This window comes from Sphingobacterium sp. SGG-5 (assembly GCF_011043525.1).
GTDB lineage: Bacteria > Bacteroidota > Bacteroidia > Sphingobacteriales > Sphingobacteriaceae > Sphingobacterium.
This window is the reverse complement of sequence record NZ_JAAKGO010000007.1, coordinates 1-230686: the sequence shown is the minus strand read 5'-3', so window position 1 is coordinate 230686 and position 230686 is coordinate 1. Positions and strand designations below refer to the sequence as shown.

The window sequence follows — 230686 nt, the reverse complement described above, 5'->3', positions numbered from 1 at the left end:
CAGCATCAGTATCTTTTTTATGTTGAAGAAAAAGAAAAAAGTATATTTACTTTCAAAGAGGGACTGGGGCTATGTCCTTTAGAGATTGTGCTGGCGTATTTTTAAATTTAATAACAATGAAAACACAACATCAAAATGAATCAGAGCTACCTCAGCAGGTCTCTACGTTCGAAAAAATCAGCAATTCCATTATTGCAAAACTATTGATTATTTTGATTCTATTACTCCTCTTGCTTATTCCGATGAGCTGGGTTAAGGATTTGATTAGTGAGCGAAAATTAAGAGATGAAAGTGTGAAGGTAGAAATTGCAGGTAAATGGGGAGGACCGCAAGTTATTTCAGGACCCGTTATAGGAATACCGTATAATTTTCCACATACTTCTAATATTTCTGATGAAAAAGGACGGATAATGAAAGAGACTTTGACAGATGAAGATTACATTTTCATTGTGCCGAAGTCTATGAAGGTGTATGCTCAGGTCGAGCCAGAATACCTGAGTAGGGGAATCTACCGAAGTGTGGTGTATAATTCAGATTTGTACTTATCTGGCGAATTTGATGAACTTGATCTCAAGAAATTAGGCGTGGACCCTGCAAAAGTAAAATGGACTGATGCAAAGATTTTTATTGGGATGAGTGATACGAAGGGGCTAAAGGCTAATCCGACGATGCAAATTGGTTTGCATAACGTAGCTTTTGAGGGTAATACCACGCTTATTAACCTGTTTGAGCGTACGATGTCAGTCTCGCTGGATCTGTCGTCACAGTCTACTGTAAATAAGTTTGATATACATTATGAATTGCGCGGGTCAAAATCTTTGAATGTATTTCCTTTAGCCGACCAAAATCAGATCTTAGTGGAAGGGAAGTGGAGTAATCCTAGTTTCAACGGATCTTATTTGCCGGAGAATAGGGATGTAAACTTGAATGAATTTAGAGCAGAATGGAACATTCCAAGTTTTGACCGTAAGTTCCCTCATCAATGGGCTAATCACAAAGGGGCATTATACCAGATTGTGAACAATTATGAAATTGTAGAAGATACAGTGGTTCCTTCGACCGACAACCAAGTTCGTGCAACCGAAAAAGATATGGTACAAGTGAATTTTTTGGAAGCTATCAATAATTACCAGCAAACTACCCGTGTTGCAAAGTATGGATTATTGGTCATTTTGCTTACATTTTCATCGTTATTTTTCACAGAAATTATTAAAAAGCGACATATCCATATCATTCAGTACATATTGATCGGCTGTGCTATGGTGTTATTTTATTCTCTACTTCTGGCTTTTGGTGAACATGTGGTTTTCAATACTAGCTACTTGATTTCGTTCGTAGCTACGACCGCCTTGATATCTGCATTTATTTATTGGATTACTAAAGACAAAAAAATATGTCTGCTTTTCAGTGGAATCTTAACGCTTTTTTATGGCTTTATATTCGTACTTATGCAACTTCAGGACTTTTCTTTATTGGTTGGCACAATCGGTATATTTATTATTCTAGCCGTGATGATGAGACTGTCTACCAAAATCAATTGGAATCAATTTGATAGAAGATAATGGTCAATCCACGCCATAGTAGGAGCTTTGTCACGATGTATCTGACAGCATTATATATGATGTGGAGAAAGAAATAAGGCTTTGAGTTAAGGAGACTGTCTTCTACTGGTTATCAAAGGCAACCGTAGGAGACAGTCTTTTACTTAGGGACAATTTATTTTAAATTGTTAATTTCTTGTTGCTCACGAAGTTTATCTACATTATTCTTGTCTCCAAAGTCTTCCGTTTTTTCTAAAAAAGCATCAAGAATGTCTTTAATAGTATCTACTTGGGTTGCTGTTTCCTGGTAAATATCGGGTAGTTTGCTTTCAATAGTTTTGTCACCCAACTCGATATTATCTACTTCAATTTTTCCGATTTTCTCCAACACAGCTTGGAAACTATTCCGTACGTCTTCCAGCTCACGGGCAATCTTTGTCATTAAATCGAATTTTTTTAATTTATCCATAGCTTTAATCGTATTGATGTATAGCTAAGAACAGTCCTACCGCGGAATTGTTTGCATTCTTAGGCTCGTATTTCCCGTCGCATGAAGACAAAGTAAGAACAGGCGAAGCATATCACCGTACTGGCTATTAACGCAGTGACTTGTGTCCATACGACCTTTACGCTTTCCCATACTGGTAACGCTGTGGGTATAGCACCTTGCATTTGTTCCATCGATAATGGACTTAAACTCCGCACCTTTGGCATGAGTAAGACAAGAGTCCCATCTTCATACAGCTGATTTGGGGCCAGACGCATAATAGATAAGATAAAATTTTGAAAACTTTGTATTTCCTGATTCGATGCGTACATGCCGGGTGCCATGCCTTTTGCAATTACACCGATAATCATCGGGTAAAAAACCATAAAAAACAGCCAGACTGCAATACTTACTAATGCCGATGTAGCCGGGTGTTTCCATAGTACAGAAAATAGAAGAGCAAGGTTAAGCCAGAAGCCGACATAGGCTACGGTCACGAATAAAAATAATCCAAGCCGCAAACATTCATGAAAAGAAGGAGTCAATCCCGTCCAAAATACAGCCAATCCGACCGTCATACAGATAAGGCTAGCAAAAATAAATACCAAAATAATCAATGCGCCAATGAACTTCGCATTTAACAAGCCATCACGGGCAATAGGTTGAGCAAGTATACGGGTCAACGATCGGTTTGTATATTCCGCGTTTATGGCATCGAATCCGAGGCATATCCCAAGTAAGGGGCCTAAGAAGCTGATAAAGACATGAAATGGAGGTAAGGTGCCATCGGAATGTGTAAATACCTGCAAAAAGAAAAACGAAGCCTGTGCGCTGTCCGGTGAAGGCGGGTTATGGCGCAAGGTAGTTAACGCACTATATAACGATGCAACGCTGGTGCACAAAACAATAAGTAGCAAAACGATAAATTTCTTGCTGCGGATATAGTCTGAAACTTCCTTGTCGATCAAAACCCCCATGGACTTCATGCTATCCGTGTTTATATTAAAGAATTGTTTCAGTTTCATATGTTACTGTCTTTAAAATAGAATGAATATATGTCATCTAATCCGTACGTCCGTTCAAATAAGGAATGGATAGGCACGTGTGCCTTAACAAATATTTCTACGATAGGCAGTGTGTTCGGATAAGTATGTTGTATAATAAACCGATTATCGTTAAAATCCACTGCAATGACATTTTCTTGGCTGCGTAATATGTTTTCGAGCTGTGGCACATCAGTCAGGTTCGTTTCGATGGTTACCGTAGGATTCATTTGGGCAAATAGCTGATCAGCGAGTTGTTGGATAGTGCCCTGGGCAACAAGTTTACCTTTGACAAAGAGTCCTACCCGGTTACAGACTTCCTCAACTTGATGGAGATGATGTGATGCCAGGAGCACGGTGAGTTGATCCTGGCGGTTCAATTCCTGGATGAGTTGTAAAAATTCTTTTACCCCGTTAGGATCTAATCCTAAAGTAGGTTCATCCAAGATTAAAATCTTGGGTTTTTTAATCAGTGTTTCTGCCAGTCCAAGACGTTGTTTCATTCCTCTCGAATACGCCCCTACCTTTTTATTCATCACATTTTGTAAACCTACTTTTTCAAATAGGAGATGTGCTCTCTGCCGGGTCTCCTTGGTTGACAGCCCATTAAGCCGTCCGATCAATTCGAGATTTTCTAGGCCAGATCGCTGTTCGTAGAAGCCTATATTGTCCGGGAGGTAGCCGATGACTTTTTTTACATCTATAGGGTTACGTTGTGGGTCTATGCCAGCGATAGAAATATGGCCGGCGGAGGCCTCACTCAAACCCATCATCATCAGTATCGTCGTCGACTTTCCCGCACCGTTCGGTCCTAGTAACCCAAATATTTCACCCTGTTGAACCTGAAGATCCAGGTTGTCAACAGCTTTATATGTGCCATACTGTTTATGCAGGCCTTTTATATCTATAATAGGGGTAGCCACGATTATCTCCTTCCATATTTACGAATTAAAAGATAAACACTTCCGAGGGCGATTATAATGAATAATAGCCCGATCCAGCCACTTAATAAGGAGGTTTCTACCGTTACGCGGAATTGGCTTTTTGCACTTGCGTCACTGGATTTGGCAGAAAAGGTTACCATATAATCACCAGCCATCACATTTTTAGGTGGTTTTACCGTTGCGTTAATATTGGCCGTTTCTCCGGCTTTGATTGTATTTATCCGCGCGGGTTCAAATACGACTTCCCAATGACTTGGCGCTTCCGAAGAGAAGTTGATCTGGTTGATGTCTGAGCTGCCTGTGTTTTTGACGATGAGCTGCTGTTTATGTGTCGAACCGGCATTGGCATCAAAATTCAATCGTCCTGAAGATGTTGTGAGTTCGAGCTTGTAAGAACCTGTTACAACGATATCAAAAACAATTTCAGACTGTCCTGTGCTACTCGTAGCACGAACAGGTATTTTATAAGATCCTTTTTTTGTACCTTCAGGAGCATTGATTTCAACCAAAATATCCTGACGTTGATTGGGATCGACATTGACGGAACTGACTTGTTTTCCAGCGGATTTAAAAACCACACCCCATCCTTCTTCGGTATTCGCCGAGAGCGCATATACCTGGCTTTCAGACGAACGGTTAAACAAAGTCGCGTTGTAGGTAAAAGTCGAATTGGCTGCCCCTTCCATATTAGTTTGCTTTGAAGATAGTTCACCTATCGATATACCGTCTTTATCGATGTTAACAGTTAGCGGTAATCTATACTGACCTTTGGCTGAAACATAAAATGTGTGCGAACCTTTCGATTGCTTGCCCGACATAAACACACGTAAGTTCAAGGTCTTTCGGTCTTTTGGCAACACGGATACCCGATCTACGGTGTAGTTGCCTGATTTGAGCTCGTAATGCCATTCTTTAGGCAGAGCCTCTACGGCAATTTCGCTCGTCTTGATTGCGCTGCTATTATTAATCAACTCTATATTATACTCGACGACTTCTCCCGGAGAAACCGTAATCTTTGGATAAGTAGTGTATAATTGCACACTTTGAGCATCTACCCGAACAAAAGCCATCAATAGAACACTCCATAAAACTAATTTTAGCTTGTTTACGTTGGTTGACATAAAAAATGATTTTAATAAGAAATTAAAAGATGATCGAAGTTAAAAATCAAAAAAAACGGTGTCAATATATTTAACATTTTTTTACAAATAATTTTCTAATTTTAGGCCTTTTATAATAGTAACAGAAACCAAATGGTACAAATCGATTTAAAACCACCCCTCGTTAAAAAAAAGAAAATCTATCAAGTTTTATACTTTCAGGTTATTGTCGCCATTATAGCGGGTATTTTGTTAGGCCATTTCTTTCCGGAGATCGGCGTGAGCATGAAACCGTTGGGAGACGGTTTTATCATGTTAGTCAAGATGATTATCGCGCCTGTGATATTCCTGACCGTGACTACTGGAATCGCCGGTATGAATGATATGAAAAAAGTCGGGAGAGTTGCGGGCAAGGCATTTATGTATTTTCTTACGTTTTCTACCTTGGCATTAGTTATCGGGCTGCTTGTCGGTAAGGTGATAAAGCCGGGGGCGGGTATGAATATCGATCCGGAGACATTGGATGCCAGTGCGATCGCCAAGTATGTGACGCAAGCGCATGAACAATCTTTTGTCGGTTTTGTATTTGAAATTATTCCTAAAACAATGATGAGCCCCCTCACCGGGGAGAATATCTTACAAGTCCTTTTTGCCGCCATATTGTTTGGGATAGGTTTAGCCTTGACAGCAGACAAGAGCAAGGTAGTCATTGATTTCCTACATGCTGTGACACATCCTATCTTCAAAGTCGTTGAAATATTAATGAAAACAGCACCTATAGGGGCATTTGGTGCAATGGGTTTTACGATTGGCCAATATGGGATAGATGCGGTTGCCAATTTAGGGATGTTGGTCGGAACATTCTATATCACCTCACTCTTGTTTGTATTAATTGTGCTTGGCGCGGTAGCGCGATATAACGGGTTTTCTATTTTTAAATTCTTGCGTTATATTAAAGATGAATTGTTGTTGGTCCTAGGTACAAGCTCATCAGAAGCGGCTCTTCCTACATTAATGCAAAAGATGGAAAAAGCAGGCTGTGCTAAATCGGTTGTGGGATTGGTCGTGCCGACAGGATATTCATTTAATCTGGACGGAACAAATATTTATATGACTTTGGCCTCGTTATTTATCGCTCAGGCTTGTAATATTGATTTAAGTTGGGAGCATGAAATATTGCTTCTGCTTGTGGCTATGCTAAGTTCTAAAGGAGCAGCAGGAGTGTCTGGAGCGGGTTTTATCACCTTAGCTGCAACACTCGCTATTGTGCCGGAAGTTCCCGTCGCAGGTATGACCTTAATTCTGGGAATAGATCGTTTCATGTCCGAATGCCGGGCCTTGACAAACCTGGTTGGAAACGGAGTGGCTAGTATAGTTGTCGCCAGATGGGAAAAGCAACTGGATAAAGAGCAATTGGATAAGGCATTGAATGAATAACTCCCGATCTGACTAAAGTCGAATCCGATCTGACTCAAGGTAGACGTGACCTACCTTGAGTCAAAAGCAATCTGACTAGAGTTGAATCCGATCTGACTCAAGGTGAACGTGACCCAACCAGCGTCGAATCCGCTTCGAAGCGTTACTTAAGTTGGTATATAGAGATAATGATTTCGTCGGTTTTTGCAATATTGTATTACCTCAATATTTCTTATCTTGCGACAGGTATAAAGATTAGATTATGCATAGATTATCCCTATTAGCCCTCATATTTATGATAAATCCTTTCTCTTTTGGTCAACGTGTGCCCGAACGAATAATTGAGCAATCCTTAATAAGAGAAAAAATAAAGCAGAGTCTCTCGGCACAACCTTTATCGCCCGAAACTTTATGGAAATTGGGACGTGTGTCCGCTGAAGGGATGGCTGCCGACGGATCCTTTGTGGTGTACAGTGTCTCCCGCTATTCCTTTGAAGACAATACATCCGAAAAAAATCTATATGCTTTGCCCCTTCCAACGGGAAATCCTGTCCAATTGACAACAACCAAAGGAGCGGAGTCTGTGGTGCGGATAGACAATAACGGTGATGTCATTTATCTCCTGGGTGGGCAGTTGTGGAAGAAAAATATACATGTCGGAGACCCTGTTCAGCTTACCAATGTCGAAGGCGGCTTGGAGAATGTGAAATTTTCCCCGAATGGACAATATATACTGTATAGCCAAGCTGTGTTAATAAAGAATTTTCATAGCGTAGATAAATACAAAGATATACCCAAATCCGACGCGTACATTTATGACGACCTGGATTACCGTCATTGGGATAAATTTAATGATGGACGCTTTAACCATCCCTTTGTTGCTCGTTATGTCGATGGTAAGATAAGCGAGGTGAAAGATATCATGGGGAAAGAACCTTTTTATTCTCCACAAATGCCTTTTGGCGGGTCGGAAGACTTTGTATGGGCTCCTGACAGCAAGTCTATCTTATATGTTTGCAAGAAAAGCTTTGGAAAAACTTATGCACGTAGCACCAATACGGATATTTATCAATATGACCTGACGACCGGTACTACCCAAAATCTCACGACGGGTATGAATGGTTATGATACCAACCCAAGTTTCAGTCCCGATGGTCAGCGATTAGCCTGGTTAAGCATGCAAACCGATGGTTACGAGGCAGACAAGAATGATATCGTTTTACGAGATGCTGGCACGCATCAAAAATTGAACCTTACTGCGCACTGGGATGGGGCAGTCAATGCTTTCTTCTGGAGCAAAGACAATCGGAAAATCTACTTTACAGCACCAACACAGGGCACTGTGCAGCTATTTGTCGTCGATATTCCGTCGACAATGCGTATGCGGTCTTTACCGAGGATACAACAGGTCAGTGCAGGGCAATTTGATATTGCCGGAATTGTTGGAGAGATGAAGGATGGGCTGATCGTTAGTTCTACAACGTTGACACAAGCTGCCGAAATTTATCATTATTCGTTCCAATCAAAGACATTACGGCCTCTTACAGGCGTCAATGATGTCATGAATGCGTCGATTAAAGAAACACCGGTGAAAGGACGCACAACAAAAGCGTCAGATGGTAAAGACCTGTTTTCCTGGGTTGTGTATCCGCCCGATTTTGATCCCGGTAAAAAATATCCAACCTTGCTATATTGTCAGGGTGGTCCACAGTCTGTGCTCACGCAAGCTTATTCTTTTCGTTGGAACTTACAGCTTATCGCTTCTCAAGGCTATATCGTGATCGCGCCGAATAGGCGTGGAATGCCCGGTTGGGGCGTAGCGTGGAATGAGGAAATATCGGGCGATTGGGGCGGACAGTCTATCCGGGACTATCTGTCGGCGATTGACGATATCGCCAAAGAGCCGTATGTAGACAAGGATAGATTAGGTGCTGTAGGAGGAAGCTACGGTGGGTATTCGGTGTTTATGTTAGCCGGTGTACATGAAGGAAGATTTAAGACTTTTATCTCGCATTGTGGATTGTTTGATATGACTTCATGGTATGGGACGACTGAGGAGTTATTCTTTGCAGACCATGAATTGGGCGGCCCGTATTGGGATAAGGCCAATGAAAAGACATATACGACGTTTAATCCAATTACATATATTAATAAGTGGGATACGCCCATACTTATTTTCCAGGGGGGTAAAGATTATCGAGTGCCTATAGAACAAGGATTAGAGGCTTTTCAGGCTGCACAACTAAAGGGCATTAAAAGTAGGCTCGTCTATTTTCCAGATGAAAACCATCGGGTATTGACGGGACACAATGCACAAGTCTGGCACCGGGAGTTTTTTGCTTGGCTGCAAGAGACATTGTAAGTATTGGATACCGCAATCTACACTCGGATCGATGATTGGTTTTGTAAATCATTTTTGATACATTAGCAATATCAATTTGAACCTGTATTAGTTGATAACAGAAGTTTAATACAGCAAAACTCATAATATTACAAATAATTCATATTTTGTGAGCAGATTCTAAGTCGCAATAAAGCTAGGATAATTGGTTTAATGAACGCTGATAATATAGATGTGGATAGTGCTGAGGTCGATTTATTGACTTCTCTGCAACAAGGCGACCAGCATGCATTTGAGCTATTGTATAGCCGATATAGCAGCGCGATATACCGTAATATATTGAGAATGGTTAAATCTGTCGAAACCGCAGAAGACCTGTTACAGGTCGTCTTCCTAAAAGTGTGGGACAAGAGAGCCGTATTAGACACTGAAAAATCATTTAAATCTTTTCTTTACCGTGTCGCAGAGAATATTGTTTATGACTATTTTCGTAAAGCAGCCAGAGATAGGAATATGCTGTCGAAAATGATGTTACATGGAGAGAATAGTTATCAGCATATTGAAAAATGGGTAGATGAAAAGGAAAACAAAGCTATCTTAGAAAAAGCTATTGCACAGTTGTCTCCCAAAAGGCAACAAATCTATCAATTGTGTAAGCTCGAAGGCTATTCTTATGACCAGATCAGCAAGATGTTAGGTATTTCTCCTGCCACTGTTAACGACCATATTGTAAAAGCCTCTAAAGTTGTAAAAGAGTATCTGCTTAACACACGCTATTATATTCCATTGCTTATTTTACTTTCTATGTAAGGTCTGCAAAGCCACCATAGACATAGTACGATTCTTTTTAAAATAAAAAAAAATAAAAATGGAGCAGATGGTTTTTCTGTTACGAGCGTATTAAGATAAAAAGCAAGATATATTATTGTGAATAAACAAGAAGATATAAACGAATTGTTTCGGAAATATGTACATGGGCGATGTACGGCAGAAGAGATTTTTTTTCTCTTAAAATATTTTGATATCGATCAAAATGAGGTCTTGCTAAAAGAACTTATCCGCAAAGAGCTCAATAGCGATGTATATGAAGCCTCCATTGAAGCCAGTCCTGGTCAAATGGATAGGCTTTACCATAAAATAGTACAGGTTATTGACGAAAGGGAATCACAACGGCGACATTGGAGAAGTCGGCTCCATACATTTATACGTGTTGCAGCAGTATTGTTGTTAATGTCAGCCGTTGCATTCATCGTTTATATGTATCAGACAAACTGGTCTATCGCATTCAATTCAAATACCGTTGCGACTATGGGAGATAAAGTTCAGATATTGACAAAAAAAAATGATGTCATTCTAACTTTATACAGCGGTAAGCAAATTGTTTTGAATGCGTTAAAACAAGGCGAGACCGTACAAGAATTAGGTATGATCATCTCGAAGTTGGATGAGGATAGAGTGGTGTATAAAATTGATGTGGACAAACCTGTAAGTCAATATAATGAAATAGCTCCTAAAAATACCATCACCGTTCCACGAGGACGTAAATTGGAGGTTATTCTCGCTGATGGAACGAAAGTATGGTTGAATTCGGCTTCTATATTCACCTTTTCGCCTGTCTTTCCGGAAAAAGAAAGAAGGGTTGAAATCAGTGGTGAGGCATACTTTGAAGTAGCACCGGATAAAACAAAGCCGTTTCGGGTGAAGACACCACAGTATGAGGTGGAAGTTTTGGGGACACATTTCAACGTTATGGCCTATCCGGAAGAGCAGATAAGTCAGACAACCCTGTTGGAAGGACAGGTAAAAATCCGGAACGACGGAGAAGAGGTTTTGCTAGAACCTGGTGAGCAGGCCGAAACTTGGAGTGGAGGAAAAGGTGTTACGGTAAGGACTGCTAACATCGAAAAAATAATGGCTTGGAAAAACGGCGTCTTCATTTTCGATGGAGAGAAGTTAGAGCAAATCATGCAACAGGTAGCACGGTGGTATGATGTGGATGTTATATATGAAGAGGAAATACCATCCATTGTATTAGCAGGGATGGTTTCCAGAGAAGACTCGCTCGAAAGATTGCTCGGCATTTTGGAAAAGGCGGGGAAAGTAAATTTTGCTATTGAAGGAAATAAAATAATTGTTCGCCAATTTAAATCAAAATAATATGAAAAAAATAGAATCCAGGTAAAAAAGACAGAACCTCTCCGGGTCGCGACCGGAAAGGTTCAGATGTCTGATTAAATTAACTATCGATTGAATAATCGATTCACTATGTATTCATTAACCAAAACACTCAAAAGTATGAAAGAACTATTACATTTTAAACTTTCATTGTTTAAAAGTCGAAATGTAAAGCAGAAAAAACACAGAAATCGATCTGTAAACCAACGAATTTTTCGAATTATGAAGTTAACCACCCTTCTTTTGCTGATAAGCGGTATGCATTTGAGCGCAAACAGCCTGGCACAAAAAGTAACACTAAAGGTGCGTAATAGTTCTTTGAAAGAGGTTTTCAAAGAACTGAACAAGCAAACCGGTTATTATTTTATCTATAACGAAGACGTGCTGAAGTCCGCAAAACCTGTCACCGTAGCGCTCTCCAATGTGAGTTTAGATAAAGCATTGATGTCGATTTTTCACACGCAGCCTTTAAGATATGCGATCGATAAAAACACGCTCATTATTACGAAAGACGATAATCGAGCTGATGCGCAGCAGGAAGAAGTTGTCATTTCCGGACGGATCTATGACACCAACGAACCTCCCAATACGTTATCCGGCGTTAGTGTGGCGGTTAAAGGAACTACCATTGGCACAAAGACAGATCAGGATGGGAATTTTAGCATAACCGTTCCTAAAGGGACTACATTATTATTCTCTATAACCGGGTTTTTGCCGTTAGAACGGACTTTCCGGCGTGATCAACGCAATATTTCACTGAGTTTAGAGGCCGAGATTTCAGCCTTGGAAGAAGTCGTCGTGGTAGGAATGACGGAGATGCAAAAGAAGCATATGGCCAGTGCTGTTTCCAGTCTGAACATGGAGTCCAATGTGGCCGGTAAGCCTATTACCTCTTTAGGCCAAGCCTTACAAGGAGGCGTTACGGGTATTCAGGTCAATCAAGGTTCAGGAACACCGGGAGGCGATGCCGTGACCATTCGAATCCGGGGTATTACGACGTTGAACAATTCCAATCCTCTGGTACTGGTCGATGGATTACCCATGGATATGAATAATATTGATCCGGTAACGATTGAAAGCGTTACCGTGCTTAAAGATGCTGCGGCAGCGTCTATATATGGGGCTCGCGCAGCCAACGGGGTTATTCTGGTGACGACGAAACGGGGAGTGCCGGGGAAGATGAACGTCGCCTATGACGGGTATTATGCCGTGGCAACACCGACAGTGATGCCACGGACGGTAGACGCTCCTCGTTATATGCAAATGTTCAATGAAGCTGAACAGAACTCCGGTAATGCGGGACCTTTTACCCAAGAGGTTATTGATAAAACGCGCAGTGGGGAAGATCCGTTGAATTATCCGAATACAAATTGGATGGACTTAATGATTCGCCAATATTCACCGCTGACGAGTAATTCTTTGTCCGTAACAGGTGGAAATGACTTGGCGAGATTTGCCATCACCGGAAATTACATGAACCAACAAGGGATGCTTCCCAAATCGGGATACAAGCGATTGAACTTCAGGGCCAATACGTCCATTTCTTTCGGGAAGAAATTTGATGTTAAACTAGATTTATTGGCTATCCGACGGAATGTTTTCAACCAACCACGTGCCTATAGGTTGATCGAAGATATTTATCGGGTACCGCCGAATATATTGCCACGCTATCCGGATCGGAGCGGTTACGCTTTTTACGGTCAATATGCAGACATAGTCAATCCAATTGCCTGGACAGAGCAAGGAGGAAAACATGAAAGTGAGCAGGCACAATCAAGCCTTAACTTGCAGCCACGATGGGAAGTATTGCCAAACTTAAACCTCCGCGGACAAATTAGTTTCCGGTTAAACAGCGATGCCGAACAAACTACAAAACCAAACTTCGTCCACTACGATTACAATACCTTTGCGATTTTGAGAGAATGGGCTTTTGAGCGCTCGGCAAAAATGGGGCGCACAGCTTATTACTTCGTCTCAGCTTCGGCAGACTATACCTGGCGTAAAGGCAATCATTATCTTTTTGGTATGGCGGGGTATACGCAGGAGGAAAACAATAGTGGCAACTGGAATATCTATTCGTTGATGTCGGGTTTTGGTAAAGTTAATTACAGTTATCAAGATAAATACCTGTTTGAAGGCACCGCACGTACGGATGGTTCGTCACGCTTTGGGCCGAATAATAAGTTTGGCTTTTTCCCGTCGGTAGCTGTCGGCTGGAATTTGCATAATGAAAGTTTCATGCGGCACATAAAAGCAATTAACAATTTGAAACTGAGGCTGTCTTACGGTAGGTTAGGGAATGAGAACATTGCAGCTTACTTGTATCAATCGCTCATCAACACCTCCAATGGATTGGAAACGAGCCACGGTAACCCGGATATTACCTGGGAAACGGTAGATATGTTGAATGCCGGTGTGGATTTGGGGCTGTTTAAACAAAATAAGATCGAACTTACCTTTGATTATTACGACAAGCTCACCAAAGATATCATACTCTCGCCTACCTTACCCTTAGCGGGAGGTTTTGAGCGGGCAACACCGATTAATGCGGGTAGAGTAAGAAATCGGGGGATAGAGTTCTCGGTGAATTATAATGAACGTTTTAGCCGGGATTTTAGACTAAGCTTCAGACCGGGTATTACCTACAATAAAAATACGATCGAACGGTTAGTGAATGGCCCGTATGTAGAGGAAAGTGCTACCCGTATCCATCAGGAAGGGTACAGTATAGGGAGCGTGTACGGCTATCAGACCGCTGGTCTTCTTCAGGAAAGAGATTTTGATGAGATGGGTAACGCTTTAATCCCCATTACAACAGGACAAAAGCCGGGAGATATCCGTTACCTGGATTTGAGTGGTAACGGAATCATTGATGACGCAGATCAAGGCCAGATAGGAAATCCGACGCCGGAGATCAATTACTTTGGGAATGTAACGTTGAATTACAAGAATTTCGATCTGGACTTTCTGGTGCAGGGGACGGGTAAGAGTGATGCGACGCTATTGGGTATGTTTGCCTTACCGTTGGATCAAAGTTTTGATGGCGGTGTACCGACGACGTTTTACGACGGGAGATACTGGACACCGGAACGGACCGATGCCCGCTTCCCACGGTTGAATACAAACCCTACCGTCAACAAGCTTTCGTCTGATTTTTGGTTTCAAAATGGAGCTTATCTTCGTGTCAAGTACATACAGCTGGGCTACAACGTTAAGAAATCGACATTGCGGAAGATCGGTGTTTCGGGTGTTCGGGTTTATCTCAATGCGCAAAACCCATTCACTTTCACTTCGGTGGAGCTAACTGATCCCGAAAGCAGGGGTAACCAACGGACATATTCAATCACCAAGTTATATTCAATAGGAGCCAGAGTTAATTTTTAAGTTATGAAATCAAAATATTTTATTTATGTATTAGGTATGTTCTGCTTGCTGAGCTTCAGCAGTTGTGAAGAATTCCTGACACACGACCATCCTACAGATATCTCAGACGAGGACTGGTGGTTGACACAGAAAAACGCTACGGATGCGTTACAATCCATCTATGCTGGTATTCCACATGGTTTTCATGGCCGGAAAGTTGCATTTCTTGATGCCTTATCGGATAATTTGGTCCAACGCCAAAGTGCCTATGGACATTATGAAGACTATGTCAAGGGTATACAGAACTCGTCCTGGGATATGGCACTTCACATCTATCGGGATAACTATAGGAATATCCGCAGAGCCAATCGTTTTTTAGCCAATATAGATCGCGTCGTGATGGAGGATTATGCGTTGAAGACACGCTATATTTACGAAGCTCGTGCCCTGCGGGCATACTATTATTATGAGTTATTGGTTTTGTTTGGTGGTGTACCTTTGGTGACGACGGTATTAAGTCCCGCACATGCCGATGTCAAGCGGAATACTTATCAAGAGGTGTATGATTTTGTGTTGGCGGAGTTAACGGAAGCAGCCAACTTTCTGCCGGCACGGTACAGTACGGTAGATCAGAATAGAATAGCTTCCGGGAGGTCTTGGGCTATTATTTCGAGAATGGCGTTGTTTAGCGGAGAATATGAAACCGCTAAAATGGCTGCAAAGAAGATCATTGATTCGAAAATTTATGGATTACATAAATCGAGCGCAATCAATGGATACCAAAATCTGTTTCTATATACAGGAGAACAGAATGGTGAACGAGTATATTTTAGTGCGAGTGGAGCGAAAGAGGTCTGGAATACCTTAGTACCGCAGAGCCAAGGAGGAAAAACCGTGTTGTCGCCGACACAGTCTATCGTGGATGCTTACGAAACACTTCAAGGGAAAACCATCCAGGAGCTTGGACCCGATTCGTTAAACATATATAGAAAGGATCCCAACTACAAAGGCAATCGTGATCCTCGGTTGACTTATTCGATTATGTTGCCCGGAGATAAGTTCATGACCAGCACACTAAATCCGTTTGACCCTTCTCCCGGAAACCGGGATCGCATCGGGGAGTCGTATTCGACATTTACCGGTTATTGGGTCAAGAAATATATCGATGAAAGGGATAAAGCAGGCACCCGAAACTTAGATTTTGCCATTATCCGTTATGCGGAGATCCTTTTGACGTATGTCGAAAGCTTAATTGAAACCGGTGAATGGGATCATCCGGATGTGGTCAAGTATCTCAATGAAATCCGTAATCGGGTAGGTATGCCTGACGTCGACGTGTCCGTCTACAATTCGCAGGAGAAACTGCGGGAGTTGGTACGGAGGGAACGGCGCGTGGAATTGGCATTTGAAGGCGTACGTTATTTTGATATCCGGCGTTGGGGAATATTTGAAGACGTGATGAATGGAGTAGTGGAAGGTGCTTATAACCCCAACACCCAAGAGTTTGTCCAGGTCGAAGTACGGAAGGCAAGCAAGGATCGGGATTATTTTTGGCCGATTCCGTTGGAAGCGATGTTAGCCAATCCGAATATGGAACAAAATCCAAACTATTAATTTGAATACTGATGAAAAAAATTATATATCTAAGTGTCGTACTTAGCGCTTTTTTGATTACTTGTTCGAAAGAACCCTGGAAACATTATGAAATACCGGAAGATCTCCGGGATAAGCAGGAACGTACCGATACAACTTTAATTAAGGTGGTGTCTGTAGGTATTTTCCATAACAATGCGGTACTGACGGAGGTTGCTGCTATTATCAGTGATTTGGATCCTGATTTCGTATTGGTGCGTGAAGTTGATCATGATAACACACGTTCGGGCAAAGGGGTAATGCAGGGAGAGATCATTGCGACAGGTGCTAATATGAATCACTATTTTGGAGGATCCCAAGTTTATAATACGGGTCTCTACGGAGTATCTTTACTTTCAAAATATCCAATTATTGAAGAGTCCAAAGTACAATATGGCGGCAACAGGCCCGTAGCCGTAATAACTGCCGAGTTTCCGGATGGGAAGAATTTTAGTTTTGTGGGCGCCCAGTTTGAGGATAGAACGGGTAGTGATTCGTACAAGACAATCCGGATAGAACACGCCGGACTATTATTGAACTATACCAAAGGAATTCAAAATCCCGCTTTTCTTGCCGCGGGCTTTTATATCGACAACTCGTTTACCGACCCCACTTTGGAGGTCTTGGCGCAGCAATATGAAACCGGCTGTTACAATTGTGAATATACCTTTCCCAAAGAAGACCCTGTTAGTATTCAAGATATCATCTTATACAAGACCAGTACCCGGCATGATGTCATACCTGTCAAATATGAAATCCTGGATTCGCCTACACGGGGAATGCTGGTCTACGCTGAATTTAAAGTAGCGCAATAGTCTGTCTATCGCAAATAAAAAACAAATCTATAATTTAAACTAAAACACAGAACCATGAACAAACTCTTTTTATTATGTATTGTATGTATGCTTTCTTTTGTAACGATAGAACGCGCTGACGCACAGCAGATCAATGTATTGACCTATAATGTTAATGCCTGTAGAAACGAAGCAGGTAATGTAGATGTCGCAAAAACTGCAAAAGTGATTGCTGATGCGAATGTAGATCTCGCTGCTATACAGGAAGTCGATGTTAACACGAAAAGGACCAGAAATGTAGACCAAGCAAAAGAGCTGGCGAAGCTTACGCAGATGCCGTATCACCACTTTGCAAAAGGCATAGATCTTCAAGGAGGAGAATACGGTATTCTTATTCTCTCGAAATTCCCGATCAAAGATTCGTTTCGAATAGAATTGCCTCGAAAATCAGGTGAGCAACGTGTGCTCTCTGGTGTACAGGTCGAGCTTCCCAATAAAAAGAATATCGTATTTATGAATACGAATATCGCCGGATCGCAAGCGGATAAGTTAGCCCATGTGGAAGGAATTATTAACGCCAGTAAGTCGACCGATCTGCCCATTATTTTGGCTGGAGATTTTGGAACTATGCCAGGTGCTCCTGAAATAAATGCATTAGATCAAAACTTTACCAGAACCTGTCCAACAGAAGATTGTCCTAAAGTCTATCCGGTCAAGGCGCCGACACGAGCAATAAGCCACATTATGTATACCCCGAATTCTTTTAAGACTTTGTCGCATAACGTCATTGATGAGAAGCTGGACTACGCTTCGGATAAAAGACCCGTTGTTGCAGAATTAGAACTGTTGTAAGCCTTTATCATAAGTTAATAAGCACATGAAGAAAATAAGAGAATCCAGGCGTGATTTCATTAAGAAATCCGCCCTGGCTGCTACCGCATTCAGTATAGTGCCACGCTTTGTATTGGGTGGGAAAGGGTTTTTGGCACCGAGTGACCACCTGACAAAAGGGATAATCGGCGTAGGTGGAATGGGCCGAAATCACATCCCCTATGAAGGCACCAAGGTGGTGGCCATATGCGACGTGGATACCCGACATATCAACATCGCACTTGAAAAACTCGGCGGCGGTGAAGGTGTAAAAACTTTTGGCGATTACCGCGACCTTATCCAGCTGCCGGAAGTCGATATCGTACATATTGCCACACCTCCTCACTGGCACGGCATCATGGCGGTTGATGCCGCCCGTGCGGGTAAAGATATCTGGTGTGAAAAGCCCATGACCCATACTATTGGTGAAGGAAAAAAAGTAATGGAAGCGGTGCGCCAGTATGGTAATATCTTCCGGTTGAATACCTGGTTTAGGTTTCAAAGTAATTTTTATGGAATGGGCACGCCGGTACAACCGATCAAGAAGCTCGTCGCAAGCGGGCTTCTCGGCTGGCCATTGACAGTTACCGTCGGGAAACATACCGGGTTTGACTGGAAATTTTACTGGGTGGGTAAGGAAAATCTAAAGCCCGAGCCTGTTCCGGATGAATTGGATTACGATTTCTGGTTAGGTCCGGCACCTTACAAACCCTACAACACACATCGGGTACATTCTACGTTCAGGGGTTACTGGGATTATGACGGTGGTGGACTGGCTGATATGGGGCAACATTATCTGGATCCTGTGCAGTATTTTTTAGGAAAAGATAACGAAAGTCCCGTGAAGGTCGAGATTGATGCACCACAGCAGCATCCCGACGCCGTAGGTACTTGGCGCAAAATCGTGTACACCTACGCCGACGGGTGTAAGATTGTGCTGGACGGAGAGGGGAAGATCAATAATGTGCCGTATATACAAGGTCCAAAGGGTAAGTTATACCCGGGCTTTCGCTCCGATATCCCGGACCTCAATGCGAAGCTGTCGGAATTTCCGGAACCGCCGGAACAGGTTGTGAATTTTTCGGATGCGGTAAGAAACCGCTCAAAATTTGCACTTAATGAAGAAAATGGACATCGTTCCTGTACGCTTATTAATATGGCATTAGTGGGGTTGAGGTTAGGTAGGTCAGTATTACATTTTGATTCGGAGAAGCAACTGTTTCTAAATGATGAAACGGCCAACCGATATATCGATCCACCCATGCGGGCACCTTGGAGTTTGTAATTGCATAAAAAACGAAAATGAGAAAAATACACACTATTATAATCTGTCTACTGGCTTGGGGCTTATCGACACAAGCACAGGAGAATAAGAACATAGCTACGCTTATGGCGCAGCTTCCTGCCCAGGATTTTCATCAGTTGGACGTCACGATGGCTAAGGTGGCGACATGGGGGGAGGAAGATTTGATCGCTTTAGCCCATCTGTTGAAACCTATGAACACAGGAGAGAATGCAGTGGTAGAATACGCATTATCTGGACTTTCCGCTTATGTCGGTGTACCGGGCAGGGATGACTTACGTAAGAGAGTAGCCTTAGCTTATGCTAAATCTTTACAGAAGAGTACCGACAAGGACGCGCAGTCCTTTATATTGAGTCAGCTGCAAGGTATAGCACAAGACGACGTTGTAGCATACGTTGCTCCCTTTTTATCCGATAATCAGCTAGCCGACCCCGCGAGTAGAGTGTTAGTCGCGGTAGGTGGGGATTTGGCAAAAAAGATCCTCCGAGAGGCCCTATCGGATGCCAAACAGCACAATTTGATTTTTATAGTGCAGGCCTTAGGCTATTTGAAAGATAACAAAGCGGTAAAGGCGATTATGCCTTATGTTAACAACAAGAATGAAAATGTACGTAAGGCTACATACTTTGCTTTAGCCGCAATAGCCGATCCGCAATCGAAAGACGTATTAACAAAAATTGCGGATGAGAGTAACTATCGGTTTGATACAAGTCATGCTTTTGGAGCGTATTTGAATTATATTAAAAACTTAAGTAAAAAAGATCAAAAGTTGGCAGAACAACTCGCAAGCGATTTAATGCGGAAGACAGATAGCCATGAAATGCAAGCGCGTATCGCTGCATTGACATTGGTCGTTGATCTGCAAGGAGAGAAAAGTTTACCGCTGTTGGAAACGGCATTTAACGGACCTAATAAAACCTACCGGATAGCGGCGTTGCGGTTGGCAACATCTTATATGAATGCACATCATGTCGATTTCTGGGTAAAATTACTGAAAAACAGCCAATCCGAATTACAGATCGAAATGCTGAAAGTTATGGCTACAACGGACATGCCTGCTGCTTTACCGGCTATCAAGGAATTGATGAACTCTTCGGATATTGATGTAAAAGAAGCGGCTATTAGAGCGGCGGGACGGCTAGGTGGCGAAGCTTTGCTTTCCGATTTTCTGGCGATCTTGAAAAAAGGAGAAGCGAAAGAAATTGCGGCGGTAAAGCATGCTTTGCTAACCATGCGCAGTAAAAAAGTGAATATGGCATTGCAGGAAGCATTACCTACATTACCATGGGCATCCAAAGCCACCGTACTGTCTGTACTTAAAAGCGTTGAAGAAAAGGAGTCCGCACAAGTCTATGCTGTAAAGGAGTTTGATGCAGAAGCCGAGAAGAAGGACGGATTCCATGTGTTGTTTGATGGAACGGATATGGATCAATGGCAAGGAAATACACGTGATTACACCATTGAGTATGGTGAAATGGTAATTAATCCGAGTAAAGGGTCGGGTGGGAATCTCTATACGAAAGAAGAGTTTTCTGATTTTACATTCCGTTTCGAGTTTAAGTTAAGCCCAGGTGCTAATAATGGGTTGGGGATACGCACGCCGTTGACGGGAAATGCGGCTTACGAAGGTATTGAAATCCAAATTATAGACAATGATGCCGAAAAGTATAAATACCTGAAACCTTATCAATATCATGGATCACTGTATGGGATTATGGCTGCAAAGAAAGGATTTCTAAATCCAGTAGGGATGTGGAATTACCAGGAAGTCCAGGTGAAAGGAGACCATATCAAAGTTATTCTAAATGGAAATGTGATTTTAGATGGAAGTATTGCGGATGCAAAAGCAAATGGGACGTTGGATAGCAAAGAACATCCGGGATTATTCCGTACATCGGGACATATTGCCTTCCTTGGTCATGGTGATCAGGTCTACTTTAGAAATATGCGTGTAAAGAGACTGTAAGATTGATTTCGGGGCTGTACCAAAAGTTTGTTTTACCGTCATTTCGAGGAGGGACGACGAGAAATCTATGGTTAAGTAATTTTGAAAATTAGTTAATTCGAATTTATCCATAGATTTCTCTCTTCGTTCGAAATGACGAAGAGTGAACTGTCAGCTCTTTTGAGACACCTCCTATTATTTTGATATTCCTACCTCGTATCCTTTTTGCCAAAAATGGACAGCTTAAGATATTTACCAGGATTTGTCTTTAAATCCCGTATCAATGCATCTAATTCTTCTGAAGCGTTACTTAAGTTGGTATAGAGCCGATCGTCGTTAACCAGCATACCAAGGGAACCCTCTCCTCGCTGGATTTTATCTGTAATGGATTGTACAGACTGCATAGCCTGATTGGCATTGTCAACGGTTGACTTGATTTCCATGGATGCCAAGTCGTTTGATAGACGATCAAAATTCGTTAAAATAGAGTTTATACGTGCATTGTTGTTTCTCAGGTTATTTGATATCGATTCAACATTTTGCATGATTTTAGCCAGCCGTATTTTTTCCGATCCCATCAGCTCTTCTACGTCCGAAGTGATTTTCTCCATATTATTTAGGGAAACCGAAATACTCCTTAGACTATTCCGGAAATTCGTTTGGAATTCGTCATTCAAAGCAGAATTCACGCCGGTGAGGACCGAATCCAGTTTAACGACTAAATTTTCGATCTTGAGTTGTAAAGGTTCCACTTTTTCTAACAAATTGGCCTGCACGTCCGATTGCAGGATGCCACCATTCTTTGCCATAGTGGGGCTATTTCCCAAGTCGAAGACAATAGCTTTGCTGCCGAGTAGATCCGCACTGACGATGCGAGCAATGGTATTCGTTGGAATGTCATAGTCGCTGTTAATCTTAAACGCTACCTGGATTTTGCCATTTTCCAGAAGATCCATTTGAGATACACGGCCAATCTGATAACCGTTGACCATTACCGGCTTCGATACCGTAAGTCCGTCGACATTATCATATACCGTATAAAAAATATGGTCGCGGCTGAATATATCGTTTCCTCTTAAAAAGCTGTAGCCAATGAATAGAATTGCCAAAGCGATAATCGTCAGTGCACCAACCTTTGTTTCGTTAGAAATCTTCAAAATCGTAAGTTTTTAAATTTATTCCAATACTATCTAAGTCAATATACATTACTAATGTAAGAAAAGTTTACTTCTCTACATTGTTTTTGTAAGTTTTTATTGATTGGAACAAATTTTCTACGATTTCTTTCTGTCCGGCGTCTGAAAGCATATAATCCTCTTCGTCCGGACTGCTGATAAAACCTATTTCGGTAAGGACCGCAGGCATACCTGCAGTAGCCAGTACGGCCAATCCTTGTTCTTTTACACCGCGGTTGCCACGGGATGCTGCACTGAATTCGTGTTGCATATAGCTGGCTAAACGGATACTTTGATCACGATACTGCCTTTTCATCAGCTTAAAGACAATATAACTGGACGGATCTTTTGGGTCGAAACCATTATAGTTTTCTTTGTAGTTTTCCTCCAATAAAATCGACGCGTTTTCCCGAATGGCCACGTCCTGTTGGTCCAAGCGATGGATACCACAGACCAGTGTTTCCGTTCCTCTTACCGAAGGATTACGTTGTATGGCATTATAATATCTTCCTCGGCTATTTTTTCGACGTACATCGCGGTCTGCGGAGTTACAGTGCACAGATATAAATAAGTCCGCCTTATGTTTATTGGCTAAGGCTGGCCTTTCGTAGAGTTTCGGATATACATCAGTGGTGCGTGTGTAGATGACCTTTACCCCTGGAAGCCCTTCTTCAATACGCTTCCCTAACTTTAGCACCACAGCCAGCGCAATATCCTTTTCTTTGGCTTTGCGCCCAACAGCACCGTGGTCATGTCCCCCATGGCCGGCATCCAGGCAGACAATCTGTACCTTACCTATAGACGAACTTTTCATCGGATCAGAAGGTGTCGGAAATGGGACAGCGGATGTGGAAATGGTTAGTATCGATATGGAAACGAGGGGCAGGTAAATTCTTTTAACACTATTTAAAAAATTCATTTTTATATTTTTAACAATTTTGCAAAACGGTTCAATATGTAAATAACGCAAAGATAAGGGATATCATATATATCATGAAAATATCGACCCTTTCTATTTGTTTTTTGACTACTTTTGTGCCAAAGAGTTTATTTAGCTGCGAATTTAATATTCAGAATTTATTTTGAAGACACTAACGAGTTTTTTAATTCTGTTTGTCTTCCTCTGGGGAGGAAATAACGCCCTGTTCGCACAGCAAAATGATACCACAAAAACAGTAGTAAACGGTGTACAGGACACGACAAAAGCTGTCGTGGACTCATTAGCGGCAGACACGGCTGCAAATCATTTAAAAACAGCTACTGGTCAGGATACGGTTGTTATGAAGGGGGAGAGTGGGCTGGAAACGGTCGTGACGATCGTCGCCAACGATTCGTCGTGGAATGAAGTGAAGAAAAATATTGTCCATCTTTATAAAGGAGCAAAGGTCAAGTATTTGGATTTTGAGCTTTCAGCAGATTATATCCGTCTGGACCGTAATACCAATACCTTGTTTGCTAGTGGTGTCACGGATCACAACGGAAAATATGTCGGCCGTCCGGTGGTGCTATTCCCCAACGATACGCCCAAAGCGGTGGACTCTCTGCGTTATAATTATAAAACCCAGCAGGCCAAGACCTACAGCATCATGACCGAAATGGATGGCGGTTTTATACAAGCTCGTGAAGTCCGGAAGAATATGTACGATGAAATGTCGATCTATCACGGCTTATACAGTACCTGTGACCTTCCGTATCCGCATACGCATTTTGGAATACATATTTCCAAAGGGGTAGCCATTAAAAATCAGATCGTGGCGGGTTATTCCTATCTTGTTGTACAGAATATACCGTTCAAATTTCTGGCCTTGCCTTTTGGTTTCTTTCCCAAACAGAATAAGAAGACTTCAGGGTTTCTTTTTCCTTCGTTTGGCGAAGATATGGCTCGGGGATTTGCGCTGCGGGATATGGGCTGGTATCTGACATTTAACGATTATTGGGATAGTGAAATACGGGGAACAGTGTATTCGAAGGGATCCTGGGAAACCTCGGTCCGGACAAATTATATCGTCAATTACAAGTATAACGGCGGGTTTAATATCCGCTATGCCTCCACGAAAACGGGTGTAGAGGGGTCGGATAATTATGGGACAAACCGCGATTTTAACGTCACCTGGAATCATACGCAACGTCAGGAAGCCAACCCGGGGACGTCTTTTTCGGCGTCGGTAAACTTTGGTACGGCGTCTTACTTTAGGAATACGGGTGCAAACAGTACATATGACTATGATCAGCTGACCCGGAACAACATGTCTTCGTCCATCAGCTACGGTAAAGTTTTCGCCGATGGGAAAGTGAATTTTACATCGAGTTTAAGCCATCGACAGGATATGGCCTCCGGTAAGGTCGATCTCGAGCTGCCGACCTTTAGCTTGAACGTATCGACTTTCAATCCTTTTGATTCGAAAGATCGGGTAGGGGAACAGAAGTGGTATCAGCGTATTACGGTGGGATATAGCCTGCAGGGGCGAAACTCGATTTCGACAGGCGATTCGACATTATTCACCAAAAAGGCTTTAAGTCAATTTACCAATGGTTTTCAACATAATGTTCCAGTCAGCCTGAGCTTAAATGCATTTAAATTTTTCCAATTCAATACGTCGGTCAATTATACGGAACGATGGTATCTCCAAACGATACGTAACGGGTTGGAGAACACGATAAACGGTTATGAAAGCGTGCGGGATACGATCGGTGGGTTTCGCCGGGCCTACGATTACTCCATGTCTTCGGGATTGTCGACAAAGGTATACGGTATGTATCCGAAAATGGGTAAGATCGAAGCGATACGTCACGTGATTACGCCTTCGGTAAATTTCAATTATCGTCCCGATTTTTCAGATCCGATGTATGGCTTTTATAAATCATATGTTGATGAGACTGGACGACTGCGGGAATACTCGATTTTTGAAGGTGCTATATTTGGTTCACCGTCGTCAGGACGCTCGATGGGGATAGGTTTTTCGGTAGATAACAATATCGAAGCTAAAATCAAAAATGCAAACGATACAACAGGGAAAGAAGCTTTCAAGAAGATTCCGATCCTATCGGGGCTATCGTTTAGTGGGAATTATAACTTTGCTGCGGATTCGTTAAAACTTTCCACGATAAGCTTTTCAGGAAGAACCAGCCTTTTTAATCAAAAGATCAACTTGAATTTCAACGGGTCTTTTGATCCCTACATGTTGGATAGCCGGGGTCAACGCATTAACCGTTTTACGGTAGAGGATGGTAAGTTGGCGAGGTTGACAAATTTTGGGATGTCATTTGACTACAGCTTTAACCCCGATGCGGCGAAAAGCCGTAATGGAAATATTGACTCCCTACGGAATGATATGCCGAATATGACGCAGGAACAGGCTGAAGCCTTGGCACGCGTCAGCGCAGATCCCAACGCTTTCGTCGATTTTAAAATTCCATGGAATTTGGCCGGATCGTTCAGTATGCAATATTTCAAACGTTTTGATTCGGCAGAGCGCCGGGAGAAGGCAGATTTTACAGCGACCGTACAGGTGCACGGCGATCTGAATGTTACGCCCAAATGGAAGATACAGTTTAACTCCGGTTATGACTTCAAGCAAAAGGAAGTTTCGCTGACCCGATTCTCGATTTACCGGGATTTACACTGTTGGGATATGTCGGTAGGATGGGTGCCTTTTGGTCGGTACCAAAGTTATAACATCACGATTCGTGCGAAAGCGTCGATTCTGCAAGACTTGAAATTGACGAAGCAAAACAGCCACTATAATTATTAATTACGAATCAGAGAATTATGAATTACGAATTTTTAAATTCCCCATTCCTAATTCTCCATTTCTAATTCGTAATTCCTAATTTAGAATTCGTAATTAATAGTTCACAAATGAGGGAAGATAACGTTGTTCAAGTCAAAAGTTATGCTTTTGCGGTTAGAATTGTAAAAGTTTATCAATTTTTGTCAGAACATCAAAAGGAGTTTGTATTGAGCAGACAGCTATTGCGTTGTGGCACTTCTATTGGAGCAAATATCGAGGAAGCTATCGGCGGGCAATCAGGTAAAGATTTTTTTGCTAAATTGACAATAGCCTATAAGGAAGCGAGGGAAACACATTATTGGATTAGGCTGTTAAGAGACACAGGTTATTTGACAAGCGAACAAAGTGAAAGTTTATTGGATGATACAACCGAATTATTGAAAATTATTGGTTCTATCCAAAAAACGATTCGTAATTCGTAATTCATAATTCGTAATTAATAATGGGTGCAGAAATTATAACTATAGGCGATGAAATACTATTGGGTCAGATTGTTGACACCAATTCGGCATGGATTGCGGAACAGCTTACCCCTTTAGATATACAGGTTGTCCAAATAACATCTATCCCGGACGAAGCACAGGCTATTATTACGGCTTTAGATCAGGCCGCGAAGCGGAGCAAACTGGTGATCGTTACAGGTGGATTGGGGCCGACAAAGGATGACGTAACCAAAAAGACGATAGCGCAGTATTTTGATACCGAGCTACATCTTGACCCGGAAGTCCTGGCGCATGTCAAAGCTCTGTTTGCACGCCATGCTCCGCAGCGGGAGGTGCCACTGTCTAATTATGCCCAAGCGGAAGTTCTGGCCCGTTGTGAAGTATTGTTCAATGACGTAGGCACCGCTCCCGGCATGTGGGTAGAAGATCAAGGCGTGCGCTATATCTTTTTACCCGGAGTGCCCTTTGAGATGAAGTTTCTGATGGAGCATCGGGTCTTGCCCAGATTGGCACAGCTGCGCAATGGAGAGCATACATATCATGCTTATCTGCTGACTGTCGGACTGGGCGAGTCCTATCTGGCGGAGAAGATTGCCGACATTGAAAACGCCTTGCCTGCCACGATTAAACTGGCGTATCTGCCCAAAATAGGTTTGATTCGGCTACGACTTTCCGCTAAAGGGACAGATGCCGAGCGTTTAAAAGAAGAAACAGACTCCTACACACGACAAATTGCCGATAGGTTGCGGCCATATATCGTATCGCACCAGGATATTTCTTTCGAACAAGCTATTGTCGAAGAGTTTACCCGTCAGGGTTTAAAAATAGCGACGGCGGAGAGCTGTACCGGAGGTGCAATTGCAGCCTGCATCACGCAGATAGCAGGTGCAAGTCAGGTTTTTGATTGTGGTATTGTCGCGTATCATAATAAGATCAAAAGTGAAGTTTTAGGAGTGAACGAAAGCACCTTAACCGAGTTTGGAGCCGTTAGCGAACAGACCGTCCGGCAGATGGCCGAAGGTGTCAAACAGTTGAGCGGGGGAGATTATGGTATCGCCACGAGCGGTATTGCCGGCCCATCGGGAGGCAGTGCCGAGAAACCTGTGGGCACGGTGTGGATTGCGGTAGCCGGCAAGGGAGAGACTATCGCCAAGAAGTTTCAGTTCGCCAATTCGCGGGCTATTAATATAGAGCGCAGCCGTATGCAAGCTTTAATTATGCTGTGGATGTTATATAAAAAGGAATTTAATTTTGTAATTTAGCAGCTGCTACACGAAATAATTATGGCAATATATAAACTTCTACTTCCGAAAATGGGTGAGAGCGTATCCGAAGCCACACTGACCAAGTGGTTAAAAACGGTGGGAGATACGGTTCAAGAAGATGATGCGGTAGTTGAAATAGCGACTGATAAAGTCGATTCAGATGTGCCGTCACCAGTAGAGGGTACCGTAAAAGAGCTGTTATTTGAAGAGGGAGATGTTGTTCAGGTCGGTGACGCCATTGCCTTGATTGAGATTGCTGGTGAGGAAGAAGAAGCATCTGCGGAGAAAGAAGAAGAGCCTGCATCCGAAGTTGCTTTTGACGAAGAACCGCAGGCTGTTATTCCTGGTATCGAGCAATTGACGCAACCGCATACAGAGGAGACAGTCACTCCGATAGAACCGATACAAAAGACAAGTGACAGCCGTTTTTATTCGCCACTCGTAAAAAGTATTGCTGAACAGGAAGGTGTTCGTCCCGAAGAACTGGAACGTATTCCGGGATCCGGAGCGGAAGGCCGGGTGACCAAGCACGATATTTTGGCTTACCTTTCGGCTAAAGGAGCCGTTGGGACCACACCTGTGGTGGAAGAAGTGAAATCGGATGTGCGGGCTGTGGGCTCAGAAGGTAGGACCGGTGTACCGCCAGCACGGTTTGTTGGCGATTCTGGAGAAGATGAAATCATCGAAATGGATCGCATGCGTCGGCTTATCGCTGACCATATGGTACACAGCATACATACGTCACCACATGTTTTTTCGGTCGTCGAAGCCGATGTGACTGATCTGGTGCATTGGCGAAATAAGGTAAAAAACGATTTCAAGAAGCGGGAAGGCGAAAATATAACGTTTACACCGCTGATTATCGAAGCTATTACCAAGGCACTGAAAGATTTTCCCATGATCAATGTATCCGTAGATGGCTACAATATCATTAAGCGTAAGCATATCAACATCGGTATGGCGGCAGCACTGCCGTCAGGCAACCTCATTGTTCCAGTGATCAAAGATGCCGATCAGCTTAGTCTGGTAGGCTTGAGCAAGGCGGTCAATGATCTGGCCGGAAGAGCCCGGGCGAATCAGCTTAAGCCGGATGACACACAGGGTGGAACGTTCACATTTACCAATATCGGTGCATTTGGCAATATCTTTGGTATGCCGATTATCAACCAACCACAGGCCGCTATACTGGCAGTCGGCACGATTACGAAAAAACCTGCCGTCCTGGAAACCGAGCATGGAGATGTTATCGCTATCCGTCATAAAATGTATCTTACCATGTCCTACGATCATCGTGTCATCGATGGTGCATTGGGCGGTTCATTTATTCGGAAGGTAGCGGATTATTTGGAAAACTGGGATAAAGAACGGATTATCTGATATGATGGAGTCTGTTATCTCATATTTGGAAAGTATAGACCCTATTTTAGGCGCGCTATACGCCACCATATTTACCTGGCTTGTTACAGCGTTAGGAGCAGGATTGGTCTTTTTCTTTAATAAAACCAACAAGAATGTCATGGACGGTATGTTGGGCTTCACAGGCGGTGTCATGGTAGCAGCAAGTGTATGGAGCCTGCTTATACCGGCGATGAACATGAGCGAGGGCGAAGGTTTTGTCAAAGTTGTACCTGCAGTAGTCGGTTTCTTGCTGGGTGCGTTCTTTTTGTTTGGATTGGATAAAATCCTACCGCATTTCCATGCTAATTTCAAGAAAGTAGAAGGAATCAAATCACCTTGGCAGAAGACGACCTTGTTGATTTTAGCCATTACATTGCATAATATTCCGGAGGGTTTGGCCGTAGGGGTATTATTTGGCGGAGTAGCTGCCGGTATTCCTGAAGCCAGTATTGCAGGAGCAGCCACCTTGGCGCTTGGTATTGGTCTACAGAATTTTCCGGAAGGTATTGCCGTCGCTATGCCTTTACGGAGAATGGGGCTTAGCCGTCGCAAGAGTTTCTTTTATGGACAGTTGTCGGCCATTGTAGAACCTATGGCCGGCGTTCTCGGGGCTTTTGCCGTGACCTTATTTACACCCATATTGCCTTATGCGCTGGCATTTGCAGCAGGAGCGATGATCTTCGTTGTTTTGGAGGAGGTTATTCCCGAAGCGCAACAGAACAAAAACTCCGATATCGCCACGTTAGGGTTTATCGGTGGGTTTTTGGTGATGATGAGCTTAGACGTGGTCTTGGGGTGATACCTCTTGTGTTTCTTTTGATGTTTTGCGATTCCAGATTTCCATGTTGGGAAAATTGAATTTAGCATTATCAAACACCGGATCTATGCCTTGTTTCAGCTGTTCATTATAATCTTTGAATAATACCACAACTTTTTTATGCAAAAGGATGATAGCAATGAAGTTCAGCCATGCCATTAACCCAACACCAATATCACCCAATGTCCATGCAGCCTCCGCTGTGGTAACACAACCCATATATACGGAAATCAGAATTAAAACACGCAGGATCCAGACCCCAATCATAGCCTTACCTTTTCCAGCAATAAAGCTGACGTTTGTTTCCGCGATATAGTAGTAGGCCATGATGGTCGTGAACGCAAAGAAAAACAGCGCCAACGCCACAAAACCACCTCCTATTGTCGGGAAATGGTGACTTACGGCATACTGCGTGAATTCGGGTCCTGCTTGTATCGTGTCAGAAAGGTTTTGTACAATAAATCCCCCCTCGGGATGAACAACATTATATTGTCCCGTAAAGAGAATCATAAACGCCGTGGCTGTACAGACAAATAACGTATCCACATAGATGGAAAAACCTTGTACCAGACCCTGTTTGACCGGATGCGACACTTCGGCAGCAGCAGCGGCATGTGGGGCGGTACCCTGTCCGGCTTCGTTACTGTAAATTCCGCGCTTGACGCCCCACGATATGGCCATACCTACAATTCCGCCAAAAGTAGCATCCATATCGAGAGCAGAGCGGACGATCAGGCTCATCACTTCGGGGATTTTGGTGAAGTTCATGGCGATAATGATCAATGCCATTAAAATATAGGCTCCTGCCATAAAAGGAACGACAAACTCTGCGATACGACTGATGCGCTTGACACCTCCGATAATAATAATACTTAATAAAACAATTAAAATAATACCGACTGTACTTGCTGAAAGACCAAAAGAAGCTGTAGAAGCTAACGCAATGCTGTTACTTTGTACGCTTGGTAATAAGAAGCCTGTACTTGCTATAGTTACAATTGCAAAAGCCCAGGCGAATACTTTTGATCGCAAGCCTCTGAGAATATAGAAGGCCGGACCGCCTCGATACTGGCCGTCTTTGACCTCTTTGTACATCTGACCTAAAGTTGCTTCCACGATCGCCGAAGAACTGCCTAGAAAAGCAATGACCCACATCCAAAAAACAGCGCCCGGTCCCCCCATGGCGATAGCCGTTGCCACGCCCGCGATATTGCCCGTACCGACACGTCCCGATATTGCTAATGAAAACGCCTGGAACGAGGAGATACCCTTCGCGGAGCTCCCTCCCGAAAAAAGGAGTCTTATCATTTCTTTGAGGTATCGCAGCTGGGGTATACCAAAACGGATCGTAAAGTATATTCCTGCCACTATACATAAGTATATCAAGCCATTGCTCCATACAAGGTCATTTATGCTGTTTAGTGTTTCTTTCATGGATTAGGGTTTATTTTTAAAGGGCGCAAAATAAGGAAAGCAAATGGTTTTTGATGGATTATTAGAAAAAAAAGAGTACTCTTTTGTGAAAAATGTTACAAATGCATTCAGTTCGCAAGAAAAGTCCCAACGGTATCTGAGCACGGTGTATTTAATAAGAGTTAGTACTTTTTAATTAATTAGTACTTTATAAACGCTAAACTGTCCTTTGGAAGCTGGATAGATAGCCATTTTTTTAATTTTTTATCTTCCTCTGATGAAAAATCATCTGTTGTCTGATAAACGAAGGCGATATAATGCACCAAGCTGTCACGTTGGTTGTGATATTGTTGCACACCTATACTATAATGTGTTATCTGTGGAAATAATATTTGGATGTCATGGCTAAGTTGTGTGTTCGCCAGCTCATATCGGGAGAGGCGCTGGTTCAGGCTCCGTATGGTAAGGTCTTTTGCGTTGACCGAGACTGTATGTTTATCTATTTCGCTTAATATGGCGGATCTGAGGTCTATACTATCCTGTTTGATGACGAGCGCTGTGTTTTCGATACCGTAAGATTCCATCGATTTTTGGAGTTGTTTGATTTCTCCGGGTTGGAACTTTTTTGTGAGGAATGCTAATTCCAATTGCTTCGGATTTTTGTTGAATTGCGTTCTTTCGTAAACGATTGTATAACCTTTTTCGATGAACTCATGCTGGATGAACTGTTTAATGCGATCACTAAACTTTTTTTCCTGCAACAGGTTGTATGCAAAATACAGACTTGGTGCAATCAATACGATGGTCAATAGGGTAATGCTCTGTCCAATTCGCTTCTCTCTTTGCTTGTCCACATAACGTACTTTGGGATAACGCAGATATTTGGCGATCGTAAAGGTAGATAGACAGATAAAAACACAGTTTATAATATAAAGATAGATAGCTCCAGCAAAAAAAGGTATATTTCCTATAGCTAATCCATAGCCGGCAGTACAGAGCGGAGGCATGAGCGCTGTAGCGATAGCGACTCCAGGGATAGGGTTGCCCTTATCGACCCTCGTGATGGCTATGACACCGACCAGACCGCCGAAAAAGGCGATCAGTACATCGTATATATTGGGCGAGGTGCGCGCCAATAACTCTGATTGAGCTTCTTTGAAGGGGCTTATTATAAAATAAAGAAAGGAAACAACCAGACTTATCACAGTTGCGATCAAGAGGTTTTTAATTGATTTTTTCAATAGTGGAAAGTCAAAAGTGCCCAATGCAAATCCAGCACCCAAAATAGGGCCCATTAACGGAGATATAAGCATTGCTCCGATGATGACGGCCGTTGAGTTAACATTTAGTCCCACCGAGGCAATGACGATAGCACAAGCTAAAATCCAGGCATTTGCACCTCGAAAAGAAATGTTGTTGACAACATTTTCCAATACTTTCTCCTTTTGGTCTTCACCTCTATGCAGATCAAAAAAATCAAACAGTTTATTCATGTGGATTGTTACATTATTCAAAAGCAAATATATATACAAATACACTTTTTGTTCTGTTTTTCTTACTTTTGACCGTTTTGAGCGTTGAATGATATATGAGCAGGGAAAAACTATACATTATATCTTGGCGAGTGTTAGCCCAAGTAAACCGATTTGTCAAACGAATAAACCGTTGGAGAATGCAAAAGATCTCCAATCGCAATTTTTTGGTCTTTTTGGCTGTATTAGTCGGTATCGTGAGTGGATTGGCGGCAGCGCTGTTGAAAGGTATGACACATAGTATTGCGGCATTCTTGCAAGATGATGTACAGATCGAATACAAATATTATATCTACCTGCTATTCCCCTTAATCGGAATTTTGCTCAGTGTCATGTACGTCCGCCGATTTATTAAGGGCAAGAAAATGGAGCATGGCATAACACCGATTATATATGCTATATCGCGGAGATCCAGTAAAATTCCCGTTCATAATTCTTATTCTCAGATTATAACCAGTGCTATCACCGTCGGTTTTGGTGGTTCTGCCGGGCTTGAAGCCCCGATAGCTTATTCGGGTGCAGCGATCGGATCAAATATCGGCTCTTTCTTTGGGCTTAACTATCGGGAAATTACGTTATTGCTGGCCTGTGGTACAGCTGCAGGTATTGCAGGAGCTTTCAATAGCCCTATCGCAGGGATGATTTTCGCTATAGAGGTGTTGCTCCCTGAGTTTTCCATACCGGCATTCATCCCGCTGTTGATTGCCGTGGCTACCTCTTCGGTCATCTCGAAAGCGCTTTATGCAGAGCCACTATTTCATTTGGTAACAGGTGATTGGGCGATGAATGGGGTGTTTTATTATATCATACTGGCTTTGGTTGTGGGGGTCTATTCCATTTTCTTTGCCAAGTTGAGCATACGTATTAAACGGTGGCTGGATGGGATTAAGAATCCGTATCGCAAAGTATGGATCAGCGGTGCAATTCTGGGTATTCTCATCTTTCTTTTTCCAGCCCTCTACGGTGAAGGTTATATTACTATTCAGCAGATTTTGGACGGTAAACATGAAGCTCTATTGGGCAACAGTATATTTGCCCCATACCAGGGTATAGGTATAGCTTTACTGTTGTTTGTCGTGCTGACGGCATTGTTCAAAACCGTGGCTTCACTGGTCACCCTGAGTAGCGGAGGTAACGGCGGTATATTCGCACCAAGCTTAGTGCTGGGCGGCTTGCTGGGTTTTTCCTTTGCATATGGGATCAATCTGACGGGTTGGGCAGAATTAAATGTTGTAAACTTTACTGTAGTCGGGATGGCAGCGACCTTGAGTGGTATTATGCACGCCCCTTTAACTGCTATTTTCCTCAGTGCAGAGATCACCGGCGGCTACGCATTGATGGTGCCGCTGATGATTGTGACCGCTATATCCTACCTAATTAATAAGGCCATCATGAAGCACTCGATATATACCAAGGTGCTTGCCGAACAGGGAGATCTGCTCAGCCTTGAAGACAAAGACGGTACGGTGCTAAGTATGATGAAGCTCCGGTATCTGCTGGAGAAAAATTTTACCATCTTGAAACCCAATGAAAAAGCGATGGATAGGCGGCATGATATTATTCACACCAAGCGGAATATCTTTCCTATTGTAGATGATGAGGGAAAGTTTTTGGGAATTATCCATAGTGAGCGGTTGCTGGAGATCTTATTGGGAGAAGATGTTTCTGCACAGGAGAAGCCTATGCAGGAGATTATGCAAAAGCCTGTAGATATCGTCAATATCTCATTGCGTATGGATGTCGTCATGCAGAAAATGAATAGGGAAGATGTGTGGATGCTGCCTGTGGTGGATGATGATGGGAAGTATCTGGGCTTTATTTCAAAGTCTGCCGTGTTTAATAAGTACAGGGCCTTGTTGATGCGACAGGCGGAGTATTATGCGTGATATCACAAAAGGTGCGGAAGAAACTCTCTTGGCTATTCGTAACATCCCGAGGGAGGAATCAAATTTCCCTTTTTCTCACGGGGTAACCCCCAGAGGGTACTTCAAATATCCTCTTGGATCTTGTGTATATACCGAGGGGTCAAGGTGTCTCCCCTTGTGGTTTTCAAAATATCCCGAGGGGTAGACAAAATTTCCCTTCTGCTCTTGCGGTAACCCCAAAGAGTACGGAAGTAACCCTCTTGGTTATTCGCCACATCCCGAGGGGTAGACAAAATTTCCCTTCTGCTCTTGCGGTAACCCCAAAGAGTACGGAAGTAACCCTCTTGGTTATTCGCCACATCCCGAGGGGTAAGCAAAGTTTCCCTTATGCTCTTGCGGTAACCCCAAAGAGTACGGAAGAAACCCTCTTGGCTATTCACCACATCCCGAGGAGTAGGCAAAATTTCCCTTCTGCTCTTGCGGTAACCCCAAAGGGTGTTTCAAATATCCTCTTGGATCTTGTGTATATACCGAGGGGTTAGGTCGTCTCCCGTTGTGGTTTTCAAAATACCCCAAGGGGGAAGCAAAATTCCCCTCGGGTTGACGAAGCGGTCGAAATTGGAATGATAACCCCAAAAATCCTACTTCAAATGATTTAAATAAAGATTCTTGGCGATTTTAAGCCTAACATTTGGCCAAAAAAAGGATAAAATCCTGCCAAAAAGTTTTTAGTAGTTCTTTGATTTTGGCAGGATTTTATCCCTTATATACAAAAGTCGTTTATATTGGGCTTTCCTGTTGGTCGCTTCCGGGAGAGACCTTCTTGCGCGTCATATTCAAGAATGTATACCCTAATATCCCCGCTAAAAAAGACGTTACCAATATGGATAACTTGGCTTCTGCAATATGTAGTGCATCGTTGAAGGATAGGAGGGCAATGAATATAGACATCGTGAAACCTATTCCGGCCAACAATCCTACGCCAATGATATGCTTCCAGGAACTTCCCTCGGGAAGGGCACTGATTCTTAATTTGGTGCAGATAAAAGATGTGAGCAAGATACCGATCGGTTTTCCCAACAGCAATCCCAGTGAAATCCCCAATCCCAAGGAAGAGGTTAGTCCGCTGACCATCTCGCTTTCAAAGGTGATATTCGTGTTGGCGAACGCAAAAAGCGGGATGATTAAAAAATTGACGGGTTTAGTCAGTGCATGTTCAAGTCTTTCTAACGGTGATTCAATATCGGTATCGTTCGTGGGTATTGTCATAGCCACCAATACCCCTGCGATAGTGGCGTGAATGCCTGAATGATGAATGAAATACCAGATAAATACGCCCGGTATCAGGTAGAGATAAGGGTTTTGTATGTTTAACCTGTTCATACTCACCAATACGGCCATGCCCACGGCAGCGTACATCAGGTACGTCGTTTCAAGCCCCGAAGAGTAAAAGAGGGCAATAACCAAAATAGCGATCAGATCGTCGACAATAGCTAAGGCCGCCAAAAATATTTTAAGGCTTCCCGGTATTTTATTACCTAACAAGCTGATGACGGCTAAAGCAAAGGCGATATCCGTAGCCATCGGGATACCCCAGCCGCCGGCAGTTTCTTTTCCTGCATTCAAGCTCAAATAAATCAAAGCGGGCACAACGGCTCCCCCTATGGCACAAAGAATAGGTAGTGATGCTTTTTTAGGAGAGGATAGCTCGCCTTCAACAATTTCCCGCTTGATTTCTAACCCTACAAGAAGAAAGAAAATAGCCATAAGACCGTCATTAATCCACATCAGTACGGAATAGCGCAGATGAATATCTTCATTTTCAAACCCCATCTGATGGTCCAGTAGATTCTGTAAATTCTGGGCTAAAGGGCTATTGGCTAAGATAAGTGAAAAGACTACACAGATAAAGAGAAGGATACCACCCGCATTACTAGATTTGAAAAAATCTTTGAACACGTGTGGGTTGATGAGCTGATTCATGGCTGTTTTTTATATACGGTCTGTTTTATAATAGTCCGCTAAAATAGAGAATTTTTATTATTTTTATGCTATGCACGTCCTTGAACCTTTTATTCATTTTACGTTGGATTGGTATTGGGTGCCGTTAGTAGTGCTCTACACGGGTGTGATCAGTGCCATATTGATTGAGAATAGGAACCCGACAAAGACCATCGCCTGGATATTGGTTATTGTCTTTTTGCCGGTTTTAGGTTTGGTGTTTTATTATTTCTTCGGACAGAAATTTGTCAAGGTCCAGAAAATCAAGAAAATCAATAAACAGCAAGCCCTGCGATTAAAGCATCAATGGGAGCTGCTGGAGCCGGATATGGAGCTTTTTATCCGGGATATTTACGATAGGATCGGCGATCTTTCCCGGGTCTTCCGCCTCATGAAAAATGAAAGGCTATCGTCGCCTACCTTGGATAATGACGTTCGGCTTTTAATCAATGGAGAGGAGAAATTTACTTCCTTGAAAGCTGACCTGGCGCAGGCTCGTCATTCCATCCACATGGAGTACTATATCTTCGAATTGGATCGGATAGGGCTGGAAGTGCTAAACATATTGGAGCAAAAGGCCGCAGAGGGCGTCGCCGTACGTCTCATTGTCGACAGCTTCGGATCGCCCGAGCTTGTCAAGTATATGCGTAGGACGAAAGAGAGCAGGATACTGTTTCAGGCTTTCCTGCCGGTTACCTTCACCTCCCTGGCCAACTCCAACTACCGCAACCACCGTAAAATAGCCGTTATCGATGCCTGTATCGGCTATGTGGGCGGGATAAACATCTCAGATCGTTACAGCAATGACCCGAGTCTGGGCAATAAAGTCTATTGGCGTGACACCTCGGTTCGTGTGGAAGGACTGGCTGTCAACATGCTTCAGATCAGCTTTTGGAATTCGTGGAATCAGACCGAGGGCGAGCCGTTTGTGTTGGAGGAAGGTTACCTAAGGATTATTCGAGATCGGGGCAGAGCAGAAGGAGAGGCGAGTGTGGGCTTTGTCTCGTGCGACCCGGCTTCCCGGGGACCTTTTAATCTGGAGGCCCTGTTGATGGCGATAGGGGAAGCCAATACGAAGATTCAGTTGTGTACACCTTATTATATTCCCGGGGAAGAATTGGAGCGGGCCTTGATTATTGCCGCAGCCTCGGGAGTAGAGGTCGAATTGATGATCCCTGAGCGGTCGGATTCGAACCTCGTACATTTTGCTTCCTTTTCGTATTTGAAGCCCTTGCTGGAGCGCGGTGTGAAAGTATACCTGTATAAGAAAGGGTTCCTGCACGCGAAAACGGTCAATGTAGACGACAAGCTGGCCTTTGTAGGTACAGTGAATCTGGATATCCGCAGTTTTTATATCAACTATGAAATCGCTGCGGTCGTGTCCGATAAGCAGATGTGCAGGCAGATCAGCGATCAGTTTGAGCTGGATAAATTAGATAGCCATCATTTCACACTGAAAGAATGGCAGAAGCGTCCCCGGTGGAAGAGGGGGCTGGACTCCGTATTCCGACTCTTGGCTCCGCTGTTGTAATTTCTGATTTTTAATTTTACTTTTGAGTAGTAGGAGGGTCTTACTTTTAGCTTAAACTGATCTGATTGATGAAAAGAAATAAATTTGTTCTGTTCCTGATTTTTATTTTGTGTGCCTCATATACGATAAAAGCCCAAACGCTACCTACGATTCCTATAAATACAGTCGTTGAACGGGTGCAGAAGTTTTTAAATGTCTACCCGGTTGAAAAAATCCACCTTCATTTTGACAAGCCTTATTATGCGGTGGGTGATACGCTTTGGTTTAAAATGTACCTATACCATAACCAGTTGGAATATTTACCCAGTAAAATCGGCTATGTCGATATCATAAACGGAAAAGATTCATTAATACAAACCCTTAAAATTCCTTTAGAAAAAGGAGTAGGCAAGGGGCAATTTGTTTTGGACCCGCAGATTATCAAGCAGGATAATTATCGCTTTCGGGGTTATACCAAATGGATGATGAACTTTGATCCGGCTTATTTTTACAATAAGATAGTCACCGTGGGTGATGCGATTAATAAAAAATTGTCGACAAATATTGAATATGTGTCGCATGGTAATAAGACCAAAGCCACGATACAATTTAGAGATAGTAAAGGAGCGTTATTGGGACGAAATAAACTGACCTGGGAAACGACAGATGGATGGGATCCTTTCGACAAAGGGCGGGAAGAGACGGATGATATGGGAAGAGCGACGATTACGTTTTCAACGAAAGACCGGGAGCTGTTAAAAAAAGGAAGGCTCATCGTTAAGCTGGAGGGCGAGGGAAATCTTGTCGGTGATTTCGCGTTGAAACATGCGATCTGGGATGCTGATATGCAATTTTTCCCCGAAGGGGGCGACCTGCTTGCTGGACTGGAAAAGAAGGTAGCTTTTAAAGCTGTGGGGCAAAATGGTAAAGGTCTGACAGTAAAAGGGAAAATTATCGATTCGAAGAAAAAGACAGTAGCCGAATTTGCTGACTTAGGGTTAGGTATGGGCTATTTTAAAATGACGCCGGAAGCTGGCCAGGTGTATAAGGCGGTGGCCACCTTTGCTAACGGCGAAGAAATGACTTTTGACCTTCCGGAGGTCAAAGAGGAAGGTGTTAATCTCATCGTACAGGATAATAATGCCGAGTCGGTGGGACTAACTATAACAGCCAATGATGCAGCATTTTCCAAGGTGCAAAATACGGCTTTTTATATTTTTGGGCAGCTAAATGGCCATTTGATATATGGTGCACAGGCAACGCTTAAGAACCCTTCTTTAACGATCCGTGTGCCCAAAGCGAATGTTCCGAATGGTATCATGCAATTTACGTTGATGAGCCCGCAGGGAAAGGTCTTAAGTGAACGGTTGGTGTTTAACTCTTCGGGTGAATTATTGACCTTAGGGATCAAGACCGATAAGGCCAATTATGCCCGTAAGGAAAAGGTGAAGTTGGATATTACTAACCTAACGGCTGAGAAAAGTGCCAGTACGCTTTCGGTAGCCGTTATTGACGATGTGAAGGTGCCGTATGATTACCATAAGGAGAATACGATTATCAGCGATCTCTTACTGACATCGGACCTGAAAGGTTATGTGGAAAAGCCATCTTACTATTTCGATCCGGAGGTGGAAAATAGGCAGGAGGCACTCGACGCGCTTTTGATGACGCAGGGGTTCAGACGTTTTGACTATAATGACTTGGTGGCAGAGAAGCTGCCGAAGGTGAGCTATCTGCCCGAGCAGGGAATTAGTTTATCGGGTACACTTTTTCTGAATACCGGACGACCTTATCCCAATGGAGGATTGTTGCTTTCTATTCCGTCCCGGGCTTACCGCAAGGATGTGTATACGGATCAGAAAGGGCGGTTTGCGTTTGAAGATTTGGTTTTTACCGATTCGTCAAAGGTCAATATCAATGCGAGAGGGAATGATAATTACCGGAATCTGGTTATCAATATGGATCAGACATTCTATCCCGCTGTCGATGAACGTAATCCGTATACGGCTAATGAGGTGTTGAATATCGACCAGCAACTGACTTCTTACTTGGAGAATAGTAAAAATGAATACCGGACGTCGATTTTGATCGATGAGGTAGTCGTGAGCCGGACGGTGCAGGTTTCCAGAACGAGCAAGGAGTTTTCTTCCCTGTCGGGGTTGTCGATGGCGGATCACCGGGTGGAAGGGGACAGGCTGTCGGGCTGTAATGTATTGACGATGTGTCTGAGCACGATGTTGACGGGCATTACGTATGACAACAATACCTTGAAATACTACGTGACCCGGAACTATAATCAGGGTTCCCGCGTACCGGTGCAGTTTTTCCTGAATGGTATGCCTATCGATGAAAATACGCTGAATTCTATACAGCCTTTTGAAATCGAAGCGATTGAAATCTTTTTGCGGGATGATTTGGGTACAGTCAGCCGACTGTATCAAAATGATGGTGTCGTATCCATTATTACCAAAAAAGAGAAGCCCAAGGGCCCTCGCATGACGCTGTCGCAAATTGAGGCCTTGATCCCGAAAACGAATATTATTGATCTTTACCCCTTAGGGTATATTAAGGAACGTACTTTTTATATGCCCAAATACGATACACCGCAAAGTAAAGCGACGAATGATTACCGGACGACGATCTATTGGAATCCAGATGTGCAACCGGATGAAAACGGACAGATCAGTCTGGAGTATTATAACGGGGATGGCAATGGTAAATATAAAGTTATCGTAGAAGGGATGGACGAGACTGGCCGGGTGGGGCGGAAAGAATTTTATTATAATGTCAACTAACCGGAGGGTGTGTTTACTCCACTATCGTGCGGAAAGTTAAGTTGATCCGGGGAAGTTTTATGCGTTTGGTGGGTGGAAGGCTGTGGAGCCAATGGGATTGTGTTGTGCCTTTCATCACAAGTAGGCTTCCATGCTCTAAGGTCAATTCTACTTTCGCTTTCGTTTGTTTGTGCTTAAAAGCAAACTTGCGTGCTGCACCCATGCTGAAAGAAGCAATAGCCCCGTCTTTTTTTAAGTCCGTTTCCCCATCGCTATGCCAAGTCATTCCTTCTTCGCCGTTGTGATACAGATTTAAGAGGCATGAATTGAAGGTCTCGCCTGTTTCTTGTTCGATCAGGGTTTTAAGTGACACTAGCTCTTCCGTCCACGGTAAAGCATATTTGGTAGCGTTGGAATAGGTATAAGCGTAAGGCTTTTCGCCGTACCATGCTACTTTGCGCTTCGTAACGATTTTCTTTCCAAATATAATGGCCTCGTCATTCTTCCATAGAATGGTTTCCAATAAAACATGCAGATAAAAGTCAGCTTTTTCTTTCGATAGTAATTTGCCGTAATAATTTACCTCACCGTCCTGCGGTAGGTAATTTGTCGCTTTATCTGTCACCGGATTAAATAAGTCCATAATTTATAAGAATGAAGTTATGACGAGAACTATACCTATACCCACGAGCCCCCAGTAAGCGTACCGAAAGAATGTCATATCCTTTAACCGATGGTTTGCATATCTTCCTAAGAAAATCGCTGGAATGGTCGTCGTTAAACACAGGGCGAAATATGTGGTAACTTCGGTGTCAATAAGTCCTTTGATAGCATACCCTACGACCGTAATAATGCTAATGGGCAAAAAATAAGCCTGTAAAGTAGCCCTGAAATGTTTTGCACTCCATTGTCTTAAATTGCCATAAACAACCAAAGGAGGACCATTTAATCCATATGCGCCGCCTAAAACTCCCGATAATACCCCGCATCCGAAAAGCCAGAGCATATTGTCGCTATGGAGCTTTTTTGTGTTTTTCCCGAAAAGTGAGTAAAGGGCATACAGTATGATGAGTGCCCCAAGTCCTATTTTGATCCACAGCTCATTTCCATATAGGAGAAGGGCTATACCTAAAGGAATGCCAAGTACAGCATAAAAAATCAGCCATTTTGCGCTACGGAAATGAATCTTCTGATGATCTTGTATGACGATGATTAACGCAATGACAATGGATAGCATGACTGATAAAGGTACAGCAGTTTCTATAGGTAAAAAGAGAAGGAATAAGGGTACTGCTATTAGTGATTCGCCGAAACCCAGGGTAGACCTTACAAATGAAGCGATAAAACTGATGATAAGAATAAATAGTATCGTTAACGTCATGCTTATACAAAAATAACCATATTTCGACAATTAACTTACTACTTCACAAACATTGTATGGAGGCGTGGGGTAACAAATCAACTATACTGTGGATATATAGAGGACACCAAAACGTCTTTGATTATGAAACAGTACATTTACTTTATTTGTTTCCTTTTTATACTTTCAGCTCTGCGTCTCAACGGACAGGGATTGCCTGGTATAGGAATAGGAGCAGGCTATCAGATGCCCGTGACGAAAGAGAGCCTTTCACCCGCTTTCGGAACCCAACTGCATTTTTATTATCCTTTCTTTAAAAAAGGAAATTTTAGTCTCGGATCTGCTATAGGAGGGGATTACGCTTTTTCGGAAGGAGCCTCTCCCTTTTCCCGGTCGGGCTTTGCGGTAGACGAAAAGTTCTCTTCAAGCCTTTTTGAGAGCAGCAACAGTTCTTCGGGACAAAGCAATTACGGATGGCGGATAGGACCACAGGCTAATTTTCAAGCCGGCAAATTTCTGCTGTCTGGAATTTTACAAACCGGACAATCATACTGGAAGCAGGCGGATTATCGATTAGAACAAGAAATTTCAGGTGCAGCGGGTGCTCCGGTCCGCAAAGAAATATATGCCCGTGAGGAAGTTAGGTCCTCCTCCTGGTTGGTCTCACCCCGATTACGGATCGCTTATCCGCTTTCGGATAGAATACAGATATGGACAGAAGGCAGCCTGATAACTTCCCAAATGAAGGTCAAGGAAAGAGCCTTGGGACTTCCTGAAGGAACGGTGATCAATGGGGAAACCTATGGAAATTTTGTCGAATCAAAGTCTATTGATCGTGAAACAGAAGAAAACTGGAACATCTCTACTGTACAGCTGGGGCTTAACTTTCAATTGGGTAAAACAAAACGTCCAAAAGTGGCGAAGAGCAAAAATCCACTTTATGAAGGTGAACAAAAAGGTGATAATCCACTATTTGAAAGTAAAAAGCTGAAATCTGATGAAAATCCGGACAGGAAGCGGATTTTAACTGCGGTGCTGCCCAAGAACAATGCCCGGTTTTCGCAAGAAAAGCCGGTCAAAGAGCTACGGTGGCAACTCCTCGGGAATAAAATTCCTTCACCGAAATATATTGTTGAGCTCCAGCGTGTGGATGCTCAAGGTCGCCCGGCACAAAGCTATCATACGACATCCGAAGCATTGTCCGTCTCCATTGTGCAAATGGCCAAAGGTGCCTTGCCCGATGGTATGTACCGTTGGCAGGTGCGAGAGGCGAGCACAGGTTTGGCGTCTGGTCCTCAATTTTTTTCAGTAGGCAATTGTGATATACAGTTTCGCATAGAAAACGATACCATTACCTGTATGGGTTATGAAGGAGAGAACAGGAAATACAGAATATGTTTTAATTCGGTGTATTCCAGCACGTCGGGCGATCTGACCTATGCACAGCCGGGCTCTGGTCTCAACTTATTTGATCAGGGATACAATGCATTGAGCTATACCTTAGTCGCACCCAATACAACCTTACAGACACAGCTGGGCAGTACATCGTCCTCGGTACAGTATTGTGTGGAAGTGCTCGTGCCGCCATCAGTGACCAGTATAGGCATTGGGCTTCAGGGAGATGATCTGGATCCCAGTCCGATCTTGTGCCAGCCGGGTGTTGCTTTGTCGCTGGACAGCCTGCCGGAATGTATCTGTAAAGAGTGTGATGAACTGACCATGGACCTTCAAAATATGCAGATCACGCCGTATAACGGACAGGGCAATCAATTTCAGTTTGCTGGTGATTTAGTAGCCAACCATCCGTTATATGCTGTCGAAGTACAAGTATTGTCCTTTGCGTATTCAGCACAGCCAACACCATGTTCGTCGGGCGTATCTATCCTGGAAGAATCGGGCATGATATTGCGTCCCGGTACGACCATCAATTCCAGCACTGCCCTGCAATTTATGAACAGCACCGCTAACCCGAATGCAAATGGGAATGCTGCCAAGGTTATTAAGTATCAGGCTGGCAGTGCGATGACGGGCAATATACCGGTGAATGTTATCGTTGGTCTACCTGGTCCGTTGGCGGGATTTGATGCTTCCTGTTGCAGGCTGAATTATGAAGTTTGCTTCCGGGTGGTGGTGTACTATGATGAGAATACCTGTAAGTCGTGTGTATTCACGAAGTGTTTCCAATTTGACAACCAATAAATCTTACGATCATGAAACTGTTATTATCAACTCTACGAATATGCGGCCTATTGGTCTTGGGGCTACTGATGAATAGGCAAAGTGTGGCACAGACGGTATCGCCTCCGATACCGTCACAATTGCCACCGGCAATTACTTTAACTCCCGGCAACAATACCGCGACTTGCTCGCTGAGCGGCGCTGCGGTCACGATCAGCGTGCCTAAAGAAGCGCTGACGGGCGACAATATCCCTTTGAATATCCAGGTGCCGGGCACATTTGGGGCAAACTGCCAAACACGTGTCACCGTCACGGCGAGCTCCGGTCTCGAATTTGTCACTTCAGAGGCGGTTCCGGTTCAGGCGGTAGGGGGCAATGTGTTCGAAACCGTAAACCCGTTGCCCGGTAATGAGAGCCGGAATTTTAATGTGCATTTCAAATTCCCACCTTATGTGACGTGTAATGGTACGGTAGGTACGCTTACGGTAAAGGTGGAAGTGAACTGCAATGGAACTATCACGGAATGTGAGCAAACCGTGAATGTCACTGGCCGTGCGGCGAACTATTGGACTGTACACCAAGAGTTTTTGGGCGGCGACCTGACCTGTGGAATATCGCGGTGGCGGGTACTGGTCTTGCATTATAATCCGAATCCAACAGGCTTGGGTACCTATCGTATTGATGGTACACTTTTCGCCGATCCCAATTTACAGATCGTATCGGGAGCGACCCATACGGTGAATATATTGACTTGGAACCCGGGGCAGGCCTACAACTCGTATGAAGTCCTGGTGCAGAACTGTACCCCGGAAGGTTCTACGATTACCAATAATGTCGATATTGACCTGCGGTTGGGCGACGGTGGCAATGGCAGTTGCGAGACGATGCAAGGTACGCTCACGTTGACCTCTCCATCCATGGTCAGCCCCAATGCCAGTATATCCTTTACAAAGCAGTTATCGGGCGACCCCAGTACATACAACCTGTCGCCGGGTTGCGATGGTCGATATGTTATCGGTATCAAGAATAACGGGAATGTACCGTGGACAAATTTTGTTGTCACGGATGTCCTCCCGTCGGGCATTAGTTTGAATAACGCCATTTTTGGCGGAGCTATAAATACACCAGTGGGATGGAGCTGGAGCCAGTCGGGCAATACGGTGACCATTACAGGTACCAATGTCGTGCTGGATCCCAATGAATCTGCTGCGTTGTATATCGCTTTTACCATTGATCCGGCTGCTAATCCGGGCGACATGATCACCAATACAGCGCAACTTAGCTACCAGGCTGCAATAGGTGGCGGCGGTGGGTCGTCGGGCGGTGGCAATACGACTACTTCCTGTCCCAATATAGATTGTCCGGTTATTGTGGATACCATTCAAAACACGGAAGCTTCGACAACTTTCGAAGTAGAGGCTCCACGTGCTATTCCTTCGATTAAAAAATGTATTATTGACCCACCGAATGCATTTAACCCACCCTTATATACGGTCGGAAATACCATACGTTTTCAGATTAAGGTCGGTAACCAAGGCTCTGGACCGCTGACGGCGACAATCAACGATGCTTTGGGTGCCGCGGCAAGCCAAAATCTGCAGATCATTCCGGGCTCTATAGCGTACACGTATTATATGGGCGCGAGTACAAGTGTCACGTCGGCGAATCAATGTAACAATTATTATGGAGTGGCACCAGAACCGACTATTCCTTCTGGCTTAGTCACGGCCTCTACCTCGGACCTGCAGAACCCAAGTTTTGTCATTACCAATCTGCCGGGGCAATGTGAGTTTACCAAAATGAATGTATTGGTCATCACCTTTGATGCGTTGATTCTGCCACAGATGCACGGTGGAAAGATCAACAAGGCGGTATTGACCACGCCGGGGCAGAACGATTTGCAGTCGCCGGTGGCTTATACAATAGATGCGGATGGGGGCTTGATTGTCAACAAACGTGCAGATCAGGAGATTGTTGAAAATGGCCAGACCTTCAATTACATTATCGACATCACGAATATTGGTAGTGTGCCGTTGAATAACATCACACTGACGGATAATCTGCCGGACTGTGTGCAGCGGTCGGGTGATATCCTGATAAAGGATGCGTTGGGTAACACGATTACGGGATATACACTTACCGGTAATATGCAACTTAATCTGCCGCCTGCGGCACAAATTATGCCGGGGGAAACAACTACCGTGACGGTACCCGTACAGAAGGTGTCGGGTGCAAATTGCTGTAACGTGACAGTCTATGCCACGGGACTTATGGTGAATGAGGGTCAGGCATTGCAAGAATCCACTTTCGGCAGCGAGCTGGAACCTGCAGCCTGTGTGCGCAGTGTGGAATGCTGTGATGTGCCGGGCTTTGAAGCGCAGTTGGTACAAAGAGACGGTCATTTCTACCTGCAATTGACCGGAGGTGCTGTGCCCTTGCAGGAAGTGGATGTGACTATGCTCGATTTTCATGTGGAATATAGTTCGCCCGATTGTAAGCCGGCCAATATGGGTATATTCGGACAGCTTTCGACGACAACAACAACGTTGGGTGGTCTGGTATTGGGCAATGGACCGATGCCTGCCGGAAATCTTTCGTGGGGATTGGGGACTGCATCGATCGTCAATGGCGTCCTCGAACTCGAAATTACGGAACCGGGTATTTTGGATATCCCCTGCTGTGATTTTGAGCTTACATTCTGCTTGAAGGTGCGGGTGAAAGATGTAAATTGTAATGTTTGTGAAAAGACTATCTGCTATACTGCTGAACCGACGGAACCGCCTTGTGATTTGGCGAATCTGGAGATCACGAGTCCGGGACGGATCTGTCCCGGTCAGCCACTGACATTTACCTGGTCTGGTGGTAGTCCTTCAGGAGGCGTGGATATCTATCTAATCAACTCGGTTAATCCTACGGTATATCATGTCATCGCGACCGGAGTGAGTAATGGTACGAACAGCTACAGTTTTACTCTACCTGCAAATTTCCCTTGTGAGGGTAACCAAGTATGGCATATCGTTATCAAAGATCCCAAATCAGATTGTCAGATCATCAGCAAGCGGTTTACGGTAACCTGCTGTGAACCGCGGTGCGACTGTGGAGAATGGTTGAGTCGGGACATCAAGATTACGCAGGTGATTGCTGCCGATAATGGCAATGTACAGTTTGAAAGCAGCAGAAGCATCTTGCAGAAGGCGGCCAATATCAACGTAGGACTGATCACGAGATGCGGTGAAAAAGTCCGGGTGAATAAAGGGTCTTATGTATTGACGGCACCTAACTTTGGATGCACACCGGAAAGTTGTACGGCCACTTATCGTTGGGAAATACAACGTGTGGGTAGTAATCAGGTGATAACGGGTACGGGGAAAAGCTTCCCTTATCAATTTGCGGAGAATGGTGTGTATAATATCAAGATTATTCCGATATGTGGAGGTAAGGAGTGTGAACCTTGTCAGATTCAGGTGCACGTCGGTCGGATAATCGGAACAGTCAATCCGGATCTTCCCGTCGACTGGGGTAGGAGGGATTCGTTGCGGTAGGGACGTTTAGTTGCTGAAAGGTTACCGTATTGCATAGAGAAAGCCAATGTGTTGTCGCATTGGCTTTCTTTTTATATTTTTTTGTCAATTTTCGTATCTGAGGCACTTATATTGTTCCAATAACTGTTCTCTGTTTAGCAGGCGAACGGACGAATCTATATGTGCGACTAAGACAGTTCGGGGTATATGGGATTTTCCAAGTAATGCATTTTTTGACTGATTAGGTTTGCCAATTCCCTGACTACAAAAACGCTATCCCTAATTAGAAAAGTAACATCCCTAGTTGGGTTTACGAATTTCCTAGTTGGGTTTACAGTTTTTCTATTTAGGTTTAGTTGTTCCTAATTAAGGATGGAGAATTCCTGATTAGGAATACGGCGTTTCTGCTTAGGAAAATGACATCCCTGATTAAGTTTGTCCATTCCTTGTTTAAGAAAGCTCTGTCTTTCATTAAAAAAATGGTATCCCCATCTGGGAAAATAGCATTCCTAATTAGGTTTATGAATTTCTTGTTTGGGTTTACAGTTTTCCTGTTTAGGTCGAGCCATTCCTAATTAGGAATGGAGAATTCTTGATTAAGAATGGCGAATTCCTGTTCGGAAAAATTCCATTCTTAATTAGGAAAACGTCGTTTTTCAGTTCAAGTAAGTTCCCCCCCCTTGTTTCACTTTACAGGTTCATTATGCTTTTTAACAACTTCCCGTCGACCGGTATCCGGATCGATCTCCAGTTCGGTCTGTTTAACCAAAACAGCATAAGACGACGGACTGATGCCTCGGCCATATTTGATGGCATATTCTTTGGTAAACTCGGCACCAAAATAAAGAATGGCCGCAGAGTAATAAACCCAGGCCAGTAAGATGATGATAGATCCTGCTGCGCCGTAAGCTGTAGCCGTGGCATTGTTAGAAAGATATAATGAAATACCATATTTTCCGATCATGAAAAGCAGAGTCGTGAATATAGAACCGCCCAGAATATCTTTGAAACGTACTTTTGCATCGGGCAGAAAAGAAAATATAAAGCCGAATAATAACGCAATAACTACAAAAGTAATCCCGGTATTTAGCCAGTCCAACAGCCCGATATTCCACCCACTTAAGAAGCTTTCTATATGTTTGGTCAATACCCCGATAATACTGCTGATGAGTAAAGAAGCCATAAGCAGAAAACTTAATCCCAATATCATGGAGAAAGAAATCAAGCGGTTGATGATTAATTTTAGCCAGCCTTTCTTCGGTTTTGCTTTAACTTTCCAGATGGTGTTTATCGAATTTTGAATATCGACAAAAATTGTAGTCGATGTAATGACAAGCGTACTGATACCGATAATAAGGCCAATGCTGGATCGGTTTTCAAAGGATATTTTTTGAATAGCATTATCCAGCAGTTTGGAGATTTCCGGACCGAAGATGCCGTTCAACTCATACAGCACTTGATTTTTGGCTTCGGTAGATCCTTCAAGATGAGTGCCATAGAAAAACCCTAATGCCCAGATCACAATCATGACTAAGGGGCCTATAGAGAAAACCGTATAATAGGCCAGGGATGCGCTGAGCTTCATACAATTGTCCTCCATAAATCCGTTGCCGGTATTAAGGAGCAGTTTTCCAAACCCTTTTATCTTACTGACGAATGATTCTTTCTGAGGCTCTTCTGTATTATTGATGTTCTGCATATATTCCTTGAATTATATCCGCATATTTTTGAAGGATGATTTTCCGCTTTAGGGAGAGTTTAGGTGTTAGTTCTCCATTGTCGATTGTCCATTCAATAGGCAACAAGACAAACTTTTTGATTTTTTCCCATTGCCCAAAACTGGCGTTGGCTTTATCCACCTCCCGTTGATATTTAGCAATTATCTGTTCATCTTTTACCGCCTTCTCGTTACTTTCATACGGTATGCCTTTATGGTTGCACCATTTTTTCAGCTCTTCAAATGCCGGCACGATCAGCGCCGAAGGAAAACGTTGGTTTTCGCCTATGACCATCACTTGGGCAATAACAACGGACTCCATAAGTTTGTTTTCCAGTACCTGCGGGGCGACGTACTTTCCTCCGGCCGTTTTGAACATTTCCTTCTTTCTATCGGTAATGCGCAAAAAGCCGTCAGTCGTTATTTCACCTATATCTCCCGTATGCAGATAACCATCGCTGTCGTACGTCTCTTTTGTGGCTTCCTCGTTTTTATAATAGCCCGGAGAGACCGATGGTCCCTTGACGAGTATCTCACCATCGGGCGCGATTTTCACCTCCAGATTGTCTAACACCCGGCCGACGGTACCAAATTTGATGTCAGTCTCCTGCCATGAGTTGGCGGCGATTACGGGTGAAGTTTCGGTCAGACCGTATCCTTCGAGTACCTTGATGTCGGCAGCCCAAAATACCCGAGCGAGTCGCTCCTGTAGGGCTGCACCACCCGAAATAATTAATTTGATGTGCCCACCCAAAGCGTCTTTCCATTTGGAGAAAATCAATTTGCGGGCAATGGACAGTTGTATATTGTACCAGAAGCTGTTGAGCGGAGGCTCTTGGAAGCGAAGACCGAGATTGAGTGCCCAAAAGAAAAGGCCTTTTTTTAGGCCGTGCAGCGCCCTTCCTTTTTCAACGATACTGTCGTATACCTTCTCGAGTACGCGGGGTACGGAGGTAAACATATCCGGTTTGACGGCGTTGATATCGGCGACAATATTATTCAGGTTTTCGGCATAATAAACCTGCATTCCTTTGGAAAAGTACAAGTAGACCGCCATTCGCTCAAAAATATGGCACAGTGGGAGAAAACTCAGTACTCTACGATGCTCTTGGGTTAGCAAATGGGAGCAGGCCTCAACGTTGCTGATAACATTTTTATGCGTAAGGTATACACCTTTCGGCTTTCCGGTGGTTCCGGAAGTATAGATCAGCGTTAGTAGGTCATCCTCATGTACGACATCGTTATACGTTTGCAGATCGAATGTCTGCTCCTTACCTAAGGTATAGAGCTCCATATAATTTTTATGGCTATCTACCTGGTCAAAGGTGTACAGCTCGATGTGCTGATTGTTTTCTTGTAAGGCTGTTTCGATTTTATCACTTAGCTCTTGGTTGCTGACAAAGGCCAGCTTGACCTCCGAATCGTTCAGAATGTGTGTTAGATCCTGTGCGGAGAGGGTGGGGTAGAGCGGTACGGTTGCTATACCAAGCTGGTTACAGGCGAAGTCTACGAAATTCCATTCCGGTCGGTTGCCCGACATGATCGCGATGCAGTCTCCTTTTTGTAGGCCGGTTGCCAGAAGTCCTTTGCTGAGGTGGTCGACAATGTCAATGATTTCACGTATGCGGTATTCTTTCCAGCCATTTTCTGCTCTGTTGGCTACAAGAATCGTCTTTGTGGAAGAGGTTTCTTTATTCTTGAGTAAGTCGAATAACCTAGATGCTGTCCTCATACGGATTTGTTTTTAGATTTGTTATTTTGCCCTGTCGGATGATAGCCGACTGTTAAATATACTAAAAAACTGCATGTTTGTTTGGGTAGATTGTTATTTTTGTCGTTATAAAGATGTTAAAATGTCTATTTTTGGGACATTCAAAAAAATAGTTTTATGGTCAATAACTTACGCATTGTTTCTTTTTTAATCTTATCCATCTTTTTTTGCGAAAACTCATTTGCCCAATTGGACAATCAACATACTGTCGGCGTACGTTTTGGAAGTGCTACCGGTGTAAGCTATCGGTATTCCCTGTCTGAAAACCGGGCATTAGAGGGGATTTTGAGTGTGCAGAGCTCTTCCCGGACAAGCCGTTTCCGTGTTGTTGGACTGTATCAGTATCATAAGCCTATTGCAGACAACTTTTCCTGGTATTATGGTTTCGGCGGAAGTTTTGGTAGTATGAAATACAAGGCATATAAAAATGCGGCCGGTGAGCATATCGATTCTTCATCTGATCTTCTATTGAGTGTCGATGGTATTATCGGTATTGCCTACGACATACCGACCACGCCGCTATCTGTGTCATTGGATGCGAAACCGTATCTGGACTTTCTCCAGGAATCATCTATTAAATGGGTAGATCCGATAGGCTTCACTATTCGCTATAAATTCTAGGTCAACGTCAGCCAGATATCCCCCAACTTCCGTTGTTCGGCCGAAGCGTTTTCGAGTCTTCCAATCATGAATGACTTTTTGTTCGATTCCTGAAGTTTGAGGGTTATTGTTTCGAGCAAGCCTTCTCGGGCGACGATTATCTGTACTTCATCACCGATCTGGGAAGTGGAAAGTACATAATCTATTGCTTTTCCATTGTCCTCAATGCGATAACCGTTGATAGCCAGGAGTTCGTCGTCGACTTGCAGTCCGGCTTGCCAGGCTGCAGAATCCCGATCCATATTTTTGACCATCACACGGGTGTCGTGCGTATTGGTCCTTATGCCTAAGGAAAGCGGTTTGTTTTCTTTTTCGTTGGTATCGATCAATTCATAGCCTACCGCATTGAAATAGCTGTTGTAATCCAGTTCGGTAAGTTGATGTGCTGCGTGAAAGATATCGGAAAGGTCTATTCCGGTAGCTTTTTCGGCCAGATCCTGGAATTCCTGTTCTTCGAAGCCGCTGCCCGCTATCAGGTAAAATTGTTCGTAAGCTATCCGCAGGACGTCGTCGAGTCTCTTTTCTCCCTTGGTATGGGCGAGAATTTTGATATCCAGCGCGACAGCCAACATCGCTCCTTTATTGTAATAGGAGATGGAGGTGTTGTGCGTGTTTTCGTCGGGTCGATATTGCTTGATCCAGCTGTCAAAGCTTGCAGCAGCAGCCGTCTGGATTTGATACCCCGGGCGATTGTAGACCGTATTGAAATCAATCGCCAATTGCCGTAGGTAATCCTCTTCATTGTAGAAGTCACATCTTCGCAAAACGAGGTTGTCGTAATACGCGGTAAAGCCTTCCATCATCCACAGTGCTGTGGTATAATTCTCTTCGTCGTAATTGAAAGGACCTAACGTTTTTGGGCGTAGTCTTTTTACATTCCACAAATGGAAATATTCATGCGCCACCAAGCCCAGATAGGCTTTGTAGGTGTCGCTGTTGGCGTAGCAAAAACGGGACGTGGTCAGCACGGTAGAGTTGAGGTGCTCCAGTCCGCCGTTTCCGCCCGAAGAATGATGTGTGATGAAAAGATAATAGTCGTTGGGATTTAATCCCCATATTTTATTTTCTTCCCGCACAATTTGTGTAATGTCGGCACTCAACTGCTCCTGATCATAATCCGCTCGGCCCACCATGGCACACTCGTGTAATGTTCCGTCGACGTCGAAAAGCCAGGTGTTCTGGTTGCCGATTTCGAAAGGGCAATCATAAAGCATATCGAAATTTTCAGCCAGAAAACTATGTTCATTTATTTTTAGAAGTCCTGTAGATATTTTATGCCACCCTTCGGGTAAGTCCACCGTAACCCGCACCGCGTGTTCCAGTTGGTCTTTGATATAGAGGAAAACGCCTACTGGACTCAAGAAAGCGTGTTGCGCATCGATAAAACTTGTTCGCACCGATCGTTCAAAAGCATATACGCTATAGTGAACGCGCACATCCTGTGTTCTTGTGAAAATACGCCAGGTGTTTTTATTTATTTTTTCAAAAGGAATAGATTCTCCCTGATCGTTTTGTGCCTGAAAACGTTCTACATTTTTGGCATATTCCCGGATTAAATAAGAGCCGGGAGCCCAGACGGGCATCTTGACATCCAGATAGTCGTGATCCTGAAAACCCTGGGCCGTCATCTGAACGTCGACGTAATGTGCCTGAGGTTCGGTAAAAGAAAGATGAAAAGTTATACTTGAGCTCATTTTTTAAAAACTATATTTCCGCTTTTTTATGTAAGTTTTCCTCTGCAATATAAGCCTTCAAAGGCAGAGGAGAGATCGATAAATCTCTTTTATATGCAACTTGGTATATTGCATATAAAAGTAAATTTATCTAAGTTTGAACGTACAATGTAAGTTTGAAGGTACGAAAGAAAGAGAACAAATTATGATTTTAGTTGCAGATAGTGGATCGTCGAGCTCGGAATGGATGTTGAATGTGCCCGATAGCAAGCCGCTCCGTTTCAGGACTAAAGGTCTCAATCCCTTTTTTGTCAATGAGAAAGAAATCGAAAGGGTGATGAAAGATGTGCCCGAGATCATTCCCTATATCGATGAGATCCGGGAGGTCTATTTCTTTGGAGCGGGTTGTGTGACACCTGATAGACGGGAGATTGTTTCCAATGCGTTGACGACTTTTTTCCCAAATGCTTTTATAGCTGTGGAGAGCGATCTCGTAGGTTGTGCTTATGCTGCATGTGGCCAAAAGAAGGGATTAGTGGCAACGTTGGGCACAGGATCTGACATCAGCTACTATGACGGAAGGGAGTTGAAGCCCAGTCATCAGGGGTTAGGCTACGTCCTCGGCGATGAAGGCTCGGGATCCTGGTTTGGTAAATTGTTGTTGAGCCGATATCTCTATGGGGAGATGCCGCCGGACTTGGCCAAAAAGTTTGGCGAGAAGTATAGAGTGAATAAGGATATCGTGATCAAGAATGTGTATCAGAAAGACCGCCCGAATGCCTACTTAGCGGCTTTTGCAATGTTTATGGAAGAGAACCGACAGCATCCGTATATTGATAAGGTGTTAACAGATGGTTTCGATGAGTTTGTACGTACCAATATCATGACTTATCCAAATTATTGGGAACATGAATGTAATTTTGTGGGAAGTATAGCTTTTCATTTTGATTTACATCTGGCAAAGGTGTGCGCGCTGCATGGTATCAAAGTGGGTAAGATATTAAAATCTCCCATGGAAGATCTTTTTGCTTTTATTATCGAACGGGAAATGAAACAAATTGATGTCGGTGTTGGTTAATTGAAGGTATAGGTTAAAATTAAAATTATGTTATTATTTATCTTATTAAATGTGTTGATGTCATCACCCTCCATTTACGATTATTCTTTTACCTCCATTTCGGGAGAAAAGATTGAAATGTCGTCTTTCAAGGGGAAGAAAATCCTGGTTGTCAATACAGCGTCCAAATGTGGCTTCACGAAGCAATACAAGGACTTACAAAAGCTGCACGAACAGTATGGCGACAAGTTGGTGATTATTGGTTTTCCGGCAAATAATTTTGGAAACCAGGAGCCGGGCAGTAATACGGTTATACAGGAATTTTGCGAAAGGAATTTTGGGGTTACTTTTTTGTTGTCGGAAAAGGTAGAGGTGAAAGGGGAAGAGATGGCTCCTTTATTTAAATACCTTACCCACGCAGACAATCCGGATTTTACCGGTGATATTAAATGGAATTTCGAAAAGTTCTTGATCGATGAAAACGGTAAGCTTATCCACCGGTACCGCTCGGCAGTCAATCCTATGGATGAAAAGATTACGGGGCAAATATAATATATGACAACAAAGCACTCATCTGATGGGCAGGAGTGCTTTGTTAACTAACCATTTTTAACCTAACTTGCGATGAAGTGTCATCTAATAAGTACATTACAAACGTATATTATTGACATTTAGTATATATCGCGAGGGTGTTAAACTTTTGTTAATTTTCAAATCTTCGAAATTAAATCTTATTTTTGAGTACTATAAAAACATATTCAAGACTTATGCCCACTTCAAAGGATCAACTTTTTGAAAAAATAGATAACTTATTACACACCATTAATACAAACTATCAAGAGTTAAAAGCTGCGGAAAATATAGATAAAGCAGAGTTGACGTTACTGGTTGGAAGTATTGATTATCTGTCCAGTCATATCAAGGCTTTACGATACATTAAGGGAGGAGAGATAAAGGGAGAAGAGCCGGTAGAACTTGAAGAACAGTCTGTAGGAGAACCTGAGGCTGTGTTTACGCCCGAAATAAATTTCGAAGAGAAAGAAGTTGATACCCAGGATACGTTTGAGGAAATAGCAGAATTGCCGCAAGAGGTAGAGGAAAAATCCATTGAAAACGTAGCTGCAGATCCGGTAGTAGCAACTGTGGTCGAAGAGGAGAGAGTAGTTGCGGTAGCTGGAAATAATGAAGTAATAAATGAACCTGAAGTGCCGGTGGAAGAGGTTGCTTTGGAGGAAGTCGCTGCACCTGTCGAGAAGGAAGCCGATCAGGATACGCCGGCGAAGCCATTAAGTCTTAATGAGCTAATACACCAGCAGAAATTGGCCGGCCGGAATATGACGCAGCAGTTCAACACATCCACTTCTTCGGTCGATAAAGTATTGGATCTTAAATCAGCTATCAATCTAAATGATAAGCTCTTGTTTATAAAAGATCTGTTCAACGGCTATAGCCTTGCCTATAGTGAAGCCATAGAGTTGGTGAACAGATTTGATAATTTTGCGGAGGCCGATGCTTTTCTACAATCGAACTATGCGTTGAAAAATAGTTGGTCGGATAAGCCCCAAACAGTGGAGAAGTTGTATGCGGTACTACGCAAGCGATTTGTTTAGTTGATCCTATCAAATTTCATCCAGCCGTTTCCTTCGTGTCCGAAATAAAAATATTTGGGTTGGAGGATTTCAGCTAACATTTCGCTTTCTTTCAGATATTGACGCAGATCCGTGTCAAAATCAGTACTTTCTATAATGTAGATGCGGTTATTTAAATAAGCGACAGCATGTTGTAGCCAACTTTGTTGCAGGAGATCAGGCATAAGGCTATATAGGCTCTCATCGTGCTGCAGAACCACAACAATATGTGGTTTCTCCTGTAGGTCTGTGATGAGCTTTGCACCAGCTAAAGCTACTTTTTCCCGGAGACTTTCGGAGGAAAAAGGTTCAAAATTATCCTTCTGGCTTAAAAAAACTACAGTTGGGAAATTTTCTGCCGGCAGGAATTTCAACTTATGAATCATAATATTGATTTCTTCCTGCAATGATTCGGCTTGTTGGTGATCTTCTGTTGTCAGCAAGGCCAGAAGCTCGTTGTATTTTGTCATTTTGGTCTTTTGTTATTTCGCTATTTCGGTTTTTTGTTTTTTGCTGTATAGAAATAGGGTTACCGTAAGGGTATGGTTTCTCCGATTTTAGGCAACAGAAGTTGATATTCGGCCGTACGGAAGAGTGCTTGTGCTTCTTCTGTATGGATAGCTATCGGGGGAAACGTATTATAATGGATGCCAATGATATTTCGGCAGTTGATGAATTTTGCTGCTTTCAATGCATCATGTATATCCATGGTATAATGCCCTCCAATGGGTAAGAATGCGTAATCCAACTGCAGATCATCCAGTAATTTCATTTCTACCGTTAAGGCCGTATCCCCTGCGAAATAGATCTTCATGTCGCCGACAAAGAATACATAGCCGCAAGCAACGCCACCATATTGGCCATCAGGTGTTGCATTGGTATGTAAGGCATACACCATCTTTACCTTTCCAAAAGGTAGACTCAGGGTGCCGCCAAAATTATATTCAATAACCTTATCGTCAGCAATGCCTTGTCTTCTCACCCAGGCTGCCGTCTCTACAATAGTAGCTACCGTGGCTTGACTCTGTTGCTGAATGCGGACTACGTCAGCGACATGATCTTGATGGCCGTGGCTTAGAAAAATATAATCGGGATTTAAGCTATCTACCGAAATATGCGAAGCCATAGGGTTGGCAGAAATAAAAGGATCGAGCAGGACTTTTGTGCCGTCAAAATCAAATTCGACGCAGGATTGGCCAAGGTATGTTACGGATATCGGATTTGCCATGTTGGATTAACGTGTAAAGTTTAAAGAATAATTACTTATTGAATAGATTGCCCAGTCCGCCAAACATATCGTTGGTGGCGGCCTGCATTTCTGCCTGACTGATGTTGTCGGCCTGAGCCAGCGCTTTATTTAATGCCACGATCAATAGCTCTTCTACTTGCTCTCTGTCGCCGCCGGTAAATAAGTCTTCACTGATGGTTATTTCCTTGATTTCTTTATTTGCTGTGGCTATTACACGGACTTTGCTGCCCTCTGCTTCGCCCACGACCGAGATATTATCCAACCGGGCTTTAATCTCTTGCGCTTTCTGTTGTGCCTGAAACAATTTGTCAAACATTTCTTCTCTCCTTTAATTGATGCCAATTTACGAAAAACATGTCTGTTGGTCAAAATTAGAGTCACTAAAAAAGCCGGCGTTATCCGATAAAGATAAAAGCCGGCTTTGATACAATAGTAGTTTAGTTTGTCTATTTATTGTATTCGTTTGTTTTAGCCGCACGTTCGATATGGAATTTGACTAAATCGTCGATCGGTGAACGAAGAATTTTGCCCACTTTCATGCCATATTGTGTGGCTTTTTCCTCCAATACATTCCGGAAGTTGTAACCTACCGAACCGATACAATTGAACGTGTATTTTTGATAGTCGGGATATTTACTAACCAGGTTGGCGAAAAACGCTTCGAAAGCGTCATTCACAATACCCCGGGTATATTCGATGTTTACGTTGTTGTCGTAGACAAATTTGCTGAAGCTTGCACAAAAACGATTGGCCAACGGCTTGGTGTAAACATTGTCCATGATTTCGTCGGGTGTTAGCTTATACGTTTCAAAAAAAGCGTCTTCGACATCTTTGGGCATTAAACCGCGGATGAAATCGGTTAATAGTTTTTTACCGATATAACTGCCGCTACCCTCATCGCCAAGTATATACGCTGCAGAGTCGATATGGTAAGTGATATGCTCGCCATCATAGATGCAGGAGTTTGTTCCTGTGCCTAATATAGCTGCGAAACCCGCTTCTGTGCCCAACAATGCTCTTGCGGCAGCCAACAAGTCGTGACCGACTTCTATTTTTGCATTTGAAAACAACACCTGCAGGGCGTCTACTACAATTTGTGCTTTTTCGTCGTTGTGTACCCCTGCTCCATAATAATTAACTTCAGTAATTTGGTCCAGCGGTAAATCCTGAGGTAGGCCTTTCTTCAGGGAGCCAACAATATATTCACTGTCGACGAAGTAAGGATTGTACCCCTCTGTATTAAAATAGATTTTTTTTTGATTATTATCTAATAGGCACCAATTTGTCTTTGTAGAGCCTCCATCTGCAATTATAATCATTATTATTTTTTTTAGTTTTTTATGAAAAATACCAGTATTATAAGCTTTTCGAAGATACAGCATTATTTATAAAAAACCATGATTAACATTATTTTTATTTTAAATATTTTTTATAAATCGAGGTAAATGTTGGTTTATTATCGTTTTAAAGTGGTTTTTGCGAAAACTGATGATAGTGTAAAAAGTACAATTAGGAGGGTTGTGTTTCAAAATTTTTAGAAGGTTTTGAACAGCGTGCATGATTTTTATGCTATCGATTGCATAAATTTCCGATTTTTTTTTGAAATATCAATTCTTATGTTTTTCTTTGTGCATTCTCATTATTGTCCTTTTTCTATAATAAGAAACTCTTCTTCTTTGCGTTTGGGAGAGAGGTGCTGAATAGAAATTAAAATTATTAGGATCAAATTCATATAAAATATACTCCAAACTCATACATACAATATTTTAAAATTAATGGATATTACCGAATTGAATTCAAAACTCGTGTCAGAATTACGCGAGATAGCGAAGGTGTTAGGAATTGTCGATGTCGAGAAATTGCGTAAACAGGAATTGATTGACAAGATTGCGGAAGTAGCGACACAAGCTGTGGAAGAAGAACCGAAAGCGGAACCTGCTGTTGCTGACGAGGAAGATCGACCTCGAAAAAGAACAAGAACGGTAAAGTCATCCCCTGTAGCGGTCACAAAGACCGCGCGTAAGGCTGATAATACTGAAGCTACACTCTTTACTGCAGAAGACTCAAAACAAGATACTACCCCTACACCGGAGACGGAAGGAGTTGCTGCGCCAGAAAGTAAGAAAAATGAGAGTACTACTTCAAATATGGATTTTGATAATGTTATTATCAATGAGGGTGTCTTGGAGATCATGCCGGATGGCTATGGCTTCTTGCGTTCTTCTGATTATAATTATTTGACGTCTCCCGATGATATTTATGTGTCCCAGTCTCAGATCAAGTTATTTGGTTTAAAGACCGGTGACAATGTGAGGGGTTCCATTCGCCCGCCAAAAGAGGGAGAGAAATATTTTCCTTTGGTACGGGTCGAATCGATCAATGGACAAAACCCTGCCGAAATACGTGATAGGGTTCCGTTTGACTTCTTAACGCCTTTATTTCCGGATGAAAAATTAAATCTGGATTTAGGTGCGAATAATTATTCGACACGTATTATTGATTTGTTTACACCTATCGGAAAAGGACAACGTGGTCTCATTGTTGCACAGCCAAAAACGGGAAAGACAAATTTGCTAAAAGAGGTGGCCAATGCGATTGCAAAAAACCATCCCGAAGTATATCTGATTATCTTGTTGATCGACGAACGTCCTGAGGAGGTTACAGATATGGCGCGCAATGTTCGTGCAGAGGTGATATCATCGACTTTTGATGAGCCTGCTGATCGTCATGTGAAGATTGCGAATATTGTTCTTGAAAAAGCAAAACGTATGGTAGAGTGTGGGCATGATGTAGTGGTCTTGTTGGATTCCATTACACGGCTGGCACGTGCTTACAATACGGTGGCTCCTGCATCGGGCAAGATATTGTCCGGAGGTGTGGATGCCAACGCCCTTCATAAGCCGAAGCGCTTCTTTGGTGCAGCCCGTAATATCGAAAATGGCGGTTCCCTAACGATTTTGGCAACAGCCTTGACCGATACCGGCTCTAAGATGGACGATGTGATCTTCGAAGAGTTCAAAGGAACAGGCAATATGGAGCTTCAACTGGATCGTAAATTGGCGAATAAGCGTTTGTTCCCTGCCATTGATCTTACGGTTTCCAGTACGCGTCGTGACGACCTGTTGGTCGATAAGGATGGGTTACAGCGACTTTGGGTGTTGCGTAACCACTTATCGGATATGAACTCTACTGAAGCCATGGAGTTTTTACTGCAACAGCTTAGAGGCACACGCTCTAATGAGGAATTTTTAATTTCAATGAATGGGTAATATTCGTGAAATATTTAATACATTTAAGCCATCCGTCAGCTGACGGATGGCTTTTTATTTATATATGAAGAAGTATATTCCAAATACGGTCACTTGTCTTAATTTATTCTCGGGTTGTATCGGAATATTGTTGGTGTTGAAGGGTGATTATTACGGCGCATCATACTGTGTAATAGCATCGGGCGTGTTCGACTTCTTTGACGGCTTGCTCGCTCGGGCATTGCATGTGAAATCTTTAATTGGTAAGGAGTTGGATTCGCTGGCTGATGTGATTAGCTTCGGTTTTCTGCCTGGGGTATTGATGTATACGCTTCTGCAAAAAGTTACAGCGTATGATTATTTACCTTATGCAGGCTTTTTAATCACGATCTTTTCAGCCTTACGGTTAGCCAAATTTAACCTCGATAAACGTCAGACCTCTGATTTTATAGGTGTAAATACACCGATGAACACCTTTTTGATTCTATCCTTGCCGTTCATAGGTGACCGTTACCCGGATATCCTTCTCAATGTATATGTGCTGCTCTTCATAACGGCAGTGTCGAGTCTACTGTTGGTGTCCGAGCTACGGCTCTTTTCGATGAAGATGATTTCTTGGTCCTGGAAGGACAACCGTTATCGATATATGTTTTTGATAGTATCTGTGGGGGCTCTTATCGTGTTGAAGGTATTGGCCATACCCCTGATTTTCGTCCTTTATCTGCTGTTTTCGTGGGGGCATTTTTCCCAGGAACGGCCGACGGCGTAGCACTTGGTGATAATACATTTAATCCGGTCAACCCATATTTTAATTATTCCCGCGATTTCATATTTTTCTTTTTCAGCAAAACGGAGCATGACTTGGTTCAAGGTCCGGTACATTTCCCAATACTCCGGAAAATAATCTGTCGGGTCTTTAAAATCGTTGACAATCTCTATCAGATGGCAATATATATCATATTCAATGAATTTGTTGTAGTGACCTTGATCCGCACATAACCACTCTTTTTCATGATTAAAATTGTCATTAATATGTTTTTCACAGCTGTTTTTATAGCGTTTTCTGAAGAAGGCTAACTCTTTCTGGATCTTATTTCTTTCGGACAGGAGTAAATCATACATTTTCGTAAGCTCTTCTTGGATTTCTAAGTTCCTCGAAATGATGGGCATAACTACTTCTTTTGCTGATTAACTAAAGTATGAGAACAAATAAGGTGGAGTTTTGTTCGAAAAAAATGCAATTTCAAGTATAACTGAATTTTTGTGATTAGTAAGCATAGGTAAATGAGAATGTCGGAATTAGTTTCTGTGTGGCTCTGGGGTCGTTTACATAGGTCAGATGTCCACCTGCTGAAAATACAGGAAGCGGATATTTAAATAGGTTGAAGTCAAGCGAGAGCCCTGCACTGTATGTCTTTGGTGCCCAATCCGCAGTCTCGATATTTTGGTAATCTGCAGATAAATCGCCTTTGATCCGTTTGATATAGGCCAGTGAACCGATCGACCAGTCCGGATAGGCGAGAGGCAGTCTGTAATCCATTAACAGTGTATTCTTGAGGAATACCGTGGGGTAGAAGGAGAAGCCACGAGGTAGTGGGATATCGTTGTTGTGTAGAAATCTTCCTGATTTTTCCTGATAAGAATAGCGTATTTGTAGGCCGTGGTTGAGCAGTAAGCCGGGGAAATAAAAGTTGGTGCGCAACGACCAGGTTGTTCCGGTCTGTGCCGGATCAAAAGGCATATGCCTATAGGTAAAGCTAAAGTTTTGTCCCCAACGCGGTGTTAAGTCCATGGTGCTCATGGTATGGTTGCGGTTTAGATAAACCTGGTAATTCAACGGAAATTTACGGGTCATTGGGAAGTTCGTTACTGCCATACTAACATTATAGCGCTGCATATAAGAGGTGCCGAAATTAAAGCCGTAGCTGTAGGTGTAGTTTCGCCGATAGACGGAAAAGGGAAGTTGAATATTCGCATCTAGGTAATGTTCACGCCAGTCATAGGGGTACATTGTTCCGTCCCTCCCTTTAGCCTGGTCTATTTGTCCCCGGTTGCGATAGGCAAGCGTGATTTTAGGATAATAGCGTTGGTAGGTAATTTCAGCCGAATATATACTCTTACGGATATCGGTATCATATTCGTAACCTAACTTGACCTGTGTGGTGTTTAGCACATCATTAGATAGCCAGAATATTCCTGGTTTTAGATTGTCAAAATTTTCAAAATCACTGCCGCTTAGGGTCAGGCTGTGAAAATTAAAGCTATGGGCTGTTACGTTGTAGTTTTTGATGGCGTATGTCCTAACTGTGCTATCCGGTAATTCGGGATCGACGTTGTTTTGGTTCGCGTATAAGGTCTTGATCGATCTGGGAGGCGTGGTTGTGTGGGCTATGCTGTCTGAAGGCTGCCGGCTGATTTTGTACCCCTCTGTGGTGTAATTGTTGTACCAGATGGTGTCGTCTTGAACAAAGGGATTGAAGCCCCCAAAAGGTGCATTGGTCAGCTGTGTGATAATACCCTCATGGATCTGGTATATATCGTCCTTTTTGTTGTAATTTGCTTTGTATAGGATGTTGTTTTGGTGATAAACAGGACGTTCGTATTGGATGTTGCTCCATTCGAATAATTCTGTTAAAGAACCTCGGACAAGGTCGATTTCCACGAGATTTGTACCCTGTTCGGTGACGGAAACAGCGACCATTTTTTGTCCTTCATCGTGGTATTGCGGTTGTTGAATGAGTGTGCCGGCAGGTAGGGGGATGTGTTTATTGATATTGCCTGTGATAGCATCCAGTAGAATGAGGTTGCATCGATTGGCTTGGTCGACCTCGACGCAGGCGATCGTCTTGAGATCGGGCGATAGGACGGGGCTGTAGTACCGGGTTTTACTCGTCAATACGCGAATATTCCTGGTTTGCGTATCGTACAGATAGATGACATTATAGGTCTGTTTTTGGAATCGCGGATCTTTCCGGAGTTCATCCCAGACTATAAAATGTCCGCGAACGTGAAAGTGAGGTGCGATCTGTCGTCCGATTTTGATGACGCGTTTTGCTTTTTTGTGGTGACCGAGATCAAAAGCGACAATAGCAGGGGTCTTTTGTCGTCCTTCCCGAAGTGCATACAACGTGTTGCCCACAACTTGCGGTAGATTGTAATCGGTAGGGTATCGGTCGTTGGTCAGGACCGGACTGCTGATAGCACTGTTCGTTAGGGGAGTATTCCATTCTTCCGTAAGACGGCTTATCGTGGTCTTGAAGAGTTGATTTCCTTTCATGCCGCTGTATTTTTTCAGTGCTTTTTGAAAGTTGAATGGACGCAATAATTTGCTACGCATGTCCTGCAGGATTTTGCTTTGGATCAACGTATCGATTTCATATAGCTCGCTGTTCATGAAGTAGCCGATGGTGTAGTAGCTGGGTACAATATCTTTAAAAGAGCCGTGTACATATTTATTGAAATCATAGTTTTTTGCCGACTGTATATTGGCGCGAACAGGCATGTCCCACGATGCTAATCTTCCTCTTCCTCCTTCCGAATGTAGGGTTTCCTGAAGTACGGCGTCGCCCTCGAAATACCATGCCGGAAGGTTGAGTCCAAACAGCGCCAGTGCCAATTGTTGTAAAAAAGAGCCCCTTAAATTTCCTGTCAAATTGTCAAACTGAACAACATGTCTGCTCTCATGCAAGGCGAGGTTAGGGAGCCATTCTTGGTTGTCTGCTACGTTCGGTGGGGTAGAGTAGAGCTCTGATTTTCGGGGAGCGAGCATGACGAATCCGTTTGGTTGGAGGTAATTTGTTTGAATAATAAAGGTCATTTTTCGGGTCGGTCTATCGAAATTTCTCCTTACCAAGTGAAGGAAGTGATCGAGTTGAGTGGCTAATTTTGGCGCCTTGTCCGTGAACTCTTCGGGAAAAATTAGCACGAAATCAGCCGTGTTAATTTGCTTCCATTTTATGTTGAAATGGGATTGAGAACTGTCAAAAATCTGAGCATAAGTGTTTATTGAATACAGAATTAATATGAATGGTAATAAATATTTCATTATGAGTTATATATGTCTTATGTTTGGGGTGTTTAATTGGGGTTGCTAATAATGTTAGTCGTTTTTATCTTTTATGTCTGTATAAATAGGTTACATATATGAATTTAAAATATTGATTATAATTATATTATGTATTTACAATACATAAAGAATTTGATATATTTTTTATGCTTTTTATATCCTATTTGACGAGATAGCTCGTTTTATAATGACACGTCTAATGTATTACTTTTAATTGATAAAATAAGTATTTCGGCTCATAAAAATAAAGTCTGATGGAGGGAAAAGTGTCCTTCATATCAAGAGGCTGCCAAAGGGTGTGATCGTGGGGGTTACTTGGTTTATGTTTGGCGTGCGTTGCATTTTAAACGTGCCGGATATCTTTTCGATGTTGTAATCGAATAGGCAGCTCATATCGGTATGTGGTGACGGATGATTTTGTGGAAACGGCGAGAAGTCTGTGTGCTGTCAAATTGTCGTATTTCAGCGGTAAAAATAATTTCATTCAATTGGTAAAAAAGCTTACTTTTTTCATTTAAAAAAACGACTTTTGCAACAACTAAAAAATTGAACATGTAGGATTAAATATAGGAGGGCGTATATGGAAGAATTGGAAATGCAGGTCATGCATATTGAAAGGTTGATTGAAGAGAATAATCTTGTAGAGCTTGAGCATTTTCTGAACGAACTGAACATCTCAGATGTTGAAGAGCTGATCGATGAGCTTCCGGAACACGGACCCCTATTTTTAGAAACATTGAGCTTGAAGCGAGCGGTCAATGTTTTTAGGATCCTCGACTTCCCTACACAGGAACGTATTTTCAAAAAGCTTTCTGCGGCTAAGGTTCGGGAATTGATTAACGAGATGCCTCCGGATGACCGTACGTCTTTTTTCGGAGAATTGAAGGGCGATGTGGTGAAGCATCTGATCATCATGCTTTCTCCTCAGGAGCGGAAGGAGGCCTTGTCTTTACTCGGCTATCCTGAAGATAGTGTCGGACGTCTGATGACCCCAGACTACATTACAGTGAAGGAACATTGGACAATCACCCGTATTCTGGAGCATATCCGTCGGTATGGAAATGCATCCGAAACAATTGATGTGTTGTATGTCATTGATAGCGCAGGTAAGCTGATTGATGATATCCGGATCAAGGATATCCTTTTGGCTGATCCGGATACAAAAGTAGGTGAGCTGATCGATAACCGTTTAATTTCCTTGAATGCAAACGATCCGCAAGAGGAGGCCGTAACGGTGTTCCGTATGAATAACCGGGTAGCGTTGCCGGTGGTTGATGAGCAGGGGATCATGTTGGGAATTGTGACAATTGACGATATACTCTGGGTCGCTAATGAGGAGTATACCGAGGATATGCAACGTTTTGGGGGTACAGAAGCACTCGATGAACCGTATTTGGATGTATCGGTTTTCCATCTGGTCAAAAAGCGCGCAGGTTGGTTGATTGTATTGTTTCTGGGGCAGCTGCTGACGGCTACGGTGATTGAGCGTTTTGAAGCGCAGTTGGCCTCTGTGATCTTTTTATTTGCCCTTATGCCGCTGATTATCTCCAGTGGTGGAAATAGCGGTTCACAGGCTTCCACATTGATTATTCAGGCCATGGCTTTAGGAGAGGTCACTATTGGAGACTGGTGGCGTGTCATGAAAAGGGAAGTGGTTTCAGGTACTATTTTAGGCGTTATATTGGGGGCATTAGGTTTTGCCCGGATCGCCACTTACCAGCTGTTTACGGAGATGTACGGCGAACATTGGGTATTGGTGGGCGTAGTGGTCTGTTTGTCGCTGATCGGTGTCGTGCTCTGGGGGTCGCTGACAGGTTCGATGTTGCCCTTTTTGCTCCGACGTCTTGGTGCAGATCCGGCCAGTTCGTCGGCGCCTTTTGTATCTACCTTGGTGGACGTGACCGGATTGATTATTTATTTCACGTTTATCACATTGATTTTATCGGGTGTACTGTTATAAATTATTCTTATTGGCAATGAATGACTTGTGAAAGATTGAAAAAAAATATTTGCATAGATGCGGTAAACTTCCGATACTTGCACCGTTGAAAGCAAAAAGCTTTTCAAAATTCCTGAATAGCTCAGTTGGTTAGAGTCCCGATACATCGGGATTAATCAGAGGGTCACTGGAGAGATAAGTTCCGCAAGGGTTCTTAAAAAATTGAAAATATTAAATAACATTCCTGAATAGCTCAGTTGGTTAGAGTCCCGATATATCGGGATTAATCAGAGGGTCACTGGAGAGATAAGTTCCGCAAGGGTTCTTAAAAAATTGAAAATATTAAATAACATTCCTGAATAGCTCAGTTGGTTAGAGTCCCGATATATCGGGATTAATCAGAGGGTCACTGGAGAGATAAGTTCCGCAAGGGTTCTTAAAAAATTGAAAATATTTAAATAATATTCCTGAATAGCTCAGTTGGTTAGAGCATCTGACTGTTAATCAGAGGGTCGCTGGTTCGAGCCCAGCTTCAGGAGCCAAGGTCGTAGAAATATTCTGCGACCTTTTTTTGTTATGGACTATCATCTTTACATATTATATTCTCAGTCGTCAGACCGATATTATGTTGGTTATACCTCGGATGTTTTATCACGATTGGAACAACATAATACTTCTTTGCGTTCTACGTATACATCTAAACATCGTCCCTGGGAGTTGAAGAAAGCAATAGTATTAGGCAATGATCGGGGTTTTGCTATGCGGGTGGAACGTGCAGTTAAGCGTATGAAAAGGCGTAAGTTTCTTGAAACCATTATCAGCGATGTTGATAATATAGATACAGTAGCTCAGTTGGTTAGAGTCCCACTGCATCGGGGCTGTTTTTCAATAAGAAAGGTGGCTTTTGCTTTATAAACGAAGATTAGAGATCAATATCTGATTGTTTTGTTATATTTATAGTTTATAGTAAACACCGCACAATCATGAGCACACTATTTGTGAAAAATATGGTCTGTAACCGTTGTATTTTGGTTGTCCAGAATGAACTGGATAAGCTGGGTATAGACGTCAAAAATATAAAGTTGGGCGAAGTGACATTGACAAAGGACCTGACGATACAGGAAAAGGATAGGCTGGAGGAAGCCCTGATTCCTTTAGGGTTTGAGGTTATCGACGATAAAAAAAGCCAACTGATCGAAAAGATAAAGAATATTATTATTGATCTGGTACATTACCAGGACAATGGGGTCAAGTCAAATCTGTCGGATATATTGAGCGATCAGCTCCATCACGATTACAATTACCTTTCCAATCTCTTTTCAGAGGTAGAAGGGACGACTATCGAGAAATACTTCATCGCACAGAAGGTGGAGAAAGTAAAAGAGCTGTTAGTATATGACGAGCTGTCCTTAAGTGAAATTGCTTGGCGGCTTAACTATTCGAGTGTGGCTTATCTAAGTAATCAGTTTAAGAAAGTGACTGGACTGACGCCAAGTCATTTCAAACAGATAAAGGAAGATAAGCGAAAACCGCTGGATAAGGTGTAAATCTTACAAATCAATTCCAAAATTACATAACAAGCTCCGGATTATTATGGCCAACTTTGTGTAATAAACAAAGGGTATAATTATGGCAACAGATGATATAAAACATAAAAGTGACACAGTGAAGAACACCTTTCCCGTATTGGGTATGAGCTGTGCTTCCTGTGCGAGCAGCGCCGAGAGTATTGTCAAACATGAACCGGGCGTCGTAGATGCTTCGGTCAACTTCGCTACAGGAAACCTGATAGTAGAATTCCTGCCGGATAGGACAGATGCGGCAAAATTGCAGAAAGCCGTGCAATCCGTAGGGTATGATCTATTGCTCGAAGATGAGTCTACGCAACAGGAGACGTTGGAAAACATCCACCAAGAAAAGTTCAAAAAGCTAAAGACCAGAACGGTGGCGGCGATTATTTTGGCATTGCCCGTTGTCATTATTGGTATGTTTTTTATGGACATGCCCTATGGCAACGAAATTATGTGGATTTTTTCTACACCTGTTGTACTCTGGTTGGGTAGGGATTTTTTTAGCAATGCTTGGAAGCAAGCTAGGCATCGTTCGGCTAACATGGATACCTTGGTGGCCTTGAGTACAGGTATAGCCTATCTCTTCAGCGTATTCAATATGTTTTTTCCAGATTTTTGGCTCCGGAGAGGATTAGAAGCGCATGTGTATTTTGAGGCAGCAGCCGTCATTATCGCCTTCATCCTTTTAGGACGATTGTTGGAAGAACGGGCCAAGGGAAACACTTCAGCTGCGATTAAAAAGCTAATTGGATTACAGCCCAAAACGGTAACCGTCATCGCATCAAATGGAGCTGAAAAACAAATCGCTATCGAAGATGTACATGCTGGTGATGTTATCTTGGTGAAGCCCGGCGAGAAAATTGCCGTGGACGGCATGGTGGTTTCCGGCAACTCGTATGTGGATGAAAGCATGTTGAGCGGCGAACCCGTCCCGGTCCTCAAAAAGGAACATGAGAAGGTCTTTGCAGGAACGATCAACCAGAAGGGCAGCTTTCAGTTTAAAGCGGTGAAGGTCGGAAAGGACACCATGCTCGCACAGATCATCAAGACGGTACAAGATGCGCAAGGGAGTAAAGCGCCGGTGCAAAAACTTGTCGATAAGATTGCGGGCATCTTTGTGCCTGTGGTTATCGGTATTGCTATATTTACGTTTGCATTGTGGACCCTATTCGGAGGCGACAGCGGCGTAGTCCAAGGGTTGTTGGCTGCGGTTACGGTATTGGTCATCGCTTGTCCTTGTGCATTGGGATTAGCTACACCGACAGCAATTATGGTCGGTGTGGGTAAGGGAGCAGAGCAGGGGATACTCATTAAAGATGCGGAGAGTCTGGAACTGGCAAAGAAAGTCGATGCCATCATTTTGGACAAGACAGGTACCATTACAGAGGGAAGACCGCAGGTTACCGATATCCTATGGTTAAACGGCGATGATACGACTAAAGATATTTTACAGAGCCTGGAAAAACAATCCGAGCATCCTCTGGCAGAAGCTGTAGTCAACTATCTGGGTGATGTATCCCCCGTATCGCTATCGCTGTTTGATAGCCTCACCGGCAAAGGAGCAAAGGCAAACTACGAAAATGAAACCTACTATGTCGGAAACAAGAGGTTGCTGACAGAAAACAACATCACGATGGATGGGAAGTTGGCGCAGCAGGCTGAAGTCTGGGGTGATGCTGCAAAGACCGTAATTTGGTTCGCCAATAGTAGTCAGGCACTTGCCGTGCTGGCGATATCGGATATGATTAAGGCAACTTCAGTTCAGGCTATAAAAGCATTACAGGATATGGGTATCGATTTGTACATGCTGACGGGCGATAATGAAGCGACGGCCAAAGCCATTGCGGAGCAAACCGGTATCCAGCATTATAAAGCCGAAGTACTGCCACAGCACAAAGCTGATTTTGTTCGGGAACTCCAGCGACAAGGAAAAATTGTGGCTATGGTGGGCGATGGCATCAATGACAGTACCGCATTGGCGACGGCCGATGTGAGTATCGCAATGGGGAAAGGGAGCGATATTGCAATAGATGTGGCCAAGATGACCATCATTTCATCCGACCTCAACAAAATACCTCGAGCGATCCGCCTATCGAAACAAACTGTAGCCACTGTGAAGCAAAACCTGTTCTGGGCATTTATCTATAATGTGATTGGCATTCCGATTGCAGCAGGTATTCTCTATCCGATCAGCGGATTTCTGTTGAACCCTATGATTGCGGGAGCTGCCATGGCTCTGAGCAGTGTCAGTGTGGTCAGCAATAGCTTACGCTTAAAGTGGAAAAAGTAAATGACAAACAAATAGTATTTAAAATAAAGGATTATGGAAAATAAAGAATTTCAGTTTAAAACAAATCTTAATTGTGGCGGATGTGTATCGAAAGTAGCTGCCGTATTGGACCATGTGGATGGTATCCGCAAATGGAACGTCGATATTGACAATCCGGACAAGATCCTTACGGTAACATCCGAAGGTATTACAACCGACCAAGTTGTCGCACTCATTGAGAGCAAAGGTTTTACGGCAGAGCCATTGGCCCAATAGGCTACACCATAACGGCTTTTGCGCATAAATACTTTTAATAAAAAAGGGCTTTACATCACATGTAAAGCCCTTTTTTATTGACTTATCTCAAAGCTATCAGCCTGCTATACTCGGTACGTTGACCAATTCGTTGGTGTCCGCATCGTAATCTATTTCCGGAAAATTGAAACCGAAGAGATTGAAAAAATCATCACGGTAACCTTGGATATCCGAAATATCGTCGAGGTTTTCCGTAGTCGCTTGTTGCCAGAGCTGAGCAACTTCTTCCTGCACATCGGGACGCATTTCCCAATCGTCTACACGGATACGCCCTTTCTCGTCAAGCGGTGTATGATCTGCATAGAGCCTCTCTGCAAAAAGTCGTTGCATTTGTTCGATCGTACCTTCGTGAATGCCTTTTTCCTTCATGACTTTATATAGCAAGGAGATATACAACGGTACGACAGGGATCGCCGAGCTGGACTGCGTAACCAAAGCTTTATTCACCGAAACATAAGAAGTACCATGAATATCGCCTAACAATTTATTGAGGAGAGGCACGGTGGCTTCCAGATCATCCTTTGCCCGCCCGATGGTCCCATTGCGGTAAATCGGGTAGGTGAGTTCCGGTCCGATGTAGGAATAGGCTACCGTCTTCACACCGTCGGCCAGCACACCTGCAGCTTTTAGATCTTCTATCCAAAATTTCCAGTCCTCGCCACCCATGACGGCCACTGTATTGACAATATCCTCTTCACTTTCGATGGGCTGAATGGAAATATCGGATACTACACCGGTATGGAAGTCTACTGTTTTATCGGTGAAAGACTGACCTATAGGTTTTAGCACCGATGAATGTGCTACACCGGTTTTCGGATGCGTACGTCTGGGAGAAGCCAATGAATATACCACTAGGTCTACCTGGCCTAAGTCACGTTTTATTAAGTCAATAGTTTGCTGTTTCACGTCGTCCGAAAAGGCATCGCCATTGATACTTTTGGCATATAGGCCAGCGGCATGGGCTTCGTTCTCAAAAGCGGCGCTGTTGTACCAGCCGGCAGTCCCCGGTTTGCCTTCGGCAGCCGGTTTTTCAAAAAATACACCTATAGTAGCGGCATCCGACCCGAAAGCTGCAGTGATGCGTGACGCCAATCCAAAGCCGGTAGAGGCACCGACGACTAATACTTTCTTTGGGCCGTTCTCGATAGTTCCCTTCGATTTTACATATTCAATTTGGTTTTTGACATGTTGAGCTGTGCCCTGAGGATGCGATGTTAAGCAGATAAAACCTCTTACGCGCGGTTGTATAATCATATGAATAAACTAAGTTAGTAGTCTTTTTAATACTTCTGCAAACTTAAAGAATTTTGGTAGAATATCTATTATTAAAAAGCGCCGGATAGATAATGCCGGCGCCAATATATTTCATGATAAAATGAATGCTACCTCAAGTGCGATCGCAGCATCCACGCTGTTTTCTCGTGCTTTTCAATCATACTTCCTAAGAAATCTTCCGTACCCGCATCCCCGTGTTCGGCTACTTTGTCGATGTCACTCCGGATAGAAATAATCAAGCTTTCGAAATCATTCAGCAGATCCTTGATATATGTATTGCCGTCATTCTTCCCATCTTTCGCTTCGGTGAGCTGGGTCAGCTGTAAATATTCTTTCATTGTACCTGTTGCATAATGTCCGACAGTCCGTACCCGTTCGGCAACCTCATCAACGACCAATGCCAGTTCGTTGTAAATCGTTTCAAAAAAAAGATGAAGTTCATGGAAACCAGGTCCTTCGACATTCCAGTGTGCATTTCTCACCTTTTGGTACAATACACTTTCGTCAGCCAGCAGTTTGTTTAAAATAGCAGCTACCGCTGTCATATCCTTTTCCTTAATTCCAATGTTTGTTTTCATAACGATATCTATTTAAATTGTTAATATGCACTTGCTTCATTCAATGTGGCGAGGGTTTCATCATCCAACTGTAGCGTTACAGCGTCCACGAACGACTGTATATGTTTATCTTTCGTTGCGCTTGCAATAGGAGCAGTTATGGTATCTTGTGCCAACAACCATGCCAACGCAATGCCCGACGGAGTTGTTTGATGAGCTGCAGATACCTTCTCCAACGCTTTTACAATACGCTGCCCGCGCTCATTCCAATATTTTTTGAAAATTCCTTCACCACGCGCAAATTTTGAAAAGTCTTCTGCGGATCTATATTTACCGCTTAGGAAACCGCTCGCTAAAGAATAATAAGGAATGACGCCTAATTGTTTTTCGGAAACCACATTTTTATATAGACTTTCATATTTTGCCCGATCGTATAAGTTGTATTCCGGTTGCAGCGAGATATAGGCCGGTAAATTTTTCTCTGCAGAGACATCCAGACTTTCGACCAATCGTTCCGGCGTCAAGTTGGAAGCCCCGATATAGCGTACTTTCCCTTGTTTGATCAACTCCTCATAAGCCCGTAGTATTTCCTCCACGGCGGTCTCTTCTTTATCATAATGGGTCTGATAGAGATCGATATAGTCTGTCTGTAGCCGACGCAAAGAATGTTCCACCTGCTCCATGATATGGCTCCGTTGGATATTATGTTTTTCTGCGTAGCTAAATCGTCCGCCCACCTTCGTCATGATGACGATCTTGTCACGATTGCCACGCGCTTTGATCCAATTACCAATGATGCTTTCCGACTCGCCTCCTTTTCTACCCTCTACCCAATGCGGATAGTTGTTTGCTGTATCGATGGCATCAAAGCCAGCGTCGACAAAGCTGTCCAATATAGCGAATGACTCCGCCTCGTTCAAGGTCCATGCAAATACATTCCCTCCAAATATCAGAGGAGTTATTTCCAAGGTAGAAAGTCCTATTTTTCGTTTGTTGAGTGCCATAGCATGAAGATGTTTTATAAGAAATACAATATACGAAAAATTCTTAATTTTGTGGGATAATGTACATGCCTTTGATGGAAAAACCGCTGACTTTCTTTCATACTTTCAAACAGGATATTTCCATGCTGGCTAAGCCGGAGAGGTTTACTTTTCCTTTTTGTTATGAGCCTCATCCCTTGAGTATCGTGGCGGCAGAGGAACTCCAACATTATCTTATGGAGCAGACGGATTTTGAGCATCCTTTCGGGTTGACAGACAACTTGGATACAGCGCCTATTGGCAAAATGTTCGGCGTATTGGTCGTCGAAAACCAACAGGGCCAGCTGGGGTATTTAGCTGCTTGTTCGGGTAAACTGGCGGGAAGCAACCGACACCGCTATTTTGTACCTCCCATATTTGATATGTTGGAAGAAAATAGTTTTTTCCTGCGGGAAGAGAAAGAAATCAACCAGTTGAATCGGGAGATTGAACATTTGGAACAGGACATGCAGTTGGACGTATTACGGACCCAACTGGAGCAGACAAAGTCCGCATGTACGGCACGATTGTCAGCGATGCGTGCTTTACACAAAGCCAATAAAGCCCAAAGAAAAGCCATACGCACCGGACAGCGCACTGAACTTTCCGATGCATCTTATACGATACTGGAGCAAGATCTTATCAAACAAAGTTACCGCGATCAACATGAGTATGCTGTCGAAAAGCAAGCTTGTCGACAGCAGATCCAGCATATAGAGGAGTTGCTGCATAACCTTCTTACCGCCATCGACGAAAAAAAGGAATTGCGGCGGAATAAATCGGCCAACTTACAGCTGCAGCTCTTTGATCAATACCGATTTCTAAATGCGAAGGGCGAAGATAAATCCATACGGGCCATCTTTGAGGAAGTTACACAGCTAATGCCGCCGGCAGGGGCTGGTGAATGTGCAGCACCCAAACTGCTGCAATACGCTTACCAACATCAATTGACACCGATATGTATGGCGGAGTTTTGGTGGGGAGCTTCTCCGGCTTCAGAGGTGCGTAAGCATCGTTATTACTACCCTTCCTGTCGGGGTAAATGTGAACCGATATTGGGACATATGCTGCACGGCCTGATGGTCGACGACAACCCTATGCTCCACAACCCGGCAGATCAGCGCGAACTGGAGATCCTGTTTGAAGATGAAGATATTATCGTGGTGAACAAACCGACGGAGTTCCTTTCGGTTCCTGGTATTCACATACAGGACAGTGTGCAGACGCGGATCTTATCTCGTTATCCCACGATCACTGGGCCGCTTATTATCCATCGGCTCGATATGTCGACGTCGGGTATTATCGTGCTGGCGAAAAATAAAAACGCGCATCAGTTTGTGCAGGATCAATTTATCCGGCATACGGTTGAAAAAAGATATACCGCGCTTTTAGATGGCATTGTTTCGTCACCGGAAGGCCTTGTAGACCTCCCGCTTCGGGTAGATCTGGAAGATAGGCCGCGACAAGTGGTGTGTGAGATTTACGGCAAGCCGGCTCAAACCCGCTATCAGGTCGTGGGTGTGGAAGATCGATATACGCGGGTTCATTATTATCCATTAACTGGTCGTACGCATCAGCTTCGTGTGCATTCCGCTCATCAGAGTGGGCTAAACACCCCCATTGTGGGGGACGATCTTTACGGCCGGCGTGGCGAACGGCTGTGTTTGCATGCGGGCTATATTAAGTTTGTTCACCCCCGTACCAAACAGGAAATTTCTTTTGAAGTGCAAGATCCGTTTTAAGAAATGTCGACATTTCCTTACATTGGGTGAAAATTTCGATCTCGCATGGACATATTACGATTTGCCTATCAACATCCTTCTCTTCAGCCTACTGATTTGGATATTATCTGCGACGCCCATACCCGGGCAGATGTGGCCAAAGGGGAGTTTTTGTTACAAAAAGATCAAGTGGCAAATGAATATTATGTTGTGGAAAGTGGATTGGTACGCACCTATGTGTATGATTTTGAGGGCAACGAGATTACGACAGGTTTCATGGGAAATCAAGAGGTTGTCATTGAGGTGGCGTCAATCTTCCACCATGTCCCCACGCAGGAGTATATGCAGTGCCTGACAGACTGTGTTTTGTGGAAGATAGACTTTGGCACGTTTCAGGATTTATTTGACCAAATTCCGGCATTTCGGGAATGGGGGCGAGCTTGGATGGCCTTTGAGTTGTACCGAAGCAAAATGCGGGCAACCGAGATGATTACAGAAACGGCAGCAAAACGTTATTTGCGCCTGATCCAAGAAAAACCTCAGATTATACAACAGGCTCCTTTGAAATATATCGCTTCTTATTTGGGTGTTACAGATAGCTCATTGAGTAGGATACGTAAGGAAATTACACAAAGCTAATTGGAGGATAGGAATGTATGAGCAATTCTTTTCGTACTATAGATGAATACATCGGCAGTTTCGACGCTGATTCGCAGAATTTCTTGAAGGAGTTAAGGCGAATTATCCGTGAGGTGGTTCCGAAGGAAACGGCTGAAACGATCAGTTACCAAATGCCTACGTATAAATATCATGGTAATATTATTCACTTTGCACGTTATAAAAACCACGTTGGTTTATATCCGGGGTCAGGAGCAATCGAAGCTTTTTCTGAGCGGTTGAAATCATTTAAAACATCTAAAGGAAGCATACATTTGTCTTTGGATAGCCCCTTACCTCAAAAGCTTATTCAGGATATCGTGCATTTCAATGTCGCGTTATTGAAAGATAAAAATGAACCAAAATGGGATACTTATCGTTCGAATTGGGAAGCTTGCTATGAGTTTATGGCGCAGATTATCGTAAAGACGGAGCTCACGAGCGCATTTAAATGGGGAACGGAAGTGTATACTTACGAAGGGAAGAACATAATCAGCTGGGGAGGCTTTAAAAATTTCTTTTCCATATGGTTTTATAATGGTGTATTTCTGGAAGACCCTGATAAGGTATTGATCAATGCGTCCGAAGGTAAAACAAAAAGCTTGCGTCAATGGCGTTTCACCAGTGTACAGGAAATGGATGAAACGAAAATATTGGCGTATATCAGCGAGAGTATACAAGCTGTGAAAGATGGCAAAGAAATAAAAGTACAGAAGCCAAAGTCTAACAATCCGAAGGGTTTGTTAAAAGAGTTATTAGTACAGGATTCGCTGTTCGAGGCGGCTTTTGCGGGCCTTACACCTGGCAGGCAAAAAGAGTATATCGATTATATTGACGAAGCGAAACAGGAGAAGACGAAAAAGAGCAGATTAGAGAAAATAAAGCCATTGATACTTTCCGGAAAAGGCTTGTATGACAAATACAAAAAATAAGATCAATGGTATTCATCCATCATAGGAATAGTGAAAAATAAAACAATGTATACAGCGGAAAGTGTTCTGGATTTTATTGAAAATCTGGAGCATGCACAAAAGCGGGAGGATAGCTATGATCTTGTGAAGTTGATGGAAAGTGTCTCGGGTGAGGGGGCACGTATGTTTGGTCCTTCTATTATCGGATTTGGTAAATACCACTATACCTATGCAAGTGGACATGAAGGAGAGGCACCTTTGATCGGTTTTTCGCCACGTAAAGCAGCTATCTCGTTGTATGTATTTACGGGTTGGGAGGGACATGCTCCTCTTTTGGAAGACCTGGGGAAGTTCAAATTGGGCAAAGCTTGTATTTATATTAAAAAGCTGGAGGATATTCAGGAAGAAGCGCTTATTAAGCTTATGGAGGCGACTATCGACTTCCTGAGTAATCGATATACACGAATAGAACCTTAATGTTTAATGATTTATTAGGATGAAACAATACAGCACAAATTACTACAATACATTCATTACGATCGCAGACGATACCAAGGCCAACCATGGTATAATGCCTCCTGTCAAACCGGACAAGCAGACCGTGGCAAATTACCAGTTTGACCTTATCGGACGAAACCCGTTGCGCTATACTTCCGATGATATTCTATTTATGGTCTATGCCGTGCGTGGGGATATCCCTGAACAGGATTATGAAAGCGCACGCCTGCAATTTTATTCGAAAGGGCAGCCCTGCCTGCGGACTTCGCCATTGGCGAAGACTTACGGATGGGGTATTTACAGTGACGATCAGGGTCGGGTAAAGCTTGTAGATAGTGCTTCTGAGGAATATGAACAATTGCTGCAGGATGAAAATATCAAAAAAGTTGCGGCCATGCGGTCGCAAAGATAATGACGTTTATACCGATACGTGTTATTCTTTTACCGAGAATAATCATGTATTTACCTAATTTTGGTATAGTTGCATCCTGCATTTCGGTAACTTTGGATAAAGAAAAATTAAAAAGATATGTCATTTAAGGAAACGTTTTACACGACAGGGGAGAACCTACTTAAGAAAATCAAAGAGCTGATTGCTGAAGGGAATGTGACAAAAATCAGTATTGCGGATAAAAACGGAAATGAGATTATCAGTTTTCCGGCTACCATTGGCGTTATAGGAGCCATTTTCGCACCTATAATTGCTGCTGTGGGAGCTGTAGCTGCGCTTTTGACGGAATGTAAAGTTACCGTAGAAAGGAAAGGTCCGCCAACGGATAAGGATGCCGAGTCTACCGAGTTCGGTCAAACGAATGAATGAAGCGGGCGCTTTGGTAAACTGGCTTAGGCAATTTTTAAAATGAGTTAGGCGATGTTTAAAAATCGCTTAGGTGTTATTGTGAAAATGAGTACTCAATTTGTGTAAAATGAGTACTCGTTTTAGGTAAATTGAGTACTCATTTTGGTAAAGTCGCCTAACCCATTTTATAAAGTCACTTAACCGCTTTCTAAAATGGCCTAAGTCATTTATTCTTTTCGAACGTTATACTTTCTAATTTTACTTTCATTTGCTTGGCGGCATGGAAGATTAATCGACGTTTGGTGATGTTTTTTTCAGATACATCTTCTTTTTTTGCGCTTCCGGTACTGTTGATACTCATCCGAAAAGAGCCTAAGTTGCCCAGGCGTACAATATAACCCTCGGATATAGCACGGGGGATTGCATGGACCAAACTTTGCAGCACAGCATGAACGTCTGCTTCGGTGAGAGAAGACGCATGTGATATTTCCTCAGCTAAGTCATTTAGTGTCATTTCGCCTGCACTTACAGGCCGTGGGTAAAACTTCTTCGGGGCTGTAGGATCTATGACGCTGCCGATTTCATGAATATTGAATTTTATTGCCATACGGGAAAATAGTTTTTTATAATAGGATTAAAGGTTGTATTTGATGGATGTGGGACTAATATAGGTGTTTTTGGTGAGAAGGTATCGCATGAGTAGGCGGGCAGTCCTTTGACGGAGAGTATACGTATGATTAAAAGTCACTCAGATCGTTTGAACTTTGTAATGGGACTGTTTCGAAATATATCTGATTGCAACAGAGATCTCGTAATTTTTTCCGCTTATCTCTGTTGCTATAATGGTATCATCTGTTTCCCAACGGTTGGAGATCGTGAGATGTTCTGCGGCTATCGCAAGCCCCCACTTTTCTTTATCGTCTTGAAATAGGGTGTTACTCCATTCTATATCAGGTTTCCCTTCGCCATATTTTTGTTTAAGTTTTGATAGTAAATCGAGATAGGTTGTCAAGTGACTGTTATGGCTAGCGTATTCTTCCCTGAGATTGTAGGACGCAGCTGCCATTTTACCTGATGGGTTAAATAAATAAATAAGATTTGTCTTATAACCCGACAGACTAATGTCATAAACAAGATAATTGGATTCATTTAATGAAGGTTTTCCCTGTTCCGTTGAAATCACCTGAGTTTTGGTCATACCCCATTTTGTTTTCCGTACTTGGGCATCGGCAGATGAAACAAAAAATACACCAATCACTAAAACAATAAATCCTTTCATATTCATAATATTTTGGTTAACAATATTCCTCACAATCTATGTGACACTATCATAATCGAAAGTTTATGTCTACAAAATGTTTACAAAATTCTAAATTATGATTGTCGATTCACTGGTCAGGAAGTTGTATCAAACAGCTTTAAATACACAAAAACAAGGAAAGTGTCTTACGCTTTCCTTGTCAAGTACCCAGCGCCGGAGTCGAACCGGCACATCCGAAGATATTGGTGTTTGAGACCAACGCGTCTACCAATTCCGCCAGCTGGGCAAGCTGTTTTGTTGTTCGACGATGCAAATATAAGTCTTCTTGGAGTGTTTGCAAAAATATTTTTGCATGTTTTGTTAAACTCCTGTGTATGAAACATAAAAAGATAAAAACAATAAAAGCCAACCCGAACGTTGGCTTTTATGTAATATACGGCGATTTCCTTTTTTTAATGTGCACTAAGTTGTTTTTTCTTTTCTTCATCAAAATCGGCTTCCAGCTCAGCTAATTTTTTCTTGCCATAACTCAAACGTGTAATGATGACAAACAACACCGGCACGATGAAAATAGCCAAGAAGGTAGCTGCGGTCATGCCTCCGAATACAGTCCAACCAATGGTTTGTCTGGATACTGCTCCAGCGCCAGTGGAAATCATCAACGGGATAATCCCGAGAATGAATGCCAGCGAAGTCATGATGATAGGGCGAAGACGTAGCTTGACGGCTTCTAATGTTGCCTCCAAGAGATTCATACCAATGTCGACACGTTCTTTGGCAAATTCGACAATAAGGATCGCATTTTTTGCAGCGAGACCAATAATCGTGACCAAACCGATCTGTGCATAGATATTATTATCCAACATGGGTAATAAGGTCAGTGCTAATATCGCTCCGAAAACACCTAATGGTACAGATAATAAGATAGAGAATGGAACCGACCAACTTTCGTATAAGGCGGCTAACAATAAAAATACAAATACAATACACAAGGCAAATATCTGTATGGTCTTGGAACCCGATTGTTTCTCCTGTAAGGATAATCCCGAAAATTGATAGTCAAATCCTGCAGGCAAGGTTTGCGCTGCGACCTCTTCCAAAGCCCGTAAAGCATCCCCGGAACTATAGCCCGGAGCAGCATCCCCGGATACCTCGATACTTCTGAAGATATTGTAGTGGTTGATCAACGACGGCATTGTCACCAATTCATAGCTGACTAAGGTGCCCAGCGGGACAGGATTACCCTGCACATTGTTGACATATAACTTATTGATGTCCTCAATATTCATACGATAGCTAATATCGGCTTGGGTGACAACCCGGAAATTACGCCCGTATTTGGTAAAATCATTGACATAGCTACTGCCCAAGTAGGACGAAATGGTCGCATAGATATTGGAGATCGGGACTCCCATTCGTTTTGCTTGCTCCCGATTGACTTTTAGCTTATAGTTGGGGGAGTCAGAGTTGAACAGCGTATACGCCATTCCGATTTCGGGACGCTGATTGGCGGCAGCTAGGAAATTACCTACAACGGCTTCAAATTCTTTAATATCTATAGTCTGCAAATCTTGTACGAGTAATGAAAAGCCGCCGGAAGAGCCAAGGCCCGGAATGGCGGGAGGGGTAACAGCCAATATTTTGGCTTTAGGGTATTTTGCATATTTGCCCATGATACCTCCCGTAATCTGGCTTGCCGTCCGCGTCCGTTCACTCCATGGCTTTAAAGACACGAACAGTGTCGCGCCGTTGGATTTGAACGATCGATTGAGAATATTAATACCCGAGATTGCCGTGACGTATTTTATCTCCGGAAAATCGCGGCGTATCTCTTCTTCAAGTTCTTTCAATACCGCACCGGTACGAGCCGCAGAAGCCCCTTCCGGTAAAGTTACACCGGCAAAAAACATCCCACCGTCCTCCGTGGGTATAAATCCAGCAGATTTCGTGTTAAACATCCATCCGGTACCGATGAGGATACATAGGAGAATGATTAATACAAAAGGCGTTGCCTTGATCGCTTTTTTTACGCCTCTGGAATAATTGTTGGTGATACCATCAAACCAGTTGTTAAACTTATAAAAGATTTTATTGAGACCTTTGGAGTCTTTAGAGACGGCAGAAGGCTTCAATAACAGTGAACAAAGGGCCGGTGTCAGCGATAAGGCAATAAAGGCCGACAGCAGTACAGACACCGCAATGGTAATAGCAAACTGCTGATACAGTTTACCGACCATCCCCGGGATAAATCCCACCGGTACGAATACGGCCGCCAGAATCAGGCCGATAGCAATCACCGGTGCGGTGATGTCTTTCATCGCCCGGAGGGTGGCTTCTTTCGCACTTAGCCTTTCGCGATCGATATAATGCTGTACCGCTTCCACGACGACAATGGCGTCATCCACCACAATACCGATGGCTAATACAAAGGCCAGCATGGTCAGATTGTTGATGGAAAAACCAAAGAGCGTAAAGAAAATAAACGTACCGATGATCGAGACAGGAATGGCTAACACCGGTATCAACGTTGCCCGCCAACTCTGAAGGAAGAAAAAGACCACCAGTGTCACCAAAATCAAAGCTTCGAGTAAGGTATGAATAACCGATTCGATGGAAGCGTTGACGACCGACACTGTTTCGTAACCCACGACGTAATCAACGTCCTGGGGAAAAGATTCCTTAAGCTTATCCAATGCAGCAAAAATACCTTCCGCAGTTTCTACTGCATTTCCTCCAGGAGTCTGATTAATCATCATCCCCGTGGATGTCATACCGTTTACAGTCGTCGATGTACCGTAGCTAAATTGCCCCAGCTCTACCCGGGCAACATCTTTTAACAGTACGGCAGATCCATCCATATTGGTCTTCACCACGATATTTTCAAAATCTTCTATTTCTGAAAGATCCGAATCGGTAATCACCGGATATTCAAATACAGTCGTTAATTCCTGTGGAAGACTTCCCACGCTACCACCCGGAATACGGATGTTTTGCTCATTGATCGCTGCCGATATATCTGCCGGAGTCATTTTTAGATTCGCCAATTTGTTGGCGTCAAGCCATACCCGCATAGAGAAAGGTTGTCCAAAGGCGTTGACATCACCGACACCTTTTACACGCATAAGCGCATCCTTAACATACAGGTTGGCATAATTGGCTAAAAACTTGTCGTCTCTTGTGCCATTCGGTGACACTAACGAAACCAACATGAGTACATCCGTGTTCGCTTTACGTGTCGTAATACCGAGCCGGCGCACAGCTTCCGGCAGGGAAGGCTCGGCAATACCGACCCTGTTCTGCACGTCCAGGGTAGCGATGTCAATGTCTGTTCCCACTTCGAAGGTGACGGTAATTCGGGATTGCCCGTTTGACGTGCTATTGGATGACATATAAATCATGCCGGGGGTACCGTTGATTTGGCTTTCTATAGGCGTAGTGACCGTCTGTTCGACAGTCTGTGCATCCGCACCTGTATAGTTAGCCGTAACAGTAACCGTAGGAGGGGCTATAGAGGGATATTGGCTGATCGGTAAGGTCGTGATCGCGATCAGTCCTATCAGCGTTATTAAGATAGAGATCACGATAGCCGTCACCGGCCTTTTTATAAATACTTCTGAAATCATTATGATCTGATTAGCGTTGTTGCAAATACGATTTATTGATTATTCTCTGTTACTTTGAATCCAGGTCTTAATGCCGTAGCACCTTCCGTGACTATCTTCTGTCCAGCTTCGAGGCCTGACGTAACCACAATTCTGTCGTCGATTTTCGCGCCTAAAGAAACTTGTTTCAGTTCGACTTTGCTGCTATCATTGACTGTATATACATTGAATGTACCTAATTGCTCAAAGACGGCTTTGTATGGGATAATCAACTCCTCTTGTTTTGATGCACTTTGTATATTCAAGGTGGCGTTCATGCCTGCACGTAAAGCGTTGCTGGCGTTAGCGAAAGAAGCCCTTACCTTGATGGTTCCGGTCTGACTGTCTACTGCTCGGTCGATCGTGCTGATGTGTCCTACACCTTCAAACCGGTTTCCGTCGGGTAAAGTCACATAGATGTCTGCCTGGGACGCTCCACGCTGTAACGCATTAAATTCGGTAATATCCTTTTCGTTGATTTGAAATTCCACCGCGATAGGATCCGTCGAACTTATCGTATTTAGCAGCGTAGATCCCGCACTGACCAGTGCGCCTTGGCGAACTTGTGATATGCCTATATTTCCGGAGAACGGCGCTACAATGACTGATCGCTGTAAATTCGTGCGTGCAGTCGTCAATGCCGCTTCAGCCGCTTGTACCTGCGCTTTTTGGTTGTTGAGGTCTGTCATCGCATAATCCAGGGTCTGCCGGGCTATCGCATCTTGTTTGGCCAACGTCTGGTAGCGTTCTAAATCTTTTTGTACGCGATCAAGGTTCGCTTTTGCAATGGCCAAATTGGCTTCTGCCTGTTCTGTAGCCGCTTTATACCGCGTGCGGTCTATTTCGTAAAGACGCTGTCCCTTACTGACATATGCCCCGTCGCTGGTATATATATTCGTGATATATCCGCTTACCTCCGCCCGGATCTCTGTTTCCTGTAGGGGGACGACATTTGCGGGATAGCTTTTTGTACCCGACACAATTTCTTTGTTGACCAGTACTGTGGTCACCGGTACAGTTACTTCTGCTTGCGATCTTCCACCGGCTTGTTCGCTTTTATTGGTATTTGTTCCACAAGATTGCCCGAATAGACCTAAACTGATAAGGAAAGCGGAAAATATTTGATTGTTATTCATCGTTCTGAGTGTTCGTTATAGTTTCAAGTTTAGTTGTTTATTGCAATAGCGCCCAATGCCTTTTGGATGTCCAGTTTGCTGGATAAAAGGGCGTATAGCGCGTTTAAGTAATTAATCTGTGCCGTTTTTAGATTCGTCTCGGCAGTCATGAGGTCCAGATAGGTCTTTATGCCGGCATCATATTGTAATTTGATGGTATTGTAGACCTCTTCTGATAGCGTAATGTTTTCCTTTGCATTACGCCAGTCGTTCATATTGGAGCGATAGGAAGCCATGGACAAAGAATATTCGGTGCTGATTTGATTCTCCAGATCCTGAATATCCAGATCCAAACGTTCTTCCTCCAGTTCGGATTTTCGGAGTTCCTGTATTCGTTTTGTTCCCTGGAAAATCGGTAGATTTAAACTTAACCCTACCGTGGATGCAGGAAAATTGTCTTTATAGAGGTTTTCAAATGCATTGTTCCGGTAATTTGCCGAATAGTTGGCGTAGGCACCCACCCGTGGAAGAAAGCTCCATTTATGATATTGTGTATTCAGTTTTTGAATCTCCTTCACGTTCTGGAGTTGTCTGAACTCGACACGGTCGGCTATATGCAACATTTCAGAGGTGTCCAATAATACTGATGTTTCCATATTCTGGTCCATAAACGATAAGGACAAGGACTGCTCCCGGGGAATAGCCAATAACATTTTTAGATAATCGTATTTGTACCCGCGAAGTTCACGTGCCGACTTGAGTTCTGCCCGGGCATTATTTAACGATATCTGGGCTCTTTTATAATCAGTCTTATCGACCAATCCGACTTCATAACGTGCAGAAGCTTCCGCATGCTGCCGTTCCAACCGGGCGATATTTTCCAAAATTACCTTTATTTGTTCCTCGCTCGTTAAAATATCATAGTACGCTTTACTGACGGTGACCACCGTATTTATTTGTGCGTTTTCAACATTGAGTTCGTTTTGCTGGCGAATAAAATCTGCTGCTTTTGACGCCTGAAATAACTGCGGGCTAATGATAGCTTGGTCAGCCTGGATGGTGAGTCCGCTGTTATTGCGTTGTCCCATGGTAATATTTGCCCCGTTGATATTTGTCGTGGGCAGCTGTATAGCATGGCTTAAGCTGGCCGTGGCATTGATCTGGGGAAACCATCCCGAAAGTGCAGAAGCAATTTCCCTTTCGCCGATCTCCTGATCCAATTGGGCTTGTTTCAGGTCGATCTTATTGCTCAATGCATAGTTTATCAAGTCGTCCAACGTGGCATTGGCGAGCTTCGGAGTCTCTTGTGCGATTGCGGCTGAATAACCAAGGGCTGCAAAAAATAAAAAGGAGGATAGTCGCTTTAAATAATTAAAATTCATAGTGTTTATGTTGTTTTTACGCCGTTCCAAATAATATCGATTAAATCGTCCAATTGCTTTTCTTCAAATTTGATCTTTCCATACAATACAGATTTAGAAAAGGAGACTGCCACCCCGATAAAAGCCGATGAGAGGATGCAGACGTCTCTTTTTTTCAAGGCATTTACTTCTATCCCGCGTAGCAGAAAATCAATGAGTTTGTTTTCTTCATACGGTCCGTCTGATGTTTTGGATTGGGCAATTTCGAAAAATGGAGAACTGTAAAACTGCTCCATGAAGCTAAATTTATCTGTATGGTCACGATAAAAAGAACAGAAGCATTTAAAAACCAGAAAAAACTGCTCCTTATAATCGAGGCTCTTATCCATCTCATCAAAAATGTAACTGTGCATCTGCTGTTTGCAATAGTCATATAATTGAAGTATCAATACCTCCTTCGAAGGAAAATAATGATAAATGGTGCCGATAGCGACATCCGAGGATTTGGCAATCTGGCTCATAGGCGTACCATGAAAACCATGCTCTTGGATGAGAAGCATGGTGTTTTTAAAAATACACTCGATTTTATCTGTCAATTGAACGTTCATTCGGTTGCAAAACTACCGAAAGGAATGCTTTTTTCTTGTCAAATTATTGTTATACTTTGAGTGCGCGGCTGAGAGGTGAGTATAGTGAAAATCAAGGTGTGTTAAATAATTGTTAAGTTTTCTAAAAACTCTTGACAGGTGTACTTTTTACACTTATCTTTGTGGTATCATAATTTAGGTTTATAATTGGTTAGTAAAGGTTTTCATTCTCCCCGTTTGAAAACCTTTTTTTATGGCCTATTATTTAATAATCCGCTTTATTTTGTTCGATTTTTTAATAAGCTTATGCAGACCCTCGTAATCTTCTGCTTCAATTTTATCATGCAGTTTTTGCAATTGTTTGATATGTTCTTCCAATACTTCCAATACATTTATTCGGTTTTGTTTGAAGATAGGCGTCCACATATCCGGTGACGATTTCGCAAGCCGTACAGTGGACTCAAATCCAGATCCGGCCAGTTCGAAAATCCGTCCCTGCGATTTTTCTTTTTCCAATACAGTCAATGCCAATGCGAAAGACGTTAAATGTGAAATATGGGAAACATAAGCCGTATGCATATCATGTTCTTCCGCATTCATGAAGAGCGACTTCATTTCGAGTTGCTCGGTTATCGTGTCGGCCAGGTCAAAAGCATCCTCATCCGATTTGAAAGCTTCCACATACACCATATTCTTATCTTTGAAAAGATCGGGAAGTGCAGCTTCGGGGCCGGAGTACTCGGTACCTGCCATTGGGTGTGCGGCCACGTAACGCCCTCTTTTGGGATGATCTGCAATCTGTTCTAAAATGTTGATTTTGGTGGATCCCATATCGATCAAAACCTGATCGGTAACACGATCCAGAATATAAGGAGCGAGTTGTACAATAGCATCTACAGGTGTAGCGAGAATAACCACCTTACATTGGTCGATAGCTTCTTCCAACGTGACAAATTCGTCAACAAGCTTAAGTTGAAGCGCCTTTTTCCGGTTAGCTTCACTCTTGTCGACACCTATTATTTTATTGTATTGTTCAGTTTCTCTCAGCCGCAGCGCTATTGATCCACCAATCAGACCTACACCTACAATTGCTATATTCATCTTTTTATTATTGCACTAAAGTTGTACCGTTTTTTCAACTGAAATTGCCAGCAAAGTTAAGCTAAAGTATCCTTAATTCTACTAATGGCCTGCTGAAAAACATCTGACGTAGCACATAGGCTTATGCGGATATATGAATCGCCTGCCGAACCGAATATCCCCCCGGGCGTGATGAATACATGCGATTTGTATAAAACGTCATCACACAATGCATAACCATCCTTAAAGCGTGATGGTATCTTCGCCCATACAAATAGTCCTACCTGATCCTTGTTATAACTACAGCCCAATAGATCCATAATTTCGAAGACCTTTTCCCTTCTTTTGCGGTATTCATCGTTCAATTGGGTATACCAGCTCCGGTCCAGACCCAGCGCAGTCGCTGCAGCGACCTGTAGTGGCAAGAACATGCCCGAATCCATGTTGCTCTTGAAACGTAGAATTTCATTGATCCGTGTTTCGTTGGCCAATAGCATGCCAATCCGCCAACCCGCCATATTTGAAGACTTGCTTAAGGAGTTTAGTTCAATAGCGACATCCAGAGCACCTTCCACAGAAAGGATACTTTGGGGCTGATCGTTCAGGATGAAGCTGTACGGATTATCATGACATATCAAGATATTATGTTTTCGTCCGAAAGCGACAATCTGTTCAAAAAATGCGGTGTTTCCCAACGTACCCGTAGGCATGTGTGGATAATTGATCCACATCATCTTTACGTGCGATAAATCGGACTCTTCGATCGCTGCTAAATCCGGGAGCCATCCATTTTCTTCCGACAATGTATAAGGAACGATGGTGGCCCCGCTGAGCCGTGCCGCACTGGTATAAGCGGGGTATCCGGGATTGGGAACTAATACTTTATCGCCTTCCTGAAGGTAGGTCATGCAAATATGAACAATCCCTTCCTTGGATCCGATGAGTGGTAATACTTCTGTATTCGGATTTAGAAGTACACCATAGTATCTCACATACCAATCCGAAATAGCTTGCCGTAATATGGGCGCACCTTTATAATTTTGATAACCGTGCGTGTTCGGTAAAGAAGCTTGCTCACTTAACACCCTAATGACATCCGGGTGGGGTGGGAGATCCGGACTTCCGATACCTAAATTGATGATTTGTTTGCCGGCTTTATTAAGCTCATCGATCTCCCGTAGTTTTTTTGAAAAATAATATTCTTCTGTATGCTGAAGCCTACTGGCCACTTGAATATTCATACTAAGCTGATTTGACGCTAAATTAAAAAAAACTAATGGTTTTAGAAATATTTATCGTTAATCAGCATTATACCCACCTCTGTGTATTTTGATTATAATATAGTAAGGGTGATAGTCCCTAAATTCTTAACCATTCCATTTTCTACCTCTACATCTTCAATGGTTTGGCTGGCGTAAATTTCATTTTCCGGTTCGATAATGATGGTGTATGTTCCATCCTCAATTCCTGGGAAATAAAAAGCCCCCTCGATATCCGTTACGGCACCGATACGATCATCCTCTGTGGTTTCTGCATATATCCTCACATTCGCATCTAAAGGTAGTATCATGCCACGGATGACACCCGATACGGCCTCTGGGATAGCACGAATTACAGGTTTCAAGATGTAACCTCCATTGCCTGTCGTTGTTATCGAACTAGCTACATCAAAGTCCAATAGCATGGTGTAGGCGACATCCGGAACAAGTTCGTCATGCACTTTTATTTTAACACCTGAGCTCTGACCGCTAGGCGTAGTCAATGGATGGGCAGTTCCGTCGATAACAACTTCGTTGCCTTCATCATCCAGTATCAAGCGCACCTCTTGAAGGCGCCCAGAGGCTACCGTTTCAGTTGCAAGAAGGGTGTCTTTCCCCATCGCGAACTCCAGGATGTCAAAGGGCTCATTCTCATCAATATCAATCGTCGTACGACCAGAACTGGTAATCACTTCAATTTTGTCGATGTTAAGTAAGACATTGTCATATCTTCCCGGAGCGTCAGTTATTTTTACAGATAATGGTGTTCTGCCCGAACCCGATTCATTATTACTCTCACAGGCACTCAATAAAGCGAGTGCGGCCAAACTTAAAAATAGTGTCTTTTTCATTTCGCAATCAGTTTTATTCAACGGGGAAGTTTTGCAATTTTGATGCCAGAAAACGTTCCAATAGCCCGGTTTGTTCTTAATTAACATTCAGAAGAGAGCATTACCCCGAGCTGATATAGCTTTCCGGATGAAAGACCTTTTTCAATAAATAATTTGGATTTCGAAAAATGTTTTGTACTTTCGTGTACGTACACAATTGTACTTATAAACTTAACTGACCTCATGACAGATTGCATATTGTTTTATAATGCGGAGATTATATTAAGAAATGAGATCTTTTTAGGCGCCGTCCTGGTGGAGGGAGCGAAGATCAAAGCCATATATGAAGAGGAAGACATATCCTTGGGTCGGTTTGAAGGTTGCACGCTAATCGATCTGCAGAGAAAGTATTTATCACCCGGCTTTATTGACATCCATGTACACGGCGGCGGCGGCTATGATTTTATGGACGGTACAGCGGAAGCTTTTGAAAATATCGCTGTCACACATGCCAAATACGGAACGACCTCGATGGTTCCGACCACGCTTACCAGTACGCAGGAACGGCTAAAGGAAACATTGGGAAGTTACGAGCGTATAAAAGACAAGAAAATTAATGGCGCGCAGTTTTTAGGTATACATCTGGAGGGACCTTATTTTGCCATGAGCCAGCGGGGAGCGCAAGATCCCCGTTATATCCGCAATCCGGATCCTGCCGAATATCAACGCTTGATCGAAGAATACGATAGTATAGTCCGTTGGAGTGCTGCTCCGGAGTTGGAGGGAGCAATAGAGTTTGGCGAATATCTGACATCAAAGGGTATTATTGCAGCTATAGCACATACGGATGCAATTTATGAAGATGTCGTCAAAGCTCACCAGGCGGGTTACAACCTGATGACACATTTTTATTCGGCGATGTCGGGCGTTACCAGACGGAATGCCTTTCGGTATGCGGGGGTTGTAGAGGCAGGTTATCTTCTCGATGATTTTGATCTGGAATTGATTGCGGATGGCATACATCTTCCGGATCCGTTGCTGCGATTGATTTACAAGGTGAAAGGAGCGGATAAAATGATTCTCATAACAGATGCGATGCGTGCCGCAGGAACGACCGATGAGCGTTCGATTTTGGGAAGTTACGACGATGGAATGGAGGTTCTTATCGAAGACGGCGTGGCAAAATTACAGGATCGGACGGCTTTCGCCGGCAGTGTAGCGACAACCGACAGGTTAGTGCGTACCATGCTGAAGCTTGGTCATTTATCCCTGGAAGAGATTATACGCATGATCAGCTTAAATCCTGCACGGGTTATGAAAGTGGATTCAAAGAAAGGATCTATTGAAGAAGGGAAGGACGCCGATCTGGTCGTTTTCGACGATAATGTACAGGTAAGCCTCACTATGGTTAAAGGGCGGGTCGTGTATAATACTTTGCTATAACAGAAGAAATAATGAATATGGAAACAAAAAAAGATGCGCTTGTCGTCGAAGCCTATCCGACGCGCAAAGAGATGGGCGAAGCCGTTGCAAAAGATGTGGGTCTCGCCATACAGGAGATTCTTAATGGACAAGATGAGGTCAATATCATCTTTGCTGCCGCACCATCGCAGAAGGATCTATATGAAAGCTTGCTGACGCAGGATATCCCTTGGGATAGAATCAATGCATTGCACATGGATGAATACATTGGTGTCACGGACGATCAGCCGCAGAGCTTTAGGCATTACTTAAAGAAAAACCTCTTTGAAAAAGTGCCTTTGAAAAGTATCCATTATATTCAAGGAGAGAATACGGATGTTGACAAAGAATGCGCGCGTTATACGCATATATTAGCTACGCATAAGCCGGATATTGTCTGTATGGGGATAGGGGAGAATACGCATATCGCTTTCAATGATCCTCCGGTGGCAGATTTTAAAGACCCCAAATCAGTTAAAAGAGTTGAACTGGATGAAATGTGCCGTCAGCAACAGGTCAATGACGGATGTTTTCCGACGATCGGCGACGTGCCGACCCATGCTTTGACGTTGACCATCCCTACACTTATTTCAGCTCCTTATATATTTTGTGTTGTGCCGGGTGCAACGAAAGCACAGGCTGTTTATCAGACATTACACGAAGATATCAGCGAGAAGTTTCCTTCCACGATATTACGGAGACACCCCCGGGCAAAATTATATTTAGATAAAGAAAGTAGTCGTTTATTAGAAGATTAAAATAATTCTCTATCTTTATTTGAATTATTTACATGAACTAAATTAATGCTCAAAAAAACCGAACTATCAGGTGTTAAAGAAATAGCCCGTAGGGCAAATGTCTCTATTGCCACAGTAGACCGTGTGCTGCACAACAGACCGGGGGTATCTGTTAAAACGAAAGAGAAAATAGATGCCATTATCAAGGAAATGGACTATAAGCCCAATCTGTTGGCAAGGAGACTGGCTTCCAGAAAAGTTTTCAAGTTTGCTGTCCTAATTCCAAAAGAATCAAAGGAGACGGAATACTGGAAAGCTCCCCTGGAAGGGATTCGCGCTGCTTGGTCGGAAATACAGCTCTATGGCGTCGAGGTTTCATTTTTCTTATACGACCTGAACGATCGGTCAACCTTTAATCAAGAGGCAGAGAAGATTTGGAAAGAGAATTTTAACGGTGTGATTGTTGCCCCATCCTTCATTAGTGAGTCCACCACGTTCTTTAAGAAATGTGAAGAGTTAAAGATCAAGTGTGTCTTTATCAACTCGGATATTTCGAATGTGAGGCCTTTAAGTTACATTGGTCCAGATTTGTTTCAGTCGGGCAAGCTGGCCGGCAATCTGTGTAAGTATTTGATTTCCGAAAAGGGGAAGGCGTTGGTTTTGAATATTTCACGTGAATTGGATTCCGAACACCATTTGCGAAAAAAAGAAGCAGGCTTCAAGGCGCACTTTGACGAAGCGCGGGCCAAAGTCGATATCGAAGTGATGTCACTCTATAATACGGATTATGATTCCGTAACCAAAGCGCTTGATGCCTACTTGCAGAGCAATACGATTGATCTGATCTTTGTGACAAACTCGCGGGTGTTTACCGTTGCAAAATATTTTGAAGAAAATAACATCCGAGGCATTAAGTTGGTGGGTTATGATTATCTACGTCAGAACCTGCAATATGTAGAAAACGATATTATCGACTTTTTAATTTGTCAAAAACCGATAGAGCAGGGGTATCAAGCATTGCTGACATTGTATGATTATTTCATCAATCAAAGTAGCGTTGATAAGATTCAATTTATGCCCATTGACATCATTACAAAAGAAAATTATAGATTTTATAAAAATTAAGGATGTAATACGCACAAATTAGTTACAAAGTATTTGCGAAAATATTTTCGGGTACGTACACTATTTACTATATTTAAAAAATAAAGAATAAACCACGTTATGAGAACTTTCAATAGACGAGATTTCTTAGGCGCTAGTTCATTAGCCCTATTTACACTTGCGGCCAATCACAGTGCATTTGCCGCCACTTCAGCTTTAACAAATGGAAGCAAAAGGATCGGGATTATCGGATTAGATACATCCCATGCCGTAGCTTTTGCAAAAGCTATCAACGGTGATCCGCAGAAGTACCGTAACTTTAAAATCGTTGCGGCCTATCCATACGGTACGAAAACGATACCTTCCGCTACGGATCGGATCCCGAAGTATATCGAGCAAGTCAAAACCTACGGTGTAGAGATTACAAAGTCCATCAAAGAGTTGTTGGATAAAGTAGATTATGTCATGCTGGAGACCAACGATGGACGTTTACATCTGGAGCAGGCCAGAGAAGTGTTCAAAGCGAAGAAGCCGGTATTTATAGATAAGCCTTTGGCCGCTTCCTACGCTGATGCAGCCGAGATATTTAAGCTTTCCGAGCAATATAAGGTGCCGTTCTTCTCCTCCTCTTCACTTCGCTATATCGATGGAATGCAGGATGTTATCGATGGCAAGCATGGAAAAGTACTCGGCGCTGACGTTTATTCCCCGGCACATCTGGATCCTAGCCACCCGGATTTCTTCTGGTATGGCATTCATGGTGTAGAGATGTTGTTTGCTGCAATGGGTACGGGATGCAAATCGGTAAGCCGGACGCATATGCCTGATACCGATATTATTGTGGGGGTGTGGGAAGATGGTCGTATAGGAACCGTACGCGGAACGCGTAATGGAAAAGCGGCTTATGGGGGCACTATTTACTGTGAAAAAGCAACGGTACAGTTAGGCGGATTTAAGGGATATAACCCTTTATTGGATAAAATCGTGGAGTTCTTTGATACGAAAGTCGCTCCATTCGATGGAAAGGAAACATTGGAGATCTGTTCCTTTATAGAGACCGCAGATGTAAGCAAACATTCGAACGGCCGTTCCATAGAGTTAGTCAAGTAATCAACTAAATTTATTCGTTATGAACAATAATTCAAGAAGAGATTTTATTAAAAAATCATTGGTCACCTCAGCAGCCTTTGGGTTAGGCGGTGTTTTACCTGCTTTCAGTGCAAAAAGTTATAATAATATCATAGGTGCTAATGAGAAACTTCGCGTGTCGATGATGGGTGTCAATTCACGGGGTAAAGCTTTAGCACAGAACTTTGCAGCACAACCGAATAGCGAGATCATACATATCTGTGATGTAGATAGCCGTGCCATAGAGAAATGTAAAGCAGCTGTCGCCAAATACCAGAAAACAGCTGTTCAGGGATTTGGAGATTTTCGAAAATCGTTAGAGAGCAAGGATGTAGATATTCTTGTCGTCGCAGCACCCGATCACTGGCATGCTCCGGCAGCTCTTTTAGGTTCACAGGCGGGCAAGCATGTGTATTTGGAGAAACCTTGTGGACATAACCCGAACGAAGGGGAATTGTTGATTTCAGCTGTGAATAAATACAAGAATGTGATCCAGATGGGTAACCAAAGAAGATCTTGGCCAAATGTTGTCAAGGGAATTCAGGAAGTACATAACGGCACAATCGGTAAAGTTTACTATGCCAAAACCTGGTATGCAAACAACCGTCCTCCTATTGGTGTCGGCAAGAAGGTAGCAGTGCCCTCATGGTTGGATTTTGAACTATGGCAAGGGCCTGCACCACGAAGAGATTACCAAGATAATTTGTTGCATTACAACTGGCACTGGTTTTGGCACTGGGGTACCGGAGAAGCTTTAAATAACGGTACGCACATGGTCGATTTGGCACGCTGGGGTTTGCAGGTAGACTATCCTACAAAAGTGAGTTCAACGGGTGGCCGTTATGCATATAATGACGACTGGGAGACTCCTGATACACAGATGATCAATATTGAATTCGGCCCGGATAAAATGATTACCTGGGAAGGAAGAAGCTGTAATGCGAAGGCAACCGAAGGTTCGAATGTGGGCGTGATGTTTTATGGTACAAACGGCTCGTTGCAAATCGATGGGGCAAACTCCTATAAGGTATTTGATGTCAAGGGGAAATTAGTGAAAGAGGAAAAAGATACCGGTTCGACCAATACCGCAAGTTTGACCAGTCCTTCACAACAGTTGGATGGTCATCACTTTCAGAACATGTTCTCTGCGATTAAAAATGGCACCAACCTAAATTCTGATATCCTAAGTGGTCATCAGAGTACACTACTTGTACAATTGGGCAACATTGCGTTGCGGTCCGGAAAAACATTGGATATAAACCCTTCAAACGGTCATATACGTGATAATCATATCATGAATACTTACTGGTCGAGGGAATACGCTAAAGGTTGGGAACCAAAAATCTAATAGGATATGAGTATTTCGAATTTAAAGACGGCTGCGAGCCTGACCAAAAGAGAAACGACCATTTCTATTGGAATCATTGCTTTATTGTTTTTTATTTTCGGTTTCTTGTCGTGGATAAACGCCATCCTGATCCCGTATTTTAAAATGGCTTTCAGCCTGACACACTTTCAGTCATATCTGGTCGCATTTGCTTTTTATATTGCCTATTTTGTGATGTCCGTACCTTCATCATATTTGCTCAAATCGCAAGGTTTTAAGAAAGGTATGATGATCGGATTTATAGCATTGGCTCTGGGGACATTTATTTTTATTCCTGCAGCAATAACCCGAACATATGAGTTTTTCTTGATCGGTCTATTCACCATCGGTATTGGCTTGGCTATCCTACAGACTGCAGCTAATCCCTATATTACGATATTGGGACCGAAGGAGCGTGCAGCACAACGAATCAGTATTATGGGGATCTGCAACAAATTTGCGGGTATTATTGCGCCCATTTTGTTTGCTGCTGCGGTATTGCGCCCCGGAGATGGAGACGTCGTCGATTTGGATAGGGTTGTGATACCCTATGCTGTAGTAAGTATAGCTATGTTGCTGATCGGAATCGGCGTGCGGTATTCACCACTACCGGAACTGAATACAGATGAGGAAAGTGAAGAGATGGCAGCGTCTAACAGTACGAAGACCAGTGTTTTGCAATTCCCCCATTTAGTCTTGGGTGCAATAGCTATTTTTATACACGTAGGTGCTCAGGTTATCTCGATCGATACGATTATTCCCTATGCTCAGTCTATGGGGCTTTCGCTCAATGAAGCCAAAGTATTTCCATCATATACATTAGCTATGGCCATCATCGGCTACTGTTTTGGTATATCGGTTATTCCGCGCTTCATCAGTCAAACGAACATGTTACGGGCTGTTACTATATTGGGCATTGTGCTTTCGCTGCTGATCGTGTTCGTCAAAGGAGAGGTCACCATATTAGGACATACGACAGATATCTCTATTTGGTTTATTGTATTGCTGGGTATTTCCAATTCCTTGACATGGGCGGGTATCTGGCCCCTGGCATTGGATGGTTTGGGGCGGTTTACAAAAGTGGGCGCATCATTGCTGATTATGGGATTGTGTGGGAATGCGCTTTTGCCTCTTGTTTATGGGCACTTTGCTGATACACACAGTTTGCGTGAGGCTTACTGGGTGCTGGTGCCTTGTTACCTCTATTTGATCTATTACGCAGTATATGGGCACAAAATCAGAAAATGGAGTTTATAAGATGAAAAATATTTTTTATTTTTTGACAGCAATCCTTTTAATGAATATGGGTTGCGGGTCAGAGCGCTCAAGCGAAAATAAAGGCGATACCGCCGAACTGCTTGTCATAGATCCTCAGCATTTTCATGCCGCATTGACACAGAAGTACGCGAATGAAGGTATAGATACTTTGGTTCATCTCTTTGCAGAGTCGGAGAATACAGCAACCGGATATACAGAGTTGATTGAACAGTATAATTCACGGGATACCGATCCCACCCATTGGAATATTGTCGGCTATTACGGCGCAGATTTTTTAGAAAAAGCCTTTCAGGGAGCCACCGGAAATGTGGTGGTCCTGGCAGGGGATAATCAGAAAAAGATCGACTATATCACCCAAGCCGTCCAGCATGACCGTGACGTTTTTGCCGATAAACCGCTCGTTATTGATGTCGCTGGCTACAATAAGCTGAAGGCTTTAATGGGCGATAATTCGAAAGAACACCCTACATTGATCTATGATATTATGACGGAGCGTTATGATGTGAAAAATCAAATTATCAAAGCGCTGATTAATAACAGGGAATTTTCAGGCGGTCTTCAGGCAGCGGGTAGCGAGCCTGTTATTACGTTCGCGAGCACCCATCATTTCATTAAAGAAGTTTCGGGCAAACCACTGATCCGACCTGTTTTGTTTTTTAATACCAAACAGCAAGGGGAGGGGTTAGTCGACGTAACGACCCACTATGTAGATCTGGTACAATGGATGTTGTCTTCAGAGCAAGTTATCGATATCGAGCGGGATATTCAGTTGACGGGTGCCCGCCGATGGGCTACGACAATTTCCAAAGCGGATTTTACACGTGTTACGAACCTTGCGGAATACCCTTCATCGTTATTGCCTGACGTTGCCGCTGACCAGACCTTGGAGGTCTTTAGCAATGGAAAAATGGACTATTCTTTTAAGGGAGTACCGGTTTCTATTTCGGTAGAGTGGGCTGTTGAATCCCTTGACGGCCGTGGCGATCAATTTCGTGCCTCTTTCCGGGCCAAGCAACTTACCCTTGACGTGAAAGCCGACGAAAATGCAAAGATGGCTGTTTTCCTTACCCCCGGCAATGACGATACACGTTTTGAGGATAAACTGAAAAGTGCATTAGCATCGATTGCCGATTTGCCGGGGCTGAGTTACGAAAAAGTAAATGGGCAATATAAAATATTGATTCCCGAGACGCTGTATCTGAGCCATGAAGAGCATTTTGCAAAAGTGTTACAACAATTTTTACAATACAGAAAAGATAAGTCGTTGCCGGCGTGGGAGAAATCCTTTATACTGGCCAAATATTACTTGACGACGAAATCATTAGAATATGCTAAACGATAAACCATGAAGAAACTATATAGTTATATTCTCGTTTCCTTACTGTTTATGCAGATCTCTTTTGCTCAGAAAGCTGAATTATACCAAGCGCTGAGACCTTATTTTTACCCACCAGATTCGCTAAAGGGTGATTTCGGCGATCTCCGGTCACCGCTGATTTTTGACAATGGAGAAGTTGTAAAGAGCCCTAAGCAATGGAAACAACGCAAGCAGGAAATCAGGGCCGATTGGGAAAAGTATCTGGGAAAGTGGCCAGAGCTTTATAAAAAACAGACTTTCGAATACTTAGACACGGTCGACAAAGGCAATTATACACAGTATGTCGTCCGATTTAAATGGACACCTAACGAATGGACAGAAGGTTATCTTTTAGTGCCGAAGCATTCAAAAGGCAAAATGCCCGCTGTTGTAACTGTTTTCTATGATGCAGAGACAGCAATTGGGACCAGCGATCGGAACCCCAATCTCACGTCACATCGCTTTTTTGCATTACAGTTAGTCAGCCGAGGCTTTATCACATTATCTATAGGAACCAAAGCTGCGTCGGCACGACATGAGTTTTCTCTGTATTATCCGTCGATCGACAGTGTGTCTGTCCAGCCGTTGTCTATGCTGGGATATGCGGCCAATAACGCTTACTATGCTTTAGCAAACAGAAAAGATGTCGATAAGAAACGCATCGGTATTGTTGGGCATTCTTTTGGCGGCAAGTGGGCCATGTTTGCCTCTTGTCTGACCGATAATTTTGCAGCTGCGGTATGGTCTGATCCCGGTATTGTTATGCAGGAGGATAGACAATCAATCAATTATTGGGAGCCTTGGTACCTTGGTTTTCATCCGAAGCCTTGGCGTAAGCGAGGGTTAATAACCGCAGAGAATCCGGCTTACGGCGTGTATAACCAACTCCGGAAAGACAATAAAAATCTTCAGGAACTCCATGCACTCATGGCACCCCGTCCTTTCTTGGTCTCAGGCGGAGCCGAAGATCCTGTTACACGGTGGAAAGCACTCAACCACAGTGTCGCTGTCAATGCTTTATTGGGGCAGAAAGAACGTGTCGCTATGACAAATCGACCGAAGCATGCGCTCAACGAAGAGGCTACTGACGTCATCTATAAATTCTTTGAATATTTTTTAAAGTAATGAAAAGGGGAAGCATTAATTTGCTTCCCCTTTTTATTCTGCATCATCGCTTATAGAAAATATAATCTGTGACCAAAGGCTCGAGCCCGTGTAGTCTAAATTCCGCGGCGATCTGCCCCCTGTGGTACGTCGAATGATTGACAACATGAAATAGGATGTCTCGGATGCTATTGTTAAATGCCTGTCCCTTCGTGTTCGAATAGTCGATCATTTTATCCAACTCAAACTTGTCAAGTAGCTGTAGAGTCCGCTCGTAGTTAGTCTGATCGATACTTTTTAAATCTTGAGCAGCGTGAAGTTCCCAAATCCCAAACGTTATTTGTCCCGGTTCAATTCTATTGTTCCAGACCCGATGAGCATTTAACAAATGGCTAAATACCTTTATTGCTTTCTCCGAGGTCTTGCCCGGACTACTGGAAAAAACATCGGCCAGTTTTTGATTACAATAGTGGCTGTATTCAAATAATTCTTTAAAAAATGCTTTCATTTGCTTGATAATCCCGTTTTTTTGATAAAGTTAGTAAACGATTGACCAAAAACAGCAGGCAATATATGAATACTTGTCTTATGACAAGCGGAGGGAATTTAACAAATTCGTACTTTGCAGAAAAATAAAATTATGAGTGCAAGACAGGTATTTATCAATTTAGCGGTTCAAGATCTCCAGAAGTCAATGGAGTTTTACACGGCGTTGGGATTTATAAATAATCCTCAATTTTCGGACGACACGGGAAAATGCATGGTTTGGAGTGAAAGTATTTATGTGATGCTTTTAAGCCATGAAAAATTCCAGTCATTTATCGATAAACCTTTGGCAGATACGAAGTCGGGTGTAGCTGGGCTTTTTTCGTTGGCACTGGACAGCGTTGATGAAGTAAATCGCATCATGGACAATGGACTTAAAGCAGGAGGTATAGAACCCACCGAAATGAAAGACTACGGTTTTATGCAACAACGTACTATTGAAGATTTTGACGGACACACTTGGGAGCTGTTCTTTATGGATATGACTAAACTTCCCACAGAGTAATAAGCAGATCGGAAAATATACCCCTCACATTTCGTATTACGGCACCAGCTGTAGCAGGGAAAGCTGTAGGTGTTTTGCTACATTTCCAAAACTGAAATTGCGAACATACTTTTCACGGCATGGCTTTTGCAATTTATTAGAAAACAGCCATAAAATGAAAAGAACACCTTATACGTTATCTGTTATCATCCTAGTCGTGACGTGTGTCGTAGTACTAATGACGACCTGCGAAGGGATTATGTAAGGGGATTATCCAAACATGATTTCAGTAAGGTTGGTAATACCAGTATCACTAAGCCTTCGAATTGGGGCGAGGACCGCGTTTGTAAATAATCAGTCCGTTAAGAAAATTCCGGAGCAATTGATCACCGCAAGGCATAAAATTCGGATGGTCTTCTTTGCGGAATATCGCTCCAAGTTCCGTTTTTGTCACCCTGAAATCCACCAAAGCTAATACCTCGATAATATCGTCGTCCGTAAATTTCAAAGCCACGCGGAGCTTTTTCATAATATCGTTGTTGCTCATGGTGTAAATGTAATGAAAACTATGCTAAAAATGCATCGGTATCGGTATACTGCTTCGGGATTTTTCCTTATGGAAAATTTTTTCTATTTTGGACGCTTATTAACTTTATATGAAAAACATTTTTTTAGCGCTTGTGCTTTTGTGTACATTGAATGTATACGGTCAGCAACAGTCGGTTTTTATAGAGCTCGGGGGATCGTTTCAGAAAACACAGTCTACATCAGATTTCCCATCCTCTGGTCATACCATTGCCAAAGAGCCTAAAATCATAGCCCGTTTGGGATATGCTATTTCGGCTCATTCACTATTAGGGTTGGCATACAAATGGAGCAATGAAAAGACGTCTTATAAATCCATATTGATAAACGATCTTTACAGGAAAATCGACCAGTCAGACGTAGCACGTGCTTCCAATACATATGGACTTTTCTATCGCTACTATTTTATACCTTTGGGAGAGAAGCGGTGGAATGTATTTGCAGATTTTAATCCCGGTTATTTTTGGGAACAACAAGACGAGAAAACGGCCTCCAGTGCAGCTTATAACCAAGGTGATTTAGATCAATATGTATCCATGTCTGGGTCCAGAAGTATGGTCAAGTGGAGTGGACTGGATATAGATCTGGGAGCAGGTATTTCTTATCGGTTGGTACATGGACTGTCTGCGCAACTTTCTCTTCGTTCCATCGCAAATGTCAAACACTTTAGAGACAGCAGATTGGTCGAAGAAGATAATCAGAGTACTTTCGTTGAGATATTCAATCAGCCGTTAAGTAATACCTATTTATCATTGACTTATCAATTCTAGGGTATGAGCGGTTTCAAATGGATGTTGGTGTTTATCATTCTTGGTTCAATACAGGGAGTAAATGCCCAGTCGGAAAAGTTCTCCTTATCGATAGGGGGACAGTTCTCTAAAAATACAAATGTATATGATGAATTGTTGCCTCAGTCCAACAGAAGGATCGTACTTATCCCCCGGTTGACTTACCGGTTGGACAGACACTGGGCAGTGGGAGTTCTATATAACCATAATACGTACACCCAGGATCTGTGGGTTGCTCAGCTTTCCAATCCTTACGTTATCCCATCACCTTTAAATTTTCAGGTCAAAACGTCACAACAAATGTATGGACTACTGGTACAACACTATCTCGTAGATCAAGGTAGATTTTGTATCTTTCTGGAATGGGATGGGCAAATAGGAAATTCGGAAATGAAAATAGATTTTCCCGAAGATATGGTCGTGAATCAGTCTGACAGCCCCTCAGGCATAAAGCACTATAGTTCTGGAATCCATCTGGGGACACGGTATAATTTTTATAAAGGATTGGGTATTGAGCTGAGATGCAATAATTTGGTCATGTACCACAAGACAGACGACAAAGGGCTTTTAAAGACAAAGAAATCTACGTTTAATCTGTTTGATGATCTATTGGGTAATACGGGACTGGGTCTGGCTTTTTCATTTTGATGACATTTCTAACCACCTGTTACACTCTATTGGTTTCAGTCTGTTGGCTATTGTTGTCAATGTCTCAATCTCTTCAATCAGTTCCTTGTCCATATACTTATATATATCTGGAATTTCCAGAACGATTATTTCTATATCCATTGTTTCTTCTGGAAAGTTTTGAACCAATTTTTCTTTATGATGTTTTTCCATTACGAAGATTATGTCAGCCCATGCAAGTAGCTTTGAATTGACCTTAACCCGCGCAGAGTTTTCTGTTCCTGCCGATTTTACATTAAAATCACGTCTGTTCTTATAAATTTTCTCGGCCGTTAGACTTCGCCATTTATTTCTACTACAGACAAATAATATGTTTTTCAATACACAGAATTTTAGGTTTTACAATAGTCAATAGGTCACCAAAGTACTAAATATCCCGCAAAAAACAATAAATTGAAAATCATGCTATACGTTCTGTCCGAAGGTCAGCAAATTGCTGTCAGGGTCAAGTACCGAAAACTCCTTTTGTCCCCAAGGTTTTGTTCCTAAATGTCCATTTGGGTGAATTGAGATTTTGTTGTCCAAAAGCGCTTTGTATAGTTTATCAATTTCATTTGTTCTGATATAAACTTGTCCATAATTTTCTTTCGGATCAAGGTCTCTGAATTCAAAGAAGTGAATTTCAATGTTGTCTTTTCTTATCAATAAATAATTCCCATAGTCAGCAATTTCACTAAACCTCAATTTGTATATGTAAAATTCCTTTGTTGCGATTTTGTTTCGCATTGGTAATTTCGGATTTATATCTGTCAGCATATCAAGTATGTTTTAGTTCTCACGGTGTTATGTGCAAATTTATTGGTTTTCGGACATAGAAAACAATACATCCTGATAAACTCCGATATTGTAGTTTGACTGCATATCCGGAATATGCAATCCTTGCATACAGAAGATTATTGCGTATATTGGGGAGTTAGCGGCAAGCATATAGAACGACAGATAGCAATATGACTAAATTAACTACTATTCCAATAATAGAATTCAAAACAGCCGAAACATTTGAAACTTGGCTTGAAAAGAATCACGACAAATCAAGTGGACTTTGGATAAAAATCTTCAAGAAAGATTCTGGAAATAAAACTATCAACTATGCAGAAGCCCTTGACATAGCTCTTTGCTATGGGTGGATAGATGGTCAAAAACAAGCGTATGATGAACAAGCGTGGCTACAAAAATTTTGTCCCCGCAGAGCAAAAAGTATCTGGTCGAAAATAAATATTGGACATATCGAAAGATTAACCAACGAAGGTAGAATGCGAACATCAGGATTAAAAGCTGTTGAAAAAGCTAAGGAGGACGGTCGTTGGGAAAAGGCATACGATTCCTCAAGCAAAATGACTATACCTGAAGACTTTCTAAAAGAATTAAGCAAAAACAAAGAAGCAGAAGCATTTTTTAAGGGTCTCAATAAAACAAATCTTTTCTCCATTGGATTTCGACTTCAGACCGCAAAAAAACAAGAGACGAGAGAAAGGCGTATGAAAGAAATTATCGAAATGTTGGCAAGGGGCGAGAAATTACAATAGTAATAATTCCTTCATAAAACAGGCGTAGACCACTCCATACAAATAAAATATTATGAGTAATACAGACGACAAACTTAACCAGGCATTTGAATTATTTGACACTTATAATAGACAGGATCCTAATACCTTTGTGTGGGAGGGACATCAGTATCCCCAAGAATATTTCATGGCATTAATGTTACATGAATGGATATTAAAACTGGACCCGAAAGCGGGTGAGCCCTTGCTTTTGGCATCCCGTTGCCAACATATAGGGCGCTGGGAAATCCCGCGTAACCAATATCCGCGGGATAGAGAAGGGTACCTGAGGTGGCGCAAGGATCTGGCTGCCCACCATGCGCAAATCAGCACCGATATTTTGCAAAAAGTCGGCTATGGGGACGAAACTATTCAACAGGTCGAACAAATTGTTCTAAAGAAAAAAATCAAAGTGAATAATGCTGTCCAGACAATAGAGAATGCCTTATGCCTCGTGTTTTTAGCCTACCAGTATGAACAATTCTATAAAGAACATACCGAAAAGATTGTGAATATCCTTAAAAAGTCATTATTGAAAATGGATAAAACAGGACACCGATTTGCATTGGAATTACCTTACTCCTCAGAAGGGCTAAAATATATACAAGAAGCTGTATCTTCTTTAAAAAAAGGTAGTAACAGGTAGTCTGCTTATCTCTCTCGGTTATAAACAAATTCATTGTTCAATTCTCTGATAGCGCTCTTCCAAAAGATGTTTGTACTTTTCTTTGTATTCATCAGAAAGAAACGAACGATCAATCCATTCCAAAGCAATGAATTTCCTTTTCTGAAAACGTTTGGCTACACCAGTTATTTGCTTAGCGTTTAGTCCTAACAGCAGCCCCAACCTTTGAAAATGCTCCGAATGGAGCTTCTTTTTCTTTCCTTCCAACGTTAATGCCAACTCTTCTGTGTCTTCGGGGTTGACTATCGCAACATTCAATAGATCGTATGCTGGTGCTAGTGTCCATTTATTGTTGTGACAAATCATGGAAAAATTTTTTAGGTGCATATCGTTGTTTCCAGTCAGGAAGCAAAAGATGGCCAGTTCGAAAAAGAATACCTTATCGAGTAGTGTATTGTCCGAATATTCATGTAGCGCTTTACCGACTTTCTCCATTGAGCTTTTGTATTTGTCAAAAGCTTCTGTGATTTGGAACATATCGAGCATATGTATTTTTTCTCCGTCATCTGCTCGATCTATTCTTTTTGTAATATAGGATAATTCGCCCGACTTCAACCTGATGAGACTGGACTTTACTACATTGATGCCGAAAGCCTCGGCGATACGCATAGTGACATGCTCGTTTTCCGGCATTTCAGGAAAATGATCGGAAGGTGGTTTGAATATATAATTCCCGCCTAAAGCCCCTACTACGGTTAAACGCCCCTTTTCTCCATCTTGGATCGTGTTTTTTACCAACGACAAAGAAAGTTTGGGTTGTACGCCGGGAACTGCTATGCTCCGCTCAACTACATTCTTTGCCAATTCCGCCATTTGTTCCATAGAATGTTCGAATATGGGTTGTTGCTTGGTGCCAAAAAAATCTAGGCTACATGGCTCGTGAAAATCACCCAACGCATTCTTAGGTAATTCCTTATAACAGTATAAACACTTTTTGTTACTCATTTTCGAGATGTATAGGTTGAACACTTACCGCACCGATACAGTTTTGGCAGCACGCTAACAGTAGCCCCATACGGTCGTTGGGATTGATTTTCCAATTCTTGGAAGCGATACCCAATAACCAGCCTTCCGGTATTAGTCCTTCAAAAAATGGGAATAAACGTTTATCCTTGTAAGGCTTGGAAGTCACGGGCATGGTGAAGGTTATGAATGCCGCAGGATAGTCTCTGATATAGGCTTCATCGTACTGAAAAACATATTCGCCATCGTCAGTCTCCGTAAGGATTCCTGCGAATTGATTCTTATAGTATACAGATGCTTTTCTCATATTTACTCCTTTGTACTAAATAGCTCCTTTGCATTCACGGGAGCTAAAATATGTCCGAACATTTTGAGCACCTGGTTAACCTTTTCAAGATTCATATTTTCCTTACCCTGTTCTATTTTCCGTATGACTGTAAGGGCAACACCGGCCCGTTCAGCAAACTCTTCCTGTGTAAGATTTACTTCCTTTCTTTTTTGCTTTACAAAATCTGCAAGTACCATCATGACTATATGCTTTTGCAACGAATTTAAGCAAAATTATCATTTTATATGTAAAAACATATAGAAATGATTTTTCAAACTAAATTATATGCATTTGGATATAATAGAAATTTATCTCCTCCAATGTAATCGTTATCCTATTATTTTCGTTTGTTATTTGTAAGACCCTAAATTTTGAGTTGGGCTTAAAAAGAACTTCCTTTTCGTTCTGGCCACTATGTATTCCAAGTTTCGCGATTTTTTCAATATCTTTTCCCTGTTTTGATAAAATAACGAACAAAGGGCTTTGGCAGAATATTGGATTCGTATTAGAAGTAGAATAGTGTGCTATCGGCACGACGTGTGCCTTGCGTCCGCACAAGTAATCTTATTTTTTCGACTTGATTTGACTCGAACGATACACCTACGATGTCTTCGAAATACTCGTTAAAATCCCATTCTGTGTTTTCTATATAAGGGTGTTTCCCATCCGCTATAGATAGGATGCGGTCAGGTGCTAAGTTGGTCAAGGTGAGATAATCTTTGTTTCTTCCGAATAGAAACCACCTGTTATTATACTCACGAAGATGATAGGGAAATATATAGCGAACAAAGAATTTCGTTTGGAAAAGATGCCGTAGGTCATAAAGAGCAGAGCGTATTTACTATGGGATTAAAAATAGATCTTTCGGAGAAGTTTAATAAAATGATTCATTTATGATGAATTCCTAATTCATAGCTAAACTCCATTCCAATTGGTAGATTTGACAGCATATCCTATTGCCAGATATGTTATTGAACCCAAAAGAATATCTGTCTGATATTTGTGAAGCGAGCAGCTTCGGGTGCTCTTGTTATATCGGGTATGCGTGAGGGTACTCGCAATAGCTAGGAAACATATCATATTGTTTTTTCGCAAATTGTCCTTTTTATTCCGTACCTTGATGACCCTTCCTACGTGCAGACCTTGTAATAATACGAGACGAAAGTATGCAAGGTTCTAACTTCAAGATCATGGCATCTACATCAAAAAAAGGAATAGGCTTCCTTTCGACTTTTCCCCCACGCGCATGCGGTATCGCTACCTATACTACGGACCTCATGAGGGCCATCGCAGGCAAATTCCATTCTTTTAACCTTATACCCATACCGATCGAGAACGAGGGTGCTGGACATGCCTATCAGTTTGATACGCCTCAGAAACTGGACGTTTCAGGTCCCGGTTCGTTTGATCGCCTTATGGAATATATTAACACTTCTGCGGATATCGATATGGTATGTGTCCAGCATGAATTCGGGCTGTTCAAAGATCAAGAGGTGGCTTTTCTCTCGTTCATCAGCAATCTGGAGAAGCCCGTGGTACTTACTTTCCATACCGTACTGCCTTCACCGGACCCACTGTTGGCCGAAAAGGTGAAAGCCCTAACGGAAGCCTGTTCCCGCGTCTCGGTCATGACCCGGAGTTCAGCAAGCATCCTGATCAACGATTATCAAATATCGGCCGACAAAATTATCGTGATACCTCATGGTACCCACTTAGCACCTGCAGTCGATAAGAACGAGATCCGTCGGCGGTATGATCTGACCGATAGGAAAGTACTGAGTACATTTGGTCTCTTAGGCCCTGGAAAAAGCATCGAAACAACGTTGCAGGCACTTCCTGCGATCATTGCCAGGGCACCAAATGTCATGTTCCTCATTCTTGGCATTACACATCCTGCTCTGATCCAACAGGAAGGAGAACGCTATAGGGATATGCTTAAAGAATTGGTGGATCGATACCAGATCGCCGATCACGTGCGATTTGTCAATGAATTTTTATCAACGGAAGATCTGCTGTCATACCTGCAGATTACGGATGTATACCTTTTTACTTCAAAAGACCCCCTTCAGGCCGTCAGCGGTACCTTCTCCTATGCATTGAGCTCGGGCTGTCCGATCGTGTCAACACCGATACCCCATGTGCGTGAAGTGTTGAAAGAAGACATGGGGATCATGATCGACTATGAAGCTCCCGGTCAATTGGCTGATGCCGTCAACCAGATAATGGACGATACGTCAAGACTTGAAAGGATCCGGCATATCAATCTGCAAAAAATGGTGGCCACATCGTGGCAGAACACCGCATTGGCACATGTCAATCTGTTCGAAAATCTTGCCGGCGAGCAGCGAAGGATAATATATGCTATTCCACCGATCAATCTGGGTCACATACACCGCATGACAACGGATATTGGGTTTGTACAGTTTGCCAATATCAGTACACCCGATTTGAAAAGTGGTTATGCGCTCGACGATAATGCTCGTGCCCTGATCGCTATGCTGCACCACTACAGGATATTTGAATCATACAGCGATCTGGCCCTGATCCAGAAATACCTACAATTTATCGCATACTGTGTACAAGATGACGGGACGTTTCTGAATTATGTAGATCAGCGAGGCCATTTTACCGATCAGAACCAACAGGAAAATCTGGAAGACGCAAATGGTCGGGCAGTATGGGCATTGGGCGAGATCATTGGCATGTCTGATATGCTGCCCGAAGAATTAGTCGCGCTCGCAAATGAATTGTTGGAACGGACATCGCATCATTTTCTGTCCTATCACTCGACAAGGTCTATGTCCTTTACGATCAAAGGATTGAGCTTTCTGAAGCAAAATCGCTATATTAATGTGTTAAAGATATTGGCAGACCGTTTGGTAGCCATGTATGATCATGAAAGCTCAACGGACTGGCGGTGGTATGAGTCCTACCTGACTTACGGCAACAGTGCTATTCCTGAAGCATTGCTCGCTACATACCAAGTTACAGGGCGTAGCATTTATAAAGAAGTTGCATACAGATCGTTTGATTTTTTGCTTAGCAAGATCATGACAGATGGCGAAATCCATGTCATATCCAATAAAGGTTGGGCACAGCGTGGAATTCCCGGAACAGATACCAAGGGAGGGGAACAGCCTATCGACGTGGCCTATACAATCATGGCATTGGAACGGTTCTACAAAGTTAGTCGGGAGTATCGCTATAGAGAAATGATGCGCTATGCATTCGAATGGTTCCTGGGCCGGAACCATCTTGGACAAATCGTTTACAATCCTGTTACCGGAGGCTGCTTTGATGGAATAGAAGAGGATACGGTCAATATCAATCAGGGTGCAGAATCAACCCTGAGTTATCTAATGGCCAGACTTATAATGGAACCCTATGCGTAGCCGAGCTGAAATTTCACAATTTAACAAACATAATTAACTGAATGTCAATTATTATCATTACCTTTAGCAAAGAGGTCTGCTACTTACTTAACCCCCATTCAGCAGATCAGGCATGAAATAGAATATGTTGTTTTATCCTGAAATTTTTTAGATTGTCCTGTGACAATCCCTTTCTTTTTAAAGCAAGTAACATTTCTCAAATCGCAAGGACAGCTTACTGATTTGTCCACAGGGCAGGTCCAGCCTGCCAACGGCCGATCGTAGGACACGATTGGTAAGCGAGAAAACTAACAGTATAAAGTATACCCATCATGAGTAAAGATCAGAAAAAAGCAAAAAGTACGAAAGAGAAGAAACAATCTTCTTACCAACAGGAGAAAGATTCGACTTCAAAAGAAACCACAGCAAATGTGTTTAGCAAGAAAAAGAAATAGACCCTTAAATGAGGCTGCTCTTATCTTTTTTATTACCGTTAATAATTCCACATGTCACCATCTATAAAATTCAGCAATGTAAATACATTCTTTTCAAAATCGCTCAGAGTAAGGATAAACGAATATTTTAAGGTGAGCGGCAAGTCTAAAACAGGTGATTGGCGGATCGGTTTAAAGGCGGTCATCCTCTTCTCCTCACTCATCTGCCTTTACACGATTCTGGTATTTGTGCAGCCTTATTGGCCGATCAGCATCCTATTGTGTTTGCTCCTGGGGATCAATTTTGCAGCAATCGGCTTTAATATCATGCACGATGCCGGGCACAATTCTTTTTCGCGCAATACGAAGATCAACACCATTCTCTCGTACTCGTTGAACCTTGTGGGAGGCAATATATACCTCTGGAAACTGAAACATAATATTGCACACCATACGTACACCAATATCGAGGGAGAGGACCATGATATTGAGATCAAGTTTATGCGGGTGCATCACGATCAAACGCTCAAGAGTTATCACAAGTATCAGCGATACTACTTTATCTTCCTATATGGCATATCTTACCTCGCATGGGTTTTCTTTCAGGACTATGAAAAATACTTCCGGCAAAAGCTTGGTAAAAACTCCGAAAGATTTGCTTTCCCGCTGAAAGAGAAAGTTATCTTTTGGGTAAGTAAAGTGTTCCATTTCGGTATATTTATAATCATACCTATGATCGTTGTCGGATGGTTGCCTACCCTCATTGGGCTGTTAGTGGCCGGAATACTGTGCGGGATCTGCTTGGCTACCGTATTCCAGCTTGCGCATGTGATTGAAGAAACGGAATTCAAAAATATAAATGCCGATAAGGTTGAGCAAGAATGGATGGTACATCAAGTGCAGTCGACAGCTAATTTTGCCACTAAGGGTAAGGTGTTGACTTGGTTGCTCGGAGGATTGAATTTCCAGGTGGAGCACCATCTTTTTCCCAAAATCTGCCATGTACATTATCCTGCAATCAATAGGATCGTAAAGGAGACCTGTAAGGAGTTTGGTATCAAGAGCGTGGAATACGAAACTTTCCGGGAGGCATTCAAATCCCATGTCCGGGTCATACGGAGTATGTCCCGATAGAAGCCTGTCGATGTTTGTAATCTCCACCTATAACGAGCAAAATGAAAGAGCTGATAAAAGAAAAACAACAAAATGCTTTCATTTACAATAAATTACACGTATATTTAATCCGTAATCAGGCTCTGCCAATGCTTTTCTGAAATCGTTAAGTTCACTCTTCTCTCTCAGTCTTCGCTTTTTCAGCTGCTAATTTTTGTTGACAATATAACGGGTGCAGTACCTTTTTGAACCGGGCTATTTCAAGCCACACAAAAAATACAGACATCATTTCTTGCGAACAAATGGGATTACCATCGTAGCGATGCCACGATCGAAGCAATAACGGCAGTAGCCAAAAAAAGAAAAATAATTTATCAATAAATACATAACACAATGCAACAAGGAACAGTAAAATTCTTTAACGTTACCAAGGGTTTCGGTTTTATTACACCAACAGATGGTGGTCAGGATGTTTTCGTACATTCATCAGGTCTGATTGACGATGTTCGTGAAAACGACGACGTGACATTTGACGTAGAGAACGGCAAAAAAGGTGTTAATGCCGTTAACGTACGCGTAGCATAAAATTTAAAGAGAAAGATAAACGGTCTTTTCCAAGCCATACTATAGCAGATGACATTCGTGTTATCTGCTATTTTTTTGATTTCTGATATCATAACCTTGACACTCTATAGGACGGTTTCACTTATTTTTTTACGGCAGGCATTTTTTGTTTTAAGTAAATATGCTTGATGTTTTTTACGCCTATATCTCGTTCGTCAATTTCAAATTTATTGGTCTCCTTTATTAAAGGAAGCAATTTTGGAAATCCATAATTCCTTGGGTCAAAGTCAGGCTTCTTTTTAAGAATGTAGTTTCCTAACCTTCAACAATAATCATCAGAGGCATCAATGCCAGTCCATTCAAGCCTTTCACCCCTTAAGATCTACATCGACTGTTGTTGTAACGCCGCCGAATACCTAAACTCACTAGTGTCCCGCCCTAGGTACGACGCTTTATACCAAGATACACCCAAGAGGCCCTTTTTCACGTCTATGTAAACCGTATCACCCGGCTGAATTTTTTTATGGACCGAGGCCACGACCTCGATTGTTTCTTTGCTATCGGGGTTCCAGACATTCACCATGATCGCCCAAGAAGGCATCCACCCAATCAGATATTGTTTGGCCTGTACCGTCGTCTGTACAGAAGTCGTTGCCGGATTGGGTGATAAACAATTCACCGAAAACAGCAGGTTGTACCAAGTTATCGGCAGGTACAAGAAGAGCGCGTAATAAAAATACCGATGTCGTAAAAACACCTCCGAAAACCACTTCTTACGCTTGATGATAAGGTGGATGACCGCACTCAGCAATAAACTAGCTATGATAAAGGGCAGATAGCTCGGTACCTCAACCCTAGTTAAGAACCCTGAGGTATGACACACGTTCCAGCCCCCCCACATCAGCAGCAGCTGTGGGTTGATGGCCCTGGTTGCCTGCGGGAAATACACTTTGTCAAGTCTTGTGTTGCTGTACCATATATAAACCATCGCAAAACTTATCAAAAGGTAGATAGAAAGGTGTAGTATTGAGGAAGGGGCAACCTGTGTCTGTACAAGCATATAAGCCATCACTGGTAGCGTCGATAGGGCAATAAGGATACTATGCCGTTGCTGCACCCGATAGGTCTCGATCGGAGGCACAGGCGGAGTAGGAGGGTGCATTAGGTCATCAGACTTAGACCGATTGGCGATAGCTTTTTCCCGCATGAGTGTAGCATATCCATCGATAAAAATTGGGATAGCAATAGGTCTGGACGTCTCCTGAAGCCAAATCGCTCGGCTTATGGTTTTCGATCCAAAAATACTCTGCTGACGCAATGTGTCTGATAGGATTGTAAGTTTATAAGTAATCATATAGGCGATATAGCCCACGGATAGAATAACCAGTGCCGTGAGAAACACTGAAAAAAACCAAAAATATCCACATAGCCCTTTGGCTATGTAGGTTTCGTAGGTTGTGTGAGCAAGAAAGTAAATCAAACCGATCGAAAGGCACAAAATGATAATTTTGTGCCAGGTGTAGTAGGTGTAAATTTTATTGGACATCGTAATTTCTTGGTTTCAATTGTGAATATACGATTTTTATTGTGTATTGCTAAATAGTGGGCTTATGGTCAAATAAGTGGGAAATATGAATACCGTTGTTTTAGCGTCATATCACAACACAACTTGTTTTCTCTGCCCATGCCAAAAAATGCTACGGCTAGACTTAGCTCCGTTTTACAGAATATTTCCAACGACAAAGAATACCCTGCCATGTACAATTAGAAAAGGGAACGATAAATAGGAGCTGCTAAAGGATAAGTCCCAAAGTCAATAAGGCGTTGTTTACGCCTGATCTGGTTTGGTCGGGGCTCTATCCTTTATCTAACGTATGGAAATTAAGTTTTGTAATCAATGCCAACGAACTCATCGATGAGAATGGTTAAATTTCCAGCTTATATTGTTTTATGAAGGGAATAAAGTTGTAAAAAACATATTTTAGGTAAAAAATATATTTATTTCTGTTTTATTGCTATATTTGTATTGGATTTAATAGAAAAGTTATGTTGTTAAAATTTACAGTAGAAAACTTCAGGTCAATGCGTGATCGTATCGAATTGGATATGACCAAGTCCGCTTTGAAGGGGCATACTGGAAATTATTTCGAAGCACAAGACCGTAAGCTTTTATCGACTTCGGTGATATATGGAGCAAATGCATCCGGTAAAAGTGGTTTTTTAAGAGCATTTCAGGCGTTGGAATATCTTGTGCTCAAATCTGCCGATTTCAAGTTGGATAAGACTATAGCTTCTTACGAACCGTTCTTATTGGATGAAGACAGTCAAGGGCGCTCCGTCAAATTTGAGATAGATTATATTTCTAACGACAACCATTACGAATATATCGTCTCTTATAGTCGTAAAGAGATTGAAACTGAAGAGTTGAGTATATTCAATGGCAATTATAAATCTTTGCTTTTCAGCCGGGAGAGAGGAAAAGACATTAAGTTTGGCGATAGCTATCGCGGAGGAAAGAAATTGATCGAAAGGATGACCCTTCCCAACCAATTGTTTTTGTCCAAAGCCGTAGAGAATAATGTAGAGTTATTATTGGATGCCTATCGTTTTTTCGATAGCAAGCTCCGCATTTATCCGATATTGGAAGGTATGGCCGAAGAAGACTTGAAGCGTCTGTACGCTCGCCGTCTAGCCGAAGATGCAGGCTCAAGCTTCTCCCGTAAATTCAATGCGTTGATATGTGCGCTGGACACTGGTATAACACAGGTTTCTGCAGAAGAAACGAATTCCGATATGTTTCATTTTCCGGATAGTATTCCTTCCGATGTCAAAGTGAAGTTTTTAGACCGGTATAGGTATGATATCAAGACCTATCATAACGTATTCAAAAAAGGGAAGATCGTAGGGCAAAAAGCATTTGATGTAAGGGATGAGTCCGCCGGTACCAAAAACCTATTTGCATTAGGCGGTATTATCATCGAAGCACTCGAAGAAGGACATGTATTGGTCGTAGATGAACTGGAGAAGAATCTACATCCCGACATTACGACGTTTTTGATACGTCTGTTCCATCGTCCGGATATCAATCGCAACCGTGCTCAACTGATATTTGCTACCCATGATGTGAGCCAGTTATCACACGATACGTTCCGGCGGGATCAGGTATGGTTTGTGGAGAAAGATGAATGTGGTGCTTCCACCATGTTCCGTTGTTCAGATATAGAGGGAGTGCGAGCAGATACGCCACTGGATAAATGGTACATGGCCGGGCGCTTAGGGGCAACTCCGGTAATACAGGACGAGAACTTTTTGGTCGAAATGCAGGAGGATTAGATGAAAAGGCGAGTTGTATCACATAGACGGGTATTGATTCTTTGCGAAGGCGTGACAGAAGAGGTGTATGCAAAGACTTTGCGTACAGCTTTTTTGCCGCGTGAGTTGCAACGTACGGTTACCGTCGATGTCGTTCGCCACAAGAAAAATGATCCATTGAATCTTATCGCAGAGGCGAAAGGGCGGGTGAGGCAGGCCAGAAAGGAGAGAACCCCCTATGAAGACGTTTGGTTATTTTTTGACCACGATAACTCACCTCATTTACAAGTTGTTTTTGAGCAAGTGGAAAAGCACGGCTTTCACTTGGCATTTACCGCCATTAGTTTAGAATATTGGTTTATCCTTCATTTTGAAGATTGCGGTAAAGCTTTTAAGGATGGTGAGGAGTGTTTGAAGTATTTGAAAAAGATTTGGCCCATCTATCACAAAACGAAGCTCAACCATTTTGAACAGCTTGGTGGATATGTGGGTCAGGCTATCGATCGTGCAGAGAGAAGGGAGAATAGAAACATGGGGACGCCTGTTTTGGAACAGCAGCCATATACTTCGGTACATAAGCTTATTGCGTTTTTTAAAGTATTGGGCGTTAAAAAGTAAAATGTGGAAAAGTTGTGATGTATTTAGATAAAATATGTAGTTAGCTCCTTTTATCCGAGGTCTGAATATCCTATATAGGATGATTAGAGCGAATAGAATCAAGTAGGGCCAAAATTCGGTCATGACCGAAACAGTTAAAATGAGGTAGTCCAATGTGTTTTACAACGCCTAATAATTTTTAACTTGTACATTTATTGCCTCCCACCTCAGAGTAGGAGCCTCGTCAATTCCCCGAAGTCGCACGTCGACCACTTGATCTGAGCTTAATCTTACATTTATACTGCCATCTGCATTAATTGGAACACCCATAATTCGAGTTTTCCGTTTTCTGCGGTGAATTATGGGCGTGTGCCTTAGGAAATAGGTTTATGTCCTTAAATGTAAGAATTGACAAGCAAATTGCAATTACTGTTAACACCGTCTTAGTGTACGTATCCATTTTCATTTGTAAGTTTTTACAACCAATTTCTGAAATCTATCTCAATTATGCAACGATATCCAAGCGTTGTTCCTGAAATCAAGAATCCGTTTCAATTGTCCTTTGCATCGAGTCTCATTGAGCTTTATTCCTCGTTACGTTATCCTGACCTTTGATAGTGTTACTAGTTGATGCTAATGTTTCTTTTAAAATAGATGGAGGTATCGGCTTTTGAAAACGGTTTCCTTGCTTCACTATTTGTGGTTTTGTTTTGAAAGTAGTTGGTGTATTTTGAGTTTGATAAGTCTTAGAATTAGTTTTATTCAGTTTTTTGTACGATATTTTCCTTACATTAGTCTTGTATCCAATTATACAGGGTATAGAAAGAGAGTATGATTCTAATTATAACCTAATTTATGAGCTTAGATAATTTTTATAGTTTACGTAGCGACTTTTTAGTCGTAGGACTTACAGGACGATCAGGGGGCGGTTGCGACAATATTTGTGAATTTCTAAAGTCTGATAATAATCCTTTTACTAATGACGGGTTTAAGGTGCCTAAGAATTTACATATAAATGAAATTCAAAAGTTTACAATTTGTAAAAATCTTTTGACAGATTCATCAAATGAATGGCGCAAATTCTCAACAGTCAAATATCGAGACGTATTGTTGCTGTTTTTTTTTGAGGAATTATATAAAAGCACTTCTTATAACTTTCAGACTTTGACTTATGAAATTTTGGAGAAAACATTTAATTCAATGTACAATCCCTGTACGGTTGTGACGAGAAGATTAGGGCAAGAAGAGCCAAGCGATAATGTGGTTGGAAAAATATGTTATTATTTAAATAGAAATAATGACTTGTTAAACAACTTGGTTAGTTTGTTTAATCCTTTGAGAAGTACTTTTGCTATTGGTTCATTTTCAGAAGAAGAGGTGTTTAAACATATTGAATATCTGAATAAATTATTTTTTGAATCCTTTTCTCATTTCTCTAAAGGATTGTTCGATATAATAGATAAAATTGACCCCATTGCGCGCCAACTATTTTTGCAAGATATTGCTTGCAATCTGAGATCGTCTGGTAAGATATATTATAAAGAAGATATCGACCATAAATCTGAAGCTGAGTATATTTTTACCGTGGCTATTGCCATTAAAAACCTTATCAAAATTAACAGGAAAGTTTTAGGATACAGTAGAGTTGTTATTGATTCCTTAAAAAATTCACTAGAAATCAATTTTTTTAGAGAGCGGTATTCCGGATTTTATTTAATTGCTTCGAGAAAAGATGAAGAGTTGTCTCGCTCCTATCTGAAGAATAAAATAGCTAAAATGGGGTTTGAAGGTGAAAAGGCAGATGATATTTTAAAAAAAATAAAGTTGATAGATGAAGCTCATTATCAGATAAAAGATTTTAAAATTGGAAAATTTACTACCCCCGATGTAGAAAATTGTATTCAAAAAGCTGATTATTATATTTACGCAGATGACAACTCATCAAATGAAGAGGAATATAATCCAACAAAGTTTCAATACCTCAGTTTGGAATTACAACTCCTAAAGTTCCTAGCGTTGGTTCAAAAGCCAGGTATAGTGACTGCTTCTGCTATTGAGCGATCAATGCAGTTGGCATTTAGTTCGAAATATAATTCTGGTTGCATTTCTAGGCAGGTAGGAGCAGTAGTTACTGATATCAATTACTCCGTTAAATCCGTAGGTTGGAATGAGGTACCACAAGGACAAACACCATGTTCGTTGCGAAATCTAAAAGAATTGGTAAATGAAGAAGCACCCTCTGTTTACTCAGAGTATGAAAAACAAGGAGGAGACTATTCAGGTAAACAATTCAAAGCAAAAGTAAAAGAGACGTTAATTAGTGCTTACGGCGAGGAATCCAATTTTTTCAATAACCTAAATGGACATAATTGTCCTTATTGTTTTAAGGATTTTCATAATGCGTATGAAGGGAAAGAGAATCAGGTCCATACTCGGTCGTTGCATGCCGAAGAAAATGCCATGTTGCAAATTTCTAAATTTGGAGGACAGGGATTAAGCGGTGGAATACTTTTTACAACAGCAAGCCCCTGTGAACTTTGTTCGAAAAAAGCATTTCAATTAGGTATAAAAAAAGTGTTTTATATTGACCCTTATCCGGGTATTGCTCGACAGCAAATCTTAAAAGCTGGAAATAATAAGGATAGTAACCCAACGCTTTATATGTTTCAAGGTGCTGTGGGCAGAGGGTATTTTAAATTATATGAGCCTTATATGTCTATTAAAGATGAAACCTATATTAGGACAGGTATTAAACCGAAATTTTCCGAAGATAAATTTTTTAAAGACATGAAAAATCAGTTATTGTCAAAATTTCCCGATAATGTATCCATAGAAAAGATGAGTACATTTGATGAGTTGATGGACATTATTCAGAAAGGTTTGGAAAATTAAAGTTCATCAAATGTATAAATCTAAAAAACTCCTGTCGAGACAGGAGTTTTTTAGACTACTTCTTACTCCCTTTGGAATCAGAACGGTTGCTTCTTACATGAGCAGCAACTGTGATTTTCTTCCCATTGACAATCTTTGTGTGCTCCGGGATTCTGTTGAACTTGCGTCCTTCACCATCTTTAGCCATTCTTTATACCTCCTTTCTTTTTTTTATTAGGTTTGAAATAAAATTTTTGAATCTCGCCCACCCACTTATTTTGTCTTTTTTAGAATTTAAAGGGGCTATTTGCTCTTCAACTAATACATTATTGTCACTATAATATATGTCCTTAGAATTCCTGTCACCCTCCCTATTATTCATGATTTCAGAGCTACCCCATTTATCTGCATGTTTGATTTTGTTTTTTCTAATCCAATAATGAGATTGACATTCGAAGCTCCAATTACCAATAGATGGATAGAGCGAAATGTTTTTTCCATTAAACGTCAGTTCCCAATCTGTAGGCGAGAGAGGGGTAACCACTTCATTGCCGCAGCCACACACACATTTGTGTATGGCTGTGCAATATTGAAAAGAAATGTAGATAGCACCTTCTTCTATGGTATCGGGTATGAACTCTACGAATCTATGTTGTAGTATCATCGTTGAAAATTTTTGATGTACCAATGGAATAAGAACTATGGTATTCTCGTTCTTGATCTATGTAAAATCCAAATTCCTTTTTCCATTTTATAACGGCTAGTGTGGCATTTAAGGCATTTAATTCCGCTATCTGTATATTTGTAGTATATTCATTATTTTCAGAATCTTCTCCAAATATCCTTAACGGAAGATGGTCAACTTTTTCTTTACTAGAGGAGGTAACCCGGATTGCTCCCATTAATTGGTTGTCAACGACATAAACGCCTAAACCGACATCTGTAAAGGATACGCCGATTTTGGCTAAATAATCTGTAAGAGGCTTTCTTACGGAATTTTTGTCTACGCAGATAAAAACATAATCCACCGTATCTAGCTCATAGATATTATCCTTGGTTATATAGTAATCGTGAGCGTAGATTGATTTTCTGAGATTGGAATATACTTTTTGATAGTACTCAGCCTTTTTAGGATTGTCATCAAGCACTTTGATCGATGCCGCTCCGGGAGAACGAAAAGCATTGTGCTGATCAAAGCTGTCTCCGTCATAAAGATGGATTTCTTTGACGGGAGTTTTCGCTACTAGATCGAGTATATACGCTCCTGTGCCACCTAGACCTATGATTGCTATCCTTTGCCCTTCAAGTTTTGAATTTATCAACTCGATATTTGCTCTACTTGAATTCGTGTCTATATATTCAAAAACCGTCTCGTTATTCACATCGGGAATTGCTTTAAATGTTTTTGACGTTACGCTTGGATCGAGATACTGAGCAGGTGCGGAGATAATATCAGCATACCTCTTGACCTTTTCGTAATAATTGGCATATCCGCCTTTAGGTTTGTTTGAAAAAGACCTGTTTATCGTGATTTGATTGTTCAGCCTCGCAGTAGTATTACTATGTTGAATAGCAGTGATTACCGTTCCATCTATTTGACAAGGATTTTCCCCAATGAAATACATCACATGGTTGTCGGGACGTCCGGTTTTAGTTCCGTTAATCAGTGTCAGATTGCTTACAAAGGAACCAAATTTAATTTCCTTGTTTTGATTGACATAAGGTATATGGTGGATAAGTAAATATCCACCACGTACCTCTATCTCATATCCTTCGTCTCTTAGACGCTTAAGGTCAGGACTAAGATTTATCAGTTGCTGTGACATCGAAAATCATTTTATTTTTGACTTTTACAACTGAACCTTTAACCATTGTGCCCTCTGGCTTGGGTAGATGACCCCTGCTGTACGTGACAGTATATCCTATGTTGGGATTAGGATCATAAGCACCAAATGCCAAAAAAACAACTTGCTCAAAAGAGATTTCCGAAGTCTCCCATTTTTTCTCTCGGGCATTGACAATTATGGTAAACTCTGTATGCTTGGGTTTAGAAAAGAAGCGTTCTCTTCCAGGGCGAGCCAAGTCTACAATCTCATCGTCCATGATCTGATCATCTTCCCAACCTTCTTTAATATCAAGGAATAGATCATGATCATTAGGTATTTTACCTAATTCGCGTAATTCCAGACCATTGATAAACTGTTTGTACCAAGTGAATGGCTCCCCGTTAATAAAGAATTCCAATTTTTTCTTTACAAAGAAGTATTCTGTCTCCGGTCTAGCTAAGTTAACGGCTTTGTCATTCTCAATCAGTTCATCCGCATAGGGTTTTTTTATTGATAAGAATAGGTCAGTGTCCAAAGGAATGCCGGCCAATTTCTTTAATTCTGCTCCGGTTTTATATTGATCGTAGGTTTCGTATTTCTTCCCCTCGATCACAAATTGTAAAGGGTGTTTTAGTTTTTGCGTGGAAGGCGCCCCTTTCGAATTTTCCATTTTCTTAATTTTTATATGAGTTATTGCCGTTTTTATTAATTAAATCAGTGGCTGTGTATATCGTTTCAACAGCTGCCAGCTGTGCTGGCCGTATAGAAATTTCTCTGCGACTATGATATGTTTAGTGTTAAACATTCAGGCACGAGTGCTACATTACCTGTAACAATTCTAAATAAAATCAAGAAAGGCTTTGGAAAATTCGATTAAAGGGAGTATTTTTGGTTTCCAGACAAAAATCTAGACCTTGCAACGGTCTAGCCTTTTAAACGAATGAGCCAGGTTGATTTAATTAGCCTGGTTTTTTGTTTATATTATTTTTACTTTCATTTTCTTCTCAAAATTATCTAACCATTTAAACTGTTACAAAGATAATCTATAATTTCAAATATTCAATGTGTTTTTTTGTATATGTACAATTTATTAACATATATAATTGTTTGTTTAATAAACAATTTATTTTTAAGTTGTTGATTATTAATGTGTAATATTTTTTGTTTTCATAATGAAATGTGTAGTTTCTATGTTTATTTGTTGAAAACTTTATTTATTGTTGTTTGTTATTGTTTATATATTGTGTATATTTAAAATATATTATTACTTTTGCACTCCCGAAGAAAGGAGGGGTTTATGAATAGCGAAGAGCAATTTTATATTGAATTAGGAGCTAAGATTGCCTCTGTGAGAAATGATAAAGAGATCAGTCAAGAGGTGTTGTCTGAGTTTCTGAAATTATCAAGATCGTCGATAGCAAACATTGAGAAAGGTCGTCAAAGGCCTAGTATAATAACCTTGGCACTAATAGCAAACTATCTTAAGGCCAGTGTGGCAGAATTAATACCTAATATAAGTAATATAAATATTGATGATTTGAATCTACGCGGAGCAGATGTTAGGGAACAAGATCAAACAACTAAAGAAGCTCTTAATAGCTTTTTGCAAGGTTTAAGGAAGAGTAAATGATTATTTAATAATAAAATGATACTATGGCTATTTCTAAAAAAGTAGTAAATGACACTATATCATTTATTAACAATATTTTTAGTAATAATAGTGAGATTGATTTACCGGTAGAGATTGAAAACATTGTTAAAGTATTGAAAATTGATCTAGTTTATTACACATTCGAAGAAGAAATCTCTGGAGTTTTAGTTTTAAATGGTTCTCATTCTACGATTGGTGTTAACCAGGGACATTCTGGGGTTCGAAAAAGATTTACAATTGCTCATGAACTAGGACATTATATCCTCCATAAAGATCAAGGAAGTATGTTTATGGATAAGGTCTTGTATCGTAAAAATTCTGATGATTATAATGTCAAGGATGAAAAGTTAGAACGGGAAGCGAATTATTTTGCGGCTAATCTTCTAATGCCGGAAAAGGCTGTAAGAAAACTATTCGCGAAATCTAAAAATGATTTTTATGACGATTCTAATATTCAGGATTTAGCAGAAAAATTTGAAGTGAGTAATTCGGCTATGACCTATAGGTTAGTGAATTTGGGGTTAATTGAATTTTAGGGGGGCAATACGTTTCTTGTGAAAATTAAAAAAGCAATAATTTTAAATTATTGCTTTTTTAATTTTTAGGCCGGATGTGTATGTTTGCCTAATTTATTTACTCTGTTTTTCAACATGTCGTGTGAGTATATTACTTTATTAAAGTGTTTGATTTGAATCTTTTCGTATTTATCCTGTGGGATATTATAAAAATTTGCTTTCAAATATTTTTTTAAATTAGCCGAAATTCTTAAATCATATTTGTCTTTGTAATAGAACGTATTGATTATACAAAGTTCTGGGTATGGGTTATCTTCTAAAACAATGTCTAAAGTCTTGTTTTTTAAAAATTCATTGAATTTCTTTGATTTAATAAATTTATTCCTTTTGATGTCAAAAACAATAGAAGAAAAATTAAAGAAACAACTATAGGGGAGATCTTCTTCCATAAAGATACAATTTTGGATTTTTTGTTCTTTAAGTGCCCATGTATCTTCTGCATTCCAAATATCAACACAGATATTTGATATCTTCAATTTGTATCCTCCAAAACTGTTTTTAGAGAATTTTATACCGTCAAATTTTTTAATGAGTTTCTCTAACTGATGGAAATTCCTTTTGGCAACTAAATCTAAATCTCTTAGCTCTCCATTATGCTTCAAGGCAAAATCGCGGATGACACCACTAAAAACTAATAAATCTAATTCTGCATTTAATACCTCGACAAAATCTAATACTTTATCATCCAATTTAGAGTGTAAGTACTTGACGAATTTGTCTTCTGATAAAGAAGTATCGTTATGTTCTTTTTCCTTAATCATATTATAAGGGATATAAAGGTGTTATATAATATCTATAACAATAAACCAATCCTTTAATAATAACTGCTCGCCTTTTATCTTTTTACAAATATATAGAAGTTCCTTATAAAGTTATTAACAAAATAGTTCTTAATCAATTTTTTGACCACTAATTTTTTGATAATGTGTAAGTGCAAATTTGTCTGTCATACCTGAAATAAAATCTACAATAACTCTAAATTTGTAGTAATCGCTCAAATCTGTAAAGTCAATAGCATTGTCTAAATCCTGAAAATCTTCTAATATTTCTTTTTTAAGACGTTTCCATTCTTTATGGTCTATTTCCTCTTGCGATTCCCATGATTTGATTTCTTGGATATAATCCTCAATCTTTTGTTTTAGTTTTTTATAATTGGATTGCTGTGACTCAGTAAAATTATCATTTGTTATTTTCTTATATTTATTTTCAATTATATTTTGTAGATCTTCCTCTAATGCTACTTCGCGTATTGAACAAGAGATTAAGGGGAGAGACCTGTTAGAAAATCCTTTTTTACTATGAAAGAGTTGGCTTATATAGTGATTTAAAAGCCCCGTTATTACCGAATATCCAGTGGTTTCGAGATAATTGATTTCTCTTGTATTAAATATTTTGGTAGCACAAATTTTTTTTAGAATTTCATCAATTCCATTTTCATCATCTTCTATTAGCTCTTTATGGTAAGTTCCTTTTTCAATTTTTTCAAGATTTGTTTCGAAATTTTCAAAGGCTAAGTTGACGAGATAATCAATTAGTTTTATTCGAATAAAAACAATTTTATTTCCATCATTACAGTCCTTTCTTGAGCAAATTTTTAAAATTTCTTTGGCTATTCCTGAAGAGGATTTATAAAATGCCTCTTCAAAATCTTCAATAGTTACATATTTTTTACTAAAGCCATCCTCAATGTCCATTACACGATAAGCTATTGAGTCTGCAGCCTCCATTAAAAAGCAAAGAGGGTGGCGGATTGTTTCATTACTAGCCTTTTTTAATATACATTCTTTGACTATTTTCTCATAAAAACCCTTTTCAGAATAGAATACACCATGTTTTCCTTGACCTATATTTCTCTTTTTTAATTCTTTTCTTTTGTCATTGCTAATTTCAACCGCATAATAATTCGGATATTTTAAATAAGAGCCTAGAATAGAATAGGTTAAATTTAGTCCGAAAATATCATCAAGATATTGAAGCTTTGTAACGACTCTTAATCCTTGAGCATTTCCGTCGAAGTGTATAAAGTCATTTTTTTGATGGTTATCTAAGTTTTCAAAAGCAGAAATGGCGTCCTTAGGAATAAATGGATTATTTTTAATTTCATTAAAGTAGTTGGCTATAATGTCTTCTGCAAAGTGACCGAAGGGAGGATTTCCAATGTCGTGAATTAAACATACACTTTGTAAGATAACAGGAATTATACGGAAAAGTTCAGATTCAGTTTTGTTAGTTCTATCTTGAATTTTTTTTGAGATAGCACATTTGAGTCCAAATGTATATCCAAGAGACATAACTTCATTAGAATGGGTCAATCTTGTATGAATATTATCATCTGTCGTCAAAGGAAATACTTGAGTCTTATCGTGCATTCTTCTTAGAGCTGGGCTATAAATTATTCGCCCGAGATCACTTTCGAATTCATTTCTAATGTCTTTTCGCAGTGCCTGATTAGGATCTTTTTTACTTGACTTTCTTATCCTCTGTTCTGATAATAATTTTTCCCAATTCATTCTGTGGATTTTATAATAGCTTGATAATTAATTTAATATATGTTGTTGTAACCCTTTATGCTTCCGTTATCTTTTTTTGTTATATATGTCTTGATTTTCAATGGTTTAATATATTGCTGTTTCAGTTTCCCTTTTGCAAAATCTACATTACTCCTCAAGTAGTCTTCTCAGGCATAATATCCTTAAGACTACACTTGCAAAGTATAGCAACACATTCAACTGATCGTAGGAGTACATACTTTTTAGTTTCTTACTTTCTATTTGACCAATATAACCAATAGTAACCTCCATAAAATCTGATTGCACTTTGTTAATCTGGTCGGTCTGGCTAGCTTTTATTCTAATACAATAAAATTAGTATATCTTTTCCAATTTTCCAAAATGGTTGGTGGTTGTTTCTTTAAAAAGAAAAGAAGGCGAAGGGGAGGCAAAACTTCGAAAAGTTAGTAAATTAATTCTCAAGTTGAACAACTGGATCCGGGCCAAACAACACCTTACCGATATCCCGATCGAGCCACCCGCAATAATGACAATACCATTCCGCACATTCCTCCAGGATTTGCATGATGTTGTCGTCATTTGAATCTAATATCGTCAAATCAAATTCCTGAACACCTCCATATCGGTTGAAGAATTGAAAAGTGTAGTGTCGTTTTTCCGGTGGCACCCGATGTGGTTTGTATGCATCGTTTATCTCCATTACCGACCCAGTGGGAATATGTAGAATCCGCTGGGGGTCATCCTCCATGCGTTTTTCATGTTCGCTCGTTATAAGGAATTTGAAGGTGCGTACTTGTTTCATAAATTATGTTATATTTTTTTAATTTGGCGCAGGTGGCGTATAAATGACTTAAATTTTCTTTGTAATCTAAAGGTAACAAATTAATTTCCCCTATCCAAACCAATAGCCATTCATAGCATCCATAAATATCGGATCTTTAACAGGATACTTTGAACTCGGTACAGAATCGATATCGCAGTTAGGACACGCTATCCTCAATGCAGATTGTGTTTGGAGTAGAGGGACGTATCAAAGTGAGGAAGAGGGGCGGCAGTTGGTAGGAGCTTACTGCCAATCAGCTATTCATATTCAAGATGGGATAAAACGTGGCTTAGAATGTTATATTTGCATGATGAATTTTGAAAAGACACAGCATAGTATTTTTATAGGGGCAGCCCAAAATATGAATAGGGTCGAAGACGAATCGATTCAATTAGTGGTTACATCCCCCCCTTATCCCATGATAGAGATGTGGGATGAAGTTTTGGGAAGGCAAAATCCATCCATAGGAAATAAATTTATCCAAAATGACGCTTACTGTATCTACGAACTAATGCATCAGGAGCTTGATCAGGTATGGACGGAGGTATATAGGGTATTGAGCCCCGGTGGCGTTGCCTGTATCAATATCGGAGACGCTACACGCACAATAGATAAAAACTTTGCGCTGTATCCAAACCATACGCGGATAGTCAGCAAGTTCATTTCATTAGGTTTTGATAATCTTCCAAATATTATCTGGAGGAAGCAGACCAATGCACCCAATAAATTTATGGGGTCGGGAATGTTGCCAGGAGGAGCTTATGTCACTTTGGAGCACGAATGGATCCTCATTTTTAGAAAGCAGGGCAAGAGAGCCTTTAAAAAGGATATTGAGAAAGCCAACCGACAAAAGTCAGCTTATTTTTGGGAGGAGAGGAACGTGTGGTTTTCAGACCTGTGGGATTTAAAAGGCACTAAACAAAAGATCAATGCCACTATCGGTAGGGAGCGGAGTGCCGCTTATCCATTTGAAATCCCTTACAGGTTAATAAATATGTATTCTGTCTACGGTGATACGATTCTGGATCCTTTTTTGGGAACGGGTACTACCAGTATTGCGGCTATGGCGGCCAGTCGACACAGTATAGGCTATGAGATAGATGAGACTTTTAAAGATTTTGTTTTTGATAATTTATCAAGTTTGAAGATATCCGACCTAAACAATATCCTGCTCAGCCGTATAGAAAACCACAAGAGATTTATTGCAGCGAGAAAACTGGATTCGAAAAAAAAGGAGATAAAGCATTTTAATGAATACCTTGACGTGGAGGTCATGACCTCTCAAGAAAGAAATATGGAATTTAGGTACGTCCAGAAAATAGAATGTGTAAGTGACTGTTTTTTTGTAGAATATGCAACAGCCCCATTCGGCAAGTCTAATTCTTAAAGGACTTTGTATCTCATCCATATTCAATATTTCCCTACTTGTTTTAGCGATCAAATCAATCACCTTAGCAAATCAGGAGCAAGTATTGCTGTTTGTTTTGAGGTTTGAAGGGCCTGTAACAAGGCTGTCACATCTTATTGGGTAAATGCTATATTTGATCAATCTAAATTATATTCAACACTGATTCGGGTTTTTTTCTTATCGTAATAAACCATACAAACACTTATATTTTCGCTGAGAATTTTGGACTTATAGCTTATTGGCTTGATACTTACGGGTATATCGCCGATATAGCCATCAATGCCTTTGCTTTCATCACTCGGGTCAGCTAATTGATAGGTGGTGTTTTCTTGCTCGGCAATCTTTTTCAGGATTGCTTCCTGAAACTTTAAGCCGCTAAATGTTTTCACGAGGATAAGTTCTTCGACCCAGTCTCGTACCATTTTCTCATCAATGGTGTTAATGACTTTTTGGAACTCTTGTACCATGTTCCATATTCTTGTCGTTGCATTATCTATAGCTACAGGATGTTTTTCTTGATACCAAGTCTGCCATTCATTCATAAACTGTCCGGGGAACTCTTGTATCAAATCACTCATTTGCCCCACGACTCTTGGTCGTGTACCTTGAGCATTAGAATTGGCCAAGTTCATGATTTGTGTGGTATATTTTGGGAAAGTGTACTGCTTGCCTGACAGTAATATGTTGAGTTCTGTATTGGCTATGTTGATTTTCTTATTCACGTTATTTTTCTATATTATGACAATTACCTATTTTGCTTTCTGCACTATTTTGCTTTTTTTTAAGTAGATTGTATTTCTATTACTTTCTCTTGAGATTGTTTACTTTACTGTGTTTCTGTTCAATATGTTTACACCATCTCTATAAGACTCTGGCTGGAAAGTTCAAGATATTACATGGCTTGCAAGCGAAATATTTCCGTTTTGATTTGTTCTACTACGTCTATATTATGTATATTCTTTTTATCCCCTATTTTTATTGAATAAACAAAAAAAACCTTTCCTCCAAACGCCTGTTCAAAACGCTCATGATTTATCCGGTGCATTTCTATCCATTGATAATCATTCAGCGCCATGCCTGATGAAATAGGTTTAATCTGTAGCCCGATATACCTTCCGTTAATTTCTATGTAAAAATCCACTCCATAATTTCTATCCCAATTGTCAGGGGCGGCTATGATGTCGTGGCCTATCAATACCTGTAATTGCCCATAAATAGTTTGTATCTCTCCTACATAGCCTTCATATGTCCGATTGATTACGAGATTATACACATATTCAATACATTCTTCCTCCGTAATAGCCGATAGTTCCTGTTGTACTATTTCGGTAAGTTTCACATATAGCCTTTGACCCAAAGAAATGATGTACTCTCGCGTAATGCGCTCACCATTCTTTTTCTTTTGTGTAGCATGTTGAAAATAAAAAGCTTCCCAATTTTCAAATACTTCTGGTGCACAGGCTCGAATAAGTTCAGATGTCGGACCAACACTATGTGCTTTGGTTAGTGCCCACCGTCCATTGGCGTAGTTGAGTAAGGTCTCGCGTTTAAATTTTAAGTTTACGCCTTCGTGGCCTGAGATGTAGTCTGCTGGCATAATCTACTTAGTCTTATATTGTCGAATTAAATGGTTATAATTTGTTTCATTGTTATAGAGTTAGGACGAGCAGTGTTCCAATTATTTATAAGTGCGGTCCTTCTGTCGTTATCCCTTCTGGTTCGGCTTTCCAATGTGTCTAAATATCGATCTAATTCGTGCTGATTGTTGATGAGAAAAAATCCTGCTGGCCTTCCCGTAACCGCTCCTATTAAGTCTCCTTCCAGTTCGATACATTCTGTTATTAAACTTCTTAGTTTTACTTGGTTACTGGAAGTCGGAAAGCCAATTATAGCAGCTAAGTTTTTTGCACTGATGGCATTTTGTCGGCCTACTTGCAAGGCATTCAAAAGAACTCGTCTTTGGTTTTGTGTAAATTGTTGCATAGTTTTTACTTATTATTCTCTTTTATTCCCCTTTGCCTTAGTCTCTGCATCGACGACCACAATCTCCATCACTTCATTTTCCATAAGTTTCGACGGAGTGCCATCAGCTTTTTTCTTTGGCACTTTTTTATATCTGATTACGATCTGTTCATCTTTAGGTATACCATTCGGAAAAAGATCATCAAGACTTTTAAAACCAAAAACCTTTTTTAATATGCCAATATGGCGTAGGTTATATTTTTGATCTTGGTCAAGGGATTCACAATTACCTACAAACGCTTCGGCTAATCCCATTTTTCCACTTAGAACTCTTTGAGACCATCCGCGTTCTCCTCTAAACTTTTGTACGTTTAAGATTAATTCATACTCTATTCTGTAAATAGCTTTAGACTCGTGAAATTTACTCATTACAAATTTTATGTACTATATATTTGGTTCTTTTAAAAGTTGTTTTTATATTTGTGTTGTCAATCTAGGATTGACGTGATATATGATAACTACGTCTATTTATTAGACTGTGAGTTGAACGAGCCTCAAATTCCAAAGACTAGCAAGCTTTACCACACGAGGCAACAGGTTCGACCCACGTCTAAAGATTTTGTGTATATTTACACAATCTTTAGGCAGGGCCTGTTGAATACTGTGTTGGGGGTGCTAGTCCCTGGGATTTAGTAGGAGACAGAGAACCCTGCCTTCTGATTTTATAAGCTCGTTCTACATAAAACCAAAAGTTATGAACAGAACGAAACTACACACCGTCAAGAACCGCCCCGACCACTTCCAGAAAGTACGTCACTGGTTTTCCCATTCCTTGCTCCTAAAAAACGTCATCCGCTCGCCGGAATAGACGCAGACCAAACGGACAGAAAAGGAGAGGGGCAGAACGCCTCGCAGTGAGGTGTTGTTGCAATACCGTATTCCTTCCTGTCCAACCGACCTCTTTATTTTCTAAAATGACAATATGTATGCATCACTGCGGACATAGGTCGAGATCGGTTTGGTTATTTTTATTATTCGCATTCTAAAATTAGCAAACTTTTCTATTCCTTCCAAGTGATCGCCATCGATTATTGTTGATTTGCAATAATATCGGGGTCGGTATATTTACTTTTGCCCGGTGAATGTGTCACGATAAACCTGCTTAAATTACGTGGATACTACGCTTAAGATACATTACGGGAACCAAATTTATTAATCGATTAGACCAAAGTCCCGGCATCGGGCCGGATAGAAAGGATGGTGTCTTTCTAAAGCGTTGCCGGGACCAGAGGTCAACCGGGGTAGAATTATATAAAAACGCTACTCCACCAAAAAACCTAATAGCATGCGAAAATTACGCAAAGGGGAGAGGTATGTAGACCGATCTCCGCAGGCAACTGACCAAAACGAGGTGCCCAGAGAAACACCTTCTCCCGTAAAACAGGTCTTTATTGATAAAGCCCTGGTACTGAAATATGAGGAGCTTCTTTCAGCAATGGCAGAGGAGTTCCGTACCATCGAATTCACGGATTACAGCCCTGCCCGGGTGATCGATAATTTCTGGTCCAGATACAACTGTAACAATACGGACCGCTTGAACCTATTCGATATGGTGCTGCTGGCAAAAGGAGCCGTGCCGGAGAAAAGCCGGGAGGCTATGGCGCTCGATAGCTTCGTAAAGGATTTTGTTTCCTTTATCATCGCCGGGCATACGGTGCATTATATGAACCGTAACTACAGTGCCATAGGCCGCTATTTGCCCGTAGAACGGGTGGAGGAGATCAAAGAAGGAGTAAGGCTGGATTTTGTCGGACGTTTATCGGGGCTGCGGTAATGGATTATGGTATGAATAGTGGTAACCCGATGCCGAGGGTATCCGGGTTACGGTATATAGCATTGTTTTTTGTTTCCTTTCTGTTTGTTTTATCTGATGTCCGGGGGCAGCTTGTAGAGATACGGACTGGCGAGGGGCAAAGTAAGAGCGACACGCCGGCTTCGGGAGCGGTCGATCTGGTAGCTACGGGTCTACAGGTCGGCGACAGGGTTCCGGATCTGCTCGTCCGGAATGTCCATAATCATAAAACCGATGCGACCAGGCTCTCCGCTTTCGCGGGCAAATTGCTGATACTGGATTTCTGGGCGACATGGTGCGCCCCCTGTGTGGCCATGATCCCCAGAATGGACAGCCTGCAGCGGCATTTCGGGGACAGGGTGCAGTTCCTTTCGGTCACCTATCAGCCGGGGAAGGAAGTGCTTCCCTTTCTGGAGCGGTTCGAAAAGCAGCGGAACAGGCACTACGAGGTGCCCTATATAACAGGTGACAAACAATTGCATAAACTTTTTCCGCACAGGACCTTACCGCATTATGTATGGATCGATGGTGAGGGCACCGTGAAGGCCATCACCGGCTCCCAAGATGTCCATGCGGCCAATATCGGCAAGGCCCTTGACGACGGGCTGGCCGTAACGCAGAAACGGGACATGAAAATGGCGTATGACAGGAACAGGCCCTTGCTGATCAACGGAAACGGCGGCGACGGGCGTAACCTGATCTATCATTCCCTGTTTGCAGGGTACACTGAAGGGCTCCCCACAGCCTATACGCTGTCCTATATGTCCCGGCACGGCTTCAACGGGATCAATGCCACGAACATGACCCTGCTGCAGCTCTACAGACTTGCCTATAGGATCGACGGAAAGTATTTCGGATGGAACAGGACGGTCATCAGTACCCGGGACTCGCTGTTCCTGCGGCCTCCCAAGGGGACAAAGGGCGCTGATTTCCGGGCCTGGATGAACCGGGGAAATGGGTTCTGCTATGCAGCGTCAAGTACAAGGGATAGTCTGGATATCCTGTTCGAACGGATGAGGGCCGATCTGGGCAGGCTGTTCCCGCAGTACAGCGTAGCCATACGGGAGAAAGAAGTAGCATGTCTTGTACTCCGGAGGACCTCGGATAAAGATAAGATCGCCACCAAAGGAGGTCCGGTCCTACATGAATTCGGCAATGGCTGCAGGTTACGGAACAGCAGTCTGGATGTGCTCACATCCCGGCTCGAGATCATCTACCTGCAGAATCAGCCCTATCCCGTAATAAACGATACCGGGTACACGGGAGCTGTAGATATGGTACTGGAGGCCGACCTTACGGATCTCGGTCAGCTGAATGCGGATCTGGCGGGATATGACCTTACGCTGGAAGTACAGCTCCGTAAGACCCATGTGCTGGAAATAGATGATGTTACCTAAATGATCAGTTATGAAAAAGACGATAGTATATATATTCATACTGTCTGTGCTCTGCGTCTCTATGGCCGGTGCACAGCAGGTCCTGCGCGGCCGTGTGCTGGACATCGATACGGGTTCTCCGGTAGCGCGGGCCACCGTCACGGTCAAGGGGACAGCGCAGACCTCGCTGAGCGATGCGGACGGACGTTTTTCCGTTCCGGTGTCGGCGCGGGACACGGTGGTCTTCCATGGGGTGCGGTATGATACATTATATCTCTATGCTCCTTTTGGCAGGGAAGATATTGTTGTCCGGCTTACGCCGCAGCGCACGGCTTTACAGGAGGTCGTCGTCTCCACGGGATACCAGACACTGCCCAAAGAACGGGCGACAGGGTCGTTCGTACAATTGGATAACGATCTTCTGAACAGGTCCGTAAGTACAAATATAACGGACCGGCTGCGGGATATCGTGCCCGGTCTGAGCTTCAATACCTATGGCAACAGTGCACTGAGCATCAGGGGGCAGAGTACGATCTTTGGCAATGCCGAGCCGCTGATCGTCATCGACAATTTTCCGTATGAGGGTGAACTGGTGGATATCAACCCGAACGATGTGGAGAGCATAACGGTACTGAAAGATGCCGCGGCGGCATCGATATGGGGATCGCGTGCGGGAAACGGGGTGATCGTCATCACCACCAGGAAGGGCAGGGCCGGCAGTCCATTGAACATCGGCTTCAATGCCGGCACGACTGTGGTAAATAAGCCCGATCTCTATGTCCGGCAAACCTTGCCGGCCTCGGATTACATCGATATCGAAAGGAGGCTGTTTGAGGAAGGGTATTACGATGCGGCGAAGAATTCGGGCTACCGGCCGCTGTCACCTGTGGTCGAGCTGCTGTACGGGGGGCAGGCCGATCCCGGCCGGATCCCGGAGATCGACAGGGAGATCGAACGGATGAAAACCTACGACGTGAGGAAGGATGCCGATCGGTACCTCTACCGTAAGGGTGTTTTTCAGCAATATGCCCTGACGGTCAATGGAGACGTGAAAAACAACAATTATTATGCATCGGTGGGCTACGATAACAACAGGGAGAGCCTGATCGGCAACGGATACGACCGTGTCACAGTAAACCTCAAAAATACGTTCCGACCTTTCGGTGAACGGCTCCAGGTCACTACAGGTGTCTATTTTTCAAATAATAACGAGATAAGGAACAATCCGGGCATGACCGGCCTTAGTATGTCGGGATCAAGCAGTGTTATTCCCTATCTGAGACTAGCGGATGATAATGGCCGGCCGCTCAGCACGGTCAGGGATTATAGCCGGGAGTTCATAGCCGGGGCGATGGATGAAGGCCTGCTGGACTGGAATTATTTTCCGCTACAGGAAATCCAGGCCGCAGACAACAGGCTGGTCAGGAATAATCTGAGGATGGATGCTTCCCTCAGGTACCTTATCGCGGATGGCCTTGCGCTATCGGCAAGCTACCAGCATACGGAGGTGGGCAGCGAAAGGAACAATCACAGGAGCAGGGATACCTATTATGCAAGGGACCTGATCAACCGCTTTACCCAGGTGGACGGCGGAGAGATAAAGAGACCTGTACCGCTCGGCGGGATATTGGATGTCTCGGTGCTCCGGTCGCTGGGCAGGACGTTCCGCTCGCAGCTGGATTTCAGCAGGCAGTTCGGTCAGAAAGGGGAGGTCAGTGCCATAGCCGGTTTTGAGACCCGGTTTTCCCGGACGGATTCGAAGGATTTCAGATATTACGGCTATGAAGCCGAATATGCCCGGAATGCCTATGTAGATTATGTGACCGACGATTTTCCGTTATACCATGACAGCCAGCGCAGGAGCAGCATACCCAACAACGACGATATGGACCGCTTTACGGACGTGTTTCGGTCGTACTACGTCAATGCTTCCTATTCGTATGACCGTAAATATATACTGTCCGCCAGCGCACGGTTGGACCAGAGCAACCTTTTCGGCGTAAGGGCAAACCAGAAAGGTGTGCCGCTCTGGTCGGCAGGGCTCGCCTGGAACATCAGCAGGGAGGGCTTCTACGGCAGTGATATATTGCCCTATTTAAAGTTGCGGGGCAGCTATGGGTACAACGGGAATGTGAACAAATCGGTTACTGCGTTCACGACGGCTGCGGTCAGCGGTTATAATATGTACCAGCTGCCCTATGCTACGATAATAAACCCTCCGAACCCTGAACTCAGATGGGAACGTGTACAGATCATTAATCTGGGGCTGGATTTTTCGGCTATGGACAACAGGGTGTCCGGGACATTGGAAATCTATAGCAAAAGAGGACTGGATCTGATCGGGGATTCGCCTTTGCCCCCTTCCTCCGGTATTGTCCTGTTTACGGGCAATACGGCCGATACAAAGATACGGGGACTGGATGCCAATCTCTCTACCCGTAATACCACCGGGCCATTGAAATGGAATACGGACCTGTTGGCAACTGTCGTCAAAGAGCGGGTGACGGGCTATGAGAAAGAAGCTCCCGCAACGGGTGGTCTGGGCTACATACAGAGCCCTTATGCATTGCCCCTGCCGGGCAGGCCGCTGTATGCCCTGTACAGTTACAGTTGGGCGGGGCTGGATCCGGAGAACGGTGACCCCATGGGGTATATAGGGGAGGAGACGTCGACGGATTATACCGGGATATTCGCGGATACCGATCTGGACAATATGGTCTATTCGGGACCGCTCAGGCCTACTTTTTTTGGATCGGTACGCAACTCGTTTTCGTACGGGAATCTCACGGCTTCTTTTAATATCACGTACAGGTCGGGGTATTATTTCAGGGCACCGGGCATTGCTTATTCCAACGACTATGGGCTGTCTTCAAATAGTGCTGCCTATGCCGAAAGATGGCAGTCTCCGGGGGACGAAACCCGGACACATGTTCCTTCCGTACCCGCGCAGCCGGATGGCAACAGGGATATGTTTTATATCTATTCGACCGCGCTCATAAACAGGGGCGACAATATCAGGCTGCAGGACTTTCGGATAGATTACCGTTTCGGTGGATTGATGGGGAATAAATGGTTCAGAAATATGAACGTTTATCTCTACGGGAACAACATTGTCCTGCTCTGGAAATCGAATGATCTGGGCATCGATCCGGATAATTCGTACGCGGACCTGCCGTTCACATTTTCAGCGGGTCTCAAACTGGATTTTTAAACTTAAAGACAAAATCATGAATTATATAAAGACAGCGGTACTGATCCTCTTTTTTTCGTGCAAAGGGGATTTGGACATCAAGCCGGACCAGGGCCTGCTGATCCCGACAAAACTGGAGGATATGCAGGCGTTATTGGACAATGTGGAGATGAACAGGGCGCCCGGGCTGCACATGATCGCGGGGGAGGAGTATGCGATCACGACGGAGGGCGTGACGTCTCTGAGAACGGCTCCGGAGCGGAACAGTTATCTGTGGGCGGACGATGTCTATGAAGGATCGGTCCCAAGTGACTGGAGGATACTGTATGAACAGGTGTTTTATGCGAATGTTGTACTGGACGGCCTGAATACGATTGAAGTAACGGAAGAAAACCGTTCGGTATGGAACCAGCTGAAAGGGAGTGCGCTGTTTTTCCGTTCACTGGCCTTCTATCAGCTGATTGTGGAGTATGCCATGCCCTACGAAAAAGGCAGTGCGGATAAGGTGCCCGGAATCCCTTTAAAACTCAGTTCGGATATCAATGAGAAGGTGGAGCGGGTGAGCATACGGGACTGTTTCAAAAAAATCCTCTCCGATCTTGATGAAGCGGGGCCGCTACTGGAGACTGTACAGTCGGTGTACCTGACCAGACCGAGCAGGCATGCCGTGTATGCGCTGCTTGCCCGGATTGCACTTTATATGCAGGAGTATGGTACGGCGGAAAAATATGCCGACAGGTGTATCACCCTGTCGCCGGGGCTGATGGATTACAACGGGCTGTCGCGGACATCCTCGCGGCCGATATCGTTCGCACAGGCGGGGGAAGAGGTCATATTCCCGCAGTTTATGCTGACATACTCTTTTGCCACATCGTCCAGGGCCGGGATTTCGGAAGATCTTCTGTCGGTATACGAAACCGGTGATCTGCGCAGGATCATCTTTTTTAGAGACCGGGGGAATGGCGTGTTTACGTTTAAGGGGAACTATTCCGGCACGAGCAGCATGTTTTTGGGTACGACGACAGCGGAGATGTACCTGATCCGGTCGGAGTGCAGGGCCAGGCTTGACGATATCGAAGGAGCTTTAGCGGATGTAAACCATTTAAGAAAAATGCGGTGGGACAGCAATGTGCCTTATCAGGATGTAAGCATGGAAGACAGGGAGGAGGTTATAAGGTTCATTCTCCTGGAGCGCAGAAAAGAACTGGCCATGCGGGGACTCCGGTGGTCCGACCTTAAAAGGTTGAACCGGGACAGCCGTTTTGAAACGACTTTGGAAAGGACGGCCTATGACAGGACGCACATCTTGGCGCCTCAATCGGATCGCTATGCCTTTCCTATCCCGCAGATTGAGGTTGATATAAACAACTTGGCGCAGAATAAAAGGGATTAGCATATAAATGGCAGATTAAAAATAAGCCCCTGTGTTCCGAAACGTGCATGAATCGGAACACAGGGGCTTCCCGTTTCGGTCGCCTTAATCTAAGGGCTCGAATTCACCGTAAGTTTCATTGGACGGTGCGGGTGCTCCGGGAGCATTGGGATTAACCTCTTCTTCAAACTCTCCGCTGCAGATCTGCTCCTCGTTTTCATGACATAGATACTGTCCGGGAGTAGTATCTGTTTCCTCGGTCTGCCCTGTTATATCGACCCACTGAGCGCCGGGTAAAGCAGCAGGGTTATACCCCCATTTTTTCATGGCCAGTTTACTTTCCGGTGTTCCCATCGCCATGAGTGTTACTGCTGCAATCGCCAAGGCTACCAAGGCCATTGCATTTTTTCTGATTAAATTTTTCATTGCTTAAATTTTAAAATATTAATCATACTGTTTTTATCTTGTCTTCTGGCCGACAAGCCCTTCACCCGACGACCTGGTCAACGGGATCCGATGTGTGTTGTCTTTTTTTTACCAGCAATCCCACTACGCTAATCCCCAGAAAGAGCAGGTTGAACCAAAAATGCTGTGTCCACGACATACCCGATATGACGGATCCGCATGCACAGGGCAGCCGGTCCCAGGTACCTAACAGGGCAAGTCCGATATAGACGGTGAACAGCGCCATCAATATTGCCGACAATAGGAAGCCCCACTGGCGCCACCGCGGGGATACCAACATCACGACTACCAATACTTCCAGAGCGGGCAGAGTATATATTGCCATATAGGTCAAGCCATGGGGCAACGGCTGCCGCAGTAGGGTATGCTTGAATGTCGTGAAGTCGATCAGCTTCTCGGTAGCTACAGGTATCCAGAGTAGCAGAAGCGCGATGGTGATTATGTTCAGTAGGTATTTTGCTTTCATAACTGTTTGCTAAAAGTGACATATCAAATATAGCGCACCCAGATACGTCACTGTTAGGCTAGAACTGACATCAGGTATAGGCCAAACATGATATGTGGACTGCGATGGCAAGAATCACCGGGTTTTATCTTTTCGGATTAATCGCCGATACTGCCCAGGGGTCATCTGGCTATGCTTCCGAAAAAAGCGGCTCAGCTCACTGACGCCATGAAACCCGCATTGCATGCTGATCTCCAATAGGGTAAAGGAGGGATAGGCCAGCAACGCTTTTATCTTTTCGAGCAGAAGCCGGTTGCGGTAGCTGCTGATTTTTTGTTGGTAGTGTTCTTTGTGCAGCCGGTTGAGGTATTCCGGACGTACCCGCAATTGCCCGGCAATGTCTTTGATCCGGATAGCGTTCCCTTCCCGTGCGATACCAGCAGCAAGGAGTTCGCGACAGCGTTGGATCAGGAGCTGGGGGTCGGATGTACGTTCGTATTCGTCAAATACCTTCTCCCTGGACAGCTCGATAAGCTTACTGATCTCGTGTATGACAAAGGATTCATTGCTGAAGTCGTCCTTTCTGAGGTTATCGCAAAGATGTTGTATACGGGATTGGGTGCGTGGGCCTATCCGAAAGTCCCTGCTACAACATACTTTCTCCGAACGGCTTCTATACGCACGGATTACGGCATGCAAAAAGGGAAAATGCCGCTCATTACCTTCCCGGAAAATCCCGCCGTCAAAATAAAAGCCGAACAACAGCAGACGGCCCGGGGGCAGCCGGAGCCGATACACGCCGGGTGGCAGATACAGATAACGCCCCCGGCCGGGAGACAACGTGCATACCCGATGCGGTACAGCGTCTTCGAGGACAATATCACCGTCGGCCTCCATCAGGTAAAGCACATGCAGGTCACCCCGTTCTACCCGTAGGGGAATGCGGGCCGAACCTGCCAAGGTCAGCTCATAGCGGTACAGATAGCCGTAACGCCCGTCGAATTCCTGTGCGATAGCCTGATCTTCACCTTGTCCGTAGTACGTGCCGGGCGCATAGGCGATGGCCGGCATAGGCGCCATGTCTATGTCGGTCTCCACGACACGGAAGTGGGAAGGAAGATCGATATGTAGGCTTTTTTTCACGATAAGAGTCGTGTATCCTCGCCCAATTTAACCGTAGCGCATCACAGTCCGATGAAAAAATCGTACACCACCTGTTTTTTGGCGTAGATCGGATATTCACTGGCGCAGATCGGCCTTTTTCTGGCGTGGGGTGATCTGCGCCAAAAAAGAAGAGGGCAAAGTCGCCTTTTCCTGTGACGTACGATTTTATTCTTTCCGAGCAAAAGATCTGTTGCATATTGCCGTCGATTAATCACGGTTAAATATGTTTTGGGCGCCCGGAATGGCCAGTCGGACGGATCAAAAGGAATTAAAAACGTAAAATTTAAAAAAATGAAAAATGTAAATGAACAGGTGCTGATGCGCCACCAAGGAGTCGTATCAACAGAAGGAATCATCACATGGACACGGCTAAAGAGTGTGTTCGGTTTGGGCGAACCCAAGAGAGACTGGAAATGCCCGATTGTGACACCGCGATTTTGATGTATTGAATGTCGATACATTGAATGTTGATTGACAGAGGGGGCGAAGAACAACAGTTTCGCGCCCCCTTTTTTTAACCTTTTTAATTTTTACAACGATGAACAGACCTATAAATGATTGGGATTTTGCACTCTTTAGTGCCAATCTCCATACCTATTTACCCACCATCGAATGGCATGCCCATCCGGACATCTATACCCGTTGGAGAGATCATCACTCTGGAAAAGCCGACATCGACCGCTGCCCGCCCTTGAAAGATCCCGAACAACTTTGCCAGCTGTTACCGGGAATCTTTGTTTTGTTTCACCTAGGGCATCATCTACAGCTGCCGTTACTGCTGGCGCAGGCGGGGTTGTCCTTTGATATTATCCTGGATAGGGCGGTATACGAGCGATCACAACCGCTCTTTGACCGCCTACAAACAGCGATGAGCAAACAAGGCCAGCAATATGGCTATCTATTCAGCGATGAGCCGTCCATACTGTTGCGGGCGCGGGAGCGATTGCGCAGCGGACGGCACTTGCTGGTCTTTGCCGATGGGGCATCCGGCACGGCTTCGCCCTCCGCCGCCAAAGATCAGCGTGTCACCGTTCCTTTTTTGCAAGGAGAGGTACAGCTCAAAAAGGGTATACCGTTGATGGCGTACTTATTTGATGTAGCGCTTTATCCGCTCAGTTGGGAAGAGACGGCAGACGGTAGCCGGTATGTGTTGCAGGAATATATTGCGGATCGATATGCTGAAAATCGGGAGGATTTTATCCAACGGGCACTCTGTCATTGTTATGACCTGCTGGGTGAGGCGGTATGCCGACAACCTTGGATCTGGGAATGCTGGCCCTACCTGCATACCAACGGGATGTTGCAGATCGAGGATGCGGATATGTTATCCATCTGGAAAAACGACCCCATGCTGCTGCTCCCTTTGGACAAAAAACAGTGCTTATTCGACCGGAGGCATTATTATGCGCAAACGTTAAATTCGTGATGTATAGATTGAATTATTTATCTTTAGAGCACTGAACGCCTATAGATGAAAGTCAGTCTGTATAATATTACCTTATGGAACCTACTCAGCTTTTTTGTTTTTCTGGGCATGTTAGAAGGTCTGAACCTAATTCTGGCAACGGAACACGTTCCTTTTAACCAAATTATAACGACCAGCGTCTTGTTTTGCTTTTTATATGTGAGTCTCTTTATTTCCTCTTGGAAATTGTTATCTCCGGCTTGGGGAGAGCGTATCGCAGGTGTCGTATGGGCGATAACTGTTGCAGTATCGGTAGCGGGCTGTGCCTATCCGCTGATCTACGATTGGCTCCCCCGTCTGGGGGTACATTTTCATCGGGCAGGCCGGGATTTCGATATCTGGGAGTTTCGGGAACGTATCCTGTGGGTAGTCGTTTTTGTGTGGCTATTGAGCATGGGAGCAGCGGCTATATATCGATATATCAGATCACATGTAGCGCTTCGTCAGGCGAATGCCAAACGCGATAGCTATCAAATGGAGATCGACCGGATGCAGGCAGGGCTGGAAGCGCGGCATTTTTCACCGCACACGATCGAAAACGTGGTGGCTATCACGATGAATAAACTTACGACAGAAAATAAGGATGAATATCTGGAGGCATTGATGGTTCTTGCGGATGTCTTGCGTTATGCGTTACGTATGCAGGATGAGCGAGCCACGGTGTCCTTTGCGGAAGAATGGGAGCAGGTCGAGAATCTGCTCACCCTCGGCAGAGTCTGCTACGGCAGAAAGGAGTTTATCCTTCGTAAGCCGAAGGTATTGCCGGAGGGGCAACTGCCGATGGGGATCTTCGTGATGCCGATAGAGAATGCACTGAAGTACGCTACGGTGATGCCGGGTAAGCCGATTCTGCTGGATCTGCAGCTGAACGGTACACAGTGGTGTTTTACCGTGACCAATCGGTTCCGGGAGGTGAAGCGTCAGGCAATACGATCAAGCAAGACGGGGTTTGTCCTGTTGCAACATAAGATCGATTCGGGCGCCTGGCCGATAGCGGTCGAACGGAAGGAAGTGGAGGATACGTTTAGCGTGAGCATCGTGGGAAATCTGAAAAACGAAATAAGAGGCTATGAGAAAGGAACGCTATACCATCATGATTTTAGACGATGAATTGGAGTCGACAGGACTGTTACAGTATGCGCTGAGTAAAATCGATTATGTGGAGGTACTGCACTTGATCGACAGCCCAGAGCACGCACTGAAAGTGTTGGATTTGCAGCCGGTCGATATCTTGATCGTGGATATGGAGATGCCGACAATGATGGGCTGGGAGTTTGTGGGGCTTTTGGACAAAAGGCCGACCATATTGGTTGCTACCGGACACCGAGAGTATGGATTTGAGGCGGAGGAAATGGAGGCTGTCGGATACCTCCCCAAACTGGTAAAATCTGAAACGCTACGAAAAGCAATTGATAAGGCGATACGGGATGTGGATCACCGATATGACCTGGCACAAAAAAATGCAAAGGCGATAAAAGTGAAAAATTATGAGACGAAGATGGATGACATTATTTCCCTCGATGATCTCTACTACGCAGAGGTAGAAGACAAAATTTTGTCCTTGTTTTTGGATGATGGCCGGATAATCTACAGCAAGATGCCACTATCGAAATTGATGGAAGATCTTCCCGACAATAAATTCGTTCGCCTCAGCGCCAAGCACATCGTGGGTAGACATGCCGTGAAGTCCTTGGCAAAAAAGAAGGTTCAGGTAAGGGAATGGAAAAAAACGTTGGAAATCATATATCCAACTGCCTATGAAAAGCTTCAGCTGATATTGGATCCAATGTAGTACCTGCGGTTCCGTTCAGCAAAAAATAGAAACTTACACTTTAAAAAACAATTTACTACCATGGAAAAATGGTTTGACAAACAACTGGCCATATTGACTGCTATATATGATGCCCTTATAAAATTTAGACAACAACATAATAGAATGATAAAACCTCTCCAAGAACGGAAATTGTGGACAAAGCAGGATGTGTTAGATCGACTTAATATGAGTGAAAGGACGTATAAACGCAACCTACAAACAGGCTTACTCAAGCCGATGCGTCTCAACGGATTTGACGAGTATTTCGAAGAAGATCTCTTGGAAGCTTTGGAAGAAAGTCGTCGAAAGGGACGGATTTAAGCGTCCCTGTTCCGGAAAGTCGACCGCCTGGATCGGACAAATATGTGTTCCGGACACAATTGTGTCTATGCCGACCAACACGAAGGTGTCGCCGTCGCGCATAGCCTTTGCCGCAAACGCAACTGCATTTGCGGCAAAGGCAATTGTGGACCGCTCTTTGTATACCCCATCTATTTTATAATCTTTTCTGTTTGTCTTGCCGGAGGCTGATCGCTCTCGTACGGGGTTGCTTTTGTAGCATCCACACTTGTGTTTGTGGTAAGCGTGAGTGCACTTGTGAACGTGCCTATAGCGATATCCAAAGCCTATCCTGCAGCCGGTGTCAACAAGATCTTGTCCGGCATGGAAACAATTGTGTCCATGACGTTTTTTGTGGTTTTTTCAACATACCGAGGGCCAGATCAGGCCAGATCAAGCCAATGTGGGCCAAATTGGGCCAAAATTTCATTTCAGCAAATAAGGGTTCTTACGTTTGTCCTGTTCCATCTCGCGAGGAGAACAGAACCGTGCAGCTGCAAAAGCTATGTATCTGCGCACAAACAAAAAACAAAATGGCAAGAAAAGCTAAAGCGCTCATCGACTTTACACGAATGAAAGAAGATGGGCTCGTGGTCGCCACCAATACAATAATTGGCGCCATGACGGACAATTCACATTACCCAACACCTACACCAACCTTAGCGGATTTACAGGTGGTGTTGGATGATTTTTCAAACAAATTGGCGATAGCCCGTAAGCGGGGCTCGCCAGAGGATACGGCCCTCAAGGACGAAAGCAAAGAACCGTTGAAAGAGGCCTTGCAGCAGTTGGCTTATTATGTCAACGTCTGCGCCAAGGGACATCTTTCCACGCTATTGAGCTCGGGCTTCCCCATAAGCAGCGCAGAGGGGCCGAAGTTGGCACCATCGGCCGTCGAGAATGTACGCATGAGCGATGGACACCAATCGGGACAGGTACGGTTCGACTTTGCCAAACAAAAGAACGTGGCAGTCTACGAATATCAGTTCCGCAAGGTGACAGAGCCGGAATCCGAATGGAGCGATCGGTATGCAACGACCTCCAGCCGGGGAAATATCCTGGCGCCTTTAGAACCGGGGCAACGCTATGAGGTACGCGTCAGAGCGATAAATGCGCAGGGAATAGGGGATTGGAGTCAAGTTGCCGGAATATGGGCTAGGTAGCTTTTAGGCGATAGGCTGTATGATCTTTATACAGCCTACGCCTATAGCAATATGTAAACGAAATGAAAATGAAAAACACACTTGTCCTCCAACGGATTTATGGAGCACAAGGAACGAGTGGATCGATCACCTTCCGGGGTGAACATATTTGTCATACCATCGAACTGCCGTGGTGCAACAATATTCCCCGGCTAAGTTGTATTCCCGAAGGGCGATACAAACTGGAAAAACGGAAATATACCAAACATGGCGAGCAGATTGGCATACCAGCAGTATTAGGACGAGAGGCCATTCTGATCCATGCAGCTAACCATGCAATGAAACAGCTGCGGGGCTGTATCGCGCCGGTAACTGCCCTCACGGGAGAAGGTCAAGGTACGGAAAGCGGCAAGGCACTGGAAAAGCTGAAAGCGTTGGTGTATAGCCTCTGGGATATGGGTGGCGAGGTATACCTGCTGATAAAGCCGTCAAATGGAGTGGTAAATAGGCGTGACACCAGCGATCGCAATATCTGCCTACCGCAGGCAGGCGCAAATCACAATACGTAAAAATCATGAAGAAAATCATCAATAAACTGAGCAAAGCGGTACAGTTGGTACTGGCTGCTCCGATAAAATTGCCTGCAAAGATACAGCAGGTCGTTAAATATGTGGCGGTGGCCCTGGGCATCATCGATGCGGTGATACAGGAGGAGAAGCCGGAGCCACAAGCAGGAGAGGAGGAAAGGGATGAGACCGCTGACTAATGTGCAGGTGGGTACGCTGGGCGGAACCTTCTGCTCGCTCTGGAACAGCTTTGATTGGAGCAATTTGTTTCAAACGGCAGTGATGGCTGCGGTAGGGGCTACGGTCAGTTACCTGCTGAGCCGTCTCCTGGAGGGAAAGCGAAGAGGAAGGTAGGGCGAAATGCTGAACTCCCGGGCGCATCTGCCCGGGAGTTTTTTTTGGCACAGGGGTTAGTTGTATTTCTTCTTTAACCAGAGACTTGCTCTTACCAATAATATCAGTACGGGAACTTCGACTAAGGGGCCGATAACGCCGACGAAGGCCTGGGGGGAATGCAGCCCGAATACGGAAATAGCGACTGCGATGGCCAGTTCGAAATTGTTGCCCGTGGCGGTAAATGCAATCGATGCGTTTTTATCGTACGGTACATTTAAAGATTTATTGAGAAAGAAGCTGACGAAAAACATCAGTACAAAATAAATGACGAGGGGGATGGCTACTTTTATGACGTCCATCGGCAGTTCTAAAATCTTGTCGCCTTTGAGGCTGAACATCAAGACGATGGTAAAGAGTAAAGCGTATAGCGTAATAGGTGATATCTTCGGCACGTATTTGCGGGTATACCATTCCAATCCCTTTGTTTTGACCAAGATATACCGGCCTAAAAAACCGGCTACAAATGGAATGCCTAAATAGATCAATACACTTTCGGTCACATCTTTCATCGATACCCGCACATCAAAATTGGCCAAGCCTAATTTTGCGGGTAAGACGTTGATGAACAACCAGACTAAAAAGCTGTACGTGAATATTTGGAATAGGCTGTTTAGGGCGACCAGCAAGGCGGCATATTCTCGGTTGCCTTTTGCCAGATCATTCCATACAATGACCATGGCGATACAGCGGGCCAGCCCGATCAGGATCAGTCCGGTCATATAATCGGGTTCATCGCGTAAAAATAAAACGGCTAATCCAAACATCAGTACCGTACCGATTACCCAATTGAGCAGTAAGGAGATACTAATGACTTTCTTATCCTTAAAGGCTTTCGGCAGTAAGGTATAATCTACTTTGGCCAAGGGTGGGTACATCATCAAGATAAGACCGATGGCCAAGGGAATATTGGTCGTCCCTACGGATAGGGAATTGGTCAGATTGGGGATGCCGGGAAAGAAATGCCCTAAGCTGATACCTACGATCATGGCCAAGAATATCCATAAGGTCAGGTAACGGTCGAGAAATTTGAGTCTGGGTTGCATTTATCGTTTGATTTTGGAGAAGACATAAAACATTTCGGCGGCAATCTGTAGGCTTCTTTCGGCATAGACCTGCGCTTGCTGGGCGGTACCGTCCGAAACCTTGGGATCTTCAAATGTGATCGGTATCCGTTTTTCTGCTCCCGCGATAAAAGGACAGCCGCCGTCGGCCTGTGAACAGGTCATGATGGCGGCAAAAGCCGACGCAGGATTGAAGGGACTGTCGTATGGCTTGGAAAAACCAATAATAGGTAAAGCATTGTCACTGTATTTGATTGCATATACGGGATTGCTGCTCTCGGCAATTTTAAAGATCTGAAAGCCCTGATGGCTTAAGGTGTCGGCGACCTTAGGGAACAGTGCCGTTTCTTCCGTACCTCCAGAATAGCAACGTACATCGGGTATATCAAAGTAATCCGCCGCTGTCTGTGCCCACACCTGTGCCAGATGGCTGCGGCGTGAGTTATGGGTGCAGATGAAGTTTAGATTTATTGGCTGTCCTGCCGTTGCTTTTTGTTGTATAAAATCAACGAGCGGTTGCAATACGGTTTTGCGTTCTTCGCTGGTATTTTGAATAGCGTTAATGTTGTCAATTGTTGCAATTAGATTTTTATACATGATGATGGGGTTATGACGTTTAGCAGCATCCTGAATTCGGGGTGCAGCGAGCCTTAGCTAATTCTGATAAGTTAACTTTTTGTTTTCCTACCTGTTCGGCAGGCAAGTCTGCCGGAATACCACAAGCATCAAGAGCTAAACAAGCAGTCTGTTTATTTTTTAGTACAAAATGGTTTCCATTGAACTCTAAATCATATTTACCAATCGTTTCAGCTTGGTATTCTACTTCTATTTCAGCGTCCTCCATTTCTAATTGTTCCTCGGACAGCTTGATGATATCCAGTAGTTTGGTTGGTTTTAATCGATGTTCTAAATCGTTGGCATTCCATAATTGGAAATTGACTACTTTCTCATTCCGTATTGTTCCGCCGCAATCAATAAAGCGCTTTGTAATGACGCCTACTTCTGTAACATGGAAGTGTTCGGGTACAGATGTTCCGTTCTCCAACTGAAATTCAACATTTGACAATGTCGGTAGAATTTTTTTGATGTGTGATAGTCTCATAATAACAAATTTTAAAATAATAATATCGTAATATAACGATTATACAGGTTAAAAAAATACTACGAACAGCAGGTGTTTACTTTAACGTCCTGGCTGAAAAGCGCATTAAATTCCGCTTGGATTTCTTTCCATGTCTGTTCGTTTATACAATAGCAGACCGATTTTCCGGCGATCGTACCCTGAATGATACCGATGTTTTTCAATGCGGTAAGATGTTGCGAAATGGTGGCTTGTGCCAATCCCAGCTCATCGACCAGATCATTACAGATACAGGCCTTTTGATGGATGATGTGCTGCAATATGGCAATGCGTGCGGGGTGGCCCAAGGCTTTAAATAGGGAAGCTAATTTGTTTTGGTCGTCTGTGAATATTTCTGATTTAGTAAGTCCCATACTTTTCTTTTTTATATATCGCAATATTACGATGTTGTTTTTAAATATACAAGACTTTTTTTCATGTTACAGGGAAGATAGGGCGGCTTGAATCAGAAGGGGGGATGCAAAAAAGGTGCATTTGAAAAAACAATGGTATTATTTCAAACCCGACCCTTGTCCTTGGGTATTCTTTTCTACTTTTGGAAAAACTTATAGTACCTCATGAACAGATTTTTCACTGTACTTTGCTTTTTAGCTGGACTTCAGACAACATACGCACAACATTCAAAACTTTTCGGTAGTGTTAAAGATTCCCTTTCGGCGACACCGATCCCTTATGCCAGTATCGGGTTATTGGATGCCGGTAATAAGGTTGTCGATGGTATGATAACCGATACGGCCGGAAATTTTAGTTTTTCGGATCTAAAGGATGGAAAATATAGCTTAACCATAAAATTCATCGGTTATAATCAAAAAGAAACCACGGTAGAGGTCAAGGGGCAGAAGAGGATAGATCTGGGTTCCATTTTTATTTCCGGTGCACATACCAGTTTAGAGCAGGTTACTGTTACCGCGGAGGCCGCAGGACAAAAGCACACGAGTGACAGACAGACGTATCAAGCGGGCCAGTATAAAAATGCAATTGGTGGGACCGCATTGGATATCGTTAAGAACTTGCCTTCGGCATCCGTCGATGCCAACGGAAATATCAGTATGCGGGGAAATGCCGGTATAATTGTATTAATCAACGGAAAGCCATCGTTTCTGGATCCCGTAACGCTGTTAAACCAGATCGCTGCCAATGATGTTGCGGAGGTGGAATATATAACGAGTCCCACTGCGCAGTTTGACCCGGACGGCAAAGGTGGTATCATCAATTTAAAAACAAAAAAAACGGCCACCAATGGACTTGCATGGGTACTGAATCTTCAAGGAGGGCTACCGAGTGTTGACGATTACGACAACCGCGAAAGCCAGAAGCGTTTCGGTGGGGATATCGCTTTCCAATACAGACAGGACAAACTGGAACTGAATGGTTCAGCAAACTACCTAAGGAACGACAATGCAGGGTTTCGGGAGGGAGATGTCAATACGGTTATCGGAGACCGTCAAACCTTCTTCCCGTCTAAAGGTGAAAGAAGTTTTGATAAATATAACTTCGGGATCCGGTTAAACAGTGCTTATGAGATATCCGATAAACATGCAGTGAATTTAGGCGTATTGGCATCTAGAAGATTTCAGGACCGGGTTGCCGATATCCATTATACCAATAGAACCATTACACCTTCTACGGGTCAAGAAATATCCAGAACGAACTACTTTAATCCCAATCTCCAGAACAAACAAGGGGAATTTTATTTATTGGATTTTTCGTATCAATACAAAATCAATGCTGCGCATTCCCTGCAATTGGGAGCCATTTACGAATATGCTAATATCTATGGTTCCACGAAAAATGCCAATATCGAAAATGGAACCGATACGGTACAATGGACGCATAACACGTACACGAATCCCTTACGCGGGCTAAGGCTGTCGTTGCAGCACAGTTGGGCATTAAAGAATGGGGATTTATTAACAGGGTATCAGTTGAGGAACGATAAGCAGGAGGGTAACTTTGAGTATCGTGCATCAGAAAATGGAACACAGCATCTTGAATTGGTTCCCGAGTTTACGGGTAAATTGAATGCAACCAATAATGTGCATGCGTTTTTTACGCAATTCGACCGTAAATTCTCGAATACGCAGCTTTCATTAGGTCTCCGTTATGAATATTATCAGCGTGATCTGCTCTTGCTCCACACGAATGAGGAATACCCCTATGCTATCCATCAACTCTATCCGACCTTCAATTTAATGCATGATATAGGTTCTGGTTGGTCGTGGAAGTTGGCTGCGGCAAGGCGGGTACAGCGGAACAACAACTTTGAGCTGAACCCCATTCCCGAGCGCGAACATTCAGAAACACTTGAACAGGGCGATCCTGAACTGCTGCCGGAATTCACGACCAATGCGGAAACGGGATTGGTAAAGAAATTAAAAAAGGGAAGCCTGTTTTTGAATGCCTACTACCAATACACTAAAAATCCAATACAACGGGTAAATTCCGTGTATGCCGACACGATCCTTCATCGTGTTTTTACCAATGCTGATTATGGGTCCCGCTACGGAATGGAAGTGGGTGGGGAAGGTAAGGTTTTGCCTTGGCTAAAGGTAAACGCTGGCCTTAACCTGTATAATTATAAAGTTTCTGGACAGGTATTGGATGAAAAGGAAACGAGAACAAATCAAGATTGGGTTTACTCCATCAATACCGGTGTCCAAGCCGATTTTTCAAAAAGCTGGAGTATGGGACTACAGGTTAACTATCTTTCGGAAAGGCCAACTGTACAAGGTATGGACTCCAGATTTTTGACACCTCATTTTAACCTCAGCAAGACTTTCTTAAAAGGAGCCATTACAACGCAGTTACAATGGCAGTTTATCGAACTTGGCGATTGGGGGGTGAATGAACAACGGATTACAACATTCTCCCATGATTTCTATACGACGACAAATTATATCTATGAGAAGAATGTGTTCTTAGTGAATCTGAATTTTAATCTTCATAAATTAAATCAGGTACTAAAACTACCGAAGAGTGAATTTGGTGAAAAGGAGTTCTAGGATTCTTGCTTCTTAAATCCGGTCGGGGTAATGCCTGTGTACCGTTTAAAGTATTTGGAGAAATTTGATTTGTCGGAGAATCCTAATTCATAGGCCACTTGGGATATGGAATTGCTTGTGTAGCGAAGTAATTGTTTCGCTTCTTTAATGATGTGCCCTGCTAATACTTCCGAGGCGGTTAAATTTGTGTTTTTCTTGCAGGCTGCACTTAGGTTTTGGGGGCTGGTATTTAACTTCGATGCATAGTATGCCACGTGATTTACGACCCTCGCATCTTCTTTAAGCAATCGGCAGAAGCTAACGTAGATGTTCTGCTGGGTTGGTCGGCTTACTTTCGAGCCTGCGCTATATTCCAATGCCTTGGCTAAGATTGCTTTGAACAAACCTTCTTGACAGGTTTTGTTTTCTTCCACGGCGAGTATCTGACATAGGCTTTCGACCGTGTTATCCGCGTTAAGATATATGGTATCAAATCTGCTGATTTGATCCACTAATCTGCTGATCTCAAGATCTAAACTTTGGTTAACAAATTGATCTTTGACCAAAAGAACGAATCCTTTTACGGGATTGGTCAATTCCCAATAATGAACATTGTCCTTTCTGATAACCAATATGCAAGGGGTCTTGACGTCGGATTTCCTTCCATCAACAACATGTTGGCCAGAGGTCGAAGATAGAAATACCAGTTCCAGATACCCATTGTGTTTATGAGGCTTGGTTCTGTTTTTTGAAAGGTCGAAAACAGCTACTTTTAGGAGTTGCTGCTGCGTTAGTTTGTCTTTTACCTCGATTTTTTTTCTCTCTTTCATCATTTAAAGATATCTCAATATTACGATATCTCATGTAAATCATTAAAAATTCCTACTTTTACGCTATTGTAAACCATTGTACCGGAAATATCTTGAACACTATAGACTCCCCGTATTGGCCGTTAGAAACAGAAAAGCAATTGCGTCTGCTGTATGACAAATACAAGGCGTCCTTTTACCGCCGCGCTTTCTATGTGCTCAAGCAGGAGTTGGTGGCGGAGGAGGTGGTGCAGGATGTTTTTATTTCCATCTGGCAGAACCGTGATCGTGCGCGGGATCAGGTGGAGAACCTCGAAGCCTATCTGCAGGGCATCCTAAAGCGTAAGATATTCGATAGTTTGCGACGTATTGTCAAGGACAAAGTCATCGCTTATGTCGATGCGGAACGGGAAGAGGATGTGGTCAACGATTGGTACGATGCTAAAGAGCTGCGGGCCTTGTTGCAAGAGCTGATGACCAAAATGCCGGAGAAGCAAAGACTGGTATTTGAACTGATCCGGTTCGACGGTCTGAAACGGGAGGAGGTCGCCCAAAAATTAGGTATATCGCCGCATACCGTCAAAAATCACCTCTTGGCGGCGACAAAATTTCTGAAGGAAAATATGGATACCCTGGTCATCATTTATATGGGTCTGTACATTTCTGAAAATATTTTCACGATCCACTAGTACACTTTTTCTTTTTTAGCGACTATGGTAGAAAATAACCATCGCTAAATGCAAGAAGTAAACCTGTTAGAATTTGAGGAACTGGTACGTAAATGGCTCGCAGATGAGCTCTCGGGAAGGGAACTGATCGTCTTCTATCGTTATCTGAAAGAAGAGGCCTACCGCGGGAAGCTGGAGGATATATTGGCGAAAGTCTATGCGGATCTGCCTGCCGATGAATCGGTAAGTCGGGATTGGGACCGCATGTATGCCGCTATAGCTCGGGAGAGCCATCCGCCAAAGCGTTTGGGCTGGCGCCGCTATATGCCGTATGTGGCAGCAGCCGTGCTGTTGATCACGTGTGGGCTGTTGTTTTATATCAGCAACTACACGGCCGATACCGTCATGCCGGAGCAGATCGTCCATGCGCCTACGAGCAGTACGATCCGTATACAGGATTCGAAAGGGGGCCAGGTGGAGTGGCAGGAAACTTCGGTGAAGAAAGCGTATCAGGATCTGCTGATGACCGACAGTGTGTTGGAAGTGTTGCCGACAGCGGAGGAAGTGATCTACTACACGGTCGACAATCCAAAGGGGAGCAAGCCGATCGTTATACGGCTATCGGATGCGTCGCTGCTGACTTTGAATGCAGGGTCTTCGGTGCATTTTCCAAATCATTTTGATGCAAAAAAGCGGGAGGTTTCCATGGAAGGCGAGATCTTGTTTGATGTGGCACACCGGACTAATCAGCCCTTTGTGGTTTCGACGGATGAACTCGTGATTGACGTATTGGGGACGACATTCAATGTCAAGTCTTTTGCACGGGAAAATACCATGGAGACGACATTATTGAAAGGAAAAGTAAGGGTAGCAGATAAAAAAGGCCGTTCCTTGGTATTGAACCCGGGACAGCAGGCGGTATATGATGTACAGACCGGCAACCTGTCCCAGCGAACGGTGCAGGCAGAAAATGTGCTGGCCTGGAAGGATGGCAACCTTATCCTGGATGATGAGAGTCTGCGCGCGGTACTGTTGAAAATTGAACGGATATATGATGTGACCTGTGTATTTGATCCCGGTTATCGGGATGTGAAGATATGGGGTGTCTTATCGACGCGGGAAAAGTTGCAGGATATGCTTCCGTTGTTGGAAAAGGTGAGTGGCGTAAAATTGAAACTTGTTGATCGAAAAATCTTTATAAATCAAAAATGATGGCCAAAGGTGCTACCAACACCTTTGGCCTAGAATTAGTAATTAAATTTTAGGGTCTTATTAATCAATTAATTCCAATCAAATCTATGTATTTTTTTTCAAAAAAGAAGATACCGAGAAGGTATCCTCGATTTAGGCAATTATTCATTATGCTGAAAGTCACCGCATTATTTATCGTTTTATCGGCAGGCATGCTTCAGGCGCATACGTATGGACAGCGGCTGAATATGACCGGGAAAAGCATGTCGCTGCAACAGGTGTTTCTGGAGATACGCAAACAAACGGGGTACAACGTTCTGGGACGTACGGCCTTACTGAAGGGGAAGGTTGTGGACCAGATTACGTGGAGCGATATGGAGATGGCTGCGGCACTGACTGATCTGTTGTTACCGTTTGGGTTGACATACGAGATTTCTGGCAAGAATATACTGGTGATCGACAATGCCCAAAAAGGGACGCAGGAACTGCAGGTGCAGGGTACGGTCCGCAATGAGAAAGGGGAACCTTTGGCGGGGGTCTCGGTACAGGGGGAGAAGGATGGCCGAGGGGTGACGACCGACGCACAGGGAGCTTTCCGGATTACGCTGTCGGCGGCACAGGAGCTGGTTTTTTCTTATCTGGGTTACCAGACCTATCGCGTGCAGGTCGCCCGGTCGCAGGCCTTACGGATCGCCTTAAAGCCGGAGGAAGTGGCGCTGTCGGAAGTGGTGGTCACGGCTTTGGGTATAAAAAGAGAACGAAAATCGCTGGGATATGCGGTGGATGAAGTGGACACGGAAGAGATGCAGAAAACAAAAGATGTGAATGTGATCAATTCACTGGCCGGCCGGGTGGCGGGATTAGTTATCGACCAGACCGCGACTGGCCCGGGTGGTTCTACACGGGTGCTGCTTCGGGGCTATACGGAAATGACGGGCAACAATCAGCCACTGTATGTGGTCGATGGGATACCGCTGGATAATACGAATTTCGCCAGCGCGGGACAGTTCGGTGGCTTTGATCTGGGCGACGGAATATCGGGCATCAACCCGGATGATATCGAGTCGATATCGGTGCTGAAAGGTCCTGCAGCGTCAGCGCTGTACGGCAGCAGGGCGGGACATGGTGTGATCCTCATCACGACGAAAAAAGGGAGCAGAACGGCAAAGAAATGGGCGGTGGAACTGAACTCGACGAATACGGTGGATATGCAATCGGTCAGCAAGGATAAACTGCAATATGTCTATGGGCAGGGCTCGGACGGACGGATCAGTACGACGGATAATATGCATACGAACAATACAAACTGGGGCGCAAAGATTGATCCGGGTATACAGTTTCTCCACTTTGATGGCGAACGAAGACCGTATGTGCCGATAGCGGATAATATTGATGGTTTCTACCGCATGGGAGTCACCAACAACAATACTTTGGTGCTGAACAGCAGCACGGATGCCAATACGATACGGCTTTCGTACAACGATCTGCGCAACCGGGATATTGTACCGAATTCGAACCTGAGCCGCAATAACCTTGGCCTGCGGACGACGAGTAAGGTCGGGGAGCGTCTGGATGTGGATGTCAAGGTCAATTATATGAAGGAGTTTGTGAAGAACAGGCCTGCACTGGGGGGCTTCCGGTCGAGTATCGGAAGCAACCTGATGACGTTGGCGACGACGTTTGACCAGGACTGGCTGCGTGAAAATTATAAAACGGCCGATGGGGAATACTACGATTGGAACAACAGGGATCCATACAATGTCAATCCCTACTGGATCATCAACGAAATGCGCAACGAGTCGACAAAAGATCGGCTGATGAGCTCGGCTGTGCTGAAATACAAACTCTCGTCGGCAATTTCTTTGCAAATGACAGGGGGTACGGATTTCAATACACTGAAGTTCCTGGATTTTGCGCCGCCGACGACACCGGGGCGGGAGTCGGGTTACTTGCAGGAACGTACCTATGAAAACCGTACCTGGAATTTGGAATTTTTGGCCAGCTATGCAAAAAAATGGGCGGACTTTGATCTGGGGGTACGTGCGGGCGGAAACATTTTTCATGTGAACAACCATACGGGTTTACTCACGGGTATAGATATGAAGCAGCGCAACCTGGAGGTGATGAGCAGTTTTGATACGCAGACGATTGACCAGCTGGCGTATCGCAAGCAGATCAATTCGGCGTTCGGTATGTTCAATATCGGCTATCGGAATTGGTTGTTTGCGGATGCGACGTTGCGGGTGGATCATGCATCGAGTCTGACAAATCCGGTAGGGGGAGGTTCGCAGAATACCTATGTGTATCCTTCTTTTTCGGGAAGCTTTGTGTATTCCGATCTGCTGAAACTGGACAGTCGTTGGCTTTCATACGGTAAGCTAAGGGCTTCTTGGGCCCGTGTGGGGAAAGATACGGATCCCTTCCTGTTGGCGCTGAATTATGCGATTTACAACAAATCCTATCCGGGCTACAACATCGGTAGCATATACAATGCGATGGCGCCGAATGCGCACCTCAAACCGACCATGACCAATTCGTATGAGCTGGGATTGGAAAATAAGTTTTTCAACAACCGGGTATCGTTGGATCTGACATTCTATAACCAGACGAGTTCGGACCAGATCTTGAAGATTGCGTCGAGTGCGGCCAGTGGCTATTCGCAGGCATTGATCAATGCGGGTAGCATACAAAATAAGGGTATAGAAGCGACGTTGGGTGTGCGACCGATCGAACGTACGTTAAAATGGGATATGAATCTGACGTTTGCACGCAACCTCAATAAAGTGTTGGAGCTGCAATCGAATAGTCCGGGTCAGGATTTTGAGCTGGAAGCGGCACGTTGGGCGGATGTACGGGTAGCGGCGGTTGTCGGCGAACGCTATGGATCAATTATGGGCAGGGATTACCTGTATGCACCGAATGGCGAAATCTTGATCGATAGTGATACGGGTCTTCCGCGCTTTACATCTTCGTTGCAGGTGCTGGGATCGGCGGCCTGGGACTGGACGGGGGGTATCAGCAATCGCTTTTCGTACAAAAACTGGTCGTTCAGTTCGCTGATCGATGTCAAGGTCGGGGCAGATCTGTATTCCATGACCGCGCGTTCGGATTATATGTCGGGAAAGACGGTCGGGACATTGGAAGGACGGGACGCTTGGCTGATCTCGGAAGAGCAACGGCAGGCATTGGGCATTAATCCCGGCGACTGGCAGCCTACGGGTGGTTATGTCGCGCACGGGGTGGTCGAGGAAGTCGATGGTAGTGGGGCGGCAACGTACCGGGCAAACGATAGGTTTGTATCGCCGGAAGTCTATTGGAAATACATCGGCGCACAGACACCACTGCCTTTTATCTACGACAACTCGTACGTCAAATTGCGGGAGGTGTCGATCACCTACCGGCTACCGGGTTCGTGGATACGTTTTGCTACCGATGCGCAGCTTTCCTTGGTGGCACGTAATCCGTGGATCATCTACAAAAATATACCGAATATCGATCCCGAGTCCAACTACAACAATGGATCGGGGATGGGTTTGGAATACGGGTCGATCCCGACGAGAAGGAGTTTTGGTTTGAACCTTAATATGAAGTTTTAGTTATGATACAGCAAAGAATAAAACATATACTGATCGGTCTGTTTTTCGTTCTGGGGATGGGCGCTTGTACGCCGTTCGACGAATTGAATACGGATCCGACGAAGAGTGATGAGATCGATCCGAATATGCAGCTGTCGTATGTGCAGCTGGCCACGTATGGTATGGTAGAACCTACCAACGCGATACAGAGTTACGCCTCGTCGCTGGTGCAGCAGTTTCAGGGAGAGTACAACAAGACGTATCACGGTGGCAAATACCGGATCGTAGATCAGATGATTGCGATTATATGGACGGACTTCTACAATAAGCCGATCAAGAATCTGGTGGATGTGCTGCACGCTACGGCCGACAAGCCGGAGCAGGCGCGTCTGCATGCGATCGCCCGGATCTATAAGGTTTTTCTGTTTTCGATATTGACCGACCTGTACGGCGATATTCCTTATTTCGATGCCGGAAAGGGTTATCTGGAGCAGAATTTTACGCCGAACTACGATACGCAAGAAGCGATTTACCGGGATTTCTTTAAGGAACTGACCGAATCGGTGGAGTTGTTGAATACGTCGGCGGATGCGAATCCGGTGACCGGCGATATTATCTACGATGGTGACGTAGAGGCTTGGAAGAGGCTGGCCAACTCGTTGCAGCTCCGCTACGCGATGCGGGTCGTCAAAGTAGATCCGCAGTTGGCCAATGAGCAGGTTACGGCAGCGCTGTCGCCCGCACGCGGGGGATTGATATCCAGCACCGATCAGGAGGCGTATATCAGTTACCTACCGGATATTTTTGATTGGGATGTGAACGAAATCCGACGGAATGCGCAGGCACAGCTCTACATCGGCCGAGAGCCGGCACCGCTCCCGTTTTTATGTTCGACGTTCTGGAATTTACTGCGTGACACACAGGATCCACGCTTATTCCGTATTGGCCGGACGTACTGGGGTGAGGGCAATTTCAACGGTTTAAATGCTTTCGATCGGATAGATATCACCGAAGAAGTATTGGCTCGTGGGGGAATGGCCATGTTTCAGCCTTCCGATCCAGGTTACTTCTGGTATGATCGATGGCCGAGTGGCTATTGGAGCAATACACTCAATATCTGGGTCGATAAATGGACACGTCCGCAGTTGAACGAAGTGTTTTTAAAGAGTGATATTCCGGGTATCGTGATGACCTATGCCGAGACGGAGTTGTTGCTCGCCGAAGCGAAAGTAAGATGGCCGGGTCTGGCAACGGCGCATACGGCGGAGGAGCATTACACCCAAGGGGTAGAAGCGGCCATGGATATGCTGGCTGTCCGGTATAAGACAACGGCTATCCCGGAAACCGAGCGGCAGACGTATTGGTCTGCACATGCATTCCCCACAGATGTACAGGGGCAGCTTAAAAGTATCAATGAGCAACTGTGGATCGTACATATTACCAATCCTTCGGAGGCGTATGCCAACTGGCGAAGATCCGGTTTTCCGGTGCTGAAGAGTGCAAAAGAATATGGGGCGATCACCATTGATTCGCAGACTATTCCGCGCCGCCTTCCGTATCCGCTTTTTGAAAAGTCGTACAACCCGACCAACTATCAACAGGCGGTAAGCCGCATGGGCGGCACAGACGATTGGAATGCACGGATGTGGTGGGATAAAAATTAATTTACGTAATAAAAAAATTGTGTGATGACTATACATAAAAATATCCTATATACGTTGTTGGCCGTGACTATGCTTTTGGTGACCGGTTGCAACGAGACCGAATGGGAATATCCGGACTTATCGGCCGAACACCCCCGGATACTATCCACTTGGCCGCCGAAGGGGAGCAATGGTCTGCCCGGTGAATTTAATGTGCTGCTGGGGCAGGAGTTCGTGCAAGAGGTGATCTATACACCGACGGATCATGCGGAGTGTACCTGGTACCTGGAAGGTGAAGAGGTGGCGCAGGGCGGTACGTTTTCTTTTACGCCGCAGGCACTCGGGAAGTATTACATCAAAGTTATTGTGAAAACGGCGGAGCAGCAGACCTTTCGGGAAGCGTATCTGTCTGTCGTAAATCCTTAAATATAAACTGTTATGAAATCAAATATAAACGTAGTGTTCTTTCTTTTTATTTGGGGCTTCTTGCTGGCCTGCACTAAGGCGGCAGATCCGGGAAGCACGGTTATCATAGATCCGGTTGTCGACGTGGACTATTCGGATACGAGTTTGCGCTTGCAGGACGTAGCGCCTTTTCCCATAGGGGCATCGGTAAGTTTTAATCATCTGAGCAACGATCCGAAGCTGGCGGCTATTCTGTATGCTAATTTTAACGAGCTGGTATTCAATAGTGAGCTGAAGCATGGCGCATTGGTCAAGGCTGATGGTAGCTTCGACTTCACGACGGCGGATGCCTTTGTGGATCTGGCCAAGGATATGGATATCTATGGACATGTGCTGGCCTGGCATCGCCATCAAGGCACATCCTACCTCAATACCCTTGTTGGAAATCTGGAGCAGCAGGAGCTTTTGCTTGATCCGGGGTTTGAAAAAAGTACGACAGTGGGTTCGCCGTACTGGTTTGTGTTGAATTCGGGCGATCCCAAAGGTACGGCGACCATCGCCGTGACGACACAAACCGATGAAGTAAAATCGGGAACAAGTGCCTTGAAGGTAGTTAACCCGACGGCTTACGGAACAGCGGATTGGCGGGTGCAGGTGGCCAGCAATAATTTTCAGACCGTACCCGGGCAGAAGTATGTCATCCGGTATACGGCAAAGTCGCTGTCCGGTAGTGGTATTATCATGGTGTCGGCACAGGCGATGGACGGTAGCGGGGTCACCCATTATCCGGGGGGCGATAAAACCATTACAGGGGAATGGCAGACCATTACGCTGAGCTTTACACCGACAAAGGAAAATTACCGTATCGTCTTCAATATGGGTAAAAAGGCGGATACCTACTTGGTGGATGATGTGTCGGTCTATTCGGAAGTGGCGGCGCCGGATTATGCGGCTATTTATACGAGATTGGATGAGGCCTTGCATACCTTCATTGGGACGACAGTAGGTCGCTATAAAGATCGGATACGCAAGTGGGAGGTGGTCAACGAAATGTTTACCGATGCGGGCGAGATACGGTCGAATGCGAATTCGCCGGCACCGATCGTCGATGGACAGAAAGAGTATGGCTATTTTATATGGTCGGAGTTCCTGAAACGAGATTATGGCTACCTTGCCTTCCGCTACGCGGAGGAGGCAGATCCGACAGCAGAGCTTTACATCAACGATTATGGGCTGGAATATTCGGACAAGAAAATAGATTCTCTGATTGCTTACGTGAATGAGATACGGAAGCGCGGTGCCAAGGTGGACGGTATAGGCACGCAGATGCATATTGATATTCATCTGTCGCAGGCGAAGATTGATAAAATGTTCCAGAAGCTGGCCAGTACGGGATTAAAGGTGCGGGTGTCGGAACTGGATATCCGTATCACCAACAGTTCGACGCCGATGCCCCCTACCGAGGCATTATTGGAAAAACAAAAGGAGCAGTACCAACGTGTGGTGGCGTCTTATATGAAATTCGTGCCGCCGGCGCAACGGGCAGGCATTGCGGTGTGGGGTGTTTTGGATCAGTACAATTGGCAATATAATGGGGGGTCGGACTATCCGAATCTGTTTTCGACGGAATATAAAAAGAAGCCGGCGTATGGTGGGTTTTTAATGGGTTTGTCGGAAAAGTAAAATAAACAAGGATGATGATAAACCGTAGGATAGGTTTCCTGGTGTTGGTGCTGTGTTGGAGTCCGTCTATCTTTGGACAGTCTACCGCACCGATTTATAAAAAGGGATGGATTGATTTCAATAAAAACGGCAAAAAAGACCGGTATGAAGATCCTGCAGCAACTATTCCGGACCGTATAAACGACCTGCTCCGGCAGATGACGCTCGAGGAGAAGACCAATCAGTTGGCGACGCTCTATGGCTACAGGCGGGTGTTGCAGGATGAGCTGCCGACGGACAGTTGGAAGGCTAAAATCTGGAAGGATGGGATTGCAAATATCGACGAACATCTGAATAGTCTGCCTTTTCACCCCCAGGCAAAATCGGCCTACTCTTATCCGTTTTCGAAGCATAAGATGGCGTTGGAAACGGTGCAGCGCTGGTTTGTGGAACAGACACGCCTGGGTATTCCGGTGGATTTCTCGAACGAAGGTATTCACGGCCTCAATCATGAAAAGGCAACGCCGTTCCCATCACCCATCAATATGGGGAGTACGTGGAATAAGGAGCTGATCGGGCAGGTGGGGCATACGATCGGGCGGGAAGCCCGGTTGTTGGGCTACACGAATGTATATGCTCCTATTCTGGACCTGGCGCGTGATCCGCGCTGGGGTCGGGTGATGGAGACGTTTGGGGAAGACCCTTATCTGGTGGCGGAGCTTGGAAAAGCGCTGACTGTCGGTATACAGGCGGAGGGCGTGGTATCCACGCTCAAACATTTTGCGGCGTATAGTGTGCCCAAGGGTGGTCGTGATGGTTTTGCGCGAACGGATCCACATATTGCACCGCGGGAGCTGCATGAAATGCATTTGTACCCGTTTCGACGGGTTATTCAGGAAGCTCATCCACTGGGCGTGATGAGCAGCTACAACGATTGGGATGGGATGCCGGTAACGGGGAGTGGCTACTTTTTGACGGATCTGCTGCGTACGCAATATGGTTTTAAAGGGTATGTGGTGTCGGATAGTGAGGCGGTGGAATATCTGTATACCAAACATCAGGTGGCGAACAGTCCCGAAGATGCGGTACGTCTGGCGGTGGAAGCAGGACTGAACGTACGGACGAACTTCACGCCACCGGAGGATTATATCTTGCCGCTGCGGCGACTGGTGCAAGAGGGTAAGGTGCGTATGGAAACGTTGGATAGCCGGGTGTATGATGTGCTGTATGTCAAGTTTAAGCTGGGATTGTTTGATGATCCTTTTAAGTTATCGGGTGATGATCCGGACAAGGGGGTGCATCGGCCTGCGGATGATTCGCTGGCGTTACAGGTGCATCGCGAGAGTATTGTGCTGTTGAAAAATGATAGCCCGGCAGGTGCCGATCGTCCGGTATTGCCTTTGTCACCGCACGTTGCGCAAAAAATACTGGTAACGGGACCGATGGCAAAGGCGACACGATTTATGGAAAGCCGGTACGGTCCCTCGGGCAATCCGATCTCTTCGATTTACGATGGACTGGTGCAGGGGGGCGGGCCGCAGATTGATTTCTCTTACGCACTCGGATGTGCTATAGTAAACGATACCTGGCCGGAGAGTGAAATTATACCGACACCGCTGACGGCGGAGGAGGAACGGCTGATGGACGACGCTGTGGCGCAGGCGAAGCAGGTGGATGTGATCATCGCCGTGATGGGCGAGGATGAAAAGCGGGTGGGGGAGAGTCTGAGCCGTACCTCGCTCGACCTGCCGGGTCGCCAGCGTATCCTGTTGCAAAGACTCCAGGCGCTAAATAAGCCGATAGTCTTGATCTTGACGGCAGGACAGCCTTTAACGATCAATTGGGAAGACCGGTATATACCGTCTATCTTGTGTACCTGGTTTCCGGGAGCTTGGGGCGGCCAGGCCGTTGCCGATGTGGTGTTCGGGCGTTACAACCCCAGTGGCCGGTTGTCGGTGACTTTTCCGAAATCCATTGGACAGATCGAGTGGAATTTTCCGTTCAAGAAAGGTTCGCATAACGGACAGCCCGGCGATGGGCCGAATGGGTATGGAAATACGGCGGTCGTGGGTTCCCTATATCCTTTTGGACACGGCTTGAGCTATGCCGAGTTTGCCTACAGTAACCTCCGGATCGATCGCGAGACGCTGACGGCCGATGATACGGTTGCCGTGTCGGTGGATGTGACCAACCGGAGTAAGCGGTATGGCGAGGAGGTGGTGCAGCTGTATGTGACGGATGAATTTAGTAGTCTGACGACTTATGAATCGCTGTTAAGGGGTTTTGAGAAGGTTGCGGTCGCTGGGGGACAGACAAAAACGGTGACTTTCCGCTTGCCCATCCGGCAGTTAGAGATGCTGAATAAGGAAATGGAATGGGAAGTGGAACCGGGCAGCTTTTTGCTGAAAATCGGACACTCCTCGGAAGATATACGGTTGGAAAAAAGGATAGCGGTAGTCCCCGAACGAGCAGAAGACTAACCTCATCGCACATATTTTTCGATAGATTTGTTTGAAAATACAGGTATTTACCTACATTAGTGGTAATTATTGATGACAGGTATTAATCTCGAATCTTATGGCATTTCGTTTCAAGCTCTTATATTGCCCGATTTTGTGGATCATATTATTGCTAGGCCAAGGCAATGCGCGAGCACAATTCAAGGAGATTGCCCCCGGCTTTGATCCGAAGGAGTGTGATGAGTTGTTGCGCCTTAACTTTGTTTTTCAGGATACTACCGGCAACACGACTTTTGACAACTTTCAGAAGGGGTATACGTTTGTCTACCGCTCTCCCAGTTTGGGACTGGACAATATGTGGGATTTGTGGACAAGGGCGGATTCGACCGTAGTCATATTGCTTCGCGGGACAACATCCGATATGAAATCTATATTGGCCGATTTTTATTCGGTAATGATGCCTGCCCAAGGCAAGATCCGCCTTACCAAAGATAAGGTGTTTGCTTATAAGCTGGCAAGCAGCAACCGCACTGCCGTCCATGCGGGATTTTTGATCGGTTTTGCTTTCCTGGCGGATGATATGAAAGCTAAGATAGATTCGCTGTATAGTGCCGGATACCACAAGTATCTCATTACCGGGCACAGTCAGGGCGGCGCATTGGCCTACTATGTCAGTGCGTGGCTGCATCACCAACGGGAGGACAATATCTATCCGGCTATAAAGGTGAAGACTTATGCAAGTGCTTCTCCAAAGATGGGGAATATGTATTTTGCCTACGACTACGACAATATAACGAGAGAAGGATGGAGCTACAGCATTGTTAACTCGGATGATGCCGTACCCGAAATGCCGTTTACGACACAGCAGGTGGATATTGACATGAATGAACCCAACCCTATATTGGGCATGATGAAGAGATTTGATAGTCTCCCGTTTTTTAAAAGGATCATCATTAAGGGTGCTTTTAATAAGATGATAAAAAATGCGGCTAATTCCTCGAAGTCTTACCAAAAATACCTGGGACGGTATCTGCATGATTTTGTGCAGGATGCGTTGCCGGAATTAGAAATGCCGGAGGCCGTAAAGACCTCGTACTATAGTAGACCGGGGGTGCCGATTTCGCTGCTTGTAAATGATCGTTACCTGGAGCGGTTCAAAGTCAATAACGGCCCATACTACCATCATGGTATTATTCCTTACCGTTTTTTATTGCGGGAATATTACGATGGACTGGAGCCACTACAGGATGATGATATCGCTTATCTGCTGAAGGGCGTATATGATTGAGGAGTAAATTTGTAATAGATTCCTTATGTTTTAACTATCGATAGTTTACTTTCCCATGCCGCTAATGGTATAGCATTGCTTATGATAGCAGCAACGGTATTCAGTATCTCCCGTGGAGAAATTGCTGATATCAACATTAATATATTTGTGTTTTTGTTGGCAGTATCTATGATTTGGGTGAAGTCAAAAAGGAGAAAGTAATCTCTATTTGCACAACATTGCATATAAAATTTAATTACTCATAATTTTTTGCTATAGGCGTTCGTGAATGCAAAGCATTTTATCTATGTTTGTTTTGTTACGTTTTTGATCCGTAATTAATAAAACCGATATCCATCGGTCTTATAAAACTAGATATCATGCATTTGCCAGCTGCCCATACAGAAATAGAGTGTCTTCACGAGTTGCGTGAGGGCAATCAGCAGGCGTTTACTTATTTTTACGAGACATTCAAACTACCTATATATCGGAAACTTTTGACTATGGTCCGTATAGAAACCATAGCGGAGGAACTCACACAGGATGTGTTTGTCCGGCTATGGGACAAAAGGACGTTAATTGATCCGCAGCAGCCTTTCAAGTCGTATTTGTATCGTATTGCACAGCATATTTTATATGATTTCTATCGGAAAGTTGCCCGTGACGAGCGCCTGCAGCGGGAGCTTAAGCTCTTCAATACAAGTTCCTATGACCCGATCAGCGAGGGAGTTTTTCTAAAAGAAACCCAAAGTATCCTCAACCAGGCTATTGCCTGTCTTTCAGAGCAGCAAAGCCAGATTTTCACCCTTTGTCGGATGGAGGGGAAAAGTTATAAAGAAGTGAGTGAGATGCTTGGAATCTCTGTACACACCGTCAGCACACACATGACCCGAGCCTCAAAGAGGGTACAGGAATTTATGCTCAAAAACCAACATCTGATCTGGATCGGAATCCTTCTTACCCATAGTTTTGAAAAAAATATTTTGAACTGATGTAGTGATTCTTTTTATTACAAACGTATTGGTATATAAAGCCTGAATTTGGTGATATCCTAAGCGTACAACGTATTGAAAAAGAAAAGCTATATCCGGTCTATTTTTGACAGATTTGTCAAAGGCTCAAATTCATCCGAAGAATTGGATGATCTATTTCGTTATTTCGGCGAAGGTCCCGAGCAAGAGGTAAGGGAAATCATATCCGAAGAACTGGAGAAACCTGTAGATAATTCGGCGATAACGGCTTCTGAACAAGAAGCTTTGAATCGGATCGATCGACAGGTTTACGATCACGTGCGCGATAATCCTCACCCTGCCGAACGGCCTACTGTTCCTTTATTAAAACGGAAATTGATTTACCGCCGGGCTGTTGCAGCGGCAGTCATCCTGATGGGAATATGGGGCGCATATAGTCTATACACAATTGCTTTCGTAGAAACAGAGCCTCATCAGATCGCTCAAGCCTCCTATGATCAGGAGCCCGGAGGCAATCGGGCTACACTGACGTTGGCCGATGGCCGTACCGTGATATTGAGCAAGGAGGAAGACGCGATAATCGTGAATGCTGATGAAGTTACTTATGGTGGTGGGCATACTGTCGCAGGACTTGATGGCCACAAAGGGGAGAGGCTGAATATATTACAAACTCCCCGCGGAGGTCAATATCGTATTATTCTGCCTGATGGTACAAAAGTGTGGCTGAATGCTGCTTCATCTCTCCGCTACCCGAGTCGATTTGTAGGGTCAGAGAGAAGGGTGGAGCTTGATGGCGAAGGGTATTTTGAGGTGGTACACAATGGGAAACAAAAATTTAAAGTTGTTAGCAATGGGCAAGAGGTAGAGGTGTTGGGTACACGATTTAATGTGAATGCTTATTCGGATGAACCCCATATCCGAACGACGTTGATCGAGGGGGCGGTATCTGTTGCTTCCTTGAGCGGAAAACAGGCCGTACAATTGGTTCCCGGCCAGCAATCTAAATTTGGAAAAGATATTCTCGAAGTAGATGAAGTGGATATAGAGGCAGTTGTTGCTTGGAAAGACAATGACTTTATGTTCAGGGGACAAAATCTAAACACCATCATGCGACAATTGGCGCGCTGGTATGATGTGGAGATACGTTATGCTCCGGATGCACCAATTCATCTGAAGTTGGGCGGGTCTGTCTCAAGGGATAATCGACTGTCCAGTGTGCTGAAAGCCATGGCTTCCACAAATAGTGTTCGGTTTGATTTTGACGGGAAGACAATATGGGTAAAGTCTACAAATTAAAAACCTATATCATGAAGAAACAGCGAGCTCCGTGATGAATGAAGGTTCCAAATAAACCAGAAGTGCTGGTAACACTTCCGGTTCAGTTTTGGAATACGTCGAAAACAATTGTACGCACAATTTATTAACTCATTATCCCATTCAAATGTATAAATTTTTTACCACAATAAATAAGGGACGGTATTGCCCTTACCCCATTGGAAAGATACTATTAATTATGAAACTAACCGTGTTTCTCTTAACTATCGGCTTCATGCACCTGCATGCTGCAAGTTTTGCACAGCGGATATCTATCAAGGCAAATAATGTTTCGCTGGAACAGGTGTTTGGAGAAATCAAAAAACAAACGAGGTATGATTTCGTGTATGAGGAAGCGCTGATCAAAAGGATAGCACCAATAAATGTCAATATTCAAAACCTTGGCCTAGAAGCCGCACTCCAACAGATTTTACAGGACAAAGCATTAGACTATAGTGTTACAGACAAGATCGTAACCATCAAGCATCAGTTAGCCAGTAAAAAAACTGATGTGCTACCGGCTGTCCAGCCCGCTATAACCGTAAGAGGTAAGGTCACCGACGACAAAGGCAATCCGTTGCCCGGTACATTGATTCAAGAGAAGGGAAAAGGTGGAAAAGCTGTTAGTGAGGTAGGTGGGAATTATATGATTACGGTGCCATCGTTGGAAGCCGTATTGATTTTTTCTTTTATTGGATTTCAAAGTCAAGAAATACGAGTCGGTGAGCAGCGGACAATTGACATCAAGATGGTTCCGGCTGAAAGAGACTTAGATCAAGTGGTTGTGATCGGGTACGGTACCGTGGCGAAGAAAGATCTGACCGGAGCAGTGGGAACTGCGGATATTAAGGAAATGGAGAAGGCACCCGTGGTGAACTTTGACCAAGCATTAGCGGGTCGTGTCGCTGGTGTGCAGGTTTCGAATAACGACGGTCAGCCTGGCCAGGAAGCTAATATCGTTATCCGTGGAGGGAATTCGCTGACCCAAAGCACGGCTCCGCTATATGTTGTGGATGGTTTTCCCATGGAGGATTTCAGTAGTTCCGCATTAAGTAATTTTGATATTGCATCGATTTCCGTATTAAAAGATGCTTCGGCTACCGCGATCTACGGATCAAGAGGTGCAAATGGGGTCATTGTAATCGAAACCAAGAAAGGGCAGGCCGGTAAGCCGACAGTGGATTTTTCGGCTTCTTTTGGAGCACAGCGTGTCATGAAGAAAATGGATATGATGTCGGGGTACGAATTTGTAAAGTATCAGAGTGAAATCTATCCCACTTTGGCAGAGCGGTATTATCTGGATAACGTAGGAAAGGAGCTTGAAGACTATCGCGGGGTAAAAGAACTGGATTTACAAGACCGGCTGTTTAGAACCGCTCCGATAAGTATATATAATATAGCTCTTCGAGGGGGAAACACAAGCACTCGGTATGCGGTTTCTGGAAGTTTGTTTGATCAACAGGGGGTTATTGTCAACTCCTCGAATAAACGTTACCAGGGGCGGTTATCTTTGAATCAGACGATTTCAGATAAGTTAAAGGCTGGTTTCGTAATCGGTATGGCTAAAAATACAGTTGACGGGACGCCGGTACGGACCGGGACGTCGACGGCAACGAGCTATACGCTGTATAGAACTTGGGGATTTCGCCCAGTTACCGGTACAGGGGTGGATTTGGGCGACCTTCTGGTCGATCCTGAATCGGAAGGACTCAATTTGATGGTCAATCCGGTCATCAGTTTGGAAAACGAAGTGTATTTAAATACGTATTCCGATTTGAATATCAACGCTTTTATCTCGTATGAAATGCTGAAAGGATTAACGCTTCGGGTTTCAGGAGGTACGAATAGCCGTACAAACCCCTATAAGTATTTCTATAATTCGCAGACATATCGAGGTAATCCAATCAATCCAAGCAACTTCAGAGGACAGTATGGAGGTATAATCAATCGATCAGCGAGTGGATGGGTAAATGAAAATACGTTGACCTATAGAAAGTATATCAATAAAAACCATGTCTTTGATATCATGGGCGGGTTTACGATGCAGCGACGGGACAGTGACAGTTTTGGCTTTGAAGCAGATAATATACCCAACGAAGAATTGCTGTTTAGTTCGCTGGGAGGTGGAACACCTTACCGTAATACCTCTACGCAGACGTATCATACTTTAGCGTCGTTTTTAGCACGGGGAAATTATACCTTGATGACAAAATATATGTTCACGGCTTCTATGCGGGCGGATGGCTCATCGAAATTTATCGATAAAAACCGTTGGGGATATTTTCCCGCAGGCGCATTTGCCTGGCGGATGAAAAATGAAGAATTTTTGAAAGATATTTCTGTTATTTCGGATGCGAAGTTGAGGTTGGGCTATGGTGTAACTGGAAATAATAGGGTACGTGATTTTGATCGTGCGCCCGGATTGGTCTATACGGATTGGAACGCGGGCTATTCTTTTGGGAATACTGTTCCTGACAAAGGGCTGATTATGGAGTCAATGGGCAACAGATCGCTGAAGTGGGAGTCGACGGTGCAGTCGAATATAGGCTTGGATTTGGGATTGTGGGAAGATAGATTGCAGTTGACGGTTGATCTATACAAAAAGAACACGAAGGATCTTCTGCTTTTGGCTAATCTTCCCCGGACAACAGGCTTTATTAGAGAGTATAGAAATATCGGAGAAATTGAGAATAAAGGGTTGGAAATTACGCTGAACACAATCAATATCAAGAAGAAAGATTTTTCATGGGAGACTAATTTTAATATCGCATTCAACCGCAATAAAATTATTTCACTGGCTGAAAATGAAAGCAACTTTTTGAGCACGGTCGGTTTTGACAGTAATTTCACATCTTCTTCTCCCTATATCGCTATGGTCAATTATCCAGCGGCTTTGTATTATGGATACATTTGGGATGGAAACTATCAATATAGTGATTTTGACGAGGTATCTCCCGGAAACTTTGTTTTAAAACCTACCGTGACTACGAATGGTAGCTCGGCGGATAAAATACAGCCTGGAGATATCAAGTATAAGGATATCAATGGAGATATGGTGGTGGATGATAATGACTTGGCGGTAATCGGTAACCCCGAACCGATCCACATTGGAGGTATCAATAATGTGTTTAACTATAAGTCTTTCTCGTTAAGCGCTTTCTTCCAATGGTCGTATGGGAATGATAATCTGAACGCCAATCGTTTGATTTTTGAGGGGAATGGTTTATTTCGACCTTTGTTAAACCAATATGCAACTTATGAGAACAGGTGGACACCGGATAATCAGAATAATGAGTTGTATCGCTCGGGAGGGCATGGTCCTTTTGGGGCCTACTCATCGCGGGTGATTGAAGACGGTTCTTATATCCGGTTGAAAACATTATCGTTTTCGTATACACTGCCGGAAAGTCTTTCGGCCAAGGTATATGCCTCCAATTTGGCGGTTACATTTTCGGGGCAGAACTTAATAACGTGGACGAACTATTCGGGTTTGGATCCTGAAGTCTCTACGCGACATTCTGCATTGACTCCTGGATTTGATTATTCACCTTACCCTATGGCACGCACATTTGTTTTCGGTATCACCGCTAAATTTTAAGTAACATGGAAAAAATTAAAATCTATATTTCTACAGTAATATTTGTCAGTTTATTGGTTTCCTGCGGCAAATTTTTAGATACGATGCCATTAGACAAGATGGATCCGGAAGCCGTATTTGATAAGGAATCGCAAATTTATGCCGCTTTGGTTGCCGCTTACGATCCTTTGGGAAGGGGCTCGGTATATGGATATACGATACAGGTTCGAATGGCAACCGAGGCTGATGAAGGGTTCAATTATAGTAGCAGCCGGACGACGGGCCCACAAGTCTATAATTTGACTTCTTCAGATCCAGACGTGTTAGCGATGTGGACGACCCTATATGAGGGGATCTCCCGGGCCAACTTGGTACTGGAGAATGTCGATAGACCGGTGATGGATGAGACCAGACGAAAATACATAAAAGGTGAAGCCTTGTTTCTAAGGGCGTATTATTATTTTCTATTGGTGAGCAATTGGGGCGATGTACCCTTGATTTTGAATACGGTAACTTCGGTAGAAGGCAATGCTATCGAGCGGACGCCCGCCAATTTGGTATATGAGCAGATCACCAGTGATATGAAACAAGCCGAAGAGCTGGTCATGCCAATAGAGGAATACGACGGCGCTGGTCGGGTAACGAAATCTGCTGTTCGTGGTGTTTTAGCGCGGGTGTACCTGTATTGGGCGGGATACCCGCTAATGAAGACCGAAAAGTATGAAGATGCGAGGTCCTGGGCGAAAAAGGTGATAGACGACACGGAAGCAGGTCATCGATTAAATCCTTCTTATGATCAGGTATTTATAAACTATGCCCAGGACAAATATGATAACAAGGAAAGTATCTGGGAAGTGGAATTTGCAGTGACAGGTATTTATGAACATGGGCAAGTAGGGTCTTGGCTTGGGATACGTTCGACGAACCCAGATATAGGTACGGCTTATGGTTTTAATGCCACTACTCATACCTTATATGATCGGTATAAAGCGGGGGATTTACGACGAGATCGAGCTATTGCTCCGTTTTATTATAATGAGGATGGTGACAAGATTTTCTTTTTATCCACAGTGACATCACGGCGGTATCCGGGAAAGTGGAGAAGAGAAGAAGAAACAGCGTTGCCCAAGTTAAATCAAAATACACCACAAAATTATCCGCTTCTACGTTACTCAGATGTCTTACTCATGTTTGCGGAAGCAGATTATCAGGTGAATAATCAAAGCCCCACGAATGACGCTTATGTAGCCTTAAATGACGTAAGACGAAGAGGTTACGGTAAATATCTGAACGGAGGAGGTGAGATTTCGGAAAGCATTAAATCTATCCATATCGTGAATGGTGGCACAGGCTATACAAGTAATCCGACAATAACGATAACTGGAGGTGGTGGAGAGGGGGCGACAGCCACGGCTACGCAAGTCGATGGCGAGATAACCACCATAACCATCACTAATCCGGGACGAAAGTTTACCTCTTTGCCGGTAATAACAGTAACTGGAGGAGGAGGGACGGGAGCCGTTTTATCTCCGGAGTTGACTTTGCCTGATGATGCTGATTTGAAAAATATCAATGATGATGACTTTATGGAAGCTTTGCAAGAAGAAAGGTCCAGAGAGTTATGTTTCGAGGGCTTGCGAAAATATGACCTCATTCGTTGGGGACTGTTGGAGACCAAATTGAAGGAGGTGGGCGCTTGGATAAAGGCTCATGAACAAGAAGCGTACAAATACGTCTCTTTGAGTTTTGACAATTTTGACAAATCCAAACATACGCTTTTACCAATTCCTCAAAATGATATCTCACTAAATGGTTTATTAACACAAAACCCAGGGTATTAAAAAACAGATTTATTCAAATGAAAAATATTATATTACTATTTGTGACAGCAGTTATCGTTATCACATCGTCCTGTGACAACGATATAGAAGTGATGTCGCCTACATTCGATGCCAAAACGGAGAAACTATCCTATAATGTTGACGATACGGTTCATTTTATTTTCTCGGGTGATGCAGCATACGTCACGTATTATTCGGGCGATAAAGGTCAGGAATATAGGCATAGATTTAGAACGCAGGTCGACGGCGCAAAACCGATCCTCAACTTTACGAGCCGTGGTCGCTTTGGACCACCAGAGAGGAACCTAAGCCTTTTGATTGCAACAGACTTTGATGGGACAATGAATACAGAGCGTATCCAGGCAGCCGATTGGCAGGATATCTCTGATCGGGCATTCTTCACGATGACGGGACCCGATCATCTTCCTTCGGGAGATGTCGATTTATCCGATTTTATCGACTTCCCGCAGATCCACCTGGCTTTTAAATATGTGGGTATAGGGCACACTAGTCAGGCGCAAAAAACCTGGACAATTATGGATTTCGTATTGAATACCTATGATGAAGATAATGTCGCGTATCCTATTGTCGGAGATATGTCCCAAGCCGGATGGTTGCAGCATAGTGTGGAGGGAGATGCTAGGAAATGGCGTATACAGCCTAATGAATTGTGGCTGGGCGCTAATGCGAATGAAGATTCAAACGAAGACTGGGTTATTACGAAGGCTTTAAATCTAGCGTCGATAGCTCCGGATAAAGGTATTGCCCTCAAAACATTGACCGGTACGATAGAGCCGCTGTATCACATTTATACCGAACCGGGAGAATATACGGTGACATTCGTGGCAAAGAATCAAAGCGTGTATGGTGAGCAAGAGATTATCCGGGAAATCCATTTAACAATTGAGGAGGAATAAGTGTGGAGAAAATAACTTTATGTTTTTTATTTACCGCTTTTCTATTTGTATCATACGGGCAGTCTAGCATCGAATCGCGATTAGGTCCTAATGTGATGGAAAATGGAAGTTTTGAAAAGGGCGATAGTGATTGGAAACTCGTGCGGGGTGCGACGCTTGATACGACGAACGGATATCAATCGGGTTCCTCACTGTATATTCATAACGATGATACACAGAAGAAATCTCCGGGAGCTTCCCAACAGCTTGAGATCGCACCGGGATCTTCTGTCTATTTTACAGCCAAGGTCAGAGGGCGCAATCTGTCGGCAGATGTCGAAAAGAAATCTTCTAACGGGGCTCGAATATACATCCAGGCCTATGATGAATTTGATAAATTGATCGGCGGAAGATACCCGAAATTATCCGGGCTTGGTACGTTCGATTGGAAAGAGCTTTCCGGCGAATATACCGTACCGATTAATGCAGCCTATGTGTCGATAGGTGTTGGCCTATATGGTGGGGTGGCTGGGGAAGCTTGGTTTGATGATATTTCTTTACGTCTGGAAAAACCACAATTTATTGAAGCTTTCTTGATGAAACCGCATTATCGTGGGATGATACAGGAAGCCGGTGAACAGGTTTTTAGCGAGCGAATTGTCATCAACCGAGCCTATTATGACGACAACCCAGCAGAAATAGAAGTAAGCTACGACCTCAAAAATGTAGTCAACAAAACGATAGAGAAGTTCCGTTTTAAACTACCGGCTTCGGCTGTGGATACGGTTTTAACTTTTGCGCCAAAGCGAAAGCTTGGGGAAGGGGATTATACATTGACGGGGGGCTATAGCAGCCGGGTAGCCAACACTTCTTTTTCAAGAACACATAAGATAGAGGTCGTCAGAAGTTGGCCAGCTGTCTATATTGACAAAGAGGGATATACCATCAAGGGTGGGAAAAGAATATTCCCGTTTGGATTTTATATCGGCCATCCGGATGATGAGCATTTAGATAGAATTAAGAAGGCTGGATTTAACACGATCCTATCGTACGGTTATGGACATAACACGAAGTATGAGGAATATTTGGATAAAGCAGCGAAGTACGATCTGAATGTTATTTATTCTATTAAAGATTTCTACGAAGGACGTCCATTAAAGTTAGGCAAAAGAAAACCCTTGGATGTGGCGAGAGACTATGTCAATACTATCAAACATAAACCAGCGCTGTTGGCATGGTATACGGTAGACGAATTGTTGCCCGAATGGATACCCAAGATAGAGGAGCTGTATGAAGAGGTGAGAAAAATAGATCCCCATCATCCGACATTGCAAGTACACTATTACGATGGCTACAGAATGTTGGAGAAGTATTATTATAATGGGGATATTATTGCAACGGATCCGTATCCGGTAGGAAGGGCGGATCTGGCTTTAACCTCAACTCGTGTAAAAGCAGGGCTTAAAGCTACGCACAATACCCGGGGACATTGGGCTGTGTTGCAGTCGATGGACTGGGCGGTATATCAAAAAGAAAGAAAACCCAATCCACCTGACCTGGATGAGCTGAGAAACCAATGTTATCAAGCCCTTATCCACGGAGCTAAAGGAATTCTGTTCTATTCATATTATGACCTTTTTCAAGAACGGTGGCCTCGGCAGAAGGAATTAAATTATGATAATTTCAACAAGCTATGGCCAGACATCGTGACAATGTCGGAAGAGATTACGGCGTTATTTCCAATGCTTTTACATGGTAAAGCATGTTCTGTAGAGGTGTTAGAGCGGAATGGCATAGAAATAAGTTGTATCGAATATGAAGGGAGGCATCATCTCTTAATCGCAAACCCATTTTACGAAGAACGGGAAATCAGCGTCAGATTGCCTGCAGGTATGGCGATAACGCAAAGTGTGCAAGGACAGATCGCTTCTACGATAGAAGGAGAAACCCTCAAATTACGTCTGCCAAGTATAGGAAGTGGGATATTTACTATAAAATAGATAAAGAAGAAATTATGATGAAGGTTTTGTGTTTATTGGTTCTATGCGCATGGATCCAGATAGGCTTGGGTTGTCCGATTATCCCTTATCCGCAAAAATGTGAGGTCACGGATGATGTTTTTGTATTAAATGATCATACACAGATAGCGGGGATTGGAACAGATATGGGGGCATCGTTGCAATCCAAATTATTTCAATTGACAGGTATCACAGCTCAAGAAGGTAACTCTACTGGCGCTAATACTATTCGTGTGGTTTTGGAACACGCGTCGAAATTGCCAAATGAGGCCTATACAATTGATATTAAAAATGGCGGCATTACAATTAAAGCAAGTCATGAAGCCGGGCTCTTTTATGGCATAAACTCTTTTCTTCAAATCGCGTCTGCTGCGGAGAAAAACGGTTTCCGGTTGAAGGGCGTAAGGATCGCTGATGAGCCTCGTTTTGGATGGAGAGGCATTATGATCGATGAATCCAGACATTTCTTTGGTAAAGATAAAATCAAACAGATTTTGGATTGGATGGCTTTTTATAAGCTCAATCGGCTACACTGGCATTTGACAGATTCGCAGGGGTGGCGGATCGCGATTAAGAAATATCCGAAATTAGCGCTCGTCGGTGGCATTGGGAATTTTTCCGATCCCTTTGCACCGGTAACCTATTATTCGCAAAAAGATATCCTCGAAATCGTGGCTTATGGGAAAGCACGCTTTATTGAAATTGTCCCCGAGATCGATATGCCGGGTCATGCGGCTGCGGCTGTTAGGGCTTATCCGGAATTTAGTGGTGGTGGTTCGAAGGCGCATCCGGACTTTACATTCAATCCTGGGAAAGAAGAAACGTATAGTTTTCTGTCGGATATTCTGCGGGAAGTAGATGCGCTATTCCCCTCTCAAATGATCCATATCGGAGGTGATGAGGTACACTATGGTAACGAAAAATGGACTGAATTGCCAGAGGTTGCGTCATTGATGAAAGAAAATGGATTGAAAGACCTGAAAGAGGTAGAATTGTATTTTTTTCAGCGAATGGCAGACTCGATAAAAAATTTAAACAATCGAGTATTGGGCTGGGACGAAGTGGTAAGCAATGACACGGACGTCAACCCTATCGTGTTTTGGTGGAGGCATACAAGACCCGAACAGCTTCGGACAGCACTCGATAAAAAAATGGATATCGTCATGTGCCCTCGGGCTCCCATGTATTTTGATTATGTGCAAGATTCGCTTCAAATGTATGGTCCTGATTATAAACGTTTTGGTGTAAACTCGGTGGAGAGAATATATGATTTTTCACCGGAAGTATATCATGTGAGTCCCGAGGAAATGAAGCATATATTAGGCATTCAGGGAAATGTATGGACGGAGCGGATCAAGTCTGCACAACGACTGGATTATATGCTTTTTCCTCGGATAGCTGCGTTGGCAGAGGCGTGTTGGACACAGGTTGCTAACAAAGATTTCGATACGTTCAAAGACAGGGTGCAAATGCATTATCTGCTATACGAAAAAGATAACGTCTATTACTTCGATTTCCTCGATTTTAGAAGGCGAAGTGAGCCGATGAAATAATACTGGTAAAACTAAATATTAACAATCTTTTATTAAACTTTTAATATTATGAAACCGAAAGTAAATATCATTTTTTTGCTTTTAGCTTTGGCTATGGGCTCTTTATTCTTCTCCTGTAAAAAAGCTGTACCCGAGAAGGAAGATAAGGTTGTAGAAACTCCGACCGAGGAAGAGGTCAAGACTAAATTTGCGCTTTATGACGCTATGGCTTATCCTGGAAAACCTGATTTAATGGCAGAGGGGTTACTACCCGTTTATTTGATGTATGAAACTGCACTTACGAAAACGGATCCGTCGGATGCGAATAGGGTCGTTCTGGATATGGATAAAATTAATATTCAAGCCGAGTTGGCTGCTGAATTTCCTCATGTCATGGTGTCGACAGATATTGAAGATTGGTTTGGTGCCAGTAGTATTGATGAGCAAGAGATGTATGATCGGTTTAATACAATGTTTGATGTTTTTAGAGCGAAAAATACAATCGTGAAAATTGGCAATTATGCGATAGCCACTTCCGCACTTTGTGTCTATCGTTATTACAATAAAGATAAATGGGATGACGCGACAATTATTGAAAATTGGAAAGAGTATAATGTAAAGCGCTGGAAGACCGTTGGGGTGTCCGATGTAATTATGCCTGTAGCGTATATTGCAGAGCCTGATATTGAATCTTGGATTAGAGATTTAGACATTACTGTCAAAGAGATACGAAAGCACAATGCCGATAAAAAGATCGTTGTATATATCTGGCCGCAATACTACGATAAACCCGATAGTCCTTACAAGCGGGAAGTGATTAGTCCTGAAATTTGGGGACAATTATTAGAGGCGGTGTATGAAAGATGTGACGGTGCTATTATCTGGTCTGGCAAAACAGATGGAGAAGAAAATACGTTACATTGGAATGATGCTCGTATCCAGGCGATCTGGAATGAAACAAAAAATTTTATAACTGCACATCAAGCAGATTTGTCACAACCCAAGGCGGAGCCGGAACGGATTATTATGGATAATCCGAATAAAGCATTCAAAATATTCTCTTCTATAAACTATCCCGGTACGCCAAACCTTATTTCCTACGGTCTTCATCCTATTCGGTTGGTGAAAGAAGCAGATATCAGTGCTGGCATTTCAGGTGGGATACAGGTGCCTGACCTTGGGAAAGTGGAGGCTTTGGCACAGGAGATGAAGCGAAGTCCGCATATTCCAGTGTGTATTACCGGTGGAACTTGGATTGGTGATCGCTCGAGAGACCCAGCGGCGATGATCTCCCGCTACGAAACAGTTAAAAATACATTTCGAAGTAAGAACACGGAGAGTGAGCTCGGCTTTGCTTTTGTTGCTCCTACCAGTTTGAGTGGCCTGCGTGTGACCAATGGTAATTTTTATGTCAATACAGCCGGTTGGATGCAAAGCGCTGTCATACCCACCCGTCCGTTGCGCGAATATGCGGACTATTTGGTTCCTGCATCCTATATTGTAGATGATGAGATCGCCTTATGGAAAAAGGAGTTTTATCTGACGATAAAAGAAGCGAAACGTAATAATCCCAATAAACCAGTCTATGCATATTTCTACACCGATTATTTTAATCAGGCTGTGAATTTTGTGGATTATTATAAACCGATTAAAGAATCTACATGGGAAATCATGTTGGAAGCAGCTTTCAAAATGTGCGATGGTGTGGTCATGAGCAGTATCGGTAACACGGCATGGAGTGAAAATCATGGATTTTGGTTAGCTACCAAGCGATTTGTTGAAAAATATAAAGGCAATATAGTCTTTCCTGAAGTGGTTGAAATACCGACCGATCCAGAAGAGTGGCATGTGCCGGGCAACGTTATACAAAACGGCAGTTTTGAAGAAGCTGTGGAGCCGGTGGCATTGACAGAATCAGTCTATGAGGTGGTATATCCCGCGCTATTAAATTGTCAGGGCTTTTTTGATGCTACGTCACGGACTACGAGTCCCACGGCACCGGCTACGCCGATTGATCAATACGTGTGGTTTGAGCGCGGTACCACCCAGAGTCAATGCCGAATATATGTTGACAATGCGAAGGCACATTCAGGAACCAATTCGATAGTGCTTCATAATATCGGTGGAAGTACATCTAATGCGACGGCCAATAACTGGTTCTATCATAATCTCGCACAAAGAATATCGCTAGATGATACAAAAAAATACAAGCTCACGTTTTATGCGCAAAGGGATTTTCAATATCGGGGTATCGATAACACGGCGAATAGTCTGCAGGTGGGGATTATATCTTCCACAGGAGCGGCACCACAGACTAACTCTACTTATTCGGTAGAGGTACCTCTGGTACAAAACGAGGATTGGAGCGAGTTTTCTATTGTTCTGGACTTACCGGCTATTATTGCCTCTAATCCGGGGAAAAGTTTTGAGACCAGTGCGGTTTTTATCGCTTTGCAGACTGGGTGGGATGCGGCGAATGGTAAAACGTTGCAATCGATCGTGCATTTAGATGATATTAGTCTGGTAGCAGTCGAATAAAGGAATAGTAACTTTATTCTTAGTTTAAATTTATCAGCCCCTACGTCTGCGAAAGCAGGCGTAGGGGCTGATAAATTTAGGGCAGCGACTTGTAATTTGTATTGGATTTTTAAAAATAATGCGTAACTTCGTGTACGTACCCCCTATTTTAAACCTGAGGCGTGATTAGAGTACATCAAGATATAGAACATGCTATTCGTATAGGCGCATTGAAAAGAGGCGAGGAAGCTGCTTTAAAGCAACTTTTTGATCATTATTCCGATGCGGTTTATCACGTGGCTTATAGTGTTCTCAAAGATCCGTTTGAAAGCGAGGAAATTGTACAGGATGTATTTATCAAAGTGTGGAATGCCCGTTCCGAATTAGATGAATCGGGCAATATCTGGACTTTCATATATGTTATCGCCAAGCGACTATCCTTAAATAGACTTCGGGATTTACAAGTACAGCTAAAGAGACGAACAGCTTTAGCCCAGACAGCGATCGAGCAAAGCGGAAGCTATGATCAGGGTACACTTATCCATGAAATTTTGGATTTAGAAAACGCGGTCCTTGAAAAGTTGCCTGAACAGCAGAGAAGGGCTTACCTGTTGAGTCGGCAGGAGGGCTTGAATCACAAAGAGATCGCACAGCAGATGAATATTGCGCCCAATACGGTTAAAAATCATATTGTCCAGGCTCTAAAAACCTTTAGAAAGCACTTTCAACGTTTTGGTTACCCGTTACTTTTGTTGTTTTTATTAGGCTGATTTTAATTTATTTCAATTCGGACTAGTCCTACCTTTTATTTTTCGGGTTCTTTATATAAAGAGGCGCAAAAGCGATATGCTTTAGATTGGGGGTAATATCGCCTTCCTCCGAAAATATAAACTTAAATGGACAAAGTAAGATTAAAATATTTACTGGAAAAGCATATTGCCGACACCATTTCTCCGGTGGAACTGGATGAGTTGTTTGCCTTGTTAGAGACGATAGATACAGATATTCAGGAGGAAGTGCTTACCGATATTCTGGATAAGAAGCCGCAGATCCATGTCCTGCCAGAAGTTCGAAGACAGGCAGTCTACGACGAGATACGTAAGAACGTCCAGCGTCAACCGATATCTTTTAAAAAGTACATTTCCATTGCGGCCGTATTGGTGGTGGGTATGTCTTCTTTGCTCTGGTTGTGGAAAAAATCAGAACTGACCGAACCTAACGGAGTCGATTTCGCTCAGGAGGCAACTTATAAAGCAGATGATATTTACATCATTCCAGACAGTGTGCCGTTTGTGCAATTGCCCAATGGGGAGATACAATTGTTGGAAGAAAGCCAGTCGAATGTTTTGGCTGAAACGGGTGTAAAGATCAGGGTAGGGGAGAATGGTGAACGGATATACGAAGTACAGCAAATTGCTGATGGACGCATGTCGCAAGCGGAAGATATGGTATTCACGACGCCCAAAGGGCAATCCAGTAAGGTGTTGTTGATTGATGGCACTGAAGTTTGGTTGAATAGCGGGTCTTCACTGACCTATCCGCGTTCTTTTTCGGGTAAAGAACGTCGGGTAAAGTTGACTGGGGAAGGTTATTTTGAGGTTGCGCATAATAAGGAAAAGCCTTTTTATGTAGAAACGGAAAAAGGACCCTTGATCCGGGTCTTAGGAACTTCCTTCAATGTCTCAGCTTATAAAGGAGAGAACAAGACGACGACGACACTGATAACAGGTTTGGTACGGCTGACGGGTGATCATCATAATCTATTATTGAAGCCATCGGAACAAGTCATCGCAAGCCATAACGATCGCATATTTCATAAAAAACAGGTCAACGTGAATGACTTTATCAGCTGGAAAGATGGTTATTTTAGCTTTAATGGACAGTCCGTTCCGGAGATACTGGCGGAAGTCCGACGATGGTATAATATACAGCAGATCGACTATACCTACATGCCGGAAGAAAGATTCACGGGAACATTCAAAAGGACAAAATCGCTTAGGAGCTTACTCTTGAAGCTGGAAAAAATCAGCAATGTAAAATTTGAAATAAAAGAAAGGAGGATCGTCGTTACGAAATAAAACACACGCTATGAGGACTTTCAACATGTAAGAACGTTGCTACCGTTCATAGTTATTAACGTTAGTCTGTATCCAAAATCAATGCAACATGAATTTGTAGAAATGAATAAACTAATCAATGGAATTATGCAAAAACAACAATGGTTTTTTAGATTGATGCTCTTGGGAATGATCTTCCTGTGCAGCCAATGTAAAAAAGAAACAGAGGATACCCAATCACTACCTCCTGCTGGGGATGTGGAGACCTGGGTAGATATGGCCAATGAAGATATCGCTTCACTGAAAGCCATCGTTACAGCCATCGAACAGGAATCGCTTATAGAAAGTGCAGAAACAGTGGGAGAATTAACCCATCTGCATTTTGTAGACGGATCGTCGGCTACAGTCCGCGTGGATTATGCCAGTTATCCAAGCCCACTTGTAGGCGCTCATCTTATTGATGGCGACTATTATTGGACGGTTGTTAATGGAACAGGAACATCTGCCGTAAGGCTTCTCAAAGATAAAGACAGAAAAAATTATCCCGTGGAGGAAGGTCAGGTGCCTAGTATGTTGGTGAATGAAGCAGGTAACTGGGTTGTTAGTTTGGAAGGTGCTGAGGAAGAGTTATTTAATGCTGACGGGGAGCCGTTTCGGGCAATCGGGCGGAAGTCTTTATTCAGCGGAGTAACATTCGATGTGGATAGCAACGCAACCATTACATCCAACGAGACATCAGGCAAATCGTATGTGATACCTCGGGACCGTCCTTTTACGTTTTTAATTGATCGTCCTGAAAATGAAGTGTTGACGATCGCGTCTGGTTTTGCCATTGCGGTTGACTTTCAGCAGGTGGGCATTGAAGAACTTGAATTTGATTTTCCTGAAGCCTGGTCGGCGACCTATGAATTGGATGCCGCACAAAAGACAGGTGTATTATATATCACGTCGCCAATGGGCATAGAACCGGAGTTTGATGAGGAAGGTATCCTTACCGTACGGGCGAAAGATCAATATGGGCGAGAGCTGCAACGGAAAATTCCGGTGAAAGTGGAAGTTGGTGTGGTGAACTATGCGAGTGTGAGCCTGACTGATGTGGCCAGCGGCGTAGACATAACAGGAGCAACCTTCACGTTTACAGAGAGTGCGGAATCGACGAATGTGAAAGATGTCACTGCAGTCAAAGCTGAGGATACATTTCGGCTGATGCTTCCGGATGGGTTTCCGGAGCTGCGGAAGGTTACCTTCGCCACAGCGGGCGGCAGTTTTGACTATTATTTTGCGCCGAATACAATTTTGACAATTGGAGAGCAGAGTCTTTCGATAGCACCTCCGAAGCTGGGGGACTATTGGAAAGGGGGAATGATTGTACATATCGATCAAACTTTACCGCTATCTGGTATTACTGCTTATAAAATAACGGGAAAAGTTATGCATGTGTCTATTCGTGGAACCGGAACGTTGGCTGCCGAGCGGACGCCATGGTATCTTAATGGTAGCACTGACATACTTGGCGCACATAGTGATACCGATGGGAAGGCGAATACCACGGCAATCATCAATGTTTTAGGTGTAGGTTCAAACGATAACTACATCGCACGCTGGGTCATACGTGTGCGTGCCGGTGGCTATGACGACTGGTACCTTGGGGCTATAAGAGATTATCGCTACTTCCATGAGGCATGGGCTCCAAATTCGGGAAGTGATCAAGATCAGATCAATCAAAAAATCGCTGAAATGGGCGGGAATATTGTACTTGGCTCAACGCGACAAACCCAGTTTTGGACATCGACGAATGCGGAAAATACAACAGCAGATCCAGAGAGGGCTAAAACGAGGGCTTATATGTATAGTCCTTTATTGTCTGATCCGATGGCCAATACCGGGTTAAAGACGGCAGGGCTGTATGGAATGGCGTTTAGAGATTTTGATTGATAGTTTTTGTGAGCAGATACTTTTAACAAAAAAGCCAGGGACGTTGCTACCGTTCCTGGCTCTAAAAAGTTAGCTGTAGTTAAAAAAACAATGCAACATGAGTTTTTTACTAAAACAACTTAACAAATGTATAAAAAAACAGACGAATTATACGGCCTGAAAAGGCGGTTATTATTTAAGATATGCATCATGATGAAGCTTACTGTGTTTCTTGTCGTGTCCTTCTGCCTGAATGTCCAAGCGACGGTAACTGCTCAGCGCCTTTCGCTCCACGTCAATAAGCAACCTATTAAAGAGGTGTTGTTGGAGATTAAGAGTAAGACAGGGTATGACTTTCTCTTTAATCATAATATATTGAAAGGAGCGAAGCCTGTAACGATCGACTTAAAAAATGCATCGTTAAGGGAAGTGTTGGACGCTTGTCTGAAGGGACAAGCACTGGATTATGAGATTGAAGAATCGACGGTGTTGATCAAACGAAGCACCTCGCACCCTACATCGATCGAAGTAGGGCAATCCCGTAGTCTTAAGGGGAGAATTAGCAGCAGCAGTGGAGAATCACTTGCTGATGTTACTGTCCGAAATTTGACATCGGGATTTGTCACCGCCAGTAATCAGGACGGGTGGTTTGAGATACCTGAAGTGAATATAAAGGATGAAATCTCTTTTTCACGGATTGGCTATGCACCCTATAAAATTACGGTGGCTAATTATAATGAGATACATATTGTGCTTTCGCCGGAAGATCAGGACTTGGATGAAGTCGTGGTGGTAGGGTATGGGACCCAACGTCGGGAATCGGTCACAGGCTCAGTGGCGCAGATCAATTCAAAAGAAATCATGCGAGCGCCGGTAGGAAATATTACCAACATGATTACGGGAAAATTGCCGGGACTAATTTCCAGACAAGGAGGAGGAGAACCCGGTAATGACCAATCGACAATGTATATACGCGGCGCGAGTAGCTTTGCTTCGTCTAATGCGCCGGTCGTTATTGTCGATGGTGTACGGCGTTCATTTACCCAGATTGATCCGGAAGAGATCGAGTCAATCTCGATTTTGAAAGATGCCTCTGCCGCTGCAGTGTATGGATTGCAGGCTGCAGCTGGGGTAATTTTGGTGACTACCAAAAAAGGCCGTTCACTGAAACCCTCGGTTCGGTTTAACCACTCTTCACAATTGACCGAAAACACGATGTTTCCTGAATTTCTTAATGGGCCGGAATATGCCTATTGGTATAATAAAGCCCGCATGATCAATGGAAAGGAGCCGTTGTTCAGCAATACTGATATCCGAAAGATTATCGAGGGAGATCCCGAAGGAAAGTGGGGCAATACCAATTGGGTTGACGAATTGTTCCGGATCGGTCGGACATCCCATAGTGGTGTGTCGGTAGAAGGAAAGAATGATAAAATCAGCTATTATTTTTACGGGGGGTATTACAATCAGGATGGAAATGTTAAAAACATCAATTTTGATCGCTACAACCTGAGAAGTAATGTGGAAATAAGAGCTACGGACAATCTGAAGGTACAAATCGGCGTTGGTGGCCGGAAGAGCCAGAAGGTGGCACCAACTTTCAGTACGGAAAAGAATACCTGGAACAATGTCTTTCAACAGGCGATGCGTGCACATCCTTATTTACCTAAGGAGTATGATGGTTATCCGGTAGGTAATATTACGAATGGACCTGTGGTGAGTCCGATTTCAGCATTGGAAGATTCAGGCTTTCGCAGAAATTATAACGACAATTTTCAGAGCAATCTGCGATTGGACTTTGATATGCCTTTTATTACGAAAGGACTATCATCGTTTGTAATGGGAAGTTATGATTACCTCGGTTCTTATGCGAAAGCATTTCAAACGCCTTATTTAATTGCCCAGGGAATAGTGGATCAGACAGGTTTAAAATATCAGATACGGGATTCTTCTGTCGGAAGCCAGACGAAGCTGGCTGAGAATATGTCACGGTCGGGTGAGACGTCTTTGCAGGGTGCTCTAAATTATAATAGGACATTTGGTCAACATACGTTTTCAGGGCTTGTTCTTTACGAGCAATTCCAGACGATAGGTAACAAGTTTTCGATCTCTACTCAGGGTTTAGATTTTACGGAACTTCCAGAGCTGGACTTTGCCAGTGAGCTGACGCCAGGGGATGGTGCATTTTCGGGAAGTAGCAGCATCGTGCCCAGCGCGGGGTTGGTAGGGCGCTTGAACTATGATTATGCGGCGAAATATCTGCTTGAAATTTCCGGTAGATACGATGCTTCTTATAAATTTTCAAAAGACAGAAGGTGGGCATTGTTTCCTGCTGTATCTGTCGGCTGGCGGATATCGGAAGAGGACTTTTTTAGAAATGCTTTGCCTTTTGTGAATAATTTGAAATTAAGAGGGTCTGTTGGTAAGTTGGGGAATGATTCGGGGGTCAAAGCATACACTTTTTTGAGTACCATGGCAATCGCTTCAGATGATCCAAGTGTCGTTATCGGTGGTGTGCCACAAAACGCTTATAAAACCAGTGCCTTGAATAATCCAGACTTATCATGGGAGACGGTCAATATTTATAACGTTGGACTAGAAGCCAACTTATGGAATAATCTACTGGGATTTGAAATAGACGCATTCTATAAAGTAACCGATAATATCCTGGAAACTCAGGGCGGAACTTTCGCTCCGTCGATGGGGGGATATTTTCCTTCGGTGATAAATACCGGGAAGACCGATAATAGAGGATTTGAATTCGGTATCAACCATCATCATCATGTCGGCGCTTTCAATTATGGGGTACAGTTTAATATGAGCTATTACAAAAACCGCTACCTGAGTGTAAGAGATAGTCCGAACACCCCTGATCATTTAAAGCGAAATGGCCGTCCGTTGGGCGAAAAACATGGCTTAGTCGCCTTGGGACTCTTCCAAACGGATGAAGAGGCACAAAATTGGCCAAGCATTTTTGGTGGAAATAAAGCGGGCGATATCAAATACTTGGATGTGAATGGGGATGGTAAATTGACGTATGCAGATGACAGAATGTGGATCGGACATAGCAATATGCCGCAGCTACTTTCCGCATTGACCTTCTTTGGTGAATATAAGGGATTTGATTTTTCGGTTATGTTGCAGGGAGCTGCTCAGGCGGAATATGCTTTAAGTGGTTATTATCCTGAAATTGGCTATGATAATACCGAGTTTACAACAGCCTTCTTTCAATTAGGAAATGCTCCAAAATATCTGGTTGAAAATATGTGGACGCCCGAGAATAGAGATGCTAAATATCCTCGTCTGTCGGATATTAAGGTGCAGAATAATAAATGGGCTTCGACCATGTGGATTGTCGATGGAAGTTACTTAAGGGTAAAAACGGCACAGGTGGGCTACAACTTTTCGAAAAGTTGGGTGAAGAGACTGGGAATGCAAAACCTCCGACTGAACGTATCCGGTGCTAATCTTTTTACCTGGACAGAGTTTAAATACTTGGATCCTGAGGCACCGGATGTTTCCAACGGGTTTTATCCGCAACAACGTGTTTATTCCTTAGGTGTCGACGTTAAGTTTTAAATTTTAGTATCATGAAAAAAATTCTTTATATATTTCTTTTTCTTCCATGCTTGGTGAGTTGCGGTGATTTTTTGGATCCTGATCCGACAGATCGTTTAAGTGATAAATTATTTTGGGAGAAAGAGAGTTCCACCGACTTATATCTGAATTCTTTGTACCTGTATATTCCATCGTATGGAAACTTCGGTGAGTCGCAGTTTAATGATGGTATGCTCACAGAGGGACTGACCAGTATGCTGAAGTATGGAATTGTGGGTATACCCAACCATATTGTACTTAACCCTTATTTTGTGACAGCCGATCAATCGCAGGGATTGGTCATCTGGACGGAGTCGTACAATCGGATCAGGCGGGTGAATGAATTTATCAGTAGCCTGAAAAAATACGCAACATTCCCGGATGAGGTGAAAGTGCGCTATGAAGCACAGGCACGGTTTTTACGCGCGTTTCTTTATTATCAATTGTTGCTGCGCACAAACAGAGTGGTTTTATACGATGATCTGCCAACGTCGAACAACAAAGAGCTGGGCACCGAACAGGAATGCTGGGACTTTGTCGAAGGGGATCTGGACTTTGCTGCTGACAACCTACCTATACAATGGAATGCCGAACAAAGTGGAAGGATTACGAAAGGGGCTGCTTTGGCCATGAAGTCCAGGGCGATGCTGTTAGCTAAGAGATGGGCGAAAGCCCGTGATGCGGCTTTGGATGTCATCGGCTTAAAGGATAATAATGGGGCGCAAATGTACGATTTGAATGGTTCATACACCAATGCATTTAAGTCCTATTTTTCCGGTAATCCAGAATCTATTTTGGAGTTCAGATACCAGCTGCCGGCACCTCATCATAGTTTTGATAGAAAATTTGCGCCGGGAGGAGATTGGCCGAACAATGGTGGAGCAGCATGTCCCACTCAGGAAATGGTGGAAGAATATGAGTTAGCGACGGGCGGGAGCCCGGATTGGTCAGCCTGGCACGGCAAGACGACAGATACACCGCCTTATACGCTCTTAGAACCTCGTTTCCACGCTTCCATATTATATAATGACGCGAATTGGAAAGGTCGTAAGATTGAGGCATTTGTCGATGGTGTTGACGGTTATGTAGATTATGGATTTCAGGCATTGACTTATGGCAAGACCACTACAGGTTATTATGTCCGGAAGTATCTCAATGAGGATATTTCAGATATATCGACGACTTATAGTGACCAACCGTGGATCGAAATCAGACTGGCGGAGGTGTATTTGAATCTGGCCGAGGCATGTTATAATCTGGATGAAACCACAGAAGCGAATGACGCGATAGAGAAAGTTAGAGATCGTGTCGATCTTCCCTACACCGATAAAACCGGGGATGATTTATTTGAAGCCATCCGACACGAAAGAAAGATTGAGTTAGCTTTCGAGGGGTTTCATTATTGGGATCTGAGAAGATGGAGAGTTGCTCACGACGAGCTGAACAATGTGCGCTTCCATGGATTAAAGATTACCAAATCCGGTACAACGTTTACATACGAGTATGTTGATGTGGATAAGGCGGATCGTAAGTTTGCGGAGCGTTTCTATAACTTTCCGATTCCGATTAGTGAGATCGCGAACAACACCTCTTTAAGTCAAGTAAATCTTTGGTAAGCATGACCCTAAAAAATAATTTTATGTTGATGAAACTACATATAAACGCTTTAATATGGTGCAGTGTACTGGTCTTTTTCTCCTGTGAAAAACCGGAGGAAAACATTTCTGCACCTCGATATGGTATTCAAAGCATTACGGCTCAATTCGCAGATGAGTCGTCTTCAGAACAGTTTACTTCGGATCAGGAGCCGCCCTTCGGTGATACCATCCGCATTCAGTTTCCAAAGTATTATCCTCGGAATACTTCTAATCCTATTGATATTACGCATATGCGTATTACGGCGACCTTGCCGGTCAATGTGACGGTACAGCCGAAGCTTAATGTCATGGATTTAACGAAGTTTAATACCATTGAGGTAATCAATAGCAACGGAACAATTGATAAATATGTAATTACAGGAGAGATTGTGGAGTGAAATTTGAATGACGGGGGCTCTTTATGAGAACTTTCCAAAAAAACAAAAAATAAACAGATGAAATTAAAATATATACTGACGATAACAGCATTTTTGCTGATAGGACTAATCTCCTGTAAGGAAGATAAGGGGCCTATGAATTATTACCATCGGGTAGATCCTGTTGTGAGCTTGACGGCTACGCTTGACGGTTCAACTCAAGTGTTTTCCCCTAGGGAGGAAAGCTTGAAATCCAATGATATTCTTATCGATTTTCCTTATTATTTCCCCGAAGAGTCGGACGATGAAATCGATGTGTCTAAGGTAAAACTGGATATTGTATTCCATGACGAGATTAAAGTGCTCACCAATATCCCTGACCTCGTTGATTTGAGAAATCCATTTGTCATTAAAATTGAGAATGCCGATGGCAAGAGCGAGGATGTACGAATTATCGCTGATGTCAAAAAAAGTGATCGGGCCCAGATATTGAGCTTTTCGCTTCCTTCGGTAGGTTTGAACGGTACGGTTGTGCAATCGGTGCGTATGATTGGTGTTGATAGAAGCGGTCATGATTTATCCAATCTTGTACCGGAGATCACAATTTCAGGAGGTGCTACCATATCGCCTGATCCAAGTGTTGCCCAGAACTTCAACAATAGAGTTGAATATACGGTTACAGCTCAGGACGGTACGCAACAGGTTTATACGATAGAAGATTTGTCCAGCATCAATAATTTTGAAATTTCGAAGGGGGTGAATATTGCCTCTTGGCTGTCTACACCGATGTACGATGGTGCGCAAAGGAAGGCATTCTTCACCGAGGCTGATGTTGCGCTGCTTGCCGATTTGGGATTTGACCACATTCGGTTGTGCGTCGATGAGATTGTGTTGTGGGATGAAGGGGGGAATAAAATCAGGCCTTATGGGTTTGACCTGCTTCATGATGCGATAAATTGGTGTGTGGTGCATAATATGCGTGTGTTAGTGGATATGCATATTACCCGGAACCATAGGTTTACCAACACGGAAAATGCGCTATTTACCGATCCGAATGAGCCAGCAAAATTTGTAAAATTGTGGGAAGACATGTCAGACGAGTTGAAGGATTATCCTAACTCACTGGTAGCCTATGAATTGTTGAATGAGCCGGTGTCGGGAAGTGCGGCAAACTGGAATAGGGTGTCTGCTCTGGCGATCAATGCTATACGGGCAAAAGAAGCCGATCGGACGATCGTTGTTGGCGTTTGTACTGCCGGTGGTAATGTGCGGTATGCCGACCTGACGTTGCCATCGACTCACAATATTCTGTTGACTTATCACTATTATGGTCCTTATCTATTGACCGCTTATGGTCTGTCATCGACCACCGGTGGGCGTACGGATATTCCTATCCAGTATCCCGGACGGCTAGTGCCGGAAGAATGGATTAGTCAGCTACCGGCTAATTGGCAGTCTACAGGTCAACGTTTCTACGATAGAGATATCTTGGAAACAAACATGCAGGCAGGGATGAATATGGCACAGCGGTTGAATGCTCCGGTATTTGTGGGTGAATTCGGTACGATGAACACGACTCCCGAGCCCGCCCGTTCTAACTGGTATAGGGATATTGTTTATATCTTGAATAAACACCATGTTCCGTATACATCTTTTGATTATAAAGGTAAGGGCTACAGTGTCGTCAACGAAAATCTTACTTTACGTTACCCGGGTATTATCGATATATTAACGGGTAAATAATTGTCAAAAGGTACATACGTTGTACTAAAATATACCTCGTAGAATGTGCTTGAATACTGTTTGCACAATCTGCGAGGTTTTGTTTTTAATCCTATCTTCTTTTTAAAGTGAAAGAAAACGAAACTTTTTGGTTGTAAATAAAAATAAATTGTATATTCGATCATTGTTTATCGTAATTATATGAAACAATAGAGAAGCCTAAACAAATAGATCTATTCAATGGAAAGAAAAGTAAATTATTTCAAAGTTATGTTGGCTTTTATAGCCTTCTCTTTTTTAACAACATCTTGTGGAGACAGTGTTAATGTCAATGATGGAGATACTAAAATCACGGTCTCATCTCCTTCAATAACATCCGTAACTGCTACATGTTTTTATAACTCTACCGTGGTTATTAACGGTAGTAATTTCAGTTCGAATAAAGAAGATAACATCGTGAAGTTCGGAACGGTACAAGCTACAGTTATGTCGGCGACAAAGACGACACTGAAAGTAACAACTCCGGATTTAGGTACTGCTGCTAACGCAGACATCACCGTTACGATAGCTGATAAGGTTTCGAATGCCCGAAGCATTGCTGTCGATGCCGATCAGAACAAGGTAGCCACATACGATTGGACTGAACATACAGTGAAGCCAGGGGTTATTTACAAAACAGGCCAATTCACGTTGTTTGGTCCAGCTCAACGAAGAATATATGTATTGGATGTCACCCTTAACGCGAGCAATACTTTGGGCATAGGTGTTTCTACGAGTACTGCCGCCACGGTGACCATTTGTAATGATTACGATGCCGTCGCCGGTGTGAATGCAGGTTATTTTCCATACAATGGATCCAGCAACAAGGATCCCTATATCCGGATTGACGGATTGACGGTTCAGGCAGGCCATTTGGATGTCAACCAGATATTCACAAATTCGGCTCTTATTATACATAACAACGTGGCTACGGTGCGGAAATTTACGAATAGCGGCAAGAACCTGAACCTGGTCGCTGCAGCAATTCCTCCCACACAGGCTCAGAACGTCATCGTATGTGGCCCGATGCTGATTACATCCGGTGTAATAGAAAATTTAGATATGTCTGTAGGACATAATAATTCGTCGACGGGAAGAACAGGATTGGGTGTTACCGCCGACGGCAAACGTGTGTTTATGGTAGTTGTAGATACAGGAGGAAGTGTAACTGGAATAAGCACGCTGAATTTAGCTAAGATATTGCAGGCATTAGGGGCTGAGAATGCGATGAATTTTGATGGTGGTGGTTCGTCGACGATGTTTGTTAAAAATCAGGGTAACAACGGTCTTGTTAACTATCCTGCCGGAGGAACTTGGCAGAGACCTGTCAAAAGTGTGATTTATGTAAAATAACACATACTCTTCATTGCTAAACTAGTTTGTATTACTTACTTTTGAAGCAATACTAACTGTAGATACAATTATATATTCACGCCTGATGAAGGATATCCAGACGGAAATGCAGATAAAGAAACTTTTTGAACAATATTATATTGCTCTAGTGGAGTTTTCGTGGCATATCGTAAAATGCCGGGAGACAGCTTTCGATATCGTTCAGGATACTTTTGTCAAAATTCTCGAAAAGGCTGAGACGCTTCCTGCACAGGAAAACGCATTGAAAGGTTACCTCTATTCATCGGTCAAGAATACGTCACTCAATCATCTTAGACATCAAAAGGTGACCGATGCCTACTACACATCCGGTACATGGGGTGAAGCGGATGAAGCACCTATTTTAGATGCGTTGATATACGCCGAGACGGTTAATAACCTACACAAAGCAATCGCGTCTCTTCCCAAGTCGTGTCAGGAAGTTTGTAAATTAACCTATATCGAAGGGAAGTCGAACGCTGAGGCGGCAGAGCTGTGCGGTGTATCCATCAATACTATAAAGACACAAAAGAGACGGTCGGTCGAACTCTTGCGGCATAGGCTTGTACCTACCCTTAATTCCCTCAAAACTTTACTTTTCTCCTTTTTCTAAAAATATTTTTCGTCTTTTTCATTCTTTTTCCAAGTAGGCGTGTCTTATCTATAAATAGGGGAATATTCCTTTATGCATTGAAATATGGACAAGACTATTCATGGATACACATCATATAAGAGCTGCTGAGCTTGTCGCCAGATATTTGCAGGGAGAGATTACCTCCAAAGAGGCTGAGGAGCTGATCTCTTTAATGGAAAAATATCCATCACTACGGTCTTGGGTAGAAGATAAAGAGGCATCCTTGGAAAAGATCGGAAAGCGGATGTCAGACTATGAATCAATTGATCCAGAGAAGGACTGGCAATTGATATGGGATAGGTATGACCGCAAACCCATGCAAGAAAGACGCTTTAATAAGTGGTGGGTCGTCGCTGCCTCTATTATAGCTATATGCGTTGTTGGCGGAAGTCTTTTTTGGAAGGAGAGATCAGGTCTTCCCAAGGCTGAGGCACAGTTAGCTATGGAAGTTACACCCGGCAAGGAAGTAGCAACGTTAGTGTTGTCGGATGGATCGACAGTAGAATTGGGTGATAACAGTCCGCAAACTATTACGGATGGTGCGCTTCAATTGGCAGCATCCGGCTCGATGTTGGATTACAGTGAAGTCAAGAATACCCAACCTCAGATCCATAAGCTTCAAGTCCCATTAGGAGGAACATTTCAAATTCAGCTTTCTGATGGTACTAAAGTCTGGCTGAATGCAGACTCTGAATTAGAATTTCCATCTACTTTTGTCGGCGATGAGCGGAAGGTAAAAGTACGGGGTGAAGCTTATTTTGAGGTAGCCAAAGATCCATCTAAACCGTTCCGGGTAGAGGTAAACGATACCCAGGTGGAAGCTTTAGGTACGGCATTCAATATCAATACGCATCTTTATCGCGGGACGACGAAGACCATTCTGACCGAGGGCAAGATCAAGGTCAGTTCCGGTGGAGAGTCCAAGGTAATCGAACCGGGTTACGGAACCATCAGTGGGCAAGGCAATATTCAGGTCGGAAAAGCGGATATAGAGGAAGCGCTGGCATGGAAGGACGGCTATTTTTATTTTGATAGCAAGAATCTTAGAGAAGTATTGGAGGAAGTCGCCCGATGGTATAACGTCGAGGTAGATATGCGCAATACACTGGCCAACCAAAAATATAGAGGTGGGATTAAAAAAAGTGAATCCATACAAGCGGTCTGTGCGGTGCTGAGTGATCTGACCGCATATCATGTCAGTATCGAAAGGAAAAAGATAGTTGTTAAATAATCAAAAAGGATAAAACCAAAATATGATGAAAAGAAAGCATATGAAAACAAAGTAATTGAGGTATGAAAACTGGGAGTACGGCTATACCCCCAGTCTGAGACCAAGACAAAAACTAACATAGTTAAATCAACTAATTTATAAATCTTAATCGTTACAAAGGTATGTATTATATCTGTAGGAGACAATGGCATCGAGGTCGTTGTGTCTATCTAACCAAAATCATTCTCGCAATGAAATTGACAATTGTTTTTATGTTGATAGCGACACTGCAGGCTGTGTCTGCCACGGGGCTTGCCCAGACAGTCTCTTTGCGACTGAAAAACACCTCTTTGCAAGAGGCTTTTTCCGCGATCAGGCAACAGACGGGATACCGGTTTATCTATCAGGATGGGGTCTTGAAAAATACAAGCAAGATCAACCTGGTACTAAAGAACGTTTCACTTGACAATGCTATGAACAAGCTCATGGAAAAGCAACCACTGACTTACCATTTGCATGATGGTACAATCGTCATAAAAGCTGCCAATCGAAGGAGTGTTTCTGGTAACGATAACGTGAATGTTCAGCAGAAGACGATCCAGGGTAAGGTCATCGACAAAGAGAATAATCCTATTCGCGGTGTGTCGGTTATGATTAAAGGGTCTCAGGTTGGGACACAGACAGATGCCAATGGTGAATTCTCATTTCCTTTTATGGATGCCGGATCTATATTGGTATTGAGCCATACCGGATATCTCACTAAGGAGGTGCCGGTGACTTCAGAAGCTCCGTTAGCGATCGTCATGGAAGTGGATCCCGAATCGTTGGAAGAGGTTGTGGTCGTTGCATTTGGTACGCAAAAGAAAACCGATATGGTTGGATCAGTGACACAGGTTAAACCGTCCAACCTCCGTGTACCTTCCAGTAATCTAACTACGGCATTGGCGGGACAAGCCGCAGGCATTATAGCTTATCAACGCAGCGGTGAGCCTGGACAGGATAATGCCGATTTCTTTATCCGTGGGGTGACGTCTTTTGGAACCGGTAAGGTGGATCCATTGATCCTGATCGATGGTATGGAATTGAGTGTGACCGAACTGGCACGTTTACGTCCGGATGATATTGAGAGCTTCTCGATTATGAAGGATGCCACATCTACGGCACTATACGGAGCACGTGGTGCGAATGGTGTCATTTTCGTGACCACCAAGCAGGGAAAGGAAGGGGCGGCTAACATATCGTTTCGTTCAGAGGCTTCTATGTCTGCGGCGACACGAAATGTAGAATTAGCAGATCCGATATCGTATATGAAGCTCTACAACGATGCTTTGTATTCGCGATCCCCATTTGAGAAAGAGTTTTATACGCAAGAAAAGATAGATGCAACAGCAGAGGGAAATCATCCATTTATATTTCCGGCAGTAGACTGGCGAGAGGAGCTTTTCAAAAATAATACCTTGAACCACCGCCATAACTTGAATGTCAGCGGTGGCGGAAAGATTGCCCGTTATTATGTGGCGGGATCGTATGCACAAGACAACGGGATGTTGAAAGTGCCTGCTTTCAATAACTTTAACAATAATATTGATCTCAAAAGTTATACACTACGGGCAAACGTAAATATCGATCTGACTAAAAACACGGAACTTATTGTGCGTTTGAACGGTAACTTTGATGATTACAATGGTCCGATCGAAGGTGGAGCTGCCATTTATAATCAAGTTATCCGGGCGAGTCCAGTGGATTTTGTGCCGGTCTATCCGAAAAACGAACAATTTCATTACGTAGAGCATCTTATGTTTGGTGGCAGAGCGGATCAACCTTTTATAAATCCTTATGCCAACATGGTAAGAGGATATAAAGACTACACACGTTCGTTGATGATGGCACAGATGGAAGTTAAGCAAAATCTGTCTTTTTTGACAGAAGGCCTCCGCTTTCGGACCATGCTCAATACCAATAGGATATCGAGATTTGATATCGAGCGTGCTTCTATACCTTTTTATTATGAAATTACAGCTTCTGATCGGCGTACTGGAGCGTATTATCTTGATCAATTTGAAATTGGACGGGAGTATTTAGGGTTTGGTGTCAATGAAGATCTGAGGCAGCAAAACTCGGTGTTTTACTTGGAATCTGCTTTTGACTACAACCGGACTTTTGGTCAGAAGCATGGGTTGAGCGGATTGCTTGTATATATTATGCGTTCAGGCTTGGATGCGCGAGCCAATAGTATGCAATTGTCTCTTCCTTCCCGAAACTTAGGTGTTTCCGGAAGAGCTACATATTCCTATGACAGTCGATATTTTGCGGAGTTTAACTTCGGATATAACGGTTCGGAACGCTTCCACGAGAGCCAGCGTTTTGGGTTTTTCCCGTCTGCTGGTATTGCATGGAGTGTCTCGAACGAGAAATTTTGGGAGCCGCTGAAAAGTAAAATCAATAATTTCCGTTTGAGAGCAACTTACGGATTAGTAGGTAATGACCAGATTGGCCGGGCACAAGATCGTTTCTTTTATCTTTCTGAAGTGAGTAATGGTAGTAGCTTTGGTTTTGGTAAGGTCGTGAGAGATATTGAAACAGGAGCGAGGGTGACCCGGTATGCGAATCCAGATATCAGTTGGGAAACTTCGTATAAATCTAATTTAGCTTTAGAACTGGGCTTATTCAATAAAATTAACATTCAGGCCGACTTTTTTCAGGAACGCCGTACGAATATCCTGATGGCCCGAGCTAATATTCCTTCTACAATGGGGCTAACGGCTACCCAACAGGCCAATGTGGGTGAAGCCGCAGGCCGCGGCATGGAAATGTCAGTGGATGTCAATCACAGCCTATCGAATGGAATATGGATACAAGCCAGAGGTAACTTTACTTTTGCTCAAAGTGAGTATAGGGTTTATGAAGAGCCTACGTACGAAAAAGAGTGGTGGAAGTCCCGGATTGGCTATCCTATCAGCCAGCAGTGGGGCTATATTGCCGAGCGACTATTTGTTGATGATGAAGAGGTGCGAAATTCGCCCACACAGTTTGGAGGTAACAATATCGCCGGTGATATCAAGTATAAAGATGTCAATGGCGATGGTCAGATTACAGCGTTGGATCAAGTACCGATCGGATTTCCAACGATGCCCGAAATCATCTATGGGGCCGGCTTTTCGGTGGGATGGAAAAATATTGACCTGTCCGCATTCTTTCAAGGGTCAGCAAACTCTTCTTTTTGGATAAACCCGTCAAATATACAACCGTTTGTTGGTGGCAAACAGGTAATGCAAGCCATAGCGGATAATCACTACTCTTTGGACAATCCGAATCTGTATGCGATGTATCCCCGCTTAAGCACGGAGAATCAAAGTAATAATATGCAGACAAGTACGTGGTGGGTGCGCAAGGGTGATTTCCTGCGGTTGAAACAAGCCGAACTGGGCTATGCATTTCCCAGACATATCACAGAAAAGATGCACATGAAAAATTTGAGGTTATACCTGAGCGGGTCAAACCTTTACAATTTAAGTCATTTCAAATTATGGGATATCGAAATGGGAGACAATGGTTTGGGATACCCGCTTCAACGGGTGTATAACCTGGGCATTAACGTTACTTTCTAAATTTATGAAAACGATGAGATTAAGAAATTTTCTTCTTAGTGTGCTGATGCTAAGTGTCAGTTATTCTTGCAATAAGTATCTAGATGTGGTGCCGGATGGTATAAGGACTTTAGAGTCTTCATTTAATATGCGGTCCGAAGCAAAGAAATACCTGCATACTTGCTATGCATATCTACCGAATTTTGCCGGACGTCAATCCAACCCGGGCTTTTTTGGGGCTGACGAGATGTGGGCACCGGAATCGAGTCTTGCGAGCTATGCCGGGCTTAATATTTCTATGGGCATGCAAAATACAAATAACCCCTTTTTGTCATATTGGGCTGGAGGCACTCACACGACAGATTTATGGGAAGGAATAAGCCAGTGTAATGTGTTTTTGGAGCATATTGCTTTGGTGCCCGATATGGATGTGTGGGAGAAAGATCAATGGGCTGCAGAGGTCAAATTTCTGAAGGCCTACTACCATTTTTTGTTACTCCGCGCGTATGGGCCGATACCCATCAATCGTGAGAATATTCCTATTTCAGCATCAATTGAGGAAGTTCGGGTATTCCGTGAGCCAGTGGATGAGGTATTCGAATATATTGTTGAATTGATGGAAGAAGCTGAAGGGGATCTCCCGTTACATCTTATCAATGAAGACTTAGAGTATGGTCGAATCACTTATCCGATTGTCGTCGCGATGAAAGCCAAAGTATTGACCTATGCTGCAAGTCCGTTGTTTAACGGTAATCCCGATTATGCTGGTTTTACGGATAAAAATGGTAGACATTTGTTTAATACAGTATACGATCCTAACAAATGGCGACGTGCAGCGGATGCGCTTAAAACTGCGATTGATGTTGCACATGAAGCCGGACATGAACTGTATTATTTTCAATTAACCCCACAGACTCAAAATATATCTGCTGTCACTAAGAAGGAGATGGATATACGTGGCGCTTTTTCGGAACGCTGGAACACGGAAATCCTTTGGGTACAGAGCAGCAGTTTTACAGGAGAGCTACAGGGGCAGGTGATGCCGATTAATATGTCCCGTACGGAGGTATATAATGTCCCTTCTGGAGGTGGTACGGCTGGTGCCACAATGAATATTGCGAACATGTTCTATACTGCAAATGGCCTCCCCATTAATGAAGATGCCACTTGGCATTATAACGAACGTTTTGATCTGAGACAGGGGTCCACAGATGAGCGGTATTATATACAACAAGGAGAAACAACAGCTGCTCTTCATTTCGAGCGCGAGCCACGTTTTTATGCTTCTTTGGGGTTTGACCGAGGTAAGTGGTATGGTCGTGGCGTATATGATGATAATGCATCATTTTATTTACAAATGAGGGCGGGGGAATATGCGGGTCAAAAACAGCTCAACCGATATGCTATTGGAGGATATTACCCTAAGAAATTGGTACATTATGAAACCCGACATACTGCACCTACTGCTTTTACGCCTACTAATTATCCCTGGCCTATCTTGCGGCTGAGTGATTTGTATCTATTATATGCTGAGGCACTGAACGAAGTTGAAGATAGTCCAACGAGTGAGATATTCCGATATCTCGACCTGGTTCGTACGAGGGCTGGAATACCGGGTGTAGAATATGCCTGGTTATATTTTTCGCGTAACCCGAATAAAATAGATAGTAAAGACGGTTTAAGAGAGATCATCCAACGGGAAAGAACTATTGAAATGGCGTTTGAGGGCGAGCGTTTTTGGGATGTGCGCAGGTGGAAGACAGCTCCGTTGGAGCTGAATAAGCCGATTCAGGGATGGGATGCTCATCAGTCTGCCCCAGAAGGGTTCTATAGGGTGCGTGATCTGTTTGATCAGCAATTTACGTTCCGGGATTATTTTTGGCCTATAGCCGAAAATGATTTGATCGTCAATAAAAATTTAGTTCAGAACCCAGGTTGGTAACGAGACGTCAATACGTAATAGAACCAGGAGATATCGTAATTACAGGATAAATGGTAGTTTATAAGAAATTGGATACTACTATAAAATATACATAATATGAAGAGAAGAATCTTATTTTTCTTTACTATTCTACTTTTTGTAGGGTGCAAAGAATCACAACATACCCCCATGGTACATGATGGCAGTGTACCTGGATCATTGAGCAATATCAAGGTCGAAAATATGCCCGGGGCGGCCAAAATAAGTTATACACTACCCGATGATCCCAATGTACTATACGTACAGGCGGAGTATTCGTTGTTGTCGGGCGAAACCAAAGTGGTCAAATCCTCAGTTTCCAAAAACTATGTGTTACTTGAAGGGTTTTACAGTACGACGGAGCGACCGGTAAAATTGTTTGCCGTAAGCCGCTCTGAAGTCCCTTCCGATGCTCCTTCCGTAATAACAATCAAACCGTTGACCTCGCCTATAGAAAATGCGCGTGCTACCCTCGAAGTATTTGAAACCTTTGGTGGCCTTGGCCTCAAGTTTTTAAATGAAACCCAAGCGTCTTATATTATCTATACCTTGTATAAAGATACTGAAACGGGTAATTGGATAGAACACGACCGCTTCTATGTATCGGATGCACGTGAGGTGAAGTTTGCAGTAAGAGGGCTTGCAGCAGAAACTAAGGATTTTGGGATATATTTTGTAGACAAGTGGAAAAACCATTCGGATACACTTTTTCGTACCCTGACACCGCTATACGAAGAGGAAATGGATAAGAGTTTGTTCGCGAATGCGATGTTATTCGATGATTATTATACGCCCCGATACGCGGCTTATCCGTTGAGTATGCTTTGGACACCTGGTGGAACAACTTATTTCTTGATGCAGCCCGCTCCAGAACTTACATTACCCAACTGGTTTACCATAGATTTAGGAAGAGCCTATAAGTTTGGTCGTATGCGGGTAAACCAATTGTCTCATTCGGATACATGGCAGTTTGCCTCAGGCTCACCTCGAGTATTTGAAATATGGGGCAGTAATGTAAAATCTACAAATTGGGACGATTGGACATTGATGGGGACATTCGAATCAATAAAACCATCCGGAGAACCGTTGGGAACATTAACGGCAGATGACCGGGCTTTAAATGCAAGAGGGGAAGATTTTGATTTTGAACCCATGGATGAATCTTTTCGCTATGTCCGCTTTAAAACAAAAGAAACCTGGGGCGGGAATCCCGACGTGACATTGTTGGAATTGACATTTTGGGGGCAGATCGCAAATTAAAGGATGGATTATAACGCATACGAAAAAATAATAAAGATGAAAAATAACAGAATTTCGTTTCTCATAGCATTATTCGTGTTGATGGGATTCCTATTCAGCTGCAAGGAGATGGATTATACTTACCGACAGTTTGTCGAGGATGGAGAGACCGTCTATATCTCCAAAGCCGACTCCATCGTAGTGCGGGGAGGAAATCAAAGGGCCGAAGTCAGCTGGTTGTTGCTTTCTGATCCGAAGGTAACAAAATACAAGATGTACTGGAACAATAGAAAGGACTCCGTGGAGGGATCGATCCAGAAGACCGAAAAGGTGGATACGATCAAGGTCATGGTGAATAATCTTGCCGAGGGCGTGCATGAGTTCGAAATCTTTTTGTACGACAAACTGGGGAATACTTCTATACGATCATCCAAAGTAGGGAGGGTTTATGGTCAGCGGTTTCAGAGTAGTCTGTACAATAGAGTTATCCGTTCGATGAAAAGAGTAAATGCGAGAAAGGATTTGGATATTTTATGGTTGGCTGCAGATAATGAGATCGTTTATTCTGACATTAAATACAATAATGTGGATGGGGAGGAAGTTACTGTTAAGCTAAAGGCGCAGGAAGAAACTTTGGTCTTACCCGGCTTTACCCTCGATGGAGATTTTTATATACGAACAGCTTTCCTGCCGGACACATTGGCATTGGATACTTTTTATGTGGATTTTGAAAGGGTCGAGGTGCCGCCAGCAGGAGTCGAAATCCGACTGGATAAGTCGCTTTGGAAGAATCCGGGTATTGGTAACAAAGGTGAATATTACACTACCGCTAGGGCTGCGGGTACGGCATTTGAGAAAATTTGGGATGGTATCGAGGATCAAAATGGCTACTATAGGATGTCAGACGCTGCGGCTGTCCCTTCTCCTCCGAGTTCTTTTGCTATTGATTTGGGCGCAAAATACATTTTAACCAAGATGAGGCTCCATACGTTGGCACACAGTACCATTTGGGCGTATAATAATGGAGCTCCCAAAAAGTTTGAGGTATATGTCAGCAATACGGGGTCAAGCAACTGGGATGACTGGGTTTGGGTGCAGCTTGGAGGAGAATTTGAGGTCATCAAACCTTCCGGATCATCAGGGGTTACTGACGATGATATGGCATTTGCCCAAGCTGGACATGATTTCACCTTTCCGGAGAGTGAAGATGAGGTGGGCTATAGGTATGTACGTTTTCGGACGATGGAAACATGGAAGGAGACGAGTAAAGATATTACCATAGCCGAACTCACCTTTTGGGGGTACGAGAAGTAGTGGGATCAGAGATGACGTAAAAAATATTAGGGATATACAGATTTGAATAATAAAAAAAGATGAACGTACAGAAACTTATTATTTGTGGTATATGGTTGTTTTTTGCAACATGTGCATGTAAAAAAAATACGCAAGGTGTTCCTCAAACAACAACAGATCCGACAGAGGAAGAAACAAAGGAACCGGAGACACCAGAGCCGCCTAAGTTCACCAATTTAGGGCCGCAAGTCACCGAGTCAACCATTCAGAGTGGACAATTTGTAACTACTGCTGAAGGTATTGAATTGGTGTATAGCGTAGTTAAAGGGACACCGTCCCGGTTGGTTGGCCTTGATGCAAACAACGGCAGGTTATTGGTAAATTTGGCATTAGCGGGGACAGAAACGTCTTGGTCGGTAACGCTGTCGACAGACGGATGGTTGTATGTTGCCGGAGGAGATAACGGGAAAGTGTTTAAGCATAAACCCGGTAGCGTGCTCGTAGAAGACTTGGGTAAGGCATTGCCTTCTGAAACATATGTTTGGGAAGTTACAGCAGGCAAGAACGGTGAGATATTTGGTTGTACCTTTCCCGGTGCCCGTGTGTTTCGCTACCACCCCAACGACGGTTTCTCGGATGTGAGTAAGGGGGCTTTGGTCGCAGGAGAGAAGTATGTGCGCACATTGGCATATAGTCCGTCCAACGATAAGCTGTATGCAGGCGTGGGGTCACTCGCGGCGAATCTGATCGAGCTAGACCCGAGAACAGGTGAGAAAAAAGAAATCCTACCCATAGTAGAGCGAAAATCCGGTTTCGTCTATCCATTAGTATTGGTTCCTAACGTAGCCGGAGGAAGTCGCCTGTTTGCGACGGTCAATGGGAAGACGTTAGTTTATAATGTCGACCAAAGTACCGCTGTCGAACGAGAGATAACCGGTATCAGTAGCCGCGCCTATGCTCGTTCGCTCTCGGATCCCTACAAGGTCTATCACAGCCACAGTTCTACCGAGTTACGCGTATATGATTTTGCAACGTCATCAACTACTTCAGTAAAAGTAGGAAGCACGGCTCGGGCATTGGCAATGACCTGGGGAAAAGATGGGTTGCTCCATATATTAAATGACGCGAATAAACTGGTGAAATTTAATGTGGTAAATTCTCAATCCACGACTGTAGATGCATCTGTCCCCCCACAGCCTATCAATATCCGCATCACCGCTTTAGGGGCCGATGGGAGGATACATACGAGCGGTTATCCCGGTGGGGGAAACGGTGCATATGATCCCGAGACAGGTGAGATTCTGAGTTACTCGGGAATGGGGCAAGCGGAGTCCATCGTTGTCGACGGAACGGATACCTATTTTAATATTTATCCGGGAGCCCATATTTACAAATATGATTCCAGACAGCCTTGGGTGATGAACACAAATCCACGACGGGTAGCGACGGTAACCGGACAAGATCGGATCTTTGGCGTCGTTGTTACTCCCCCCAGACATAATAGCTTGTTTTTAGGTACAGTGGCAGATTACGGCGAGAGAGGAGGTGTATTGGCCCGATATGATAAGACCACTAATCAGATTACGAATTATGGTGAGATTGTTACGGATCAATCGATCATCAGCTTATTATACAAGGACGATATGATTTATGGGGGTACATCTATTTTTGGCGGTGGAGGTACAGTAGCTTCACAGACGGAGGCTAAACTATTTGTGTGGGATATTATGGGCAATAGGAAAGTAAGTGAAATCATTCCGGTCAGCGGAAAAAGGCAGATCACCAATCTGATCATCGGCCCGGACGGTTATATCTGGGGTGTTGCAGAGGATACTTTGTTTATCTATGATCCAAAAACGAATACGGTGAGGAGTACCCATAAATTGGTGGATCGGTATTTTTCGGCCAGCTGGAAAAGTATAGAGCTTGTAATACATCCTAACGGCAAAGTCTACGGTGCCGGTGCATTTGGTGGTGCGATGTTCAGTATAGACCCATCGACCATGAAGGTTACCAAGCTAATGGACGATGCAGCATGGATTTCCATGGACAAAAAGGGACGGTTGTATTTTAGTCGGGGAGGAGACCTGTGGCAATATAATCCGGGTAATTGAGATGATGGAAAAATAAGATTTGTATATGGAAAACTTAATAGGAAAGCCCTGACGACAAATAAATCAACAGCACGGTCCATTGATACTGTGACAGGTTCTTGCGGAGATGACGAAGTGCCTGCGTGATGTAATTTTCTACTGTCCGGGTGGAGATACCCATAAGCTGTGCAGTTTCGGTGATAGATTTGTGCATAAAACGGCTGAGACGAAATGCTTCCTGACATTTGGGGGGCAGCTGCTTAATATGCTGCTCGATAGCCGCTTTGATATCGCTCATATCCATCAGCTGTTCTATGCTGTTATCGTATTCCTGTGCAACGAATAAAGCAAGATGTTCGGTATAACGCTGACGAACTTTCTCTGAACGTATATGGTTCAATATTTGGTATTTAGCAGCTTTGAAAAGATAGCCTTCCAATGCGGAATAGGACTGGAACCCGGGTTGGCTTAGGTAGAGCGAGACAAAGATTTCCTGTACGATTTCTTCACTGATCAAACGGTCACGTACACGATTATGAATATACTGTAGGAGCCTGTCGGCCAAGCGATGGTAAATCGTTTCAAAGGCAGTTTTGCTTCCATTTTGTAAAGCAGCCAACAAGTCTTTATTTTCGAGGTTCTCCATCGGTTATATATTCCAACCTTTTTTAGTTATTGGTACAATAATATGAATTTTTTTTAAATCGACTATGTGTACAGTATAGCTTATGTTATTTATATATTAAGAACATGTAAAGTTAGCTATCACATTTTAATGAATCGAGACAAGTTTGATATACTTATTCGCAAGTACCAGAACGATGAACTAACAGGCGCCGAGAAGGAGCTGATGGATCAATGGTTTGAGAGCTTGGATTCTGGCAGAAGCTATCATTGGACCGCCGCCGAGATCGATGCCCATAAAGATAGAGTTTGGATTGCAATCCAACAGCGTGAACAGCGCATATCGTTCCGTTCTGTGTGGATTAGAAAATGGATGCCTTACGCAGCTGCTGTTCTTATATTTGCCGTATTGGGAAGCATCTACTATCTGCATTTTCACTCAAATACGATTCAATTGCCAAGGATGGAAAATAGGCCGCTATCCGGCGTAGCGGAAAGTGTGAAGCCGGGTGGGAACAAGGCTACGTTGACCTTAGCAGACGGTACTATCGTGACATTGAGCGAGGCTTATTCAGGAATAGTAAATGCTGATGGGGAAATACGATACGAGGATGGAAATTCGCTGTATAATGTCGATAGTAAGCAGGATGATGATTCGTTGTCGTATGCGGTGTTAGCCGTTCCGAGAGGAGGGCAATATCAGGTGGTATTGCCGGATGGCAGCAAAGTGTGGCTCAACGCTGGGAGTACGCTTAAATATCCTTTACGATTTAATTCGCGCGAACGGATGGTTGAGTTAGAGGGGGAGGCTTATTTCGAAATCGTTGGCCTGCAGGGGCCGCATGGAGGGCGAATCCCTTTTAGGGTTACAACATCGGATCAAACCGTTGATGTCTTAGGGACAACATTCAATATATCGGCTTATGCAGATGAGGCCGAAACGAAGACTACCCTGATCAGTGGACAGGTACGTGTGGCAAGCTCCGGGAAAGACCAGGCGGTTATACTCCGACCCGGTGAGGAATCTTGGGTACATCATACAGCAGATATACAAGTGAAGCCTGCTCATATAGATGTAGCAATAGCTTGGAAATCGGGCATTTTCTATTTTGACGAAACGCCATTTCCTCAGCTGTTGAAACAGATTGCCCGCTGGTATGATATCGATGTGGTTTATGAAGGGAAGCAACCAACGGAGGCCTTTTCTGGCAAAATGAGTCGCAATGTCGATCTGAGTGTGCTCATGAAATTTTTGAAGGATTCGGGAATTAATCTGCAAATAGAAGGTAATAAATTAATTGTAAAAAAATAACTATAAATAAATTGAAGGAGGAATACATGAAGCCAACATAAAAAAGAAACGAACAGGGAGATGATTCCAGCATCCCCCTGCATGTTCGGATATCCCAATTCTGATTAGTTCAAGAAAACCAGATTATAAATTATCCAATTGCTCAAAGTTAATGAAAAAATATCAACCGTATATATGGGATAGATGTCCTATATATAAAAATAAATTATGTAACCACGCCTCATCAAATTGGTTTTGGCCATTTGGTTCGGTCAGAAAAAGAGTTCTTATGCGTATCAATATTGTAGCCATCCTGCTATTCGTCGGATGTATGCAGATCAGTGGGAAGTCACGTTCGCAGACTGTCAGTATGAAAGCAAAGGCACAATCTCTAAGTTCCGTTTTCTCGACGATAGAGAAGCAGACGGGGTATTATGTCATGTACAGCTCACGAACAATCCAGTCTGCTGTTCCGGTCTCGATTACGGCAACGAATATGCCGTTGAAAGAGTTTTTAGAAAAAGTATTAACTCCGCAGTCACTGAACTATACCATTGACGAGAAAACTATATTGGTTACGAGAGCAGACCGGCAACAGCGGGCTGCGGTATCCTCCTCTTCTGTAGCCATAGAGCAGCAGCGGGAGATAAGCGGTCGGGTGACGAATGTAAAAGGTGATCCTGTAGTAGGTATTACGGTTGCGGTAAAGGGTACCGCTGTTGTCGCGATGACCGACGACCGGGGCAATTATCATATCATGGCTCCAGAATCGGCAAGGGAGCTTGTCTTCACCGGCGTAGGTTATGCGATGTCAGAAGTTTCGATCGGGACATCGAATTCGATCGACGTATTACTTCAAGACGCTGTTAGTCATCTCGATGAGGTCATCATTGTCGGCTATGGCACACAGAAACGAAGAAATGTAGTGGGTTCGGTCAGCCAGATCGATGGTGAGGAGCTGCAGAAAGCACCTGCCATGAATCTTACAAATGCATTAGCAGGACGATTGCCCGGTCTGACGACATTGCAACAATCCGGCAGACCTGGAGCGGACAATGCGACCTTACGTGTAAGAGGGACGAGTTCATATGCCTCTCAACAAACACCATTGATTCTGATAGACGGTGTACAGCGTTCTTCGTTTGCTTATTTGGACCCTGCGGAGATCGAGAGTATTTCTGTTCTAAAAGACGCAGTGTCCACAGCCGTATACGGTCTTCAGGCAACCAACGGTATCATCCTCATCACGACAAAGAAAGGGAGGGCCAACGATACGAAGATCAATTATGAGGGCTCTTTTCAGATTGGGCAAAACACCCGTTTTCCCAAGTTCCTGAATGCAATTGATTATATGATGTGGCATAGCAAAGGAATTGACCTGGACAATGATTATCTGATCCATCAGAATAGCGATCCAGTACCGTATGTGTATGGGCCACGATTGATACGTTCCATATATGATGGTACAAACACGAATCCCTTATTTGGTCAAACGGACTGGGTAGGCGAATTGTTGGGCAATAACAGCAAGTCCCAGCACCATTCGGTCTCTATATCTGGAGGAAATGAAAAATCCCGATATTTTTCTTCCTTATCCCACTTGGATCAAGGTGGAGTAATCAAAAACACGAACTTCAAAAGGTACAATGTACGGACAAATGTTTCGTCAAAATTGACCAACCTGCTGTCTGCAGACCTGAATGTAGCCTATAGGGTAGAAGTAGGCAAGACACCGGGCATCTCACCGGATAATACAGCTTATCTCAATCCGTTTTATCAGGCGGCCATGATGTTACCCAATCTTCCCATGTATGCAGAGAATGGAATTTATACAGCTTATAACAGTTCGCCCGGCTGGATCAATCCACTGGCTTCCGTAGAGCATTCGGGGTATCAACACCGTAACAATCATGTATTTCAAGGAGACGTTAACCTAAAATTTTCTATTCCCGGAATTGAAGGTCTGGATCTGCAATTGCTGATGGCTTATGATAAAACAAGTCTGGAATCCAAATCCTGGTTGCAGCCCTACAAGCTGATGGGAAGAGCTCGGGATCAAAAAACAGGAGATTTTGTTGAGCTGAGCACGACACCTGGTATTACCAAGACATCCTTGACACAGGCACATAACCAAAATAACAGGATGACATTCAGGCCATATATCAATTATACCCGCTCTTTTGGGCTGCATGACATTTCGGTGTTGGGGTTGTACGAATGGTCGAAATATCAGCAGAGCATTTTGACAGGAGGAGCCAGAAACTTCCCGTTAGAGGGACTTCATGACCTGGACTTCGGCAGCACCGAACCCGATGATATGGTAAGACCAGGAGGTAACAGCTCTCACGAAGCACGAGCGGGTTATGTGGCTCGCCTGAACTATGCGTTTGATTCAAAATACTTATTGGAAGTAGCTTCCCGTTGGGATGCCTCCGTCAATTTTGCTCCGCAGAACCGGTGGAAAATGTTTCCCGGTTTGGGTTTGGGCTGGATCATTTCCAGCGAAGACTTTTTTAAGGACAATGTTCCCTTTGTGAATTTCCTTAAGCTGAAGTATTCTACAGGTAAAACCGGAAATGACAAAGTTGGCGAAAGCAATGATTTTGCTTATTTGCAGACCTACCTTAGACCGGAGAAAGGAGCTGCGGTATATGTGATCGGAGGATCTCCTGTTACTTCTATATACACAAGCAGGCCACCGAATCCCGATTTGATCTGGGAGACCAGTACAACACATAATATCGGCTTTGAATCACAGTGGTTGGATAATAAACTTGGTTTTGATCTGGAATTCTTCCATCGCTTTACGGTGGATATCTTGAATCCGGCTTCGGGACTGTTTCCTCCGACAATGGGTGGATATTACCCTGGCGTATTCAACGATGGGGAGATGCTGAACCGCGGTATCGATGCGCAATTGCGTTACACGGATCAGGTCAATGATTTCAGGTATAGTATTACCGGGAATTTTAATTGGGCAAAAAATAAAATCATCACCAGACGGGAAAGTGAAAACCTTCCAGCATGGCAACGTACGGTAGGGCATTCGCATGGTGCGAAGCTGGGCTTTGTCGTGGATGGTATGTACCAGACCTGGGAGGAGACCAAAGATGCGGTTTCTCCGTCGGGCGGAGTGGTTGCTCCTGGTTTTTACAAATATCGTGACCTGAATAATGATGGGCGTCTGACAAGAGTAGACGACATGACCTTTATCGGGCGAAGCAATATACCGGAAATTATGTACGGACTGAATATAGATCTGCAATATAGAGGTTTTGATCTGTCGACTTTATTTCAAGGAGCAGCACTTTCCGATGTATTCCTGTCGGGTCCTTACGAGGGTTCTTCTGCGACAGATGATATCGATGCCTTTACAGTGATGTCCAGAACATTTTATCAGAACGGTAATACCCCTTATTTTCTCGTTGAAAATTCATGGAGACCGGATAATCCCAATGCCGAGTTTCCTCGATTGACGGCTGGAAAGGCCGCTTTAGGTGCACATAATGCACATGCTAACTCAGGCTATCTGCGCAATGGAGCATACCTGCGACTGAAATCGCTACAGATCGGCTATACGATTCCAACGGATGTCGTACAAAAAGTAAGATTGGGTGGTGTTAGACTGCATGCCACAGCCTCCAACCTCTTCACTTGGGATTACCTGAAATATTTTGATCCCGAAATGCCAAATGTAAATAATGGGTTCTATCCGCAGCAAAAGCTATTTGCCTTTGGCGTTTCTGTTACATTTAAATAAGGATAAATTATGAAAAAGAAAATAATCATATATCTATTATCCCTGTCGTTTTTCGTAGGTTCTTGTTCCATAGACTTGGTGCCTACAGATCGGTATACCGAAGAAGTGGTTTGGGATAGCGAAAACAGTATTGAGCTTTATCTGAACGGACTTTACGAAGAGTTTAGAAAATTTGAATTTGGTAGTCTTTCTTTCGTCGGGACGGACAATGCCACGGATGCGTTGGCGGATCTCATGAAATATACCTCCGAATCCGCTGGGAGAGGTACAGTCAATATACTGGCCTCCGATGCTTCGCGCTATTCTGCAGCCTCGCCCGGGATCAGCTATTGGGCTAGTGCTTATACACGAATACGTCGTATCAATGAATTTTTATATGGACTGAAAAACTATTCGAAGGTCGAAGAGACACAACAGGCGGCTTATGAGGCAGAGGCCAGATTTATCCGTGGTTATGTCTATTTCTGGCTGGCACGTATACACGGTAGTTTTGTCATTATTGATAACATAGAAGGACATACTTCATTGACAAATGATCGATCCTCTGAAGATGATTGCCTGAATTTTATCGCACAGGATTTTGCCTTTGCTGCGGAACATCTGCCCAAAAACTGGGTAACGGCTTTTCAGGGTAAAGCAACCAAAGGTGCTGCTCTGGCCATGTTGGCCAGAACATGGATACAAGCTGCTTCAGTCGCCGAATTTGACAAAAAACTGTACAATGATGATCCTAAAACAGGTATTGATCACAGTAAAGCTAAACAATACTATGAAAATGCTATTGCAGCTGCACAAGATGTAGTCGCTCTGGCAGATGAAGGTTACTATGATCTGGAGAGTAACTTTACGACAATCTTTAACACCTCTGACAATAAAGAATCTATTTTCCGCATAGATTATGTAGCTCCATCTATTACGCACCTGTATGATTTAGGTTTTGTGCCTCCGGGTGATGCACCGGGACAAGCACTCGTCTATGGTGTGCCTACAGCCGAATTGGTCGATGCATTTGAAATGGCGGACGGAAGTAAATTCAACTGGGCCAATCCAGCACATGCGACCGATCCTTATGCCAACCGGGAAGCTCGCTTTTATGCGACTATTCTCTACAACGGTGCGACATGGAAGGGGCGTACGTTGAATACGACCGTAGACGGTGGTGCAGACGGGTTTGTACAGATGGGAACTTCCTCTGATCCGAGGACAGTGACCGGCTATTATGCTAAAAAATTGTTGGATGAGTCTAATGTTGATTTTATACAGAACAGAAGTACAAAAAGCTGGCACGAAATACGGTATGCGGAAGTGTTGCTGATATTGAGTGAGGCACAGATTCTTTCAGACAGGTTGACCGAGGGAAAGAACACCTTGAACATCCTCCGCAATAAGCGAGGGCTCCCCAATGTCGTAGCCAATACGAAAGAACAACTCTTTGAAGCATTACAACATGAACGAATCGTTGAACTGGCCTTTGAAGGGCATCGGTATTGGGATCTGCGCAGATGGCGGCAGGCACATATCAAACTGAACAATGTTCGGTTTACGGGACATAGAATCAGTAACCCGGGCAGTGGGTATATCTATGAGACAGTAGTTTGTGATACCAAAGATCGGGAGTTTGTGGGTAGAATGTACTATTTGCCTATTCCTATTGCTGAAACGCAGAGAAACAGTGGTATAACGCCAATTCAAGGTTGGTAATTAATTTAAGAAAACATGAAAAGGAACATTATTTATATATTTCTGCTCTCTTTCCTTATCTTTTGTTCCTGTGACAAAGATGTTGTGATCGAAAGAGGTACAGAAGGTGTCCTGTCGGACATTTTTGCAAATATTGAAGGTTCGGGACCTGCCAGGCTGTTTGAGCCGAGGTATAGTAACGATACAATTTACTTCGATATTCCTTATTATTATCCGGTAGACAGCGATTTTGAAACGGATTTGTCCAAGATCATTGTGCGGGCTACAATTTCTTCGGATGCGATGGCGTCGGTCAGGTTTGGCGAGCCGATGGACTTGACCAAGCCGCTTGATTTTTATGTGGTCTCGGGTTCAGGCGTGGAAAAAAAATACGTGATCAAAGCTAAAAAGGTAGGTGATACGAGTATTTCCGATTCCAAAATCAGCTTCGATCTGGATGGTACTACACAGGAGGTGGATGGCATTCTGATCAATGATGAGCTTCGTTTCTTTGTGCTATCGGGACTTGATATGTCACAGACTACACTTACTTTCGCGATCAATAAGCATGCGACGGCCTCTATATCATCGGGTGCTGTCCTTGACCTGAATACTCCGAAAACCTTAACCATATCGGCTCCGGGAAATGTGGAAAAGGAGTATAAGATCGTCCTGATGGAACCGATAAGGCTGTCTTATGGTTTTGGGATCCATCGCAATTTGTGGTTAAAAGAAGGAGCAGAGTGGGATTTTACAGGTGATAAGGAGAGCTGTATTGCCGTGAGTGGTGATTATTTGGTGATTACCACAACGGGTACGACGGGTAATTCCAGATATAGGGTGTACAATCGATTTACTGGAGAATATGTGCGGGATATGTATATGCCATTTACAGCAAGCAGTGGCGCATTGAGTCAGTCTAATCAATTGGTGGCTGATGAGACAGGTAAATTGCTGGCTGTGAACAGAGCGGCGTATGGGCAGAATATCCGTATTTATAAATATACAGATGTATTTGATGATGATCCCGAGCTGTTGATCAACACGACGAATGCGAGTGCCGAACTGCCTGTAGCAGATCGTAGTACGGGAAGACGTCTGAACATTACCGGTGATCTGGATGGCGATGCGATCATTACTTCGCCGGCTTCCGTGACAAAAGCTTTCTATCGTTGGGAAGTTAAGAATGGTGTATTGGTATCGCAGACACCTACAGTGATTACCATGAGTGGTATGGCTGGTAATCATATAGGTTATTACCCTGAAATCCAATATATCCATCCTTCTGTGGCTTCCAATTATTTGTTGGGACAGCAAAACGATTTCTCTTATATGGATGCGACGACCAATACGCAGATCAATGCCGTTAGTCTGCAAGGTCGTGGAAATACAACCTTTATGAATGCGCTGGCAATAGGCCGATTCAATAATGCGACCTATGCTTTCTTGGGAAGGTATTTTTCTAATTATACGTTGAGAAGAATGGGACTGTCGATGTTTGATATCACTAATCCACAGATGTTGAGCACACAAAGCTCTTCTTCGCTCTATGCTTCATTCAATGTATTCAATTCCGAAACATTGATTGCACCACTCTCAACGACAGGCCCCGGAACGGGGGATATTGCGGTAGGTTATTCGGATGGAGGAGATCGTATGCAGGTCTATATGCTGCATACAGGATATGGTATATGGGCGCATGAGTTTACTGTTTACTCGGCTAATTAAAAATATTATGGACACAAAGAATATAAACATGTTAAATATATCGGCTTTAATGCTTGTTGCAGTTTTGAGTGGTTTTTTTCAGGGCTGTAAAAAAGAAACCAAAACCGTCCTTCCGCCGGTGGACGACGAGATGATCGAAACCTGGACTCCAGGTAATGATGCCTTCGTGTGGGTGGATGCTCAGGCCAATATTTTTCAGGGCCCCGGCCGTTTTAGAGACAAGGAAGATATCAAACTGATTCTGGATAGCTTGAAGTATGTTGGTGTGAATGGTTTGGTTCTTGATGTGAAGCACAATACGGGTTTCACCCTGTATGAATCTACATATACACAAAAGTTATCCTCTTATGGAGGATATACTATGCTTCCGGATTATGTAGAATTCATGGTCAATGAAGCCCGGAGCCGACAGATGAAAATCTACTTTAGTATCAATACTTTCGTATACGGGAATTCCAGTGCAAATATGGGTTATGTGTATAATAATCCTGCCTTTAAACAATACGAATCTATTGTTGTAAACGCCTCGGGAGAGCGGGTGCCGATTTCTGCGACTGGTGGCAATTTCTTTCTCAACCCTGCAGCAGATGAGGTGCAGGAGCTGACCATCAATATCATTAAGGAGCTGGCTGCCAAATTCCAACCAGATGGTATTGTGCTGGATTATTGTCGGTATCGAGGTATTGATGCCGACTTTTCGGACTTGAGTAAGGAACTATTCGTGCGTTTTTTAGAGGAAAAGTACAATGATAGCCAGGCGAAGTTTATGGACTTTCCAAAAGATATCGTGAGTTCGTGGAAAGTGGTCAATGGTAATGCCGAACCCAACGCAACAGGCAAATACTATAAAAAGTGGCTTTATTTTCGGGCAAAAGTATTACGAGACTTCTTTGCCCGGACACGGCAGGAACTGAAAGCCGTCGCACCCAATGTAGGCCTCGGTGCCTATTCAGGGGCATGGTATAGTTCGTATTACCAACAGGGAAATAATTATGCTAGCGAAACATACGATCCGTTTTATGATGAAGAGTTGACATTTTCTTTTGCTATCCCCGGCTATAAAGAGACTGGCTATGCCGAGCAGCTTGACATATTTTTCTCCGGAAATTATTACAAACAGCTTTATCTAAAAGATAATTCGGCAACAGCCCATCTCAAATATCACTGGTGGAGTGTTGAGGGCTCAATGAATGGTATAGAATATATCACTCGTAACAAAGTGCCTGTCTACTCCGGTATCGATGTGGGCAATGTCGTATTCGACTCAGAAGAGGATATCAGTAAAACCATCAGGTATATGTACAACCGATCAAATGGTGGGGTAATGATCTTTGACGTCTGTCATGTCACCGTGCCTCGCTATAATCCGTTAAAGAAAGGTTTGTGGGATGCGTTGGAGAATGGATTGAAGAAAGAATAATTTGATCCTCATTACCCTTTTGAAAAAGAGCTTCCTATTTAAAACGGAAGCTCTTTTTTTATGTACTCGCTTCACTTATTTTCAGGGCAATCGGGTGTTGCGTTATGCAGGTAGCACAAGCTCTCCGTTGGGCTAAAATGCCGCCTTAGCCAGCTGCGGGTTGCAGGAGGAAGCACTACCATTGTAGCATCTGGGTACAGCGGCGAGTTTTTTGCCTATCTTTTTTGCGGAAAAAAAGTAGGGCCATGTCGCGGCAGCGACGGAGAGGATGAGCGGTGGCAAAAAAATGATGAAGACCCGATTGCCCTGTATTTATTTTCAGATATTCTTTAATTTTAAAAATTAATACGTACATTCGTGTACGTACACTATGCTTTTGAGCCGAATAGTGCTCGTGTTTTAAAACCTGATGTTATGTTTCATATCTCTAGACGTTCATTTTTGAATACCAGTGCTGCCGCTTTTGCAGGTCTGCTGCTCAAGCCAAGCGATGTCCTTTCTAACCCCTATACTTTGAGACCGGATAATTCTGTTTTGCGTGTGGGCATCATTGGTACGGGGCAACGCGGAACAGGGATTGCGAGTATCATACAAAAACTTCCTCAACTCCGTATTGTAGCCTGTTGCGATGTTATGGAAGACCATTTAAGAAAGGGTCTGGCGTTAGCGGAGGCCGGGGCTAAAGGTTACAAGCATTATGAGCAGTTATTAGCCGATAAACAGGTCGACGCCGTTATTATTGCGCTGCCTTTACATTTACACTATGCGGTTGCTGCTGCTGCTTTGGACGCCGGGAAACACGTCTATCTGGAAAAAACGATGACGTATAGCAGCGTAGAAGCATTATTGCTGGAAGAAAAAGTAAAACAATATCCTGCATTAACCTTTCAGGTAGGTTTTCAATACCGGTATTTTGCGCTTTATCATAAAATTGCGGAGATCCTTGACCAAAAATGGCTGGGTGATGTGATGCAATATGAATGTCAATACCATCGTAATTCAGATTGGAGGCGACCTGTTGCGGACCCTGCGTTGGAACGTCAGATCAATTGGCGGATGTATAGAGAATATTCGGGCGGACTGATGGCGGAACTATGTGCCCATCAAATTGACATTGTGAATTGGTTTACCGGTGGGCATCCGGAACGTGTGGTGGCTGTTGGCGGAATAGACTACTGGAAGGATGGCAGAGATACCTATGATAATATACGTGCAATCTTTGAATATCCAAATGGAGTGAAGGCTAGTGTGAGCTCGATTTTGAGTAACGCATACCGCGGTTACTCTATACGTATATTAGGAACAAAAGGTACGATTGAAATTCAACAATCAAAAGCGTATATTTACGCAGAGGCGACGAAGAAAACGTTGGGTACGGTAGATGGCGTAACGCGTGCGACCGTAGAATCTTGGGGACAGGGAGAGAAAAGGCCAATTGAATTTAGTAGCCCGGACGGAAAAAATTTGGACCCTACGGCTTATGCTTTAATGGGTTTTGCAGAAAGTATACATACGAGAAAGGAACCGTTGGCGAATATTAAAGCCGGAAAAACCAATGCTATTGCCGTACATTTAGCCAATCAAGCCGCCCATACCGGATGCGCTCAGTTCTGGAATACGTAGTTTTTTAACAGAAAGATAATATAAAGAGTAGTCTATATATAAGAAGTTTTTAGAAATTTTGGGAACAACTATTTGTATTGAACTACCATGGGTCACTTGGATAACGAATATAACGAACTTGAACTGCTGTCGGCCTTTCAAAGGGGGGACGATGGTGCGTTTTCTGCGATTTACCAGTTGTATTGGGAAAGGCTATTTCGCCATGCGCTGACCATGACCTCCTGTGAGGATATGGCAAAGGATATCGTTCAGGAGGCTTTTATAACATTGTGGGATAAATTGCGCAAACAAGATATTAATGTTTCCCTGCATGCGTATTTATTTGTTATGGTCCGTAACAAGACGCTTAATCTTATGGCAAAAGGGAAAGTCCGGATGAAATATTTGGAATCATTAGGCGATTACCTCGAAAAAGGCGAGAATTGTACCGACCATTTGCTGAGAGAACGGCAGCTTCAGGAACAGATAAACAAGCAAGTGGCTTCTTTGCCCGATAAAATGCGGGTTATATTTGAAATGAGCCGAAACGACCTGCTCACTTACAAAGAAATTGCCGAACAGCTCAGCTTATCCGATAAAACCGTAAAAAAACAGGTCAGCAACGCCCTGAAAATCCTCCGTATAAAGCTTGATACGCTATTGACCTGGGGAATTATTGCTTCAATTGGCTATCCAACAGCCTATCTTATTTCCCTATTTCTTTAAATTTTTTTACTTCTTTCTACTACCCGAGGGTATAGTTAAATGTCTTCTATATACAAGGCGTTGATAACCCCGTTATGAAAGAAAAAAAAGAAGTTCAGGAATTAATCCGAAAATATATATCAGGTCAGTGTACCCCAACGGAAGCGCATATAGTGGAGAGTTGGTATGCGGCATACCTGGATAAACATTCTTCCTCAACCTCCTATGACGAAGAAAAGATAAAGGAGGAAGTCTGGGATGAGATCGCCAAACAAAGGCCCGTTAAAGTCCGTAAGTTTGTAAAATGGTGGCGTGTGGCAGCCGCCGCCACCTTTATCTTCGGATCATTTGCTATATATCAATTTGCTCTTATGCCATTCTTCGCATCGACAGAGCAGTATGCCCAAAACGAAGACGTCATCTTGCCGGGAGGTAATACAGCCATTTTGACGACGAGCGATGGCAAGAAAATCGAACTGACAAGTTCGGAAAAAGGCATATTGAAACGGGGGGAAGGTTTTGAAATCAAGAAAACAGAAGAAGGGATGGTTGTATTTGACGTGAAAGCGGGCAAGGCACTTTCTGCTAATACGTATAACACCATTCAAACACCTAAAGGAGGCATCTATCAGGTCGTTTTGCCTGACGGTTCCAAGGCCTGGTTAAATAATGCCTCCTCTATTTCCTTCCCGACACAGTTCCCGATTGATGAAAGAACGGTAAAAATTACCGGTGAAGTCTATTTTGAGGTGACTCATGATAAAAAACGCCCTTTTCGGGTCTCTACCCGCCAACAAAAAGTTGAAGTACTGGGCACAAAATTCAATATCAATGCTTACGATGACGAACCGTTGATGAAGACGACTCTGGTCGAAGGAAGTGTAAGAGTCACAGGTGGGTCTGCTGTTCAGGTCCTTCGCCCCGGTTATGAAATGATAACACAAAAGGACGGTGATGATAGGGTATCTGTAGCAGATCTAAAATCGACATTGGCCTGGAAAGAAGGTATCTTTCATTTTGAGCGGGTAAAGTTGCCTGTGTTGATGCGTCAGCTCGCCCGATGGTATGATATTGAATTGGTTTATGAGAATGAGTTACCCGCCGACGAATTCGTAGGTGACATAAAAAGAAGTGAAGATATCCATAAGGTACTCGAAATATTAAGAGAAGGAAACGTGGCGACTACACTGGAAGGTAGAAAATTAATTGTTGGACACAAAAAGTAAATGCAATGACGTAGCAGAAAAAATGACATGAAAAAGCGGAAGTGCTACCAACACCCCCGCTTCATCCTTATCTGATAAGGAGTTCAAATCGGAAAAAAATGATAATTGCAGATCATGATCCCTTATTTAAACCTTACAAAAGTATGAATTTAAATTGTTTAGGTAAAATACCTATCCGTAAGATTTATTTATCAAAAATTTTACGACTGATGAAACTAACCATTTTATTTATGTCTCTGGGCATGTTCTTCGTAAGTGCCAGGACATATTCCCAGAAAGTCAGTTACAAAGGAACAGATGTCGCGTTGGAAGATGTATTAAAAGATCTGGGACGACAGAGCGGCTATTATCTGTTTTACAAATACAATGAAATTAAAGATGTTAAGATCAGAGTCATCGATATCGACAATATTGAGCTTGCAAAGGCACTGGATAAAACATTGGAAGACTTACCATTCGATTTTCGGCTAAAAGAGAATACCATCATTGTCAATAAGATAATGAAGGATAAAGCACAGAAGGCCGTCGTCTCGCCTGGACGCGTGCAAACCCCGATTACTGGAACGGTAAAAAATTCTGCCGGGAGGCCGCTGCATGGAGCGACAGTAATCGTCAAAAACACCCGAAGCCACACCATTACCGATGAAGAGGGAGCTTTCCAGTTTCCAACTGTCCCCTCCGGAGCGATATTGGTCATTAGCTTTGTGGGGTATGATACGCAGGAAGTGGCGGTGGGCGGCCGAGAAATCATTCCGGTTATCTTGGCCGAACAGGAAAAAGATTTGGACGAGGTTATCGTCATTGGATACGGAACGGTCGCGAAAGAAGATCTTACCGGCTCGATAAGTCAGGTCAATGTAGAAGATCTAATGAAGGCACCAGTAGCTTCCTTTGATCAGGCATTGGCCGGGCGGGTGGCTGGCGTGCAGGTTTCTTCGATGGAGGACGGGCAACCGGGAGAAGGAATGAATATCGTTATCCGGGGAGCGAACTCTTTAACGCAGGACAATTCGCCGTTATATGTCATTGACGGTTTCGCGGTGGACGGACCCGAGACTGCCGGTATAAATCCCGATGATATCGAGTCCATAACGGTATTGAAAGATGCGTCCGCAACGGCGATCTATGGCTCTCGGGCAGCAAATGGTGTCGTTGTCATCGAAACAAAAAAGGGGAAGATTGGCCGTCCGGTAATTACCGTTAACTCATCCGTCGGGCCACAGACAACGCCTAAAAAGATGGAGATGTTGAACGCATATGAATTTGTGAAATATCAAGTAGAGCGCTACGGCAACACGGGTCTGGCGAGGTATACACCCGCAGACTTGAATCCATCGCATGCTTCCTATGACCCAGGCGGATATACACTGGAATCCTACAGAAATATACCCGGTGTAGACTGGCAGGACGAATTGTTTAAAACGGGCCTTACTCAGATACATAATTTTTCGATCAGAGGGGGAACACAGGAGACAAGATACTCTATTTCCGGATCTGCCTACGATCAGGATGCCATTATCCTCAATACCGGCTATAAGCGTTATCAGACCAGACTTTCATTAGATCAGACCATCAATGAAAAATTCAAGGTCGGAATGAATGCGAATTACAGTCATCAAAAGGGCTACGGCCAGATTTTAGGGCGTACTTCCGCTACTTCTTCTACAACGATCAGCGGCTATCTGCTCTATTCTACCTGGGGTTACCGCCCTGTGACCGGAAGAGAAGGAGATATTGACTATGAGTTGGGTGATATACTTGACGATATTGTCGACGAAGATGTGGATGATGAAGGCTCCGACTTCCGTATCAACCCCTTGGTATCGGCAAGAGAAACTTTGCGTGAACGTTTGACGAACAATTTTACCGCTAATGCCTATGCCACGTATGATCTTACCAAAGATCTGGAACTGAAAGTAACAGGTGGCTTGACAGGTGTGATGTATCGTAACAATGCTTTTTACAATAGCAAAACCGTACGAGGAACACCTTTGCGTCCCAATAATATCAATGGTGTTAACGGCTCTATCCGGAATAATAATCGTCTTGATTGGTTGAACGAGAATATATTGACATATAAAAAAAGGATCAATAGGGCACATCGTATAGAAGCGATGGTGGGTATGACCCATCAAAGCAGACGCCAGACATTAGATGGTTTCTCCGCCATACAAGTTCCCAACGAAGAATTGGGACTATATGGACTGGCACAGGGTCTTCCGTTGGAAAACTCTATCGGTGCAAGCGAAAGCCGACTACAGTCTTATTTCGGGCGTTTTAATTACAATTATAAGTCCAGATATCTTTTTACCGTGACCATGCGGGCAGACGGTTCGTCGAAGTTTCCGCGTCATAACAGATGGGGGTATTTTCCTTCCGGAGCGTTTGCCTGGAATATGGGGAGAGAAGGTTTCGTGAAGGATATTGCTGCTGTTTCTGATGCCAAGCTCCGGATAAGTTATGGGGTAACGGGCAATGACCGTGTCAGTGATTTTGCACCGTTGGCTTCTGCCGAATGGAACGATCTGGCAAGCTACTCTTTTGACAATGTCCGCTATTTCGGACTGAATATGGAGCGTTTGAGCAATCCGAATCTGAAATGGGAAAGTACTGCACAATTTGATATTGGTTACGACCTTAGTTTGTTCAAAGACCGTATCAACTTTGTGTTCGATTGGTATCGTAAGACAACTTATGATCTGTTGCTGAATGCGCAGATACCTTATACGACAGGGTATAGCACGGCATATAAAAATATAGGACGTGTGCGCAACCAGGGGTTGGAATTTACTTTAAATACGGTCAACCTCCGCAGCAAAGATTTTACATGGGAAAGTAACTTCAATATCAGTTTCAACAAAAACAAGATACTGGCATTGAACGAAGATCAGCCAAACATGCTTTCCACAATGAGTTCTTTTGTCACCAGAATGGCGCAAGAGCCGATGTATATCGCTGAGGTGGGAGCACCTGCAGCCATGTTCTATGGTCTTGTATGGGATGGTGTTTATCAGTATAGTGACTTTGATGAAATATCCCCCGGGGTGTATAGATTAAAGCTGAATGTTCCGGACAATGGCGATTCAAGAACCACTATTCAACCGGGAGACATCAAGTACAAAGATTTGAATGGAGACGGTGTGGTCGATGCGAGTGACAAGACGGTAATCGGAAGCGGCTTGCCGAAGCACATAGGGGGATTTACCAATAATTTCAGCTATAAAGGGTTTGATTTGAACGTGCTGTTCCAATGGTCTTATGGAAATGATTTACTGAATGCCAACCGTCTGATATTCGAAGGGAATATCACCAATGTACATCATTTCAATCAATATGCGAGCTGGGCAGACCGTTGGACGCCGGAAAACCCGAGCAATACCATACACCGCGCGGGAGGCGGCGGACCGCAGGTGATCTCGTCCCGTGTCATAGAAGACGGCTCATACCTGCGGCTGAAAACAGTGATGCTGGCGTATAACATTCCGCAGTCGATTACAAGCGGGATTGGGATTCAGTCGCTTCGGATGAGTGTGGCCGCTCAAAATCTGTTGACGTGGACGAACTATTCCGGAATGGATCCGGAAGTATCGGTCCGTCATACCGTACTTACTCCCGGATTTGACTTTTCGGCTTATCCACATGCCCGAACGGTAGTATTTGGTCTTAGAGCAAGGTTATAATAAGGATTATTAAAAAAGACATCATGAAGAAGATAAAGAGTTTATTCGCATTATTCATTCTTTTAATAAGCAGTTCCTGTACAAGTTTTCTGGATACCGAGCCGGAAGATTTTCTTTCCCCTGAGTTTTTTTATAAAAATGAAGAACAGATAAATACCGCTTTGGTCGGAATTTATAACAAGATGTCCGATACACGGAATGGAGCTCCGCTGTATTCGTCAGCATATTTTACCTTTATGGGAACGGAAGGTGATGACGGGCTCTACCGCAAAGGACCAGAGCGCACCTTGCCCGGACAGTTTTTATATAACCCCAGTGCGACCCATGTCGCCAATTTATGGAGAGCCTTGTATGAAGGTATAAACCTCGCGAACCTGATGCTCGAAAAACTGGACGGCGCTGATATGGACGATGCCAAAAGAGAAATCGTAAGAGGAGAAACGATGTTCTTGAGGGGGTATTACTATTTTCTGTTAGTGTCCAACTATGGGAATGTACCGCTGACATTGCGATCAACCCAAACGCCCGATTTCAATGACATAGAACAAGCTCCTCCAACGCAGGTTTACGAACAGATTACCAAGGACATGGAAGCCGCCTATGAGCTTGTTCCTACCGCTACCGAAGTGGGCTTCGGTGGTCGGGTTAACAAATCTGCTGTTGCCGGAATACTTGCCCGGGTGTATCTATATTGGGCAGGCGAGCCGATTAAAGATATCTCGAAATACCAGAATGCCCGAGATTGGGCTTATGTTGTCATCAGTTCTGGCGAACATGCCTTGAATCCCTCTTTCGACGATGTATTTAGAAGATTGGCAGCAGACGAATATGATATTAAAGAATCCATCTGGGAAGTAGAATTTTATGGCAACCGTACCGATCGGCCGAGGCAGGCAGGTATGTTGGGGAACTATATGGGCATATATACCACGAGTACAGAAATAGGAGTAAGTAACGCTAATATATGGGGTTCGGGAAGACTTTATCAGTTATATGAAGCAGGAGATTCGCGCAGAGACCGAACACTCGCTCCGTTTATTTATTCCCCGTCGTCATCAAGCAATGAATCACCGCTTGCCGAAACGGCGATCTGGACACGTTATGCCGGTAAATACAGGCGATCCGAAGAAACGTTTCTACCAAAATCGCAGGGGTATACGCCGATCAATTTTCCGTTACTCCGGTATTCGGATGTGTTGTTGATGTTTGCGGAAGCAGAAAATGAAGTTAACGGCCCGAGTCCCGACGCGGTTAAATATTTCAATATGGTGCGTCGTCGGGCATTTGGCTTTCCTTATACGGATAGTGATCTGCTGGTGCCTAATCCTGTAAGCGATCTGCCGGATGAAGATAAAACGGACAAGGTAGCTTTTCTATTGGCTGTTCAGGATGAGCGTTCTAGGGAACTGGCATTCGAGTGTTTGCGCAAATTCGATTTGATAAGGTGGGGGATTTACATCTCCTCTATGCGAGCGCTCTCTGACCTTTATCTGACAGCAACCGAACCTTCGGTTCCTTCGGAGCAGGCGAGAAATGTCGCGACTGCACTAGGAATGATTACCAGTAGACATAAGTTACTTCCGATACCTACGCGTGAGATGAATCTGAACAGAAAACTGGTACAGAATTCGGGTTGGTAACGCTAAAAATTATATCATGAATATTGAAGTTATAAAATATAGGATTATGAAAGCAACGTATTTTTATCCGATATTATCCTGCCTGCTTTTTTTATCCGGCTGCAATAAGGATAGCGATTTAATGGTCGAGGCACCTTCGTTCGATATTGTCGACTATGTGGTAAGAGACGGTATTGATAGTTTGGGGAACCCAGTACAACAGATTGTATTTAACCTGGAAGGTAATGCCGATCTTATTTCCTTTTATTCGGGGGAGGTTTTTCATGAATACACGTACCGCGACGGACATGTAATAGGTGTGGATGCACTAACGATGTCATTTGAATACATGGCTACGTTGGTTGACAATCCTGATCCCGCTTGGAATCAGTTGTCAGTGCACGCCACGAACAGTTTCGACGGTACGGTGACGGAAACAGGAGAAGGGTGGACCGATATTACAGCGAGGTTTGCCATACCCAAGGCGCAGGATGTTACGGCACGTACCACGACGAGCGCGGATATTTCGGACCTGTTGGTTTCCGGAAAACCATTGTACATCGCGTTCAAGTATATTACTCCGCCCAGAGCTGTAGGCGAAGGATATACAACGTGGGATATACACGAATTTAAAGTAAATGCACAGACGCTTTTAGGCGTAGGAACGGTGGTCAACCAAAGGGATGCCGCTTTGCCTTTGTATCATTTTGGACCTGATGACGCTACCACGCCAGGTAGGTCAGCCCGTACGGTTACTGCGCCTACCCGTTTGCGGTTCCGTGCAAATATTCTTCCGGAGAACATTCCTTTTATGGCAGGAGTTTGGGCCGTGGCACCACCGATTGTTATGGAGAGTGAGATCGATCTGGGGCCGGATAGACCGACAGGTATAAAAGGCCGCATTGATCCCGTATTAAAAGAATATGCGTATGTCTATGATAAACCGGGTACCTACCAAGTTGCTTTTGTAGCATCGAATGTTACCACCAAAGGTGAAGCGAAAGTTGTAAAAGAGCTGGATATCATTGTTCCGTAAGAAATAGTAGCACACATTGAGATGAAATTTTAATACTGATATTAATGAGAAATAAATTGAGTTTTTTACGATATATACTGGTTATCCTGACCCTGTCTTTTTTTGCCATCTCTTGTGGAGATAAAGAGGACGTGTATAAAGAAGACCTTTCTTTTCTTTCTGATCCTATTATCACCGCTTTGTCACCCGAGAGTGGAGAAGCGGGTGATGTAGTCACCATAACCGGAACTGGCTTTGGGGTTGATCGTTCCAAAGTAAAAATCCGGTTTAGTACCGTAGAGGCAACGGTTATTTCAGTGACGGACACGGAAATAGAAGTGGAAGCGCCTCAGGGATTTTCAGACAGAACGGCAAGTGTACGGGTATTTGCGTCGAGCCTACCCTCCAATACCGTTGATTTTTACTACATAGGCAACACTGCCCCTTTCCTCACCTCCGTGACCCCGACATGTTTCTATAATTCTACGGTGGTCATTGCCGGAGCACACTTTAGTTCGAATAAAGCGGACAATATCGTGAAATTTGGAACGATAGAGGGGACTGTAACTGAGGCAACAAAGACCACGCTGACTGTGATAGCTCCGAATTTGGGGGCCGCTACGAATGCGGATATTACAGTGACCAAATTCGGTGAGGTGTCGAATGCTTTGAATATTGATGTGGATGTTGACCAAAATAAGGTTGCCACATACAATTGGACGACACATACGGCAAGACCTGGGCTTGTCTACAAAACCGGTGAGTTCACCTTATTTGGTTCAACGACACGAAGGGTACATATATTGGACGTCACATTGAACGCGTCTAACACGTTGGGAATCGGTTTTTCGACCACCAATGCCGCTACAGTGACGATGTGCAATAACTATGGTGCAATGGCTGGTATCAATGCGGGATATTTTCCATTGGGCGAAACTGTGGATAAGGATCCCTATATAAGAATCAATGGAGAAACCGTACAGGAAGGTCATACTTCAGGTGTCAGCGTACATTTTGCAAATGCAGCTTTACTTATACACAACAATGTGGCGTCGGTCAGGCGATTGGGAACCAGCGGAGGCACGCTGAATCGGGTGGCTGCTGCCATTCCGGTTTCTGAGGCCGAGAACATAATTGTGTGCGGGCCGATGCTGGTCGTTGACGGGGTGATCGATATCGTGAATCCCGATAATCCGCATAACCTTTCGTCTACTGCAAGGACAGGGCTGGGCGTGACAGCTGATGGTAAGCGTGTGTTTATGGTGGCTGTAGATACCGGAAATGGCGTTACCGGTGTCACAACAGAGCAATTGGCAAAGACACTACAGGCGTTGGGATCGCGCAATGCGATGAACTTCGATGGTGGTGGCTCCACAACGATGTTTGTCAAGGATCATGGTATCAACGGTCTGGTTAATCTTCCAAGCGGAGGTGTACAACGAGCAGTCAGAAGTATAGTTTACGTGAAGTAGATGTAATAAATAATAAGAACAGATGAAACAGATAAGAAAGAAGGTATTGTTCTCAGTGTGTCTTTTCCTTTTGATGGGGTGTAAAGCCGAGAACACACCCGAAGATAAATCGGAATGGGCGTTTGCTAAATATTTGACACTGTCTAAAGCGCATGACGCAGAGTCGAATACGACCTATTATCTTACCCGGATAAAACATAAAGATGACCGTGGTAATGTCATCAAGCTCCGGACACAATTTGCGAACAGACCGGAGGGGGAGACGGCGAGAACCTTTGCCATACGAAACAAAACGGCGGTAACGATCAATGGTTCGCAGGGTTTGGATGATCTTCCCGATAATCAGCGTCAGCCCGCGGGCGTCCAGATCATAGACGGTGAGATCATTCAGGATTTGAATACGACGGCATATACGTTGGGGATCAAAGATAATAATGAACTGCTGGCGTATGCACCCGGTACAGAAGCACAGGATATCCTGGACGACGGAACCAACACAGCGCTTACGGCTTTTTACCCGCTTATCGAAAACTATGAATGGGTATCGGACGAAGTGCTTGCCATAAGGGGCAATTCGGCTGTAAAGCATCCTCGTCAGGTGATTGCCCAATTTGATAATCTGGATCTTTTGATTTTCAGCTGTGGAGGAAGAGGGTTCGACGGCGATGGAATGACCGCAAAAGAGATGATGAAGATATTGAAAGAATTGGGGGTGAAATTTGCCTTTAACTTAGATGGTGGTGGCAGTACGTCTACAGTCATTAAAGATCAACTGATCACGAAAAAAATCGATAACAATGGAACCCGGGAAAGACTGCGTCCTAATTTTCTGTATGTTATGGAAGACAATTAACAAATTAAAGAAAACCAACGCGTTATATAATTATTGACATCAAATTAAAAACAGGTTATGAAATACTACACATTTATTTATCGGACATTAATCATCATGAGCGTCGGATTTTTGATGCTGCAGGGATGTAAAAAAGAAAGTGGCGACACAGACAAAATATCGACGGAGTTTGAGGTGGTCGAATATACTGTTCAGGATGGCGTAGATACGGAGGGCAACCCCAAAAAGCGGGTCACATTCCAGCTGAGCGGTACGGAGGGTCTTAATATTTCATTTTTTTCGGGAGACATTGGTGGAAATTACGAATATCGGGACGGTCGTGTTCAGGAGCTGGAAGAATTGAATCTGTCCTTTGAATCCAACTGTAGTTACGGAGATCAGGGTTGCGACGTAGACGTTTTCTCGATTATGGCCTCAACAGATTTTAATGGAGGCGACGAGGAGGCCGATATACGTGCGGCCCACTGGGAGAATATTACCGATAGATTTACGATCTCACCGTTTGAGTCGGGATCTTCGGTATATCACGAATCGGGCGTTGTGAACATTGCGGACTTGACCGAGGAGGGGAAACCGCTTTATCTGGCCGCACGACACATTACACATAATCAGGTCGTAGATGGTGTGCTTGACAATATATATACGGCTTTCCGTGTCCGTAACTGGACAATGAGCGGTGGAATGGAAGGGGAAGCCCCAATTGTATTGTCCACTACAATTGGGGAAGCGGGATTTAAGTTTGTTGAAATTGGTAATTTCCGTAGTGGTAGAAATGCACTCAGCGCTACCACTCTCACGTTACGGGGGAACCACGGCAATGTGACCGATAATATGGAACATTTGGATACAGAAACAGAATGTTGGGCGATCGCCGCGCCGATAACGATGACAGATATTAGTATTGAGCCCGATCGTCCGCTTCGGGTGAAGCAGAGCCATCAACCTGCTGTGAAGACTTTTGCATTCAATTACAGCGGTCCGGGCGAATATAATGGCGTATTTGTATTAACCACAGGTGATGGAACGGGTGAAAGTGTGACGAAGTCTGTGACGATCAATATCCCAGAGTAAGCCCTTTTACGGTGCGTTTTCAACGATAGATAATTTCGAATATGAATAAAGAAAAAGGTAATATAAACTATGTAAAGCACGTGCTGTCGTTTTTCGGAATAGGGATCATGCTATCCCTATTTACATTCGGCTTCGCGCAGAAACGTCCCAAAATCGCCTATACTCCGGCGAAAGATCTCACCCTTGTCGGCAAGGTCGCTTCCACCGAAAATATATTCCATCGGGTAGACACCAATGCATTTGCCGGTTTGCCGGCAGCGGTCAAAAAGCGGGTCGTACAATCCGGTGGATTGGCCGTTTCCTTTAAGACAAATAGCCCGGCAATATATGCGAAATGGTGTACGGCAGGGACAGTAGCTTCCGCGACGATGACCAGTGTGGCGTATAGGGGACTGGATCTGTATATCAAGAAAGATGGACGCTGGCAGTATGCCGGAGTAGCGCGGCCTCGTGAAGGTCAGACCTGTGCATCAACGACCATTGTCCGCGGAATGGATAATGCGGAAAAGGAATGCCTTCTGTACCTACCCTTGTATGATGAGACGACTCGCTTGGAAGTCGGTGTCGACGAGGGTTCGACGGTGCAGGCCGGAGCCTATCCCTTTCAGAAAAGGGTGCTTATTTATGGATCCAGCATTGTGCAGGGCTCGTCTGCCAGCAGATCTGGCATGGCTTATCCGGCCCGGCTGTCGCGGGAAACCGGAATGGATTTTCTCAACCTGGGAATGGGAGGCAGTGCCAAGATGGAGAAAAGTGTAGCCGATATGATCGCCTCTTTTGATGTGGATGCATTTGTGCTGGATTGTATACCGAATAGTTCACCAAAAATGGTTAGCGAGCGGACAGCCTATCTGGTCGAGACGATCCGAAAGAAACATCCCAACGCCCCAATTATCGTAATGCAAAGTGTGATCCGGGAAAGGGGATATTTCAATCTGGCATCGGGCGAGCGTGTCAGGCAACAGAACGCGAATGTTAAGGTAGAGATGGTCAAATTGCTCCAAAAAGGAGTAAAAAACCTCTATTTTATTCCGGCAGATGACTTTCTCGGCCATGATCATGAAGGTTCGGTCGATGGGACACATCCCAACGATTTGGGTTTTGATCGGATGATCCAGGTGATCAAACCCCGATTGGTAGAGATCCTTGGTACATCAATAGAAAAATAGTTAACATATGCGTTGGACAATTATAATAGGGATTATCGTCAGTCTTTTTATGCGTGAAAGCCTTTGGGCACAGGAAGACTTAAAGCGGCGACAACATTATCTCGGAGAGGTTCTTCAGATTAATATCGATCAACTTTTTCGGGAAAATACGAGACGAGTCAGTATACAAGACAGTACATGGAAGGATTGGCTCAAACGTAGTGGAGAGCTTCCTCCCGATTTCGCGAAAATGAAATCTGTACCGATGTTGCCGGAACCTTTGATGACGTATGAAGGCGACCAGGAGATTCCGATTACCACGCTGGCACAGTGGCAGGAGAAGCGGAAATGGATTAAAGAACAATACCAATATTGGGTATCGGGTCATTTCCCACCAGCGCCAAAGAATGTCAAAGCTACCGTGTTGTCGGATACGATTGCGAGAGGTGTACGGATTCAGATGATACAACTAAACTTTGGTCCGGAACAAAAAGCAAAGATGACGTTCGAATTGCTCATTCCAAATCCTGAAAAGCCAATTAAACATCCCGTTTTTATGACGCAATGGAACCATCGAGATTGGGCGCAGCTGGCGGTGAAGCGTGGATATATCGGGTGTGTGTATGCCGGGGCGGATTTGAAAGACGATACGGATGCTTATATGTACCTCTATCCGGATTACGATTTTACGGCGTTAGCACGACGTGCCTGGGGAGCATCGCGGGTCATCGACTATCTATTTACGCGTAATGAAGTAAACACCGACCAAATCGCCATTACCGGACATTCGCGAAATGGAAAGCAATCGTTGTGGGCAGCGGCTTTCGATGAACGTATCGCTGCCGTGGTGTCGAGCAGTTCGAGTACAGGTGGGGATATGCCTTGGCGGTATTGTGATCCGCAGTATGCGAGTGAAACGTTGGATTATGTGACGGCCTGGAATGGGCACTGGTTCCATCCGCGGTTGAATTTTTTCTCCGGTAGGGAGAAGAAGTTGCCTGTGGACCAGAATTTATTAGCCGCATTAGTAGCGCCCCGAGCCTTACTGTTTCATTATTCCATTCTCGAAAAAGGGCTCAATTCTTGGTCTATTGAACAGAATTATTACTCGGTCAAGAAGGTATATGATTTCATGAATGCCTCAGACCATGTCGGCGTACATACACGAATGGGCGCACATCTTTCGGTACCGGCACGGGATGTGGAACAGACCATCGATTTTTTGGATACCTATTTTAAACGCCGTGATGAAAAATGGCAAAACCATCTGTATTACACATACGATTATGCAGACTGGTTGAAAAGCAATAAAGCGGAACAGGCACAGGCCGAGAAGATGGATCAGATAAATCTTACCCATTCTTCTTACAAGGATACGGCGACATGGAATGTAGACAAAAAAGACGTCATTGCAAAATTAAACTGGTTGTTAGGGGAGGAGCCGCCCGGCGTACGTGCCATTAATGTGGGAACGTGGCCTCGGCCCCAACATGACTGGATAGAGGGAACTAATCCCCGCCCCGTCGTAAAAGGAGCAAAGATGGTTTACATCAGCCCTTATGCCGCGCTTGGTGACGGTATCACAGGAGTGCTTTACTGTCCGTCGGATGATGCCGGCAACTTTAAAGTGCGTGAAAATGGGAAGATGCCAGTTGTTATTTATGCCCATCAATATGCGTATTCTACCGGGTTTTCTAAAGGTTATGACAAAAATGGCCGGAAAGGGACGACAGAATTGTTTGCAGAGCTCGTACGGAATGGCTTTGCGGTGCTTGCGATCGATATGTATGGTTTCGGTACACGGATCGAAGAAGCGAAGAACTTTTATAGCCGTTATCCGAAATGGTCGAAGATGGGTAAGATGGTCCGAGATATGCGAAGTTGTATAGATGCGGTGGAAGATCTGGACTATCTGGATAGTGATCGTATTTTTCTATTGGGGAATACAATCGGTGGAACTGTTTCGTTAATGACGGCAGCATTGGACGATCGTGTGGCTGCCGTAGCGACCGTAGCTGCTTTTTCACCCTGGCGTACGGCGAATAAGGAATTTGAGTCTATTCGGACCTACTCCCATTTACATGGCTTTATACCCCGTTTAGGCTTTTTTGCCGAACAACCGGGTCAGGTACCAGTAGATTTTGGGGAAATAATGGCAGTGGCAGCGCCAAAACCAGTACTTATTGTCGCTCCGGACATGGATCCGCATACGGATAATAAGGCATTGCATAATGTGCTGGCGGCGGTAAAATCAGTATATCGGCTGTATAATAAGGAGCAACAGTTGCATACGGCGTTCCCGCATGACATCAATCGTCTCTCGCGGGATCAGTACGGGCTTATTAGTAGCTTTTTTAAGGATTTAATGAAATAAAAGGAAAAAGACGTGATGAACAGCAAGACAAATTTCTATAAAATGTGTAGAAGTCAAATGAAGTATATCGCCACGATCTGTATTGTCTTCATCGCGGCGAGTTGTAGCGCACAAAAAAGTGTCACAAAAACGACCGGAGGAGACATAGACGGGTGGTATTCGTACAATAAACATTATGATGAACAGTCAGAGACTTATTACTTTTTGACCCGAATAAAGCATACGGATAGCCAGTGGAGGTTGAAGAAACTAAAGTTGGCGCAAAGTACGGTGTTGGAAGGGGAAGCAGTACGCGAGTTTGCGGAGCGCACAAAGGTGACTTTGGCGTTTAATGCTTCGATGGGAGTAAAGCGGAAGACAGAACAGGATAAGTTGCTCCCTGTTGGCATACAGATCGAAAACGGAAAGGTTTTGCAAAACCGACGAACCCGGGTATATACTTTAGGTATAAAGGCCAACAATGAGTTGGTAGCCTACCCGCCGGGAACTACACCGCAACAGATTCTGAAAGATGGGGCACAAGATGCATTGACGGCTTTTATCCCGTTGATCGAGAATCATCAAGTGGTTGATGAAAGTCTTTTGGACATTGTGACCAATTTTAGAGCTATACATCCGCGGCAGATCATTGCGCAAATGGATAACCTGGATATTGTGTTTTTGAGCTGTGGGGGACGG

General features: G+C 43.5%; 185 protein-coding genes, 2 tRNA genes and 1 pseudogene. 124 read left to right on the top strand and 64 right to left on the bottom strand.

Annotation, left to right across the window (positions count from 1 at the left end):
- The first annotated feature begins 116 nt into the window (after nucleotides 1-116).
- Nucleotides 117-1562, top strand: coding sequence for a cell envelope integrity protein CreD (creD, locus tag G5B30_RS12825; protein ID WP_165320394.1), 1446 nt, complete (start codon nucleotides 117-119; stop codon nucleotides 1560-1562).
- A 154-nt stretch (nucleotides 1563-1716) separates the two neighbouring features.
- On the opposite strand, the gene G5B30_RS12820 is transcribed toward creD, so the two are convergent.
- Genes G5B30_RS12820 through G5B30_RS12805 form a run of 4 tightly spaced genes read right to left on the bottom strand, consistent with a single transcriptional unit; the run spans nucleotide 1717 to nucleotide 5136 of the window.
- Complete coding sequence (locus tag G5B30_RS12820) at nucleotides 1717-2010, bottom strand: hypothetical protein (protein WP_165320393.1); 294 nt, start codon at nucleotides 2008-2010, stop codon at nucleotides 1717-1719.
- Between the two features lie 59 nt (nucleotides 2011-2069).
- Entirely contained in the window at nucleotides 2070-3053 is a 984-nt protein-coding gene (locus G5B30_RS12815; RefSeq protein ID WP_206367117.1) for an ABC transporter permease, read from the bottom strand.
- Nucleotides 3050-3994 carry an ABC transporter ATP-binding protein gene (locus G5B30_RS12810; RefSeq protein WP_165320392.1) on the bottom strand — a complete coding sequence of 315 codons (945 nt, stop codon included), beginning with the start codon at nucleotides 3992-3994 and terminating at the stop codon, nucleotides 3050-3052. Before G5B30_RS12810 ends, G5B30_RS12815 begins: the two co-directional genes overlap by 4 nt.
- A 2-nt stretch (nucleotides 3995-3996) precedes the next feature.
- Nucleotides 3997-5136, bottom strand: coding sequence for an NEW3 domain-containing protein (locus G5B30_RS12805; RefSeq protein ID WP_165320391.1), 1140 nt, complete (start codon nucleotides 5134-5136; stop codon nucleotides 3997-3999).
- Nucleotides 5137-5268: 132 nt separating this feature from the next.
- Here G5B30_RS12805 and G5B30_RS12800 point away from each other — a divergent pair, with 132 nt between their 5' ends.
- The 10 genes from G5B30_RS12800 (at nucleotide 5269) to G5B30_RS12755 (ending at nucleotide 20976) form a co-directional block, all read left to right on the top strand.
- Nucleotides 5269-6552 (top strand): dicarboxylate/amino acid:cation symporter, encoded by a 1284-nt coding sequence (locus G5B30_RS12800; protein ID WP_165320390.1) that lies wholly within the window; start codon nucleotides 5269-5271, stop codon nucleotides 6550-6552.
- A gap of 241 nt (nucleotides 6553-6793) precedes the next feature.
- Complete coding sequence (locus tag G5B30_RS12795) at nucleotides 6794-8893, top strand: S9 family peptidase (protein WP_165320389.1); 2100 nt, start codon at nucleotides 6794-6796, stop codon at nucleotides 8891-8893.
- A gap of 192 nt (nucleotides 8894-9085) precedes the next feature.
- Nucleotides 9086-9682: an RNA polymerase sigma factor gene (locus G5B30_RS12790; RefSeq protein ID WP_165320388.1), complete on the top strand. Its 597-nt coding sequence runs from the start codon at nucleotides 9086-9088 to the stop codon at nucleotides 9680-9682.
- Between the two features lie 117 nt (nucleotides 9683-9799).
- Nucleotides 9800-11029, top strand: coding sequence for a FecR family protein (locus G5B30_RS17565; protein ID WP_165320387.1), 1230 nt, complete (start codon nucleotides 9800-9802; stop codon nucleotides 11027-11029).
- A 240-nt stretch (nucleotides 11030-11269) separates the two neighbouring features.
- A complete protein-coding gene (locus G5B30_RS12780) occupies nucleotides 11270-14431 on the top strand; it encodes a TonB-dependent receptor (protein ID WP_240903203.1) in 3162 nt (1053 codons plus the stop codon).
- Nucleotides 14432-14434: 3 nt separating this feature from the next.
- Entirely contained in the window at nucleotides 14435-16024 is a 1590-nt protein-coding gene (locus G5B30_RS12775) for a RagB/SusD family nutrient uptake outer membrane protein (protein ID WP_165320385.1), read from the top strand.
- 11 nt (nucleotides 16025-16035) lie between these two features.
- Nucleotides 16036-16857 (top strand): endonuclease/exonuclease/phosphatase family protein, encoded by an 822-nt coding sequence (locus G5B30_RS12770; protein ID WP_165320384.1) that lies wholly within the window; start codon nucleotides 16036-16038, stop codon nucleotides 16855-16857.
- 54 nt (nucleotides 16858-16911) lie between these two features.
- On the top strand, nucleotides 16912-17688 hold the full coding sequence (locus G5B30_RS12765) for an endonuclease/exonuclease/phosphatase family protein (protein WP_165320383.1): 777 nt from the start codon (nucleotides 16912-16914) through the stop codon (nucleotides 17686-17688).
- A 25-nt stretch (nucleotides 17689-17713) separates the two neighbouring features.
- Entirely contained in the window at nucleotides 17714-18991 is a 1278-nt protein-coding gene (locus G5B30_RS12760) for a Gfo/Idh/MocA family oxidoreductase (protein WP_165320382.1), read from the top strand.
- A gap of 17 nt (nucleotides 18992-19008) precedes the next feature.
- On the top strand, nucleotides 19009-20976 hold the full coding sequence (locus tag G5B30_RS12755) for a DUF1080 domain-containing protein (protein ID WP_165320381.1): 1968 nt from the start codon (nucleotides 19009-19011) through the stop codon (nucleotides 20974-20976).
- Nucleotides 20977-21164: 188 nt separating this feature from the next.
- Here the strand turns inward: G5B30_RS12755 and G5B30_RS12750 are convergent, their stop codons facing one another.
- The gene (locus G5B30_RS12750) at nucleotides 21165-22112 is read right to left on the bottom strand and encodes an MlaD family protein (RefSeq protein WP_165320380.1); all 948 of its coding nucleotides are present in this window, start codon (nucleotides 22110-22112) and stop codon (nucleotides 21165-21167) included.
- Nucleotides 22113-22179: 67 nt separating this feature from the next.
- On the bottom strand, nucleotides 22180-23049 hold the full coding sequence (locus tag G5B30_RS12745) for an N-acetylmuramoyl-L-alanine amidase (RefSeq protein ID WP_165320379.1): 870 nt from the start codon (nucleotides 23047-23049) through the stop codon (nucleotides 22180-22182).
- A gap of 163 nt (nucleotides 23050-23212) precedes the next feature.
- On the opposite strand from G5B30_RS12745, the gene G5B30_RS12740 reads away from it, so the two are divergent.
- From G5B30_RS12740 to G5B30_RS12720, 5 genes are all read left to right on the top strand, one after another.
- The gene (locus G5B30_RS12740; protein ID WP_240903202.1) at nucleotides 23213-25882 is read left to right on the top strand and encodes a putative LPS assembly protein LptD; all 2670 of its coding nucleotides are present in this window, start codon (nucleotides 23213-23215) and stop codon (nucleotides 25880-25882) included.
- A 107-nt stretch (nucleotides 25883-25989) separates the two neighbouring features.
- Complete coding sequence (locus G5B30_RS12735; RefSeq protein ID WP_165320378.1) at nucleotides 25990-26343, top strand: four helix bundle protein; 354 nt, start codon at nucleotides 25990-25992, stop codon at nucleotides 26341-26343.
- 20 nt (nucleotides 26344-26363) lie between these two features.
- Entirely contained in the window at nucleotides 26364-27626 is a 1263-nt protein-coding gene (locus G5B30_RS12730) for a competence/damage-inducible protein A (RefSeq protein WP_165320377.1), read from the top strand.
- A gap of 21 nt (nucleotides 27627-27647) precedes the next feature.
- A complete protein-coding gene (locus G5B30_RS12725) occupies nucleotides 27648-29006 on the top strand; it encodes a dihydrolipoamide acetyltransferase family protein (protein WP_165320376.1) in 1359 nt (452 codons plus the stop codon).
- 1 nt (nucleotide 29007) lies between these two features.
- Entirely contained in the window at nucleotides 29008-29826 is an 819-nt protein-coding gene (locus G5B30_RS12720) for a ZIP family metal transporter (RefSeq protein ID WP_165320375.1), read from the top strand.
- Here G5B30_RS12720 and G5B30_RS12715 read toward each other — a convergent pair.
- Nucleotides 29806-31278 (bottom strand): alanine/glycine:cation symporter family protein, encoded by a 1473-nt coding sequence (locus tag G5B30_RS12715; RefSeq protein WP_165320374.1) that lies wholly within the window; start codon nucleotides 31276-31278, stop codon nucleotides 29806-29808. The genes G5B30_RS12720 and G5B30_RS12715 overlap by 21 nt on opposite strands.
- Before the next feature lie 179 nt (nucleotides 31279-31457).
- A complete protein-coding gene (locus tag G5B30_RS12710; protein WP_165320373.1) occupies nucleotides 31458-32750 on the bottom strand; it encodes a TIGR00341 family protein in 1293 nt (430 codons plus the stop codon).
- Between the two features lie 179 nt (nucleotides 32751-32929).
- On the opposite strand from G5B30_RS12710, the gene G5B30_RS12705 reads away from it, so the two are divergent.
- A complete protein-coding gene (locus G5B30_RS12705; protein WP_240903201.1) occupies nucleotides 32930-34675 on the top strand; it encodes a chloride channel protein in 1746 nt (581 codons plus the stop codon).
- A gap of 101 nt (nucleotides 34676-34776) precedes the next feature.
- On the opposite strand, the gene G5B30_RS12700 is transcribed toward G5B30_RS12705, so the two are convergent.
- Both G5B30_RS12700 and nhaA read right to left on the bottom strand, forming a co-directional pair.
- Nucleotides 34777-35115, bottom strand: coding sequence for a hypothetical protein (locus tag G5B30_RS12700; RefSeq protein ID WP_165320371.1), 339 nt, complete (start codon nucleotides 35113-35115; stop codon nucleotides 34777-34779).
- A gap of 319 nt (nucleotides 35116-35434) precedes the next feature.
- The gene (gene nhaA, locus G5B30_RS12695) at nucleotides 35435-36637 is read right to left on the bottom strand and encodes a Na+/H+ antiporter NhaA (protein WP_165320370.1); all 1203 of its coding nucleotides are present in this window, start codon (nucleotides 36635-36637) and stop codon (nucleotides 35435-35437) included.
- A 70-nt stretch (nucleotides 36638-36707) separates the two neighbouring features.
- Between nhaA and cls the strand changes: the two genes are divergently transcribed.
- On the top strand, nucleotides 36708-38186 hold the full coding sequence (gene cls / locus G5B30_RS12690) for a cardiolipin synthase (RefSeq protein ID WP_165320369.1): 1479 nt from the start codon (nucleotides 36708-36710) through the stop codon (nucleotides 38184-38186).
- Nucleotides 38187-38254: 68 nt separating this feature from the next.
- Nucleotides 38255-40960: a carboxypeptidase regulatory-like domain-containing protein gene (locus G5B30_RS12685; protein WP_165320368.1), complete on the top strand. Its 2706-nt coding sequence runs from the start codon at nucleotides 38255-38257 to the stop codon at nucleotides 40958-40960.
- Nucleotides 40961-40973: 13 nt separating this feature from the next.
- Here the strand turns inward: G5B30_RS12685 and G5B30_RS12680 are convergent, their stop codons facing one another.
- Nucleotides 40974-41582: an alpha-ketoglutarate-dependent dioxygenase AlkB family protein gene (locus G5B30_RS12680; protein ID WP_165320367.1), complete on the bottom strand. Its 609-nt coding sequence runs from the start codon at nucleotides 41580-41582 to the stop codon at nucleotides 40974-40976.
- 3 nt (nucleotides 41583-41585) lie between these two features.
- Nucleotides 41586-42320, bottom strand: coding sequence for a sulfite exporter TauE/SafE family protein (locus G5B30_RS12675; protein ID WP_165320366.1), 735 nt, complete (start codon nucleotides 42318-42320; stop codon nucleotides 41586-41588).
- Between the two features lie 123 nt (nucleotides 42321-42443).
- Between G5B30_RS12675 and G5B30_RS12670 the strand changes: the two genes are divergently transcribed.
- Entirely contained in the window at nucleotides 42444-44498 is a 2055-nt protein-coding gene (locus G5B30_RS12670; RefSeq protein WP_165320365.1) for a hypothetical protein, read from the top strand.
- An 11-nt stretch (nucleotides 44499-44509) separates the two neighbouring features.
- A complete protein-coding gene (locus tag G5B30_RS12665) occupies nucleotides 44510-48019 on the top strand; it encodes a Ser-Thr-rich GPI-anchored membrane family protein (RefSeq protein WP_165320364.1) in 3510 nt (1169 codons plus the stop codon).
- Nucleotides 48020-48683: 664 nt separating this feature from the next.
- Here the strand turns inward: G5B30_RS12665 and G5B30_RS12660 are convergent.
- Nucleotides 48684-49697 carry a YihY/virulence factor BrkB family protein gene (locus G5B30_RS12660; protein ID WP_165320363.1) on the bottom strand — a complete coding sequence of 338 codons (1014 nt, stop codon included), beginning with the start codon at nucleotides 49695-49697 and terminating at the stop codon, nucleotides 48684-48686.
- The gene (locus tag G5B30_RS12655) at nucleotides 49681-51447 is read right to left on the bottom strand and encodes an AMP-dependent synthetase/ligase (RefSeq protein WP_165320362.1); all 1767 of its coding nucleotides are present in this window, start codon (nucleotides 51445-51447) and stop codon (nucleotides 49681-49683) included. Before G5B30_RS12655 ends, G5B30_RS12660 begins: the two co-directional genes overlap by 17 nt.
- A 156-nt stretch (nucleotides 51448-51603) precedes the next feature.
- Between G5B30_RS12655 and G5B30_RS12650 the strand changes: the two genes are divergently transcribed.
- Nucleotides 51604-52107, top strand: coding sequence for a hypothetical protein (locus G5B30_RS12650; protein WP_165320361.1), 504 nt, complete (start codon nucleotides 51604-51606; stop codon nucleotides 52105-52107).
- Here the strand turns inward: G5B30_RS12650 and G5B30_RS12645 are convergent.
- Nucleotides 52104-53840 carry a M61 family metallopeptidase gene (locus G5B30_RS12645; protein ID WP_165320360.1) on the bottom strand — a complete coding sequence of 579 codons (1737 nt, stop codon included), beginning with the start codon at nucleotides 53838-53840 and terminating at the stop codon, nucleotides 52104-52106. The two genes, G5B30_RS12650 and G5B30_RS12645, sit on opposite strands and share 4 nt — an antisense overlap.
- A 184-nt stretch (nucleotides 53841-54024) precedes the next feature.
- Between G5B30_RS12645 and G5B30_RS12640 the strand changes: the two genes are divergently transcribed.
- The 3 genes from G5B30_RS12640 to G5B30_RS12630 all read left to right on the top strand — a co-directional run bounded on the left by G5B30_RS12640 (nucleotide 54025) and on the right by G5B30_RS12630 (nucleotide 56486).
- Nucleotides 54025-54897: an N-acetylglucosamine kinase gene (locus tag G5B30_RS12640; RefSeq protein WP_165320359.1), complete on the top strand. Its 873-nt coding sequence runs from the start codon at nucleotides 54025-54027 to the stop codon at nucleotides 54895-54897.
- A 27-nt stretch (nucleotides 54898-54924) separates the two neighbouring features.
- On the top strand, nucleotides 54925-55428 hold the full coding sequence (locus G5B30_RS12635; RefSeq protein ID WP_165320358.1) for a glutathione peroxidase: 504 nt from the start codon (nucleotides 54925-54927) through the stop codon (nucleotides 55426-55428).
- A gap of 215 nt (nucleotides 55429-55643) precedes the next feature.
- On the top strand, nucleotides 55644-56486 hold the full coding sequence (locus tag G5B30_RS12630) for a hypothetical protein (protein WP_165320357.1): 843 nt from the start codon (nucleotides 55644-55646) through the stop codon (nucleotides 56484-56486).
- Here the strand turns inward: G5B30_RS12630 and G5B30_RS12625 are convergent.
- The 4 genes from G5B30_RS12625 to G5B30_RS12610 form a co-directional block, all read right to left on the bottom strand.
- The gene (locus G5B30_RS12625) at nucleotides 56483-56974 is read right to left on the bottom strand and encodes a hypothetical protein (RefSeq protein ID WP_165320356.1); all 492 of its coding nucleotides are present in this window, start codon (nucleotides 56972-56974) and stop codon (nucleotides 56483-56485) included. The genes G5B30_RS12630 and G5B30_RS12625 overlap by 4 nt on opposite strands.
- 59 nt (nucleotides 56975-57033) lie before the next feature.
- Nucleotides 57034-57732: a metal-dependent hydrolase gene (locus G5B30_RS12620; protein ID WP_206367116.1), complete on the bottom strand. Its 699-nt coding sequence runs from the start codon at nucleotides 57730-57732 to the stop codon at nucleotides 57034-57036.
- Nucleotides 57733-57763: 31 nt separating this feature from the next.
- Nucleotides 57764-58069, bottom strand: coding sequence for a YbaB/EbfC family nucleoid-associated protein (locus G5B30_RS12615; protein WP_165320355.1), 306 nt, complete (start codon nucleotides 58067-58069; stop codon nucleotides 57764-57766).
- Between the two features lie 130 nt (nucleotides 58070-58199).
- Entirely contained in the window at nucleotides 58200-59072 is an 873-nt protein-coding gene (locus G5B30_RS12610) for an N-acetylglucosamine kinase (RefSeq protein WP_165320354.1), read from the bottom strand.
- A gap of 456 nt (nucleotides 59073-59528) precedes the next feature.
- Between G5B30_RS12610 and rho the strand changes: the two genes are divergently transcribed.
- Nucleotides 59529-61022: a transcription termination factor Rho gene (gene rho / locus G5B30_RS12605; RefSeq protein ID WP_165320353.1), complete on the top strand. Its 1494-nt coding sequence runs from the start codon at nucleotides 59529-59531 to the stop codon at nucleotides 61020-61022.
- A 64-nt stretch (nucleotides 61023-61086) separates the two neighbouring features.
- Complete coding sequence (locus G5B30_RS12600) at nucleotides 61087-61770, top strand: CDP-alcohol phosphatidyltransferase family protein (RefSeq protein ID WP_165320352.1); 684 nt, start codon at nucleotides 61087-61089, stop codon at nucleotides 61768-61770.
- On the opposite strand, the gene G5B30_RS12595 is transcribed toward G5B30_RS12600, so the two are convergent.
- Together G5B30_RS12595 and G5B30_RS12590 are read right to left on the bottom strand one after the other, a co-directional pair.
- Entirely contained in the window at nucleotides 61719-62171 is a 453-nt protein-coding gene (locus G5B30_RS12595) for a hypothetical protein (RefSeq protein WP_165320351.1), read from the bottom strand. The genes G5B30_RS12600 and G5B30_RS12595 overlap by 52 nt on opposite strands.
- Nucleotides 62172-62268: 97 nt before the next feature.
- Nucleotides 62269-65046 (bottom strand): TolB family protein, encoded by a 2778-nt coding sequence (locus G5B30_RS12590; RefSeq protein WP_206367114.1) that lies wholly within the window; start codon nucleotides 65044-65046, stop codon nucleotides 62269-62271.
- A gap of 601 nt (nucleotides 65047-65647) precedes the next feature.
- On the opposite strand from G5B30_RS12590, the gene mgtE reads away from it, so the two are divergent.
- The 6 genes from mgtE to G5B30_RS12560 all read left to right on the top strand — a co-directional run bounded on the left by mgtE (nucleotide 65648) and on the right by G5B30_RS12560 (nucleotide 71122).
- Entirely contained in the window at nucleotides 65648-67027 is a 1380-nt protein-coding gene (gene mgtE / locus G5B30_RS12585; RefSeq protein ID WP_165320349.1) for a magnesium transporter, read from the top strand.
- A gap of 444 nt (nucleotides 67028-67471) precedes the next feature.
- A tRNA-Asn gene (locus tag G5B30_RS12580) sits at nucleotides 67472-67548 on the top strand.
- Nucleotides 67549-67582: 34 nt separating this feature from the next.
- Complete coding sequence (locus G5B30_RS12575; protein WP_165320348.1) at nucleotides 67583-67921, top strand: GIY-YIG nuclease family protein; 339 nt, start codon at nucleotides 67583-67585, stop codon at nucleotides 67919-67921.
- A 68-nt stretch (nucleotides 67922-67989) separates the two neighbouring features.
- Nucleotides 67990-68553, top strand: a complete 564-nt coding sequence (locus tag G5B30_RS12570) for a helix-turn-helix domain-containing protein (protein ID WP_165320347.1) — start codon at nucleotides 67990-67992, stop codon at nucleotides 68551-68553.
- A gap of 82 nt (nucleotides 68554-68635) precedes the next feature.
- Nucleotides 68636-70867 (top strand): heavy metal translocating P-type ATPase, encoded by a 2232-nt coding sequence (locus G5B30_RS12565; RefSeq protein ID WP_165320346.1) that lies wholly within the window; start codon nucleotides 68636-68638, stop codon nucleotides 70865-70867.
- 33 nt (nucleotides 70868-70900) lie between these two features.
- The gene (locus tag G5B30_RS12560) at nucleotides 70901-71122 is read left to right on the top strand and encodes a heavy-metal-associated domain-containing protein (RefSeq protein WP_165320345.1); all 222 of its coding nucleotides are present in this window, start codon (nucleotides 70901-70903) and stop codon (nucleotides 71120-71122) included.
- 96 nt (nucleotides 71123-71218) lie between these two features.
- Here G5B30_RS12560 and fabV read toward each other — a convergent pair whose 3' ends face one another.
- The 3 genes from fabV to G5B30_RS12545 form a co-directional block, all read right to left on the bottom strand.
- The gene (fabV, locus tag G5B30_RS12555; RefSeq protein ID WP_165320344.1) at nucleotides 71219-72415 is read right to left on the bottom strand and encodes an enoyl-ACP reductase FabV; all 1197 of its coding nucleotides are present in this window, start codon (nucleotides 72413-72415) and stop codon (nucleotides 71219-71221) included.
- A gap of 128 nt (nucleotides 72416-72543) precedes the next feature.
- Complete coding sequence (locus G5B30_RS12550) at nucleotides 72544-73014, bottom strand: Dps family protein (RefSeq protein WP_165320343.1); 471 nt, start codon at nucleotides 73012-73014, stop codon at nucleotides 72544-72546.
- Between the two features lie 20 nt (nucleotides 73015-73034).
- Complete coding sequence (locus G5B30_RS12545) at nucleotides 73035-73997, bottom strand: aldo/keto reductase (RefSeq protein WP_165320342.1); 963 nt, start codon at nucleotides 73995-73997, stop codon at nucleotides 73035-73037.
- A gap of 74 nt (nucleotides 73998-74071) precedes the next feature.
- On the opposite strand from G5B30_RS12545, the gene G5B30_RS12540 reads away from it, so the two are divergent.
- The 6 genes from G5B30_RS12540 to G5B30_RS12515 all read left to right on the top strand — a co-directional run bounded on the left by G5B30_RS12540 (nucleotide 74072) and on the right by G5B30_RS12515 (nucleotide 78622).
- The gene (locus G5B30_RS12540) at nucleotides 74072-75757 is read left to right on the top strand and encodes an RluA family pseudouridine synthase (protein WP_165320440.1); all 1686 of its coding nucleotides are present in this window, start codon (nucleotides 74072-74074) and stop codon (nucleotides 75755-75757) included.
- Nucleotides 75758-75802: 45 nt separating this feature from the next.
- Nucleotides 75803-76375, top strand: a complete 573-nt coding sequence (locus G5B30_RS12535; RefSeq protein ID WP_165320341.1) for a Crp/Fnr family transcriptional regulator — start codon at nucleotides 75803-75805, stop codon at nucleotides 76373-76375.
- Nucleotides 76376-76392: 17 nt separating this feature from the next.
- The gene (locus G5B30_RS12530) at nucleotides 76393-77325 is read left to right on the top strand and encodes a DUF1801 domain-containing protein (protein ID WP_165320340.1); all 933 of its coding nucleotides are present in this window, start codon (nucleotides 76393-76395) and stop codon (nucleotides 77323-77325) included.
- A gap of 30 nt (nucleotides 77326-77355) precedes the next feature.
- Nucleotides 77356-77781: a DUF1801 domain-containing protein gene (locus G5B30_RS12525; protein WP_317164344.1), complete on the top strand. Its 426-nt coding sequence runs from the start codon at nucleotides 77356-77358 to the stop codon at nucleotides 77779-77781.
- 19 nt (nucleotides 77782-77800) lie between these two features.
- Nucleotides 77801-78214 (top strand): DUF6157 family protein, encoded by a 414-nt coding sequence (locus tag G5B30_RS12520; protein WP_165320339.1) that lies wholly within the window; start codon nucleotides 77801-77803, stop codon nucleotides 78212-78214.
- Nucleotides 78215-78331: 117 nt separating this feature from the next.
- Nucleotides 78332-78622, top strand: coding sequence for a DUF4342 domain-containing protein (locus G5B30_RS12515; RefSeq protein ID WP_165320338.1), 291 nt, complete (start codon nucleotides 78332-78334; stop codon nucleotides 78620-78622).
- 202 nt (nucleotides 78623-78824) lie between these two features.
- On the opposite strand, the gene G5B30_RS12510 is transcribed toward G5B30_RS12515, so the two are convergent.
- The 10 genes from G5B30_RS12510 to G5B30_RS12465 form a co-directional block, all read right to left on the bottom strand.
- Nucleotides 78825-79208, bottom strand: coding sequence for an HU family DNA-binding protein (locus G5B30_RS12510; RefSeq protein ID WP_165320337.1), 384 nt, complete (start codon nucleotides 79206-79208; stop codon nucleotides 78825-78827).
- Nucleotides 79209-79349: 141 nt separating this feature from the next.
- Nucleotides 79350-79880 carry a hypothetical protein gene (locus G5B30_RS12505; protein ID WP_206367113.1) on the bottom strand — a complete coding sequence of 177 codons (531 nt, stop codon included), beginning with the start codon at nucleotides 79878-79880 and terminating at the stop codon, nucleotides 79350-79352.
- Between the two features lie 186 nt (nucleotides 79881-80066).
- Nucleotides 80067-80148: transfer RNA gene (locus G5B30_RS12500), tRNA-Leu, on the bottom strand.
- Nucleotides 80149-80314: 166 nt separating this feature from the next.
- Complete coding sequence (locus tag G5B30_RS12495; RefSeq protein WP_165320335.1) at nucleotides 80315-83485, bottom strand: efflux RND transporter permease subunit; 3171 nt, start codon at nucleotides 83483-83485, stop codon at nucleotides 80315-80317.
- A gap of 32 nt (nucleotides 83486-83517) precedes the next feature.
- Nucleotides 83518-84639, bottom strand: a complete 1122-nt coding sequence (locus G5B30_RS12490; protein WP_165320334.1) for an efflux RND transporter periplasmic adaptor subunit — start codon at nucleotides 84637-84639, stop codon at nucleotides 83518-83520.
- 29 nt (nucleotides 84640-84668) lie between these two features.
- Nucleotides 84669-86000 (bottom strand): TolC family protein, encoded by a 1332-nt coding sequence (locus G5B30_RS12485; RefSeq protein ID WP_165320333.1) that lies wholly within the window; start codon nucleotides 85998-86000, stop codon nucleotides 84669-84671.
- Nucleotides 86001-86005: 5 nt separating this feature from the next.
- Nucleotides 86006-86539: a TetR/AcrR family transcriptional regulator gene (locus G5B30_RS12480; RefSeq protein ID WP_206367112.1), complete on the bottom strand. Its 534-nt coding sequence runs from the start codon at nucleotides 86537-86539 to the stop codon at nucleotides 86006-86008.
- 288 nt (nucleotides 86540-86827) lie between these two features.
- A complete protein-coding gene (locus G5B30_RS12475) occupies nucleotides 86828-87667 on the bottom strand; it encodes a prephenate dehydrogenase (protein ID WP_165320331.1) in 840 nt (279 codons plus the stop codon).
- Nucleotides 87668-87723: 56 nt separating this feature from the next.
- Entirely contained in the window at nucleotides 87724-88887 is a 1164-nt protein-coding gene (locus G5B30_RS12470) for a pyridoxal phosphate-dependent aminotransferase (RefSeq protein WP_165320330.1), read from the bottom strand.
- A gap of 92 nt (nucleotides 88888-88979) precedes the next feature.
- Entirely contained in the window at nucleotides 88980-89756 is a 777-nt protein-coding gene (locus tag G5B30_RS12465) for a DUF4382 domain-containing protein (RefSeq protein ID WP_165320329.1), read from the bottom strand.
- Between the two features lie 222 nt (nucleotides 89757-89978).
- On the opposite strand from G5B30_RS12465, the gene nagA reads away from it, so the two are divergent.
- From nagA to G5B30_RS12425, 8 genes are all read left to right on the top strand, one after another.
- Nucleotides 89979-91178: an N-acetylglucosamine-6-phosphate deacetylase gene (gene nagA / locus G5B30_RS12460; protein WP_165320328.1), complete on the top strand. Its 1200-nt coding sequence runs from the start codon at nucleotides 89979-89981 to the stop codon at nucleotides 91176-91178.
- A gap of 17 nt (nucleotides 91179-91195) precedes the next feature.
- Nucleotides 91196-91954, top strand: a complete 759-nt coding sequence (locus tag G5B30_RS12455) for a glucosamine-6-phosphate deaminase (protein ID WP_317164343.1) — start codon at nucleotides 91196-91198, stop codon at nucleotides 91952-91954.
- A gap of 45 nt (nucleotides 91955-91999) precedes the next feature.
- Entirely contained in the window at nucleotides 92000-93058 is a 1059-nt protein-coding gene (locus tag G5B30_RS12450) for a substrate-binding domain-containing protein (RefSeq protein ID WP_165320326.1), read from the top strand.
- A 99-nt stretch (nucleotides 93059-93157) separates the two neighbouring features.
- The gene (locus G5B30_RS12445; RefSeq protein WP_165320325.1) at nucleotides 93158-94147 is read left to right on the top strand and encodes a Gfo/Idh/MocA family protein; all 990 of its coding nucleotides are present in this window, start codon (nucleotides 93158-93160) and stop codon (nucleotides 94145-94147) included.
- Nucleotides 94148-94166: 19 nt separating this feature from the next.
- Nucleotides 94167-95513, top strand: a complete 1347-nt coding sequence (locus tag G5B30_RS12440) for a Gfo/Idh/MocA family oxidoreductase (protein ID WP_165320324.1) — start codon at nucleotides 94167-94169, stop codon at nucleotides 95511-95513.
- A gap of 6 nt (nucleotides 95514-95519) precedes the next feature.
- Complete coding sequence (locus tag G5B30_RS12435) at nucleotides 95520-96788, top strand: sugar MFS transporter (RefSeq protein WP_165320323.1); 1269 nt, start codon at nucleotides 95520-95522, stop codon at nucleotides 96786-96788.
- A gap of 1 nt (nucleotide 96789) precedes the next feature.
- Entirely contained in the window at nucleotides 96790-98151 is a 1362-nt protein-coding gene (locus tag G5B30_RS12430) for a putative oxidoreductase C-terminal domain-containing protein (RefSeq protein ID WP_165320322.1), read from the top strand.
- A 3-nt stretch (nucleotides 98152-98154) separates the two neighbouring features.
- Nucleotides 98155-99291 carry an alpha/beta hydrolase family protein gene (locus G5B30_RS12425; protein ID WP_165320321.1) on the top strand — a complete coding sequence of 379 codons (1137 nt, stop codon included), beginning with the start codon at nucleotides 98155-98157 and terminating at the stop codon, nucleotides 99289-99291.
- A gap of 43 nt (nucleotides 99292-99334) precedes the next feature.
- Here G5B30_RS12425 and G5B30_RS12420 read toward each other — a convergent pair whose 3' ends face one another.
- Nucleotides 99335-99778 carry a DinB family protein gene (locus G5B30_RS12420; protein ID WP_165320320.1) on the bottom strand — a complete coding sequence of 148 codons (444 nt, stop codon included), beginning with the start codon at nucleotides 99776-99778 and terminating at the stop codon, nucleotides 99335-99337.
- 132 nt (nucleotides 99779-99910) lie between these two features.
- Between G5B30_RS12420 and G5B30_RS12415 the strand changes: the two genes are divergently transcribed.
- Nucleotides 99911-100321: a VOC family protein gene (locus tag G5B30_RS12415; protein WP_165320319.1), complete on the top strand. Its 411-nt coding sequence runs from the start codon at nucleotides 99911-99913 to the stop codon at nucleotides 100319-100321.
- 292 nt (nucleotides 100322-100613) lie between these two features.
- Here G5B30_RS12415 and G5B30_RS12410 read toward each other — a convergent pair whose 3' ends face one another.
- A complete protein-coding gene (locus G5B30_RS12410; RefSeq protein WP_240903200.1) occupies nucleotides 100614-100829 on the bottom strand; it encodes a DUF1456 family protein in 216 nt (71 codons plus the stop codon).
- 127 nt (nucleotides 100830-100956) lie between these two features.
- Between G5B30_RS12410 and G5B30_RS12405 the strand changes: the two genes are divergently transcribed.
- Nucleotides 100957-101655, top strand: coding sequence for a hypothetical protein (locus tag G5B30_RS12405; RefSeq protein WP_165320317.1), 699 nt, complete (start codon nucleotides 100957-100959; stop codon nucleotides 101653-101655).
- 3 nt (nucleotides 101656-101658) lie between these two features.
- The gene (locus G5B30_RS12400; RefSeq protein WP_165320316.1) at nucleotides 101659-102321 is read left to right on the top strand and encodes a hypothetical protein; all 663 of its coding nucleotides are present in this window, start codon (nucleotides 101659-101661) and stop codon (nucleotides 102319-102321) included.
- Here G5B30_RS12400 and G5B30_RS12395 read toward each other — a convergent pair.
- On the bottom strand, nucleotides 102313-102681 hold the full coding sequence (locus G5B30_RS12395) for a low molecular weight protein tyrosine phosphatase family protein (protein ID WP_165320315.1): 369 nt from the start codon (nucleotides 102679-102681) through the stop codon (nucleotides 102313-102315). The genes G5B30_RS12400 and G5B30_RS12395 overlap by 9 nt on opposite strands.
- Before the next feature lie 84 nt (nucleotides 102682-102765).
- Nucleotides 102766-103116: a bleomycin resistance protein gene (locus G5B30_RS12390; RefSeq protein ID WP_165320314.1), complete on the bottom strand. Its 351-nt coding sequence runs from the start codon at nucleotides 103114-103116 to the stop codon at nucleotides 102766-102768.
- A 191-nt stretch (nucleotides 103117-103307) separates the two neighbouring features.
- Between G5B30_RS12390 and G5B30_RS12385 the strand changes: the two genes are divergently transcribed.
- Both G5B30_RS12385 and G5B30_RS12380 read left to right on the top strand, forming a co-directional pair.
- Entirely contained in the window at nucleotides 103308-103886 is a 579-nt protein-coding gene (locus tag G5B30_RS12385; protein ID WP_165320313.1) for a YdeI/OmpD-associated family protein, read from the top strand.
- Nucleotides 103887-103938: 52 nt separating this feature from the next.
- Nucleotides 103939-104550 (top strand): DUF4202 domain-containing protein, encoded by a 612-nt coding sequence (locus G5B30_RS12380; RefSeq protein WP_165320312.1) that lies wholly within the window; start codon nucleotides 103939-103941, stop codon nucleotides 104548-104550.
- Nucleotides 104551-104580: 30 nt separating this feature from the next.
- On the opposite strand, the gene G5B30_RS12375 is transcribed toward G5B30_RS12380, so the two are convergent.
- The 4 genes from G5B30_RS12375 to G5B30_RS12360 form a co-directional block, all read right to left on the bottom strand.
- Nucleotides 104581-105534 carry a HipA domain-containing protein gene (locus G5B30_RS12375; RefSeq protein WP_165320311.1) on the bottom strand — a complete coding sequence of 318 codons (954 nt, stop codon included), beginning with the start codon at nucleotides 105532-105534 and terminating at the stop codon, nucleotides 104581-104583.
- Nucleotides 105527-105859, bottom strand: a complete 333-nt coding sequence (locus G5B30_RS12370; protein ID WP_165320310.1) for a HipA N-terminal domain-containing protein — start codon at nucleotides 105857-105859, stop codon at nucleotides 105527-105529. Before G5B30_RS12370 ends, G5B30_RS12375 begins: the two co-directional genes overlap by 8 nt.
- A gap of 2 nt (nucleotides 105860-105861) precedes the next feature.
- Entirely contained in the window at nucleotides 105862-106080 is a 219-nt protein-coding gene (locus tag G5B30_RS12365; protein ID WP_165320309.1) for a helix-turn-helix domain-containing protein, read from the bottom strand.
- A 305-nt stretch (nucleotides 106081-106385) separates the two neighbouring features.
- Nucleotides 106386-106658 carry a WYL domain-containing protein gene (locus G5B30_RS12360; RefSeq protein ID WP_317164346.1) on the bottom strand — a complete coding sequence of 91 codons (273 nt, stop codon included), beginning with the start codon at nucleotides 106656-106658 and terminating at the stop codon, nucleotides 106386-106388.
- Between the two features lie 412 nt (nucleotides 106659-107070).
- Here G5B30_RS12360 and G5B30_RS12355 point away from each other — a divergent pair, with 412 nt between their 5' ends.
- The 4 genes from G5B30_RS12355 to G5B30_RS12345 all read left to right on the top strand — a co-directional run bounded on the left by G5B30_RS12355 (nucleotide 107071) and on the right by G5B30_RS12345 (nucleotide 111383).
- A complete protein-coding gene (locus tag G5B30_RS12355; protein ID WP_165320308.1) occupies nucleotides 107071-109272 on the top strand; it encodes a glycosyltransferase in 2202 nt (733 codons plus the stop codon).
- Nucleotides 109273-109583: 311 nt separating this feature from the next.
- Nucleotides 109584-109706: a hypothetical protein gene (locus tag G5B30_RS17505; RefSeq protein ID WP_262886603.1), complete on the top strand. Its 123-nt coding sequence runs from the start codon at nucleotides 109584-109586 to the stop codon at nucleotides 109704-109706.
- A gap of 51 nt (nucleotides 109707-109757) precedes the next feature.
- Nucleotides 109758-110819, top strand: a complete 1062-nt coding sequence (locus G5B30_RS12350) for a fatty acid desaturase family protein (RefSeq protein WP_165320307.1) — start codon at nucleotides 109758-109760, stop codon at nucleotides 110817-110819.
- Nucleotides 110820-111191: 372 nt separating this feature from the next.
- Nucleotides 111192-111383, top strand: a complete 192-nt coding sequence (locus tag G5B30_RS12345) for a cold-shock protein (RefSeq protein ID WP_165320306.1) — start codon at nucleotides 111192-111194, stop codon at nucleotides 111381-111383.
- A gap of 121 nt (nucleotides 111384-111504) precedes the next feature.
- Here the strand turns inward: G5B30_RS12345 and G5B30_RS12340 are convergent.
- Both G5B30_RS12340 and G5B30_RS12335 read right to left on the bottom strand, forming a co-directional pair.
- Nucleotides 111505-111672 (bottom strand): annotated as a pseudogene (locus G5B30_RS12340) (OST-HTH/LOTUS domain-containing protein); the annotation flags it as partial.
- Nucleotides 111673-111744: 72 nt separating this feature from the next.
- Complete coding sequence (locus G5B30_RS12335; protein ID WP_165320305.1) at nucleotides 111745-112908, bottom strand: hypothetical protein; 1164 nt, start codon at nucleotides 112906-112908, stop codon at nucleotides 111745-111747.
- Between the two features lie 500 nt (nucleotides 112909-113408).
- Here G5B30_RS12335 and G5B30_RS12330 point away from each other — a divergent pair, with 500 nt between their 5' ends.
- The 3 genes from G5B30_RS12330 (at nucleotide 113409) to G5B30_RS12320 (ending at nucleotide 118163) form a co-directional block, all read left to right on the top strand.
- Entirely contained in the window at nucleotides 113409-114695 is a 1287-nt protein-coding gene (locus G5B30_RS12330; RefSeq protein ID WP_165320304.1) for an AAA family ATPase, read from the top strand.
- Nucleotides 114696-115292: an RloB family protein gene (locus tag G5B30_RS12325; protein ID WP_165320303.1), complete on the top strand. Its 597-nt coding sequence runs from the start codon at nucleotides 114696-114698 to the stop codon at nucleotides 115290-115292. It abuts the gene before it with no gap.
- A gap of 834 nt (nucleotides 115293-116126) precedes the next feature.
- A complete protein-coding gene (locus tag G5B30_RS12320; RefSeq protein WP_165320302.1) occupies nucleotides 116127-118163 on the top strand; it encodes a hypothetical protein in 2037 nt (678 codons plus the stop codon).
- A gap of 55 nt (nucleotides 118164-118218) precedes the next feature.
- On the opposite strand, the gene G5B30_RS17500 is transcribed toward G5B30_RS12320, so the two are convergent.
- Genes G5B30_RS17500 through G5B30_RS12305 form a run of 4 tightly spaced genes read right to left on the bottom strand, consistent with a single transcriptional unit; the run spans nucleotide 118219 to nucleotide 120638 of the window.
- On the bottom strand, nucleotides 118219-118350 hold the full coding sequence (locus tag G5B30_RS17500) for a hypothetical protein (protein ID WP_262886602.1): 132 nt from the start codon (nucleotides 118348-118350) through the stop codon (nucleotides 118219-118221).
- 3 nt (nucleotides 118351-118353) lie between these two features.
- Nucleotides 118354-118806: a DUF6527 family protein gene (locus tag G5B30_RS17290; protein ID WP_206367111.1), complete on the bottom strand. Its 453-nt coding sequence runs from the start codon at nucleotides 118804-118806 to the stop codon at nucleotides 118354-118356.
- The gene (locus G5B30_RS12310; protein WP_165320301.1) at nucleotides 118790-119968 is read right to left on the bottom strand and encodes a ThiF family adenylyltransferase; all 1179 of its coding nucleotides are present in this window, start codon (nucleotides 119966-119968) and stop codon (nucleotides 118790-118792) included. Before G5B30_RS12310 ends, G5B30_RS17290 begins: the two co-directional genes overlap by 17 nt.
- Nucleotides 119943-120638 carry a multiubiquitin domain-containing protein gene (locus G5B30_RS12305; protein WP_165320300.1) on the bottom strand — a complete coding sequence of 232 codons (696 nt, stop codon included), beginning with the start codon at nucleotides 120636-120638 and terminating at the stop codon, nucleotides 119943-119945. The genes G5B30_RS12310 and G5B30_RS12305 overlap by 26 nt, the downstream gene beginning before the upstream one ends.
- Nucleotides 120639-121265: 627 nt before the next feature.
- Between G5B30_RS12305 and G5B30_RS12300 the strand changes: the two genes are divergently transcribed.
- Nucleotides 121266-121598, top strand: a complete 333-nt coding sequence (locus G5B30_RS12300; protein WP_165320299.1) for a helix-turn-helix domain-containing protein — start codon at nucleotides 121266-121268, stop codon at nucleotides 121596-121598.
- Nucleotides 121599-121621: 23 nt separating this feature from the next.
- On the top strand, nucleotides 121622-122155 hold the full coding sequence (locus G5B30_RS12295) for an ImmA/IrrE family metallo-endopeptidase (protein WP_165320298.1): 534 nt from the start codon (nucleotides 121622-121624) through the stop codon (nucleotides 122153-122155).
- Nucleotides 122156-122220: 65 nt separating this feature from the next.
- Here G5B30_RS12295 and G5B30_RS12290 read toward each other — a convergent pair whose 3' ends face one another.
- The 3 genes from G5B30_RS12290 to G5B30_RS12280 all read right to left on the bottom strand — a co-directional run bounded on the left by G5B30_RS12290 (nucleotide 122221) and on the right by G5B30_RS12280 (nucleotide 125506).
- A complete protein-coding gene (locus G5B30_RS12290; RefSeq protein ID WP_165320297.1) occupies nucleotides 122221-122955 on the bottom strand; it encodes a hypothetical protein in 735 nt (244 codons plus the stop codon).
- A gap of 129 nt (nucleotides 122956-123084) precedes the next feature.
- Nucleotides 123085-124704: a dGTP triphosphohydrolase gene (dgt, locus tag G5B30_RS12285; RefSeq protein WP_165320296.1), complete on the bottom strand. Its 1620-nt coding sequence runs from the start codon at nucleotides 124702-124704 to the stop codon at nucleotides 123085-123087.
- 451 nt (nucleotides 124705-125155) lie between these two features.
- A complete protein-coding gene (locus G5B30_RS12280; RefSeq protein WP_165320295.1) occupies nucleotides 125156-125506 on the bottom strand; it encodes a hypothetical protein in 351 nt (116 codons plus the stop codon).
- A 328-nt stretch (nucleotides 125507-125834) separates the two neighbouring features.
- On the opposite strand from G5B30_RS12280, the gene G5B30_RS12275 reads away from it, so the two are divergent.
- Nucleotides 125835-126914, top strand: a complete 1080-nt coding sequence (locus G5B30_RS12275) for a DNA-methyltransferase (protein WP_206367110.1) — start codon at nucleotides 125835-125837, stop codon at nucleotides 126912-126914.
- A gap of 158 nt (nucleotides 126915-127072) precedes the next feature.
- Here G5B30_RS12275 and G5B30_RS12270 read toward each other — a convergent pair whose 3' ends face one another.
- From G5B30_RS12270 to G5B30_RS12255, 4 genes are all read right to left on the bottom strand, one after another.
- Nucleotides 127073-127657, bottom strand: a complete 585-nt coding sequence (locus tag G5B30_RS12270; protein ID WP_317164342.1) for an MjaI family restriction endonuclease — start codon at nucleotides 127655-127657, stop codon at nucleotides 127073-127075.
- A 170-nt stretch (nucleotides 127658-127827) separates the two neighbouring features.
- On the bottom strand, nucleotides 127828-128532 hold the full coding sequence (locus G5B30_RS12265; protein ID WP_165320294.1) for an MjaI family restriction endonuclease: 705 nt from the start codon (nucleotides 128530-128532) through the stop codon (nucleotides 127828-127830).
- Between the two features lie 26 nt (nucleotides 128533-128558).
- Nucleotides 128559-128918, bottom strand: coding sequence for a hypothetical protein (locus G5B30_RS12260; protein ID WP_165320293.1), 360 nt, complete (start codon nucleotides 128916-128918; stop codon nucleotides 128559-128561).
- Nucleotides 128919-128930: 12 nt separating this feature from the next.
- Entirely contained in the window at nucleotides 128931-129326 is a 396-nt protein-coding gene (locus G5B30_RS12255; protein ID WP_165320292.1) for an XRE family transcriptional regulator, read from the bottom strand.
- 916 nt (nucleotides 129327-130242) lie between these two features.
- Here G5B30_RS12255 and G5B30_RS12250 point away from each other — a divergent pair.
- From G5B30_RS12250 to G5B30_RS12235, 4 genes are read left to right on the top strand one after another with little or no spacing between them, the layout of a single operon-like run.
- On the top strand, nucleotides 130243-130731 hold the full coding sequence (locus tag G5B30_RS12250; RefSeq protein ID WP_165320291.1) for a hypothetical protein: 489 nt from the start codon (nucleotides 130243-130245) through the stop codon (nucleotides 130729-130731).
- 11 nt (nucleotides 130732-130742) lie between these two features.
- Complete coding sequence (locus tag G5B30_RS12245; RefSeq protein ID WP_165320290.1) at nucleotides 130743-132146, top strand: TlpA family protein disulfide reductase; 1404 nt, start codon at nucleotides 130743-130745, stop codon at nucleotides 132144-132146.
- 10 nt (nucleotides 132147-132156) lie between these two features.
- Nucleotides 132157-135336 (top strand): SusC/RagA family TonB-linked outer membrane protein, encoded by a 3180-nt coding sequence (locus tag G5B30_RS12240; RefSeq protein ID WP_165320289.1) that lies wholly within the window; start codon nucleotides 132157-132159, stop codon nucleotides 135334-135336.
- A 16-nt stretch (nucleotides 135337-135352) separates the two neighbouring features.
- A complete protein-coding gene (locus G5B30_RS12235; protein ID WP_165320288.1) occupies nucleotides 135353-136708 on the top strand; it encodes a RagB/SusD family nutrient uptake outer membrane protein in 1356 nt (451 codons plus the stop codon).
- A gap of 84 nt (nucleotides 136709-136792) precedes the next feature.
- Here G5B30_RS12235 and G5B30_RS12230 read toward each other — a convergent pair whose 3' ends face one another.
- From G5B30_RS12230 to G5B30_RS12220, 3 genes are all read right to left on the bottom strand, one after another.
- Nucleotides 136793-137113 (bottom strand): hypothetical protein, encoded by a 321-nt coding sequence (locus G5B30_RS12230; RefSeq protein WP_165320287.1) that lies wholly within the window; start codon nucleotides 137111-137113, stop codon nucleotides 136793-136795.
- A gap of 61 nt (nucleotides 137114-137174) precedes the next feature.
- Nucleotides 137175-137618 carry a MauE/DoxX family redox-associated membrane protein gene (locus G5B30_RS12225; RefSeq protein WP_165320286.1) on the bottom strand — a complete coding sequence of 148 codons (444 nt, stop codon included), beginning with the start codon at nucleotides 137616-137618 and terminating at the stop codon, nucleotides 137175-137177.
- Nucleotides 137619-137732: 114 nt separating this feature from the next.
- Nucleotides 137733-138740: a helix-turn-helix transcriptional regulator gene (locus G5B30_RS12220; protein WP_165320285.1), complete on the bottom strand. Its 1008-nt coding sequence runs from the start codon at nucleotides 138738-138740 to the stop codon at nucleotides 137733-137735.
- 312 nt (nucleotides 138741-139052) lie between these two features.
- On the opposite strand from G5B30_RS12220, the gene G5B30_RS12215 reads away from it, so the two are divergent.
- The 9 genes from G5B30_RS12215 (at nucleotide 139053) to G5B30_RS12175 (ending at nucleotide 144440) form a co-directional block, all read left to right on the top strand.
- A complete protein-coding gene (locus G5B30_RS12215; protein WP_165320284.1) occupies nucleotides 139053-139202 on the top strand; it encodes a hypothetical protein in 150 nt (49 codons plus the stop codon).
- A gap of 97 nt (nucleotides 139203-139299) precedes the next feature.
- Nucleotides 139300-140187 (top strand): hypothetical protein, encoded by an 888-nt coding sequence (locus tag G5B30_RS12210; protein ID WP_165320283.1) that lies wholly within the window; start codon nucleotides 139300-139302, stop codon nucleotides 140185-140187.
- Nucleotides 140188-140232: 45 nt separating this feature from the next.
- Nucleotides 140233-141336 carry a histidine kinase gene (locus tag G5B30_RS12205; RefSeq protein WP_165320282.1) on the top strand — a complete coding sequence of 368 codons (1104 nt, stop codon included), beginning with the start codon at nucleotides 140233-140235 and terminating at the stop codon, nucleotides 141334-141336.
- Entirely contained in the window at nucleotides 141296-142018 is a 723-nt protein-coding gene (locus G5B30_RS12200; RefSeq protein ID WP_165320281.1) for a LytR/AlgR family response regulator transcription factor, read from the top strand. The genes G5B30_RS12205 and G5B30_RS12200 overlap by 41 nt, the downstream gene beginning before the upstream one ends.
- Before the next feature lie 60 nt (nucleotides 142019-142078).
- Nucleotides 142079-142360, top strand: a complete 282-nt coding sequence (locus G5B30_RS12195) for a hypothetical protein (protein ID WP_165320280.1) — start codon at nucleotides 142079-142081, stop codon at nucleotides 142358-142360.
- 551 nt (nucleotides 142361-142911) lie between these two features.
- A complete protein-coding gene (locus tag G5B30_RS12190) occupies nucleotides 142912-143541 on the top strand; it encodes a fibronectin type III domain-containing protein (protein ID WP_165320279.1) in 630 nt (209 codons plus the stop codon).
- Between the two features lie 68 nt (nucleotides 143542-143609).
- Nucleotides 143610-144089 carry a DUF5675 family protein gene (locus G5B30_RS12185; protein ID WP_206367109.1) on the top strand — a complete coding sequence of 160 codons (480 nt, stop codon included), beginning with the start codon at nucleotides 143610-143612 and terminating at the stop codon, nucleotides 144087-144089.
- 5 nt (nucleotides 144090-144094) lie between these two features.
- Entirely contained in the window at nucleotides 144095-144286 is a 192-nt protein-coding gene (locus tag G5B30_RS12180) for a hypothetical protein (RefSeq protein ID WP_165320278.1), read from the top strand.
- Entirely contained in the window at nucleotides 144270-144440 is a 171-nt protein-coding gene (locus G5B30_RS12175) for a hypothetical protein (protein ID WP_165320277.1), read from the top strand. The genes G5B30_RS12180 and G5B30_RS12175 overlap by 17 nt, the downstream gene beginning before the upstream one ends.
- Nucleotides 144441-144496: 56 nt before the next feature.
- On the opposite strand, the gene arsB is transcribed toward G5B30_RS12175, so the two are convergent.
- From arsB to G5B30_RS12155, 4 genes are read right to left on the bottom strand one after another with little or no spacing between them, the layout of a single operon-like run.
- On the bottom strand, nucleotides 144497-145525 hold the full coding sequence (gene arsB / locus G5B30_RS12170) for an ACR3 family arsenite efflux transporter (RefSeq protein WP_165320276.1): 1029 nt from the start codon (nucleotides 145523-145525) through the stop codon (nucleotides 144497-144499).
- Nucleotides 145526-146140 (bottom strand): low molecular weight phosphatase family protein, encoded by a 615-nt coding sequence (locus tag G5B30_RS12165; protein WP_165320275.1) that lies wholly within the window; start codon nucleotides 146138-146140, stop codon nucleotides 145526-145528.
- 19 nt (nucleotides 146141-146159) lie between these two features.
- Complete coding sequence (locus G5B30_RS12160) at nucleotides 146160-146645, bottom strand: DUF6428 family protein (protein ID WP_165320274.1); 486 nt, start codon at nucleotides 146643-146645, stop codon at nucleotides 146160-146162.
- A gap of 59 nt (nucleotides 146646-146704) precedes the next feature.
- Entirely contained in the window at nucleotides 146705-147037 is a 333-nt protein-coding gene (locus G5B30_RS12155; protein WP_165320273.1) for an ArsR/SmtB family transcription factor, read from the bottom strand.
- Between the two features lie 204 nt (nucleotides 147038-147241).
- Between G5B30_RS12155 and G5B30_RS12150 the strand changes: the two genes are divergently transcribed.
- Nucleotides 147242-149686 carry a TonB-dependent receptor gene (locus G5B30_RS12150; protein ID WP_165320272.1) on the top strand — a complete coding sequence of 815 codons (2445 nt, stop codon included), beginning with the start codon at nucleotides 147242-147244 and terminating at the stop codon, nucleotides 149684-149686.
- Here the strand turns inward: G5B30_RS12150 and G5B30_RS12145 are convergent.
- A complete protein-coding gene (locus G5B30_RS12145; protein ID WP_206367108.1) occupies nucleotides 149683-150495 on the bottom strand; it encodes an AraC family transcriptional regulator in 813 nt (270 codons plus the stop codon). The two genes, G5B30_RS12150 and G5B30_RS12145, sit on opposite strands and share 4 nt — an antisense overlap.
- Before the next feature lie 92 nt (nucleotides 150496-150587).
- Here G5B30_RS12145 and G5B30_RS12140 point away from each other — a divergent pair, with 92 nt between their 5' ends.
- The 31 genes from G5B30_RS12140 to G5B30_RS11990 all read left to right on the top strand — a co-directional run bounded on the left by G5B30_RS12140 (nucleotide 150588) and on the right by G5B30_RS11990 (nucleotide 202761).
- Nucleotides 150588-151163, top strand: coding sequence for a sigma-70 family RNA polymerase sigma factor (locus G5B30_RS12140; protein WP_165320270.1), 576 nt, complete (start codon nucleotides 150588-150590; stop codon nucleotides 151161-151163).
- 48 nt (nucleotides 151164-151211) lie between these two features.
- Entirely contained in the window at nucleotides 151212-152354 is a 1143-nt protein-coding gene (locus tag G5B30_RS12135; protein ID WP_165320269.1) for a FecR family protein, read from the top strand.
- A gap of 149 nt (nucleotides 152355-152503) precedes the next feature.
- Complete coding sequence (locus tag G5B30_RS12130) at nucleotides 152504-155929, top strand: SusC/RagA family TonB-linked outer membrane protein (protein ID WP_206367107.1); 3426 nt, start codon at nucleotides 152504-152506, stop codon at nucleotides 155927-155929.
- Nucleotides 155930-155931: 2 nt separating this feature from the next.
- A complete protein-coding gene (locus tag G5B30_RS12125; protein ID WP_165320268.1) occupies nucleotides 155932-157572 on the top strand; it encodes a SusD/RagB family nutrient-binding outer membrane lipoprotein in 1641 nt (546 codons plus the stop codon).
- A gap of 24 nt (nucleotides 157573-157596) precedes the next feature.
- On the top strand, nucleotides 157597-157977 hold the full coding sequence (locus G5B30_RS12120) for a hypothetical protein (RefSeq protein WP_165320267.1): 381 nt from the start codon (nucleotides 157597-157599) through the stop codon (nucleotides 157975-157977).
- Between the two features lie 12 nt (nucleotides 157978-157989).
- Entirely contained in the window at nucleotides 157990-159639 is a 1650-nt protein-coding gene (locus tag G5B30_RS12115) for an endo-1,4-beta-xylanase (protein WP_165320266.1), read from the top strand.
- An 11-nt stretch (nucleotides 159640-159650) separates the two neighbouring features.
- Nucleotides 159651-162098 carry a glycoside hydrolase family 3 N-terminal domain-containing protein gene (locus G5B30_RS12110; RefSeq protein ID WP_240903199.1) on the top strand — a complete coding sequence of 816 codons (2448 nt, stop codon included), beginning with the start codon at nucleotides 159651-159653 and terminating at the stop codon, nucleotides 162096-162098.
- 97 nt (nucleotides 162099-162195) lie between these two features.
- The gene (locus G5B30_RS12105) at nucleotides 162196-163365 is read left to right on the top strand and encodes a lipase family protein (protein ID WP_165320265.1); all 1170 of its coding nucleotides are present in this window, start codon (nucleotides 162196-162198) and stop codon (nucleotides 163363-163365) included.
- Nucleotides 163366-163724: 359 nt separating this feature from the next.
- Entirely contained in the window at nucleotides 163725-164336 is a 612-nt protein-coding gene (locus G5B30_RS12100) for an RNA polymerase sigma factor (protein ID WP_165320264.1), read from the top strand.
- A gap of 75 nt (nucleotides 164337-164411) precedes the next feature.
- Nucleotides 164412-165611, top strand: a complete 1200-nt coding sequence (locus tag G5B30_RS12095) for a FecR family protein (RefSeq protein WP_165320263.1) — start codon at nucleotides 164412-164414, stop codon at nucleotides 165609-165611.
- A 217-nt stretch (nucleotides 165612-165828) separates the two neighbouring features.
- Nucleotides 165829-169227, top strand: a complete 3399-nt coding sequence (locus tag G5B30_RS12090) for a TonB-dependent receptor (protein ID WP_240903198.1) — start codon at nucleotides 165829-165831, stop codon at nucleotides 169225-169227.
- Between the two features lie 5 nt (nucleotides 169228-169232).
- Entirely contained in the window at nucleotides 169233-171047 is a 1815-nt protein-coding gene (locus tag G5B30_RS12085) for a RagB/SusD family nutrient uptake outer membrane protein (protein WP_165320262.1), read from the top strand.
- 17 nt (nucleotides 171048-171064) lie between these two features.
- Entirely contained in the window at nucleotides 171065-171964 is a 900-nt protein-coding gene (locus G5B30_RS12080; RefSeq protein WP_165320261.1) for a DUF5017 domain-containing protein, read from the top strand.
- A 95-nt stretch (nucleotides 171965-172059) separates the two neighbouring features.
- Nucleotides 172060-173943 (top strand): hypothetical protein, encoded by a 1884-nt coding sequence (locus tag G5B30_RS12075; protein WP_206367106.1) that lies wholly within the window; start codon nucleotides 172060-172062, stop codon nucleotides 173941-173943.
- A 14-nt stretch (nucleotides 173944-173957) separates the two neighbouring features.
- Complete coding sequence (locus G5B30_RS12070; protein ID WP_165320259.1) at nucleotides 173958-175514, top strand: beta-N-acetylhexosaminidase; 1557 nt, start codon at nucleotides 173958-173960, stop codon at nucleotides 175512-175514.
- 48 nt (nucleotides 175515-175562) lie between these two features.
- On the top strand, nucleotides 175563-178031 hold the full coding sequence (locus tag G5B30_RS12065) for a hypothetical protein (RefSeq protein WP_165320258.1): 2469 nt from the start codon (nucleotides 175563-175565) through the stop codon (nucleotides 178029-178031).
- Between the two features lie 161 nt (nucleotides 178032-178192).
- Nucleotides 178193-178780 (top strand): RNA polymerase sigma factor, encoded by a 588-nt coding sequence (locus tag G5B30_RS12060; protein ID WP_165320257.1) that lies wholly within the window; start codon nucleotides 178193-178195, stop codon nucleotides 178778-178780.
- A gap of 126 nt (nucleotides 178781-178906) precedes the next feature.
- Complete coding sequence (locus tag G5B30_RS12055) at nucleotides 178907-180088, top strand: FecR family protein (protein WP_165320256.1); 1182 nt, start codon at nucleotides 178907-178909, stop codon at nucleotides 180086-180088.
- Between the two features lie 126 nt (nucleotides 180089-180214).
- Nucleotides 180215-182002: a PL29 family lyase N-terminal domain-containing protein gene (locus tag G5B30_RS12050; protein WP_165320255.1), complete on the top strand. Its 1788-nt coding sequence runs from the start codon at nucleotides 180215-180217 to the stop codon at nucleotides 182000-182002.
- 189 nt (nucleotides 182003-182191) lie between these two features.
- Nucleotides 182192-185560, top strand: coding sequence for a TonB-dependent receptor (locus G5B30_RS12045; RefSeq protein ID WP_165320254.1), 3369 nt, complete (start codon nucleotides 182192-182194; stop codon nucleotides 185558-185560).
- A gap of 11 nt (nucleotides 185561-185571) precedes the next feature.
- Entirely contained in the window at nucleotides 185572-187194 is a 1623-nt protein-coding gene (locus G5B30_RS12040) for a RagB/SusD family nutrient uptake outer membrane protein (protein WP_165320253.1), read from the top strand.
- Nucleotides 187195-187223: 29 nt separating this feature from the next.
- On the top strand, nucleotides 187224-187613 hold the full coding sequence (locus G5B30_RS12035) for a DUF5018 domain-containing protein (RefSeq protein WP_165320252.1): 390 nt from the start codon (nucleotides 187224-187226) through the stop codon (nucleotides 187611-187613).
- A 57-nt stretch (nucleotides 187614-187670) separates the two neighbouring features.
- Complete coding sequence (locus G5B30_RS12030; protein WP_165320251.1) at nucleotides 187671-189335, top strand: DUF5018 domain-containing protein; 1665 nt, start codon at nucleotides 187671-187673, stop codon at nucleotides 189333-189335.
- A gap of 219 nt (nucleotides 189336-189554) precedes the next feature.
- Nucleotides 189555-190706 carry a phosphodiester glycosidase family protein gene (locus G5B30_RS12025; protein WP_165320250.1) on the top strand — a complete coding sequence of 384 codons (1152 nt, stop codon included), beginning with the start codon at nucleotides 189555-189557 and terminating at the stop codon, nucleotides 190704-190706.
- 85 nt (nucleotides 190707-190791) lie between these two features.
- Nucleotides 190792-191337, top strand: coding sequence for an RNA polymerase sigma-70 factor (locus tag G5B30_RS12020; RefSeq protein ID WP_165320249.1), 546 nt, complete (start codon nucleotides 190792-190794; stop codon nucleotides 191335-191337).
- 100 nt (nucleotides 191338-191437) lie between these two features.
- Nucleotides 191438-192589: a FecR family protein gene (locus tag G5B30_RS12015; RefSeq protein WP_165320248.1), complete on the top strand. Its 1152-nt coding sequence runs from the start codon at nucleotides 191438-191440 to the stop codon at nucleotides 192587-192589.
- 230 nt (nucleotides 192590-192819) lie between these two features.
- Nucleotides 192820-196176 (top strand): TonB-dependent receptor, encoded by a 3357-nt coding sequence (locus G5B30_RS12010; RefSeq protein WP_240903197.1) that lies wholly within the window; start codon nucleotides 192820-192822, stop codon nucleotides 196174-196176.
- A gap of 13 nt (nucleotides 196177-196189) precedes the next feature.
- Nucleotides 196190-198097, top strand: coding sequence for a RagB/SusD family nutrient uptake outer membrane protein (locus G5B30_RS12005; RefSeq protein WP_165320246.1), 1908 nt, complete (start codon nucleotides 196190-196192; stop codon nucleotides 198095-198097).
- 96 nt (nucleotides 198098-198193) lie between these two features.
- Nucleotides 198194-199375: a DUF5000 domain-containing lipoprotein gene (locus tag G5B30_RS12000; RefSeq protein ID WP_165320245.1), complete on the top strand. Its 1182-nt coding sequence runs from the start codon at nucleotides 198194-198196 to the stop codon at nucleotides 199373-199375.
- A gap of 36 nt (nucleotides 199376-199411) precedes the next feature.
- Nucleotides 199412-200668, top strand: a complete 1257-nt coding sequence (locus tag G5B30_RS11995; protein WP_165320244.1) for a DUF4998 domain-containing protein — start codon at nucleotides 199412-199414, stop codon at nucleotides 200666-200668.
- Between the two features lie 59 nt (nucleotides 200669-200727).
- Nucleotides 200728-202761, top strand: coding sequence for a WD40 repeat domain-containing protein (locus tag G5B30_RS11990; RefSeq protein ID WP_165320243.1), 2034 nt, complete (start codon nucleotides 200728-200730; stop codon nucleotides 202759-202761).
- A 34-nt stretch (nucleotides 202762-202795) separates the two neighbouring features.
- On the opposite strand, the gene G5B30_RS11985 is transcribed toward G5B30_RS11990, so the two are convergent.
- Nucleotides 202796-203386, bottom strand: a complete 591-nt coding sequence (locus G5B30_RS11985; protein WP_165320242.1) for an RNA polymerase sigma factor — start codon at nucleotides 203384-203386, stop codon at nucleotides 202796-202798.
- Between the two features lie 129 nt (nucleotides 203387-203515).
- Here G5B30_RS11985 and G5B30_RS11980 point away from each other — a divergent pair, with 129 nt between their 5' ends.
- From G5B30_RS11980 to G5B30_RS11900, 17 genes are all read left to right on the top strand, one after another.
- Entirely contained in the window at nucleotides 203516-204676 is a 1161-nt protein-coding gene (locus tag G5B30_RS11980; RefSeq protein WP_165320241.1) for a FecR family protein, read from the top strand.
- A gap of 268 nt (nucleotides 204677-204944) precedes the next feature.
- Nucleotides 204945-208415: a TonB-dependent receptor gene (locus G5B30_RS11975; protein ID WP_165320240.1), complete on the top strand. Its 3471-nt coding sequence runs from the start codon at nucleotides 204945-204947 to the stop codon at nucleotides 208413-208415.
- 9 nt (nucleotides 208416-208424) lie between these two features.
- Nucleotides 208425-210116 carry a RagB/SusD family nutrient uptake outer membrane protein gene (locus G5B30_RS11970; protein ID WP_165320239.1) on the top strand — a complete coding sequence of 564 codons (1692 nt, stop codon included), beginning with the start codon at nucleotides 208425-208427 and terminating at the stop codon, nucleotides 210114-210116.
- 15 nt (nucleotides 210117-210131) lie between these two features.
- Nucleotides 210132-211823, top strand: coding sequence for a DUF5018 domain-containing protein (locus tag G5B30_RS11965; RefSeq protein WP_165320238.1), 1692 nt, complete (start codon nucleotides 210132-210134; stop codon nucleotides 211821-211823).
- A 7-nt stretch (nucleotides 211824-211830) separates the two neighbouring features.
- Nucleotides 211831-213243, top strand: coding sequence for an alpha amylase family protein (locus tag G5B30_RS11960; RefSeq protein WP_206367105.1), 1413 nt, complete (start codon nucleotides 211831-211833; stop codon nucleotides 213241-213243).
- Between the two features lie 414 nt (nucleotides 213244-213657).
- Nucleotides 213658-214866: a Gfo/Idh/MocA family protein gene (locus G5B30_RS11955; protein WP_165320236.1), complete on the top strand. Its 1209-nt coding sequence runs from the start codon at nucleotides 213658-213660 to the stop codon at nucleotides 214864-214866.
- Between the two features lie 87 nt (nucleotides 214867-214953).
- Entirely contained in the window at nucleotides 214954-215571 is a 618-nt protein-coding gene (locus G5B30_RS11950; protein ID WP_165320235.1) for an RNA polymerase sigma-70 factor, read from the top strand.
- A 74-nt stretch (nucleotides 215572-215645) separates the two neighbouring features.
- The gene (locus tag G5B30_RS11945) at nucleotides 215646-216776 is read left to right on the top strand and encodes a FecR family protein (protein WP_165320234.1); all 1131 of its coding nucleotides are present in this window, start codon (nucleotides 215646-215648) and stop codon (nucleotides 216774-216776) included.
- A gap of 209 nt (nucleotides 216777-216985) precedes the next feature.
- Nucleotides 216986-220456, top strand: a complete 3471-nt coding sequence (locus G5B30_RS11940) for a SusC/RagA family TonB-linked outer membrane protein (RefSeq protein ID WP_240903196.1) — start codon at nucleotides 216986-216988, stop codon at nucleotides 220454-220456.
- A 23-nt stretch (nucleotides 220457-220479) separates the two neighbouring features.
- Entirely contained in the window at nucleotides 220480-222096 is a 1617-nt protein-coding gene (locus G5B30_RS11935) for a RagB/SusD family nutrient uptake outer membrane protein (protein ID WP_165320232.1), read from the top strand.
- A 46-nt stretch (nucleotides 222097-222142) separates the two neighbouring features.
- Nucleotides 222143-223111, top strand: a complete 969-nt coding sequence (locus tag G5B30_RS11930; RefSeq protein ID WP_165320231.1) for a DUF5017 domain-containing protein — start codon at nucleotides 222143-222145, stop codon at nucleotides 223109-223111.
- A 44-nt stretch (nucleotides 223112-223155) separates the two neighbouring features.
- The gene (locus G5B30_RS11925; protein WP_165320230.1) at nucleotides 223156-224562 is read left to right on the top strand and encodes a phosphodiester glycosidase family protein; all 1407 of its coding nucleotides are present in this window, start codon (nucleotides 223156-223158) and stop codon (nucleotides 224560-224562) included.
- Nucleotides 224563-224584: 22 nt separating this feature from the next.
- Nucleotides 224585-225415 carry a phosphodiester glycosidase family protein gene (locus G5B30_RS11920; RefSeq protein WP_165320229.1) on the top strand — a complete coding sequence of 277 codons (831 nt, stop codon included), beginning with the start codon at nucleotides 224585-224587 and terminating at the stop codon, nucleotides 225413-225415.
- 57 nt (nucleotides 225416-225472) lie between these two features.
- Complete coding sequence (locus G5B30_RS11915) at nucleotides 225473-226486, top strand: DUF5017 domain-containing protein (RefSeq protein ID WP_165320228.1); 1014 nt, start codon at nucleotides 225473-225475, stop codon at nucleotides 226484-226486.
- Nucleotides 226487-226527: 41 nt separating this feature from the next.
- Complete coding sequence (locus G5B30_RS11910; protein WP_206367104.1) at nucleotides 226528-227655, top strand: SGNH/GDSL hydrolase family protein; 1128 nt, start codon at nucleotides 226528-226530, stop codon at nucleotides 227653-227655.
- Nucleotides 227656-227662: 7 nt separating this feature from the next.
- Nucleotides 227663-230008 (top strand): alpha/beta fold hydrolase, encoded by a 2346-nt coding sequence (locus G5B30_RS11905; protein ID WP_165320227.1) that lies wholly within the window; start codon nucleotides 227663-227665, stop codon nucleotides 230006-230008.
- A 42-nt stretch (nucleotides 230009-230050) separates the two neighbouring features.
- Nucleotides 230051-230686 (top strand): phosphodiester glycosidase family protein (locus G5B30_RS11900; protein WP_165320226.1); only part of this gene is annotated, 636 nt, incomplete at its 3' end.

Coding starts and splice junctions, on each gene's coding strand:
- creD (WP_165320394.1), top strand. CDS start 117: ATGAAAACACAACATCAAAATGAATCAGAGCTACCTCAGCAGGTCTCT.
- G5B30_RS12820 (WP_165320393.1), bottom strand. CDS start 2,010: ATGGATAAATTAAAAAAATTCGATTTAATGACAAAGATTGCCCGTGAG.
- G5B30_RS12815 (WP_206367117.1), bottom strand. CDS start 3,053: ATGAAACTGAAACAATTCTTTAATATAAACACGGATAGCATGAAGTCC.
- G5B30_RS12805 (WP_165320391.1), bottom strand. CDS start 5,136: ATGTCAACCAACGTAAACAAGCTAAAATTAGTTTTATGGAGTGTTCTA.
- G5B30_RS12800 (WP_165320390.1), top strand. CDS start 5,269: ATGGTACAAATCGATTTAAAACCACCCCTCGTTAAAAAAAAGAAAATC.
- G5B30_RS12795 (WP_165320389.1), top strand. CDS start 6,794: ATGCATAGATTATCCCTATTAGCCCTCATATTTATGATAAATCCTTTC.
- G5B30_RS12790 (WP_165320388.1), top strand. CDS start 9,086: ATGAACGCTGATAATATAGATGTGGATAGTGCTGAGGTCGATTTATTG.
- G5B30_RS12780 (WP_240903203.1), top strand. CDS start 11,270: ATGAAGTTAACCACCCTTCTTTTGCTGATAAGCGGTATGCATTTGAGC.
- G5B30_RS12775 (WP_165320385.1), top strand. CDS start 14,435: ATGAAATCAAAATATTTTATTTATGTATTAGGTATGTTCTGCTTGCTG.
- G5B30_RS12770 (WP_165320384.1), top strand. CDS start 16,036: ATGAAAAAAATTATATATCTAAGTGTCGTACTTAGCGCTTTTTTGATT.
- G5B30_RS12765 (WP_165320383.1), top strand. CDS start 16,912: ATGAACAAACTCTTTTTATTATGTATTGTATGTATGCTTTCTTTTGTA.
- G5B30_RS12760 (WP_165320382.1), top strand. CDS start 17,714: ATGAAGAAAATAAGAGAATCCAGGCGTGATTTCATTAAGAAATCCGCC.
- G5B30_RS12755 (WP_165320381.1), top strand. CDS start 19,009: ATGAGAAAAATACACACTATTATAATCTGTCTACTGGCTTGGGGCTTA.
- G5B30_RS12745 (WP_165320379.1), bottom strand. CDS start 23,049: ATGAATTTTTTAAATAGTGTTAAAAGAATTTACCTGCCCCTCGTTTCC.
- G5B30_RS12735 (WP_165320378.1), top strand. CDS start 25,990: ATGAGGGAAGATAACGTTGTTCAAGTCAAAAGTTATGCTTTTGCGGTT.
- G5B30_RS12730 (WP_165320377.1), top strand. CDS start 26,364: ATGGGTGCAGAAATTATAACTATAGGCGATGAAATACTATTGGGTCAG.
- G5B30_RS12725 (WP_165320376.1), top strand. CDS start 27,648: ATGGCAATATATAAACTTCTACTTCCGAAAATGGGTGAGAGCGTATCC.
- G5B30_RS12720 (WP_165320375.1), top strand. CDS start 29,008: ATGATGGAGTCTGTTATCTCATATTTGGAAAGTATAGACCCTATTTTA.
- G5B30_RS12715 (WP_165320374.1), bottom strand. CDS start 31,278: ATGAAAGAAACACTAAACAGCATAAATGACCTTGTATGGAGCAATGGC.
- G5B30_RS12710 (WP_165320373.1), bottom strand. CDS start 32,750: ATGAATAAACTGTTTGATTTTTTTGATCTGCATAGAGGTGAAGACCAA.
- G5B30_RS12705 (WP_240903201.1), top strand. CDS start 32,930: ATGCAAAAGATCTCCAATCGCAATTTTTTGGTCTTTTTGGCTGTATTA.
- nhaA (WP_165320370.1), bottom strand. CDS start 36,637: ATGAATCAGCTCATCAACCCACACGTGTTCAAAGATTTTTTCAAATCT.
- cls (WP_165320369.1), top strand. CDS start 36,708: ATGCACGTCCTTGAACCTTTTATTCATTTTACGTTGGATTGGTATTGG.
- G5B30_RS12685 (WP_165320368.1), top strand. CDS start 38,255: ATGAAAAGAAATAAATTTGTTCTGTTCCTGATTTTTATTTTGTGTGCC.
- G5B30_RS12680 (WP_165320367.1), bottom strand. CDS start 41,582: ATGGACTTATTTAATCCGGTGACAGATAAAGCGACAAATTACCTACCG.
- G5B30_RS12675 (WP_165320366.1), bottom strand. CDS start 42,320: ATGACGTTAACGATACTATTTATTCTTATCATCAGTTTTATCGCTTCA.
- G5B30_RS12670 (WP_165320365.1), top strand. CDS start 42,444: ATGAAACAGTACATTTACTTTATTTGTTTCCTTTTTATACTTTCAGCT.
- G5B30_RS12665 (WP_165320364.1), top strand. CDS start 44,510: ATGAAACTGTTATTATCAACTCTACGAATATGCGGCCTATTGGTCTTG.
- G5B30_RS12660 (WP_165320363.1), bottom strand. CDS start 49,697: ATGCAGAACATCAATAATACAGAAGAGCCTCAGAAAGAATCATTCGTC.
- G5B30_RS12655 (WP_165320362.1), bottom strand. CDS start 51,447: ATGAGGACAGCATCTAGGTTATTCGACTTACTCAAGAATAAAGAAACC.
- G5B30_RS12650 (WP_165320361.1), top strand. CDS start 51,604: ATGGTCAATAACTTACGCATTGTTTCTTTTTTAATCTTATCCATCTTT.
- G5B30_RS12645 (WP_165320360.1), bottom strand. CDS start 53,840: ATGAGCTCAAGTATAACTTTTCATCTTTCTTTTACCGAACCTCAGGCA.
- G5B30_RS12640 (WP_165320359.1), top strand. CDS start 54,025: ATGATTTTAGTTGCAGATAGTGGATCGTCGAGCTCGGAATGGATGTTG.
- G5B30_RS12635 (WP_165320358.1), top strand. CDS start 54,925: ATGTTATTATTTATCTTATTAAATGTGTTGATGTCATCACCCTCCATT.
- G5B30_RS12630 (WP_165320357.1), top strand. CDS start 55,644: ATGCCCACTTCAAAGGATCAACTTTTTGAAAAAATAGATAACTTATTA.
- G5B30_RS12625 (WP_165320356.1), bottom strand. CDS start 56,974: ATGACAAAATACAACGAGCTTCTGGCCTTGCTGACAACAGAAGATCAC.
- G5B30_RS12620 (WP_206367116.1), bottom strand. CDS start 57,732: ATGGCAAATCCGATATCCGTAACATACCTTGGCCAATCCTGCGTCGAA.
- G5B30_RS12615 (WP_165320355.1), bottom strand. CDS start 58,069: ATGTTTGACAAATTGTTTCAGGCACAACAGAAAGCGCAAGAGATTAAA.
- G5B30_RS12610 (WP_165320354.1), bottom strand. CDS start 59,072: ATGATTATAATTGCAGATGGAGGCTCTACAAAGACAAATTGGTGCCTA.
- rho (WP_165320353.1), top strand. CDS start 59,529: ATGGATATTACCGAATTGAATTCAAAACTCGTGTCAGAATTACGCGAG.
- G5B30_RS12600 (WP_165320352.1), top strand. CDS start 61,087: ATGAAGAAGTATATTCCAAATACGGTCACTTGTCTTAATTTATTCTCG.
- G5B30_RS12595 (WP_165320351.1), bottom strand. CDS start 62,171: ATGCCCATCATTTCGAGGAACTTAGAAATCCAAGAAGAGCTTACGAAA.
- G5B30_RS12590 (WP_206367114.1), bottom strand. CDS start 65,046: ATGAAATATTTATTACCATTCATATTAATTCTGTATTCAATAAACACT.
- mgtE (WP_165320349.1), top strand. CDS start 65,648: ATGGAAGAATTGGAAATGCAGGTCATGCATATTGAAAGGTTGATTGAA.
- G5B30_RS12575 (WP_165320348.1), top strand. CDS start 67,583: ATGGACTATCATCTTTACATATTATATTCTCAGTCGTCAGACCGATAT.
- G5B30_RS12570 (WP_165320347.1), top strand. CDS start 67,990: ATGAGCACACTATTTGTGAAAAATATGGTCTGTAACCGTTGTATTTTG.
- G5B30_RS12565 (WP_165320346.1), top strand. CDS start 68,636: ATGGCAACAGATGATATAAAACATAAAAGTGACACAGTGAAGAACACC.
- G5B30_RS12560 (WP_165320345.1), top strand. CDS start 70,901: ATGGAAAATAAAGAATTTCAGTTTAAAACAAATCTTAATTGTGGCGGA.
- fabV (WP_165320344.1), bottom strand. CDS start 72,415: ATGATTATACAACCGCGCGTAAGAGGTTTTATCTGCTTAACATCGCAT.
- G5B30_RS12550 (WP_165320343.1), bottom strand. CDS start 73,014: ATGAAAACAAACATTGGAATTAAGGAAAAGGATATGACAGCGGTAGCT.
- G5B30_RS12545 (WP_165320342.1), bottom strand. CDS start 73,997: ATGGCACTCAACAAACGAAAAATAGGACTTTCTACCTTGGAAATAACT.
- G5B30_RS12540 (WP_165320440.1), top strand. CDS start 74,072: ATGGAAAAACCGCTGACTTTCTTTCATACTTTCAAACAGGATATTTCC.
- G5B30_RS12535 (WP_165320341.1), top strand. CDS start 75,803: ATGGACATATTACGATTTGCCTATCAACATCCTTCTCTTCAGCCTACT.
- G5B30_RS12530 (WP_165320340.1), top strand. CDS start 76,393: ATGAGCAATTCTTTTCGTACTATAGATGAATACATCGGCAGTTTCGAC.
- G5B30_RS12520 (WP_165320339.1), top strand. CDS start 77,801: ATGAAACAATACAGCACAAATTACTACAATACATTCATTACGATCGCA.
- G5B30_RS12515 (WP_165320338.1), top strand. CDS start 78,332: ATGTCATTTAAGGAAACGTTTTACACGACAGGGGAGAACCTACTTAAG.
- G5B30_RS12510 (WP_165320337.1), bottom strand. CDS start 79,208: ATGGCAATAAAATTCAATATTCATGAAATCGGCAGCGTCATAGATCCT.
- G5B30_RS12505 (WP_206367113.1), bottom strand. CDS start 79,880: ATGAAAGGATTTATTGTTTTAGTGATTGGTGTATTTTTTGTTTCATCT.
- G5B30_RS12495 (WP_165320335.1), bottom strand. CDS start 83,485: ATGATTTCAGAAGTATTTATAAAAAGGCCGGTGACGGCTATCGTGATC.
- G5B30_RS12490 (WP_165320334.1), bottom strand. CDS start 84,639: ATGAATAACAATCAAATATTTTCCGCTTTCCTTATCAGTTTAGGTCTA.
- G5B30_RS12485 (WP_165320333.1), bottom strand. CDS start 86,000: ATGAATTTTAATTATTTAAAGCGACTATCCTCCTTTTTATTTTTTGCA.
- G5B30_RS12480 (WP_206367112.1), bottom strand. CDS start 86,539: ATGCTTCTCATCCAAGAGCATGGTTTTCATGGTACGCCTATGAGCCAG.
- G5B30_RS12475 (WP_165320331.1), bottom strand. CDS start 87,667: ATGAATATAGCAATTGTAGGTGTAGGTCTGATTGGTGGATCAATAGCG.
- G5B30_RS12470 (WP_165320330.1), bottom strand. CDS start 88,887: ATGAATATTCAAGTGGCCAGTAGGCTTCAGCATACAGAAGAATATTAT.
- G5B30_RS12465 (WP_165320329.1), bottom strand. CDS start 89,756: ATGAAAAAGACACTATTTTTAAGTTTGGCCGCACTCGCTTTATTGAGT.
- nagA (WP_165320328.1), top strand. CDS start 89,979: ATGACAGATTGCATATTGTTTTATAATGCGGAGATTATATTAAGAAAT.
- G5B30_RS12455 (WP_317164343.1), top strand. CDS start 91,196: ATGGAAACAAAAAAAGATGCGCTTGTCGTCGAAGCCTATCCGACGCGC.
- G5B30_RS12450 (WP_165320326.1), top strand. CDS start 92,000: ATGCTCAAAAAAACCGAACTATCAGGTGTTAAAGAAATAGCCCGTAGG.
- G5B30_RS12445 (WP_165320325.1), top strand. CDS start 93,158: ATGAGAACTTTCAATAGACGAGATTTCTTAGGCGCTAGTTCATTAGCC.
- G5B30_RS12440 (WP_165320324.1), top strand. CDS start 94,167: ATGAACAATAATTCAAGAAGAGATTTTATTAAAAAATCATTGGTCACC.
- G5B30_RS12435 (WP_165320323.1), top strand. CDS start 95,520: ATGAGTATTTCGAATTTAAAGACGGCTGCGAGCCTGACCAAAAGAGAA.
- G5B30_RS12430 (WP_165320322.1), top strand. CDS start 96,790: ATGAAAAATATTTTTTATTTTTTGACAGCAATCCTTTTAATGAATATG.
- G5B30_RS12425 (WP_165320321.1), top strand. CDS start 98,155: ATGAAGAAACTATATAGTTATATTCTCGTTTCCTTACTGTTTATGCAG.
- G5B30_RS12420 (WP_165320320.1), bottom strand. CDS start 99,778: ATGAAAGCATTTTTTAAAGAATTATTTGAATACAGCCACTATTGTAAT.
- G5B30_RS12415 (WP_165320319.1), top strand. CDS start 99,911: ATGAGTGCAAGACAGGTATTTATCAATTTAGCGGTTCAAGATCTCCAG.
- G5B30_RS12410 (WP_240903200.1), bottom strand. CDS start 100,829: ATGAAAAAGCTCCGCGTGGCTTTGAAATTTACGGACGACGATATTATC.
- G5B30_RS12405 (WP_165320317.1), top strand. CDS start 100,957: ATGAAAAACATTTTTTTAGCGCTTGTGCTTTTGTGTACATTGAATGTA.
- G5B30_RS12400 (WP_165320316.1), top strand. CDS start 101,659: ATGAGCGGTTTCAAATGGATGTTGGTGTTTATCATTCTTGGTTCAATA.
- G5B30_RS12390 (WP_165320314.1), bottom strand. CDS start 103,116: ATGCTGACAGATATAAATCCGAAATTACCAATGCGAAACAAAATCGCA.
- G5B30_RS12385 (WP_165320313.1), top strand. CDS start 103,308: ATGACTAAATTAACTACTATTCCAATAATAGAATTCAAAACAGCCGAA.
- G5B30_RS12380 (WP_165320312.1), top strand. CDS start 103,939: ATGAGTAATACAGACGACAAACTTAACCAGGCATTTGAATTATTTGAC.
- G5B30_RS12375 (WP_165320311.1), bottom strand. CDS start 105,534: ATGAGTAACAAAAAGTGTTTATACTGTTATAAGGAATTACCTAAGAAT.
- G5B30_RS12370 (WP_165320310.1), bottom strand. CDS start 105,859: ATGAGAAAAGCATCTGTATACTATAAGAATCAATTCGCAGGAATCCTT.
- G5B30_RS12365 (WP_165320309.1), bottom strand. CDS start 106,080: ATGATGGTACTTGCAGATTTTGTAAAGCAAAAAAGAAAGGAAGTAAAT.
- G5B30_RS12355 (WP_165320308.1), top strand. CDS start 107,071: ATGGCATCTACATCAAAAAAAGGAATAGGCTTCCTTTCGACTTTTCCC.
- G5B30_RS17505 (WP_262886603.1), top strand. CDS start 109,584: ATGAGTAAAGATCAGAAAAAAGCAAAAAGTACGAAAGAGAAGAAACAA.
- G5B30_RS12350 (WP_165320307.1), top strand. CDS start 109,758: ATGTCACCATCTATAAAATTCAGCAATGTAAATACATTCTTTTCAAAA.
- G5B30_RS12345 (WP_165320306.1), top strand. CDS start 111,192: ATGCAACAAGGAACAGTAAAATTCTTTAACGTTACCAAGGGTTTCGGT.
- G5B30_RS12335 (WP_165320305.1), bottom strand. CDS start 112,908: ATGTCCAATAAAATTTACACCTACTACACCTGGCACAAAATTATCATT.
- G5B30_RS12330 (WP_165320304.1), top strand. CDS start 113,409: ATGTTGTTAAAATTTACAGTAGAAAACTTCAGGTCAATGCGTGATCGT.
- G5B30_RS12325 (WP_165320303.1), top strand. CDS start 114,696: ATGAAAAGGCGAGTTGTATCACATAGACGGGTATTGATTCTTTGCGAA.
- G5B30_RS12320 (WP_165320302.1), top strand. CDS start 116,127: ATGAGCTTAGATAATTTTTATAGTTTACGTAGCGACTTTTTAGTCGTA.
- G5B30_RS17500 (WP_262886602.1), bottom strand. CDS start 118,350: ATGGCTAAAGATGGTGAAGGACGCAAGTTCAACAGAATCCCGGAGCAC.
- G5B30_RS17290 (WP_206367111.1), bottom strand. CDS start 118,806: ATGATACTACAACATAGATTCGTAGAGTTCATACCCGATACCATAGAA.
- G5B30_RS12310 (WP_165320301.1), bottom strand. CDS start 119,968: ATGTCACAGCAACTGATAAATCTTAGTCCTGACCTTAAGCGTCTAAGA.
- G5B30_RS12305 (WP_165320300.1), bottom strand. CDS start 120,638: ATGGAAAATTCGAAAGGGGCGCCTTCCACGCAAAAACTAAAACACCCT.
- G5B30_RS12300 (WP_165320299.1), top strand. CDS start 121,266: ATGAATAGCGAAGAGCAATTTTATATTGAATTAGGAGCTAAGATTGCC.
- G5B30_RS12295 (WP_165320298.1), top strand. CDS start 121,622: ATGGCTATTTCTAAAAAAGTAGTAAATGACACTATATCATTTATTAAC.
- G5B30_RS12290 (WP_165320297.1), bottom strand. CDS start 122,955: ATGATTAAGGAAAAAGAACATAACGATACTTCTTTATCAGAAGACAAA.
- dgt (WP_165320296.1), bottom strand. CDS start 124,704: ATGAATTGGGAAAAATTATTATCAGAACAGAGGATAAGAAAGTCAAGT.
- G5B30_RS12280 (WP_165320295.1), bottom strand. CDS start 125,506: ATGAAACAAGTACGCACCTTCAAATTCCTTATAACGAGCGAACATGAA.
- G5B30_RS12275 (WP_206367110.1), top strand. CDS start 125,835: ATGATGAATTTTGAAAAGACACAGCATAGTATTTTTATAGGGGCAGCC.
- G5B30_RS12265 (WP_165320294.1), bottom strand. CDS start 128,532: ATGCCAGCAGACTACATCTCAGGCCACGAAGGCGTAAACTTAAAATTT.
- G5B30_RS12260 (WP_165320293.1), bottom strand. CDS start 128,918: ATGCAACAATTTACACAAAACCAAAGACGAGTTCTTTTGAATGCCTTG.
- G5B30_RS12255 (WP_165320292.1), bottom strand. CDS start 129,326: ATGAGTAAATTTCACGAGTCTAAAGCTATTTACAGAATAGAGTATGAA.
- G5B30_RS12250 (WP_165320291.1), top strand. CDS start 130,243: ATGCGAAAATTACGCAAAGGGGAGAGGTATGTAGACCGATCTCCGCAG.
- G5B30_RS12245 (WP_165320290.1), top strand. CDS start 130,743: ATGAATAGTGGTAACCCGATGCCGAGGGTATCCGGGTTACGGTATATA.
- G5B30_RS12240 (WP_165320289.1), top strand. CDS start 132,157: ATGAAAAAGACGATAGTATATATATTCATACTGTCTGTGCTCTGCGTC.
- G5B30_RS12235 (WP_165320288.1), top strand. CDS start 135,353: ATGAATTATATAAAGACAGCGGTACTGATCCTCTTTTTTTCGTGCAAA.
- G5B30_RS12230 (WP_165320287.1), bottom strand. CDS start 137,113: ATGAAAAATTTAATCAGAAAAAATGCAATGGCCTTGGTAGCCTTGGCG.
- G5B30_RS12225 (WP_165320286.1), bottom strand. CDS start 137,618: ATGAAAGCAAAATACCTACTGAACATAATCACCATCGCGCTTCTGCTA.
- G5B30_RS12215 (WP_165320284.1), top strand. CDS start 139,053: ATGAAAAATGTAAATGAACAGGTGCTGATGCGCCACCAAGGAGTCGTA.
- G5B30_RS12210 (WP_165320283.1), top strand. CDS start 139,300: ATGAACAGACCTATAAATGATTGGGATTTTGCACTCTTTAGTGCCAAT.
- G5B30_RS12205 (WP_165320282.1), top strand. CDS start 140,233: ATGAAAGTCAGTCTGTATAATATTACCTTATGGAACCTACTCAGCTTT.
- G5B30_RS12200 (WP_165320281.1), top strand. CDS start 141,296: ATGAGAAAGGAACGCTATACCATCATGATTTTAGACGATGAATTGGAG.
- G5B30_RS12195 (WP_165320280.1), top strand. CDS start 142,079: ATGGAAAAATGGTTTGACAAACAACTGGCCATATTGACTGCTATATAT.
- G5B30_RS12190 (WP_165320279.1), top strand. CDS start 142,912: ATGGCAAGAAAAGCTAAAGCGCTCATCGACTTTACACGAATGAAAGAA.
- G5B30_RS12185 (WP_206367109.1), top strand. CDS start 143,610: ATGAAAAACACACTTGTCCTCCAACGGATTTATGGAGCACAAGGAACG.
- G5B30_RS12180 (WP_165320278.1), top strand. CDS start 144,095: ATGAAGAAAATCATCAATAAACTGAGCAAAGCGGTACAGTTGGTACTG.
- G5B30_RS12175 (WP_165320277.1), top strand. CDS start 144,270: ATGAGACCGCTGACTAATGTGCAGGTGGGTACGCTGGGCGGAACCTTC.
- arsB (WP_165320276.1), bottom strand. CDS start 145,525: ATGCAACCCAGACTCAAATTTCTCGACCGTTACCTGACCTTATGGATA.
- G5B30_RS12165 (WP_165320275.1), bottom strand. CDS start 146,140: ATGTATAAAAATCTAATTGCAACAATTGACAACATTAACGCTATTCAA.
- G5B30_RS12160 (WP_165320274.1), bottom strand. CDS start 146,645: ATGAGACTATCACACATCAAAAAAATTCTACCGACATTGTCAAATGTT.
- G5B30_RS12155 (WP_165320273.1), bottom strand. CDS start 147,037: ATGGGACTTACTAAATCAGAAATATTCACAGACGACCAAAACAAATTA.
- G5B30_RS12150 (WP_165320272.1), top strand. CDS start 147,242: ATGAACAGATTTTTCACTGTACTTTGCTTTTTAGCTGGACTTCAGACA.
- G5B30_RS12145 (WP_206367108.1), bottom strand. CDS start 150,495: ATGAAAGAGAGAAAAAAAATCGAGGTAAAAGACAAACTAACGCAGCAG.
- G5B30_RS12135 (WP_165320269.1), top strand. CDS start 151,212: ATGCAAGAAGTAAACCTGTTAGAATTTGAGGAACTGGTACGTAAATGG.
- G5B30_RS12130 (WP_206367107.1), top strand. CDS start 152,504: ATGCTGAAAGTCACCGCATTATTTATCGTTTTATCGGCAGGCATGCTT.
- G5B30_RS12125 (WP_165320268.1), top strand. CDS start 155,932: ATGATACAGCAAAGAATAAAACATATACTGATCGGTCTGTTTTTCGTT.
- G5B30_RS12120 (WP_165320267.1), top strand. CDS start 157,597: ATGACTATACATAAAAATATCCTATATACGTTGTTGGCCGTGACTATG.
- G5B30_RS12115 (WP_165320266.1), top strand. CDS start 157,990: ATGAAATCAAATATAAACGTAGTGTTCTTTCTTTTTATTTGGGGCTTC.
- G5B30_RS12110 (WP_240903199.1), top strand. CDS start 159,651: ATGATGATAAACCGTAGGATAGGTTTCCTGGTGTTGGTGCTGTGTTGG.
- G5B30_RS12105 (WP_165320265.1), top strand. CDS start 162,196: ATGGCATTTCGTTTCAAGCTCTTATATTGCCCGATTTTGTGGATCATA.
- G5B30_RS12100 (WP_165320264.1), top strand. CDS start 163,725: ATGCATTTGCCAGCTGCCCATACAGAAATAGAGTGTCTTCACGAGTTG.
- G5B30_RS12090 (WP_240903198.1), top strand. CDS start 165,829: ATGAAACTAACCGTGTTTCTCTTAACTATCGGCTTCATGCACCTGCAT.
- G5B30_RS12085 (WP_165320262.1), top strand. CDS start 169,233: ATGGAAAAAATTAAAATCTATATTTCTACAGTAATATTTGTCAGTTTA.
- G5B30_RS12080 (WP_165320261.1), top strand. CDS start 171,065: ATGAAAAATATTATATTACTATTTGTGACAGCAGTTATCGTTATCACA.
- G5B30_RS12075 (WP_206367106.1), top strand. CDS start 172,060: ATGGAAAATGGAAGTTTTGAAAAGGGCGATAGTGATTGGAAACTCGTG.
- G5B30_RS12070 (WP_165320259.1), top strand. CDS start 173,958: ATGATGAAGGTTTTGTGTTTATTGGTTCTATGCGCATGGATCCAGATA.
- G5B30_RS12065 (WP_165320258.1), top strand. CDS start 175,563: ATGAAACCGAAAGTAAATATCATTTTTTTGCTTTTAGCTTTGGCTATG.
- G5B30_RS12055 (WP_165320256.1), top strand. CDS start 178,907: ATGGACAAAGTAAGATTAAAATATTTACTGGAAAAGCATATTGCCGAC.
- G5B30_RS12050 (WP_165320255.1), top strand. CDS start 180,215: ATGCAAAAACAACAATGGTTTTTTAGATTGATGCTCTTGGGAATGATC.
- G5B30_RS12045 (WP_165320254.1), top strand. CDS start 182,192: ATGATGAAGCTTACTGTGTTTCTTGTCGTGTCCTTCTGCCTGAATGTC.
- G5B30_RS12040 (WP_165320253.1), top strand. CDS start 185,572: ATGAAAAAAATTCTTTATATATTTCTTTTTCTTCCATGCTTGGTGAGT.
- G5B30_RS12035 (WP_165320252.1), top strand. CDS start 187,224: ATGAAACTACATATAAACGCTTTAATATGGTGCAGTGTACTGGTCTTT.
- G5B30_RS12030 (WP_165320251.1), top strand. CDS start 187,671: ATGAAATTAAAATATATACTGACGATAACAGCATTTTTGCTGATAGGA.
- G5B30_RS12025 (WP_165320250.1), top strand. CDS start 189,555: ATGGAAAGAAAAGTAAATTATTTCAAAGTTATGTTGGCTTTTATAGCC.
- G5B30_RS12020 (WP_165320249.1), top strand. CDS start 190,792: ATGAAGGATATCCAGACGGAAATGCAGATAAAGAAACTTTTTGAACAA.
- G5B30_RS12015 (WP_165320248.1), top strand. CDS start 191,438: ATGGATACACATCATATAAGAGCTGCTGAGCTTGTCGCCAGATATTTG.
- G5B30_RS12010 (WP_240903197.1), top strand. CDS start 192,820: ATGAAATTGACAATTGTTTTTATGTTGATAGCGACACTGCAGGCTGTG.
- G5B30_RS12005 (WP_165320246.1), top strand. CDS start 196,190: ATGAGATTAAGAAATTTTCTTCTTAGTGTGCTGATGCTAAGTGTCAGT.
- G5B30_RS12000 (WP_165320245.1), top strand. CDS start 198,194: ATGAAGAGAAGAATCTTATTTTTCTTTACTATTCTACTTTTTGTAGGG.
- G5B30_RS11995 (WP_165320244.1), top strand. CDS start 199,412: ATGAAAAATAACAGAATTTCGTTTCTCATAGCATTATTCGTGTTGATG.
- G5B30_RS11990 (WP_165320243.1), top strand. CDS start 200,728: ATGAACGTACAGAAACTTATTATTTGTGGTATATGGTTGTTTTTTGCA.
- G5B30_RS11985 (WP_165320242.1), bottom strand. CDS start 203,386: ATGGAGAACCTCGAAAATAAAGACTTGTTGGCTGCTTTACAAAATGGA.
- G5B30_RS11980 (WP_165320241.1), top strand. CDS start 203,516: ATGAATCGAGACAAGTTTGATATACTTATTCGCAAGTACCAGAACGAT.
- G5B30_RS11975 (WP_165320240.1), top strand. CDS start 204,945: ATGCGTATCAATATTGTAGCCATCCTGCTATTCGTCGGATGTATGCAG.
- G5B30_RS11970 (WP_165320239.1), top strand. CDS start 208,425: ATGAAAAAGAAAATAATCATATATCTATTATCCCTGTCGTTTTTCGTA.
- G5B30_RS11965 (WP_165320238.1), top strand. CDS start 210,132: ATGAAAAGGAACATTATTTATATATTTCTGCTCTCTTTCCTTATCTTT.
- G5B30_RS11960 (WP_206367105.1), top strand. CDS start 211,831: ATGGACACAAAGAATATAAACATGTTAAATATATCGGCTTTAATGCTT.
- G5B30_RS11955 (WP_165320236.1), top strand. CDS start 213,658: ATGTTTCATATCTCTAGACGTTCATTTTTGAATACCAGTGCTGCCGCT.
- G5B30_RS11950 (WP_165320235.1), top strand. CDS start 214,954: ATGGGTCACTTGGATAACGAATATAACGAACTTGAACTGCTGTCGGCC.
- G5B30_RS11945 (WP_165320234.1), top strand. CDS start 215,646: ATGAAAGAAAAAAAAGAAGTTCAGGAATTAATCCGAAAATATATATCA.
- G5B30_RS11940 (WP_240903196.1), top strand. CDS start 216,986: ATGAAACTAACCATTTTATTTATGTCTCTGGGCATGTTCTTCGTAAGT.
- G5B30_RS11935 (WP_165320232.1), top strand. CDS start 220,480: ATGAAGAAGATAAAGAGTTTATTCGCATTATTCATTCTTTTAATAAGC.
- G5B30_RS11930 (WP_165320231.1), top strand. CDS start 222,143: ATGAAAGCAACGTATTTTTATCCGATATTATCCTGCCTGCTTTTTTTA.
- G5B30_RS11925 (WP_165320230.1), top strand. CDS start 223,156: ATGAGAAATAAATTGAGTTTTTTACGATATATACTGGTTATCCTGACC.
- G5B30_RS11920 (WP_165320229.1), top strand. CDS start 224,585: ATGAAACAGATAAGAAAGAAGGTATTGTTCTCAGTGTGTCTTTTCCTT.
- G5B30_RS11915 (WP_165320228.1), top strand. CDS start 225,473: ATGAAATACTACACATTTATTTATCGGACATTAATCATCATGAGCGTC.
- G5B30_RS11910 (WP_206367104.1), top strand. CDS start 226,528: ATGAATAAAGAAAAAGGTAATATAAACTATGTAAAGCACGTGCTGTCG.
- G5B30_RS11905 (WP_165320227.1), top strand. CDS start 227,663: ATGCGTTGGACAATTATAATAGGGATTATCGTCAGTCTTTTTATGCGT.